General features: G+C 48.3%; 216 protein-coding genes, 3 pseudogenes and 4 riboswitches (1 of these 223 cut by a window edge). Of the genes and pseudogenes, 76 read left to right on the plus strand and 143 right to left on the minus strand.

From position 1 onward, the window contains the following. Positions 1-417: 417 nt before the first annotated feature. The 21 genes from ICC18_RS19200 to ICC18_RS19300 form a co-directional block, all read right to left on the minus strand. Positions 418-1191 carry a glycerophosphodiester phosphodiesterase family protein gene (locus ICC18_RS19200; RefSeq protein ID WP_188176070.1) on the minus strand — a complete coding sequence of 258 codons (774 nt, stop codon included), beginning with the start codon at positions 1189-1191 and terminating at the stop codon, positions 418-420. A 40-nt stretch (positions 1192-1231) separates the two neighbouring features. Beyond that, on the minus strand, positions 1232-2548 hold the full coding sequence (locus tag ICC18_RS19205) for an ABC transporter substrate-binding protein (protein WP_312029562.1): 1317 nt from the start codon (positions 2546-2548) through the stop codon (positions 1232-1234). A 67-nt stretch (positions 2549-2615) separates the two neighbouring features. After that, positions 2616-3449, minus strand: coding sequence for a carbohydrate ABC transporter permease (locus tag ICC18_RS19210; RefSeq protein WP_188176071.1), 834 nt, complete (start codon positions 3447-3449; stop codon positions 2616-2618). 33 nt (positions 3450-3482) lie between these two features. Next, the gene (locus ICC18_RS19215) at positions 3483-4358 is read right to left on the minus strand and encodes a carbohydrate ABC transporter permease (protein WP_223192701.1); all 876 of its coding nucleotides are present in this window, start codon (positions 4356-4358) and stop codon (positions 3483-3485) included. Beyond that, positions 4351-5403, minus strand: coding sequence for an ABC transporter ATP-binding protein (locus ICC18_RS19220; RefSeq protein ID WP_188176072.1), 1053 nt, complete (start codon positions 5401-5403; stop codon positions 4351-4353). Before ICC18_RS19220 ends, ICC18_RS19215 begins: the two co-directional genes overlap by 8 nt. Before the next feature lie 50 nt (positions 5404-5453). After that, entirely contained in the window at positions 5454-6215 is a 762-nt protein-coding gene (locus tag ICC18_RS19225; protein WP_188176364.1) for a DeoR/GlpR family DNA-binding transcription regulator, read from the minus strand. Positions 6216-6352: 137 nt separating this feature from the next. After that, positions 6353-7537: a sn-glycerol-1-phosphate dehydrogenase gene (locus ICC18_RS19230; protein WP_188176073.1), complete on the minus strand. Its 1185-nt coding sequence runs from the start codon at positions 7535-7537 to the stop codon at positions 6353-6355. Continuing rightward, positions 7491-8351, minus strand: a complete 861-nt coding sequence (locus tag ICC18_RS19235) for an HAD-IIA family hydrolase (protein ID WP_188176074.1) — start codon at positions 8349-8351, stop codon at positions 7491-7493. The genes ICC18_RS19230 and ICC18_RS19235 overlap by 47 nt, the downstream gene beginning before the upstream one ends. Before the next feature lie 520 nt (positions 8352-8871). After that, positions 8872-10269, minus strand: coding sequence for an NCS2 family permease (locus tag ICC18_RS19240; protein ID WP_188176075.1), 1398 nt, complete (start codon positions 10267-10269; stop codon positions 8872-8874). A 145-nt stretch (positions 10270-10414) separates the two neighbouring features. Then, positions 10415-10515, minus strand: a riboswitch (purine riboswitch). A gap of 96 nt (positions 10516-10611) precedes the next feature. Then, positions 10612-12153, minus strand: coding sequence for a glutamine-hydrolyzing GMP synthase (gene guaA, locus ICC18_RS19245; protein ID WP_188176076.1), 1542 nt, complete (start codon positions 12151-12153; stop codon positions 10612-10614). A gap of 125 nt (positions 12154-12278) precedes the next feature. Continuing rightward, positions 12279-14750, minus strand: coding sequence for a transglutaminase-like domain-containing protein (locus ICC18_RS19250; protein WP_188176077.1), 2472 nt, complete (start codon positions 14748-14750; stop codon positions 12279-12281). After that, a complete protein-coding gene (locus tag ICC18_RS19255; RefSeq protein ID WP_188176078.1) occupies positions 14737-15960 on the minus strand; it encodes a DUF58 domain-containing protein in 1224 nt (407 codons plus the stop codon). The genes ICC18_RS19250 and ICC18_RS19255 overlap by 14 nt, the downstream gene beginning before the upstream one ends. 11 nt (positions 15961-15971) lie before the next feature. Then, positions 15972-16949, minus strand: coding sequence for an AAA family ATPase (locus ICC18_RS19260; protein WP_188176079.1), 978 nt, complete (start codon positions 16947-16949; stop codon positions 15972-15974). Between the two features lie 64 nt (positions 16950-17013). Then, complete coding sequence (locus ICC18_RS19265) at positions 17014-18459, minus strand: polysaccharide deacetylase family protein (protein WP_188176080.1); 1446 nt, start codon at positions 18457-18459, stop codon at positions 17014-17016. Between the two features lie 380 nt (positions 18460-18839). Next, positions 18840-19298 (minus strand): GyrI-like domain-containing protein, encoded by a 459-nt coding sequence (locus ICC18_RS19270; RefSeq protein ID WP_188176081.1) that lies wholly within the window; start codon positions 19296-19298, stop codon positions 18840-18842. Continuing rightward, positions 19295-19678: a VOC family protein gene (locus tag ICC18_RS19275; RefSeq protein WP_188176082.1), complete on the minus strand. Its 384-nt coding sequence runs from the start codon at positions 19676-19678 to the stop codon at positions 19295-19297. Before ICC18_RS19275 ends, ICC18_RS19270 begins: the two co-directional genes overlap by 4 nt. A gap of 14 nt (positions 19679-19692) precedes the next feature. Beyond that, positions 19693-20196: a GyrI-like domain-containing protein gene (locus ICC18_RS19280; RefSeq protein WP_188176083.1), complete on the minus strand. Its 504-nt coding sequence runs from the start codon at positions 20194-20196 to the stop codon at positions 19693-19695. 15 nt (positions 20197-20211) lie between these two features. Beyond that, entirely contained in the window at positions 20212-20604 is a 393-nt protein-coding gene (locus tag ICC18_RS19285) for a VOC family protein (RefSeq protein ID WP_188176084.1), read from the minus strand. Continuing rightward, complete coding sequence (locus ICC18_RS19290; protein ID WP_188176085.1) at positions 20604-21410, minus strand: VOC family protein; 807 nt, start codon at positions 21408-21410, stop codon at positions 20604-20606. Before ICC18_RS19290 ends, ICC18_RS19285 begins: the two co-directional genes overlap by 1 nt. 93 nt (positions 21411-21503) lie before the next feature. Further along, on the minus strand, positions 21504-22232 hold the full coding sequence (locus ICC18_RS19295) for an RNA polymerase sigma factor (protein ID WP_188176086.1): 729 nt from the start codon (positions 22230-22232) through the stop codon (positions 21504-21506). A 110-nt stretch (positions 22233-22342) separates the two neighbouring features. Continuing rightward, positions 22343-23587, minus strand: a complete 1245-nt coding sequence (locus ICC18_RS19300; RefSeq protein WP_188176087.1) for an MFS transporter — start codon at positions 23585-23587, stop codon at positions 22343-22345. Positions 23588-23809: 222 nt separating this feature from the next. Between ICC18_RS19300 and ICC18_RS19305 the strand changes: the two genes are divergently transcribed. After that, a complete protein-coding gene (locus ICC18_RS19305) occupies positions 23810-24088 on the plus strand; it encodes a hypothetical protein (RefSeq protein ID WP_188176088.1) in 279 nt (92 codons plus the stop codon). A gap of 32 nt (positions 24089-24120) precedes the next feature. Here ICC18_RS19305 and ICC18_RS19310 read toward each other — a convergent pair whose 3' ends face one another. The 3 genes from ICC18_RS19310 to ICC18_RS19320 are packed head-to-tail and all read right to left on the minus strand — an operon-like array spanning position 24121 to position 26913. Next, a complete protein-coding gene (locus ICC18_RS19310; RefSeq protein ID WP_188176089.1) occupies positions 24121-25302 on the minus strand; it encodes a cation:proton antiporter in 1182 nt (393 codons plus the stop codon). A gap of 37 nt (positions 25303-25339) precedes the next feature. Beyond that, the gene (locus tag ICC18_RS19315; RefSeq protein ID WP_188176090.1) at positions 25340-25615 is read right to left on the minus strand and encodes a hypothetical protein; all 276 of its coding nucleotides are present in this window, start codon (positions 25613-25615) and stop codon (positions 25340-25342) included. A 17-nt stretch (positions 25616-25632) separates the two neighbouring features. Next, positions 25633-26913: an ArsB/NhaD family transporter gene (locus ICC18_RS19320; RefSeq protein WP_188176091.1), complete on the minus strand. Its 1281-nt coding sequence runs from the start codon at positions 26911-26913 to the stop codon at positions 25633-25635. Between the two features lie 232 nt (positions 26914-27145). Here ICC18_RS19320 and ICC18_RS19325 point away from each other — a divergent pair, with 232 nt between their 5' ends. After that, the gene (locus ICC18_RS19325) at positions 27146-27838 is read left to right on the plus strand and encodes a hypothetical protein (RefSeq protein WP_188176092.1); all 693 of its coding nucleotides are present in this window, start codon (positions 27146-27148) and stop codon (positions 27836-27838) included. Positions 27839-27889: 51 nt separating this feature from the next. Here the strand turns inward: ICC18_RS19325 and bcp are convergent, their stop codons facing one another. Next, positions 27890-28378, minus strand: a complete 489-nt coding sequence (bcp, locus tag ICC18_RS19330) for a thioredoxin-dependent thiol peroxidase (RefSeq protein WP_188176093.1) — start codon at positions 28376-28378, stop codon at positions 27890-27892. A gap of 158 nt (positions 28379-28536) precedes the next feature. Here bcp and ICC18_RS19335 point away from each other — a divergent pair, with 158 nt between their 5' ends. After that, complete coding sequence (locus ICC18_RS19335; RefSeq protein ID WP_188176094.1) at positions 28537-29799, plus strand: S-layer homology domain-containing protein; 1263 nt, start codon at positions 28537-28539, stop codon at positions 29797-29799. Positions 29800-29857: 58 nt separating this feature from the next. Here the strand turns inward: ICC18_RS19335 and ICC18_RS33830 are convergent. Beyond that, positions 29858-30074, minus strand: a pseudogene (locus tag ICC18_RS33830) (hypothetical protein); the annotation flags it as partial. Positions 30075-30388: 314 nt separating this feature from the next. Between ICC18_RS33830 and ICC18_RS19340 the strand changes: the two are divergent. From ICC18_RS19340 to ICC18_RS19360, 5 genes are read left to right on the plus strand one after another with little or no spacing between them, the layout of a single operon-like run. Further along, positions 30389-31909 carry a spore germination protein gene (locus ICC18_RS19340; RefSeq protein WP_223192702.1) on the plus strand — a complete coding sequence of 507 codons (1521 nt, stop codon included), beginning with the start codon at positions 30389-30391 and terminating at the stop codon, positions 31907-31909. Positions 31910-31927: 18 nt separating this feature from the next. Beyond that, the gene (locus ICC18_RS19345) at positions 31928-33127 is read left to right on the plus strand and encodes a Ger(x)C family spore germination protein (protein ID WP_188176096.1); all 1200 of its coding nucleotides are present in this window, start codon (positions 31928-31930) and stop codon (positions 33125-33127) included. A 6-nt stretch (positions 33128-33133) separates the two neighbouring features. Next, a complete protein-coding gene (locus ICC18_RS19350; protein WP_188176097.1) occupies positions 33134-33376 on the plus strand; it encodes a hypothetical protein in 243 nt (80 codons plus the stop codon). 26 nt (positions 33377-33402) lie between these two features. Continuing rightward, positions 33403-34506 (plus strand): GerAB/ArcD/ProY family transporter, encoded by a 1104-nt coding sequence (locus ICC18_RS19355; protein WP_188176098.1) that lies wholly within the window; start codon positions 33403-33405, stop codon positions 34504-34506. Positions 34507-34511: 5 nt separating this feature from the next. Continuing rightward, the gene (locus ICC18_RS19360; RefSeq protein ID WP_188176099.1) at positions 34512-35600 is read left to right on the plus strand and encodes a GerAB/ArcD/ProY family transporter; all 1089 of its coding nucleotides are present in this window, start codon (positions 34512-34514) and stop codon (positions 35598-35600) included. Positions 35601-35721: 121 nt separating this feature from the next. Here the strand turns inward: ICC18_RS19360 and ICC18_RS19365 are convergent, their stop codons facing one another. Next, positions 35722-36633 carry a hypothetical protein gene (locus ICC18_RS19365; RefSeq protein WP_188176100.1) on the minus strand — a complete coding sequence of 304 codons (912 nt, stop codon included), beginning with the start codon at positions 36631-36633 and terminating at the stop codon, positions 35722-35724. 439 nt (positions 36634-37072) lie between these two features. Between ICC18_RS19365 and ICC18_RS19370 the strand changes: the two genes are divergently transcribed. The 3 genes from ICC18_RS19370 (at position 37073) to ICC18_RS19380 (ending at position 40776) form a co-directional block, all read left to right on the plus strand. Beyond that, positions 37073-39214, plus strand: a complete 2142-nt coding sequence (locus ICC18_RS19370; protein WP_188176101.1) for an alpha-amylase family glycosyl hydrolase — start codon at positions 37073-37075, stop codon at positions 39212-39214. A 117-nt stretch (positions 39215-39331) separates the two neighbouring features. Further along, positions 39332-40165, plus strand: coding sequence for a helix-turn-helix domain-containing protein (locus ICC18_RS19375; protein ID WP_188176102.1), 834 nt, complete (start codon positions 39332-39334; stop codon positions 40163-40165). An 89-nt stretch (positions 40166-40254) separates the two neighbouring features. After that, positions 40255-40776: an ankyrin repeat domain-containing protein gene (locus ICC18_RS19380; RefSeq protein ID WP_188176103.1), complete on the plus strand. Its 522-nt coding sequence runs from the start codon at positions 40255-40257 to the stop codon at positions 40774-40776. Positions 40777-40841: 65 nt separating this feature from the next. Here the strand turns inward: ICC18_RS19380 and ICC18_RS19385 are convergent, their stop codons facing one another. The 3 genes from ICC18_RS19385 to ICC18_RS19395 are packed head-to-tail and all read right to left on the minus strand — an operon-like array spanning position 40842 to position 43475. Then, positions 40842-41627 (minus strand): ABC transporter permease, encoded by a 786-nt coding sequence (locus ICC18_RS19385; protein WP_188176104.1) that lies wholly within the window; start codon positions 41625-41627, stop codon positions 40842-40844. A 5-nt stretch (positions 41628-41632) separates the two neighbouring features. Then, positions 41633-42427 carry an ABC transporter permease gene (locus ICC18_RS19390; protein WP_188176105.1) on the minus strand — a complete coding sequence of 265 codons (795 nt, stop codon included), beginning with the start codon at positions 42425-42427 and terminating at the stop codon, positions 41633-41635. Further along, positions 42420-43475, minus strand: a complete 1056-nt coding sequence (locus ICC18_RS19395) for an ABC transporter ATP-binding protein (protein WP_188176106.1) — start codon at positions 43473-43475, stop codon at positions 42420-42422. The genes ICC18_RS19390 and ICC18_RS19395 overlap by 8 nt, the downstream gene beginning before the upstream one ends. A 235-nt stretch (positions 43476-43710) precedes the next feature. Here ICC18_RS19395 and ICC18_RS19400 point away from each other — a divergent pair, with 235 nt between their 5' ends. From ICC18_RS19400 to ICC18_RS33835, 6 genes are all read left to right on the plus strand, one after another. Then, positions 43711-44715: an LCP family protein gene (locus ICC18_RS19400; RefSeq protein ID WP_188176365.1), complete on the plus strand. Its 1005-nt coding sequence runs from the start codon at positions 43711-43713 to the stop codon at positions 44713-44715. Positions 44716-44940: 225 nt separating this feature from the next. Then, positions 44941-46287 carry a glutamate-1-semialdehyde 2,1-aminomutase gene (locus ICC18_RS19405; RefSeq protein ID WP_188176107.1) on the plus strand — a complete coding sequence of 449 codons (1347 nt, stop codon included), beginning with the start codon at positions 44941-44943 and terminating at the stop codon, positions 46285-46287. A 567-nt stretch (positions 46288-46854) separates the two neighbouring features. Continuing rightward, positions 46855-51405, plus strand: coding sequence for a glutamate synthase-related protein (locus ICC18_RS19410; protein ID WP_223192703.1), 4551 nt, complete (start codon positions 46855-46857; stop codon positions 51403-51405). A 200-nt stretch (positions 51406-51605) separates the two neighbouring features. Then, a complete protein-coding gene (locus ICC18_RS19415; RefSeq protein WP_376745648.1) occupies positions 51606-52151 on the plus strand; it encodes a PadR family transcriptional regulator in 546 nt (181 codons plus the stop codon). An 87-nt stretch (positions 52152-52238) separates the two neighbouring features. Beyond that, entirely contained in the window at positions 52239-53474 is a 1236-nt protein-coding gene (locus tag ICC18_RS19420) for an FAD-dependent oxidoreductase (RefSeq protein WP_223192704.1), read from the plus strand. A gap of 82 nt (positions 53475-53556) precedes the next feature. Then, positions 53557-53685 (plus strand): DUF6254 family protein, encoded by a 129-nt coding sequence (locus ICC18_RS33835; protein WP_223192705.1) that lies wholly within the window; start codon positions 53557-53559, stop codon positions 53683-53685. A 244-nt stretch (positions 53686-53929) separates the two neighbouring features. Here the strand turns inward: ICC18_RS33835 and ICC18_RS33840 are convergent. The 6 genes and pseudogenes from ICC18_RS33840 to ICC18_RS19450 form a co-directional block, all read right to left on the minus strand. Further along, a pseudogene (locus ICC18_RS33840) lies at positions 53930-54205 on the minus strand (fibronectin type III domain-containing protein); the annotation flags it as partial. Between the two features lie 12 nt (positions 54206-54217). Further along, positions 54218-54565: a hypothetical protein gene (locus tag ICC18_RS19430; RefSeq protein ID WP_188176110.1), complete on the minus strand. Its 348-nt coding sequence runs from the start codon at positions 54563-54565 to the stop codon at positions 54218-54220. A 151-nt stretch (positions 54566-54716) separates the two neighbouring features. Beyond that, positions 54717-60845 carry a fibronectin type III domain-containing protein gene (locus ICC18_RS19435; protein WP_188176111.1) on the minus strand — a complete coding sequence of 2043 codons (6129 nt, stop codon included), beginning with the start codon at positions 60843-60845 and terminating at the stop codon, positions 54717-54719. A gap of 376 nt (positions 60846-61221) precedes the next feature. Continuing rightward, positions 61222-62085 (minus strand): VOC family protein, encoded by an 864-nt coding sequence (locus ICC18_RS19440; protein WP_188176112.1) that lies wholly within the window; start codon positions 62083-62085, stop codon positions 61222-61224. Between the two features lie 67 nt (positions 62086-62152). Beyond that, on the minus strand, positions 62153-62815 hold the full coding sequence (locus ICC18_RS19445; protein WP_188176113.1) for a bifunctional 2-keto-4-hydroxyglutarate aldolase/2-keto-3-deoxy-6-phosphogluconate aldolase: 663 nt from the start codon (positions 62813-62815) through the stop codon (positions 62153-62155). Positions 62816-62853: 38 nt separating this feature from the next. After that, a complete protein-coding gene (locus ICC18_RS19450) occupies positions 62854-63828 on the minus strand; it encodes a sugar kinase (protein WP_188176114.1) in 975 nt (324 codons plus the stop codon). A gap of 484 nt (positions 63829-64312) precedes the next feature. Here ICC18_RS19450 and ICC18_RS19455 point away from each other — a divergent pair, with 484 nt between their 5' ends. Next, on the plus strand, positions 64313-64936 hold the full coding sequence (locus tag ICC18_RS19455) for a flavin reductase family protein (RefSeq protein WP_188176115.1): 624 nt from the start codon (positions 64313-64315) through the stop codon (positions 64934-64936). A 311-nt stretch (positions 64937-65247) separates the two neighbouring features. On the opposite strand, the gene glpK is transcribed toward ICC18_RS19455, so the two are convergent. The 13 genes from glpK to ICC18_RS19520 form a co-directional block, all read right to left on the minus strand. Beyond that, a complete protein-coding gene (glpK, locus tag ICC18_RS19460) occupies positions 65248-66747 on the minus strand; it encodes a glycerol kinase GlpK (RefSeq protein ID WP_188176116.1) in 1500 nt (499 codons plus the stop codon). A 166-nt stretch (positions 66748-66913) separates the two neighbouring features. Then, complete coding sequence (locus ICC18_RS19465) at positions 66914-69400, minus strand: glycoside hydrolase family 31 protein (protein ID WP_188176117.1); 2487 nt, start codon at positions 69398-69400, stop codon at positions 66914-66916. 26 nt (positions 69401-69426) lie between these two features. Continuing rightward, positions 69427-70248 carry a carbohydrate ABC transporter permease gene (locus ICC18_RS19470; RefSeq protein ID WP_188176118.1) on the minus strand — a complete coding sequence of 274 codons (822 nt, stop codon included), beginning with the start codon at positions 70246-70248 and terminating at the stop codon, positions 69427-69429. Continuing rightward, the gene (locus ICC18_RS19475; RefSeq protein ID WP_188176119.1) at positions 70248-71150 is read right to left on the minus strand and encodes a carbohydrate ABC transporter permease; all 903 of its coding nucleotides are present in this window, start codon (positions 71148-71150) and stop codon (positions 70248-70250) included. The genes ICC18_RS19470 and ICC18_RS19475 overlap by 1 nt, the downstream gene beginning before the upstream one ends. Before the next feature lie 64 nt (positions 71151-71214). Further along, positions 71215-72510 (minus strand): ABC transporter substrate-binding protein, encoded by a 1296-nt coding sequence (locus tag ICC18_RS19480; protein WP_188176120.1) that lies wholly within the window; start codon positions 72508-72510, stop codon positions 71215-71217. A 22-nt stretch (positions 72511-72532) separates the two neighbouring features. Continuing rightward, positions 72533-73396 (minus strand): AraC family transcriptional regulator, encoded by an 864-nt coding sequence (locus ICC18_RS19485; RefSeq protein WP_223192724.1) that lies wholly within the window; start codon positions 73394-73396, stop codon positions 72533-72535. A gap of 270 nt (positions 73397-73666) precedes the next feature. After that, positions 73667-74527, minus strand: a complete 861-nt coding sequence (locus ICC18_RS19490) for an inositol monophosphatase family protein (protein WP_188176122.1) — start codon at positions 74525-74527, stop codon at positions 73667-73669. Positions 74528-74713: 186 nt separating this feature from the next. Beyond that, a complete protein-coding gene (gene fabI / locus ICC18_RS19495) occupies positions 74714-75484 on the minus strand; it encodes an enoyl-ACP reductase FabI (RefSeq protein WP_188176123.1) in 771 nt (256 codons plus the stop codon). 113 nt (positions 75485-75597) lie between these two features. Next, positions 75598-76587 carry a UV DNA damage repair endonuclease UvsE gene (gene uvsE / locus ICC18_RS19500; protein ID WP_188176124.1) on the minus strand — a complete coding sequence of 330 codons (990 nt, stop codon included), beginning with the start codon at positions 76585-76587 and terminating at the stop codon, positions 75598-75600. Between the two features lie 92 nt (positions 76588-76679). Continuing rightward, positions 76680-77069 carry a hypothetical protein gene (locus tag ICC18_RS19505; RefSeq protein ID WP_188176125.1) on the minus strand — a complete coding sequence of 130 codons (390 nt, stop codon included), beginning with the start codon at positions 77067-77069 and terminating at the stop codon, positions 76680-76682. A gap of 497 nt (positions 77070-77566) precedes the next feature. Beyond that, positions 77567-77884 (minus strand): hypothetical protein, encoded by a 318-nt coding sequence (locus tag ICC18_RS19510; RefSeq protein WP_188176126.1) that lies wholly within the window; start codon positions 77882-77884, stop codon positions 77567-77569. A gap of 7 nt (positions 77885-77891) precedes the next feature. Next, positions 77892-79040: a D-alanine--D-alanine ligase gene (locus tag ICC18_RS19515; RefSeq protein ID WP_188176127.1), complete on the minus strand. Its 1149-nt coding sequence runs from the start codon at positions 79038-79040 to the stop codon at positions 77892-77894. 41 nt (positions 79041-79081) lie between these two features. Next, entirely contained in the window at positions 79082-80101 is a 1020-nt protein-coding gene (locus tag ICC18_RS19520; protein WP_188176128.1) for an amidase domain-containing protein, read from the minus strand. Positions 80102-80491: 390 nt separating this feature from the next. Here ICC18_RS19520 and acnA point away from each other — a divergent pair, with 390 nt between their 5' ends. Beyond that, on the plus strand, positions 80492-83206 hold the full coding sequence (gene acnA, locus ICC18_RS19525; RefSeq protein ID WP_188176129.1) for an aconitate hydratase AcnA: 2715 nt from the start codon (positions 80492-80494) through the stop codon (positions 83204-83206). A 797-nt stretch (positions 83207-84003) separates the two neighbouring features. Next, positions 84004-84663 carry a spore cortex-lytic enzyme gene (gene sleB, locus ICC18_RS19530; protein WP_188176130.1) on the plus strand — a complete coding sequence of 220 codons (660 nt, stop codon included), beginning with the start codon at positions 84004-84006 and terminating at the stop codon, positions 84661-84663. Between the two features lie 42 nt (positions 84664-84705). Here the strand turns inward: sleB and ICC18_RS19535 are convergent, their stop codons facing one another. Continuing rightward, a complete protein-coding gene (locus ICC18_RS19535; RefSeq protein ID WP_188176131.1) occupies positions 84706-85623 on the minus strand; it encodes a cation diffusion facilitator family transporter in 918 nt (305 codons plus the stop codon). A 139-nt stretch (positions 85624-85762) separates the two neighbouring features. Further along, on the minus strand, positions 85763-86506 hold the full coding sequence (locus tag ICC18_RS19540; protein ID WP_188176132.1) for an IclR family transcriptional regulator: 744 nt from the start codon (positions 86504-86506) through the stop codon (positions 85763-85765). 361 nt (positions 86507-86867) lie between these two features. Between ICC18_RS19540 and ICC18_RS19545 the strand changes: the two genes are divergently transcribed. After that, entirely contained in the window at positions 86868-87884 is a 1017-nt protein-coding gene (locus tag ICC18_RS19545; RefSeq protein ID WP_188176133.1) for an alpha/beta hydrolase, read from the plus strand. Between the two features lie 87 nt (positions 87885-87971). Here ICC18_RS19545 and ICC18_RS19550 read toward each other — a convergent pair whose 3' ends face one another. Next, a complete protein-coding gene (locus ICC18_RS19550; protein ID WP_188176134.1) occupies positions 87972-88940 on the minus strand; it encodes an MraY family glycosyltransferase in 969 nt (322 codons plus the stop codon). 204 nt (positions 88941-89144) lie between these two features. Then, positions 89145-90464, minus strand: coding sequence for a deoxyguanosinetriphosphate triphosphohydrolase family protein (locus ICC18_RS19555; protein ID WP_188176135.1), 1320 nt, complete (start codon positions 90462-90464; stop codon positions 89145-89147). A gap of 93 nt (positions 90465-90557) precedes the next feature. On the opposite strand from ICC18_RS19555, the gene ICC18_RS34360 reads away from it, so the two are divergent. Further along, entirely contained in the window at positions 90558-90680 is a 123-nt protein-coding gene (locus ICC18_RS34360) for a hypothetical protein (protein WP_262495883.1), read from the plus strand. On the opposite strand, the gene folE is transcribed toward ICC18_RS34360, so the two are convergent. The 9 genes from folE to ICC18_RS19600 all read right to left on the minus strand — a co-directional run bounded on the left by folE (position 90672) and on the right by ICC18_RS19600 (position 96864). Further along, positions 90672-91259, minus strand: a complete 588-nt coding sequence (folE, locus tag ICC18_RS19560) for a GTP cyclohydrolase I FolE (protein WP_188176136.1) — start codon at positions 91257-91259, stop codon at positions 90672-90674. The genes ICC18_RS34360 and folE overlap by 9 nt on opposite strands. Positions 91260-91279: 20 nt before the next feature. Continuing rightward, the gene (locus ICC18_RS19565; RefSeq protein WP_188176137.1) at positions 91280-91858 is read right to left on the minus strand and encodes a TetR/AcrR family transcriptional regulator; all 579 of its coding nucleotides are present in this window, start codon (positions 91856-91858) and stop codon (positions 91280-91282) included. A gap of 117 nt (positions 91859-91975) precedes the next feature. Further along, positions 91976-92185, minus strand: coding sequence for a YneF family protein (locus tag ICC18_RS19570; RefSeq protein ID WP_188176138.1), 210 nt, complete (start codon positions 92183-92185; stop codon positions 91976-91978). An 87-nt stretch (positions 92186-92272) separates the two neighbouring features. Further along, the gene (locus ICC18_RS19575) at positions 92273-93307 is read right to left on the minus strand and encodes an HD-GYP domain-containing protein (RefSeq protein WP_188176139.1); all 1035 of its coding nucleotides are present in this window, start codon (positions 93305-93307) and stop codon (positions 92273-92275) included. 26 nt (positions 93308-93333) lie between these two features. Next, positions 93334-93858 (minus strand): methylated-DNA--[protein]-cysteine S-methyltransferase, encoded by a 525-nt coding sequence (locus ICC18_RS19580; protein ID WP_188176140.1) that lies wholly within the window; start codon positions 93856-93858, stop codon positions 93334-93336. Between the two features lie 42 nt (positions 93859-93900). Beyond that, positions 93901-95100: a tRNA epoxyqueuosine(34) reductase QueG gene (queG, locus tag ICC18_RS19585; protein WP_188176141.1), complete on the minus strand. Its 1200-nt coding sequence runs from the start codon at positions 95098-95100 to the stop codon at positions 93901-93903. A 36-nt stretch (positions 95101-95136) separates the two neighbouring features. Continuing rightward, on the minus strand, positions 95137-95733 hold the full coding sequence (gene lepB / locus ICC18_RS19590) for a signal peptidase I (RefSeq protein WP_188176142.1): 597 nt from the start codon (positions 95731-95733) through the stop codon (positions 95137-95139). A 1-nt stretch (position 95734) separates the two neighbouring features. Beyond that, entirely contained in the window at positions 95735-96289 is a 555-nt protein-coding gene (locus ICC18_RS19595; protein WP_188176143.1) for a DUF402 domain-containing protein, read from the minus strand. Between the two features lie 143 nt (positions 96290-96432). Next, positions 96433-96864 carry a GNAT family N-acetyltransferase gene (locus tag ICC18_RS19600; protein WP_188176144.1) on the minus strand — a complete coding sequence of 144 codons (432 nt, stop codon included), beginning with the start codon at positions 96862-96864 and terminating at the stop codon, positions 96433-96435. 343 nt (positions 96865-97207) lie between these two features. Between ICC18_RS19600 and yfhS the strand changes: the two genes are divergently transcribed. From yfhS to ICC18_RS19620, 4 genes are all read left to right on the plus strand, one after another. Then, on the plus strand, positions 97208-97417 hold the full coding sequence (gene yfhS, locus ICC18_RS19605) for a mother cell protein YfhS (protein ID WP_376745649.1): 210 nt from the start codon (positions 97208-97210) through the stop codon (positions 97415-97417). An 80-nt stretch (positions 97418-97497) separates the two neighbouring features. Further along, positions 97498-98109, plus strand: coding sequence for a superoxide dismutase (locus tag ICC18_RS19610; RefSeq protein WP_188176145.1), 612 nt, complete (start codon positions 97498-97500; stop codon positions 98107-98109). Between the two features lie 564 nt (positions 98110-98673). Continuing rightward, entirely contained in the window at positions 98674-99795 is a 1122-nt protein-coding gene (locus ICC18_RS19615) for an HD-GYP domain-containing protein (RefSeq protein ID WP_188176146.1), read from the plus strand. 26 nt (positions 99796-99821) lie between these two features. Further along, positions 99822-100505 carry a Crp/Fnr family transcriptional regulator gene (locus ICC18_RS19620; protein WP_188176147.1) on the plus strand — a complete coding sequence of 228 codons (684 nt, stop codon included), beginning with the start codon at positions 99822-99824 and terminating at the stop codon, positions 100503-100505. 12 nt (positions 100506-100517) lie between these two features. Here the strand turns inward: ICC18_RS19620 and mutY are convergent, their stop codons facing one another. After that, the gene (gene mutY / locus ICC18_RS19625; protein ID WP_188176148.1) at positions 100518-101645 is read right to left on the minus strand and encodes an A/G-specific adenine glycosylase; all 1128 of its coding nucleotides are present in this window, start codon (positions 101643-101645) and stop codon (positions 100518-100520) included. 98 nt (positions 101646-101743) lie between these two features. On the opposite strand from mutY, the gene ICC18_RS19630 reads away from it, so the two are divergent. Beyond that, complete coding sequence (locus ICC18_RS19630) at positions 101744-102319, plus strand: hypothetical protein (RefSeq protein ID WP_188176149.1); 576 nt, start codon at positions 101744-101746, stop codon at positions 102317-102319. An 85-nt stretch (positions 102320-102404) separates the two neighbouring features. Further along, the gene (locus tag ICC18_RS19635) at positions 102405-102845 is read left to right on the plus strand and encodes a c-type cytochrome (RefSeq protein WP_223192706.1); all 441 of its coding nucleotides are present in this window, start codon (positions 102405-102407) and stop codon (positions 102843-102845) included. A gap of 155 nt (positions 102846-103000) precedes the next feature. Here the strand turns inward: ICC18_RS19635 and acpS are convergent, their stop codons facing one another. Continuing rightward, positions 103001-103390, minus strand: a complete 390-nt coding sequence (acpS, locus tag ICC18_RS19640) for a holo-ACP synthase (RefSeq protein ID WP_188176150.1) — start codon at positions 103388-103390, stop codon at positions 103001-103003. 208 nt (positions 103391-103598) lie between these two features. On the opposite strand from acpS, the gene ICC18_RS19645 reads away from it, so the two are divergent. Continuing rightward, positions 103599-104576, plus strand: coding sequence for an aldo/keto reductase (locus ICC18_RS19645; RefSeq protein ID WP_188176151.1), 978 nt, complete (start codon positions 103599-103601; stop codon positions 104574-104576). Between the two features lie 129 nt (positions 104577-104705). Here ICC18_RS19645 and nadE read toward each other — a convergent pair whose 3' ends face one another. The 4 genes from nadE to ICC18_RS19665 all read right to left on the minus strand — a co-directional run bounded on the left by nadE (position 104706) and on the right by ICC18_RS19665 (position 107587). Continuing rightward, on the minus strand, positions 104706-105515 hold the full coding sequence (gene nadE / locus ICC18_RS19650) for an NAD(+) synthase (RefSeq protein WP_188176152.1): 810 nt from the start codon (positions 105513-105515) through the stop codon (positions 104706-104708). 149 nt (positions 105516-105664) lie between these two features. Then, positions 105665-106102, minus strand: coding sequence for a BrxA/BrxB family bacilliredoxin (locus ICC18_RS19655; protein WP_188176153.1), 438 nt, complete (start codon positions 106100-106102; stop codon positions 105665-105667). A 122-nt stretch (positions 106103-106224) separates the two neighbouring features. Next, positions 106225-106641, minus strand: a complete 417-nt coding sequence (locus ICC18_RS19660) for a DUF3905 domain-containing protein (protein WP_188176154.1) — start codon at positions 106639-106641, stop codon at positions 106225-106227. A gap of 52 nt (positions 106642-106693) precedes the next feature. Then, entirely contained in the window at positions 106694-107587 is an 894-nt protein-coding gene (locus ICC18_RS19665) for a prolipoprotein diacylglyceryl transferase family protein (RefSeq protein ID WP_188176155.1), read from the minus strand. A gap of 368 nt (positions 107588-107955) precedes the next feature. Beyond that, a riboswitch (cyclic di-GMP riboswitch) is annotated at positions 107956-108045 on the plus strand. An 81-nt stretch (positions 108046-108126) separates the two neighbouring features. On the opposite strand from ICC18_RS19665, the gene ICC18_RS19670 reads away from it, so the two are divergent. From ICC18_RS19670 to ICC18_RS34795, 6 genes are all read left to right on the plus strand, one after another. Continuing rightward, complete coding sequence (locus ICC18_RS19670; RefSeq protein ID WP_188176156.1) at positions 108127-109110, plus strand: glycosyltransferase family 2 protein; 984 nt, start codon at positions 108127-108129, stop codon at positions 109108-109110. Next, entirely contained in the window at positions 109111-109851 is a 741-nt protein-coding gene (locus tag ICC18_RS19675) for a class I SAM-dependent methyltransferase (protein WP_312029563.1), read from the plus strand. It abuts the gene before it with no gap. A gap of 24 nt (positions 109852-109875) precedes the next feature. Further along, on the plus strand, positions 109876-111375 hold the full coding sequence (locus tag ICC18_RS19680; protein WP_188176157.1) for a hypothetical protein: 1500 nt from the start codon (positions 109876-109878) through the stop codon (positions 111373-111375). Then, on the plus strand, positions 111357-112544 hold the full coding sequence (locus ICC18_RS19685) for a hypothetical protein (RefSeq protein ID WP_188176158.1): 1188 nt from the start codon (positions 111357-111359) through the stop codon (positions 112542-112544). The genes ICC18_RS19680 and ICC18_RS19685 overlap by 19 nt, the downstream gene beginning before the upstream one ends. A 206-nt stretch (positions 112545-112750) precedes the next feature. Then, positions 112751-112845: riboswitch (cyclic di-GMP riboswitch) on the plus strand. Positions 112846-112890: 45 nt separating this feature from the next. Next, entirely contained in the window at positions 112891-114543 is a 1653-nt protein-coding gene (locus tag ICC18_RS19690; protein ID WP_188176159.1) for a GspE/PulE family protein, read from the plus strand. A 16-nt stretch (positions 114544-114559) separates the two neighbouring features. Continuing rightward, entirely contained in the window at positions 114560-115396 is an 837-nt protein-coding gene (locus tag ICC18_RS34795) for a response regulator (protein ID WP_188176160.1), read from the plus strand. A 101-nt stretch (positions 115397-115497) separates the two neighbouring features. On the opposite strand, the gene ICC18_RS19700 is transcribed toward ICC18_RS34795, so the two are convergent. From ICC18_RS19700 to ICC18_RS19775, 16 genes are all read right to left on the minus strand, one after another. Beyond that, a complete protein-coding gene (locus ICC18_RS19700) occupies positions 115498-116415 on the minus strand; it encodes a type II secretion system F family protein (protein WP_188176161.1) in 918 nt (305 codons plus the stop codon). 8 nt (positions 116416-116423) lie between these two features. Beyond that, positions 116424-117377 carry a type II secretion system F family protein gene (locus ICC18_RS19705; protein ID WP_188176371.1) on the minus strand — a complete coding sequence of 318 codons (954 nt, stop codon included), beginning with the start codon at positions 117375-117377 and terminating at the stop codon, positions 116424-116426. Between the two features lie 5 nt (positions 117378-117382). Next, a complete protein-coding gene (locus ICC18_RS19710; RefSeq protein WP_188176162.1) occupies positions 117383-118813 on the minus strand; it encodes a TadA family conjugal transfer-associated ATPase in 1431 nt (476 codons plus the stop codon). Positions 118814-118843: 30 nt separating this feature from the next. Further along, the gene (locus ICC18_RS19715) at positions 118844-119713 is read right to left on the minus strand and encodes a CpaE/TadZ family protein (RefSeq protein ID WP_188176163.1); all 870 of its coding nucleotides are present in this window, start codon (positions 119711-119713) and stop codon (positions 118844-118846) included. Positions 119714-119757: 44 nt separating this feature from the next. After that, the gene (gene cpaB / locus ICC18_RS19720; protein WP_188176164.1) at positions 119758-120441 is read right to left on the minus strand and encodes a Flp pilus assembly protein CpaB; all 684 of its coding nucleotides are present in this window, start codon (positions 120439-120441) and stop codon (positions 119758-119760) included. Positions 120442-120450: 9 nt separating this feature from the next. Then, positions 120451-121428, minus strand: coding sequence for a Tad domain-containing protein (locus ICC18_RS19725; protein ID WP_188176165.1), 978 nt, complete (start codon positions 121426-121428; stop codon positions 120451-120453). Positions 121429-121438: 10 nt separating this feature from the next. Then, complete coding sequence (locus ICC18_RS19730; protein ID WP_188176166.1) at positions 121439-121819, minus strand: TadE/TadG family type IV pilus assembly protein; 381 nt, start codon at positions 121817-121819, stop codon at positions 121439-121441. Then, the gene (locus ICC18_RS19735) at positions 121816-122337 is read right to left on the minus strand and encodes an A24 family peptidase (protein ID WP_223192707.1); all 522 of its coding nucleotides are present in this window, start codon (positions 122335-122337) and stop codon (positions 121816-121818) included. Before ICC18_RS19735 ends, ICC18_RS19730 begins: the two co-directional genes overlap by 4 nt. Positions 122338-122450: 113 nt before the next feature. Further along, the gene (locus tag ICC18_RS19740; RefSeq protein ID WP_188176167.1) at positions 122451-122645 is read right to left on the minus strand and encodes a Flp family type IVb pilin; all 195 of its coding nucleotides are present in this window, start codon (positions 122643-122645) and stop codon (positions 122451-122453) included. A gap of 29 nt (positions 122646-122674) precedes the next feature. Beyond that, positions 122675-122860 (minus strand): Flp family type IVb pilin, encoded by a 186-nt coding sequence (locus ICC18_RS19745; protein ID WP_376745650.1) that lies wholly within the window; start codon positions 122858-122860, stop codon positions 122675-122677. An 86-nt stretch (positions 122861-122946) separates the two neighbouring features. After that, the gene (locus ICC18_RS19750; protein WP_188176168.1) at positions 122947-123129 is read right to left on the minus strand and encodes a Flp family type IVb pilin; all 183 of its coding nucleotides are present in this window, start codon (positions 123127-123129) and stop codon (positions 122947-122949) included. Between the two features lie 20 nt (positions 123130-123149). Beyond that, on the minus strand, positions 123150-123482 hold the full coding sequence (locus ICC18_RS19755) for a DUF192 domain-containing protein (RefSeq protein WP_312029574.1): 333 nt from the start codon (positions 123480-123482) through the stop codon (positions 123150-123152). 87 nt (positions 123483-123569) lie between these two features. After that, positions 123570-123658: riboswitch (cyclic di-GMP riboswitch) on the minus strand. Positions 123659-124095: 437 nt separating this feature from the next. Then, positions 124096-124782, minus strand: coding sequence for a PspA/IM30 family protein (locus ICC18_RS19760; RefSeq protein WP_188176170.1), 687 nt, complete (start codon positions 124780-124782; stop codon positions 124096-124098). 3 nt (positions 124783-124785) lie between these two features. Then, the gene (locus ICC18_RS19765) at positions 124786-125241 is read right to left on the minus strand and encodes a PspC domain-containing protein (RefSeq protein WP_188176171.1); all 456 of its coding nucleotides are present in this window, start codon (positions 125239-125241) and stop codon (positions 124786-124788) included. A 177-nt stretch (positions 125242-125418) separates the two neighbouring features. After that, positions 125419-126072 carry a PspA/IM30 family protein gene (locus ICC18_RS19770; protein ID WP_188176172.1) on the minus strand — a complete coding sequence of 218 codons (654 nt, stop codon included), beginning with the start codon at positions 126070-126072 and terminating at the stop codon, positions 125419-125421. A gap of 44 nt (positions 126073-126116) precedes the next feature. Further along, positions 126117-126419, minus strand: a complete 303-nt coding sequence (locus tag ICC18_RS19775) for a LiaF transmembrane domain-containing protein (protein WP_188176173.1) — start codon at positions 126417-126419, stop codon at positions 126117-126119. Positions 126420-127100: 681 nt separating this feature from the next. Between ICC18_RS19775 and ICC18_RS19780 the strand changes: the two genes are divergently transcribed. From ICC18_RS19780 to ICC18_RS19795, 4 genes are all read left to right on the plus strand, one after another. Further along, a complete protein-coding gene (locus ICC18_RS19780; protein WP_188176174.1) occupies positions 127101-128534 on the plus strand; it encodes an ABC transporter substrate-binding protein in 1434 nt (477 codons plus the stop codon). A 76-nt stretch (positions 128535-128610) separates the two neighbouring features. Continuing rightward, positions 128611-128904, plus strand: coding sequence for a Rieske (2Fe-2S) protein (locus ICC18_RS19785; RefSeq protein WP_223192708.1), 294 nt, complete (start codon positions 128611-128613; stop codon positions 128902-128904). A 123-nt stretch (positions 128905-129027) separates the two neighbouring features. After that, positions 129028-130005: a metallophosphoesterase family protein gene (locus ICC18_RS19790; protein WP_188176175.1), complete on the plus strand. Its 978-nt coding sequence runs from the start codon at positions 129028-129030 to the stop codon at positions 130003-130005. Between the two features lie 57 nt (positions 130006-130062). Then, positions 130063-130302, plus strand: a complete 240-nt coding sequence (locus tag ICC18_RS19795) for a LysM peptidoglycan-binding domain-containing protein (protein WP_188176176.1) — start codon at positions 130063-130065, stop codon at positions 130300-130302. A 33-nt stretch (positions 130303-130335) separates the two neighbouring features. Here ICC18_RS19795 and ICC18_RS19800 read toward each other — a convergent pair whose 3' ends face one another. The 5 genes from ICC18_RS19800 to ICC18_RS19820 are packed head-to-tail and all read right to left on the minus strand — an operon-like array spanning position 130336 to position 136915. After that, on the minus strand, positions 130336-131007 hold the full coding sequence (locus tag ICC18_RS19800; RefSeq protein WP_188176177.1) for a response regulator transcription factor: 672 nt from the start codon (positions 131005-131007) through the stop codon (positions 130336-130338). A gap of 29 nt (positions 131008-131036) precedes the next feature. After that, positions 131037-133226, minus strand: a complete 2190-nt coding sequence (locus tag ICC18_RS19805) for a hypothetical protein (protein ID WP_188176178.1) — start codon at positions 133224-133226, stop codon at positions 131037-131039. A 38-nt stretch (positions 133227-133264) separates the two neighbouring features. Then, positions 133265-134443 (minus strand): ABC transporter permease, encoded by a 1179-nt coding sequence (locus ICC18_RS19810; RefSeq protein ID WP_188176179.1) that lies wholly within the window; start codon positions 134441-134443, stop codon positions 133265-133267. Beyond that, positions 134440-135180, minus strand: coding sequence for an ABC transporter ATP-binding protein (locus tag ICC18_RS19815; RefSeq protein ID WP_282559204.1), 741 nt, complete (start codon positions 135178-135180; stop codon positions 134440-134442). The genes ICC18_RS19810 and ICC18_RS19815 overlap by 4 nt, the downstream gene beginning before the upstream one ends. A gap of 31 nt (positions 135181-135211) precedes the next feature. Next, positions 135212-136915 (minus strand): permuted SH3 domain-containing protein, encoded by a 1704-nt coding sequence (locus tag ICC18_RS19820; RefSeq protein WP_188176180.1) that lies wholly within the window; start codon positions 136913-136915, stop codon positions 135212-135214. A 274-nt stretch (positions 136916-137189) separates the two neighbouring features. Between ICC18_RS19820 and ICC18_RS19825 the strand changes: the two genes are divergently transcribed. After that, the gene (locus ICC18_RS19825) at positions 137190-138287 is read left to right on the plus strand and encodes a GerAB/ArcD/ProY family transporter (protein ID WP_188176181.1); all 1098 of its coding nucleotides are present in this window, start codon (positions 137190-137192) and stop codon (positions 138285-138287) included. On the opposite strand, the gene ICC18_RS19830 is transcribed toward ICC18_RS19825, so the two are convergent. The 4 genes from ICC18_RS19830 to ICC18_RS19845 all read right to left on the minus strand — a co-directional run bounded on the left by ICC18_RS19830 (position 138276) and on the right by ICC18_RS19845 (position 142354). After that, positions 138276-138506 (minus strand): hypothetical protein, encoded by a 231-nt coding sequence (locus ICC18_RS19830; protein ID WP_188176182.1) that lies wholly within the window; start codon positions 138504-138506, stop codon positions 138276-138278. The two genes, ICC18_RS19825 and ICC18_RS19830, sit on opposite strands and share 12 nt — an antisense overlap. After that, positions 138506-139675: a Ger(x)C family spore germination protein gene (locus tag ICC18_RS19835; RefSeq protein ID WP_188176183.1), complete on the minus strand. Its 1170-nt coding sequence runs from the start codon at positions 139673-139675 to the stop codon at positions 138506-138508. Before ICC18_RS19835 ends, ICC18_RS19830 begins: the two co-directional genes overlap by 1 nt. 38 nt (positions 139676-139713) lie before the next feature. Then, a complete protein-coding gene (locus ICC18_RS19840) occupies positions 139714-141300 on the minus strand; it encodes a spore germination protein (RefSeq protein WP_376745652.1) in 1587 nt (528 codons plus the stop codon). A 319-nt stretch (positions 141301-141619) separates the two neighbouring features. After that, on the minus strand, positions 141620-142354 hold the full coding sequence (locus ICC18_RS19845; protein ID WP_188176184.1) for a superoxide dismutase family protein: 735 nt from the start codon (positions 142352-142354) through the stop codon (positions 141620-141622). A 223-nt stretch (positions 142355-142577) separates the two neighbouring features. On the opposite strand from ICC18_RS19845, the gene ICC18_RS19850 reads away from it, so the two are divergent. Further along, complete coding sequence (locus ICC18_RS19850; protein ID WP_223192709.1) at positions 142578-143336, plus strand: peptidoglycan recognition protein family protein; 759 nt, start codon at positions 142578-142580, stop codon at positions 143334-143336. A gap of 59 nt (positions 143337-143395) precedes the next feature. Here the strand turns inward: ICC18_RS19850 and ICC18_RS19855 are convergent, their stop codons facing one another. The 3 genes from ICC18_RS19855 to ICC18_RS19865 all read right to left on the minus strand — a co-directional run bounded on the left by ICC18_RS19855 (position 143396) and on the right by ICC18_RS19865 (position 147577). Beyond that, positions 143396-146020, minus strand: a complete 2625-nt coding sequence (locus tag ICC18_RS19855; RefSeq protein ID WP_188176185.1) for a winged helix-turn-helix domain-containing protein — start codon at positions 146018-146020, stop codon at positions 143396-143398. 148 nt (positions 146021-146168) lie between these two features. Continuing rightward, on the minus strand, positions 146169-146861 hold the full coding sequence (locus ICC18_RS19860) for a dioxygenase family protein (RefSeq protein WP_312029565.1): 693 nt from the start codon (positions 146859-146861) through the stop codon (positions 146169-146171). Between the two features lie 119 nt (positions 146862-146980). Next, positions 146981-147577 (minus strand): TetR/AcrR family transcriptional regulator, encoded by a 597-nt coding sequence (locus ICC18_RS19865; RefSeq protein ID WP_188176186.1) that lies wholly within the window; start codon positions 147575-147577, stop codon positions 146981-146983. 152 nt (positions 147578-147729) lie between these two features. On the opposite strand from ICC18_RS19865, the gene ICC18_RS19870 reads away from it, so the two are divergent. Beyond that, a complete protein-coding gene (locus tag ICC18_RS19870; protein WP_188176187.1) occupies positions 147730-148671 on the plus strand; it encodes an NAD-dependent epimerase/dehydratase family protein in 942 nt (313 codons plus the stop codon). Positions 148672-148686: 15 nt separating this feature from the next. On the opposite strand, the gene ICC18_RS19875 is transcribed toward ICC18_RS19870, so the two are convergent. From ICC18_RS19875 to ICC18_RS19890, 4 genes are all read right to left on the minus strand, one after another. Beyond that, on the minus strand, positions 148687-149754 hold the full coding sequence (locus tag ICC18_RS19875) for a hypothetical protein (RefSeq protein ID WP_188176188.1): 1068 nt from the start codon (positions 149752-149754) through the stop codon (positions 148687-148689). Between the two features lie 197 nt (positions 149755-149951). Beyond that, positions 149952-151472 (minus strand): sensor histidine kinase, encoded by a 1521-nt coding sequence (locus tag ICC18_RS19880; protein WP_188176189.1) that lies wholly within the window; start codon positions 151470-151472, stop codon positions 149952-149954. Continuing rightward, positions 151469-152152, minus strand: coding sequence for a response regulator transcription factor (locus ICC18_RS19885; RefSeq protein WP_188176190.1), 684 nt, complete (start codon positions 152150-152152; stop codon positions 151469-151471). Before ICC18_RS19885 ends, ICC18_RS19880 begins: the two co-directional genes overlap by 4 nt. Positions 152153-152316: 164 nt before the next feature. Further along, entirely contained in the window at positions 152317-152544 is a 228-nt protein-coding gene (locus ICC18_RS19890; RefSeq protein WP_188176191.1) for a helix-turn-helix domain-containing protein, read from the minus strand. 237 nt (positions 152545-152781) lie between these two features. On the opposite strand from ICC18_RS19890, the gene ICC18_RS19895 reads away from it, so the two are divergent. Further along, complete coding sequence (locus ICC18_RS19895) at positions 152782-153381, plus strand: FAD:protein FMN transferase (protein ID WP_188176192.1); 600 nt, start codon at positions 152782-152784, stop codon at positions 153379-153381. Between the two features lie 124 nt (positions 153382-153505). After that, positions 153506-154777 carry a BaiN/RdsA family NAD(P)/FAD-dependent oxidoreductase gene (locus ICC18_RS19900; RefSeq protein ID WP_188176193.1) on the plus strand — a complete coding sequence of 424 codons (1272 nt, stop codon included), beginning with the start codon at positions 153506-153508 and terminating at the stop codon, positions 154775-154777. A gap of 246 nt (positions 154778-155023) precedes the next feature. Here the strand turns inward: ICC18_RS19900 and ICC18_RS19905 are convergent, their stop codons facing one another. The 11 genes from ICC18_RS19905 to ICC18_RS19955 form a co-directional block, all read right to left on the minus strand. Continuing rightward, positions 155024-156379: a dicarboxylate/amino acid:cation symporter gene (locus ICC18_RS19905; protein ID WP_188176194.1), complete on the minus strand. Its 1356-nt coding sequence runs from the start codon at positions 156377-156379 to the stop codon at positions 155024-155026. A 133-nt stretch (positions 156380-156512) separates the two neighbouring features. Then, positions 156513-157343, minus strand: a complete 831-nt coding sequence (locus ICC18_RS19910; protein WP_188176195.1) for an undecaprenyl-diphosphate phosphatase — start codon at positions 157341-157343, stop codon at positions 156513-156515. Further along, positions 157344-157955, minus strand: coding sequence for a DedA family protein (locus ICC18_RS19915; RefSeq protein WP_188176196.1), 612 nt, complete (start codon positions 157953-157955; stop codon positions 157344-157346). A 12-nt stretch (positions 157956-157967) separates the two neighbouring features. Continuing rightward, positions 157968-159902 carry an FtsX-like permease family protein gene (locus ICC18_RS19920; protein WP_188176197.1) on the minus strand — a complete coding sequence of 645 codons (1935 nt, stop codon included), beginning with the start codon at positions 159900-159902 and terminating at the stop codon, positions 157968-157970. Continuing rightward, positions 159877-160647 carry an ABC transporter ATP-binding protein gene (locus tag ICC18_RS19925; RefSeq protein ID WP_188176198.1) on the minus strand — a complete coding sequence of 257 codons (771 nt, stop codon included), beginning with the start codon at positions 160645-160647 and terminating at the stop codon, positions 159877-159879. Before ICC18_RS19925 ends, ICC18_RS19920 begins: the two co-directional genes overlap by 26 nt. 103 nt (positions 160648-160750) lie before the next feature. After that, positions 160751-161722, minus strand: a complete 972-nt coding sequence (locus ICC18_RS19930; RefSeq protein WP_188176199.1) for a HAMP domain-containing histidine kinase — start codon at positions 161720-161722, stop codon at positions 160751-160753. After that, complete coding sequence (locus tag ICC18_RS19935) at positions 161719-162420, minus strand: response regulator transcription factor (RefSeq protein ID WP_188176200.1); 702 nt, start codon at positions 162418-162420, stop codon at positions 161719-161721. Before ICC18_RS19935 ends, ICC18_RS19930 begins: the two co-directional genes overlap by 4 nt. Before the next feature lie 149 nt (positions 162421-162569). Beyond that, positions 162570-163331 (minus strand): hypothetical protein, encoded by a 762-nt coding sequence (locus ICC18_RS19940; protein ID WP_188176201.1) that lies wholly within the window; start codon positions 163329-163331, stop codon positions 162570-162572. Between the two features lie 166 nt (positions 163332-163497). Further along, positions 163498-164790 (minus strand): arsenic transporter, encoded by a 1293-nt coding sequence (locus ICC18_RS19945; protein WP_223192711.1) that lies wholly within the window; start codon positions 164788-164790, stop codon positions 163498-163500. 550 nt (positions 164791-165340) lie between these two features. Then, positions 165341-165763, minus strand: a complete 423-nt coding sequence (locus tag ICC18_RS19950; RefSeq protein ID WP_188176202.1) for a hypothetical protein — start codon at positions 165761-165763, stop codon at positions 165341-165343. 65 nt (positions 165764-165828) lie between these two features. Further along, positions 165829-166644 (minus strand): inositol monophosphatase family protein, encoded by an 816-nt coding sequence (locus ICC18_RS19955; protein ID WP_188176203.1) that lies wholly within the window; start codon positions 166642-166644, stop codon positions 165829-165831. A 182-nt stretch (positions 166645-166826) separates the two neighbouring features. Between ICC18_RS19955 and ICC18_RS19960 the strand changes: the two genes are divergently transcribed. Continuing rightward, positions 166827-167792 carry an aldolase catalytic domain-containing protein gene (locus tag ICC18_RS19960; RefSeq protein ID WP_188176204.1) on the plus strand — a complete coding sequence of 322 codons (966 nt, stop codon included), beginning with the start codon at positions 166827-166829 and terminating at the stop codon, positions 167790-167792. A 91-nt stretch (positions 167793-167883) separates the two neighbouring features. On the opposite strand, the gene ICC18_RS19965 is transcribed toward ICC18_RS19960, so the two are convergent. Both ICC18_RS19965 and ICC18_RS19970 read right to left on the minus strand, forming a co-directional pair. Then, the gene (locus tag ICC18_RS19965; RefSeq protein WP_188176205.1) at positions 167884-168192 is read right to left on the minus strand and encodes a hypothetical protein; all 309 of its coding nucleotides are present in this window, start codon (positions 168190-168192) and stop codon (positions 167884-167886) included. A 92-nt stretch (positions 168193-168284) separates the two neighbouring features. Beyond that, positions 168285-168848: a CGNR zinc finger domain-containing protein gene (locus ICC18_RS19970; RefSeq protein ID WP_188176206.1), complete on the minus strand. Its 564-nt coding sequence runs from the start codon at positions 168846-168848 to the stop codon at positions 168285-168287. 122 nt (positions 168849-168970) lie between these two features. Here ICC18_RS19970 and ICC18_RS19975 point away from each other — a divergent pair, with 122 nt between their 5' ends. The 4 genes from ICC18_RS19975 (at position 168971) to ICC18_RS19990 (ending at position 172461) form a co-directional block, all read left to right on the plus strand. Beyond that, the gene (locus ICC18_RS19975) at positions 168971-169456 is read left to right on the plus strand and encodes a DinB family protein (protein ID WP_188176207.1); all 486 of its coding nucleotides are present in this window, start codon (positions 168971-168973) and stop codon (positions 169454-169456) included. A 234-nt stretch (positions 169457-169690) separates the two neighbouring features. Next, positions 169691-170446: a response regulator transcription factor gene (locus ICC18_RS19980; protein ID WP_188176208.1), complete on the plus strand. Its 756-nt coding sequence runs from the start codon at positions 169691-169693 to the stop codon at positions 170444-170446. After that, entirely contained in the window at positions 170443-171810 is a 1368-nt protein-coding gene (locus tag ICC18_RS19985; protein ID WP_188176209.1) for a sensor histidine kinase, read from the plus strand. Before ICC18_RS19980 ends, ICC18_RS19985 begins: the two co-directional genes overlap by 4 nt. Positions 171811-171963: 153 nt before the next feature. Continuing rightward, on the plus strand, positions 171964-172461 hold the full coding sequence (locus ICC18_RS19990) for a C40 family peptidase (RefSeq protein ID WP_188176210.1): 498 nt from the start codon (positions 171964-171966) through the stop codon (positions 172459-172461). A gap of 359 nt (positions 172462-172820) precedes the next feature. On the opposite strand, the gene ICC18_RS19995 is transcribed toward ICC18_RS19990, so the two are convergent. Next, positions 172821-173858 carry a putative phage abortive infection protein gene (locus ICC18_RS19995; protein WP_188176211.1) on the minus strand — a complete coding sequence of 346 codons (1038 nt, stop codon included), beginning with the start codon at positions 173856-173858 and terminating at the stop codon, positions 172821-172823. Between the two features lie 521 nt (positions 173859-174379). Between ICC18_RS19995 and ICC18_RS20000 the strand changes: the two genes are divergently transcribed. Further along, on the plus strand, positions 174380-174973 hold the full coding sequence (locus ICC18_RS20000) for a hypothetical protein (RefSeq protein ID WP_223192712.1): 594 nt from the start codon (positions 174380-174382) through the stop codon (positions 174971-174973). Positions 174974-175605: 632 nt separating this feature from the next. Here the strand turns inward: ICC18_RS20000 and ICC18_RS20010 are convergent. Next, positions 175606-176064 carry a hypothetical protein gene (locus ICC18_RS20010; RefSeq protein ID WP_188176213.1) on the minus strand — a complete coding sequence of 153 codons (459 nt, stop codon included), beginning with the start codon at positions 176062-176064 and terminating at the stop codon, positions 175606-175608. A 136-nt stretch (positions 176065-176200) separates the two neighbouring features. Here ICC18_RS20010 and ICC18_RS20015 point away from each other — a divergent pair, with 136 nt between their 5' ends. Further along, positions 176201-176425, plus strand: a complete 225-nt coding sequence (locus tag ICC18_RS20015; protein ID WP_188176214.1) for a spore germination protein — start codon at positions 176201-176203, stop codon at positions 176423-176425. Positions 176426-176443: 18 nt separating this feature from the next. Here ICC18_RS20015 and ICC18_RS20020 read toward each other — a convergent pair whose 3' ends face one another. Further along, positions 176444-176713 (minus strand): hypothetical protein, encoded by a 270-nt coding sequence (locus tag ICC18_RS20020; RefSeq protein ID WP_188176215.1) that lies wholly within the window; start codon positions 176711-176713, stop codon positions 176444-176446. On the opposite strand from ICC18_RS20020, the gene ICC18_RS20025 reads away from it, so the two are divergent. The 4 genes from ICC18_RS20025 to ICC18_RS20040 are packed head-to-tail and all read left to right on the plus strand — an operon-like array spanning position 176700 to position 178278. Beyond that, a complete protein-coding gene (locus ICC18_RS20025) occupies positions 176700-176909 on the plus strand; it encodes a spore germination protein GerPB (RefSeq protein WP_188176216.1) in 210 nt (69 codons plus the stop codon). The genes ICC18_RS20020 and ICC18_RS20025 overlap by 14 nt on opposite strands. A gap of 49 nt (positions 176910-176958) precedes the next feature. Next, complete coding sequence (gene gerPC, locus ICC18_RS20030) at positions 176959-177621, plus strand: spore germination protein GerPC (RefSeq protein WP_188176217.1); 663 nt, start codon at positions 176959-176961, stop codon at positions 177619-177621. After that, the gene (locus tag ICC18_RS20035) at positions 177618-177803 is read left to right on the plus strand and encodes a spore germination protein GerPD (RefSeq protein ID WP_188176218.1); all 186 of its coding nucleotides are present in this window, start codon (positions 177618-177620) and stop codon (positions 177801-177803) included. Before gerPC ends, ICC18_RS20035 begins: the two co-directional genes overlap by 4 nt. Positions 177804-177807: 4 nt before the next feature. Continuing rightward, the gene (locus ICC18_RS20040; protein WP_188176219.1) at positions 177808-178278 is read left to right on the plus strand and encodes a spore germination protein GerPE; all 471 of its coding nucleotides are present in this window, start codon (positions 177808-177810) and stop codon (positions 178276-178278) included. 74 nt (positions 178279-178352) lie between these two features. Here the strand turns inward: ICC18_RS20040 and ICC18_RS20045 are convergent, their stop codons facing one another. Both ICC18_RS20045 and ICC18_RS20050 read right to left on the minus strand, forming a co-directional pair. Beyond that, the gene (locus tag ICC18_RS20045; RefSeq protein ID WP_188176220.1) at positions 178353-179981 is read right to left on the minus strand and encodes an S-layer homology domain-containing protein; all 1629 of its coding nucleotides are present in this window, start codon (positions 179979-179981) and stop codon (positions 178353-178355) included. 172 nt (positions 179982-180153) lie between these two features. Next, entirely contained in the window at positions 180154-181092 is a 939-nt protein-coding gene (locus tag ICC18_RS20050; RefSeq protein WP_188176221.1) for a sensor domain-containing diguanylate cyclase, read from the minus strand. 357 nt (positions 181093-181449) lie between these two features. Here ICC18_RS20050 and ICC18_RS20055 point away from each other — a divergent pair, with 357 nt between their 5' ends. From ICC18_RS20055 to ICC18_RS20070, 4 genes are all read left to right on the plus strand, one after another. Continuing rightward, positions 181450-182151, plus strand: coding sequence for a response regulator (locus ICC18_RS20055; RefSeq protein WP_188176222.1), 702 nt, complete (start codon positions 181450-181452; stop codon positions 182149-182151). 80 nt (positions 182152-182231) lie between these two features. After that, positions 182232-182468: a hypothetical protein gene (locus tag ICC18_RS20060; RefSeq protein ID WP_188176223.1), complete on the plus strand. Its 237-nt coding sequence runs from the start codon at positions 182232-182234 to the stop codon at positions 182466-182468. A gap of 209 nt (positions 182469-182677) precedes the next feature. After that, complete coding sequence (locus ICC18_RS20065) at positions 182678-183319, plus strand: thiamine diphosphokinase (protein ID WP_188176224.1); 642 nt, start codon at positions 182678-182680, stop codon at positions 183317-183319. A gap of 107 nt (positions 183320-183426) precedes the next feature. Then, entirely contained in the window at positions 183427-183699 is a 273-nt protein-coding gene (locus ICC18_RS20070; protein ID WP_188176225.1) for a helix-turn-helix domain-containing protein, read from the plus strand. Between the two features lie 44 nt (positions 183700-183743). Here ICC18_RS20070 and ICC18_RS20075 read toward each other — a convergent pair whose 3' ends face one another. Then, a complete protein-coding gene (locus ICC18_RS20075; protein ID WP_188176226.1) occupies positions 183744-184283 on the minus strand; it encodes an NAD(P)H-dependent oxidoreductase in 540 nt (179 codons plus the stop codon). Positions 184284-184534: 251 nt separating this feature from the next. On the opposite strand from ICC18_RS20075, the gene ICC18_RS20080 reads away from it, so the two are divergent. Next, positions 184535-184918, plus strand: coding sequence for a winged helix-turn-helix transcriptional regulator (locus ICC18_RS20080; protein WP_188176227.1), 384 nt, complete (start codon positions 184535-184537; stop codon positions 184916-184918). A 35-nt stretch (positions 184919-184953) separates the two neighbouring features. After that, the gene (locus ICC18_RS20085) at positions 184954-185400 is read left to right on the plus strand and encodes a PilZ domain-containing protein (protein WP_188176228.1); all 447 of its coding nucleotides are present in this window, start codon (positions 184954-184956) and stop codon (positions 185398-185400) included. On the opposite strand, the gene msrC is transcribed toward ICC18_RS20085, so the two are convergent. The 4 genes and pseudogenes from msrC to ICC18_RS20105 form a co-directional block, all read right to left on the minus strand. Beyond that, positions 185393-185878, minus strand: coding sequence for a free L-methionine (R)-S-oxide reductase MsrC (gene msrC / locus ICC18_RS20090; RefSeq protein WP_188176229.1), 486 nt, complete (start codon positions 185876-185878; stop codon positions 185393-185395). The two genes, ICC18_RS20085 and msrC, sit on opposite strands and share 8 nt — an antisense overlap. Positions 185879-186184: 306 nt before the next feature. Then, a pseudogene (gene araD, locus ICC18_RS20095) lies at positions 186185-186766 on the minus strand (L-ribulose-5-phosphate 4-epimerase AraD). A gap of 41 nt (positions 186767-186807) precedes the next feature. Next, the gene (locus tag ICC18_RS20100) at positions 186808-188049 is read right to left on the minus strand and encodes an S-layer homology domain-containing protein (RefSeq protein WP_188176230.1); all 1242 of its coding nucleotides are present in this window, start codon (positions 188047-188049) and stop codon (positions 186808-186810) included. 229 nt (positions 188050-188278) lie between these two features. Next, a complete protein-coding gene (locus ICC18_RS20105; protein ID WP_223192713.1) occupies positions 188279-188728 on the minus strand; it encodes a hypothetical protein in 450 nt (149 codons plus the stop codon). Positions 188729-188911: 183 nt separating this feature from the next. Between ICC18_RS20105 and ICC18_RS20110 the strand changes: the two genes are divergently transcribed. Next, positions 188912-190174, plus strand: a complete 1263-nt coding sequence (locus ICC18_RS20110; RefSeq protein ID WP_188176231.1) for a DUF5683 domain-containing protein — start codon at positions 188912-188914, stop codon at positions 190172-190174. Here ICC18_RS20110 and ICC18_RS20115 read toward each other — a convergent pair. Together ICC18_RS20115 and ICC18_RS20120 are read right to left on the minus strand one after the other, a co-directional pair. Beyond that, a complete protein-coding gene (locus tag ICC18_RS20115) occupies positions 190164-191876 on the minus strand; it encodes a methyl-accepting chemotaxis protein (RefSeq protein WP_188176232.1) in 1713 nt (570 codons plus the stop codon). The genes ICC18_RS20110 and ICC18_RS20115 overlap by 11 nt on opposite strands. 166 nt (positions 191877-192042) lie before the next feature. Further along, the gene (locus ICC18_RS20120; protein ID WP_188176233.1) at positions 192043-192906 is read right to left on the minus strand and encodes an RNA polymerase sigma-70 factor; all 864 of its coding nucleotides are present in this window, start codon (positions 192904-192906) and stop codon (positions 192043-192045) included. Positions 192907-193141: 235 nt separating this feature from the next. Here ICC18_RS20120 and ICC18_RS20125 point away from each other — a divergent pair, with 235 nt between their 5' ends. From ICC18_RS20125 to ICC18_RS20170, 10 genes are all read left to right on the plus strand, one after another. Next, positions 193142-193708, plus strand: coding sequence for an RNA polymerase sigma factor (locus ICC18_RS20125; protein WP_188176234.1), 567 nt, complete (start codon positions 193142-193144; stop codon positions 193706-193708). Then, entirely contained in the window at positions 193695-194969 is a 1275-nt protein-coding gene (locus tag ICC18_RS20130; RefSeq protein WP_188176235.1) for a hypothetical protein, read from the plus strand. Before ICC18_RS20125 ends, ICC18_RS20130 begins: the two co-directional genes overlap by 14 nt. A 699-nt stretch (positions 194970-195668) precedes the next feature. Further along, complete coding sequence (locus tag ICC18_RS20135; RefSeq protein WP_188176236.1) at positions 195669-196406, plus strand: S-layer homology domain-containing protein; 738 nt, start codon at positions 195669-195671, stop codon at positions 196404-196406. A gap of 89 nt (positions 196407-196495) precedes the next feature. Then, a complete protein-coding gene (locus tag ICC18_RS20140) occupies positions 196496-197605 on the plus strand; it encodes a tetratricopeptide repeat-containing glycosyltransferase family 2 protein (RefSeq protein WP_188176237.1) in 1110 nt (369 codons plus the stop codon). Positions 197606-197626: 21 nt separating this feature from the next. Further along, positions 197627-199468, plus strand: a complete 1842-nt coding sequence (locus ICC18_RS20145; protein WP_188176238.1) for a glycosyltransferase family 2 protein — start codon at positions 197627-197629, stop codon at positions 199466-199468. A 39-nt stretch (positions 199469-199507) separates the two neighbouring features. Then, a complete protein-coding gene (locus ICC18_RS20150) occupies positions 199508-200359 on the plus strand; it encodes a hypothetical protein (RefSeq protein ID WP_188176239.1) in 852 nt (283 codons plus the stop codon). Beyond that, positions 200331-202544 (plus strand): glycosyltransferase family 4 protein, encoded by a 2214-nt coding sequence (locus tag ICC18_RS20155; RefSeq protein ID WP_188176240.1) that lies wholly within the window; start codon positions 200331-200333, stop codon positions 202542-202544. The genes ICC18_RS20150 and ICC18_RS20155 overlap by 29 nt, the downstream gene beginning before the upstream one ends. Before the next feature lie 18 nt (positions 202545-202562). Next, positions 202563-205211, plus strand: coding sequence for a sulfatase-like hydrolase/transferase (locus ICC18_RS20160; protein ID WP_188176241.1), 2649 nt, complete (start codon positions 202563-202565; stop codon positions 205209-205211). Between the two features lie 8 nt (positions 205212-205219). Continuing rightward, the gene (locus ICC18_RS20165) at positions 205220-206161 is read left to right on the plus strand and encodes an interleukin-like EMT inducer domain-containing protein (RefSeq protein ID WP_188176242.1); all 942 of its coding nucleotides are present in this window, start codon (positions 205220-205222) and stop codon (positions 206159-206161) included. Between the two features lie 3 nt (positions 206162-206164). Further along, positions 206165-207706 (plus strand): interleukin-like EMT inducer domain-containing protein, encoded by a 1542-nt coding sequence (locus tag ICC18_RS20170; RefSeq protein ID WP_188176243.1) that lies wholly within the window; start codon positions 206165-206167, stop codon positions 207704-207706. A 31-nt stretch (positions 207707-207737) separates the two neighbouring features. Here the strand turns inward: ICC18_RS20170 and ICC18_RS20175 are convergent, their stop codons facing one another. The 8 genes from ICC18_RS20175 to ICC18_RS20210 form a co-directional block, all read right to left on the minus strand. Continuing rightward, positions 207738-209195: a glycoside hydrolase family 32 protein gene (locus tag ICC18_RS20175; protein WP_188176381.1), complete on the minus strand. Its 1458-nt coding sequence runs from the start codon at positions 209193-209195 to the stop codon at positions 207738-207740. Positions 209196-209233: 38 nt separating this feature from the next. Further along, the gene (locus ICC18_RS20180; RefSeq protein WP_188176244.1) at positions 209234-210061 is read right to left on the minus strand and encodes a carbohydrate ABC transporter permease; all 828 of its coding nucleotides are present in this window, start codon (positions 210059-210061) and stop codon (positions 209234-209236) included. After that, positions 210061-210945, minus strand: a complete 885-nt coding sequence (locus ICC18_RS20185; RefSeq protein ID WP_188176245.1) for a carbohydrate ABC transporter permease — start codon at positions 210943-210945, stop codon at positions 210061-210063. Before ICC18_RS20185 ends, ICC18_RS20180 begins: the two co-directional genes overlap by 1 nt. Before the next feature lie 82 nt (positions 210946-211027). After that, positions 211028-212383, minus strand: coding sequence for an ABC transporter substrate-binding protein (locus ICC18_RS20190; RefSeq protein WP_376745651.1), 1356 nt, complete (start codon positions 212381-212383; stop codon positions 211028-211030). Positions 212384-212538: 155 nt separating this feature from the next. Then, positions 212539-213516: a LacI family DNA-binding transcriptional regulator gene (locus tag ICC18_RS20195; protein ID WP_188176246.1), complete on the minus strand. Its 978-nt coding sequence runs from the start codon at positions 213514-213516 to the stop codon at positions 212539-212541. A 78-nt stretch (positions 213517-213594) separates the two neighbouring features. Then, entirely contained in the window at positions 213595-214956 is a 1362-nt protein-coding gene (locus ICC18_RS20200) for a hypothetical protein (RefSeq protein ID WP_188176247.1), read from the minus strand. Beyond that, entirely contained in the window at positions 214956-216413 is a 1458-nt protein-coding gene (locus tag ICC18_RS20205) for a flotillin family protein (protein WP_188176248.1), read from the minus strand. The genes ICC18_RS20200 and ICC18_RS20205 overlap by 1 nt, the downstream gene beginning before the upstream one ends. A 25-nt stretch (positions 216414-216438) precedes the next feature. After that, entirely contained in the window at positions 216439-216978 is a 540-nt protein-coding gene (locus tag ICC18_RS20210) for an NfeD family membrane protein (RefSeq protein WP_188176249.1), read from the minus strand. 383 nt (positions 216979-217361) lie between these two features. On the opposite strand from ICC18_RS20210, the gene ICC18_RS20215 reads away from it, so the two are divergent. Beyond that, positions 217362-218888 carry a copper amine oxidase N-terminal domain-containing protein gene (locus ICC18_RS20215; protein WP_188176250.1) on the plus strand — a complete coding sequence of 509 codons (1527 nt, stop codon included), beginning with the start codon at positions 217362-217364 and terminating at the stop codon, positions 218886-218888. A gap of 163 nt (positions 218889-219051) precedes the next feature. Here the strand turns inward: ICC18_RS20215 and ICC18_RS20220 are convergent, their stop codons facing one another. The 3 genes from ICC18_RS20220 to ICC18_RS34370 form a co-directional block, all read right to left on the minus strand. Continuing rightward, entirely contained in the window at positions 219052-219522 is a 471-nt protein-coding gene (locus ICC18_RS20220) for a CBS domain-containing protein (RefSeq protein WP_188176251.1), read from the minus strand. Positions 219523-219792: 270 nt separating this feature from the next. Further along, a complete protein-coding gene (locus tag ICC18_RS34365) occupies positions 219793-220374 on the minus strand; it encodes an FAD-dependent oxidoreductase (protein ID WP_262495886.1) in 582 nt (193 codons plus the stop codon). Continuing rightward, the gene (locus ICC18_RS34370; RefSeq protein ID WP_262495884.1) at positions 220319-220930 is read right to left on the minus strand and encodes an FAD-dependent oxidoreductase; all 612 of its coding nucleotides are present in this window, start codon (positions 220928-220930) and stop codon (positions 220319-220321) included. Before ICC18_RS34370 ends, ICC18_RS34365 begins: the two co-directional genes overlap by 56 nt. 212 nt (positions 220931-221142) lie before the next feature. On the opposite strand from ICC18_RS34370, the gene ICC18_RS20230 reads away from it, so the two are divergent. Continuing rightward, the gene (locus ICC18_RS20230) at positions 221143-221343 is read left to right on the plus strand and encodes a cold-shock protein (RefSeq protein ID WP_188176253.1); all 201 of its coding nucleotides are present in this window, start codon (positions 221143-221145) and stop codon (positions 221341-221343) included. 68 nt (positions 221344-221411) lie between these two features. After that, complete coding sequence (locus ICC18_RS20235; RefSeq protein ID WP_188176254.1) at positions 221412-221612, plus strand: cold-shock protein; 201 nt, start codon at positions 221412-221414, stop codon at positions 221610-221612. A gap of 119 nt (positions 221613-221731) precedes the next feature. On the opposite strand, the gene dgoD is transcribed toward ICC18_RS20235, so the two are convergent. The 7 genes from dgoD to ICC18_RS20270 form a co-directional block, all read right to left on the minus strand. Further along, complete coding sequence (gene dgoD / locus ICC18_RS20240; RefSeq protein ID WP_188176255.1) at positions 221732-222880, minus strand: galactonate dehydratase; 1149 nt, start codon at positions 222878-222880, stop codon at positions 221732-221734. 73 nt (positions 222881-222953) lie between these two features. Further along, positions 222954-223583, minus strand: a complete 630-nt coding sequence (locus ICC18_RS20245; RefSeq protein WP_188176256.1) for a bifunctional 4-hydroxy-2-oxoglutarate aldolase/2-dehydro-3-deoxy-phosphogluconate aldolase — start codon at positions 223581-223583, stop codon at positions 222954-222956. 21 nt (positions 223584-223604) lie between these two features. Then, positions 223605-225227: a response regulator gene (locus ICC18_RS20250; protein ID WP_188176257.1), complete on the minus strand. Its 1623-nt coding sequence runs from the start codon at positions 225225-225227 to the stop codon at positions 223605-223607. Then, positions 225224-226978: a sensor histidine kinase gene (locus ICC18_RS20255; protein ID WP_312029566.1), complete on the minus strand. Its 1755-nt coding sequence runs from the start codon at positions 226976-226978 to the stop codon at positions 225224-225226. The genes ICC18_RS20250 and ICC18_RS20255 overlap by 4 nt, the downstream gene beginning before the upstream one ends. Before the next feature lie 258 nt (positions 226979-227236). Beyond that, on the minus strand, positions 227237-228052 hold the full coding sequence (locus ICC18_RS20260; RefSeq protein WP_188176259.1) for a carbohydrate ABC transporter permease: 816 nt from the start codon (positions 228050-228052) through the stop codon (positions 227237-227239). Continuing rightward, a complete protein-coding gene (locus tag ICC18_RS20265) occupies positions 228049-228930 on the minus strand; it encodes a carbohydrate ABC transporter permease (RefSeq protein WP_188176260.1) in 882 nt (293 codons plus the stop codon). Before ICC18_RS20265 ends, ICC18_RS20260 begins: the two co-directional genes overlap by 4 nt. An 83-nt stretch (positions 228931-229013) precedes the next feature. Beyond that, positions 229014-230357 carry an ABC transporter substrate-binding protein gene (locus ICC18_RS20270; RefSeq protein WP_188176261.1) on the minus strand — a complete coding sequence of 448 codons (1344 nt, stop codon included), beginning with the start codon at positions 230355-230357 and terminating at the stop codon, positions 229014-229016. A 210-nt stretch (positions 230358-230567) separates the two neighbouring features. On the opposite strand from ICC18_RS20270, the gene ICC18_RS20275 reads away from it, so the two are divergent. Continuing rightward, positions 230568-230686: the 5' portion of a hypothetical protein gene (locus ICC18_RS20275; protein WP_223192714.1), read on the plus strand. The gene runs 610 nt beyond the window's last position; only the first 119 of its 729 coding nucleotides appear in the window; the start codon lies at positions 230568-230570; the stop codon falls past the right edge of the window.

A 230686-nucleotide genomic window follows, 5' to 3' on the forward strand; every position in this document is an offset into this window, starting at 1 on the left:
CATGTATTAGGCACGCCGCCAGCGTTCGTCCTGAGCCAGGATCAAACTCTCCAAAAAGGTAAAACCTATTTGTTAAGCTGAATAGCTCAATTTCAAAGCTGACGAGATTTTGCAATCTCTTAATTGTGGTCACTTGCGTGACCGTACTTCTTCACTCGTTGTTCAGTTTTCAAAGAACAATTTCTTTCTTTCAACCTCGCCGCTCTCAAAGGCGACTTGATTAATATATCACATCTGCCTACTCGATTGCAAGAACTTTTTTTAAAAATTCTTTTGTTCTTTCGTTCGGCTTCCGAAGCGACAAGGAGTAATATATCAAAGACGAAAGGAGAATGCAAGCTTCTTTTTTCATGTAAAAAATGGAAATGACAAAGAAACTTCCCCAAACCAATGGCCGGGGAAGCCTTCCAACATCATTTATTCGGAAGCTTGCGCGGTCCTCAATTGAACTGCCGCCAATGCAGGCACCGGGTCATTGCAAGTCATTAATGTAACGCCGCACTTCAACGCGTAGGACACCTGCTCCTCCGTATCCGGGCAATAACACCAGGCGAGCAGTCCTCTGTCTTTGGCTTTCTGTACCTTTTCTGCGGTTAATTCATTCATAGGGAATGCAATCGCCCACATCTTCGCATACGTACCCTGCTCACCTTGCTCGAAATTGGACATCGCCTTCGCTTCGAAGCCTTGTGTTTTTAAGCCATGCTCGTCATGAAGATAAGCAAGGATAGCCGCGTCAAAGCTGGTAAACACACAACGATCAAGATACCCGTATGTCTTCAACATAGCGATCGAGCGGTCCGCCACTTCTATGGCATGAACACTCGGCTTAATTTCAACATTCAGCAGCAGATCGGGATAATGTTGTAGCATCTTGCATAGCTCATCCAGACTGGGTACACCCATACCCTCAAATTTCTCGGCAAACCAACCGCCGGCATCTAGCCGCTGAATTTCAGCCAGAGTAAGACTATCCACCGGCCCCGTACCATTTGTCGTCCGATCCACAGTTTCATCGTGGATAACAACCACAACGCCATCTTGGGTAAGCCGGAGGTCGAACTCCAACATGCCTACTCCCAAAGCCAGCGCCTCTCTGAAAGCGAGAAGCGTATTTTCAGGAAATGTGGATTTGTATCCCCGGTGACCGGCCACGACCAAGGATGAAGAATTCGCAAGCTTATCTATCATCGCACGATCCCCCCTTTCCTTTACGTATTCATAACAATAACTATTTGGTCAAAATGCGCTCAGCCTGCTTCTTAAAGGTATCGAGCGATGACTGAATGTCTTTGCCGTCATACATCGTTGCTTCAATAAAAGAATTAAATTCCTTCATAACTTCCGGCCAAACCACGGATTTATTCGTATCTACCGCGTATTGAAGCTGATCGAACGCAACTTTGCGGTTAGGTTCTTTGGCCCACAGATCTTTGAGTTCCTTAGATTCGGCCATCGATTTGGTAAACGGCAGGTAGCCTGATTGCAAGATGAACGGCAGCGCTCCCTGCGGATCGGTTTCCATCCAGCGGATAAATTCCCAAGCTGCGTCTTTATTTTTGGAAGAGGAAAGCATGGATACATTCGCACCGCCGGTAGGGTTGGCATATGCTTTGTCCATAGGCAAAAATGCCGTTACATAATCGAATTTCACAGCGCTGGTGAGTCCACCGATGCTGCCCGTCGATTGATACATCATCGCAACCTTGCCGCTGGTGAACATTTGATTGACAATATTGCCGGAATCTTTGGCAGGCGGGTAAAAGAGGGCTCCTGAACCTTGAAGGTCTTTCAGATAGCCGAATACTTTTTGGCCTACACCGTTGTCGTAAAATCCGATCGTTTTCATATCATTACTGAAAAAAGTACCGCCGGCCTGGGTGATCATCGCAATCGGATACCACGTATCGTAAGGCATGGTTAGTCCAAACTGCTTAACTTCATTACCCTCTTTGACCACAAGCGCGTTGGACACCTTCTTTAGTTCATCCCACGTTTTAGGAACCGCAAGCCCTTTAGCGTCCAGCATAGATTTGTTTACATGTAAAATCGGGGTAGAACGATTCAATGGCAGTGCGACAAGCTTATTGTTAAATGTGGAATGGCCCATAAGTCCTGCAACGAATTCATCTTTGCTCAGGTTGGACGATTTCATCATAGGCGTCAGATCTTCCAGTACATCTGCGTCCGCGAAAAGCTCGATATATGCGCGTTCCAGCATGGCTACGTCCGGAGCCGTATTGGAAGGAATGGATTGTTGCAGCTTGGTGACAGTCTCGTCATAACTGCCCTGGAATGTCCCTACAACTTCAATATTAGGATGGGAATCGTTAAAACGTTTAATTAAGGCGTCCATATACTCGCCGTTTTTGCCGCCGAGAGAGTGCCAAAACTGAACCGTCGCTTTTCCTGACTTTGCAGGTTCTAACGATGCTGCCTGCGGCGCCGCGGAAGCGGACGTGCCGGGTGAAGGCTCGGATTGCCCACAGCCCGAAAGTAAACCGACCATCATGGTTGCTGCCAGAAGAAGACTGAATTTCTTTTTCACGTTGAACTCCTCCACTTATTCATCTTATTGTGATGTTGATTTTTTCTATTTAAAAGGGACCAAATCGTCATTTAATCCCTGAATAGACAAACGCTTTGACAATATGATTGGAAAAGAATGAATAGACGATCAGAATAGGTACGACAAGCACGACGTTCCCCGCCATAATGGTATGCCAGTTGCTGATCCCTTCCGTTTCCCGGAGCTTGGCGATACCGAGCGTCAGCGGTCTGATCAGTTCCGAATCCGTCATCACGAGCGGCCAAAAATAATCGTTCCAATGGCTGACAAAACTGAATAGAGCAATCGTGGCAAGCGCGGGCATGGACATCGGTATCATGATCCGCCAAATGATCATGAATTCGCTGGCGTTATCCAGTCTGGCCGACTCGATGATCTCCTGCTGAACCTGCATAAAATATTGGCGCAGCAAAAAGATTCCGAACGCATTGGACATAAAGGGAATGATTTGCGGCAGCAGCGTTTTGATCAGTCCCCATTCGGCAAGCATCATATATACCGGGATAAACGTAATCTGCGTCGGCATCATGAAAGCAAGCAGTATCAGACCAAAGAAAATGGAGCTTCCTTTGAACTTATATTTGGCGAACGCATACGCAGCAGGAATCATAACGACAAACTGAAGTACAAGGATTGACAAAGTGACGACAACGGAATTTCGCGCATAGTTCAAGAACGGCCCTGCCGTCATCGCATGCTTGAAGTTGATCCATTGAGGCGAATTCGGTATCATGACCGGCGGGAACCTCATTGTCTCCGCAAAAGTTTGCAGTGAAGTTGAAATCATCCATAAGAACGGAAAGATAAAAACGAGCAGAACGAGCGCTTTGGCCACAATATTCAGAGCCCCTATCCAAGGCTTGAATTCGATGGTTTGCATGGTACAATCCCCTTTGTCTCGGTTTTGTAGCGTCTATTGATAGTGCACCTTTTTGGACAGCAGCCTAAAATAAACGATAGTTAGCAGGCCGGTCAGCGCCATCAGCACTACACCGCTCGCGGAAGCGAATCCGATATTCGTCGTCCGGTAGCTGTAAATATAATAGACCAGCGTGCTTGTCGCACCGTTCGGGCCGCCTCCGGTCATAATCTGCACCGTATCGAATACCTTAAAGGACCCAATGGTCATAATAATTAAAATAAAAAACAGTTGCGGCGAAATCATGGGCAGCGTGATTTTGAAAAAAACGCTGCTCCTGCGTGCATTATCGAGTGCTGCCGCTTCGTAAATACTGGGCGGTACGCTTTGGAGCGCCGCGGCAATAATCAACGCGTAATACCCGACGCTCTGCCAAACCGATACGATAATGACAGACCATAATGCCGTTCGGGAGCTTTGCAGCCATGGTGACGGGGGAAGGCCCATCATTTTGAGCACGTAATTCAGCAGTCCCAAATTCGGCTCCATCAGCCAAAGCCATACTAATGAGATCGAGACGATCGATATAATGTGCGGTGTGAACATCCCTGCTTGTACGAAAGCATTAAAGCGGCTTTTGCGGTGCAGCCACAATGCGGCCAGCAAGGACAGGATCATTGTCAGCACAACGACGCCGACGGAATATAAGAACGTATTGACAACCGACTTATAGAAATCTTCCCTTGTAAAAATTTGAATGTAATTATCGAAGCCGACGAATTTGCTTTTTGCCTTATTGATCAAGTTGTATTTATAAAAGCTGAGATAGATCAAATGGAGAATCGGGTAAATGACAAACACGCAAATGCCGGTCATAGCGGGAGCGATCATGAGATAAGGTCTTATTCGTTCCCAAAGTTCTCTATACATAGCAAAGCCCTCTCACAGCTCCCAAATAATCGCGATATCTCGCATGACTTTCCTCGATCCGCTCCCCGTTCTCCGAGAAGAAATATAATCGGTGCGCGTCCACATTCATGTATATCTCTTGGTCCACGGAATATTTGTTTTCCATGCTTTTCACCATATAAGACTGCTCGCCCTGTCTGATCTGGTACAATGTCTCCGAACCGAGCATTTCCCTTGTGGCGATATAACCCGATACAGTGAAGTGTCCATCTATCGGGTGTGCGGACAGCTCCGCTTTTTCGGGACGAAATCCGAATTTTACACCGTCCACTCCCAAATCGCTCACATTCATAGGCGGGTTGCCGATGAACTGTGCCGCAAAGAGATTGCTCGGTTTATGATACATCGCATCCGGCGCCGCCTCCTGCTGAATGATTCCTTGATTCATCAGAACGATCGTATCCGCCATCGACATGGCCTCCACCTGGTCATGCGTTACATATACAAAAGTCGTACCCAGCTTTTTGTGCAGTTCGATTAGTTCAAGCCGCATCTGCGCCCTAAGCTTGGCATCGAGATTGGATAAAGGCTCGTCCATCAGGAAAACCGACGGCTTCTTCACCATCGCTCTCGCAAGCGCAACGCGCTGCCGTTGTCCGCCAGACAGCATGGATGGCTTGCGGTCCAGGTAAGGCTGCAAGCCTACGGTTGCGCTGATCGACTCGACAAGGTCCGTTCGTTGAACCTTGCCCACTTTGTTATTTTTCAGGCCGAATTCGATGTTCTCCCTCACCGTCATCGTCGGGTACAGCGCATAGTTTTGAAAAACCATCGCCACGCCTCTTTGCCCTGGGGCTATGCGCGTAACATCTTTGCCGTTAATGAGGACGGAGCCCGACGTTTGCGGATCAAGGCCTGCAATCATTCGCAGCAGCGTCGTTTTCCCGCAGCCCGACGGTCCGACCAATACAGTAAAAGAGCCATCTTGAATAGTTAAATTCAGATTGCTGATGACAATGCTCTTCTCGAAAGCTTTCGAAACGTTCACAAACTCAATAGATGCCACGCGAATCCTCCTCCGTATCCTTGTTATGATTCGTTCGTTGTGCGGTTGGATTACACGGTATATACCGTTATACCGCTATCCCTGAAGGGTTTTATCTGATCCTCAGTCGCTTCCCTGCCGGTTATCAGTGTATGAATACTGCTGTTCGGAGCGACGGTATGCAGCGACAATTTGCCGATTTTCGTATCGTCCGTTACGACGATCACTTCCTGCGCGGCGCGAATCATTCCCTGCTTGGCGGGAACAAGCTGTGCCTCAGGGTGCATGAGCCCGTGCTGCGGGTGCAATGCCGGCGTCCCGATGAACACCTTCGACGTATGAAGCGACCTTAGCACATGGTCGGTGAACATGCCGTTCAGCATATAGCTGTGGGGGTACAACTCGCCGCCTGTCAGAATCACTTTGATTCTTGTCGCATCCCGCAGTTCGGCCGCAACATTCATATCGTTCGTCACAACGGTAATGTTGGAACGGTGCACTAAGTTTTTGGCAATATGAAGCGTCGTCGTCCCGGAATCAATAATGATATGATCGCCGTCCTCAACGAGACTAGCGGCCAATTTCCCTATGCGCATCTTCTGGTCGAGATTTTGTGACGATCTTTCGTTAAAAGAGGGCTCGTCATGCGTCCATTGCTCCACGATAACGCCGCCATGCGTCCGTTTCAGAAGCCCTTCCTGTTCAATTTCCATCAGGTCGCGGCGTATCGTCGCTTCATGCACACTGAATTGTTTGGCCAGTGTGTTGACTGAAGCCGTACTATACTGTCTTACATAATCTATGATCCGCTGTTTTCTCTCTGCCGCTAACAATGCCTGCGTCCCCCATTCGCGCAAAATCTTTCACCTTGCGCATATTTCATGTGCAATTATGCGCATGTGCGTTCATTTCGATTGTATCTACGGAAGATCAAGCGAATGTTATCTTCATATGAAGATCATGTAATTTCCTATCCTTTTATGCGCTCATTATATGCTCGGAGCAAAGTATACCTTTCAGGACGGACATGGTGCGCTTCGCGCAGGCTCCGCGCTAGTAATTCCGGAGCGATGCCCAGCTCCTGAATGGTTGCCGGCCCCCCGATCTGCCGCATCACTTCAATCAGCTGTTGCTCATTCGGAAGGGCTTCAAGCCACGGTGCGATCGCCTCCCAGTGCTCGGCAATGTGCGGCAATGCGCCCCAAGGGCTTACTCCTTGCTCGCCAATAGTGCGATACAATTTGCATATTTCAATGCAGGCAACGCCCACTTTCGCTCCGTGCAGCAGCTGCCTTCTGCCTTCTCTGATATAGGTCATCTCCCAGTAATGGGACAAATGATGCTCAGCTCCGGAAGCCGGATGCGATTGTCCGAAAAGCAGCATCGCGAGTCCGGACTCGATCAGCGAGGAGATGAGCGTATACACGCCTTCTTCGTCTCTTTTGGCAATCTGCTCGACATGGTCCAGACAGCGTGCTAACGCATTGCGGGTGATATTTGCCGCTGCTTCAAGGTAAGGCTCACCGGCCGTCAAGCAGCCGAACTGCCAATCAAATAAAGATGTCGCCTTGCCGAGCATATCGCCGAATCCGGCAGCTGCCAGAGGAGCCGGAGCGTTAACCAAAACGTCCAGATCGGCAAATATCGCATCAGGTCCGATCGCGGGAACGGTTATTTTCATGCCACGCGAGATAATCGGCGCTCCTTTGGAGTTAAATCCGTCTACAGTGGGAGCCGTAGGCACAGAGATAAACGGAACTCTGGCAGTAAACGCACAATATCTAACGATATCGTGAATCGTTCCCCCGCCAACTGCGATAATCACATCGGCGCCTGTCTTCTGCATATCCAGCAGCAGCTGGATTAAGGCGGATTCATCCGCCAATACGTCGCCGGAATGGGCCGGCCGGATGAGCGTGACATGGACATTAATACCCTCAACTGCCAAATGATTTCGCAGATGTTGGCCAGCTGCCTCATAAGTGGCTGCATCTGCAGCAACAATGACGCTCCGGAAAGCTTGATCAGCCGTATAGTTAGCTGCTTGATGCAAGGCCCCTGCTTCGATTCGTATTTCTTGGAGATGGATTCTACGTTGTATTTCCTCGTCAAGGCCCGTAATACTTTGTTGAATTCTGTTCAACAGTTGTGTCATGCTTGGTACCGTCCTCTTCATGTTGTTTGGCCATCAGCAGCTGCAATTCAGCGAGTGAATCCCAGATCCAGTCCGGTTCCACCGGACTAGCCTCGGCCTCTTCGCGCGTCCATGCTCCCGTTAATACTAGAGCGGTCTTCATTCCCGCCCTCTTCCCCAGACGGATATCGGATTCGACGCTATCCCCAATCATCAAGACTTGCTCCGGTGGAAGCGACAACTTGCTCAAGGCCGCCTCCGCCATGATTGCGGATGGCTTACCGATTACAAGCTCGACCTCTTGGCCCGTCGCAGAAGTGATAGCGCCGATCATGCCTGCCACATCAATGGATAAGCCGTTTTCCGACGGAAACATCCGATCCTCATTCGTGGCCATAATTCTGGCGCCATGGCGCACCGCCCGAAAGGCCTCGTTCAAATCGCGGTAGGTCAAAGTCTCGTGCAGCGTAATTAACAGCCAATCAGCGGATTCGGGGTTGGATGCCAGCCTAACGCCTGTGACTCGAAGCTCGTCGCGCAGCCCTTCGTCACCTAGCACCCACACCTCGGCCTCCTCATAGTGGCGCTTGATATAGGCAGCTGCGACAGTTGAGGAAAGAATGATTTCTTCCTCATGTACATCCAGCCCCATACGCTTCAAATTGTCATGGCACATCGCCCTGGAGATGTTGCCCCTGTTGCTTAGAAATACAATCCGTTTTCCAATACTCCTCACATATGCAATGGTTTGTACAACGCCATCAATGGCTTGATTGCCCTTGTACACCGTACCGTCCAGATCAATGACGAACCCTTCTACATCCCGAATGTTCATTCAGCTAGCTACCTCACATCTATTTGTTCTCGAGCATGAATGTTCATTTTGTGCGCGTTAATGTTTGTATTTGCTCGTTTCATATTCAATATAAACATCCAAGGTTATCGAAGTGTCATCTTGATATGAAGAAGTTGTAAAAAATCATAATCACTTGAAAAAGACGTAGGCGAGCAGCTATCGCGGGGGATCGCGGGGCATCGAGAGGCGTTAAGTCCAAAGTTCGTAAATAAGGCATATTGGAGACGCAAATGTGGGTCAGATCGCTTCGTTCCATACTCCGAACGAATAAAAGTCCATAATCCACGAACGATGTTCGTTGATTATGGACTTTATTCGCTAAACTCACCTCAGAGGAACTCTACCACTTATTAGCGTCATGAGGTTCTTTATTAGTGCACTGCGGGACGCAAATGCTTTGCTTTCGAAGAAAAGGAGGAACTCGGCCAAAATGGAAAAACTGCGATACCAGAATAGCTCTTGCATCGCAGTTTTCCTTATTGTTCAATTCATTCAATGATTATCCTTGGCTTCCAATAAAGAAGTAACGAGCCAGAACAAGAATGGCCAGAACCCACATTAGCCAGTGAATCGGGTATTTATTTTTGCCGCCAAGATTAGAAGCAGCTGCAAGCACTACATAGGTAACGATACCAAAGGAGATACCGTTAGCAATGTTATAGGTGAAAGGCATCAATACAATGGTAAGGAATGCCGGAATTGCCAGAACGAAGTCTTGGAAGTCGATTTCTTTAACGGATTGAACCATCAAGACACCGACTACGATCAATGCAGCTGCTGTTGCCGAACCTGGAATCAGCATGGCGATAGGAGCCAAGAACAGCGCAAGCAAGAAACATACGCCCGTAGTTACGGAAGTTAAACCTGTGCGGCCGCCTTCAGCTACCCCTGCAGCACTTTCAACGTAAGCGGTAACTGTACTTGTACCTACCAATGCGCCGCCGCTTACACCAATTGCATCTACGAACATGGCTTTACCAACGCGTTTGTTACCTTCCTCTTTGTTCTTCATAATACCGGCGCGGTTTGCCGTACCAACCATCGTACCGAATGTATCGAAAAGCTCTACGAACGTAAACGTAGCGATAACGGAGATAATCCCTGTGGTCATGATGCCTGCAAAGTCAAAATCGGCAAATCTAAGCTTGGTCATATCCGGAACCCAAGTTGTTTCAGGGCTTATCAAGGAACCAAGATTCACCAGACCCATGAAGTATCCAATAACTGTAGTTGCCAGAATACCGAACAGAATCGCTCCACGAATACGAAGCACCATCAAGATGGAGATTAACAAAATACCGATCAGCGTCAAAATGACACCTTTATCCTCTAAAGAACCCATGTGAAACACTGTTTCGAAAGAAAGTACGTCTGTAAATTTATGTGCCGGAATATCTTTGGTGCTCTCGACCGCGACAGTCAGAATACCGCTGTTTTTGAAACCGATCATAGCGATAAACAAGCCGATACCGACCGTAATCGCATGTTTCAAGCTGTCGGGAACCGCTACAAGCAGCATTTGACGAAGCTTGGTGACCGTTAGAATCAAGAAGATAATCCCTGAAATAAACACAGCTGTCAAAGCCATGGAGAACGTAAATTTACCTTGTGACGAAAGAATAATCGTTGCAAAATAAGCATTCAGGCCCATTCCCGGCGCAAGCGCAACAGGAAAGTTAACGAACAAGCCCATAGCAATCGTCATGACACCTGCCGCGATGGCAGTAGCCAAGAAAATGGATGTCCAGTCACCGCCGGTTGCCCCCGATTTAAACGCGCTAAGAATATCAGGGTTTACCGCGAGAATGTAAGCCATCGTCATGAACGTGGTAATACCCGCCATGATTTCCGTTCTTACTGTGGTGCCGTTTTCTTTCAATTTGAAAAACCGATCCATCTACCTATTCCTCCTAGAAATGTTGGTTGGAACAGCAAAAACCCGGAATCAAATGGCATGATTCCGGGCACGAAAAAGGAGTCTTCCCATATGAGAGTCGAGCTCCAGCGCATGTGTAAAGACAAGTGCAAGCTAACCTCATACGGATTACGTTCCTTTTTTTCGTAGCCAGATCATTTGCGGTGATCTCGTAGAAACTCTCGGGCCAATTCCCAAGATTATACGAAAAAACTGTTATCCATTTCACATTTTAGTGCTGATGTCGAAAGTTGTCAACAGAAAAACCGAACGATAACTGAGAATGATTTCCCAGATGTTCGGTTTTAAAGATTTATTGTTTTTCTATTCCCACTCGATTGTTGCAGGCGGTTTTGACGTAACGTCGTAAACGATACGATTCACATTTTCAACCTCGTTAACGATACGAACAGAAATCTTCTCCAGCACGTCCCAAGGGATACGCGCCCAATCCGCAGTCATGCCGTCGATGGAAGTAACGGCACGGATACCTACTGTGTAGGAATATGTTCTGGCGTCGCCCATGACACCAACGCTTTTCATGCCTGGGAGCGCGGTGAAGTACTGCCAGATCTCGCGGTCCAAGCCGGCTTTGGCGATCTCTTCACGAAGGATAGCGTCGGATTCGCGAACGATGTGCAGCTTGTCCTCCGTCACTTCGCCAAGAACACGGATCGCAAGTCCAGGACCCGGGAACGGTTGTCTCCATACGATAGCCGCAGGTAGACCGCACTCTTCGCCGACTTTACGCACTTCATCCTTGAACAATGCTTTGAGCGGCTCAACAAGCTTGAACTTCATATCTTTTGGCAGTCCGCCTACGTTATGATGCGATTTGATCGTGTGCGCTGTAGCCGTTCCACTCTCTACGATATCCGTATACAGTGTTCCTTGCGCCAAGAATGCGAAGTCGTCAAATTTACCGGACTCTTCTTCAAATACGCGGATGAATTCTGTACCGATGATTTTGCGTTTTTGCTCCGGGTCGTCAACGCCTGCTAATTTGCCCAGGAAACGATCGCGTGCATCGATTTTAACCACTTTCATATCAAATTTGCCGACAAAGGTTTCCATCACACTCTCACCTTCGCCTTTGCGCAGCAAGCCATGATCGATGAACATACAAGTCAATTGGTCACCGATAGCTTTGTGCAGCAAAATCGCAACCACGGAGGAATCTACGCCGCCGCTCAGTGCGCAGAGCACTTTTTGATCGCCGACTTGTTCGCGAATTTCTTTGATGGTGTCTTCGATAAAGGATTCCATCGTCCAATCGCCTGTGCAGCCGCAAACGTCATAAACAAAGTTATGGATCATCTCGTTCCCTTGTACGGAGTGGCGAACTTCCGGGTGGAATTGGACGGCGTGAATGTTTTTATCACGGTGGCTCATCGCTGCGATTGGCAGGGATTCTGTGCTTGCTTCGCATACAAAGCCTTCCGGCAGTACGGAAACATGGTCGCCATGGCTCATCCAAACGACTTGTTTGGCGTCAAGGCCTTTTACAAGCGGACTTTCGTTGGTGAATTCCAGCTCAGCCTTACCATACTCACGGGTATGAGCGCGTTCTACTTTTCCGCCGGTTAACTGATGAGCAATTAATTGCATGCCGTAGCAAATCCCCAAAATCGGGATACCTAAATCAAAAATCGATGAGTCAACAGCTGGTGCGCCTTCGCCGTAAACGCTCGCCGGACCACCGGAAAAAACAATACCTTTGGGGTTCAGCTCACGAATTTTATCCACGCTAGTGTTGTAAGGCATCAGTTCGCTATATACGCCTAAATCACGAATACGCCTTGCGATTAGCTGGTTATACTGCCCTCCAAAATCCAGAACAACGATGATTTCACTTGGTTTACTCATTACCCGACCTCCTAGTTTCATAGTGATTGAAGTGTTTGGGGTCCCCTAGTCCGCTTATCACTATTTCTAGCTACTAATTTTAAACATTACATACCTAGGATGTAAAGGGCTTTGACCGAAAGGATTTATGTAGCTCTTCGATCCCGTGTCGAAAGTATGGCATTCCATACCGCGGCAATTTCCCGTTTGGAGTAGACAGGTCGACCGGGAGTATCATACCGCACGTTTTCATAGATCAAAGCAAATTCAAGCAGTGCTTGTTGTTGCGCAGCATTCTCTAAACGTATGGACGTTACGTATTCGCGCACGGATTGATGGGCGGATTTGGCGCCAAACTTGCGAAAAAGCTGCAGCCACAGACGATCCATATACCTGACAAGCGGTTGAGCGTTACCGGAAGGAGTTCGGCTGCCGGGAAAATGCAGAGCGATGCTTTGAAGCATGCCTTTTCGCCACAGGATCAGGAAAATGCCGATTGCGAGCATGCAAATAGCGGCCGCGATTAGTAAATGTTTCCTATATGATTTCACAAAAAAGGCAAGCTCATTCGCTTTCGTCTGAAGCCATTCTTTGGAGTCAGTGGAGAAGCTCTGCACAGTCGGAATATTAAGCAGCGATGCGGTCATCATTGGCCGCTCCTCCGGGCTGATCGCAACTGCCGCTCTGGCATGATCTTCGCCGATCCCGGTGAAGCCGGGCGTGGGCTCGAAAGGGACCCAGCCAGCCGATGGGAAATAAACTTCTACCCACGAATGCGCATCGGAGTTGCGTACGGTTACTTCTCTGGTTCCGCCGTCCGTAACAGACTGCTGCTCCCCAGGAGCAAATCCTTTCACCCAACGGGCGGGCACGCCGACGGAGCGAAGTATCACGACCATGCTCGTTGAAAAATGGTCACAGTAGCCTGTCCGATCTACAAATAAGAAATGGCTGACAAAATCCTCATTGCGGGTTGGGCGGGTCGGTTTATCCAAGCTATAGGAGTAATTGCTGCGCAAATACTGCTCCACCGCCACTGCTTTGGCGTAAGCCGATCCCGCGCCTTCCGTCACCTGCTCGGCAAGGCCCCGAATCGTACGCGGCAATGCAGCCGGAAGCTGGAGGTAGGCATCGCGAATAGCTGCCGGATAACTGTCCGAATCGGAACTGAGTATGGCTGGATCTGCATGCGCCGGTTGAACGGTAATTTTGTAATAAGACAGCGGATCGCTGATCTCCGGCAGCGCCACTTTGCCGGTGACACTATTCATGATAACAATGTCCGGCGAAAGTGCAGCTCCCTTTTCCGTCAACAGTCCATCGATTTGCACCAGAGAACCGCCGTGAAATAATTGTTTGTTCGGCGCTTTGGAGTTCCAGAGCACTTCCTGAGTGACGGTCATCCCGGAGACGTTACGATGAATGGATACAAAAGGTTCGCCGGCTTGTTCGGTTTGCGTCCATCCTTTGCCGTCGTAGAAGCTTTTGGACTCGCCGCGCCAGTATGTGAGTTCCGATGTTTTGGCCGCGAAAACCGTACTGCTGTCCGAAAGCATCGGACCGCCGAGCACAGAATCATCATGACCGTACCCTGACCTGGCGATAGCCGTGCGCAAGCCGTCATTCTCATTGTAAAGATCATAAATTTGATCCGATATATGAGCCCAGCTTACCGGTTTCATCAAAGATGCCGGCCCCGATTGGGCAGTCGAGTACCATCCCGCTCCTGCCAAAATGCCGACAACGACTAGACTTATCGCCAACCATTGCAGTGCTCCCCCAGCCCGCACGTTAGTTATACCGTAAGATTGTTGGATACGAGAGTGATTAAGGAGCGACAGTAGCAATAAGCCATACCCTAGCGTACGAATGATACCCTGTATGGTATCTGTACCGAGCGCCAGCTGCAAACAAACGAGATAAGCGAGCGTAGCGCCAACAAACCATAGACTATGCTGTCTCTGCAGCATGAGCGCCTGCACCACGGAGAGCAGCAACGACCACCCGAACAGAAACAGTAAGGTTCGCGTTTCACCGCTAATCAGGTCAAAACGGGTCGTTGCCACGTGGCCGATATCTTGAACGATGAGCCTAACCAAATCGATGATCCATATTCCATTCACAAAACCATCGCGTTCAAACATGAATCCGATCGAAAGCAGGATGATGATGCTTTTGGCCGCCCAGCCCCACGTATACGGAACCCGGAAGCAGTCAATAGCGATGCAAAGTCCAAATATGACCAGAAACGGCTGTATACGATATATTTCCGAAATATCCGCTAATTCAGGCAGTGGGCTGAGCCACTCAGTCAGCAATAAAAACAGCAGCAGCGAGATGATGATATCACGGAATAGCGAATCGCCTGCGCGGATTGTTGTGTTAGTATCGTACGTGTTGAAGTATGTGGTCCGAGATGAGCTTGATGTTGACGGATGATGTGAGTTGGAACGTGATATCGCAGAAGCAGAGTGATGCTGTGAGCTGGATCGAGACACTTCGGAAGCAGAGTGATGCTGTGAGCCAGACTTTGTTGCAAAAGCAGAATGCTGCTGTGAGTTGGTTCGAGAAGTATCAGGGACTAAGGGCTGTGAGCGCCTAGGTTCAAGCGGTTGCATCCGCGACACCTCCCTGCTTCGGCCACTCGTTCCGCGGGTGTGGTATTTCCGTGAAGCTGCAGCCTAACGCCTGCAGCTGCGAAGCCCCCTCCCGGTCCGCGACCGAGAGGGATGGCCGTGCGTGCACGTAGATCACGTGCACGGCCCGCCTCCTGCTGCGCGCTTCAGCGATCGCGCGCAGCAGGACGGCATCGAGCGTCGATGTGATGCACAGCATCGACGCATCCGGCGGCAAGGCCGCGGCCTCTTTCCTGACGAGGTCAGGAAAGGTGAGGGCGGCCTTGCCGCCCACGCTCGCGAGGACTTCGTACGCGAGCGTCAGATCGGGGCGAATCGCCGGCGCGATTCGCCCTGCCCCGGCGGAGCTGCTGGCGAAGCCGCAGCTCTCGCGCCCGCGGGCGGCGGCTGCGAAGAAGCCCGCCGCGAGGGCGACGCCTTTCTCCAGCAGCGGCTGAGCCGCTTCGGCTGGAGTCGCCGCAGGCGCAGGCGTCGTGTCGAGCAGCAGCATCCGCTTCACGGCGGATGCCTGCTCGGGAGCCTTGGTCATCAGCCGGCTGAGCTTGGCTGTGGATTTCCAATGGATGCGGTGATACGGATCACCGCTCACGTAGTCGCGGACTCCGCCGACCCGCGGAGCCGTTGCCCAAGGGACGCCTGCTGCCGGCTTATCGCCATCTTCGGCATGCAGCGTCATCACAGCCCGGTCTAACGCGTCGGGCTTCGGGTACACGATGCAGCGCTGATGGTCCGTGCGCTGCGCCTTTTTCACGGCAAAACCAAACAAATCTCCGGTGACGACCTCAAGACCGGCGAAACGATACACACCGCGCATAAGCCCTGTGATACGGTAATGCAGGGTGAATGAAGTGCGAAACCATGGAAAAAGCAGCTTGCGATAGGTGAATTTAGCATGGCTCCCCTCATGCAGCCACGACTCCTTGATAATGAACCAAGGCAATGGGATGGGCGATCTGTGCGTAATATGCAGAACAATTACGAGATCCTCTCCGGATGTTGAAATCGGTGCAGAGAGCGATCGGCTCGCCTGAAGCCCTTTTAAAGCGACCGTATAGACAAGCACGGCTTGCAGCAGCACAATGAGCAAGCAGTCCAATAAGAACCAGGAAGCCAATCCGCCCTGCGTATAAGTCAAAACGCCCGACAGCAGACATCCTATAACGAGCAGCAACAATTTTCCCCAGCTTTTCATCGCGCAGCCCCTTACTTCGATGAAGCATAACGAAGAACAGGAGTTTGCACGGAAGCAAGCAATCCCGATAAAATCGCTTCCGGCGATTTCCCCGTTATCCGGGCTTCCGACGTTAACATCAGGCGGTGCGTCCATACCGGGAGCAGTAAGTCTTTAATATCATCGGGCACTACGTAGCTTCTGCCTCTCATGTAAGCGGCCGATTGAGAGGCACGCAGCAGTGCATAAGATGCCCTTGGACTTACGCCCAAGTACAAATCAGGGTGCTGTCTCGTTGCTAATGCAACACGAACGATAAATTCCTTTAACGTCTCGTCAACATGAACCATGGCTGCTTCTTTTTGTAATTGCACGAATTCATCTTGAACGATAACCGGCTTCAAATGTTCTAGCGGTTGCCGATCCTGCAAGCGGTCCAGCATTTGAATTTCTTGCTCGGGCGTTGGATAACCCAAGGTCAGTTTCATCAAAAACCGATCCATTTGCGCTTCCGGGAGCGCATAAGTACCTTCATAATCGGCGGGGTTTTGCGTCGCCAGGAGCAAAAACGGCTTCGGCAATTCATAACCGACTCCGTCGATCGTCACCCGCTTCTCCTCCATCGCTTCCAAGAAGGCGGCCTGCGTCTTCGGCGAGGTGCGGTTGCATTCATCCGCCAGCACAATCGGCGTCATGAGCGGACCCGGGCGAAATTCAAATTCGCCGGATTTGGCATTGTACACAGAAACGCCTGTCACATCGGATGGCAGTAGATCCGGCGTACATTGAATTCTTTTAAACTCGCAGCCGATCGTCCTTGCGAGAGCGCGTACCAACATCGTTTTACCTACACCGGGGACGTCCTCCAGCAAAAGATGACCGCCGCTCAGCATGGCCACAAAAGCTTTCTCTATCGTTTCTCTTTTCCCAACAATGACTTTCTCTACGTTCATGATCATCCGTTCAACGAGAGGCTGCGGCTGATCGAAGATTCTTGTTTTCGACTGCATAGGCAAGAAGCCTCCTTCATCAAGGTATGCTTCTAGTTTTTCCAGTCGTCTACTATTTTAGACATCAGTAGTTGATAGCAAATAGAGAGTTTTTCAAGAGACTATTATTTTCGTTCCACATATTAAATTGCCGAAAAGCAAGCGACACTTCTCTTGTCCCCGAATCCATCACGGATTGCGTGATGCGACCTCCGAGTAAACCTACCGTATTCTGTAAAGGAACGCGGATCGTCCCCTCTACCAGACTCATATCCGCCAAATTATGCGTGGCTACACGATTCCCCAGCTTATAGAGGCGAATGCTTCTTTTGGGCAAATCATATTCCACATCGTACATACCGTAATGAGCGTAAGCCGTCTTCACGGGCTCATTCCACTCCATGCGTCCCCCCATCTTCTCAACTAAAAAGCGAAGAGCCAGTTCGATCCGGTCGCCCTGTAACTCGTATTGCGATTGGTCCAGGGTATATCCGTTCCCTCCGACCACATTGATCTTCAGCGGTAAGCTAGGCTTAGATGCGAGCGCCTGTGCAGATTCCTCACGGGCTATTTTCGTCTGATTCACCAACTGTTCGGGCGTATCCAGCGGTTCATTCTTTGGTGGTACATGCGCCAGCGCATACTGCTGTGTTTCTTGCAGCAGCTCATTAAAGTGAGCAAAACTCATGTTTCGTGACCACTTGGGTTTGCCGACGGGAAACTGCTTGGGCTTGACTTCGGTCGTTAACGGCGCAAACGTATAGCCTAATTTTTTGTAATAATGGATCACTTGCGGCAGCGCTTCTACGGTAGATTCATGACCTGTTCCGTCGTGAAACAAAACATTCATTTCGTGCTCGAGCGGAGCGTTTTTGACCGATTGAATAATTTCGTTCACCGGCACGTTTTGCCTTTTGGAATCGCCGCTATCCACGTTCCAATCCAGAACGGTATAGCCTGCTTGTTCCATCAAGTAATAGTAATATGCATCAAAATTAGTATAAGTACCTCCCGGAGCCCGCACGAGCTGCGGCCTGACCCCCGCCACGTCAGCGAATATCTCTTCGCTTCTTTGAATTTGATTCCAGAAGTTTTGGAAATCGCTGTAGAGCTCTTTATATACATGATTATACGAATGATTGCCGAGTGTATGTCCGTCTTTTACGATCCTTTTGATCAGATCCGGATGCGCCTTCGCTTCTTCACCCAGTGCGAAAAACGTTGCTTTCACATCTTCTTTGTCCAAAATATCCAGCACCTGAGGCGTAAGCTTGCTGGGTCCGTCATCGAACGTTAAATAAACCGTAGGCTGCTCCGGCTTCTTGTAGGTTTTCTCTTTCGGCATGCTTGTGCGCTTTCCCGATTTCAGCATTTGATAGATTTCTTGCCCGTCTTGCGCGGAGATTCCTTTGCCCTCAGCCGCTTGTACAGGTACAATTGAAAACCAAAGATAGACCAGTAACAGTACTGCCATAGTAAGTTGAATTCGCTTGTTCATCTTTGAGTTGGAATGTTGTGGATGAGCACGCATGCCGATAATCCCTCCGCTTTGTTCTATCATTTGACCTGCTGATAGAGTATATGGGAGGAGGGCATGTAGTATGTCATGTCTCGGAAATTTGCTAGAGCAAGTCGCACCGAGAGTACTTTAGGTCACCGATTGCATTTATCGTAGTCCGATTTCGCCCAATTGCAAAAATGTGGTAAACTTGCACAAACCAAGCTGCAATTTTGTAAAATCGGACTTCAAACTGAGTTGGTGGTTATATTTTATTTGCAATTGTGTTTTTCCGGACTTTAGTAGCGATATGCTCGATTTCTGCGCCGAGTTAAATCATGCTGTTGTTCGTTAATTGCTCAGGCGTAGAAAAAGAAGCTTTCTTCCCCTGAGAGGGAGGAAAGCTCCTTTTTTCATTTGCGCTCATAAGGCACGTACACATCCACTTCTTCCGGCCATTTGGGGTTATCCACATGGTAAACTTCAAAAGCCAGTGCTTTGGCTTTGCTATGAAGTCCCTGCTGCTGCAAATAGGTATGAATAGCTTCGTAGGGATCGCCGCTGCATCTGGTTTTCGCATATGAATACGCAGGTAACGTATAGCCCATCATGCCCTCCGGTATATGTGACAAATCGCTAACTTCCAGGCTAATGATATAAGTAAACATGGTTTCTGCAGCAAAATGCGGGCAAACATAACGCTCCGGATGCAGCGCGTTACTGATTTCAGGCAACCTCGCCAACAACCTCTTCTTGGTCTCTTCGATGATACGTTTATTATCTCCCTCGAACGTACAAGTGACGGGAATGCCTATCATGTGGATTTGCGGCAGCGCAAGCAGTTCTACTTTCGCTTCATGCAGGATCGTCATTCCGGGCTCTGCTCCTTGCAAATCATTAACAAATTGCCATCCGGGTCTTTGAACACGAACCAATGGTTATGCTCGATCTCCGTCACCAATTCTACTCCAAGTTCTTTCATATAGTTGTAAGCAGCCTCCAAGTCGCTGGTCGGAAACATAAGCGCCGGCGTTTGATAAGTCGCTGCACCTTGAGGCTCTTTGCCTCCCCACATCGGCATCGTATCCAGAATAATGCCTGGACCCTCGACAGGCAGCGGACATAAATGGTCGAACAAAATTGGCGTATCCAGCGGTAAGCCGAATAGCCGGCAGTACCAGTCACGTGCTTTTTCAATGTCGCGAACCGGAATGAATGTACCTGCAAGTCTGGGTAAAAGCGGATTAACCATGATGAATTCGCCTCCTATTTTTTCACAATCGCTTTATGAATTTCGTAATTAAACTCGTTAATCGTGTCCCAAGGAATATCAAACGGATTGACTTGCAAATCGTTGACCTCAAACCCGAGCGAACCTTGATCATCTGCAAGCCTATATTCGGCGGAATTCGCTATCCACTCATCAAGCTGCCTGTATGTACTCCACATATGCTCCCGGTCCCCTTGAACGCGGATCGTTGCGTAAGTTCGAACTGGGATTTCGATGACTTCCAGGTAGTTCGGCACATCCTCCAATGTGTTTATTTCAACTCCAGCGTACAGGACGGGTTTCCCTTCTACGCGAGCTTCCCACTGAGGGATGAATACAATGCCGCTATGCGCATTTGCCCGATTCGGATGATGGGCAGGCATAGCTTTATCGACTTGATGCCAAGCTTTCCGAACCTCGCGCCCCATGACGTTAAACTCTGCAATTGCAGGTAATACAGCCGCTTTAAATGCAGGTAATTGTTTCACTATAACGATCATGATTCTTGCCCCCTCCTATTTACTTCCCGGCTCCGGAAATGTAACGACGCCAATCGCGTTGCCATCCGGATCCCACACATCGAAGAAACGCATCCCGCTTCCGCCGTGAATTTCGGACACTTCCGCTCGTTCCTTCTTAAAAAAGCTGTGCGAAGCATCTACATCCGACGTATAGAAATTGAACGGAATGTGTTTGCTGCTCGGTCGTTCGTCACTCTGATAAATCGTCAACCCCGCTTGCAGCGGTCCTTCCTCATCAAATCGAAAACCTACGTAATCTCCTTGTTCACTTCGAAATACAACGCGAAAAGGAAACATGCGCATGTACCATTCTTCCGAGCGTTTCACATCGCTTACCGGAACAAATACGGTATCGATACGTTTTATCTTTAATTTCTCAGCAGTCATCAGACGAAGCTCCTTTGCAGCGTAGAATGTTGGATTTTTGTATAAGTGCACGTTATGATTAACGGCAATCCTTCAGGGTCTTTAAGTGATAGGTTGCCATCCGAGAAATGAATATCTTCCGTATGCGTCCCGCTCTTTTGCAGCTTCTCGTGCATCCCCTTAACGTCATCGGATTGGAGCGTAAAATATGCCTTTTCGCGAACCGCTTGCAGCGCCTTGCGATGAACATCCGGCGACATGACAATCATGGTGATGATCGTCTCGCCGCTTCCCACTTTCAAATCCGCGCCTTGACCCCAGTGGTGATGGAGTGTCATGCCCAACACTTCGGTGTACCACCTGATCGCTGCCTCCAAATTAATGACCGGCAGGAAGACGGCCAATACACGATGAAACATCGGCGTCATCAGCTCCGTAGACGGGGTGTGATGCAGCGACGTCGGACGCTCATGGCAAATGCCAATGATATTTCCATCAGGGTCTGCGAATTCGCAAACCTTCATGTGGGGATCATCCATTACTTCAGTGGTCGCGATCCCGCGTTCGAGGAAATACTTTTCATTCATGTGTTCCCTGTGTGTGTAAAAGTTAAAGCAGGGTACGTGTCCTTCTTCATGCAAATGTCTTTGCGGTTGATGCGGTGCAGCAAGTTTCAAGGAGAGCAGCGTCTCTCCCTCCGCAACTTGAAGATGAGCTTCATCCCCGTTCTTCTCAAGAAGTTTGAAGCCAAATTCCTTCTCGTACCAAGCGATTGAACGATCTAAGTTCGAGACGGGAACAAACACGCGATCAATCTTATTCAACATCCTAGCTGAGCCTCCTCGATTTGGGTTTTTCCATGTTCTCGCTTATATAACGAATGAGGGCGACGAATCCATACACCCTCTGCAAATTTTTTTTCAAGAGTTGACCATAAGCAGATTCCCGTCCGGATCCTGAAAGGTAAAGAACAACTTCCCTCCTACCCGTTGTATAGCATGAATGCGGATTCCTTGCCCCTGCAAGCTTAGGTAAGCGGAATAAATCGCCTTGGCATCATGCGCGCGAAATCCGTTCACGATCGCTTCAAAAGCCGCTGAATCCAAAGGGGCTTCACCCGCCTGCAAGTAACGACGAGGCTCTGTTTCCCAGTTACCGGACCATGTTTTGAGCTTACTTCGCGCACGCGAGAGCGCAACTTGAACCGCCCCTTCGGATGACAGCAAAAAAGATGCGGTCTCTTTAGCTGTAAATTGAAACACTTCCATTAACAGCAAGATCACCAAATGCTTCGGAGAAAGCCGATGGGCCAGCATTTCAATTAATTCTCTGGTTTCATAGCGTGTATCGTGATGCTGGGTAAACTCCAGATGCTCTTGTTCCAACGGTTCTATTGGGCGGCGCTTCTGTTTCCTATACTGATCCCGCCATAAATTGGCTGCTATCCGGTAGAGATACGATTTGGACAGCTTCCGATCCGGCTCTTCCTGCAGCACTTTCATTAAACGCAGTACCGTCTCCTGCATCAAATCGTCCGCTTCCCAGCTGTTCCCCGCTATAGCCCGGCAATAAGCCGTCAAATCGAGTCTGATGGATTCAATGCGAAACGCAATAGCTTCCCGTTCGTTCTTATGCTCATGTATATCCATGATCGTTCGTTCCCTTGTTTATATGTATACGAATATATATTCTCTATTTTCCATTTATACCCTGCTTTTGGGCAAAAGAAAAGACCTTGAGAGACGAATCTCTCAAGATCTTAGGCTTCGCGGGTTGCGGTTTCATGTGCTTTGGGAGTTGTTGGAGCAGCAAATAGGCTTTTACTACCAATTAGGCCTATGAAACTTACGAGCAGCAACGCACCAAGCAGCAGCAGCGCCGCTCTGGCGCCTTGATACGTAACAATTTGGGTACACACCCCAATGAGGATGACTCGCATTCCCATTCCTACGGTATTAAAGAAACTGTTCACTCGACCGATCAGGTGATTCGGCACCATCTCCATTAAAATGGTATTCCTCGCAACGCGACTTCCCGCATTCCCCCATCCGTTCAACGCTTTGAAGGAGAGAAAAATACTGACGATAGGAAAAGAATAAAAGAACACAATCGAAAGACTAAATAGAATGAACGAGAGAATCGTCGTATAATAGGACCCCAAACGCTGCATGAGCAGCGGGACTGTTAATCCGGCAATTACGGCACCGATCGCAAAGATCATATCGGCTGCCCCCAGCACGTTAGCCCCACTGTGAAGAACGCTGGTAATGTATACGGGGAATAAATAATTCCCCACCATCACACATAGAAACGGCATGAGCGCGCATATGAAGAACATGACAAGTATGGGTTTCGTTTTCAAATAGCGATAGCCTTCTGCGATGTTAGACCACATGGAGACGGCTTGCGTTGCTGTCTGCGAGCGGCTCCGCACATAAGGAATGAAAAGAAACAGACCGAAACCTATGAAATAAGTCATTGCATCGGCCAGCAGAATCCAGGCAAAGTCAATATGATCGACGACTAGACTCGCCACGCCCCCTGCAATCATCGAGGTGGATTGATTTTGCACTTCCAATATCGAATTCAAGGTCTTGTATTGCTCTTTGGAGAAGATCTCTTGCGTAAAAGCGAACTGAGTCGGGAAGTGGACATTATAGTAAAAAGCTCCGCTGAAATACACGGCTACCAACTGCCAGGTTTCAAACTGCCCCGCATAGAACCCCCAAAAGGCAAACGCCAGCGTAACCGATCCGCCAACCACTTCACTGAGTAGAAGCAGCTTCTTACGGGAAAATCGATCAATGAATACGCCGATTTGCGGCGATATGAAGAATAACACAACCGTCGTCGCCAAAGTGGCGTAACCGTACAGCTCGTCCCCGCCGGCCCGATTAACCAAAAGCCACGGCACCCCGATCATCGTAACGCCCGATCCGATTGAGGATAAAACATTCGCTATCATGAGAAACAACATTCTTCGATCTCTAAGCATGGTCCACATGTTCAACATTCCTTTCGCTCGCGAAACGCCGATGGGTATTGTCAATTTATTTTACCATAGAACTTTCCTTTGCTCGTCAGTATTTTTGAAATATATGGATACGAAAATGGTCGTAGGGCTTTGGTCTGCGATTCTTTTCAAACCCTGACAAATTGTTGTCAGGGACAGTCATATACAATAAAACCATCAAGTGAAAGTATCCTTAAAGAAGAGGTGTTATTGATGGAACAAACAACGACTGAAATAACGCAAATTTTAATTTGCAAAGTAAAAAAATGTAGATTGCACGTCGGTGAAGAGGCCATTGAAGCTGTGGCCGCTTCCATCCGAAAGGAAGTTGAACTTCAAGGCATTCAGCGCCAGGTTGAAGTCGGGTTCGGCAAATGCAGCGGACTTTGTCAATATGGCTGTGTCGGACATCGGACGCGAGATCGTCAATCGTCACATTCTTCAGGGCGAAATTCTCGCGGCCTATACAGGCAAAAAAGCTATCCGCTCTAAATGAGCGAGTAGCTTTTTCATATCATTCTTCTTTATTTTACATTCAGTTTGGAAACCAGCTTGCTAATCGTCGTTCCTTGAACCAATAGCGAGAAAACTACATTGCTAAAAGTCATTGCCAACAACAGATCGCGCCCCTCAAATGCGGGTGAAATACTCAAGATCAGCGCTATGGATAACGATCCCTTTAATCCCCCCCATGCAATGATCGGCTTCCACGCATTAGGGATTTCCCGGTCAAAGATAAGACTAACATATACGGCAATAAATCTTGCCAGAAGAACGATGAGTATGCTCCCTCCGATCTCCATCCATTTATCAGTAAAATCGATGTTGGATATTTCCAAACCAACCATTAGAAAAATCAGCGCATTCGCAATAAAAGCAATTGTTTCCCAAAATGCATCCATCCTCTCATGCGTTAAATCCGACATCCCAATGTTCTTGCCGTATGTTCCCAGCAAAAGCCCGGCAAACACAACCGAGATCACCCCGGAAACATGGAACGACTCCGCAACTTCAAAAGCGCCATAAAATAAAACAATGGAAAGTCCGATCTCCACCAAATAGTTATCAATTTTCGAGGTGATTTTCGACGCAATGAACCCTCCTGCAATACCGATCACCATTCCGCCTAAAACCACTTTAACAAACTCCAGCGTACCATGCATGACGCCGGACATGCTTAACACGGTTGTCACTGCAGCGATTTTGAACAACACTACGGCGACGCCGTCGTTTGCCAAACTCTCACCTTCTACAATAATGGACAGCTTCTTGTTTAGTCCCATAGATTTGAAGATCGTTAATACAGATACAGGATCCGTTGCAGCCATAAGGGCTCCAAAAACAAGAGCTTTTTGTAAGCTTAGACCTAATAAAACATAGGATAGCCCGGCAATAAGAACAAAAGTCAATAATGTCCCTAACAATGCCAGTAATAAAATCGAACGTTTATTTTCTTTAATCTCTCCGAATGGGAGCTTGAGAGCTGCATCCCCAATTAGGGCAGATAAAAAAATCAGAATAACTGCTGTCTGAAATACCTGATCCGATGCCACATATGTTTTAATTTCATGTATCGCGTCAATCGGAAGGATACCAAGCAATAGTCCGGCAACTACCAGTAAAGTCGGGTAGGGTTGTTTGATTTTATGGGCTATATAAGCTATCGCAACAGCAATTGCGAGTAAAACGAGCCAATAATGGATCATTGAAGCCTCCTATGAGCAGTTCCTTTAAGTAGAAGAATTATTTCCATTCCACACTCTGTAATAATCGAAGCTTCATTAGAGCAAGGATAAAATCATTATAGAAATCTTGTCTCACAATGAATTGATATTTGTGATTGGGGAAAGCGTAAAATAAGACATCCGTTAGAACCCTATTTTGTTCAAAATGGTATTGAATTTCTTTTAATTTATCATCTAAGGTGTCTCCATATAATTGAATGTGAAATTCAATATCCTGCCCATTAGCCTTTTCTTGAATATCAATAACTTGTGAATTGAAAGTGTACGCTAACATGGGATTCCTCACCTTTCTTACATTAAGTAGCGTATGTAAATATAGATACTCGAAAGCACGATCGAGAGAATCATCAACGGAAAACCATATTTCAAGTACTTGACAAAGGTAATAGGATACCCTTCTTTTCCTGCTAATCCAGCAACGATCAGATTGGCGCTTGCACCAATAAGTGTACCGTTTCCTCCTAAACATGCTCCCAAAGCTAGACTCCACCACAATGGCTCCAAATTGCTGACACCCATATTCCCCATCTCTTGAATCATTGGAATCATTGTTGCAACAAAAGGGATATTATCAAGGAACGCGGAAGCAATGGCACTCAACCAAAGAATTAACATGGATGTGGTCAGCAAATCTCCCCCCGTAACATCTATGGCCATAGCGGCTAATTTGGCAATTACACCTGTTTCCACGAGACCTGAAACAAGAACAAATAATCCAATAAAGAAAAATATGGTAATCCATTCCACACTATGAAAGGCTTTTTCCAGCATGTGCTCTCCCGTTAAAAGAAGAAGCAAAAATGCTCCGCTCAGCGCAACAGTAGCCGATTCCAGGTGCAGCGACTGATGAAGGAAAAATCCTAATATCGTTACACTCAGGACGTTAAGACACTTCTTCAGCAGTTTATGATCGGTAATCATGGCTTTCTCGTCCATTTCCATGATGCTGCGCTGCAGCTCAGGCGTTGACTGGATCTGCTTTCCAAACATCATGATAAACAAGGGGACATATGCCAAAATAATGATTATGGCGATGGGCGTTAAATTATTAATGAACGCCATAAATGTCAACTCTTTGACCGCGCTGCCGATCATAATGTTAGGAGGATCACCGATCAGAGTGGCTGTACCGCCAACATTTGCTGCGATAATTTGCGTTATGAGAAAAGGGATTGGATTTACACGCAGTTGCCTAGTAATACTGAACGTAACTGGGACCATAAGGAGAACTGTCGTGACATTATCCAAAAAAGCCGATCCTCCGGCCGTAATGAGAACTAAGGCTACCATAATCCTTTTTGGTTTCCCTTTGGCCATTTTGGCGGCTTTCAAAGCCACATATTTAAATAGTCCGGTTTCAGCGGTAATACCTACAATGATCATCATTCCAATGAGAAGTCCCAGCGTATTGAAATCAATGTGATGAAGTGCGGTTTCTTGGTCCACAATGCCAAGTACAACCATGAATACGGCTCCAAACATCGCCAAGATCGTACGGTGGATCTTTTCGGAAATGATCATGCCATAAATGATTAAAAAAATGCCGATTGCCCAAATTGCTTGCTGCTCCATAAAGCCTCCGTTTTTTATCATTATTTACCAAGAATCCATTCCATATGTAAAAAGACAAAAAGAGCCCGTTGGTGACAGGCTCCTCCGATAAAACGATATGTATAAGAGATATCATACATTTTATCCATAACAAAGTAAAGAATGCTAGATACAAATGAAATCTGAAGATACCCGTGAATATCCGCCCTTAATATTCCAATACTAGGAATAACATTACAGGGAGGTTTCACTCATGTACATTAATAATTTAAGACTTATATTAGTTTTTTGTATGATTTTTATTACTACTACATCTTTATTTGTTTCTGCGAAAGAAATCCCGGAGGAAGCTCAAAAAGTTCTTCACAATTTCATACAAGAGGGTGGCCAAACCTTAGAAATTGAATGGAACGAAATAACGGATACTCCTTCAAATTTACATGGCAGATTGACACAACCTTCGAGTCATACATCAACATGGATTGCCTATGAGCTATTAAATCGCTTTAAAACCCTTTATGGAATCAGCAATCCTTATCGGGATTTAAAAGTAGCAGCAGTAACCACTTCTGACGATTTACATATCGTTCGCCTTCAACATCTACTTTTCAACACGCCTGTTTGGGGAGACCAGCTTGTTATCGAAATTGACAAAGCAGGCATTGTCCATCGAATATCCGGTACGATTTACCCGCGATTGGACAAACAACTTTTTTACCGTCCTATGGTCGCAGCAATATCAGAGAAGAAAGCAGTACAGATTGCTGTTGATGCATTACGTGACAAAGTAACACTCTTTACCACTGCCGAAACATCGCTGTACTACCTGCCAACCAGAAAAGGGAACCCTTTAGTTTATGCAGTGACATTTCGCTTTCGAAACCAACCTGCTAAAACCTTAACAACTATGGTCCATGCACTTACCGGGAAAATCATTCCCTATTAACATCACCATCGATTGCTACACCATTGGGTATCTACTTCATATCGCTTTCCACTACCCCTTCGCGCTTGTTGTAACCATTTCCTTTACGGCATCTAGTACCGACTGCACATGATTCTTCACTCTTATATTGCTCCACTCTTTCACGATCCTGCCTTTCTCGTCGATCAGGAACGTAGAACGCACAATGCCCATATATTCACGGCCGTATAGCTTTTTCAAAGCCCAAACACCATACTTTTCAGCTACTTTATGATCCGGATCCGATAGCAACAAGAAAGGCAATTCGTACTTTGCAATGAACTTATCGTGGGATTTGAGATCGTCCGGACTGATTCCCAGCACCTCCACGCCTAATTCGGCAAACTTGCCGTTATAATCGCGAAAATCGCACGATTCTTGCGTACAAGTCGGTGTATCGTCTTGCGGGTAAAAGTAAATAACAACCTTCTTGCCCCGGTAATCCTTAAGTGACACTCGCTCTCCACTGGATGCATGCAGTGCGAAATCCGGCGCTTTTCGTCTGGCTTGCTTTTGTGTCATGGATATTCTCTCCCTCGTGCTCTATATCTAATACCAACATTATGCGACATCTATAGGGCAACAGCAAATCGTCTCTACCAGAATTGGATATTAACAAGAAAAATATGGTAGATTATAGTAGGTTAATATTTCATAGTTTAGAAGGAGTGAATGTCGACATGATTCATATCAAGCGTACCGCTCTAGTTGCAACCCTGGGTTTAACCCTGCTTACGCCTGCTTTCTCTGAAGCAACGGCACTAGCAGATTCTGAAGCAATGACTCGGGGGCAATTTATTCAACTCATTACAAATGAATTGAAGCTAATACCCGCCAACAAACAGGCTGCTCTTCCGCCGGATGTTAGCGCCGACTCCGCTTATGCCGATGCGGTTCGCGTCATGCTAGAGCGCAAAGCGATGAACGGTTATTCAGATGGCATGTTCCGTCTCGAACAGCCGATTAGTAAAGAAGAGGCCGGTTATATCCTCGGTCGTTTCCTCGGCATCGCGGACAGCAAAGCAAGCTCGGTGCTTCAAGAGAATTTCGGTGCGGATTTCGGCACAGAGACAGGCTTAATCAAAGATGCCGCAACCGCTCTGATCAAAAAATCTTTGGCGACCGATCCAGCGGTTTCGCAATGGTTGGCTGACGCCGCCAAGACCCAAACAAATCTAACTTCCTTCCGTGCCGACGTGGATATGAAGATGAGCATCGCATTCAAACCAGGGCCGGGTATGGGCGGCAATACCAGTAACTTCACAACAGAAATCAACTCGGCTATTGAATTCAATAAAAATCAAGGGCTACATCAAACCATTACAACAACTGCTCCTGGTTCGGATTTAGCAGCAAGAACAATAAAAACGGAGCAATATACGGTCACCCATGGTACCTATATGAGCTTGCCGAATGAAGCTAACGACGGAACTGTATGGTACGATATGACGAAGCAGATGCCGTTTACGTTCGAGGAGCTAATGAAGCTGCAAGAGAAAAGCACGCAAGTTAACCAATCGCTCGTTGCCCCTTATTTCTTCTATAAAGATCTTGGCACGACAGAAAAAGACGGAAAGAAGCTTCGTCAGGTTGAGATTCACGGCAAAATCACCAACACTGCGGATATTTTGAAAACGCTCGGAGGATTGGGCAGCAGAGGCCAAAATATGATCAAAGACCTCGAGAATTCACCGGCTCTCGCTGATATGAGTGTTGGTTTATCCGCTGTGCTGACGTTGGATGAAGAATCCAAGCTCCCTGTCAGCATGAATGGCGACTATATCATCGCATACGGCGACGACCCGGAGAATCCAATCGATCATATGGATATGTCGATGACGATGGTTTTTAAAGATTATAACCAGCCTATTAACATTGTGCTGCCCGACGAAGCGAAAAAGGCTGTACCTTTCACGATGCCGGCAGTGCCGGCGGCTGAATAAGGAGCTATCCCAAAAAAGCGCGGCAGGTGTACCTACCACCGGAGTGCGGTTTTCTCGCCGCAGACGGAAAACATGTCGCAGGCACGCTGTTGAACAGACCGACGTGGTCGTGGCCTTCCTTTTGCTTGCGAAGGCCATGCGGGCCGTCCGTTACCATGATCGAAGGGATTCCGAGTCTCGACTCCCTTTAGTCTCCAAAAGTCGAGTCCGGAGCAAAGTCCCGCTTTTTCCTCTAACGTCATTTGTGCGATCAGCTGGTTAATATCTCTTTCCATGTTCGAACCTCTCCTTTTAGTGATCTATGACTAATCCTTGATACCAAGCATCCCGCTTAACCCCTCAGCGATGCTTCATTCCACCAGTCCTGTCCTCATAAATCTATATCTCTATCTTATTGGAATACCGGTAATGCTTCTATCATAATCCCGACTTGTTTTTCCGACTTCTTCGGTTATTGATCCTCGAAAAAAGCTTTTTATCCGCCCTTTAACGTTGATCATTCCGACCAACCGGAGTTGTAGTGGGATAAAATGGATAATACAGGAGAAGATAATCATGAATAATATCCAATTGAAGGATGAATCCACCGATGGCACATTCCTTGTCTGATTCAATTACAGAAAACTTGAGCAGTATCCTCGAGTACATAGGAAATAGCGACGATATTGTCTCCAGAATATTCCGGGCAGGCCCTGACGGACAAATACAGGTATGCATTCTGTATACGGATGGCTTGACGGATACGAATTCGGTTCAACAATTCGTCATCACGCCTCTTATGAATCATATTGGACCCCGGGAAGTGGACATGCTTTGCTATTCAGATGACACTTTATTCTCTGGACTTAAGGAACAGGTCCTCACAGTGGGAGCGATTAAGGATGTTACGGATCATGAAGCGTTAATTCATTTTCTGCTGTCCGGTCAGGTCATCTTGCTCATTGAAGGCGTTTCCCAGGCCTTATCGATCAACATGAGTCAATGGGAGGATCGAGGTGTCAGTGAGACAAGCGCACAATCCGTCGTACGCGGGCCGAAAGAAGCCTTCACGGAAAATCTGCGGACCAATACCTCCCTAATTCGCCGTAAGATCAAAGATCAGAACCTCTGGCTGGAAAGCATATCGCTCGGTCAATATACTAAAACAACCGTTGCCATCATGTATATTCATGGTTTAGCCAATGACAAAATTGTGGAGGAGGTCCGCTCCCGCCTCGGACGGATACAGTTAGACGGCATTCTGGAGAGCAGCTATATCGAGGAAATGATCGAAGATAGTAAGTGGACGCCGTTTCCGACCGTATTCAATTCGGAGCGTCCGGATGTGATCGCTGCAGGGCTTCTGGAAGGGCGCGTCGCGATTTTGGTGGACGGCACCCCTTTCGTCCTTCTGATACCCGCATTGTTTGTCCAGTTTTATCAAGCCGCGGAAGATCATTATCAACGGGCGGATATCAGCACTTTAATTCGTTTCATTCGAATCATCGCCTTATTTATTTCTCTCAGTGCTCCTTCGCTTTATATCGCCATCACGACATTTCATCAAGAGATGCTTCCAACAAGGCTGCTTATGAGCTTGGCGGCACAGCGGGAGGGGGTCCCATTCCCCGCTTTTATTGAAGCATTAATGATGGAAATTACATTTGAGATATTGCGCGAGGCTGGTATCCGCATGCCCAAAGCCGTCGGACAAGCCATCTCCATCGTAGGAACTCTGGTCATCGGGCAAGCGGCCGTGGAAGCAGGAATTGTGTCCGCAGCTATGGTCATCGTTGTTGCAATTACGGCGATTTCCAGCTTCGTCCTTCCTTCTTATAACTTTTCCATTGCGTTACGCATGCTGCGGTTTATCCTGATGGGTCTAGCCGCTTCTTTCGGCCTATACGGCGTGACGATCGGTACCCTAACCTTGCTTTTGCATATGTGCAGCTTGCGATCCTTTGGCGTTCCCTATATGAGTCCGTTCGCTCCGTTCATTCCCAGTGATCAGGATGACGCCCTCTTCAGGTTTCCTCGTTGGATGCAGCGCAAACGACCGCGTTTGATCAACCAACAAAATACGGTCCGGGAAGAGTCGGCCCCTCAGCCGAAATCCAGAGGTTCCGTCTGACGGTAAGGAGGAAATCGTATGCTCAAGCGTAAGCTGTTATTCATATCGCTTATTGCCTGCTTCGCGTTGATGCTCTCAGGTTGCTGGAATCGAAGAGAAATGAATGAGCTTGCCATCAATATGGGTTTGGGGATCGATAAAATCGGTGACGGTTACCGCATTACCGCTCAAGTTGTTGTGCCGCGAGAAGTTGCCACCAGATATGGAGGCGGCGGCGGCCAGTCTCCCGTGACCGTGTATCAGTCCTCAGGCAAAACCATTTATGAAGCTTTACGAAGAATTACCGGAGAAAGTCCCCGGAGGCTCTATTTATCCCATCTCCGTGTTCTCATTTTGGGAGAAAGCTTGGCGAAAGAAGGGTTTGCTCCAGTTCTGGACTTTCTGTCCAGGAATCATGAGATGAGGACGGATTTTTTCATCGTTGTTGCCAAGGCTTCGCCGGCCGAAGACATATTGAAGGTGCTGACGCCTATCGAAGAAGTCCCGGCCAATAAACTGTTTACTTCGTTATCTGAATCTGGAAAAGCATGGGCCCCTACATTGACTGTTACACTTGACAGGCTCCTTAACGATCTAGTCCGTGAGGGGAGAAATCCCGTGCTTACCGCAGTAAGAATGGTCGGAACCATGACGAACAACCTTAAAAATATCGCTACTACAGAACCGGATGCAAGAATCAAGTATGCCGGTTTGGCTGTATTCAAGAAGGACAAACTGATCGGATGGTTGGATGAATCGGACAGCAAGGGATACTCTTACATAACCGATAAGGTGGAAACGACCGTTGGTCCGATTACCTGTCCCGAAGGGGGTCTAATGAATCTGGAGACCGTTCGATCCAAAACCAAAATGACAGCCAGGGTAGTAGAAGGTCATCCGGAAATTACAATCGAGATCCGCAGCGAAGGAAATATCGGGGAGGTACAATGCGAAGTTGATCTTACGAAGCCGGAAACGATTGATCAATTAGAGCAAATAGCAAAAGAACGATTACAGCAAATCGTGAAACATACCCTTGCCGCGGCGCAGACAACCTACAAATCCGATATTTTTGGGTTCGGGGATACGATAAGACGCTCAAACCCGAAAGATTGGGATCGGATCAAGGAAGATTGGGACCGCCTGTTCCCCGGAACGACCGTCCATGTGAAAACGGATTTCCAAATTCGCAGAGTGGGAACCGTGTCTAACTCCATCTTTCAGCAAATGAAGGAGTGAGCCGATTTGTGGATCATAGCGACGTGTATTTTCACCGCATCGTTAGCCTGCCTGGCGATTGAAGTCCCGGCATTGCGAAGAATTCAGCAGAAGAAAGACCATATTGCCTTCTATCTAATGTTGCTTGTCGGCACCGGCTTAAACATTATCGAGTTTGCAACGAACTTCGAGCTGCCGAACCCTTCTCGATTGATGATCATCGTTTACAAACCGATTTATGAAATGGTAAAAACCTTACTTGAACAATAACAGAGGGAGAAAGGGGGACGGAACGTTTGGATAAGGCGAAAATAAACGGTGCGGAACTCGTTGCGTTGATGCTGCTATTCGAGATGGGCAGTGCCGTTGTCGTGGGATTGGGCATGCAAGCCAAACAAGACGCGTGGCTGGCTATTCTGATCGGTATGTCGGCAGGCCTTATCCTGTTTCTCATTTACGAGTACTTGTTCCGGGAACATGCTTACTGCTCTCTGGTCGGTTATTTACTGATTCTCTTCGGCAAAAGAATAGGAACAGCGGCCGCTTGCTTGTATTTGATTTATTTTTTCTACATTGCTTCACGAGTATTGAGAGATTTCGGTGCTTTGCTGCTAAGTTCCATTCTGCCTCTGACGCCAATGTCTATCGCCCTTTTGATGATGGTCTTCCCTGTCGTATACGCTTGCACGCTCGGGATCGAAACAATCGGGAGGGTAGGAGAACTGCTTCTCACATTTATTGTCATGCTGGGCTTGCTTGCGGCTTTCCTTCTTGTCGCATCGGGCGTCATTCATTGGGAAAATCTGAAGCCCTCTTTGGAGAACGGCTGGAAGCCAGTGCTTGCAACGGCGTTTCCGCTTACCATGACTTTTCCTTTCGGGGAAACCGTCGTCGTTTCGATGCTGCTTCCTCACTTAAACAATCCTTTATTGGCCAAAAGAATCGGACTTATTTCCATTGCATTAAGCGGTCTGATCCTGAGCTTTATCATTGCCGTCAATATCAGCGTATTAACGGCATTCGGTGCGGAGAACTCTACGTTTCCATTGTTGAAAACCTTAGGCAAGATTCAATTTGGCGGTTTTATCGAAAGACTGGAAGCGATAGCGATTATCACATTGATCATCGGGGGTTTTTTTAAAATTACAACCTTCCTGTATGCCTGTTTCGCAGGTTTGATTGAGCTATTTCAAATCGAAAGACGAAAAGAGCTCGCTTGGACGCTCGGGCTGCAAATGTTTATTTGTTCCATCACAATAGCGGACAACTTCGTCGAGCATATCGAAATAGGATTAAAAATCGTACCGTCCTATCTTCATCTCCCTTTCCAGGTCGGTCTCCCCTTATTGCTGCTCGCACTCACATGGATTCGCAATAAATATCGAACGACTGGCAGGTGATTATTATGCAGAGCCAAGAAAAAATCAATAATCGGCAGCTGGCCGTTCTCGTAACGCTCTATACGATTGGCGATTCCATCCTGGTTCTGCCATCAATCCCAGCCATGATTGCGAAAGAAGATGCATGGATTTCCGGTTTGGTCGGCTTACTGATCGGCCTGCTCTTCGCCATGATGTTTGCATGGTTAGGCAAGCTGAATCCAGGATTAAACGTATATGAATACAGCCGTAATCTGCTTGGAAAATGGGGCGGGCAGTACGTCGCTCTGCTACTCACCTTTTATTTTTTATTGATGGTATCTGCCCAGATAAGGGAGATGGGCGATTTTATGACGATACATATCATGCCGGAGACCCCTATCCACTCAATTATCCTTTTATTCCTTGGAGTCGTTATCCTAGGAGCCCGTATTGGCATCGAGACCATCGCTCGGTTGGGAGAACTTCTTTTTCCGCATTTCCTCCTGCTATATTGTATTTTGGTTCTCTGTTTATTGCCGGAGATCGACTTGAAAAATCTTGCCCCCGTCTTGCATACGGGATGGAAACCGATCATCTACAGCTCGTTTACGACCATTACGTTTCCGTTCGCTGAAATCGTCTGCTTCCTTGTTATCCTGCCTTCTGTCAATAATGCTAAGCGGATTCCGAAAAGTATGTTAGCAGGAACGCTTATCGGAGGAATTATTCTGGAGATTGTGATCGTACTGACCATTGCCGTGCTTGGGGCCCCCATTACGGCCAACCAAATATACCCTACATATTCGCTTACCAAAAAAATCAGCATCGGCAATTTTTTGGAACGGATAGAGGCCATGCTTGCAATAATGTGGATTATTACTACCTATTTCAAGACGGTACTGAATTACTATGCCTTAATGCACGGGATTGCCAATTTGACAAAACTGAGCGACCCGAAACTGGCAACGCTGCCGCTCGGTATGATCCTGATTGTCTCATCGCTCGTATCATTTCCGGATATTGCGTACTTCAACGACCTGGTGGCCAATTACTGGCCATACCTCGATTTTACTATTTGTTTGGCGCTTCCATTATTGTTGCTCGGCTTACATTTCACTGCTAAAAAGTCCTGATAAGACTCAAACGGGATAGATTGCCCCTCGGATCTCATGAACTTGCTTCTTCCTCGTCTAGTCATAAAATGCTGGTAATGCCTCCCACATGATCGGAGATGTCCATAGGTCCCACTACCTCTTAAAATCTAATACCCGGAAGAAGATTAGAAATATTCCCCCTGCCTAACCGGACGATCTCGTTATTTAACTCCTCTGTGAGCGGGTTGCGAAGATATTTGAGATCATCGAATCTCAAACCGCTCGAGTAGCGAATTTTACGATCACCTATGGTTAAATCCATAGAATACAAGAAGCCAAGAACGGTTCTTTGATCTCTCGCCTTCATGAGCTCTATCTTTTTCAACTTAGCGGCAATCTGCTCTATGACTTTTTTATCGATGAGCGTCAGACTTTTGCCGTCTCCGTACTTAATATCGATTTGATCGATATGCTCAAAGTCTGTCTGAAGTAGTGAAGATAGAGACACTACGGGTTCTACCTTTTCTTCTTTAACAAGAATTTCGAGCGCGAATATCTGTGGCGGGAGGCTCTGCAGGACAGCCCCCTTGGTCCATACCTCAATCCAATCGCCAATTTGAAGCTGGTCGAATCGAAGTTCGCCCTTTTGTTTCTCGGAATTGATCTTGATATCCTTGTCAGGCTTCACCCAGAAGGATTCATACTTTTCACAAGCTTTGTCTTTACACCATTCAAGATTTTTAATGAGTAATAGTTGATCCTCGGCATTGATTTCCGTAATTTCCCCTACAGCTTCTGCTTCCTTAGGGATAACGTATGACGTGATTTCCAGCGGGAATGACTTGCCGACAGCTTTGTAAATTGCTTGTTTGAGATCTCCTTTCTCCTGTTCACTTATTTCTTCATGAAGTTGTCCGGTCTTCATAACATCCAAATGAACGGTGTCCACTTGATGCTCATTGGGAGAAATGCCTACACTCCGAACGACGATTGAGAACTGATTATAGATATCATCTAATCCATACACCTGTTCCTGTAAACTCAAAGGGATTTCAGCACGATCAACGGGCATAGGCGATGAGCTTTCCTGTGGGAACATAGTCCACCCGCAGGTGAGCAAAATGAATAACAATAAGCTTTTCAGTCCAATCCCCTCCTCATGCAATAGGAAATAAATACCATATTTAATTATAGCACCAAGTCATATTGACATCCAAATTTCATGGATTATAATGGTAAATGTAAAGATTTTCAAGTTGATTGCATGAAAATGCTTGTCGACAACAAAAGGGCAATGCTTTTTTAAACCGAAACGGTTTTTAAAACAACCCCGGTTCTCTCTGAGCTGAGAGGCACCGGGGTTGTTTGTGTTTCGGATTAGGAACAACCCCGACATGATCCTGAACAGGATGGTCGAGGGTTGTTTTTGTTTTCGCTTTTATTTTGAAAGGGGGGATTCGGACTCAGCGTTAGGCTTGCTTTTCACAACCACATTTCAAAGGAGGAATACAATGAAACGCCTGAAAAAAACTACATTCGTCTGGTTGCTGTCCGTTCTGGCCGCAGTATCCTTTGCACTTCCCGCACAAGCAACTCCCGATACGAGTGTCGCGAACAAGCAAAATTTTTCCACCGATGTCATTTACCAAATTGTCACCGATCGCTTCGTGGACGGCAACAGCGCCAATAACCCGACAGGAGCAGCTTTCAGCAGTAGTTGTACACAGCTTAAACTGTATTGCGGGGGCGACTGGCAAGGCATTATCAACAAAATCAACGATGGCTACCTGACCGGTATGGGCATTACCGCGATTTGGATCTCCCAGCCGGTGGAGAATATCACGGCGGTCATTAATTACTCAGGAACCAATAATACGTCCTACCACGGTTATTGGGCGAGAGATTTCAAGAAACCGAATGCCGCTTACGGCAGTCTCACTGATTTCACGAACCTCATAACGGCTGCACATAGCAAAAATATTAAAGTTGTGATCGATTTTGCGCCAAATCATACGGCCCCGGCGTCCGAAACGGATCCATCCTTCGCCGAGAACGGCCGCTTATATGATAACGGCACTTTACTTGGCGGCTATACGAATGATACGAACGGTTATTTCCACCATACCGGGGGAACGGATTTCTCCACAATCGAAAATGGCATTTATAAGAACTTATACGATCTAGCCGACATTAATCATAACAAATCAACGATGGATGCTTACTTCAAAAGCGCTGTGAAAAGCTGGCTCGACCTGGGCATCGACGGCATCCGTTTTGACGCCGTGAAGCACATGCCGTTCGGATGGCAAAAGAATCTGATGTCCTACATCAACGGCTACAAGCCGGTCTTCTCCTTCGGCGAATGGTTCCTGGGCACGAACGAAGTCGATCCCGGCAACCACAGCTTTGCCAATGATAGCGGCATGAGCCTGCTCGATTTCCGCTATGGCCAGAAGGTGCGCCAGGTGCTGCGTGACGGTACGGATACGATGTACGGACTCGACAGCATGCTGTCCGGGACGGCATCGGCTTACAATTTCGTGAACGATCAGGTCACGTTCCTCGATAATCATGATATGGACCGCTTCCAAGTCGCCGGCGCCAGCAATCGCAAGCTGGAGCAAGCGTTGGCGCTAACGTTGACCTCCCGCGGCGTGCCAGCCATTTATTACGGTACGGAACAGTACATGACAGGAAACGGCGATCCGAACAACCGTGGGAAGATGACATCCTTCAGCACGACGACGACCGCTTACAACGTCATCAAAAAACTCGCGCCGCTGCGTAAATCCAATCCGGCTATCGCCTATGGAACTACTCAGCAGCGTTGGATCAATAATGATGTTTACATCTACGAGCGCAAACTCGGCAGCAATGTCGCATTAGTCGCCATTAATCGCAATCTCACAAGTTCAGCGTCCATTACGGGTCTGATCACTTCCCTGCCGACCGGCTCGTTCACAGATGCGCTAGGCGGTACGCTAAACGGTAATAGCATCACTGTTGGCAGCGGCGGCGCCGTATCCAACTTCACGCTTGCTGCAGGGGGCGTAGCCGTATGGCAATCGACAGCAGCCGCAGAAGCACCTATTCTTGCGCACGCCGGCCCTGTCATGGGCAAAGCGGGCAATACCGTCACGCTGGACGGACGCGGCTTCGGCGCGACCAAAGGCACGGTTTACTTCGGCACAACAGCCGTAACCGGCGCAAATATCCTTTCGTGGGAAGATACCGAAATTAAAGCGATCATCCCTGCCGTAGCAGCAGGCAAATATGCAGTGTCCGTTAAAACTGCGGGCTCTGTTACCAGCAACACAGTCTCTAACTTCAACGTGCTCAGCGGCAACCAGGTATCCGTTCGATTCGTCGTTAACAATGCAACTACGGCATTAGGCGAGAACGTCTACCTTTCCGGCAGTGCAAGCGAGTTAGGCGCCTGGGATCCGAATGCAGCGATTGGCCCTCTCTACAACAAAGTCCTTTATCAATATCCGAACTGGTACTTTGACGTTAGTGTACCAGCGGGAACCGCGCTCCAATACAAGTTCATCAAGAAAAACGGCTCCACTGTGACATGGGAAGGCGGCAGCAATCATACCTTCACGACGCCTTCTACCGGAACAGCGACTGTTACGGCAACTTGGCAGCCCTAATTTATGCAAGCTCTTTCAACCTCTCGTCTGCTTTGTGCAGGCGGGAGGTTTTTTAAGCAGGAAAATCGGCATTCGCCCCGAAAACATGATCATGATGATTCTCGAAAGGTTGAACATATGACGGCCATTCTGCATGCTAGAAGCAAAAGTTATTTTTGGAAGGGCAAAGGTGCATTATCCATAAAAACCTTTAGGAATGGTCGTGCCTTTTACCATACAGGACGCGGACATTTTGCTGTTGCTGAAGGGAGTTATCTTCTGCTGAATCATGGTCAAGAGTACACGATTACCATCGAATCGGAAGTTCCCATAGAATCTTTCTGTATCTTTTTCCCAGAAAACTTGGTTGAAGAAGTATATCGTAGTCTAGCGGCCTCAAATGAGCAGCTGCTGGATGATCCGTTCGCACCGAAGCAGACGACCATAGATTTTGTTGAGAAAACTTATTCGTATGATGAATGGATTGCCCCCGCTCTATCTCAATTAAGGGCTGAATATACCAATAAGCAAGAGGATAGCGCATGGCTGGAGGAGATGCTGTACGAAATAGCGCAAAACCTTTTGCAGGTTCACCGTCAGGTGAATAAGGATATGATGAAGTTACAGTCACTAAAAGCCTCGACACGGGAGGAACTATTTAAACGGCTGCATGTTTGTCATGACTTTATTTCTGCCTACTACGATCAACCGATCACTTTAGCGGAGATGGCGAGAGCTGCATGTTTATCTCCAAACCATCTCCTCAGAAGCTACAAGCAATTGTTCGGTATGTCCCCCGGACAGTTTTTAACTGAAATGAGATTGAAAGAAGCAAAGACACTCCTGCTTAGAACAGACAAATCTGTCACCGATATTTGTTTAGAGGTCGGGTTTCAAAGTGTAAGTTCGTTCAGCGGACTGTTTGCCAAGCGTTTTGCCAGTCCCCCCTCCCAGTTCCGTCAAAAAAAGTGATTTTGAAGAAGTCGGATACGCTTGCATTCATGTAATTTTAGTACATAAGACAATTTCAGCTTAATCAAATCGAAAAGGAGAACCCATTTATGGAGTTAGCACAAATCATTGTCGATGTATTTCAGTCGGCACAGTCTGGAGATGCAACGCGACTAAAAGAGATATTGAAATCTCACCCGAACCTCGCAAACACCGAAAACGGCGATGGGCTTACGCCTCTGGGATTCGCAGCGCACTTTGGCCATCCGCAGGCTGTTCAAGTATTGCTGGATCATGGCGCCGACGTTAATGCTGTATCGCATTCCAAGATTTCTTACATCCCTTCCAATACAGCGCTGCATGCTGCGATAGCGGGCGAAAGAAATGTGGATGTCATTAAGCTTCTTCTCGATAACAAGGCTCAGACAACGATAATGGATGGTAACGGTCATACCTGCTTGCATACCGCAGCTTTCCATGATGACAACATAGAGCTGATCCAACTATTGATCGAACACGGAGCCGATGTCCATGCAAGAGCCGAAGGCGGAGCTACTCCACTATCTCTCGCACTCGAGCAAGGCAACAATAAAGTAGCAGCATTTCTCCGTCAAAACGGAACACTGGAGTAACCGAACCAAAAAACCGTTACTTCCCATACACCATACCGGTGCGTGGGGGTAACGGTTTTCTTCATTTAAGAGCCGGCGCCACGATAACGCTTCACGCCAATGTTCCAGATGGAAATGCCCAATATGCTAAATACAATACCCATGAGAGGCGTAAGCATTGCGAACCATTTCCAGTTGGCCGGATCGATAAAGTAGGCCGCAGGGTAAAAGCCGACAAATGCAAAAGGCAATATCCACGTCAAAATGTTTCTGAGCAGCTTGTTATAAATCGTTACGGGATAGCGCCCGTAGTTCTGAATGTTCCAAATGAGCGGCAGAATACCCGTTGGCGCATCCGAGAAAAACGAGAGCGACGTCAGCGAGATGTATACCCCCGCATAGATGAGCACCGATCCGACGACCAGGACGATAAACATGAACGGGTCATACCAATGGAACGGAAGGTCCAACTTTACCCATGCGTAAATCATTACGATCGCCCCCGCCAACGCGCTGAACAGCGAAGAAGGATTCAGATTCTCAAGCATGAGCTGCCAAAGGTTATACGCAGGACGTGTCAGAATGCGGTCCATTTCGCCTTTAATAATATAGCGTTCACCAAAGCCCCATAGGTTAAAAAAGGTGATAAACAAGCCGTATGGAATCATAAAATATCCGTAAATGAACAAAATCTGTTCTTGATCCCACCCTCCGAGCGATTGCGTTTGCAGGAAAACAACGAGGATGAAGAAGAGATTCAATCCATTGAACAAAAGATCGGATACCACTTCAATCCAAAAGTCGGATCGGTAGGTGAGGCGTGTTTTCATGTAGTTTTTCAAATATTCCACAACGAGGGACAGATAGAACATAGGCTTCACCCTCCCTGCACAAACAAGCGCGTTCTCGATCTGTTCCACAAGATATAAATCGGAATAATGAGAACGAAGAACCACAACGCTTGAATGCCTAACTTTTCAAATATTTCAGATCCCGTAATTTTTCCGGTAAAAACGGCGCTTGGCAGGTAAGTAATCGCCTGAAAAGGCAGCCATTCCAAAACCGATTTGGCCCAGCCGGGAAAAAAGGTAATCGGAATAATGAGACCCGAGAAGAGGTCGACCGCAATACGTTTCATGCGCATGAGACCTTCATTGTTTTCCAGGAAAAATGCGAAAAGCCCCGTAATAATATTAAGCTGCGTATTAATAAGGAAGCTGAAGAAAAGCATGAGCAGATAAATAAGCCAAAGCGATGGATCTGTAGGCAACTCAACCGGCAAGAGCAGCCAGACGAAAATCATGCCGGGCGTCGTGAAGAGAAGAAGCCGGAACACGCCTTCCCCCAGACCTTGCATCATTTTCACATTGACGTAGTTATAAGGCCGGATGAATTGAATGGCTACGCTGCCGTCGCGAATTTCAGTGGCAATCTCACGATCCAGGTTATTGAAATAAAACGCTCTGCTCATCCAGGAAATGGCTACATAAGTAGTCATCTGTGCAAGCGTCATACCGCCGATGATCGTTTGCTCGCCATAGATGGCCTTATATACAAAATAGTAGGAACCAATATTAAGTGCATAGATAAGAATGCCGCTGTAATAATTGACGCGGTAGGCGAGCATCATTAGAAACCGCATCCGGATAATTTCCAAATAAGCGCTAAGCATGGGTGGCGACTCCTTCATGCTGCTGTGCTTCCTCATCGCGCTTCACTTCAGCCGATCCGGATTTATAAATTTCGCGTACAATGTCATCCGTATTCGTTTCATTAATCTTAATGTCCTGAATTTGCAGTACGCCGACAACACGGCTCAGCACCTCGGAGACATTCGCCCGATCCTGAGGGATGAACACTTTAGCGGATAGCTCATTCTCAAGCTGCCAGGCAACATCCAGGCCTTGCGTCAATTCCTGAAGCTTAGGCAGTGTAACCGGGTATTCGAATTGAAGCACGACTTCTTTGCCTTTGCCCCACTTCGCTTTCAGCTCTTCGAGCCCGCCATCGTAAATAATCCGACCGTCATCGAGCATAATAACCCGGGAGCAAAGCGCCTCAATATCCTGAAGATCGTGCGTCGTAAGCAGGATTGTCGTTTCGTACCTCTGGTTCAGCGATTTGAGAAATTCGCGAATTTCCGTTTTTACTACAATATCCAATCCAATCGTCGGTTCATCCAAGAACAGAATCGCCGGATTATGTAATAATGAAGCGGCGAGTTCACAACGCATCCGTTGACCCAGACTAAGCTTGCGCACAGGACGTGAAAGCAGGTCGGAAAGCTGTAGACGATCCACGAGCTCGTCGAGACGTTTTTTGTAATCGGCTTCGGAGACGCGGTACACTTTCTTCAATAATTGAAAGGATTCCACGACGCCGATGTCCCACCAAAGCTGGCTGCGTTGACCAAACACGACACCGATGCCGGATACGAATTTTTCCCGTTCTTTATATGGAACGAACCCGTTCACCTTAATGTGACCCGATGTCGGTACGAGAATACCGGTCAACATCTTGATTGTTGTCGATTTTCCGGCGCCATTTTCGCCGATATATCCGCAAATTTCGCCCTTTGGAATTTGAAAGCTGATGTCTTTCACAGCTGTGACATGCTTGTATTCTCTGCGAAACAAATCTTGAAAGGCACCCTTCAATCCGCCGCGGCTTTGCTGCACTTGAAACTCCTTGCGAAGCTGCTGAACGTCAATCGCTAACATAACGAACCCCCTGTCTTTGTAGACTCGGCTACAAGTTATTCCAAAATTCGCCCAAACTTGCTATCGAAGTTTCTTAGCATCTATAATATGGATCATATAGACGAATTGTACAACAGACGATGCTAAACTAATGATACATGAAATCTGTAAGAAAAAAAAGTACAGATAAGCTTTTTCCTTTGAAAGGAGCGCAGATGCCTTGAAAATACTAAAAAGAACCCTGCTCCTGATCGGTATGCTGCTTATGGTGGTTGCCGGGTATTATTCGTATTCGTTCTACAACTTTGCCAAGAATATATCGAATCATTCGGAAAATCCGCAAGGCGGCGGCGGTCCGCTGATCAGTCAAGCCCTCAAAGATAGAGGCGACAAATATACGCCTCCCAAATGGGAAGGCAAGCAGCGGGTTAATATCCTGCTTCTTGGCGGCGATTCACGCGGTTTGAAGAAGAATGAGTTGCCCAGATCGGACAGTATTATGCTTGCTTCCATCGATCCTGTGACCAAGAAAGCTCACTTATTCTCCATCCTCCGAGATACATACGTGAAGATTCCGGGCGAAGGCGAGGATCGGATTAATACGGCCATCACGACCGGCGGGCCGAATCTGGTTATGAAAACGGTAAGCGATCTTTTGGGCATTCCGATTCAATATTATGTTTATACCGATTTTAAAGGGTTTATTGCACTCATTGATGCAGTTGGCGGGATTGATATTGAAGTTGAAAAAGACATGAAATACTCCGACTCCGAGGACGATCATGTCTATGATATTAATTTGAAAAAAGGAATGCAGCATCTCGACGGCAAAACAGCGCTCCAATACGTGCGTTTCCGTCACGATGCGCTGTCTGACTTCTCTCGTACCGAGCGTCAACGCAAGTTTTTGACGGCTGTCGCTCAAAAGATGCAAACCACATCCTCGCTGATTAAGCTGCCGAAAATATTGAACTCGATAGATCCTTACATTGACACGAATCTTAGCGTGACCGATATGCTCAAGCTAGGTTCGTTAGGTTATGAAGCCAAAGCGGACGGCATCGTCAGCTCCCAGCTTCCGCCAACCGAACTGCTGATCGAGAAAAACGTCCGCGGCGCCGCTGTCATTACAGCCGACAAAAACAAGCTGCAGCATTACGTGAAGGATCTCTTCGCCGGCAAGGCGGAAGCGGATGCTGGTCCTTCGAAGCCATCGCCTTCGCCGACCCCGAAGTCGGCGGTGAAGACGACGAAGAATTAGGGCGCGGGCTGAGCGGCGGCACTGGCATCATGCCATTTGCCAAATTAACGGGAAAACCTCCCGCTATTAGGGTTGGAAACAGCATGATGGAGAAATTAGCTGGAAATACTGGCGTTAATTTGGCCATTTCCGCGGATTATGCCTCTACTTGAGAAGAGCATTATGCTCCCGCTGCAGGTAGAGGCTTTTTGCAGACTAAATTACATATAAAGGAATGATCCATTCATGGAACGCAAAAGATCCGAACAGTTGTATCAAGAAGCCCTTCAACATATTGTTGGCGGCGTCAACAGCCCCTCCCGCTCATTCAAAGCTGTGGGCGGCGGCGCGCCCGTCTTCATGAAGCGCGCGCAAGGCGCTTACTTCTGGGATGAAGACGGCAATCGCTTCATTGATTACCTCGCCGCCTACGGCCCGATCATTACCGGTCACGCACATCCGCACGTGACCGAAGCGATCATAAGCGCCGCGCAGAACGGCACGCTGTACGGTACCCCGACCGAACTCGAGATCGAGTTCGCGAAGATGCTGAAGTCGGCGATTCCCTCGCTCGACAAAGTACGCTTCGTCAACTCCGGCACCGAGGCCGTGATGACGACGATCCGCGTGGCGCGCGCCTACACGGGGCGCACGAAGATCATTAAGTTTGCCGGGTGCTACCACGGCCACTCGGATCTCGTGCTCGTGGCGGCCGGCTCCGGGCCGTCCACGCTTGGCACGCCGGACAGCGCCGGCGTGCCTGCGAGCATCGCGCAAGAGGTCATCACCGTGCCGTTCAACGACATCCCGGCACTCCATGAAGCCCTTGCGCGTTGGGGCAAAGATGTGGCCGCCGTCATGGTCGAGCCCATCGTCGGCAACTTCGGCATGGTCATGCCCCATGCCGGCTACCTCGAGCAGCTCTGCGCAGCTGCTCGCAGCCATGGCGCCCTCGTCATCTACGACGAGGTGATTACGGCGTTCCGCTTCCATTACGGAGCGGCACAGACGTATACCGGTCTCCCGCTCGCGGAGGCCTCCCGCACGACGACGGCGAACCCTTTCGCCGCCGTGGAGCCGGATCTGACGGCCCTCGGCAAGGTGATCGGCGGCGGGCTGCCGATCGGCGCCTACGGGGGCCGCAAGGAAGTGATGGAGCAGGTCGCGCCGCTCGGACCTGCGTATCAGGCCGGCACGATGGCGGGGAATCCCGCTTCCATCAGCGCCGGCATCGCCTGCCTGGAGGTGCTCCAGCAGGCAGACGTCTACACCAAGCTCGAACAGCTTGGTGCCCGCCTGGCCGACGGCGTTGCCGAGTCGGCTAAGCGCCGAGCCATTCCGTTGACGGTCAACCGGATCGGCGGCGCCTTCTCGACGCACTTCTGCGACCATCCGGTCACGAACTACGATCAGGCGCAGGACACAGACGGCGAACGCTTCGCCCAGTTCTTCCGGCTAATGCTGGAGCAGGGCATTAACCTCGCTCCGTCCAAATACGAGGCCTGGTTCCTGACCATCGCCCATACGGAAGAAGATGTCACTCGTACATTAGAAGCTGCCGATCTTGCATTCAAAAAAATGGCTTCCGGGTAGACTATCCCTCTTAAATATACCGATACCCTATCGCCCCTACCTGTCCCAAAAGCGAACTATGATCTGATCCGGATCATAGTTTGTTCGTTTTTTTTGACCGTCTCATTTGCAAGAAAATTGGCTTTATTCACCAGTATGCAAAAAAGGTAACGCTTACATTTTTGATTTCACAGCGCGACTATTGTCGGATCTTCTTTTTCGTGCTATTCTAAGAATACTTTTACCCTTTTCGCGAAACGTCTTGTTTTCACAGTATTTTCTTAGAAAGTTAGGGCACGATTTACAAATTTTCAGTTCTTTTTTGTACTTCATGCCTTACTTTTACACGGGTCGTTAAGAGCTTTATTTTGAGGGATCGTGCTCCTTGAAATTAGCATGCTATTCAGCAGAATTGCATTTTTATGCATCGGCTTGCATATTTCGGATTTGCCTGATTTTCCGGTAATGAGCGAGTATGCAGGGATTGCGGGCTTAGACGGTGCAATAAATGCAAGATGCAAGACAACGTAATGCAAGAGGAGTTTAAATATGTATTGGAGGTGACGGTCAGGAGACTGACCTAGAGCAATGAATGAATTGATGCGAAATGAAGGCCGTTTTCAAAATCTGCTAGGAACCGAACACGATAGCTGCGGAATTATTTGTATTATTGAAAAGAACGGTCATCCTTCCCGTGATAATATTCAAAAGACGATCGATGCCCTTGTAAAAATGGAACATCGTTCGGGCTTTATTAACGGCGAAGGCGACGGTTGCGGAATTCTAACGGACATTCCACGTGCTCTTTGGGAAAAGAAATTAACAGATGCGGGTCTTGACGGCAAGTTAGCCTATGACAACCGTTTTTCTGTTGCTCATATCTTTGTTCCGCGCAAGCTGGACCTGACCGCCGCTGAAATTCAAAACGGCATCCGCGAGCTTTTTGCCGGACATGATGTATCTATCATTCTGGAGCAAGAGAATCAAGTGGATAGCAATGTTCTTGGACCTAACGGCTTGAACGATGAGCCTACATTTTGGCAAATCGCCGCGCTTTCCGAGAAATCGGAAGTGAATGTCGCCGACCATCTGTTTGAACTTCATATTGCTATCGAAAACAAATACAACGTTCACGTAGCAACGCTGAGCAACGTAACAGCTGCCTATAAAGTGTTGGGCGCTGCAAGCATTTTGCCTAAATATTTTAACGATACTCGTGATCCTCTGTTTGCTTCCCAAGTAACCATCGGTCACAACCGTTATTCTACCAATACATTGTCCAGCTTCTTCCGCGTACAGCCTTTCTCGCTGCTTGGACACAACGGGGAAATTAACACCGTTAAGAAAATGCGCATCGAAGCTGACATGGTTGGCGTACCGCTCGTTAGCGGCGGATCCGACTCCCAAGACATGAACCGGACCATCGAAACGTTCATTCACCGTTTTGGTCTCAGTCTGTTCGAAGCCATGGAAATGGTATTCCCTCCTATTATTAATGAGATGAAACAGTTCCGTCCGGAGCTTCAAGATTTATACGTTTACTTCCGCCAAGTTTGGGGACATTATGCACAAGGCCCTGCAGGTATCGTTTCCCGTTATGGCAACGAATGTATTTTCAGCGTGGATGCGCTGGGTCTTCGTCCGGTTTGGATGGTTGAGAGCGATACTTCCCTCTACTTCTCCTCTGAACAAGGCGTAATTACGGTTGGTGACATGGTTGCCGACCCGAAACCGATCGCTCCAGGCGAAAAAGTAGGCGTTGTGCTTACGCCAGGCGAACACGTGCAAGTTATTCCTTATCATGAAGTACAAAGCTTGGTATACGAGCGTGCAAGCAAACGCCTGAACTTTGGCGGATTGCGCAAACACCTGACACCTGCTAAAACAGACGCACAAGCTGAGTTGAACGAAAATATCGTCGCAACCGACCAGTTGTACAGCGCTTTTGGTTGGGATCGCGATGGTATCCAACATATCGAAACCATGTCCGAAACCGGCGCGGAGCCGATCCGTTCCCTCGGTCATGATTCCCCTCATGCGGCTATCGCGTGGGAGCGTCAAAACGTACCTGACTTCATTAAAGAAAGCGTAGCGGTTGTAACGAACCCTGCGATTGACCGTGACCGTGAAATGGAGCACTTCTCCACGCGCGTCGTAGCAGGAACTCGCCCGGCTGTTTACTCTCAAGTAGATGCCAAGCTGCGCATTGAGCTTTTAGCACCGCTCGTTCTCGAAGGCACTAATGGTGTAGACAGCGAAGAGCATCTGTCCCAACCTTCCTACGAGCAATTGCTCGCTCTGTTCCGCGCTCAAGGCGAGAACAGCGTAGCCGTGCTTTCAGCAACATTTGCAAGAGGCACTTCCCTGCGTGACGGTTTGGACAAAATCGCTGCAGACGCGGTTGCCGCTGCTAAAGCCGGTGCAGCCCTGATCGTGCTTGACGATGCGGAAGCTCATCAAAACGATCGCCTATGGCTTGAACCGCACCTGGCGGTTTCCAAAATCGACATCGCTTTGCGCGCAGAGAAACTCGGCTTTGGCGACAATCTGCGCCGCCGCGTAACGATCGTTCTGCGTTCCGCAGCGATCCGTAACCTGCATGATATTGCGGTTGCCTGCGGTCTGGGCGCTGACGTCATCTCCCCCTACCTGCTGTTCTCTACAGCATCGGATAAAGAGGGTAACGCAGCTGCTGCACGCAAAGTTTACGCTGCACTTACCAAAGGTCTGGAGAAAGTTATCTCCACGATCGGTACGCATGAGCTTCGCGGTTACACACGTTTCTTTTCCTCCATCGGCTTCCATCCGGAAGTAGCTGAGGTGCTGGATATCGTGAATTACCTCGGCAGCGAAAAAGCGGGAACCGGCTTCGCTCAATTGGAAGCTGAAGCTGAAGCACGCTATGCTGACTATAGCAATCCAAAAGCAAAAGCGGCGAAAAACTTCCGCTTCTTCCAACGTATGTGGAAAGCATTAGGCGATGCCGCTTCCGGAGCAGCTCCTTACAGCGACTACCGCGACAAACTGCGTGAAGAAGAGCAGAAGAACCCGATCTCGATCCGTCACATTGCCGGATTTAATGTGGAGAAAGCTTTGAGCGAGGGTCGCAAACCGCTAGATGCGTCTCAAGTGGACATTTCGATTGGCGGTCACTCCTTGCCGATGTTGATCTCTTCGATGTCCTTCGGTTCACAGAACGAAACAGCTTTCCGCGCCTACGCCGAAGCCGGCGAACGCCTGAACATGGTGACCATGAACGGCGAGGGCGGAGAGATTAAAGATATGCTCGGCCGTTACAAAAAAACGCGCGGTGCGCAAGTCGCATCCGGACGTTTCGGCGTTAACGTAGAACTGGCTAACGCGGTTGCTTTCCTTGAGATCAAGATCGGTCAAGGGGCAAAACCGGGCGAAGGCGGTCACTTGCCAGGCTCCAAAGTTACAGCGAAAATCGCTGCGGCCCGTAACGCAACAATCGGCTCCGACCTGATCTCTCCTTCGAATAACCATGATATTTATTCGATTGAAGATTTGGCGCAAATCATTTCCGAGCTGAAAGAAGCTAGCGGCCGCAAAGCGAAAATCATCGTAAAAATTCCGGTTGTTCCTGGTATCGGAACGATTGCGGTAGGTGTTGCCAAAGCTGGCGCTGACGTTATCACGCTGTCCGGTTTTGACGGTGGTACAGGCGCGGCTCGTATTCACTCTTTGACTCACGTAGGTCTTCCTACTGAGATTGGTACTAAACTTGCTCACGTTGCCCTGATCGAAGCAGGCCTTCGTCACCGCGTTGAGCTGTGGTCTGACGGCGGATTGAAATCCGGCGCTGACGTTGTAAAAATGGTTATGCTCGGTGCAAACCGCGCAGGATTCGGTAGTATCGCTATGCAATCTATCGGTTGTACAACATGTCGCGGCTGTCACCTCGATACTTGTCACGTTGGTATCGCAACGCAAATCGACTCCATGGAAGAAGCCGAAGAAAAAGGTCTTCGCCGCTTCGTGCCTCGTCAGTACGACCTTGCTGTAGACAGCTTGGTTCGTTTGTTCGGCTCGATGGGTGAAGAAGTACGTGAAATCGTCGCTTCCCTTGGTTTCAAGAACTTGCAGGATCTCGTAGGCCGTTCCGACCTGCTGCAGCAAATCAGTCATCAAGAGAGAATCGACCTGTCCGATATTCTTCGTCCAGCTCCGCTGCAATTTATCTCGGATGCAGAAAGAGCCATGGAAGAAGCGGCAGTATCTTCCGATATTCGTATCGCAGCCGGCGCTGAAGGTCAAGAATTCTTCCCGGACTCCTTGGCTATGGACGCACCAATCGTACGCAACTGGTCCAAAGTGGATGCCGAGTCCCGTATCCTTGGAACTCGTTACTCCAGCCATCGCGTAAGAGATCGTTTCGACGGCAGCTACGACCAATTGCCTGACTTCGCTCTGAACCTCGTTGACGGTTCCGTGCCTGGTAACGGTCTGGCGGCTTTCAATGCCCGCGGCGTAAATATTACCGTTCACGGCGGAGCTGAAGACGGTCTTGGTAAAATGGCGTTCGGCGGTAAAGTGGCGATCCTCAAGTCACAAAGCAAAAACAATACGCTTATCAACGGTAGCGTAGGTAAATCCTTCGGCTACGGTGCACAAAAAGGCTTGTTCCTGATCCAAGGCGGCGCTGATACTCGCGCATGTATCCGTTTCTCGGGTGCTGACGTTGTATTCGGCGGAGAAATCACAACTCCGCTGCAGGATGAGCTTGGCGGACTCGCAGCTCGCGCGAACCTCAAAGGCTTCGCATTCGAGTACATGACTAACGGCCGTGCCGTAGTTATGGGCGACCCGGGTCCATGGATCTGTGCAGGTATGACAGGCGGCGTGATCTATCAACGCCTCGTTCCTGAAATGGGTCTTGACCAAGCGGCAATTGAACGCCGTATCGCCAAAGGCGCGAAAGTGAAACTCGAGTCCATCGGCGTACAAAGTAAAAAAGATCTAACAGAACTGCTCACTGCATACCGCGACGAGCTTGCTGGTTCCGGCCAATCCGAAGCAGCAGCGAAAATCGACGGACTGCTGGGCAACCTGGAAGAAAACTTCATCCGTATCTCCCCGGTCAACATGCAAGCTGACCAGTCGGTTGCTACGGAGTAATAAAATAATTGCACTGATAAAGCCTCTACAAGATCATCTCTTGTGGAGGCTTTTTTTTTTCATTCTAAGAACCTAATTTAACGAATAGCCATTGACATAGTTATAATATAACTAGTAATATTATAACTATGAAGAGAACAAAAAAAACTCAACGTTCCCCATTAGCATTAGCCATTCTTGCACTTCTCACAGAGAGACCCATGCATCCATACCGGATGCAGCAACTCATCAAAGAACGAAGAAAGGATGAAGTCATTAACGTACGTCAGCGTACGAGTATTTATCAGACCATTGACCGCTTGTTACGGGATGAACTTATTACGGTACAAGAAACTTTGCGGGAAGAAGGGCGACCCGATCGCACGATCTACGAAGCCACCGCCGAAGGAAAGCAATTATCTCTGGAATGGCTTCGCGAAATGCTCTCGACCCCCGTGCAAGAGTTTCCCGAATTTCCGGTGGCCGTCTCCTTCCTCTCTCTATTGGCACCCGAAGACGTTCAACTGCAATTCGAAAAGAGAGAACACGCGCTCGATACAGAATTAAAACACGTAGAAGCTGAACTACAAACATTCAAGGAGATTATTCCCCGATTATTCATGCTGGAGTCAGAACATAAGCGCGCAGTACTTGCGGCCGAACTTCAATGGGTGCGTGCCATCGCAGAGGATATCCGTACCGGCGTGCTCGTCTGGAATGAGGAATGGATACGTGAAATAGCGAGACGTCTGAATAGTCCGGAATAACAACATCTTCAAACGAGAAACCGGCACTTAACAAGCAGCAAAATGAAGAACGGCGGGTTATTAGTTAAATGTAAAGGAGATGCCTTTATGTTGGCCAAACGAAAGAAAAAAGCATTGATTATCGGGTGCGGGATTGCCGGTCCCGCCCTGGCACTTTTTCTGAAACGGGCAGGTATTGAAGCTGAAATCTACGAGGCCCGAACAGCTTCTGAGGGCTTCTCTCTTTCTCTGTCATGCAACGGCTTGGCTGTATTGCAGGAGCTCGGACTCGATCAGGCTGCTCTAGCGGAAGGCTCCGCCGTTAGCAAATGGCTCATGTGGAATGGCAAAGGCAAAAAGCTGGGCGAAGGCGTATTAGCCGGGAATGGACTTAAGAGCGTCTTCATCAAGCGCGTACCCTTAGGCGATATCATTTCAGACGAAGCCGAACGTCAAGGAATCAAAATCGTCCGCGGCAAGAAGGTGGAGGATATCAAAGTTTCGAGCGACGGCGGGGTTGTTGCAACTTTCCATGACGGCACAACGGCTAGCGGTGACCTCCTCATTGGGAGTGATGGCGTCCACTCGCGTACCCGCCGGTTCGTCGATCCTGCTTTCCAAGGTGCAGCTTACACCGGACTAATCAACAGCGGAGGCTATACCACCGGTCTCAATCTTTCTGAACCGCCAGAAACTACCCACTTTATTTTTTGCAAACGGGCCTTTTTTGGTTATCACGTAAGCTCAACCGGATATATTTACTGGTTTACGAATTGGCCGGAGGCGAAAGAACCTGTTAAAGGATCGTTGAATACGATCACGGAAGAACAGCGGAAGCAGCAAATGTTGGAAGTTTATCAAGATGATCAACCCTTCATCCGAGAGATTATTGAGGCGGCCGAGACGACCTTCCCCTACTTTGCTTCCTATGCTCTGCCCAAACAGCCGTCAAGTTGGCACAAGGGCCCTGTAGTGCTGCTCGGCGATGCGGCACATGCCATCTCACCCAGCTCCGGGCAAGGAGCATCAATGGCATTGGAAGATGCGATTGTTCTGGCCAAATGTATAAGAGATATCCCCGATCTTGAGCAAGCATTTGCGACTTACGAGCATTTGCGCCGGGATCGTACCGTTAAAATGTTTGATGTCGGAAAGCACGGCGATTCAGGCAAGCATGTCATACGCCCCATGCAGCAATGGTTCCGCGATGTGACAACGCCTTTATTTCTCAAACTTTTTGCAAATCAAAAAGCGTCTGAATGGATGTACGGCTATCGAGTCGATTGGGAGACTCAAGTTCAAGCCTGCTCACCTGCCGACACCCCAAAGAGAAGATTAAGTTGAATCACAATTCGCATAAAAAACTGGAAAATTCCGCAATTTATACTTGCACCACAAATCCGCATACCACAGGAGGTCATTTTTGATGAGCCATCAAAAACGCCGTGATGAAGCAGCTTGGAAGAGCCGTAAACAATCGCAAAACCCCCATGGTAAAATCAAATCGTTGGCGCAATACGCGAGCGAGTATGATGCGGAGCAGGGAACAAAGTAGTGCAAATAACCCCGTAACCTGCTTAGCAGGTTATGGGGTTACTTTTTTATACCATTACTATCAGATAGTTATCGTATCGTTAAGGTTGTGTGTAAGAGAAGCTTGCAGAATCTTTAGCGAGCTGACCTGTTAAATTATACGTATAGAAATACGTGACGGACGTTGCCGATGGATTCGGTGCAAATACCCATTTGACCGATGTAGCGCTTAGTTTCGTCACCGTGGTTGTAAAATCTCCAGTTGCCGCATTCGTTGTCACGTTTAACGCCGCGCTTGCCGCGGATAAATTGCCCGCTGCATCTTTGGCTTTTACGGTAAAACTATAAGCCGTGCTTGCCGTTAAACCGGTCACCGTGATGTTAGTCGCACCAGTTGTCGTGCCTGCCAACATACCGCCTTTATATACCTCGTATCCGGTTATACCCACGTTATCGGTCGACGCGTTCCAAGTCAAGCTCACTGTCGTACTCGTTTTGGATGAAGCCGCTAAGCCTGTTGGCACCGTTGGCGCTTGAGTATCCGGCGAACCGCCTTACAAATATTGACCCGTAAACGGATTAAAGCGAGTGATCGTATGGAAGCCTTGCACCGCTTCCATCAAGTACAAGAACGGCGTTGCATCCTCATACGGCAGCTTGGCCCCGGCCAGCGCCTCCCTAGTCTGCTCGCAAATCACAGACCAATGCGGCGGCAGCTCCGCATCGCCGCCCGTCCAGCTCAGGGCTAGCTCCCGCTTGCTAAACAGCTGCGTGTACAGCCCTGTCATATCTACAAAGCTTAGCTGCTTAATCGCTTGCCGCACGGGGAGCAGATGCTCCAGCAGCCAGGCTCGCATGAGATCCATTGGGATAAAAATGTATTTATTTCCTAATATAAACATTCACTCTTTATAGTAGCAGTTAATCTATTAAAAACAATATGTGAACCAACCAAGCGTCTTAGCGACTCTGGGTTTTTTTGTTTTCATTTGCGATTGTGGTCCTAGTCATGAAATAAAGCGCCCGCTTCTTTCGAAGCAGGCGCCTGCGTGTTTATTTATGCGATTGTACGTATTCTAACATGCGCTTGAGCACCACAGCCGCTTGCGCGCGCGTGACCAAATCGTTCGGCGCGAATTTGCCCCCATCCAGCCCCTGAATCAGGCCAGCCTCCAACATAAGTGATACCGCTGCTTCGGACCACTTTTCGATGGAAGAACGATCCGTAAATCTGGATAACAATTTCTCGTAATTGGTTTCCTTCAGATCGATGCCATTAGCCTTTAAGACTCTGGCTATCATAACAGCCATTTCTGAGCGAGTAATTGGCGCATCCGGCTTGAAAGTACCGTCTTCAAATCCGGTAATGAGCCCTGCTTTTACAGCTGCGTGCACACTGCTCGCGAACCATGCTATAGGAAGCACATCCGCAAATTCTCCATTGACTGCTTCCGTCGCAGGAAGACCTAGCGCGCGAACCAAAAGCGCAGTAAACTGACTGCGAGTGACTGATTGATCCGGAGCGAACGTTCCCGATGAAACGCCCTCGATCAGCAGCCGGGAAGCAAGGAACTCGACATCCGCTTGCGACCAATGTCCCTTCAAATCTGTGAATTCTTTAGTAACAACCAGAATCATCGGCTTACCTGCAGTACCGACAGGGATCGCCGCCAGAATTTTGCCATCTTTATTCGTAAAATGCGATGCAATGTATCGGAAGCTGCCTGTACTTGAATCAAAGATTACAACGATTGCTTTGCCGGCATCTAAAGACTTTTTCAATTTCCAGTCGATGAATACCTCTGGATTGCCTGTCAATTCAAGCGGTTTAAAGCTGCCATTAAGCTCTATGCCTACGATGATTGTATCCGGCACCTCAACAAAGGAAGCTCCTGTTTGCCAGGCTTTACTGTCCAATTGTTCGACAGTCTGGGCATCTGCAGGAACAAGCATGATCCGCATCAGCGCCTTATCGTCTGTACTTGAAATGCCTGATTTCTTAATTGCTTCTGCTAACGAAGATAAAGGAATTCGATAGGTAGAATCAGGTGTTTCGATGATCAATGTCGCATCCGAGACAGACTGAATCTCTTTGGTAAGCGCGCTAAACGGAATGAGCAAGCTTAATGCCCCTTTTTCTTCCGTTTGGAACAGAATCTCATGAGAACCACTCGGCTTTTTCGCGAGTTTTTCCAGGAGCTGCTTCCACTTGCCGGCGTCGAATTCGACTTTGTTTATCGTGCTGCCATTCTCAGTTACCGTCTTTAAGCTGAAAGAGCCTTTTAACGCCTTAATCCCTGTGGACGTATCTTCCATATCTGGCGCGATGTAGCCACCTCCGCCGCCACCGCCACCTGAATAAGCCAAAGTTGTTACGCGTATTGAAGGTCCATTTGTAGACCAGTTTCCAGAAGCATCTCCTGCTTCAACCTTAAATGTATACGAAGTATTTGCAGTTAAGTCCGAAAGCTGCTGCGTATATACACTGCCGGTAACTGTAGCTACAAGGGTATTGCCGTTGTAAAGCTTGTAACTGGTAACTGCGGTATTATCAATTGCAGGTGTCCATGTCAACGTCAAGCCGGTTTGTGTGACATTAGTTGCGGTTAGTGACTTGGTCACCGGCCATGTTGGTGCTTGTGTATCCGGTTGAGGATCTCCGCCACCACCACCTGAATTAGCTAACGTGGTTACGGATATTGCAGGTCCATTCGTGGACCAATTTCCGACTGCATCTCCTGCTTCCACCTTAAAGGCATATTGCGTATTAGCTGATAGGTTGGAAATCTGCTGTGTATACACACTTCCAGTCACTGTAGCTACTAGGTTATCGCCGTTGTAAATCTTGTAACTAGTAACGGCTGTGTTATCACTTGCCGATGTCCATGTCAGAGTCAAGCCGGTTTGTGTGACGTTAGATGCGGTTAGTGACTTGGTAACCGGCCATGTTGGTGCTTGTGTATCCGGCTGAGGCTGTCCGCCATCACCGCCTGGATTAGGACTAGTTATTACTGAAATTGCAGGCCCGTCCGTTGTCCAGTGATTCACCGCGTCTCCGGCTTCCACCTTGAACCTGTAGTTGGTCCCTGCCGTCAAGCCTCCAACGTTATACGTCAGGGTATTACCTGCTACAGCATGTAGTAAGCTGCCGTTTTTGTAGATCTTGTACTCCGCAACTCCCTTGTCGTCCGAAGCGGCCGTCCATGTTAGCGTGACCCCGGTTTGCGTGACGCCCGATGCCGTCAGGCTTGCGTTCGCTGGCCATGTTGGTGCAGTATCCGGTGCGTCCAACGTCTTCGCGGTCACAGACGGTCCGTCCGTCGTCCAGTGATTTGCCACGTCTCCGCCTTCCACCTTGAACGTGTATTCCGTTCCGGCTGTAAGACCCGTTACGTCATACGTCAGAATGTTGCCTGCTACTGTTTGCAGCAAGCTCCCATTCTTGTAAATCTTGTACTCATTTACGCCTTTATTATCAAGCGCTTCAGACCACTGCAATGTCAAACTAGTTTGTGTAACATTACTTGCGGTCATACTGCCTTTCTGAGGCAAGCGGTCCTTCAAAGCGTTCCAGAATTGATCTGCGATTGCCTGATATCCACCTAGGCTAAGATGAATATTTAACGGATTGGGGATGAACTCAAGCTCATTCGCTGCAATTACATTTTTCGTTGGTACAAAGGTAGCACCATTCGCGGTTGTTGCAGAACCTGCTATTGCATTATTTAAAGCGTCAACGAGAGCAATAGCTTTTAATTTTTCAGCTACCGGCAAACGCGGGAATGGATTATAATACCCCATCAGGTAAATTTGAGCATTTGCATTACGAGCTTTAATCTCGTCAATAATCGCTGAGAGATTAACGCTAACTTGCTGTATAGCTGCCGCAGTACCTATAGGATCATTACGCCAATCTCTTTGTAATAAATCGTTGGCCCCAGCGTCGATCGTAATAATATCCGCTTGAGATAGTTCGGTTTGTATAGGCTGGTTAGCGGGATTATCCAAATAACCGATCCCTCTTACATTGGATCTGATATCCCGAAGCACGTTTTCAGTCGTATACCCGAACATAGGGAAGTTTTTGTTGAAAACTCGAAGGACACCTGCTCCAGCCAATTTTTCAGCGATGTAGTTGGGATATCCTTTATTAATGCCGTTCTGTGGCGTAACACCGAGTGCTAGTGAGTCCCCAAGCGCTACATACCGAACTGGAGACCATGTGGGCTTCTCTTGATCAGTAACGTCAACGGTAAAAATAGGAAGAATATAACCGGATTGAGATCTATTTCCAGATGTGTCGGTTGCGCTAACCATAAACATGTATACCCTTCCAGGTTTTAAGTTCTGCACCTTATAAGACGTTGTTGTTGCCGGAACTGCCGTCGCCTCAATCGTACCTTCTCCATTATGAAAAGCGACGATTTGGTAACCCGCAACCGCCACATTGTCCGAAGCGGCATCCCAAGCAAGCGTAACCGAATTTGCGGTTGCTTCTGTCATTCGAAAGTTAACACTGGAAGGAGGTGTTGTATCAGTTGTTGTTATCACTATCATCGAGCTGGTTAAACTATCAAAACCTGATAGTGACTGTTTAGCGTAATAAGTTCCGGTTGGCGGAATCATAAAGAACGCATTACCCATCGAATCCGCAACTAACGTTTGGAGTAGTTGATCATTCGCAGCGTTATATAGGGAAATGTTTGCCCCAGGCAATCCGGAAATGGTTACGAATCCAGGTGTAGCCGTTATGTTAGACGTCGGTGCTGGCAAAACTCCGATCCCGACCGGACTCGTTGTCAAATTGCCATAAAGATCCCGGACCGTGCCCACATTCATTCGAATATACATCGGCCCTGGAATCGGTTGGGCAAACGTTATGATCAATTTCCCGTCACGAACTTCAGCCTTATCTGAGGAACCGAGTGCTCTTCCGTTGGTTAAGGCCGCATTGTCGAAAAGCATAATCGTTCTCACAATGTTTTTAATTCCACCTGATTCCGACCAATCATCCAGAATGTATTCGCTAAAATCAACCGTTACCGTCTTGTTGTCACGACTAATCGTTGATTTCTGGAAGACGGGTGCAATTGTTTCATTACCTTGTATAATAAAAATCTTCCAATCTCTTGATACACCATTCTCAGCAGTAACTTTGTAAGTTACTGGATTCGTAAAGTTCTGAGCGACCCCAGATGCCGGAGAGATGGTTGCTCCAGTTGAGATTCTAATTGTCGGTGACAAGCTGTTAATCGGCGTCCCCGTTGGGACACGGTAGATAACCGCGTTATTCAGCAAATCGATTTGCGTCAAATATTCAAGATCATTACTTAAAGAAGGAATGGAAAAAGATACGATGTCATTGCTGGTATTAGGCGCATCAGGGCCGTTATACGGAAGCCCAACATCCCCCCATGCACGAATTACAGCACCTTGCACAGCCGGAATGTTTGCAACCCGATTATTGGCAATCCCCCAGTTAGAAACAGCTGCAACAAACGCATCGCGGGCATCTTCAAATTCCGATACCGGAGTCAAATGATCTTTGAGCACATGGTAAGCCAAATATCCCATTAATTTCCTACCATTCCAACCGGATATTCCCAGACCCTCAATATTAGTAGCCATCAAATATGCGGCGTGGTTCGGAATACCACTGTTAATATGGACTCCGCCGTTGTCCCCACCCGGATTGTCAGCTAAAGTGAGGTATTCGGACATATGGGCAGGTTGACCATACGCATGAGGATTCGCTAAGTCCCTAGCGCTATCCCCTGCACCTGGACCAACATTCTCACCCATCTCCCAATCGTCGGAATCTATGACCGCCCCAATCATGTCAGAGAAGGATTCATTCAACGCGCCAGGCTGGTTCTCATATACCAAGCCCGCTGTTTTCGCGGTAACTCCGTGAGTGATTTCGTGGGCAACAACATCCAGCGCACAGGTATAGCAGCGTCCCGGATTGCCGTCTCCATAAAACATCGCTTGAAATCGATTCGACCAAAAGGCGTTTTCCATGGCAGAGCCATTACTGTTAGGGACATGAACGAAGGAAGTGATACTCATACCTGCATCATCAATACTGTTGCGCCCTAACTCATTTTTGTAATAATTATAAACAATTTCTGTGTTGTAATGAGCATCAACCGCATGCGACACGGAGGTTCCCGGCGTACTGTTAAATACAGGTGTACTACTTTTCACATCGCTATATAGAACCGTATTACCATTATCTCCGAAGCGAATATAATTGAAAGTCTGGATGATCCCAGCCATTGGTTTTGTGTGATCCTCTAGGTGGTACTCATTCGCTGATACCTGATAAATATTCAATCTTTTATTGTCACCACGGTAACCGATATTATCTGAGGTTGTTGAACCTGCATGATGAATCCCGCTGATGGTATGTACAACTTTTCCGGTATGGGCATCCACATATCCGACCCAATCCCCGAGTTCGGGTACCGCATATGCCATTTTGATTTCATAAGCCAGATGAGTCTCGCCCTTATAAGGATAGACGATCAATGCAGTAGTAGGCTGAGGAATTTCCCTGTCCCCCATTTTACCGCCAAATTGGATCGCTTCACCCAATTCCTGTTCCAGGTTTTCTTTTAATGATTGAATGGCCTGCTCACCGCTAATATCAGGGTTAGTATCCAGCGACAAGTTCTCCATTGAAGCGGAGAGCTGATTAGTAATCGAAGAGATTTGTTTCCCTTTGTCCAGATGCACCCGCATATACTTACCGTATATCGGAATACCTTGATATTGCTGTTGATACAAGTAGTGAGTACTCTGAGCCTCATCTGTATCTTTTTTCAACAACGTAAGCTGTTTCGAAGGATTTACAATGCCAAACACATTTTTGTTTAATGCAAAATAGTCCATTAAGGCATTATCCGTTTTCAACTCTGCTGATAATTCCCCCATCAAAAATCTCGGCGCACCCGTCTCCTTATTTTCGGTCACGGTAAAACCTCTTTGCTGGAGCAGCTTTACAGTCGACTCCGGTGCTGCCAGCAAACTTTTAGCCTCCATCTTTGGAGTGATTAACAAATTCGAAGGCTCGTCGGTCTGTGTCACACTCGTTTCAGCCCCCAATACAGGCAAACTTCCGCCCAACAGAAGCATAACTGCTAAAACCGTTATCCCTATTTGTTTGGTCAACTTCCTCAATTCACCAACAGCTCCTTAGCATTCGGATGAACGATACAATATGTATCAGGTTGCGCATAACTAGCACTTTCTTCATTGAGTTACGATTACTTTTTACGGGACACTACAAACGAGTAAAGTAGATATTACACAATAGTTCCTCATGTACCTTTGACCTTCAGCCTGCAGACTCTACATCAGCTCCTTCACGCATGAAGCTCGAGAATTGATACATATTGTATCACGCATGATATATTATCATAGTTCCCGATAACAGGGAATGAGCTTTGTAGAAATTTAATGGATATTAGCGTCACAAGTCATAAAACGACATTTTCAAACAAAACAAAATAAACCGCAGGTTCTACCTCCGGTCCTTTCGTCACAGGTTCCCTTGTTATTTTCGTATCCGCCCAATCGCCCTCATATGATGCACTGCATGCCCGTTCAGCATTTTCAGCAGCTTCGCGACAGTCTCTTCACGATTTGACGTGACGATCGTACTCTGCATTGCATCCGGCAGATGCTTGCACAAACCGACAATGTGCTCCCGAACAGCGCGAAACATGGCTATTTCAGGCTCTATTGGCCTCCTGGCGTAATCCAAACCTGTACACCAATCGTCTTGGGAAAATCCATTCCCTTGATAATTTCTTCCCGGTTCCGCCAGTGCAAATTTCACCTTATGAATCGTCACCAACTCCAGATCGATCAGATGAAGCACCTGCTGTCGAATCGACCATTTCCCAGGCGACTCGATAGCGTCCAATTCTACGTCCGACATCCCCTGAAGCAGTCTTTCCAGCTCATCCGCTCCTGCCGCATAGTTCGCCAAGATTTCCTCTTCCGACGGAAACAACTCTTCCCAGTAAACGATCGTAAACCCATCAGACGTGGATACAAACAGCTTACGAACGGAACCGGCATCTTCTTCTAGCTTCAGATTATCGAATCCGCGCTGCCGCAGCTCCCGCTCAACGGTTTGAACAGACGATACCCCCATATATACTTGATCGCCTCGCTTCGGGCGCTGAGCTTGCGGTAGCAGCCATGCATTAAGATCTATTTGTCCGCTGTTCTGCAGCTCAAGCGTCGCTCTCTGCTGAAGCACCACCAAATAGTCTGGTGCCGCCCTCAACAACGCAGCCTGCCCCGTCGGTTCCGAATCCACTTGCTCCCAACCCAGCTTTGTCGTATAAAAAGCCAATGAATCTCGAAGATCATCCACTTCAAGCACCAGCTTTGCTTTGCCCGTCTCCATATGCCATCATCGTTCCTTTCCCATGAAAAATGCGCTCCATCTCATTTCGACGGAGCGCATCCATATCCTACTTTTTGGCCGCTTGGTAGGCCTCGATATATTGGGCAGCCTTCTTGGCCACAAGGCTGTAATTGCCGGTTTTGACCGCATCGCTGGTCAAGTCGGAACCGATGCCGACGGCAACCGCGCCGGCCTGAATCCATTCGCCGAGGTTGCTCAGCGAGACGCCGCCGGTCGGCATAATATTGGCCTGCGGCAGCGGGCCTTTAATGGCCTTAATCATCGCGGGCGAGTAGAGATTGCCCGGGAACAGCTTCACGATATCGACGCCGAGCTCCAGCGCCGATTGAATGTCCGCTATCGTCATGCAACCCGGCATGACGGGCACACGGTAACGGTTGCAGAGAGCAACCGTATTGGGGTTGAGCGACGGGCCGACGACGAACTCGGCCCCGCTGAGAATCGCGGCTCGCGCCGTCTCGGGGTCAAGGGCGGTGCCCACCCCGATGATCGCGTACTTCGCCGCGTCCTGCGCTGTGCTCGAGTAGCGCTTCGCCAGCTCCTCGATGGCGCGCAGCGCGAAAGGCACGGTCATCGTCACCTCGATGACCTTAATGCCGCCGGCAATGGCCTGCTCCGCCATTTCCACGACTTCCTCGGGCGTTTCGCCGCGCAGCACGGCGACGACGCCTTCTTGCGAGATTTGCTGAATCAACTTGATCTTCTTCATCCGAATTTTGCCCCCTCTATGGTCGTAATCCTCGTTGTTTAACGTTCGATATGTTTAACGTTGTTAAGAACCGCCTCGACCTGTTCCCAAGTCGGCGCGCCTTCCCAATCACCTTCGGCTTGCACGATCAAGGAGCCTACAAGATTACCTATCCTTACCGCTTCCGTGTACTCGTACCCTTTGACCACACCTGTCAAAAAGCCCGCACAAAAGCCGTCTCCCGCACCCACGGTATCTACGACTTGCTCCGCTTTGAAATACGGCACAGCTGTTATGGAATCGCGATCGACCACATAAGTCTCATCATCGCCGCCCTTCACGATGGAGATCGCCGGTAGCTCTCGCAGCTTGCTGACGATTTCATCCCAATCCTCCGTCTGGTAAAGCAGCTTCAGCTCATCCAAGCCAGGCAGGAAAATATCCGCCAGCTTTGCCAGCTCCAGCAGAACTTCGCGCGCTTCTTCGATGCTCCACAGCTTCAAGCGGAGATTCGGGTCGAAGCTCACCTTAACGCCATGCTTACGGGCGATGCGAATGGCTTCGAAGGCGCTCTCTTTGCAAGACTCGCTCAGAGCAGGCGTAATCCCTGTCACATGCAGTATTTTCGCCTGCGCAATATACGCCTCATCCAAATGCTGCGGGCTCATGCGGCTTGCCGCCGAGTTTTTCCGATAATAGTAGACGGAGGTTTTGCCCATCAACACTTCACGCATCATGAGTCCTGTCGGCGCTTCCGCCGTTAGCTCCGCCCGTGAAACGTCAACGCCTTCGCCGCGAATTTTTTTGAAAATCATCCGGCCTAACGGATCTTTGCCTAACCGTCCGAACCAGCCGGCTCTAACCCCCAGCCTGGATATGCCAATGGCCACATTGCTTTCAGCGCCGCCGAACAAGCTGTGCAGCTCTGACGAATATTCCAAACCTTTGCCGTTCGTAGGCATCAATAGCGCCATCGTTTCGCCAAAGGTAACGATTTCAGGACCATAATCAGGTTGAGTTTGCACATTCGTCATAGGACCTCTCCATCCATTCCCATCCACGCCTCTTGCGTGTCCGATTAATTGAAACGTTTAAATAATTGATATATCTCATATTATAGTGCATGTTTCACGTTTTCACCAGATCATCTCGTGATTTCCTTCTCGTATAAGCTGCCTTGCCAGCTATTATTGCCACTTCTTAACGCATAGGTGCCCCGATATGTAAAATGATGGCTGAGATGGGTCCGACCATTGAATGGCGAAACTGCCGACGAATTCGTTCTTATATTTTGCCAGGAAAATATGCCGAAGTGGGCGAAGCCTCGAATATTTCAATTTCTTGCAACATCCTCTGCCTCCTCTCCGCGTTTGGCGTCGCTTGAGGGCTATGCCCTTTTGCAATCTTGCTGTCTAATTCCGGGGCGCAACAATTCCCTAATTTCTTATGCTACACTTGATAAAACTTTATCCCTGCAAGCGAAACTACATCTTTCAATAAAAAGGAGACGCGAATCCAATGCATACCGTCATCGAACCGAAAATTCTTTACTTTGGTACATCTGTCGTACTGATCAGTACGCTAAACGAGAACGGCACCCCCAATCTAGCGCCTATGTCCTCCGCTTGGTGGCTTAATCAATCCTGTATGCTCGGAATGGGCAGCCGATCCCAAACGGTTCAAAATTTGCTGCGTGAACAGCAATGTGTCCTAAATCTCCCTTCCATCGACCTTGTTCCCTCGGTGGAAAAGTTGACGCTTCTAACTGGCAGAAACCCTGTACCAGAGTCTAAAGCGAAACTTGGCTATCAGCATGAAGCTAATAAGTTCGGAATCGCCGGACTAACACCTATGTCCTCACACTTGGTTCGTGCGCCACGTGTCGCCGAATGTCCGATCCATTTGGAAGCAACCATAGAAAAGGTACATTCGTTTGAAGAGCCTGGCTCCTTGGTCGCGATCGAAGCGCGTATTATACGCGTCCATGTTGACGATGCATTACTCATGGATGGGTACGCCAACTATATTGATCCTGCCAAATGGAACCCGATGATCATGAATTTTTGCGAATACTTCGGGCTTGCCGGCCAGTTATCGACTTCAAGGCTGGCTCCGGTTTTCGGCCCTGCTTCGAGCGACTGACCTTTGCTTGCAGTGCCTGACGGGCAGGGCAGGTACATAACTACACGGTTCAAACATTTGCCGGAAAAACCGGAGCTAATTTCAAGCTCGAGCCCTCTTCAGGCCAATTTATACGGAAAACCTCCCTCTAATTCAGCCTGTATAGACTATTTTCATCGAAACCCCTCGATTTAGAGGTATAATTTCCAACTAATTTATCAATTCCTCTTGAAGTAAACAAATTAGAGGGAGGTTTTTCCTCTATTTTTGGACAAAGGCACAAAAAAAGGAGCCACCCTCGCAGCTCCTCCACCCATGTTTTACACCGTCTGCTATTTCTTCATTTTATAACCCATCGTCGCTTGAACGGCCGCTTGCCAGCCTCCATATAGCTCTTCGCGCTCAGCAGGCCCCATCGCAGATTCGAATGTGCGCTCGATAATTTTATTCTGGATGATATCCTCCTTGCCTGCCCAGTAACCAACCGCTAAACCGGCTAAGTAAGCCGCGCCCAGCGCCGTTGTTTCAAGCACGCGAGGACGGTCTACAGCAGCGCCCAGCAAATCCGCCTGGAACTGCATCAAGAAGTTGTTCGCGACAGCACCTCCGTCCACAGCCAGCTTCTGCAGCTGAATCCCTGAGTCGGCTTCCATCGCTTTCAACACATCCTTCGTTTGATAGGCTAGCGATTCTACGGCTGCCCGTATCAAATGGTCCTGCGTCGTTCCGCGCGTCAATCCGAAGATAGCGCCTCGCGCTTCCATATCCCAATAAGGCGCACCCAGACCGACGAAAGCTGGCACCAGATAGACGCCATCCGTACTGGGCACAATGGCTGCATGCTTTTCTGAATCGGAAGCTTTCTCAATCAGCTTAAGACCGTCGCGAAGCCATTGAATCGCAGCCCCTGCGACAAAAATGCTGCCTTCCAGCGCATACTCGACTTTACCGTCCACGCCCCACGCTATTGTTGTCAGCAAGCCGTTTTGGGAAGCCACTGCTTTGGAGCCTGTATTCATCAGCATGAAGCAGCCGGTACCATAGGTGTTCTTCGCCATACCCTCCTCAAAGCAAGCCTGGCCGAACAGCGCCGCTTGCTGGTCTCCGGCAATTCCGGCGATCGGAATTTGCGCCTCAAACAAACCTTCTGACGTCCAGCCGTATACTTCACTGGATGGACGTACTTCAGGAAGCATAGACGCCGGAACATTCAACATATCCAGCAACTCTTGATCCCAGCTCAAATCGTGAATGTTATACATCATCGTTCTGGAGGCATTGGAATAGTCGGTCACATGCTTTTGGCCGTTTGTCAGGTTCCAAATGAGCCACGAATCGATCGTGCCGAACAGCAAGTCACCTTGTTTCGCTTTGTCTCTCGCACCGCCCACATTGTCCAGAATCCACTTGACTTTGGTACCTGAAAAATATGCATCGATGAGGAGACCCGTTTTTTGGCGTACGACCGGCTCGAAACCCTGCTGCTTGAGGTCGTTGCAAATATCCATCGTTTGGCGGCTTTGCCAGACGATCGCATTATACACGGGCTTGCCCGTATGTTTATCCCACACGACAGCGGTTTCACGTTGGTTCGTAATCCCGATTGCGGCGATTTGGTGCGGTTGCACATGGTTTTGAATCAATACCTCTTTCAATACCTCAAGCTGCGTCTCCCAAATTTCTTCCGCATCATGCTCAACCCAGCCTGGCTTCGGGTAAATCTGTGTGAATTCTTTTTGCGCTACGCCCATAATGGCGCCGGATTTATCGAATAAAACAGCACGAGAGCTCGTCGTGCCCTGGTCTATTGAAATCACGTATTGCTTTTCCATAGACAATCAGCCCCCCCCATTCCCCCATTGAATGTTACTACAATTTTACCACATCCACATGCTGATGATTTTCTTTACATTATCCACAGCAAAAGAAAACAGCAAGCTACTCCAGATGCGATAAAGCAACGCGCAACGGGAGTAAACTTGCGATAATAAACAAATTTTAAATGGAGATGAGATCTTTCACCACGAACTGAACAATAACTTCGTAATCCGTTTGCGGAGCTGCATATTTCATTCTTGCCGTCTTGCTTTCCGTCTCATAGTACCAGCCGGTTTCGCTGTTCTCCCAGTCTTTTTGACTCAGGAACATCGGCAGCTTATTGCCCGCAAGCTGAATGTGGACAGGGGCGATTTCTTTACAAATAACATCAACGACCAGCCGTTTAACCGGGCTTTGGTAACTGCCCTCACGCTCAAACAGTAGCTTGGTTTCTTTGCCTGTTTGGAGATGAATCGTCGTTGTCAAGAAATTTCCGTTTTGATAATCATTGGATACCCCATCATCCTCATAAAGAGTGAAGCTAGCATCTTCGGATGCTTCGACCAGCAGATGGAGCTCCTCAATATGACCCTTGTGAATATTCTTCAATTGAGGTGTTAACGGAATGATGGCTCCGCTTCGGATAAACATCGGGATTGACGACAAGCTGACCTCCAGCCCCACCGTCTGTCCGCCGCTATAGCGTTTTCTGCTGTGCCAATCTACCCAGTCGCTGCCTTGAGGCAAATATACGCTTCTCGTTTTCGCCGCTTCTTCGAGTACGTTCGCTACGAGAATGGAGCGTCCAAGCATGAAATCGAAGCTCTCTTCCCATACCTTATCATCCGTCTGGAACTCATATACGAGCGGACGCATCACCGGCGAGCCTACGACGGAAGCTTCATGCAGCAAGGAGTAAAAGTAAGGCACCAGCGTATAGCGAAGCTGGATCGCATCGCGGATATAGCTTGTATATGACGGGTACATCCACGGCTCTGTTACTGTGTTATCCGTGTTGCAAGAGTGAATGGAAAACCTTGGCTGGAAAATCCCGTTTTGCACCCATCTGACAAACAGCTCGGGTTCCGGAGCGGGACCGAAAAACCCCCCGATGTCGCACCCTTGGTTGGCAACCCCGGATAACCCCAGACCCAGAATGATCGGGATGTTGTACTTCAAGCTTTTCCAGCTTGTATTGTTATCGCCAGCCCACGTTTGCGCAAAGCGCTGGATGCCCGCAAAGCCCGCACGGTTCACAATATATGGCCGCGTATTCGGGTCTACCTCGCTAATCGCTTCCTTGGCCATTTGCGCCATTAGGTTGGGCATAATCGGGCGCAGTGCGCTGATCTCTTTATGCCCCCCGTCGAAATCGCAAAGCGCATCGGTATTCTTGATTTCATATTCGTTATTATCGTTCCAAATGGAAGTTACGCCCAAGGAAATGAACGATGATTTCAGGTGCTTTTTCCACAGCTCGCGGCCTTCCGGATTGGTGAAATCGACAAAAGATGCCGCGCCGCCCCAATAGCGGTCCGTCTCCGGCTTTTGGCCGGATTCGTCCTTGATATAGGCGCCTTTCTCAGCGAACTCCTTGTAAAGCGGATGCGTCAGAAGCATACCGGGCTTAATGTTCGGAGCGAGCGCTGCGCCTTTTTCCATGAGATCGTCGATAAATTGCTTCGGATTCGGAAAACGGTCGTAGTTCCAATTAAACACATACCGTTTGCCGTCCTGCCCAGTCGTATACCCTGAAGACATGAAGAAACCGTCGCATGGAATGTCTTCTTCGCGGCATTTATCCATAAATCCAAGGATGGCTTGATCGGAATGATGTTCAAGTTCCGTGTAGAACATGGTTGATCCCATATACCCGATGGAGTATCGGGTCGGCAGAATGGTTTTGCCTGTTAAATCGGTATAACGGCTTACGACATTTTTAAGGTCCGGGCCATAGATAAAGAAGTAATCCAACTCCCCGCCATCCGCGCAGAAGTAGCTGTAAGGCGTCCAATAACCGCTGCGCTCGCAGCCCATGTCAAACACGGAATCGTAAGCGTTATGATAAAACATCCCGGTCGCGGCCTGACTCTTGCCGTTCATTTTGATATAAAACGGGATATGCTTGTAGAGCGGATCCGTAAGCTCCGCGTCATAGCCGATCGTGTCCACGTTGTGCATACGCATTCTTCGTTTCTTTTTATTCAAATTGCCGCTTTTTTCCCCGAAGCCGTAGAAATAATCGTCGTCCGACATACAGGAATAATGGTAAAGCCGGCCCTGATTATCTTTGACATAAGAACGCTCTTTGACGTCCGCATGCAGGACATTTCCCTGAAGATCCTGAATCTCGATCGCAAAAGGATGCTTGTGGATAACCACGTTTAATCTGTTCGTGGACATCAGCAGATCGCTGCCGCGATCGACATAGCTTGCAGATAATGGCGTAATGCGTTTGCGCTCAGGGACAACCGCATCCATACGATCCGGCCATGCCGTTGTCGCCAGCACATAGGAAGCTTCTTCGGCAAATTGCTCGTCAAAGGTGCAGCGGATTCGGATAACGTCATCATTCATAAGAATAAGTCGATATCGGGCAGCATCCGTAATCAAATCTATATAACTGTCGCCTTCCACGACTTGAACAAGCGTTTTACTTACTTTCATTGATGGGTACCCCTCTTTCTAGCGTCTTACTTCATCCCGGAAGTAACCATGCCGCTTACAAAATAACGTTGGAATATAAGGAAAACGATAAATACAGGAATCATGGTGATGACAGACATCGCGAGCAAGCTGCCCCAGTCTACATTGAATTCACCGATAAAATTGGACAGAGCCAATTGAATCGTATATTTGGACGGGTCACTGATGCCGATTAACGGCCACAAGAAGTCGTCCCAACGCCACATAAAGGAGAAGATCGCCAGCACGGCAAGAATCGGCTTGCACAGAGGCACAATAATTCTTGAATAAATACGCCATTCCGATGCGCCGTCGATTCTTGCGGCCTCCAGCAGCTCGTCAGGAACGGAAAGCAAGTATTGTCTGAGCAAAAATACGCCGGTTGGCGTCGCGGCGGGCGGAATGATGATGCTGAGCAAATTATTATAGAGCCCAAGGAAACTGATCACTTTGAAGATCGGAATCATAATAACCTCAAGCGGAATCATCAACGTTGAAATAAATCCGACAAGCAGGACTGTATCACCCTTAAACCGATACTTGGCAAGCGCAAATCCGGCCATGGAATTGATCAGCAGCAGCAGCAGCGTGGAACTCACGGTCACGATCGCGCTGTTCAAGAAATATTTGCCGAAATTCCCTTTTTCAAAAGCTTGAGCGAAATGCTCGAATGTGACAGGCTCCGGCCAAAATTTCGGCGGAAAAGCGTACAAATCGGGGTTCGTCTTGAATGCGGACAAGATGATCCAGATGACCGGAAAAATCCACAACAACGACAAAACCGTCAGCAGCAAGTAAACCGTAAACCGAACGGAAGGCTTTAATGCCATTAATTTTCGCCTCCTTTAGTAACCCGGAATTGCACCGCGGTAAACACCGTAATGATCGCAAATAAGATGACGGACATGGCGCTCGCCACACCCAGCTCTTGTTTCATAAAACCAGTTTCGTAGATGTACTGAACGATGAATGTCGTTTCTTTACCAGGTCCGCCTCCTGTAAGAGAAAACATAAGCGGGTAGGCTTTAAAGGCATCGATTAAAGCAACCATAATGACAAGCACGGTCGTTGGTTTTAGCAACGGTAGCGTAATTTTCCTGAAAACATGCCATTTGGAGGCCCCCTCCAAAAAGGCGGCTTCGTAATAATCCTTAGGAATGACTTGCAAGCCAGCTACGAAAATGACCATGAAAAACCCGACTCTTGACCATACCGTCGCAATAATGACAGACAAATTGGCTAATAGCGGATCGGATAGGAATTGGGCCGATTCCATCCCTAACAAATTCAAGACGTGATTCAATATACCGAATTCGGCAAATATCCATTTCCAAGTCAAACCGACAATGATAAAGGAAATCAACGTCGGCAAATAAAACACCGATCGGAAGAGACCCTTCATTTTGATGTTTTGCACCAATAAAACGGCAATACCTAGCGCCATGCAATATATCAACGGCACGACGATCAGCGCATAGAGCCCCGTTTTGCCTAAGGCCGTCCAGAATTCGCTATTGGTGAGTACCTCTTTGTAATTATCAATACCTGTGAATTCCATCGGATTCAAGCCGTCATATTCGTTGAAAGAATATACAAAACCGATGATCGTGGGTATGACGATAAAAACCGAGAAGATCAACAGATTCGGCAGCACGAATAAATACGGAGCAATTTGGAATTTCTTCAATTTAGAGGGCTTCTTACCAGCCGTGGGTGCAGCTTGAAAAGACATGATCGCATCCCCTTTCCTGTGAAAATCAAGGGCCGCCGTTCAAGCCAGCAGCCCTCGTTACATTTTATTTTTTAGCGTCGGCAATTGCTTTATCAATGATTTTGGCTACTTTATCCATAGCGTCTTTCGCACTCGTTTTGCCGCCGACAACCTCTATGATGGAATTTTTCAGATCTGTGCTGAATTTAGGCACGATCTCTTGTTTCGACCAGTCTTGAGCTGCCGCAGGAGCCGTATTCGCCAGCTCGTTGGCAAATACTTCAAACATTTCCTTGCCATACGCGTAGTCCAGCTTCGCGCTGTCTTTGCGCGGACTCATGAATAAGGAGTCCTTGTTGTACTTAGAGTTCACTTCTTTGCTGGACAGGTATTGAATGAAATCCGCGGACTCCTTCTCTACACCGCTTTTGTTGAAAGCCATTACGAACTTGCCTCCAGGAACGGAAGAACGCTGCTTCGCTTTCGGCATGTAGGTTACGCCCCACTCGAAGTTCGTAACATCTTTATAATTACTGATCATCCAGTTACCGGCCAAATGCGCGGCAACTTCGCCTGAACGGAAGAGGTTGTTCGGATTTTCGCCGCCAAACCATACAGAAGTCGGCATGACTCCGTCATCATGCAATTTTTTGAAATATTGAACAGCTGCAACACCGGCGTCGTTATTAATCGTAGCTTTCGTTCCATCCGCATCCATCATGCTGCCGCCGTATTGGTACAACAGCGTGGACCAACGATGCGGCGTGAAATCCCAGACAAGACCGTATTTAGCTCCGCCTTTTTCCTTAACTTGCTTGAGCGCTGCGGCGAATTCATCCCAAGTCCAAACGTTATCCGGGGATGTCGGCACTTTAACGCCGGCTTTGTTGAACAACGTTTTATTATAGATCAGACCATTCGCCGTAACATCCATCGGCGCGGCAACAACTTTATTTTTCACCACATAATAAGGTTTAAGGGAATCGATGAATTGGGAGGTAAACGTATCCACCCCGCCTAATTTCTCAGCCAAATCAACCGCCGAGTTGGAGAAAGCTCCGATTTCGGTTGTGCTGATCCTCGCTAATGCTGGCGGTTGGCCGCCGGAAATCATTGTTTTTAGCTTTGTAGATAAATCTTTGTAAGCAACTTCAATCAAATTAATTTTTATGTTCGGGTTTTTCGTTTCATATTCTTTGATGATACCCTTCATCACGTCGCCCTCAGCGCCGTCGGAAAACCATACAAAATCCAGCGAAACATTTTTCTTCGGTTCCTCTGCGGCTTTGTTACCGCTTTCTTTTGTCGAGCAAGCAGCAACCATCAATGCGAGCATAACCAGAACAAGTGTAAGAGAAACCCATTTAAACCCTTTTTTCATTGCATTCAACCCCTTTTTATAGTTATTGTCTATCAGCGGTTTCCTTTCTAAACATTTGAGGCGATGCGCCTGCATATTGTTTGAAGGTTCGGCTGAAATGAATCGAAGTGTTAAATCCAAGCTGCTCGGAAATGCTGCCGATCGGCTGATCGCTTGAGAGCAAAAGCTTCTTGGCCTCTTCGATACGTTTACTCATTAAATAGTTGTTAATCGTATATCCCGTAACCTCTTTGAAGCAGTGACACATGTAGTATTTGTTCAAATGAAGCGCTTTCGACAAATCGGCAAGACTAATGTTTTCGGTATAATTCTGATTCAGGTACTGCAAAATCCGTTTGACATTCGCCTGACTGTGCGATGGCTGCTGAATACGCGAAAGCTCCATTAAATGCTTCGATTTGCGATAAATCCGAACCAGCATTTGAGACAAAAGCGTAACCGACATCCACTCGTAACCGAACGTTTCTTTTTCGATCTCCGAACATAGAGTCTGGAAAAAACGTTCAATTTCTTCCCGCTCTTCCGGAGACCAACGAATCAGCAACCCATTCGGCGACTCAAATAATGACAGCAGCTTCTTGGACATCTCGGAAGGCATGCATTGCTCGATCAGCGCCGGCATAAAATTGACATAACTGCGGATGTAAGGCACATCCTGCGACGGATTTACGCGATGGATCTTATCTCCATTGAACAGGAGCATATCCCCCGGCAACAAATCGTAAATATTGTCGCCAATCACGTAATTAGCGCGGCCTTGAATAAAATAGTACACTTCTAACCCTTCATGAGTGTGCAATGGCCATTGAAATTGCCAATCGCAAGCGTTAGCACGCGCATAAATTCCGGATTGTCGAAGAGCAATATTCGTAGGAGTGTGTATCATCAACGAAATGGGAATCCCCCCTTTGAACTAAGAAAACTGCTCCTAATCCTATGCGACACGACAATTTTCGCACCTCATAGAAATGATAATACCATACAAATCGTGCTTCTGTTTAACGGATATTGTTGTCAATTTATATGAAATTGCTGAAAACCAACTTTGTTTTTCAAGCAAACAAAAAAGCAAACCCGTCAATTTCGCATGATTAGAGCCATACGAAGTAGACAGATTTGCTATTTTATCTTCGAAAGACCTCGATAGAGGTATATCTCATAGCCCCGTTGCTTCCGCTTCAACCAGTTTTTGCTGTAATTCATCGTGGATCTGACCGTTCGTCGCCAATACGTTACGTACTGCGAGGTGAAACGGCTTACCTGCCGTATCGGTCACCTTACCGCCCGATTCTTGAACCAGCAGTGCGCCTGCGGCAATATCCCACGCGCTCAAACCAATCTCCCAAAAGCCGCTCAAACGTCCTGCTGCGACATAAGCCAAATGCAGCGCAGCCGAGCCCCCGGAACGAAGATTCCTTACCTTCGGGGCCAATGCTAGCGTACCTTTTAAATTGATTGGCAGCGCACCGTTCCTGTCTGCCGGAAAGCCTGTTGCGACCAAGCTTTCGGAAAGTTTACTATCAAGCGAAACCGTCGTCTTTTTGCCGTGCATGTAAGCGCCCTTGCCCTTCTCAGCCACAAAAAGCTCGTCACGCGCCGGGTCATAGACCACGCCGACAATGATTTCCCCTTTGTAAGCTAAAGCGATCGAGACGGAGAAGAATGGAAACCCGTGCACGAAATTCGTTGTCCCGTCGATCGGATCAACAATCCATAGATATTCGGCGTCGCTTACTTCCTTAAGTGCTTTGCTGGAAGCCTCAGGACCTGGTTCAACCCCTTCTTCGCCCAAGAAGGAATGATCGGGAAAATGTGTCATAATGAGATTGCGGATGAGCTTCTCCGAGCCTTTATCCACCTCTGTGACAAGGTCGTGGGATGAATATTTCGTATCGACACGATTGATATCTCCCAGCTTGCTCTTAATCCACTCCCCCGCTTTTGCCGCCGTATTAATCGCCACCGCCGTAAAGCTCTTGCTCCCTACAACGAAAGGCTCTTGAGTTCCGTTTGCCATTTATATCAACTCTTTCTTTTCATAGAATGATTTCGTAGTTTCAGTATAGTAAATTATACGCTTTAAATACTAGTGCGTTTCATCCCAAAATATTCGTACATTTTTACATTTTTTGTCCGAAATGGAACGACAAGAGGGTGTCCCTCAGGCCTTTGCGACCGTCGAAACACCCTCTACCCTGAATGATTAAACCCCTACAATGTGGTATCCGCCATCGACATAGATGACTTCGCCTGTGATGCCCCGGGACAGATGGCTCATGAGGAACATGGCCGTATCGCCAACTTCCGCCGTCTCGGTTGTGCGGCGAAGCGGAGCTTTTTCCTCCACTTGGCGAAGGATCGAATTGAAGTCCTTGATGCCTTTAGCCGCCAAGGTACGGATCGGACCTGCAGAGATGCCGTTCACGCGGATGCCGAACTGGCCGAGATCGGCAGCCAGGTAGCGCACGCTAGCTTCAAGCGCCGCTTTGGCAACGCCCATGACGTTGTAGTTCTTCATCGCGCGCTCAGCGCCGAGGTAGGTCATCGTCATGATGCTGCCGCCTTCGGTCATTAGCGGATAGATGCGTTTCGCTACAGCAACCAGCGAGTAGGCGCTGACATCGTGAGCCAGGGCGAAGCCGTCGCGGGATGTGTCGACGAACAAGCCTTCCAGTTCTTCCGTTCTGGCAAAAGCGATACTATGTACGAGACCGTGAACCACGCCAAGCTGCTCTTTTAACGTGCCAGCGAGCGTATCGATTTCTGCGTCTACGGTTACATTGCAAGGCATGAGCGTTGATCCGGGAATCGTATCGGCCAGCTTGCGCACGCGTTCTTCCACACGTTCATTTTCATAAGTGAAAACCAGCTTTGCACCTTGTGCCGCTAGAGATTGAGCAATCGCCCATGCGATGCTGCGGTCGTTGGCAACACCCATTACGAGTATATTTTTTCCGGTTAACAGTTGATTCATCGTACAAGAAACCCCTCTCAACAATGGTTTGTACTTCGGTTCATTCCCACTCTCCAAAGTAACCCATTTTGTCCAACATTTCAAGGACGAATACTCGTGGATCGGAGTATAAATTAAAGCTCTATCGAAGCCTGGTTAAGTATCTTAACTCCGTTTTGCCGCTTCAGACCCTCCATTAAACGAAACAATGCATCATCTTTCATCTTCGCCTCGATCATGATGTCGAGCCTTGGCGTAATCGGTGCGATCTGCTGCAGAAACGTAAAAAGAGGCCTCACCTCTACATAATCGGCGTGGCTTCGAAGATCTTTTTCGCTTTTCGGGCTGGATACGTGAATTTTGGGAGGAAGTGATGCGGCCGCTTCGTTCAACAGTTCCCCCTCTGCACGCATCCATGTTCCAAGGATTCTCGGCCATAGCTCGGAAGCATCCTCCCCGCTGTTGTTCACCACATGATGGTGAATATCCAGTACCATAGGAGCTCCCACCTGCTCGGCCAACTCCAGCGTTTCCAATGCGGTGAACGTCTTATCGTCATTTTCCAGCGTAATGCGCTCCTGAATTTCGGGACGAAGCGTCATAAAATTGTCCGCGAAGCGTTTTCCGGCTTTCCCCTTATCGCCATAGGTGCCGCCAACGTGAATATTGCACATCGCCTCCATGCCAAGTCCCATCTCATTCAGCATCGCGGTATGCCGTTCCAAGTCTTCAATAGACTTCTGCAGTACTTCTTTCTTCGGGGTGCTCAGCACCGTAAAATGATCGGGATGAAAGCTGACCCGCATGCCATTTTTCTTGGCATAACTGCCTACTTCTCTGAATTCGGCCGCAAGTGCAGGTATGGGATCCCAACCTTCAAGAAGCTCATGTCCAATAAGCGGAATCAGCTTTGATGAAAAGCGGTAAACCATAATGTCATGGGCGCGATTATGGCGAAGCAGCCTGAGTGTATTATGTAAATTCTCTGCGCCTATGCGCTCCAATTTGCGAATAGCCGCCTCACGATCCGCAAGCTTGCTAAAATTGGTTGCTGTCATCGTTTTGGAAGGGGATGCGTTCTTGACCGCTGTAGACATCGCCACATACCCTAGGCGAATGATCATGGGGGTAAACCTCCGGCAAAGTTTGCAAAAATTACTTCTATAGCGTACCCTCTATAGCAGAAACGCATGCACCGGGGGCGATTAAACTTGTATTAAAATAGGGGCAACAGCAGTTTAAAACTGATAAAACCTGTGGCCGCGATCAGCAAAGGGCTCAAAGCAAGCATACCGATTCGCGTATTCCAGCTTTCTTGGCGTAAGCAGGCATAGTTACCGCCAAGCCAAACGAGCAGATAAATAGCAAGTACGGCTAGCGCCAGAATCTGTTCATGGGGCTGTGCAGGCGCTAATAATCCGTAATAGTTGATGATGATCAAGACAAATACAAATGGAGTCGGCACTCCCAAAATTAGATTAAACAGCCAATAAGCCGTTAGTTTGCGTTGCTTTGTTGCATGCTTTTCCACAAGACTCACTCCTTGCCGATACTTCGTAGAGTCATTGTAGCCCTTATCGCCGGCACAAGTAAGTACTAATTTCATGTAGTACCTTCCGCAATTAATAAATGGTTAAACACCCCGTATCCGGGATTCGAGCTCGTATTTCGATCGTTCCATTGGATTTTGTGCATTATTTCTTAGCGATTCAGGACTATACATACAAGACATTGGATTCTATCCACTGTCTTTCTGGAAGTAGGGGTGGTTTTGAATAGATCGAGCTATTTGATTGGAGTTTTTCCAATCAATGCTGTATTTTTTTCTTCATTTTTTTCAGTTCATTGGACGAAATCCAGTGCCGCATGAGAAAACTCTATCAAAGCTTAGTTGTGAGATAAACCTCTATCGAGGTCTTTCGAAGATGATCGACCTAATATAGGGATCTTTCAGCTCCGCACAAAGGTCCCTATATTAGGTTTATTCGCCAATCAGAATGCGGTTCTACGCGCTTTAGCGCTCTAAAGAACTTAAACATTCTGATGGGGTAAAAAAACACCGCCCCAATCGGGCGATGCCTTCCTTCCACTTTTATCTATATCCTATGAACGATCCCCAAAAAACATCTCATCGGCCAGCGCCGTCTGAATACGCGCTTCATCTTCAGTCAGCCTGCGCACCAGCTCCATCTCCACCTGCGTCACTTCTTCGCCTTGAAAGTTGATCTCTGCGATCGAAGCTACGATTTTGACGATAGCAATGGCCTGATTATGCGGGGTATAGGCGATAACCTTTTGGCCCGTAGGGAAGACGCGGAAGCCGCTTTTCACCATTTTGCCGCGGCCGTACTCCAGCAGCTCGTAGAGCTCCTGTTCCGATTTGAATTTGCAAACTGAATTAAACTCTGTTTGGAATCCCATGCCTCATCTACTCCACATCAAAAGTATATTGGATGCTCTGTTTCGCGTTATGTCGTTCGATGGCCAGACGGATCAAATCGTCCAGCAGCTCCGCATAAGGCTTGCCGGATTCTTTCCACAGCAGCGGATACATACTGAACGGCGTGAAACCCGGCATCGTATTGATTTCGTTAATATAGACCTTCTGGTCTGCTTTACCGAGGAAAAAGTCAACGCGGGATAAGCCGCTGCCGTCAATTGCTTGAAAAGCCTGAATCGCGAGCTGTCTGATCAGATCCGCCGTTTCCGCTGGAATTTCAGCAGGGATAATCATGGCTGATTTGCCATCCAAATATTTTGCCTTGTAATCGTAGAATTCATTCGAAGATACGATTTCGCCCGCGACAGACGCTTGCGGCTCATCGTTGCCCAGCACGGCGACTTCAATCTCTCTGGCGTCGATATTTTCTTCAATTATGACTTTGCGGTCATATTGGAAAGCAAAGTTAACCGCCGCTATTAATTCTTCCTGATTTCTCGCTTTGGAAATCCCTACGCTGGAGCCAAGATTCGCCGGTTTCACGAAACATGGATAGCCAATTGCCGTTTCGAGCTCCAACAAATGATATGCCCGATTTTTTCCCCATTCCGTACGGGTAAAATGACGAAACACGCATTGAGGGAGTCCCTCTTGCGCGAAAATCTTTTTCATCATCACTTTATCCATGCCAACAGCGGATGCTAGAACACCCGCGCCTACGTAAGGAATATTCGCCATTTCAAGTAAACCTTGTACGGTCCCGTCTTCACCGAATGTTCCGTGCAGCAACGGGAAAATAACATCCAATCCTGCTTCAGAAGCACCAGCAGTTCCATCTGTCTTTGCCGAGATGCTCACTTCGCCTTTGGGCCCAATGGACCCGAAGATCGGCGCAAGCGCATGCGATGCCTGCGTTCCTGCTTCAGCGGCTCCAAAGGTCAATGCTTCCTTCGACTCTGCGGGACCCAGCAGCGGGGCTCCGCTTTTCCATTCTCCTTTTTTCGTTATGTAAAACGGGAGAACCTCATATTTATTGAAATCAACAGCTTTCATTACTGCAAGTGCGGTTTGTAAGGACACATCATGCTCTCCGGATTTCCCTCCGTAGATCAGTCCTACTCGTATTTTGCTGCTCATTACGTACCTCCGTCTAGTATTTCTATTCCGTCCTGTTCCCATCACATATCATCGGCAACTCGAACGAAAATATATCTCGTTCGTTCGGTCCAAGCGGGCGAATCCTTGTATGCCCAATAGCGGTGGCGGGTATTGTACGTGTGCGCATTCACCAAGGGCATCCCATTCGCATCTTTGGCCGTTACAATGGCATTATGCTGGTACCGGCCGTCGCCGTCCCAATCGTAACTTATCATGTCTCCGGGCTGCAGCTCGCCGGGATCGTCCACGGCATGACCGCGAAGCCCTTTGCGGCTATGTGATACATAGGTCTGCAGACTGTGTGCAACTGCCCAACTGAAGCTCCATAGCTCCTGCGAGCCCTGTTTGCCGGCATACCACCAGCCCAAATCCCTTTTCCCAGTATAGTCCATCGGGGCCCCGCCTGCAAAGAGGCATTGCGACACAAAATTCGTACAATCCACTTCAAATTCTATGTACTTGGGATTGGCTCCGTTCCACCAGGTTTCCGCATATTCGACAGCTTTTGCTCGATTATAGGCAATTTTTCTTGCTAAGGATTCCGAGGCTCCGCTGTTGAGTATACTATAGTTGATGTAGGGGAGAGACGGAGCTCTTCGAAGCTCTCCGAAAGACTCAGCGAAATCAGGCAAAAAGACGCCCCGCTGCTTACTGGGGAGCGACTTTTCCGACATGCGGGCTTCCGCGCGTTTCACATACCATCCGTTCGCAGCCGCCTCAATGAGCACCAGTTCCGGTTCGATTCGTTCCTCGAGGTGCCGGGTCGACCCAATTCGGTATTGAATCCCGCGGCGCAGCTGGATATCCGCAATGATACCTTGTGCTGTTTCTTTGACGCCAGTGAGGCGTAGTCTCGTTTCGCTGCGCAACAGCTTCGCATCACGGTCACGGTAATTGTCCTTCTGTCTCTGAAGCCGGATATCCTGTTTCCGTAGAAAAACGCTGTCTGTGACGTAAGCTTCCATCGGTGCAGCAGAGCCTTCGAGCTCTGCCTGATTTTTGGCATGAACGTAATTATAAAGCGCCGTTTTCCAGGACATGGGGATGACCTCCTAAAAGTTTTCCTTCAGGAAAACTAACATCGAAAGCATGGGCTGAGTTAAAGTGCTGCAATTCTGAACAAAGAATACAAAGATTGAACTGAGCGTCTTCATTTACGTTTATCGATGGTTTCTCAGGGATACGGGAAGGTATATGTTTTAAATGAAGGCGATTCTTCCGATTTGGAAAAAAGTTTCTTCTGCTTTACCTGTAGGACAGGCCTTCTCAGGCCCTAATTTGTTTCAATATATGACTTTAAAGCAATAAAAATGATTGAAATAAATCTTTACGGAAGCATGGGGAGACGGTATACTTGGAGTAGAGGGATTATGAAATTGAGTTTCACTATATGAAACCAATGAATGAAGATATTGAAGGAGGAAAACACCATGTCCAACAAGGACTCTTTTTCCGTTCGTAAGCAACTAAGCGTCGGAAGCAAATCTTTCCAGTACTACTCTCTTCCGGACTTTGAAAGCCAAGGTAACGGAACCATTTCTAATTTGCCTTTCTCTATTAAAGTGCTGCTGGAAGCAGCTGTTCGTCAATTCGACGGCAGAGCTATTACTAGCGAGCATGTAAAACAAATTGCAGGCTGGGCGAACGGCCGCGATGAAAACAAAGAAATTCCTTTCATCCCTGCCCGTATCGTTCTTCAAGACTTCACAGGCGTACCTGTCGTCGTTGACCTTGCGGCAATGCGCGCGACAATGGCTCGTGAAGGCGGAGATCCTAAACGGATCAACCCTCTTGTTCCTGTAGACCTGGTTATTGACCATTCCGTCATGGTTGACGCTTTCGGATCACCAGACGCTCTTAATACAAATATCAACCTGGAGTTTGAAAGAAACGAAGAGCGCTACCGTTTCCTGCGTTGGGCGCAAACGGCTTTCGACAACTTCCGTGCCGTACCTCCATCAACAGGTATCGTTCACCAAGTTAACCTCGAGTACCTGGCTTCCGTAGCAGCAACAAGAACAATCGACGGCGAAACTGTCGTTTACCCGGATTCCCTCGTGGGTACCGACTCCCATACTACGATGATCAATGGTCTTGGCGTTGTTGGTTGGGGCGTCGGCGGTATCGAAGCTGAAGCCGGCATGCTTGGCCAACCGCTTTATTTCGTAGCTCCTGAAGTTATTGGTTTCAAATTGACCGGCAGCTTGGCTGAAGGTGCAACAGCAACTGACTTGGCTTTGACAGTTACGCAAATGCTTCGTAAAAAAGGCGTTGTTGGTAAATTCGTTGAGTTCTACGGCCCTGGTCTAAGCAACATCTCCTTGGCTGACCGCGCAACAGTTGCCAACATGGCTCCTGAGTACGGCGCAACAATCGGTTTCTTCCCGGTTGACTCCGAGACTTTGAACTACTTGAGAGGGACTGGCCGCGAAGAAGAGCAAATCGCTCTTGTAGAAGCTTACTACAAAGCGCAAGGCATGTTCCGTACAGACGCGACTCCGGATCCAGTGTTCACTGACGTGATCGAGCTTGATCTAAGCACAGTTGTACCAAGCTTGGCAGGTCCTAAACGTCCTCAAGACCGCGTTGAGCTGACGAGCATGAAGGAGTCCTTCAACTCCATCATCCGTACGCCAATCGATAAAGGCGGATACGGCCTGACTGAAGAGAAAATCGCAGAATTTGTGGATGTTAAGTATCCAAACGAAACTGTAAAAATGGGCACAGGCGCTGTCGTTATCGCAGCGATCACTTCTTGTACCAATACATCCAACCCAAGCGTAATGCTCGGCGCAGGACTTGTGGCAAAGAAAGCCGTTGCCCTCGGCCTGAAAAAACCGGCCTACGTGAAAAGCTCCCTGACACCAGGTTCCCTTGTTGTTACCGAGTACCTCATTAAAGCTGGTTTGATGGAGCCTCTTGAAGCACTCGGCTTCCACGTAACGGGTTACGGCTGCGGAACTTGTATCGGTAACTCCGGTCCGCTTCCGGACGAAGTAAGCAAAGCAGTCGCTGACAACGATATGACGGTAGCCGCTGTTCTTTCCGGTAACCGTAACTTCGAAGGCCGCGTTCACGCTCAAGTAAAAGCAAATTATCTGGCTTCACCTCCGCTTGTAGTGGCATATGCGCTTGCAGGAACAGTAAACATCGACTTGGCCAACGATCCTATCGGATACGACCAAAACGATAAACCTGTTTATTTGAAAGACATCTGGCCTACAAACCAAGAGATCCAAGAAGCTCTGGGTACGGCCCTGAATGCAGACATGTTCCGCGAGAAATACAAAAACGTATTCCGTGCGAACGAGCGCTTCAACCAAATCGCTGTTCCGGAAGGCGATCTGTATGAGTTTGATACAAACTCCACATACATCCAAGAGCCTCCTTTCTTCACGGATCTGGGTACAGTTCTTGATGATATCGCGGATATCCGCGGCGCGAAAACTTTGGCGCTCATGGGCGATTCCGTTACAACGGACCACATCTCCCCTGCAGGTAACATCAAAGTTGATAGCCCTGGAGGTAAATACCTCATCGAGCACGGCGTGAAAAAAGAAGATTTCAACTCCTACGGCTCCCGTCGCGGTAACCACGAAGTGATGATGCGCGGAACTTTCGCAAACATCCGCATTCGTAACCAAGTGGCTCCAGGCACAGAGGGCGGCGTAACGACTTACCTGCCAACCGGCGAAGTTGAGTCTATCTACGATGCTTCCATGAAGTATCAAGATGCCGGCACGAACCTTGTTGTTATCGCAGGCAAAGAGTACGGTACAGGAAGCTCCCGTGACTGGGCGGCAAAAGGTACATTCTTGCTCGGCGTGAAAGCCGTTATCGCTGAAAGCTTCGAGCGTATTCACCGCAGTAACTTAGTTGGCATGGGCGTGCTGCCTCTCCAATTCGTGAACGGCGAAAGCTGGAAGTCCCTCGGCATCACAGGCCGTGAAACATTCGATATCACAGGTCTGAGCAACGATGTACAACCAGGCTCTAATGTAAAAGTAACAGCTACCCGCGAAGATGGCTCCACATTCGAATTCAGCGCGCTTGTGCGTCTGGATAGCATGGTGGACGTGGATTACTACCGTAACGGCGGTATCCTGCAAACCGTACTTCGTCAAATCATGGCTGAGAAGAAATAAATGTAAAAAGATTAAGCCCTTGGCGTCTTTACGTCAGGGGCTTACTTTGTCATCATATCTAATTGATGCTTCAGGAATGCCCGCTGGGATCTTGATCCTTCCGGCATATTGAAGCTTCTTACTTCGTACCTAGACTTACACCTACCGATTTTTTTATTTAATGTACTAATATTTCGTATCAATTTCTAACGCCCGCCGATTTATTTTCAACATAGGCCAGTAATGCTTGCAATACTTTAAACCAAATAGATAAAAAAAGGGTCGAAATCGGTAATAACATTAAGGCATACTTGGGTGCTAGTTTAAAGTAATCGTACATGATATCATTCGCGGTAATACGATCCTGTGACGAGGTCATCACTTCCTCAAAGCCGTACTTTAAAATTAGCATCATTGAAGCACCAAAAGACCCTGCATATAATACAATTATAAACCCTAGAACACCACATAAGATCCAATATACCCATCTTCTAACGTTCTTGAATGCCTCGAAGTAACCTGAAATACCAGAAATAATAAATACAGGGATCATGGATATCGAAAAAAACCAGAACCATCCCCCAAACGCATACCACCAGCCGCGAAATTCCCGAGCAATGCAATTATTAAACTCAAGAATAGCATAGTCACAGAACCGCAAACAATACTTACTAATGTTGAGCGTAAATTAATATTAATATTTGATCCCTCCTTTTTTTATAGAGCCCGCTTCGGTTTTTATCACATTGCCAATAACTGTAGGTTGAGCTTCACTCCCCTCCCCCTTATAATGGACAACAGCGAAAGGGGAGATGATGATGAAATCATTAAACAAGTTCATCCTCGTCGTGCTGTTCGCGGCAATCGGTGTTACTTCTGCATTTGGCAGTCAAACTCAAACCACCTACGCGGCAACAGCGATTCTGAAACGAGGAAGCCAAACCGGAGATGTATGGGACCTGCAATTCCGTTTAAAAATGCTGGGCTATTATACGCCGAAATTAGACGGAATCTATGGCGCAACCACAACGGAGGCGGTCCGAAATTTTCAAAGGAATTACGGTTTAACCGCAGATGGCGTTACTGGAACGGATACGTGGAATGCTTTACACACATTTTCAGCTAACCGCTACGAATTGGATATCTTAGCGAAACTCATTTACAGCGAAGCGCGCGGCGAACCCTATGTAGGGCAAGTTGCCGTAGGCGCAGTCGTCATGAACCGACTCCAATCGGCGAAATTCCCGAATAGCATAGAAGATATTGCCTTTCAGCCCGGCGCTTTTACAGCCGTGGATGATGGCCAGTATTGGTTAACGCCCGGCCGAACCGCTTATTTGGCTGCTCTAGATGCTGTCAAAGGTTGGGATCCTACCAAGGGTGCGCTGTATTACTTTAACCCGGACACAGCGACTAGTGCGTGGATCTGGTCGCGTCCGCAAACAGTCAAGATCGGTAACCACATCTTTGCAAAATAATACATGAAAAAGAGGTTACCTCTGATCTTAAACAGATCAAGGCTAACCTCTTTTTTCGTTTGGCGCGAGCTGCTGTTCATTTTCATACCAAGGGTTGAGATGCACGAGAACCTCGTCTACATCGTTATGTGCATCCATGATTTTTTGCTTGATCAGGCGGCTGATATCATGGCCTTCTTGTATCGTTAATGTCCCTGAGACTCCGATCCGGGCGTCAACCAGTATGTAATGACCGTGCTCGCGTGCCCGTAAGCGATCGATTCTCTTGACTTCCGGTACGGAACGGATCAAATCGGCATACTGTTCGATATACGCAGCGCTTACACTGCGCTCCATTAGAATGTCGAAGGATTCCTTGCCCATCTCCCAGGCTAATTTCAGTACTAGGAACGAGACGATAATTCCGGCAACGGGATCTCCGTAAGATAGAATGCCCGCATCATAATGATCTCCGATCAACGCCAAGCCAATACCGACGGAAGCGGCTATAGACGCATATACGTCGGCAAGATGGTCATAAGCCGTGGCGATCAGGCCTTTACTATTCATCTCTCGCCCCATCCGCATCGTGTAAACGTAGAGTACCTGCTTCCAAATCAACGATATGACAGCTGCGAAAAAAGCAACAATATGAGCCGGTTCTGGCGGCTCGAAGAGTGCATGAATAGAGTGGTAGCCCATATAGATGGCGGCTCCGCCAAGAATAATGGCAACGATAAAAGCGCCCAGCACCTCGGCTTTCCCATGGCCATAAGGATGATCTACATCTGCCGGTTTTGAAGAAACCCGCATTGAACTATAGGCGGTGGCGGTCGCTATGACATCTCCCGCGTTATGAATGCCGTCGGCGATGAGCACTTGGCTTTTGAACAGAATACCGACCACGATTTTGATGGCGGTTAGTACGATGTTACTGACAAGGCTGATCCAGATAGCCAGCATAGAGTTCGGTTTGCTCATCTCACGCAGCCACTCCCTTCCCTCTTCTAGTATGGCCTGCCGGAAGCAAAACATCCCCCATCCTTATGCAGCTCCAGGGTGAGGGATGTTGATGCGGTTTCGGCGCAGAGCCGAAACCGTGAGTACGTATGACGATGCGCTAGCGCAGCATCGTGCCCATGCGCCGCGCCGCCTCCATAATGAGTGGTGCCTGTTCTTGCATTAGCTCCAGCGTGAGCCTGTTCGCTGGACCGGACACCGCGAGGGCTGCGACCAGCCGGCCCCCGCGGTCAAGCACCGGTGCGGACACAGCCGCCGCACCGGGCTCGCGCTCTTCGACGCTCGTGGCGAAGCCCGCGCGTCTTGTATCGCTGAGCTGCTGCAGGAACGCTAGCGGGTCTAGCCCGGCCGGCCATTCGGCCGAGGCTAGCAGCTGCTCCTGCACCGCAGGCTCAGCAAAGGCGACGAGAACCTTGCTCGAGGCGCCGACGTATAAGGGCATTCGCGCCCCGACAGGGGCTACGCGGCGAATGGCGTGATTGCTCTGCACGGCTTGGATGCGCACGCGCTCCAGGCCGTCCTGCACGTACAGCGAGATCGTCTCGCCGAGCTGGTCGCGCAGCCGCTCCATCTCCGGCAGCAGGATGATGCCGGGGTCGCCTTCTTTAGACAGGTTGGCGGAAAGCTCCCACAGCCTGTAGCCTAGTCTGTATTTATCTGTGGAGCTATCGCGCATCACGAAACCCTTGCCTTCCAGGGAGGCAAGCAGCCGGTGTACTGTGCTCTTATGTAACTCTACTCTGCCGGCAATTTCGGTTAGCGTCAACTCCGATGCCCCCGTAAAACAAAGCAAAATATCCAAAGCGCGCTCAACCGCGCGAACGGTTAATTTAGCATCTTCCATCGCCACACCACTCTCATTATTCGATCATCCACTCTCTATCTAGAGGTATCGACCCTATTTTTAACAGCTGCTCGAAGAAATATATATATAGTTTCACCTTGTGAAACCAGTTACCACTAGTATAACGAAACTGCTCAGCCCAGTAAAGGTAAACATCTGTTTTATTCATTGTTACAGAAAGATTACAACAGGCTTACAATTGCCGCACCCTCATTGACTTGTAAGCGCATACAAATTAAAATTAAGTTAAGAGAATACTTATCTGAATATTTCAACAACTTACCATCTTTTCCCTGACACCTCGAACTGACACCAGGGCAAGATTACACTGATTTATGAACCATTGAGGGAGGGAATCGCCATGTCAACCACTTCTATCACGCCTGGATCAGGCTCGCTGCAATCGCCTTTGGATCAGGTGGTTACCCGCCCGATCATACGCAAAAAAAAGCTGGTTTTCACCATCCTTATCTCTTTCCTGCTTTTATGCACCTCTTTGCTGCTTTCCTTTCATGCTTACATAGCTTGGACACTTGCGCGGCCGCACATCGACCCGCTGCATTCCAATCCGATGCAAGCCGTCGGACTCCGTTATAACAACATAACCTTTCCAAGCCGCAACGGCGCTTCCAATCTGGAGGGTTGGATGATTCCGGGCAACTCTAACAAAACAGTCATTTTCTCGCATGGGTACGGCGGAAACCGCGAAGAGCTGTGGGTGCCGATCTATAATTTAGCCCGCGAGCTTCATAAGCAGAAATACAATGTCCTGATGTTTGATTATGGTTATGTTCATCCCGACAATGAACGTCTGATGACCGGCGGGATTCAGGAATCCCAAGAGCTGCTGGGAGCGGTTGACTATATGAAGCAGCTTATCGATGGCCCTATTTATATATGGGGATTCTCAATGGGAGCAGGAACAGCTCTGCAAGCTGCACTTCAAAGCGGTACTGATATTGCCGGCATGATTCTGGATAGTACCTTTTTACTCAACCCTGATACGCTGTACCACAATATGAAACAGTATGTAAATGTGCCAAAATTCCCTTCATTGCCGCTCGTCCGTTTGTTTTTCCCGCTTCTGAACGGCGTAAGCCTGCATGAAGTGCCTTACAATAAAGTAACGAGCACTGCCTATCCGATGCCGATTTTCTTCATTCACGGCACGGCTGACAATAAAGCGCCACATGGCATGATTGAGGATATGTTCAAGAAGCAAAAGGATACATCCGACAAGCTCTGGATCATCCCGAACGCCCAGCATGAGCTTCTCTATCGCGCCGAACCGCAAGCTTACCTTAAGCGAACACTTAACTTCCTGCAAGAGATTCAATCTCCTGCGCACGCTGAACTTGGTATTCCCTCCTCCCTATAAAATCGACCCCTTACGGGGTCGGTATTTTTTTGTAAAGACCTTTCCCGCAGCACAAAAGACCCGCATAGCGCGGGTCTGGTCCGGTTTCTAGACTTTTAAAAGCAGCAGAATAATGGAGGATAGACTTAGGCATCCGCTGATTAAACAAAGGAATACGACTACTTGCTTCGGGCTTAAGCCTGTTCGCAGCAGACGGAAATGAGCTTGGCTTGCGTCCGCTTGATAAATCGGCTTGCCTTGCAATAAGCGCTTAATGACCACGAATATATTATCAAAAATCGGCACTCCCAGCGCCAGAATCGGTATGAAGAGCGATAGCACCGTCGCCTGCTTGAACGCTCCGTCCAGTGCGATGACGCTCAGAATAAATCCCAGGAATGTCGCGCCTGCATCTCCCATAAACACTTTAGCCGGAGGCTTGTTATACCGCAGGTAAGCTACCGTGACTCCAACTAAAATAATGGCCATCATGGCGGAATCGCTTTGCCCTTTCGCTAACGCGACTACAAAGAGTGTAACGGCGGATATCGCGGATAACCCGCCGGCTAAGCCATCCATTCCGTCCGAAAAATTAATGACTGTAGTGACGCCGAAAATCCATAGTATCGTTAAGATAAACTGAAGCCAGCCGGGAAGATCGACAAATCCTCCGCTGAAAGGATTGTAAAACCCATTGAAAGAAATGCCTGAAGCATATACAAGTACAGCAGCCGATACTTGCACGACCAGCTTGGGGAGAGTCGGAAAATCTTTGCCCTGCGTCTTAAACCAATCATCTACGGTGCCGATTGCGAGCAGAAGAAGCGATCCTGCCAGTATAGCCCCCGTTTGCATCGAATACCCTTTTATATGAATGAAATACGTGACTGTAAAACCTATAAAAATTGCGTAACTGGCTGTCAGAGGGATCGGTTCCCGATGTATTTTTCTTTCGACGTCTTTACGCGGCTTGTCCACAAAATCCAGGCGAAATGCCAACTTTCCAAGCGGCGGGATTAATAAATACACAATAAAAAAAGATAATATGAAGGCAATTGCGTATGTAATAATAACCATCTCCAATTATGATTTTTTGAGGCCTCCGTCATGTTAAGGATTCTCCATTGGAATCGCAGCTATACGAATGGGGATCGCCCAATTCTTCGCTATATTATAGACCGTTTCTCATACAAATAAGTTCAATATATGCGAATTTTCGCGTCCTTTAAAAACAACAAAAAAACGGCCCGCTCGCATGGATGCGATCTTAGGCCGCTTGTATTAATCCATCTCATAAATCGAGCCTGACTTGCTCGCGAACAGCTCTGCGTATACTTTCTCCGCATAAGCGTCCGTCATCCCCGATATGTAATCGGCGATGAAGCGCGGCCAGCTCCATTTGTCCTTATGGCGTTCGTAGCTGTCCATCCAATCGGGCGGGATGATCCACTGGCCCTTGTCAGGGTTGATGAAAGAGTTCCATAGGCTTTCCACGATGATTTCGCTGCGCTTTTGCAGGCGCTGAACGCGGAAGTCCTTGATGAGCGTGACCCAGGCCAGCTTTTTCAAAATTTCCATTGTCCGCAGCAGTGTCATGTCTTCGGCATCATCTTTGACGAGGGTAACCTTTTTCCATCCTTTATCGGGATCGTCGATGATGTCCAGACTGTTAGCGAATGAGCTGACCCAACGGGCTTTCATTTCGCGGCGCGTTCGCGACTCCTCCCGGTTGCACTCGGCGAAAATTTGCTGCCACTGTTCCAGATAGTCGGAAAGCACCTGGTGCACCATCGCCTCAATGTCTACCTGTTCCCAGCCGAATTTATTGTTATTCGGATCGTTCAAGATCTCCATGACGAGATGGCGATTAAGCCGCTGATCCTCGAAGAAGGTGGCATTCATCTGAATTTTACCGGCCCGGATGCCGTCTTCAATGTCGTGCGTGGAATAGGCGATGTCATCACATAGATCCATCAGCTGCGCTTCCAGCGTGGAACACCCTTCCGGCATTTGCCAAGCCGAACGAAGCTCGCGGATGATGGCCCACTCAGCTCCATATACGCCTTTCAGTCTGCCTTCTTCTTCGATCAGGAACGGGTATTTATTAATACCAAGCAGTACAGCGGAAGTTAGATCGAGGCCGCTATCGCTTCCTGCCCGCTTTTCCAAAAACATCAGGATCCGAAAATTTTGTGCATTCCCCTCATATTTCAGCCCATAGTCCTTCATCAGAAGGTGGTTCAGCACCTCTTCTCCTTTATGACCGAATGGCGGGTGACCGAAGTCATGTGCAAGCGAGGCGCATTCCACAACCGTAGGATCAATGATTAACCCGGGATGCTCCCGCTTTTTCAGAAAAGGGTTCGTGCGCTCAAGCCGTTTCGCCACTTCGCGGGCAATCTGGGCGACTTCGAGCGAGTGTGTTAGCCTTGTCCGGTAGTAATCCCCCGAGCCTGCTCCGAATACTTGAGACTTGCCCTGCAGCCTGCGAAATGCCGGCGATTGAATCAATCTGGCGTAATCTCTTTCAAATTCATCCCGTTCTTCGCTCAGTTTAGAGGAAGCGGCCTCACCCGGCCGAAATTTCCGTATGTTGTTCATAAGTTCGCCTCCCTCTTTACCAATACGTAATTCCTCTTGTCCTTCTTTCAGTTTATGCTTCAGCATGTACGATTGTCACATGAGTGAACTTTTATGATAAAGAATACTATATCCATCCGCTGTACAACAAGCCATACCTCTATCATGCTGCAAAAAAAAGGGATGCTGCACAAGACCATTGTCATTGCGCACATCCCTATGGTCAGCTTATTTTAAAAGCGATAAAAACTCCGAGCGCAGCGTCGAATCTGTACGGAAGGAACCGCGCACAGCGGATGTTACCGTCTGGCTGCCGTACTTTTTGACGCCTCTGGAACACATGCACATGTGTTCGCCTTCAACGACGACCATGACGCCATGCGGCCTCAGCACCTCATCCAGAATGTCGGCGATTTCGGAAGTAATCCGCTCCTGGACCTGCAGCTTGCGGGTTATGACGTCGACCAGACGAGCGAATTTACTCAAACCGGCTACTTTGCCGCTAGGCAGGTAGCCCACGTGCACTTTGCCGAAAAATGGTGCCATATGATGCTCACATTGACTGTAATATACGATATCTTTAATGATAACAAGTTCTTCGTGCTGTTCGTCAAAGGTTACACCCAGCACATCGCGCGGATTAGCTGAATAACCTGCGAAAATTTCTTCATACATCCGGGTTACGCGAGCCGGCGTATCCAGCAACCCTTCCCGGTCCACATCTTCACCGATCAAGCGCAAAATCTCTCTGACATGCTTCTCAATGAGCTCGCGATTTTCGGCGACTTTCACATTTTTATATTCGATAGATGCCATCTTCTTCCACTCCTTTTCCTCTACCCCATGCAAACCTTTAACAGCTTGATGCTGTCCCGTAAAGCTCTGCTCTCCTTATGCGTCTTCGTCAGCAGCAAACCGCCCTGCAGCAGCGATACGATAGGAAGAGCCAGTTCGGAAGGCGCCAAGCCCTTAAGCGTCAATTCCCCTTGATTGCGCCCCTCCTGAAGGCAGGCAAAGACCTTAGCTTCAAGCTCATTGAAAAAGCTGCTCAGCGGCTTGCGCAGTACCTCAGATCGGTCGCTAAGCTCCAGAGCCAAATTGCCAAAGAAACAACCTTTTCGACATTCATGCTCCTCGCAAAAGGTCAGCATCCGATTAAACAATTCTATGATGCGTTGTTTCGGCGACATCTGCAAGTTGCCCAGACTCGGTTCCAGCACGGACTCCCGCATCTCCTGCACTTTACGTTCAATGACTTTCACGCCAAGCTCTTCTTTGCTTTTGAAGTGATAGTAGAAATTGCTTTTGCATACACCGCTGCTCGACAGTATCTCTTCCAGACCCGTACCCTGAAAGCCCTGATCGTGAAACAAGTCCATCGCAGCTTCCATGATTCGGTCTTTATTGTTTGTCATGCGTGTGCCACCTCTGGATAGTACTGGTACGTCCTACTCATGCCGGACGGTAACAGGAAGGGCTCGTGCCGACAGCCGTTTGTACGGTTTGACGGCAAAGCCCTCTGAACGCTTATTTCATTTCCACTTTTGGTTTTTCATCATGTTTTGAACTTTCGCCATTTGCTGCTTATTCATATTATAGCCCATTTGCTTGGCCATTTTTTGCAGCATTTCCGGATTGTTTTGCATGGATTCCAGTTGTCTTCTGAGATAGAACACCCCAATGAAGAAGCCCCCGACCAAGCCAACAATCAACGTAAGAATTGGAATAACGATGCCCCACATAAACGTGCCTCCTGCTCGTACAAGTTTGAAAAATAGTTCATTTGCTCCATCATAGCATTTCTTTTCATCCGTTTACAAATCGATCCTTTACTGGAGCACCTGTTCTATAAAGACGGTCGTATGCTTCGCGAGGTCGACCTCTTTGATCTCAAGCCCCTTGTCTAGTGCATCCTGCTTCACGACTCTGACAATCGGACGGCTCGGCAGCCCCCGATGCTGCCCGACAACTACTCCTGATTCACGAGTCGACAATCGAACCGAGGTACCGGTCGGGTAAATGGAGACAATTTTTAGAAATTCAATCAGCACATCCCGATCCAGCTTGGTCCCTGCTAACGCCATCATGTGTTCACACGCTTCATGAGGCAGCATACGGCGCCCTTTCGAAATATCGAACAGCAGATTGTCGTAAATGTTCGCGATTGCTGTAATTTTAGCGTAGAGGTGAATCTCATCGCTTGTGAGTCCGCGCGGCACGCCTGAGCCGTCAAGCGCTTCATGATGCTGGAAGGCGACGTGGGCGATGAGCAAGCTGAATTCCCGCTTGTTCTTGATGAGCTCAAAACCGCGCCACGTATGGTGCTTTTTCAGGTCTGGCGACGTATCATCCGTGATCAGCTCGATCTTGCCGACATCATGGAGCAGCGCACCGACGGCAAGCTCTTTGAGCTGGCTCGCATTTAGCCCCATGTTGATACCGATGAGAACGGACATCATGCATACATTCGTCGCGTGGACATACCTCTCGTTATCTTGGGTGCGAATATCCGATAATTGTACCAGCACGTCCTTGTTCTTCATGATTTCATCAAGCAGCGTATTGATCGAGATGCTCATCGAACGCGAATTGAACTCTTTACCGGAACGGATCGTATCGAATGTTTCGCTCATTTGCTTCATCACAGTACGTTTCGTCTCTTCGGAGATCACTTCCGGGATTTCGATATCTTCCATATTCGGATCCTTGATATAGATCATCGTAACCCCGATCCGGTTGAGCGTATTGATCATATAGACGGTTAATTGCACGCCTTCAGACAGCAAAACGGCCCCGTTGCTGGAAAAAATCGTCCGCCCTAAATATTGCCCAGGCTCAACGGAGTCCATATGCACATATTTCATAGGATTCACTCCATGGTAATAGTATGTTAAGCATTGATGCCTTCTAATTCCAATAAAAGAACTTTGATATCAAGCCCGCCGCCATATCCGACAAGATCGCCGCCAGCGCCTATGATGCGATGACAAGGGATAATGACAGGCATCGGATTGCGGTTATTTGCGCCGCCCACAGCTCTGACCGCTTTGGGTGAGCCTATCGCCACAGCTATATCTTTATAGGAGGCTGTCCTGCCGAAAGGTACATCAAGCAGTGCAGTCCATACTTTTTTCTGGAAATCAGTCCCATGCAGGTCTAGTTTCCCCTCAAACCCCGATCGTTCCCCTTTAAAATATTGCTCCAACTGCTCCGCTATCGGCTGCAGACGTTGCTCGTCCTCCCGCAGCTCGTGCGGTCCAAACCAGCGACTGGCCCAAGCGTCCAGCTTTTCCCGGTTAGGGGTAAATGTACCGAATTCGATTGAACAGAGCCCTTGGCTGCTCGCTACGAGAACGAGCGGCCCTACAGGGGAGGAAATCTCCGCATAATGGAGTACATGCACTTTCTGTGTCATTTTTGTTCCTCCTTTCAAACAAAATGCCAAAGTGTTCGATCTCTATTGTTTTTCGCCAGAAAAGCTTACATTCTCGGCGGTGCTGCGTAATTGCTCAATAGCCTTTTCAATATCCTTTAACACCGCAGCTTCTTGCTCCCTGGCCGCTGCTTGTCCAAGCGCCTCAGCAGCTTCCTCGCCGCCGATTCGCCCGAGCGCCCAGGCTGCGGTTGCCCGAATCTCAGGGCGCTGATCCGAATGCAACAGTTCCGACAAGATCGGCACCGCAGTCCGATCCTTGAAATTCCCCAGCGCGATAATCGCATTGCGCTGGATCGGCTTCTTGCCTCTCCAGGAGGCAGCCAGGCTGCCGTATTGTTCTTTGAACTCCTTGTTCGTCATCGTCAGCAGCGGCACCAGCAGCGGCTTCACCTTCTCCGGATCCGGCTGCAGCTCAGGCTGATGGGTCCAGTTCATCCCCTTATTCTTCGGGCAGACGATCTGACACGTATCGCAACCGTAAAGACGATTGCCGATTTTCAGCTTGTACTCGTCCTCTACATAGCCTTTGGTTTGCGTGATGAACGAAATGCAGCTGCTGGAATTAAGCTGTCCGGGACCGACGAGGGCTCCAGTGGGACAGGCATCGATACATATCGTACAGTCCCCGCATTGATCCATAATAGATGTATCGGCTGGAAATGGAATATTCGTGATGATTTCGCCCAAATAGACCCAAGATCCCCATTCGGGCGTGATGACGGCGCAGTTTTTGCCGCCCCAGCCGATACCGGCCCGCTCGGCGACGGCGCGGTCGACGAGGACGCCCGTATCGACCATGCTTTGCATACGCGCATCAGGCACGCGCTCCGCGATGAAGGCTTCCAGCTTCGCGAGCCGGTCGCGAAGCACATCGTGATAATCGCGCCCCCATGAGGTGCGCGAGATGATCCCGCGATAAGCCCCCGGCTCGGACCGCGGGGGATTTTGCAGCTTCGACGGGTACGCGACGGCGATCGCGATGATCGACTTCGGCGATTCGAAGCTGAGCTCCGGACGTACCCGCTTCTCGATGTCCGGCTCCTCGAAGCCGGACTCGTACCCCTTCTCCCTATGCTGGAGAAGGATATCTTTCAGTTCCGTGAACGGCTCCGCTGTCGTGAAGCCGACTTTATCAATACCGAGCGAAGATGCGGCTTCCACGATCTCTTGTTTGATAGCGCGCCAATCCGCTTCTGTTCCTGTTGCTAGGGAAACCGCCATATTCTTCACCTCTCGTTCGGGAATGGTGAGCTCTTTTTAAAGCTTCGCGGCCATCGAAATTGGCCACAAAATATATTCTGCCCGACCTTGAATCATACTTGTCGGCACGGCCCCAAACCGTCGGCTGTCTGCGCTAGCCGCCGCTTGGCGATTATCGCCCATCACGAAGACGTGACCCGGCCCGACCTGTGTCGGTCCGAAGTCCCCGTCTGCGATAGGCGAATCGGTATACGGCTCCTGCACCGCGGCGCCGTTCACATACAAGACGCCGCCCCGGCCCTCTACCTCGTCGCCGGCAATGGCGACCACCCTTTTTACCAGATAAGGGTGGTTTAGTATTAGCTGCTCAGCCGGCTCCTTCAAGATGACCACCTCGCCGCGCTGAGGCGCTTTGAGGTATGTAACGGCTTTATTCACGAACAGCCACTCGCCTTCCTGAAGCGTAGGCTGCATGGAGTTGCCTCTAACCGTCGAGAGATTGAAACCGAATTGATGGACGAGTATGACGACAAGCAGAGCGACGAGGATCGATTTCGCCCAATCCCACAGCTCGTGCGTCAGACTCTTCGCCTCTATTTCTTTCGTACGCTTAGCCGCGGCTTTATTCCTTTCTCGCTGCACAAAGAAGCTCATATTAAGCCCCTCCGTTCTTTTGCTTTTCCCACTGCTCATAATAGTAGAGAACCAAATCATCCTGAAACGGGGGGTTGCCGGCATGGAGCAGCTGCAGAACCGCAGCAAGGCCTTCTTGGACCTTCTCTTCGACGAGCGGGGAATAATGATAATTGATCTTATGACGCTCATATTCTTCCTCATCGACGACATGAATCGAACCGTCCGGCATCCGAATCACATCCAGATCATAATCGATGTACGTCAGCACTTGTTCCGTCACATACAGCGGGGATGCCACATTGCAATAGTACCTGATGCCGTTCTCCTCTATAAGAGCTACGATGTTAAACCATTTCTGCGGAATAAAAAAAGACACGCCCGGAATGCGGCTCACCCATTCTTTGCCGTCCGCCTCCTGGATCTTGGTCTGACTGTTGATAAATACCATCATCGATTCCCGCTGATGGTCGGGATGAAGCATGGCAACAGGCACCCGCCAATTACTTAACCACATGCGATGAAGATGTCCATCGTGTTTGAAGCTTTTTATCACATACGGCGTAAATACATCCATGTCTCAAAGCCCCTCTACACTTTCCTGCCGATAATGTTCCGATATTATATAGAAAAGCATATCTCCTCCCCAATTGCAACGGCGGAAAAGATATGCTTCCATGGTCCGAACTATTTTAAACTTCCTATGACATTAGCCGTCTGTTAAACACTAACCTTCTTCACGATACTAAGGCGATGAGCCGTCCGCGAAAAGTCCGATGTGCTGTAGCCCGCTGATTCATAGACGGGCAGTACAATTTCATTATGCACATCTACAGTCACCATAATTTTGTTCACGTTCCGGTGGAGGAACCTCGTCTTCATAGCTTCGATCAATGCTTTGCCGATACCCTTGCGTTGGTACTCAGTTGCAACCGCGATTCGATAATAGTAGCCATTGTTGTTATCAATCGTTCCGATGATCGTACCAACAATCTCATTTTCTTCTTCCGCGATCAGGACAAGCTCGGTGTCCCAGGACAGTTGACGGGCGAATGCTTCCATGGTCTCTTCATAGCAGGTTTCCGATAAAACATCCTGCAGGAGCGCGCTTACCGAAGAAGTATCTGAAAGCTGAAATGAACGAACGTGCATATGGTTCTCCCCAATTCCATATAAAATTTTTCGGTTTCTTTTTTCTGGTGACTTAGTAAATACGACAAAAAAATCCGAAATCCTGCTGAAAAAGTGTTAAAATTCACAAAAAACTATGTTTTTTTATGTTTTTCTCTTGAAAACGCTTTATTTTAAGCGTTTTCAAGGATTTTGTTAGGAATTTTCCATTCCTATCCATCATTTCCCGCTTTTTAAACACCTTAGTTGAGACCATGTGTTATGCAGTTGGATCCATTTTGATTTTCATGTAAGGATGTATAAAAATCGGAAAAATTTCGGAGTTTATAGTAGGAATGTATATACGTAGGATGAAAGAGGTGAAATGATGGCAAACACCGAAGAACCACGCTCCTATGAATCGAGGGATATTCAGGTGCTAAGCTCCATAAAACCGAGTGAATGGACGGCAATCGAACTAAAGTATCACCACAAATCCATGAGCGAGCTAGCCCCTTGGCTTAATGAGCAAGGCACGTATATGCACGGTCAGATTATCCAGGAAATCGAGCGACGCGGCGGACTGACTTTGTAAACATAAATGTTGCTTTATTATCTAAAATCCTTCATAATGAAGGTGTTGAAACTACATAATTTTGGGAGGTATTTTGTACAATGGCACATCAATTACCAGCTTTACCGTATGCTCACAATGCTCTTGAGCCTCACATCGATGCGACAACAATGGAAATCCACCATGGTCGTCACCATAACGCATATGTTACCAACCTGAACGCAGCTCTGGACAAACACCCTGAGCTTCACGACAAATCCTTGAACGACCTGATCGCTGACCTGAACAGCGTACCGGAAGATATCCGCACTGCAGTTCGCAACAACGGCGGCGGTCACGCTAACCACTCCCTGTTCTGGGAAACAATCGGCCCTAACGCCGGCGGAGCACCTACAGGTGCGCTTGCAACAGCTATCGAGAGTGAGCTTGGCGGTTTCGAGAAATTCCAAGAAACTTTCGCAGCAGCAGCAACAACTCGTTTTGGCTCCGGCTGGGCGTTCCTCGTTGTCGGCAAAGACGGCAAACTGAAAGTTTACAGCTTGCCTAACCAAGACAGCCCGATCATGGAAGGCGAAACTCCGATCCTGGGTCTGGACGTATGGGAGCACGCTTACTACCTGAACTACCAAAACAAACGTCCTGATTACATTAAAGCTTTCTGGAACGTAATCAACTGGGCTGAAGTTGGCAAACGTTACGACGAAGCGAAGTAATACGCAAATAGATAGAAAACCGCACCGCTCCTTATTCATGAGCGGTGCGGTTTTCTATTTTGATGCCGGCGTCTATGATCACGGTACTATATCAATTTAGTACTGTTCCCTTCCTTACAAATTCCTTATACTGGGTTTTGCATAGAGGGAACGGTAGGTACGATTCATATCAAAACAATGATTTTCCGCGCATTTCATTTTGCCCCCAAGATAGATTGAGTAATCCCCTTTACACCTCCTCCACCATCTCCCCTCCTCCCTCTAGTTCTTTTTTTACCACATCAGAAAGTTTAAGTTCACTAAAGCGCTAAAGCGTGGTGAAGACTTTCTGATTGGCGAATAAACCTACATATAAACGCGGTCGATCATCTTCGAATGACCTCGATAGAGGTTTATCTCACGAAAGTTTCCGGGCGTTTTGTTACCTTTCTCACAGAATAAATAGGTCGATTATGAAATAATAGTCTACATGAAGTCAAATGAATGAGTCTATTGAATGGTTTTAATATGACTTTCGACTTATTTTCAGACTATGCTTGATGATAGGAAAGTAGGTAATTATAGATGAGAATCATTCCAACTATTATGTGTCAGCCTGGCATGAGGCTAGGCAAAGCGATCTTTACTGAGGAAGGCCAAATCCTGGTTGGCTATCGTGTAGAACTGACAAACCCCATGCTCAAAAAACTCAGCCAAATGGGCATCGATTACTTATATATCGAGGATTCGCGAACGGACGACATCGTCATCGAAGATCCTATCCATGAAGAAACAAGAGCGAAGCTTCGAACTTCCTTAGGCAAAATTTTTGAAAAATTCAGTCCTACCGCCGTATTTTCTTCCTCGAATTTCCGCAACTCTACTCCGATGAGCAAGCTTTTCCTTGAAGGCATGTCCAATGTCATTGATGAACTTCAATACCGCAGGCATGAACCGGTCATGCTGACGACTCTTAATATGGTTCCCGCAGCGAACATCGAACAGCATTTTTGTCAAAACGCGCTTAACGTTTGTGTATACGCAACTAAGCTCGCTATGGCCCAGGGAATTTATAATCGGGACGATCTCATGGCTATCGGTCTTGGCGCTCTGCTGCATGATGTGGGAAGTGTTCATGTCCCTGTTCAGTTTCTGCAAAAGAATGCAAGATTAACGTCAAGCGAATATCTCGAAATTCAGAAGCATGTTACCTACGGCTTCCAAATGCTCAAGGATGAAGCCGGCATTCCCGCACTTGCCGCACAATGCGCTCTCCAGCATCATGAACGGATGGACGGCAGCGGCTATCCATACAGCCTGCGAGGGGAACAGATTCACCCTTTTGCCAGATGGGTCGGCTTACTGGATTCCTACGACGCTATGATCCACGCAAGATCTTACCGCACTGCAATTCCTCCGCACCATGCACTGGAAGTTCTTTACGCCAACGCCGGAAAGCTGTACGATATAGATATGGTCAAGCTGTTCCGCAACAATGTCGCGATCTATCCACTCGGCCTGAGTGTTACTTTGAGCACCGGCGACAAAGGCATCGTCTCTCGCTTGAACCCCCACAGTATGCAGCGCCCCGTTATCCGTATACTTAGAACCGCGTCAGGACAAGAGCTGAAAGAGCCTTATGAAGTTGATTTATCGCACACATTGAACGTGATGATTGAAGAAATCGGAGAACAGCTGGTCGTTTAATATGACCGAAATGAGATGAATGCCCGTTGAAAACGATCGTTTCATTGCTACAAAACGTCCCCCTTTTTCAAGAGCTTTCGGAAGAGGATCTTCTAGGATTAGCCCCCTTATTCATCGAAAAAAAAGTAAAAAAAGGAAGCATTCTTTTTCTGGAAGGCGACGATGGCGAAGAATTATTTCTAATTAAATCTGGAGTCGTGAAAATTTATCGCTTGGATGAAGCCAAGGAGATTATTCTTGCTTTGTTTCGGGAAGGGGATTTTTTCGGGGAAATGTCTTTGATCAGCTCCGGACTCACCAGATCCGCTACGGCTGAGACGTTGGAGGCTTGTACGCTGTATGCATTGAAGCGTTCCGTGTTTGTTCAATACATGGAAAAGAGCCCTAAGCTGTGCTTAAAGCTCTTGGAAACCACGATGGATCGACTTCGCAGGGCCAATGAACAAATCTACGATCTCACGTTCCTGGGTGTTCGTTCCCGCATTATGAAGACGATCGTCCGCCTGTCCGAGCAGCATGGGATTCCGACGCCTGCCGGTCTTGTCATCAACGTTAAATTAACCCATCAGCAACTGGCCAATATGGTCGGTACCGTTCGGGAGTCCGTGACCAAAGTGCTGCAAGAGCTGCTTGATGAGGGTGCCATTCAGATCGATAAGAAGTTAATTACACTCAAGAACATTGATGCCATTAAACGTGAAATCCGCTAATTGCTCCACGATTTAATCTTGGTGTTTCTCCAGCCATGCCTTCATAATGCGTAAAAAAACGTTGGGAAACGCATACTGGTGCAGCTCGTCAGCATTAACCCAGCGATAATGAAACGGCACCCAATCTCCCCCGTCCCGCTGACGACCGATGTCTCCCAGCTTGGCACGGTATACCTTCATATTCCATACAATATGACTGAATACGTGCTCCGTATCCATGAACCATTCTACAGGACTAATAACGATTTGTTCTTGATCGGCCAGACTTTGACGGAGCTCATTCATATTGTCGACGACATCTTCGTACCACTCTGATAACTTCCATTCCACATGAGGCAGTTCCCACATCTTGGCCAGCAGCCCTTCTTGGGGCCTCTGCCGAATCAACCATTTTCCTTCATGTTCGCCCGTACCTTCAATTAAAGCGACAGCCCGCAGCTCAGGGCGTGGCGGTTTGGCTTTCTTCTTAATAGGAAGCGATTCTTCCATGCCCGCTTCGCGTGCGCTGCAATGCGCCATCACCGGACATGTGAGACAATGCGGAGATCGAGGTGTACATACCATCGCCCCTAACTCCATCAACGCTTGATTGAAGTCGCTAGCCGTTCCATCCAGGATCAGCTCTCGTGCCAATTTCTCCATCCGCACCCTGGTCGCAGGCTTCATAATATCTTCTTCGATGAGAAAATAGCGGGATAGCACCCGCATCACATTGCCGTCAACAGCAGGCTCCGGCTTGTTATAAGCGATGCTCAGAATCGCTCCGGACGTATACGGGCCGACGCCTTTTAACGAGGAAATTTCCTCTTTCTCCTGCGGAACAACGCCCCCATAGCGCTCGTGCACTTCCCTTACTGCACTTTGCAAATTTCGTGCTCTTGAGTAATAACCGAGGCCTTCCCATGCTTTCAGAACGTCTTCTTCCGGCGCAAGCGCCAATGCTTCAACGGTCGGAAACCGGTCCACGAAACGATGGAAGTACGGAATGACCGTATCTACTCGCGTTTGCTGCAACATAACCTCGGAAATCCATATATAGTAAGGGTTTTTGCTTCTTCGCCAAGGTAAATCCCGTTTATGCATTCGGTACCAGTCCAGTAGGTTTTTGGAAAAATATGACTCTTTTTCTTCGCTGTACATGCGCTCTCCTTCTCTATCAGACACGTTCAAGTTATAATGATAAATGGACATGCTTCCATTATACGAGAAGTGCGGAAGAGAAAACTAGAGGTGAATGTATGCAGAACACGAAGCAAACGGATTTGGCACATAGAAGGAAAGCTTGGATCGGGGAAGCACGCGTGCTGTTGCCGTTATTGAGCATTTGGGGTACTGAGTGGATATTCAGCGCACTGGTGGATGTCGCCATCATATGGGGGGACTTCGATTGGCTGAAACAAGCCGGTTTGATTACGGCCGTCGTGGCCAGTTTGATTCAAATCTGGGGCATGCGCAAGGAAATGCGCCGCGATGAGGATGCCAAGGTTATGGTGAGCGATCAGAGCGGATGGGGGCACCCTATCTTCCTGCTTCTGCCGGGTGCTCTGCTCATCGCAGCGATTGCGCTGCTGGAAGCGATTGGCGCCATCGGGCCCCTCTTCGCTCCCGTAATGCGAGCTTTTATCCTCGCGGTTGGTTTCGTGCAGTTCGGACTTCTGCTGGGGAGACCGCTTGTTTACCTGGGGCTGTGGCTATTCACTCTGTCCGCAATTATGGGCGTGTGGTATCTCGGCTACTCGGCCGTGGTGCTCGAAGGCATGGGCGGCATCAGCCTGCTGGTTAGCGGGTATATGCTGCGGGTATGGGGGAAGTGAGCGAGTACGGAATGAACTGGATGAAATCCAATGACTGCCACACAGACGGAAATTAGATGAAGATCATCTTGGAGGGTCTTGAATCATGGAAAATAAAATTAATCAGAGTACTGTAAAATGGAACATCCGCCGCGCAGCTAGGCGGGGTGTGAGACGCCTCGGCAGCGCGATGCTTGTCATTGCGCCGATGGCTCTGGTTTTGGCCGCTTGCGGCGGGGGCTCCAGTAACGGCGCAGCGATGCCGCCGGCATCGCCTGCCGCGACTGCCGCAGCGGGGGAAAGCAATCCTGCGTATGTGAAGGCGCAGGAGCTTTTTACAGCTAACAAGTGCATCAGCTGCCACGGTGTTGATTTGGCAGGCAAAGCCGGAGCTAAAACGAATTTACAAAAGGTTGGCGGCAAAATGAGCAAAGAACAGATTGCAGAGCAAATCAACAATGGCGGCGGCGGTATGCTCGCCTACAAGTCCAAGCTCTCCGCTGATGAAGTCGGGCTGCTGACCGATTGGCTCAGCTCGAAAAAATAGAGCAGCTCGTTCAGAGCTGCTCCGACCGGGAATTGTGTGGGGCTGCTCGATGGTCATGGAAATGGGTATCACAGCTCATAATCCTCATACTTATTAGAGTTACGATGTTCTTTATTTGCGTACTTTGAGACGCAAAGCTCTAGCGGAAAAGCTGCCTAGAGCTGCTCCACAATGGCATAGGCGGCAGCCATCGAATCCGTATGCGTGATACTGATATGGATGCGGTGGTTGCTGCCGTTTAGGCCTGCCCGCTCCAGCGCCGCCTCCGCTACACGGCATACCGGTTTGCCGAGCGGATCCGGCAGCACCTCGACGTCTTGAAAGCCGATTTGCTTGCCGATTCCGCAGCCTATCGCCTTTACAATCGCCTCTTTTGCCGCAAAGCGTCCCGCGGCGAATTCCGCAAGACGACCTCTCCTCTGCTCAGCCAACTCCCGTTCCTGAGGCGTCAAAATCCGCTCCAGGAACCGCGCCGCAGTCGAGCCTGCAAGCATTTTGCGCATTCGTGCGATTTCAACCAAGTCTGTTCCGATTCCGATAATCATCCGCGTGCCAGCCTCACTTTGCGTACATCGTTTTGCCAACAATGTACAGGATTCTCGATGGGTGGTCAAGGTCTACGCCCTAAATTTCAAAATAGGATTGCGCCTTCGTTACCCCGAGGTAAGTAAGTGAACCTTATTTCAGTTCTTATGTCAGGCTTCTTGAGCAGGTATAATAGGCTTAACTCATAAATGCTGGGAGGCAAACCTTATGAAAGCAATGCCGCTTGCAAAGCGTGGAATTTCGGACAGCCGATTGGTGTTCGGATGTATGGGGATTGGTGGTAATTGGAACCATGATCCATTAACAAAGGAAGATTATATCATTGCAGAGGCTGCTGTGGAGGCGGCTCTTTCAATTGGAATCACGATGTTTGACCATGCCGACATTTATAAAATGGGCAAATCCGAAAGTGTTTTCGGACAAATTCTGAAAAACAGACCCGATCTTCGCGATCAAATTGTGCTTCAGTCGAAGTGTGGGATCCGGCTGACGGACGGTGTCTTGGCGCAGCGGTATGATTTCTCCAAGAGCCACATCGTGGGCTCGGTGGACGGTATTCTCGAACGCCTTGGCGTCGAACATATCGATGTGCTTCTGCTGCATCGCCCTGATCCGCTGATGGAACCGGACGAGGTCGCGGAAGCGTTCAACGTGCTGAGATCAGCCGGTAAAGTGCGTCACTTCGGCGTGTCCAATATGACCGCATCGCAAATCCGCTTCCTGCAACGATCGATCGCCGAGCCTCTCGTCGTTAATCAACTGGAGATGAGCCTTGCTCGCACGGATTGGCTGGATCAAGGCATCCTCGTCAATCGCAAGGAAGGCGTTGGCGTTAATTTCGCCGATGGCATTATGGAGCACTGCCAAATGGAGGATATTCAAATTCAGGCATGGGGTCCGCTGGCGCAAGGGAAATATAGCGGTCAGAGCTTGGATGATGCCAGTGACGCCGTTAAGGAAACGGCTGCTCTTGTTCAGCGATTGGCAAACGAGAAAGAAACGACGCCGGAAGCGATCATTCTCGGCTGGTTGATGAAACATCCGGCTTACATTCAGCCGGTCATCGGCACTTCATCCGCAGCGCGCGTTCTCGCCTGCCAAGACGCAGTTCGCCAATCCGAGTTGATGAGCCGCGAAGAGTGGTATTTGCTTTATGAGAAGTCCAGAGGGCATCGGGTACCTTAAGCAGTTATTGGTTTTTTTCACTGAAATGAACTGTATGTTTTGCAGTTTGGTGCTAGTTAGACGCAACGAATAAAGGCTGAAAGCCTCTCTTGTCGAGAGAATCTTTCAGCCTCTTTATTATTTATGCGGTTAAATACCTGGAATCGGCGCACGTTTGTGCTCCGTTTTCAAATATTGCTTCTCCAGCTTCTCTTGAACGGCCGGATCGATTTGCTTTCCTTCCAGGTAGTCGCTGTTGTCGTTGTATGTAATGCCCAGCTCATTCTCGTCGGTTTGGCCTTCCCACAGTCCGGCTGTCGGCGCCTTATCGAGAACGCTTTGCGGAACGCCCAGCTTCGCCGCTAACATGCGCACTTGGCGCTTGTTCAGCGTGCTCAGCGGAGTGATATCGACCGCACCGTCGCCATACTTGGTAAAGAAGCCGGTGATGGCTTCAGACGCGTGGTCCGTGCCGACAACGATCAGCCCGAGTTCAAAAGCGAGCGCATACTGCATGACCATCCGCGTCCGCGCTTTAATGTTGCCTTTGCCGCCGCGGCTGACATGCTGGTGAACACCGATATGCTTAAGCCCGTATTCGACTTCAAGCGCAATTTCGTCGACGGCTTCCTGGATGTTGTTTTCGATTTGTTCCTTCAAATCGAAGGCTTTGGCTACCGCGTAGCTATCTTCAATATCGACTTGCTCGCCGTATGGCTGGAACACGCCGACGGTTTTGTATTCGGTTCCGGTTTCTGCGGTCAATTCATCCGTCGCCTTCTTGCACAGACCCGTTGTTACGGCGCTGTCGATGCCTCCGCTGATCGCGATCAGCAGGCCCTTGGCATTGGCTTTTCGTACATAATCCTTAAGAAAATCCACACGTTTGCGAATCTCCGCCTCGACATCAATTTCCGGCTTCACGCCGAGCTTTGCGATAATTTCCTGTTGCAGGCTCATGCATCTCTCCACCTTTTCTCTCGTAATCTAACAATCACGTTCTTTAAGGATAGTATAGACTTAAGCCGTTGAAAATTCAAAGGCGCTTTTTCATGAGCAAAAAGCCCGCTTTGCCAGTGCTGCAATGCGGGCCTTATTGAAGCTGAAGCTTATTTGCAATATTCGTTAAAAGCGCCGATCAAGTCGCCGGCGATCATATCGGCAGAGCGGTCTTCGATTTGGTGGCGTTGAATGAAGTGAACCAATTCACCGTTTTTGAAAAGTGCGATCGATGGTGAAGATGGCGGGTATGGCGCCAAATATTCGCGCGCTTTTGCCGTTGCATCCTTCTCTTGACCGGCGAACACCGTGTATGTGTACGTAGGCAATACGTCATTTTGCAGCGCTTTGGCCACGCCTGGACGGCATTGACCTGCCGCGCAACCGCAAACAGAGTTGATAACAAGCAGCATTGTGCCATCTTTGGAGCTTTCAATTGCTTGATCGACTTGCTCCGGCGTCAGCAGCTCCGTGATACCAATACGAGTCAAATCCTCTCTCATTGGTTTAACCATATCTTTCATGTAAGAATCAAAAGACATTGCCATATGTTCCACCCCTTAGGATTTTATAGTTAATAGTAAAACGTAATCTTTATCATTATTATACATCCGTCTGCCAGGAAAGCAAAGCGCAAAGTACCCGCCCCCAAAAAGGAATAAGACGAAAGCTATGCTTCCGCCTCATCCTTTGGCTTATCGATGGCCGCTCTGCCCGGATCCGATTGTCCCAGATCGTACTCGTAAGCGACATCTTTATCCGGATGCATGAATGTCCCGCCTTGCGGCGGTATGCCCTTCTCAAAAATGTTCCTATTCTCAGCGGTTTGAAATCCGATGTCCTTGTAGGGATGAACCCACTTATCGCCAGCCATGACAAAGGGGTCGGTGTTCTCGGTCCACTGAACGAGAGGTGAGTTCTCCGATTCATAGACATGATCGCCGATGACGACGCCATGCTCATTCACAAAGGGCTGATGCGGACCGCGTCCTTGCTCGAATTGCGGAAGGAAGTTGATCTCGTATGGATCCAGATCGCCTTGTTCCTGAGCAGACTTGGACTGTTCGCTCTGATTTTGGTCGCTCATGGTGTTCCTCCTAAGAGTTTTCCAGAGGAAAACTTTCTTCAATAAGCCTTGCTTATGTGGAAGGTCGGTTCGGACCGTCCAGTTTTTTATCGACAAAGCCTTCTTTGCCTGAGGTAGACGAGCTATTTTGACGCTCTTTGTTTTGCTGTGCTTGTTTGATTTGCTCTTTGGAATCATTTTGGCTCATTTGGCTCAGCTCCCTTCTGCTTGTATTATGTGCCAATCGTGGGAGAAGCATTCCAATGACAAGCATAAAAAGGAACAAAAGCTGCGGCCAGCTCAGATAGACCGCGGTTGGTATAGCGTCGTCAAAGAAGCTGGCTAACATTCCTGCTGCGCCCACGTAAAGCAGTGAAGTCTGAAGGAGTTTGCCCTGCTCCAGGGACGATCTTCTAGGCTGGATAAGCTGCTGCCAAATGAGCAGAGGGGCCAGCAATAAGGCGAAATACCCGTTATGCGGGTGAAAACGGCTGCTCGTACCCTCAATGCCAATGCCCCAAGGCAGCGAGGTCGGCTGACCATATTCCGGAATCAGCGCACAGTAGATAAAGGCAGCCGCAGTGATCCCGCATGATAGAACATCCAACAGCAGGATGAGAGGTATTTGATGCTTTCGTAATTGAAAGAAGGCGTAGATGATTGCCAGCATCAATCCAAGCAGCATCTCCATGCTTGAACCGGACACCATCAGAAGCTTGGCAGGCTGCGTCCATAACAAAGATGGCTGCGTTAGGATGACGCCTAGCTTCCAGGTGAGCATGACGATGATGCCGCCATTGAAAATGATATCATCAATGGGATACTTGGCTGGATCATTCACACCTTGTGACCTCAGTATACGGCGTCCCTGTCTGCGAATCAGCCAAAAGCCTATGATGCAAGCAAGCAGCAGTGCGAGCAATCGTCCCTGCAGCTGCAGCGGCCCTATTTGTAACACATCAGGCATAGCAACCCGTCCTCCCGTTGATCATTACCTTTATGGTAAACGATGGGAGGCAGGCTCACAACTATTACGTTATATCGACGTCATCGAACAACATATGTCAATATTTCCCGGGAAATTTGTAGAAGCAAAAGATTTGATGTCTAAAATGAAAAAGCCCGTTTTCATTCTTATTCCTTATGACTTTGGTATGAGTTCGGTTGCTTCCCGGATCTCTAGGCTACATCTCACGATCTATTCATTTCAGGTACAACTAGTTCTTAATACTATAGCAGGGTATCTTCCAAAATGATCTTTCTGTCGGATATTGCGATAATCTGACATGCATTATGATAGGACTATATTACAATTCGAACGATTATCTTCGCAAAAATTGAAAAAGGCAAACCCGGTCAAAGCCGGTGACGCAAAGCTACAGGGGCTAAGGTGCCAAGAAGACACTATGCCAGCCAGTTACCAAGGTGCGGGAGTGCTTGTGCCCCTTTTTGGTAAAAGGGGTATTTTTTATTGCCCATAACATGATGAAAAGCGGGGTTGGTTATATGAGAAAAACGGTGAAAGAACCTCTGGTTTCAATCATTGTTCCTGTTTTTAACGAGAGCTCCAACATCATGGAATTTTACTTTAGAATCACACGCGTTATGAATCAAACCAATTACAGTTATGAAGTGGTCTTCATCAATGACGGAAGCAAGGACGATACTTTGGACCAGCTCCACAGTATTTGCGAGAAGGATCATCATATTAAAATCATTGATCTTTCCCGTAATTTCGGGAAAGAGATCGCATTAACGGCCGGCCTCGACAAATGCCGCGGTGAAGCCGTTATTCCGATCGACGCGGATTTGCAGGATCCGCCGGAAGTGATCCCTGAACTATTGGCCAAATGGGAAGAAGGCTATGACGTGGTCTATGCAACCCGTACGAAGCGGGATGGGGAAAGTTCAATGAAGAAATTCACGGCGCATTTATTTTACAGATTTATTAAAAGGATGACACCTATCCCTATTCCCCAGGATACGGGCGATTTCCGATTAATGTCCAGAAAGGTAATAAACGCTTTAAAAGAACTTCGCGAGCAGCATCGATTCATGAAGGGGCTTTTCAGTTGGGTCGGATTCCGCCAGACAAGTATTTCCTACCGGAGGGAGCCCAGATTTGCCGGTAAAACCAAGTTCAACTACTGGAAGCTGTGGAATTTCGCCATAGAAGGAATCACTTCCTTCAGTTTCATGCCGCTGCAAGCAGCGACTTATTTGGGATTTGCCATCTCATTTTTCGCCATCATGTTTGCCTGCTATTTGTTTATCACGACTTTATTGAATGGCAATTCGGTACCCGGTTACCCTTCATTGATGGTTGCCGTTCTGTTTCTCGGCGGCGTCCAGCTTACGACTTTGGGCATTATCGGGGAATATATCGGGCGGATCTACAACGAATCGAAACGTCGTCCTTTATATTTCGTCCGGGACATGATCGGCCTCGAAGAAAGCAAAGATATGCCCCGGCTGGAAGGAGTCAAATAAGTGGAGCAAACCATCTATTGGAAAATGAACCGTCTGGAGCATGAGCACTGGTGGTTTGTCAGCCGGCGTAATATTATTGAGACCGTATTGCGAACAAAAGTGCAGTCACTCGGGCCCCATTCTCAAATTCTCGATGCCGGCTGCGGAACCGGTGGCAACCTTGATCTGCTGTCCAGTCTGGGTTGTGATGTAACCGGGCTCGAAATGGAGCCGGAGGCAGCTGAAATTGCAAGATCCAAGAGCGGAAAAGCCGTTTATATCGGCAGTTTGCCGGATGAGATTCCTTTTTCCGACGAATCATTCGATCTCATCGTCCTCCTGGATGTGCTTGAGCATATTGAAGATGATATGGGAGCACTCTCCTCACTCGCTGCAAAGTTAAAATCTGGAGGTCATCTGCTCATCACAGTCCCTGCGTTCTCTTTTTTATGGAGCAGCCACGATGAGTCCCATCATCATAAAAGAAGGTACCGATTGAACCAATTGGATCGGAAAATGCGTCATTGCAACCTTCATCCGAAGTATGCGAGCTATTTTAATACTTGGCTGTTTCCGATGATTGCACTCGTTCGGCTTTTACATAAGAAGCTCCGTTTTCTTCATAAAACGGATGACTTATCCATGCCTTCCCCATTCCTTAATCATCTGCTTATGAGCGTAATGTCCAGTGAAAGACATATCCTGAAGCACGGAAAACTGCCTTTCGGCGTTTCCATTATGGCAATCGGCCAAAAGTTGTAACTTGGATAGAAGGAGCCAGCAACGATGAATGCCAACCAGGTAAAGTTTCAAAGAATCATATTCTCTCTCTATGCTGCCATCTTTCTTGTCGTGTTTATTTTCATGGATGCCAATTCATCCCGAAAAGACCCCGATACGTTCTGGCATATTGAAGTTGGAAAGGAAATGATCGCGCAGGGCAAGATCATTGATACGGCGATCCATACGTTTGCAGGTGACAACCTGTCCTATGTGCCTCATGAAGTCGGTTTCCAGTGGATCGTCGGAGGCTTGTATGGTATGTGGGGATGGAAAGGCGTTCATCTATTCACGTTACTGTCGGTTTTCATTCTGGCTTGGGGGCTGTATCGATTGATGGAGATCTCAAGACAAGAGATGGATCTCCCCCGGATGCACCCTTTTTTGGTTTATGTCGCGCTTCCTCTGTTCATGTTCTACATTTATTTGGCATACTTTAAAATTCGCCCGCAAATGATTTCTGCGGGTTTTGTTGTTTGGTTCGTTGTTTGGCTCAGGCGGCTCTCTATGGATGCTACGGTGAAAAAAGCCGGAGTTCTCGGCTTGCTATCCTTGATTCTCGCTAACGTTCATACAGGCGTATGGGCGGTTATCGCCGTAATTTTTATGATGCAAGTATTGGAAAGAGTATGGGAGAAAAAGTTAAACCGGTATGATCTAATCGCTTTGAGCTGCATGATCGTTGGCGGGCTTGCCAATTTCGGCGGGTTAAAGAGCTTAACCTATTTTCTAACATTAAGTAATAGCCCCTTTACGCAAATCATCGAAGAATGGAAGCCCATTTCTTATTCAAGCAATTACATCGCTTTTATGATTTTGGTTGCATTTGTGGTGTCCGCCATGTTCAGCCTCAAACGACGGCCGTTCCGCTTCATGCTTTTTATCGGAATGATGTATCTCGGTCTTGCCAGTTACAAACAATTTTTATTCTTGGCCCTGTTTCTCCCGTACTATATGGCCGTTGTTGTTGATCGATTTAAATGGTCGAAAGTGTTTCGGAGTTTAGAACCTTACATCGGTTTAAAATTTATCCTTCCCCTGATTATGGCGGGCTTGCTGTTAAACTTTTTGGCGGACATGTTTACGGAATACAAACAACCCCTGACCAAATATCCGGTCGAAGAGATGAGCTACATTCTACAAAAAAATAAGTCCAGCGGCAGGCCAAAAGTACTATCCAATTACGGCACATCCGGATATGTGATGTTCAGAGGCGGGGATGTTCTCGCAGACGGCCGATTTGATCCGTTTATATTGGAATCGACCAAAGGTATTCACCAGTGGACCGCGTTCGAACGTTCCGTGAACGGCTTCCGATCCGGATATTTAATGGATGTCATTCAGTCGGACCGGCCTGACTTCCTGATTCTCCAGACTCCGGACTCGAAGAAAACCGTTAATTCCTTATCGGCAGTTGAACTTGATGAAGTGAAACAGCAATTGGGCAAATCTGATTTTACAGGAAGCTTCGGCCAGGTGTGGGATTTATGGAGATTTTATCAATGAAAGCGCTCAAAACCATTCTTTTGCTTTTTGCCGTAAGTCGATTGATCATGTTCGGGTTTTTGTCGATCGGCCAGCCCGATCGGATTCATTATGCGGATAACCAGCTGCAATTGGATAACCCTGTTTTAGACCGCTTTATTATTTACGATTCCTATAATTATGCGCAAATCGCTCTGGAAGGATATACGGAGGACCGGTTAACCGCTTTTTTTCCGCTCTTTCCGCTGCTCGTCAGGGTATTTGTCGGTCTGACCGGGATAGACGTTTATTGGAGCGGCTTTGTTTTATCTAACATCTTTTTTGTATGTTCACTGTGGCTGTTATATCAATTAATGGAAAAGAGAGGGCTTAGTGAGAGAGTTCGGGTTTTGACGCTTTCCGTGCTCATATTTTTCCCATCCTCTTATTTTTTCAGCGCCTTTTATACGGAAAGCTTCTTTTTGTTTCTGGCTTTGTTGGCTTTCCGGTTCTGGGGAAATGATAAAAGAGGCGCCGCCTATTTCATCGGAGGACTGGCCGCCCTCACCAGAATCGTTGGGGTATGGATCCCTCTGGCTTTTTTCGCGGAAAGATTGATCCGCCGGAAATTGGATGCGAAGGATTTCATCTGGGCGGCTTTGAGCAGCCTGATGTTTGCCTCCTATCCGGTTTATCTTTGGTTGACTAAAGGAGAGCCTTTGTTGTTTTTAAAGGTAATGGCTCCTCATTACGGACGTTACTCAACCCTTCCCTTTTCTCCTATCTATCAGGATATTGTTTCTTCAATACAAGCAGGTCAAATTGAACCAATTAGCATCTTTCACTTGATATTGTTTTTGATCTTTCTCAGTTATTTAATAACAACGATTCGGAAGCAGCAAAAAGGTACCGCCGTCCCTTGGTCTGAGTTTGTTTATACATTCGGATTAATTCTGATGCCGCTTTCTTCCATTTTGAAACAGGCTAATAATTTCCCTTCCCACGGATTTATGCGATATTTTTTAACTATCTTCCCCCTTTTTATTTTTCTAGGGAAACATATAGACCAGGCTTTGATACGCGTAAATAAGAATTCTGGCTCTACCCTATTCATAGCTCGGAAATTGGTTATCTATTTTATTCTTTTCATATGGGTGTCCGTCTCTCTTTATATTATTTTAGTCTTGCGCTTTAAAGGGTTTGTTGCTTGATTAATGAAGTTTATATCTCGAACACCGACTCATGACCTACTCCGTAGTAGTATTACGACTTATTTTCACCCGGACATAACCGTAAATACCTAGGAAACATGACCTTGTAAAATGGTTTATTTGCACTATCCCAAACTTGTGTCCGATTCTGTAGAATCGTAGTATAAGAGGTTAGCATTTGTCAGAAATCGTCAAAGAAGCCAATGGAACGAAAACGGCAAACCCGTGCGAAAGCCGGGGACGCAAAGCCACGGGTCTACACCATCCGAAGAAGCGATGGTACGATAGCCGGGTTGCCAAAGCCAGTTGGCTTTTTGCTGTTCTAGAATGGCGAAAGGGGGACCTTATGCGCGTCGGTGAACTTCTGGTCATGAATGGTCTGATAACGGAGGAGCAGCTCGGCCAAGCGCTCAAGGAACAGGCACATACAGCGAAAAAAATCGGGGAAATTTTAATCGAGCACGGGTTCATCAACGAACGGCAGCTGGTTGAAGTGTTGGAGTTTCAGTTGGGTATACCGGCCGTGAATTTGACGGATGCCCCCTATGATCTGGAAGCCGTTAGACTTATCGATGAGTCGGTTGCACGAAAGTACGGTCTGATCCCCATCGAGTGTAAAAATAAAAAACTTAAAGTCGCCATGGCGGACCCGCTAAATGAAGGGGCGATTCAAGAAATTCAGATCCAAACCGGAATGATCGTTCAGCCGTTTCTAGCTACCCGCACCGAGGTGGAGGAAGGGATTATCCGACAATACGGGTTGACTGAATCGGTTCAAGTGCTGACCGAAATCCTAGGTTCCGCAATGGAGCAGCAGGCCGTCAGAATTCACCTCGATCCGCAGGAACATGGGCTCGTTGTGAAGTACAGGATCGGGACCGAACTAAAGGAGCAGAGGACCATTCCTTCTATCATGCGGGTGGCGTTGATCAACCGGATTAAGCATCAAGCCGGGCTAGATCCTGCCGAGCGAAGGCTGCCGCAGGAAGGTCATATGGAAATCAAGATCCGCGGTGTTGCAGTGGAATACCGCGTTTCCACAATACCGACTGTAAACGGTGAAAGTGTCGTAATCCGTGTTATGGACCCCTCCGCGAAACGGTTGAAGATGACGGAGCTTGCCTTCAGGGAAGACCATGCACAACAGTTTGAACGTGAACTTCGCCGCCCTGGCGGTGGACTTGTCCTCATTTCGGGGCCATGCGGAAGCGGGAAAACGACTACGTTGTATGCGGCGTTACATCATTTGATTGGAGAAGATCAGCGGATATTGACCGTAGAAGATCCCATGGAGCGCAGAATCTTGGGCACGACGCAGGTGGAGGTCAACGAACGGATCGGATTGACTTTTGCCTCCGCGTTACGGTCGGTGCTGCAGCAGGATCCGAATATCATTATGATCGGTGACATTAGGGACGCGGAAACGGCCGAGATGGCGGTGCGGGCGGCACTGAGCGGACGGTTGGTTCTCGGGGCCGTACACGGCAGCCATGTGCTTCAAACGATCGATCGGCTGCGTGGCTGGGGCATTGACTCATACCGGTTGGCGTCTTCTTTATCCTGCATCGTTTCCCAGCGATTGGTACGGCGGATTTGTCATCAATGCCGTCAATCCATAGCGGCTACCGCTGAAGAAATACGGCTTTTTGAAACCCATGGCTTGCTAGAGGATAACGACCCAAAGCAGCCTAAAGGGAATTTCCGTACATTCCTGAAGGCGAAAATCGATGGGAAAATAACCGTGACCCGTGGCGCCGGATGCCGGTTATGCGACCAAACGGGGATGCAAGGTTTTACTGCTGTTCACGAGGTGTTGGAAGTGGACGAGCCCCTACATCAGTTGCTGCTCCAAAACCCGCCGATGTCCGAGCTGGAACGGCATTTAGAAAAAACCGGCTTCAAGCCGATGCTTTATGATGGGTTGTGGAAAGCACGGGAAGGGTTGACCATTGCTGAAGACATTGTTAAAGCAATAAACGGAATTGGCAAATCGACATAAAGGAGAGAAAAAGGTTATGGCGCTCAAGATTCTTATTGTGGACGACACGCAGTTCATGCGTAAAATGTTGGCCGATTGCTTGAAGCAGAACGGGTTTGAGGTGGCCGGAGAAGCGAGCAACGGCCGTGAGGCGATCCGGCAATACGAAGAACTGCAGCCGGACGTGGTCATGATGGATATCAACATGCCAGAGATGGGCGGTATTGAGGCCATAAAAGAGATCTTAAAGCTCGATGCCGATGCCGTGATTCTGGTATGTACCGCCGCCAATCAACAGGAATCCATACTAGAGGCGATAGAAGTTGGAGCCAAGGGGTACGTAATGAAGCCGTTTAAAACCAATCAGGTATTGGAGATCATCCGCAAGAACACGGAACCTTCTATGAGCCTGAAAGGCGAAGCGGCCGTATCGACAGGTACTGCTGAGCTTATAGCGGACACTTCGCCGGAAGTGGCGATGGAGCCGAACCGCGAAGAAGCAATGGACGCTCAGAACTCAGAGAAACCTTTGTTAGAAGCGGCATCCGTAAGCGAGAGCGTGATGCAGGAAGGTCAAAATTCCGTAGAACATGCCGCTCCGTCGAATGCCTGCGAAAACACAATAGCATTAAATTCGCCAAGGGGGAATGGAAACTTGAAAAGCTTTGTCAGCAGTATTATGTGCAATTGGCAGGAGGAAATCAACGGAGAGACGGCGACGTTCACCGTGGTCTGCACCGAAAGCGAGAACAAACTGCTGATCGAAATGAACGGCGACAACCAAGTGAAGCATACGATGCATTTCACGATCGACGGCCTTCGTCAACTGAGCGGTTGGCTGGAGGACCATATTGGGCGGAAGGCGGCCGTTTAGTTTCAATATAATATTCGCCGTATCACGGCTCTAGAATCATTAAAGGCAGCCCTCATGAGGGCTGCCTTTAATACTGCGCTAACTGCAATGATGCCAACTTACTACCCGCCAAACGCTGTCATAAACTGAATCAATGCAGGTCCGAGCAGGACGATGAACAAGCTTGGGAAAATAAATAAAACCAGCGGGAACAGCATCTTAATCGGCGCTTTCATTGCGGCTTCTTCCGCCCGCTGTTTGCGTTGTTCGCGCACTTCCTGCGACTGAACGCGCAGTACTTGGACCATGCCGATGCCTAGCTTCTCCGCCTGGAGAATGGAGCTGATCAGCACGCGCAATTCTTCGATGACCAGACGGTCGCGCACCCCGAGCAGCGCTTCACGACGCGTTTTGCCGAGGCGGATTTCTTCGAGACAGCGGTGGAACTCCTGAGCAAGAACGCCTTCCGACTTCGAAACAAGTTTATTCAGTGCGGCGTCAAATCCCAGCCCTGCTTCCAAGCTGACCGTAAGCAGATCGAGGGTATCAGGCAGCTCACGGAGCCCTTTCTTACTGCGCTGTTTCGTCTTTAAGCCCAAATAATACGATGGCAGCACAAGGCCGATCAGGAACCCGATCAATCCGCCAAACAGCATGCCGCCGATGTCCGGCTTAACCAACAAGCTGTAGAACACGCCGATGAAAGGCAGCGCAATCATCATCACAATCTGCAGCAGCCGATACTCGAACGGTCCCATGCCAAAAGGATTGCCGGCCTGCAGCAGCTTCAGTTCAATCCCCGTATCCCGCATCCCGCTTTTACGCTCAAACCGGCGCTTCATGCGCAGCCACATCCTGCGGAATACGCGCTGTAACGCAGACATCTCTTTCTTCTCTTCTTCCTCGATAATCCGGCCTGCAGCTTCCTTATCGGTGATCATGGATAAACGGCGCTTAACCTTATCGTTTTTTTCCTTTTTAAACGATAAGACAAATTGGATAAGCAGCAGAAACGTAATGAAAAAAGTAACATACATCATCGTACGGGCTACACCTCAATCGTCGTCATTTTGCGAATCAGGAACAGCCCAATGATCATAGATATGCTGGCGCCGCCTACCAGCATAAGCCCAATCTGATGGGTGAACAGCGCTCCGATGTAACTGGGCTCAATTAAATACAGAGCGACGGAAAGTCCGAATGGCAAGAGCCCGATAACCCATCCTGAAATCCTTCCCTGTGCGGTTAATGTCTTGATTTGACGTTGAATTTTGTTGCGGTCGCGAATCGTGTGTACAATTGTCTCAAGAACAAGGGCAAGATTCCCGCCCACCTGCCGCTGGATCAAGACCGCTTGAACCAACAAGTCCAAATCTTCACTTGGCATCCGTTCCTTCAAGTGCTCAAGCGCTTCTTCCATGCTTGTGCCGTACTGCATTTCCTTAAGCAGCAGTTCGATCTCATCTCTAATCGGCGCATCGGATTCATCGACGACCGTCTTTAGCGCCTGTGCAAAACTAAATCCCGCTCGAAGAGAACCAATGACTGTCATAATCATGTCTTCCAACCCGTCATTAAACTTCTTCATACGCTCCCGCGTTTTCTTCTTGATCCAGAATCTTGGCAACATGAATCCAATTACAAATCCGAAAATGACGATAGCCATGTTATTCTTAATCACAAACAGTAGAACTCCCAGCAGCAGCGCAGCGATCCATTGAAACATCACATACTCTTCCGGTGCCATAGCCACGCCGGAGCGCAAAATCATCTGCTCCAGCTTGTCGCTTTTTTTCTTGGTCAACACCCTCTCTTTCATCTGCTGGCGGTATACCTGCATCTGAACGATAAAGTTGAACCTCTTTTTTCCAAGCTTCTTCTTGTCATTCAGATCGAGAAATTTCTTCATTCTGCGGTTGATCTGGCGGTTCGTATTAAATAACCCCTGAAAGATTGCAGTAAAAAACAAAAGCGCCGTCAGCATGACCATTGCGGTCAACATCCAGATCAATTCGGCCACCCCTCTTCAATAAATACCGAAGATGGAATATGAATGCCCGAGGACTCCAGCCGGTCGTAGAACCTCGGCCTTACCCCTGTCGGGAGGAGCTTGCCGATGACTTTGCCGTTATCATCCACTCCATACTGCTCGAATGCGAAAATATCCTGAAGCACAATGACGTCGCCTTCCATCCCCAGGACTTCCGTAATGTTCGTTATTTTACGCGAACCGTCTTTCAAACGTGATTGCTGAATAATCAGATCAATTGCACCCGCAATCTGTTCTCTGATCGCTTTGACCGGCAATTCAATTCCCGCCATCAGCACCATGGTCTCCAGACGCGCGATCATATCGCGCGGACTGTTGGAGTGGCCTGTGGCGAGCGAGCCGTCGTGGCCCGTGTTCATGGCCTGCAGCATATCCAGCGCCTCGCCGCTCCGCACCTCACCGATTACAATCCGCTCAGGACGCATCCGCAGTGAGTTCTTCACCAGGTCACGGATTGTAATAGCGCCTTTGCCTTCGATGTTCGCAGGTCTCGATTCCAGCGAAATGACGTGATCCTGCCACAACTGCAATTCGGCCGCATCTTCAATGGTAATGATACGTTCATCGCTTGGAATGAAGGACGAGAGTACATTGAGTGTCGTTGTTTTACCTGAACCCGTACCTCCGCTGACAAAAATGTTCAGCTTCGCCTTCACGCACGCCTCCAGGAAAATGGCCATTTCACGCGAAACGGTGCCGAAATTGATCAAGTCATCGATTTTATAAGGATCTTTCGAGAACTTACGAATTGTAATTGTCGGTCCGTTCAGCGCAAGCGGAGGAATAATCGCGTTAACACGGGAGCCATCCGGCAACCGCGCATCAACCATCGGGGAACTTTCATCGATCCGCCGGCCAATGGGGGCGACAATTTTTTCAATAATGTTCATCACATGCTCGTCATCGCGAAACTGCACGTAGGTCAATTCAACTTTACCCTTGCGCTCCACATAAACCTGATTGGGTCCGTTCACCATGACTTCCGTTACTTCAGGATCAAGCAGAAGCGGATTGATCGGTCCGAAGCCGGTCAAATCATTGGCAAGCTCATCAATGACTTTCTTGCGATCCACTTTGCCGCGGAACGACTCATCCTCTTTCATAATTTCAACAGCCATGGCGTCAAGCTTCGGTATGATTTCTTCGACATTATCATCTTTCAGCTCATTGAAGATCTGTTTATATAACCGGTTTTTCAGCTCATGCTGCTTGTTAAGCTGCTCGCGCTGCTCTTTTTGCGGTTGCTCGGTTCCGCGAATACGGCGAAATGTAGAGATCAGGTCTTTCTTCTCCGGCTTGATCGCAGCGGCAGCTTCCTGAGGCTCCTCTTCCGTCGCTTCAGTATGCTGATATCCGTTTTTCGCCTGCAGTTTTTCAAGTAAACTCATACTTAGCACCTCCTGATGGTGTCATTATTGCTATAACGTAGAGGAATGGCCACCTAGCGCCCGCTGAATAATCGATTGAATGAACGATGTCTGCTTCGGTTGGAATACACTGATTTCACGTCGTTGTATGAGCTGCTCGGCAATTTTACATACCGCTTTGGCAATGTCGGTCTTCCCATTTTTCAGGACAAAAGGTACCCCGCTATTAAGCGACTGGCTCACCACTTCCCATTCGTTCGGCACGTAGTAAGGCATATCTTCGCCAAGAAAGTCCGGCACATCGGAAGCTTTGATGACGCTGTCCATCGTAGAGCGGTTGACGAGCAGCTTTATTTTATCGCGGAGCCCTAGCAAAATGAGCGTCTCCAGCATCAGCTTCGTGCTTTTTATCGCCGCCATTTCCAGCGTAGTCACCATGAAGACAGAATCGGCTTTCTCAATAATTTGTAAGGTTTTATCCGTAAAACCTGAAGGCGTATCTACAATAACGTAGTCATGCCCAGAAAGCAGCAAATCGCAAACCTTGTCCAGGCGGTCCGGGAAAACAAGGTCTGCGTATTCGGGGCGATCCGGCGCCGCCAGTATTTTCACCCCGCTGCTATGTTTAATGAGATAACTCGAGAGCGTATGCTTATCCATCGTATCTATGCTTTCCATCACATCCTTAATGGTGAACGTGGGATGCAAGTCCATAGACAGACCCACATCACCGAACTGGAAGTCTGCATCCATAATGCAGATCTGACTATTGCTGCTCTTGGTATTGTTCTTTGAGAGCGCAACCGCAAGATTGACGGCCATCGCCGTTTTACCGATACCACCTTTCGCGCTGCAGATTGCGATCATCTCGCCGCGCTTATTTCGTACCTGCTCTGTGAATGCTTTTTCTTCAACGGACATGTTACATGCCTCCTTCCATTCAATTGCGTTAGTACCTACTCGTCTCATTTCTTGGCTGCTTCAGGAACAACCCTGCTATGCAACGCCAGGCTAACATTGAAACGATCATCTGCGTTAATAATCTTCGGAACATCTTCCGGCTTAACTTCCAGCGTTACGGATGTGTACTCCGCATATGGATGTTGATCATCGACTTCGACCATTCGCCGGCCGACGGCCAGCACACGGATTTTTTCAAGCAGCATGGTGGATGCTTCGATCTGCTTATCATTTCCTTCCTTGGGAGGAATCGTGACAATCACATCCACGTAGTCATCAGGTTCAATGAGGTTCGATACAGACTGCACCAGATTGATCCCGACCGAAACCGCACGGAATCCATTCTGTACTTTCTTAGCTACAATTGCCGATTCATCTTTGCTTGTCTTCACGCGATGGCTGAGTAGAACCTCTCCAGTCTCAATCGTTGCGTCTGCAAATTTGCCATCCGCTCCCTGGATGGATTTGATGGCCTGCGGGTGAACGCCGAGCAATGGTACTTGCTTAATCTCCAGCATATCGGCTTGCAATTTCTGATTTCGCTTGATTTGCTGCTTGGCGACGACTACATCGACCATATTCTCATTGACTGTCGTTGCTTGATCGTACTGCTTCATGTAATTGAAAAATAAAAACGTCGTTATAAGTCCCATTATGAGTGCCGCAAATAAAATAATTTTTGATCTCATCGTTGTCACCTACTCTGTTAGTTTGATAGCATATGCGCCGCGGTTTACGGCCCCTGGTTTAACAAATCCGGTTCCCGTGCGCTCTATAAATTTACCTATGATTTCCTTGCTGTTGTAATCCATAGGGGCGGTGAGATAGAAGTAAGCGAATCCGGTAATTGCGATCTTTTTAAGCTGTCCATCCTCGTGGTAGTTTTTGCAGTCTTCAATACTATCTGCATTTTGGGGACAAGCTTTATAAACCGGCACAAGCAGAATCCGCGAATCATCACGGTGGCTTGTATCTCCATCGGCATAAGGACTTCGGTCCAATCGTGCTTGTACAGCTTTTCGAGTATCCCCTGCCACATTCCCTGTTTTCGTTTCGACTATATCTCCTACAGAAAGCATACCTTTAAAGCCGTATTCCAAATTGGTCTCGTATGTACTTGCGCCGCCGGCAGCATGCTCTCCAAGCGCAATAATCCCGAAGTTACCGTTTACCGCTTCATCATTGTCAACTTTGAGGCGATACTCCTGACCGTATACCAACACTTTCGATTCATCGATTCCGATTGGCGCAGCTCCCATCGCAGCTCCCATCGCCTCAATTTTCGCTGTTGCTTTCACACTAACCGGCATCTTGTCAATACCAATCACTTTGGCGAGATGCACACCTACGTCTTTCTTCAGCACAACGGTTGTACGGTCTTTCATAGCAGTGGACAATTTGACTAGACTTGCGCTTTCTCCATGATCATGCAGCACGTGATCAGCTACGCTGCGAACACTCTGTTCAGTGGCAGTTAGTTCTTGCGCGCCTGATAGGACTGTTGCATTTGCTGTCTTCTGCATGTGCATTTTGACTGCATATAACATGCCCCCATCTACTACAATAGCCGTCATACCCATTAACACTACTAAGACGAATGCAACCAAAACGGATACGTTTCCATCCTGCTGTACGATACTGCGTTTTAACTTTTCAAGAATAACGATGCGTTTCATGCTTAGCCTCCTATTCAACTCTTATCGTCGAAGCTGCTTTAACGGTCGGAGCAGGAAGCAGCTTAGAGATGACGGGGGTCATAAATGTAAGCGGATATTCCAATTTAACGGTGACATAGTCTCCGGGTTGACGCGCCGTATCATTCGGTGAGATTGTAACTTTTAATTTGTTCGGATCACCCAAATGGACATAGTTTGCAGCAAAAGCAGCCATATCCGCATCTTTTTTACCGAGCCCTCCAAGCCTCACTGTTTCTTGAGCTGCATTGTTCATATTCATATAGGCATACATTATCCGCCCAAAATCGAATATGCCGCATACAAGTAGTAGAAATATCGGAAGAATGACGGCAAACTCAGTCAGTGACTGTCCCCGTTCGTCTTTGATCATACAATTCCCCATCCTTTAAGCCATAAACTCAATACCGAACCGCCTGCAATGGCAACCCCATACGGATACGTAGAGGTTACGGTATCATTATCCGGAGCCGGAGATATTTTCACCCCATATCTTAAAAGCAGCATTGAGAACAAAATTCTTTTCAACATCTCGCGGACGCGCTTCCGTAATAGGAGGAGTACCAGTGCGATCACGCCGCCGATAAGCGCCATATAGACGGAGGTAAGCAGTACAAATGTCATGCCTTTGAAAGCACCGACAAGCGCAAGCAGCTTCACGTCACCAGCACCCATTCCTCCTAGCAGATATGGAATCAAAAGTATTCCCCCTCCTACAGCAAATCCAAGCGCCGCATCTCCAAAGCCGCCTATCCCGTCAATGAGGCCATGCAGGATAAACGCCAGGAGAATGCCCGGAAAGGTAACAAGATTATATATTTTGCGAGACTTAAGATCGGTAACAACACAAGCGGCAAGAATCAGAATTAGTATGCCATCCAGTACAATCATGACTGCCTCCGAACACCTGATTTTAAAAAAGGGTCTAACGTTCCGAAAAACGTAAGACCCTTTTGGTTGAATGCTTGCTATGCTTCGAACAGTATGCGCTTTAGGTGTTTACTCTAATTGAGAAGTCCATTATCTGTGATTACTTTATTGATTTTAGCTACACCATTTTGATAGATCGATTCAATTGTTTGATCGAAGCTTAGAATGATTGTAATTACACCAATCGCAATCAAAGATAGAACCAGACTATACTCTGCCGCGCCTTGCCCGTTCTCATCCGCATAGAAACTCGCAAATTTGTCTATCATATCAACACCCCTTCTTATAAGCGAAGGAATTATGAGTTACTAATTGCATTACCAAGATCAGTATTAACTTTTTCAAACAGAGTTAAAATCTTCCCTCTCAGAGCGATCAGAACACCAACCACTCCTACCGCGATAACGCCAAGCACCAAGCCATACTCTGTCATACCTTGACCTTGCTCTTCTACGATAAGACCTTTAATTTTGCCCATCATCATAATATCGCTCCTTTTAAAGAATGCTTACCATGCTTCATAAAGCATGTCTTGGATATAAAAAACCTTTCATATAAGAGAAGGAATTATTATGAGTTACCAACTGCATTGCCGAGATCATTATTAACTTTTTGAAACAGGGTTAGAATCTTACCTCTCAGAGCAATCAGAACACCAACCACTCCTACCGCGATAACGCCAAGCACCAAGCCATACTCTGTCATACCTTGACCTTGCTCTTCTACGATAAGACCTTTAATTTTGTTCATCATAATAAAATCGCTCCTTTTATTTACTGGAATTGGACGGCTTGTCCGATTTGCGTACGTGTCTGCGCTATGCTGCCCGCCGGCAGCTCGACAACTGATGCAGTATTCTTTATGTTCGCACCTATGCGGCCTGGCACTACGCGGCTTTCAATCCCTACAATTGTGTGGTTACGATCGAGATGCAGGACATCAATCGCATAGTTCATAAAGAACGTATGAATCGAACGACAGGGCTCAATGTGAAGACAGGCTGCCTGAGGCAAAGCTTTCGTAAACATAAGTCCCTTCAGTCTGCGTACAAACGTCCGGGCTTCTGTCACCTGCTCGGCCAGGATCTCTCCCGTATTCAGGTTCACCAGCTTCAAACCTCATCCACCTCCTTAATAAAAAATCCCCGCCTTTGCCGAAAGGAGGGGATGTACATAGACATACTCCCGTCATCTTTCGGTAGCTGGCTGGCATTGCGCGCTATCGCACTTTAGCCCCTATAGCTTTGCGTCACCGGCTTTCGCCGGCTTTGCCTTTATCGAGATTCCGCGAAGCATGTCGGGAAATCGATTTATGAGTTCATCTTAGCCTACGAACGGATCGGCTTGGAATCGTCCTATTTCCTCAATTTTCTGATAACACTTTTTTATGATTCATATATCTAAAGCAATACTCGGTAATAGACCCTTAGATATAGAGATAGGTACCAAGTGGTAGAAAAATTCGATAATTTGTCAAAAATTACACCTTAATCTCATTGATCTGTAAAATAGTGGTTGTCCTATTGTATGACATCCACATAGTCTTGAAGTAGGTAGTTGATGCGAAATCGGGAAATAAACTGCCTGCTTTTTTTATGTATGATCTAGGCGTATGTCTAAAGCACCAAAGAGGCAATATTCAAAAAATTCATACCCGAGGGTCTAATGAACGCGAAAAAGCCCCTCACTAGGAGGAGCTTCTCGTCTTGGTAACTTTAGACTACTCGGATGTGCTGCCGTTCAATTTCTCTTTGAGCGCGTTCAACTGCTCATCGACTTTAGCTTGTTTCGCCACATCTACCGGTGTGTAGCTGCTAATGGAACCTGCCGGTACATAAGGCTTGCGGGCGATTTCAGCTTCTACTTCCATCTGCATGATTTTCTCTTCCATGCGCTGGAAGCCGCGGGAAGCAGTTCCGCTTTCGATCACACCGTTGTAGGAAACCTGAGCCATTTGTTTCTTTGCTTTTGCCAGTTGGGCACGGCTTACGAGTTCGTTGCGCTTGTTGCGCATTTTGTAGAATTCATCTTTCATTTCGTGCAATTGCTGAGTCAATTCATCAGCTTGAGCTTTGGATGCAGCGTGCATGTCCGTGTACTCAACGATTTTGTCTTCATGGTACAGTTTTTCTTCCAAAGCTTGGCGGGCGATTGCTTCTTGACCGTTTTTGAGTGCTGCCGCCGCTTTTTCTTCACGATCTGCAACAAGACGTACGGATTCTTCCAGACGTTGTTTCAGCTTGCGCTCGTTTGCGATTTGTCTGGCTACAGTTACTTCAGCTTGTGCAATTTCTTGCTCCATGTCGCGCAAGTACTGGTTCAACATAACGATTGGATCTTCAATTTTGTCCAAAACCTCGTGAATCGATGCTTTTGTCATATCTTTCATTCTTGTAAATACTCCCATTGTTTACACGTCCTTTTTAATAGTATCGTTAGTAGTTTCAAAGCGAGCGACTTTGGCTCTTAATTCTTCAACTTCTCTTTGCAAAGCTTTCTTTTCGATGTCTTTCATCATTTCATCAATGCTGTTGGTTTTGGCAGCATCGTAAGTCGGAGCTGCGTTATAATTGCCGGCTGCCGGACCTGTGTGGTGAGGTTTGTGAGGCTGCCAACCGCCGCTATTGTAGGATTGGCGGCCATATCCGCCGGCATAAGGATCATATGGCGGCTGATCAAAGCCGGGTTCTTTCGGAATGACAACCGCGGCCAGGAAGTAGATGAAAATGACCGTACCCCCAGTGAAAAATGTCGTAATGACAACCAGCAAGCGTAGCAACGTTGCATCTACATTCATCGTTTCGGCGAGTCCGCCGCATAGACCGGTAACTTTCTTATCTCTTCGTGAGCGATAAAGTTTGCTCATGATTGTGTTATCCCTCCTAATTTCACCCCACAAAGTGTCGTTATGCTTCGAAGCTTAGTCCGTCCGCATCGAGCTTTGCTCGATCGGCGTCTAAACTCACCGCTTAATGTGGTCATGCTCCATCGAGTTACTTCGATAAGAGTTTATACAATACTTTGCGGGGACCCCAGAATCTCTTTAGCTATTCAATCTTTTGCGTAGTGCTTCCATTTCAGCGTCTACTGCCGGGTTACCGGCCGCATAATAGCTTTCACGGCTCATGCGTCTTACATCGCGGAGCGTTCTTGCATGCAGCTCCATATCGGATACGCGCTCCTCCAGGCGGCCGAACATACGCGGTGTCGCATCCTGCGTCACACTGCTCATCCGGGCATGCAGCCTTTGCTGCAAGCGGGCGGATTCCATTCGCGCCAGGTAGTAGCTGCGTTTGTCTGCCACTTCTTTGTAATCAGCTTTCATTTGCTGCAGCTCTTCATCCAAATCGAGGATGGACTGCTTCGCCTGTTCATACAGCTCGTGATATTGCTCGCTTTTTTCTTCGGCTTGCAGCTTCTCTTGAAGCACAATCCGCGCCATATGTTCTTCGCCGGCTTTTAAAGCAAGCATCGCTTGATGCTCGCGTTTTTCTTTGGTTTCCAGCGCCGTCAAGTATTGCTGCCGGAGCGCCGCCGCGTGGCTGACGCATTGCTGGTAAAGCTTCTCGGATTGCTGCAGCTGCTCACGCAGTGCGGATAAATATTGATCAATCAACCGAACCGGATCTTCCGACCGTTCCAAATGTTCATTCAGTGTTGCTACGGTAATGTCTCTCATACGCCTAAACAGGCTCATCTCTCATACCACCTTTTTCAATCTCTGTATTCCATTACATTCACTTATACTCGCGATCTTCTCGAAGACAACATCGAGAAACCGTAAGCGATTAACCCGAGTGCAAGAAGGATTACAATCCAACCGGCTAATTTACCAAGCAGGATGATGATACCAAGCCCTGCAATGATCCATCCAAATTTACTGCCGTTTTTAATGCCCACATAACCAAGACCTACCATCGCGAGCGGAATTACGTAAGCCATGATCGAGCCTATGAACGGTCCCAAGTGGATGCCGACTTTGTTCAGTAGGATCAGCGCTCCGAATGCAATCAGCAGAACCGCCAAGCCTGTGTTTTTTTTCATCGTTTTTCGTCACCGCCTTTCGTTTGTTGTGCTCTTGTTCATGTCTTTATTTTAGGTAAAATCGCGGCCGCCCAAAACGGACCCGCGACGGTTTTTGATCCTAGACCTAAGTCGGGGCGGGGTTGGGACCTGCGGATAATGATAAGGGTGCATGACGTTCGAGACTGTCCGTAGCGCCCTTTTATGCCGCTAAAGGGCGGCACCGCGGGCGAGCGTGCAGCTGTAAGAGCCCGCATGGCTCGTACAGTGCATTCAGCTGTTTGGCACTTCGCACCGAGTGCTTTAGGTTACCGATTGCGTTTATCGCAATCCGATTTCGCCCAATTGCATAAACGCGTTGAATGGAGTTAGCGGCTGGAGTTCGATTTTGCCAGCTTATCATGTGCTCATCCAACATCCTTTCGCACAAACCAAGCTGCAATTTTGTAAAATCGGACTCCAAACTGTTTGGGCGGATGTATCTTATATGCAATTTGTTTTTCCGGACTTTAGTAACGATATGCTCAATTCACTAAAGAATTAGCTTTTATACCGCCGCACTAGACAATGGACTCTCATTTCGAAAAAGTCTTCTTCAACTCTACTATATTTGGTAAAATTTGTAGTTTTATTGCTGTGTGTGTATGATAGATAAGGAAAAATATTACTATATTTGGAAAAAAGGTGTTGGAGGGATTGGAAATGAAGCGGTGGATGTGCACTCTTGCTGTGATCACGGTTACAGCAATACTTTCAGGTTGTAATTTTGCGGGGAAAACCAATGGTACGCCAGGAGAAGGAGGAGCCCTAAAGAAGCTGGGAAAAGACGAGAAGGCTACAATCAAAGTGTTGTATTACGATAAACACTCGTTCTACCAGCAGTATGGCAATCTGTTCATGGCCAAAAATCCGAATATTGACGTTGAAGTGGTCTCCAATCAAGGTATTTATGGAGCTGGCAAAGACCCGGAGCAAGCGCTGGAGAAGCTGATTGACGAAGAAAAGCCGGATGTTCTTCTCGTAAACGGCATCGAGCAGCTTGAAAAGTTTGTGCAAAAAGGCCGTCTCTATGCGCTGGACGATGCCATCAAGCAGGATAAATTCGATGTGGAGAACCTGCTTCCGGCAACACTGGAAACGATCAGAACCAAAGGCGACGGTAAGCTGTACGGGCTTTCTCCTAACTTCTACAGCCAAGCGCTATTCTATAACAAGGATCTGTTTGAGCAGTATGGCATTGAGTTCCCCAAAAACAAGATGAGCTGGGAGGATGTCATTAACTTGGCCAAACGCTTCCCGATAGACGGTCAGGGCGATCAGCGAATTTATGGTTTTTCCGCCTATTCCTACATGCGGGACGGGGTTGGTTATCAGTACATGAGCAGCATAGGCTCCACGATGGGCCTGTCATTTTTCGAACCGGAGCAGATGAAGCTGACCATTCAGACGGATGCTTGGAAAAATGTGCTGCAGCTCACGGTCGATACGCTTAAATCCGGAGCTTTCTATGTGCCCAAAAATCAAAATGATGAAAGCAACGTGCCGCGGATGTACGAGGATCATCTCAAGCAAAATATGTTCGTCATGGGCAAGGTCGCGATGACGATTGACGGCAATTATATGATGCAAAATTTGCAAGAGGCTAAAGATCGTCTCAAAGACGTGAAACCTGTCAATTGGGATATTGTGACGGTTCCCGTTGACCCGCAAAATCCGGACTATTCGAATAACGTTTCCATTTCCAATGTTTTTGGTATTCATGCTCAATCGCCCAATATCCGGGCAGCTTGGGAGTTCGTGAAATATATTAACAGCGATGAATTCGCCAGAGTGATGTCCAAATCGTCGGATAACCTGTTGACCCGCACCACCTATGCCAAAGAAAGGGACGGTCATAATCTAGAGCCGTTCTATCTGCTTAAACCTAACCCTAACAGCATTTATAAAGGCTATGAGAAGCTGCCCGGTAACTTCTACCAACCATTCAGCATGTTGGCCAATCAGGAAATTCAAGCGGTCATGGATGGCAAGAAATCTGCCGATGACGCATTGAAGACCATCCAAGAGAAGGGGCAGGAACAGTTGCTTAAAGCCAAGCAAGAAGATGATGCGAGAAAAGCAGCGGAACAGAAATAACACTTAGCAGGCAGACCCTCCCTAAATTAGATGGAGGGTCTTATAATTAAGCTAATATTGCCGAAAAGGAGCTCAAATGATGAAAGAAATCGCAATCGGCCCGATAGAACAATTTGCAAAACTTCCTGCAGAGGTTGAAGTAGAGCGTAAACCGTACTTTCTCATCGAAGAGGATGGCTATAAACTCATGTCCCGCAAGTGCCCGCATGCCGGCGACACCGTGGAGCTCGAGGACGGAGAACTCGTATGCCCGATGCATGGCTGGACTTTTGAAGTCCATACCGGGCGCTGTCATAACGTACCGAATGCCAGACTGACCGTGCATGACGTCATCCTGCGAGAGGGCACCCTATTTGTGCAACTGCCATAACCGGGTGCAATAGACGATGCCCACCAGACCTTTCCCATTCGGGAAGGGTCTGTTTTTTTTGCATACCTCCCACCGCTCAGATGCATACTAATTCATCATGAGAAAAGGTGGGAACTAACGATAATGCTGCCATTCTTGCTGCGTATCCTTTTGATCACCGTATTGCTAACCATGCTGCCATATAAAGCAGCAACCTCCTTGTCCAAGGAGGTTGCGGAAGCCCCTTTGTTTTCATTCTCTGTTCTGAGCGATGTGCATATCACGTCGTGGGACGGCGAAGCGCAGAGGCGTTTGCGCCAAGCGCTAGCCGATCACCATGCGCTTCGTCCGGACAGCAAGCTGCTTGTGCTCAACGGCGACCTCACGAACGGGGTCGAAGCCGATTACCGCAGCTTGCTGGGCCTGCTTGGGAAGCTGCCGCACGCGCCCATCCATGCAACGATGGGCAACCATGACTACTACGGCGTGTGGCACACGCCGGAAGGCGGTATGGATACGTCGAAGCTGAATCCCAACTGGTCGAGTGGACAAGCCATTGCGTTATTCAACCGCATGTTTCAGTACGATAAGCCCTATCACGAGCTGATCGTGCAGGGTTACCGCTTCCTCTTCCTTAGCGGGGAAGCGTATCGAGATGTGGACGCATCCGTGAACGAAGATGCGTTCCTCTCGCCGGAGCAGCTTGCATGGCTGAAGGAGCGGCTGGATGTCTCAGCCGCCTCGGACGCGGGCAAGCCTATCTTTGTGTTCCTCCATCAGCCGCTGCCGAATACATTGGACGGCACGGATCGGGAGCTGGGCGTCGTCCAGCACAAGGAGCTTCGGGAGCTGCTGGATGCGCATCCGAATGTCATCCTGTTCAGCGGGCACACGCATTGGAACCTGGAGACGACCAACCAGGTGAAGCAGCTAAAGTTTGTTGCCGCTTCTAGCGCCTCCATCCGGCAGGTGTGGAACGCTCGCAACGAGCCTGAGACGAGCTTGATCAGCCAAAGTCTGATCGTAGACGTCTATAAAGACCACGTGACGATCAACCGCCGCGAGCACTCCGAGCGGCGCTGGATCGAACCGTCGATCGTGAAAGACTACGACGTCAAATAGGCACCTGCCGTCTCCGCATCAGCCCTCCCTGCGTATGATGATAGCGGAGGTGTTTGTATGCGGGTTATGACGAACCGAGGGACATTGAAGGTGAAGGGCCGCTTTTACGCTGTCCAATTCGGAGATTCACTCTATACGATCTCTCAGCGATTTGACGTCAGTGTCGCCGATCTGTTAACGTTTAACGATCAATTGAACGGATTAAGTACGATTTACCCCGGGGAGATCCTGTATATTCCGGTTATGAACCTGCAAATCCAAGCGAAGAAAGTGAAAAATGCTGCCAGACAGGGCTAACATCGCCCTATTGCTGGCAGCATTTTTGTGACTTTAGCAGACATCCAGACGATAGCCAAGCCCGCGAACGGTAGTGAAACGGATCCCTTCCGTAAAGGCGCTAAGCTTATTTCTGAGCCTTTTGATATGTACATCGACGGTTCGCTCGTCCCCCTCATAATTGACTCCCCATACCTGTTCAATGAGCTGGCTTCTCGATAATATTTGATTCGGGTGACTGGCCAGCGTGAACAGCAGTTGGAACTCTTTGAGCGGCAAGATGAGGCTGTGACCTTGAACTCTGACCTCATGCATAGCGCGGTCGATCATAAAGTCGCCGTGTTTTATTTGCGTGAATGAAGCGACTCCATAGCGCTTAAGCAGCGCTCTCACCCTCATGACCAGCTCTTCGGGATGAAAGGGCTTGACCATGTAATCATCCGCGCCAAGCTGAAAGCCCCGGACAACGTCCGTATGATCCCCACTGGCCCCAATGAGAAGAATTGGTAAACTGGCATCTGTACGCAGCTCGCGGGTGAGCTGCCAGCCGTCCAGGCGGGACACTGTCACATCAAGGATAACCAGGTCCGTCGGCGTACGATCGAGGAGCGTCAGCGCCTCGCATCCTTCCGAGATACTGGTCGCCTCGAATCCTTCCCGCTGCAAAGTATACCGTAACAAATGTCGAATTGGACCGTCTTCGTCTATGATGAGTACGTGTGCCATGTTATCGGATCACCTCTGCTGATACAGCCTTAATGGAATTGTTTGATCAGGCGTTTGGCCGTTCCGTTCGGCGTCTCGATGACTTCGTACATGTTTACGATCACGCCGGAGTCTACCTGCTCGTCTTTCAATCCGGTTACGACGATCTTTTGCTTGCCGCTGATCAGCTTGCCCGTTCCCGTCAACGTAGCCGATTGAGTGCCTACAATGCGACCGAGCGAGTCGACCATATCGAATTCGATTGTGGAGAAGTTCGAATCGATGATGACTTGATCTTCATGCTTCACGTCGAGATCAAGGTTCAACTGATACGAATACGTGCCATTGTTGTACAGCCAGCTGATCGAGTCGCTGTTCACTTTAATCGAGAACGGATACAGCGCAAGCGTATCGCCTTCGTCCTCTTTCTGTAGAGCAACTTGATAAGTACCTATAGACACTTTGCCTTGAGAAAACGATTTGTCGTCAAAAACGTTAAGCGCAAACTGCTCGTCTTCAGCTTCTTTCTTATTCGGAAGCAGGTAGGAGTAACTCACCACATAGGAGCTTCCCGGCGTAATCTGTGTTGCAACGGAGGTTTGTCGCGTTCCGGTATAAGTGTAGCCCCTGCTGTCGATCAGCTCGTTCTGAAGCTCAGGAAGCGCGATGGTGCTCGTGCCGTTATTCGTAATTTTGTATTTGGCGATGGCGGTTTTGTAGCCCAAATCATCGTTCTCGTGCGCGTGCAGCTCGACCAGTGAGACGTCTGCATTTTTATTGATAATGGAGCTGTTGCTGAAGGTCAGCTTGCTGCCCAGCTTGTAGCTTGCAGCTGTCGTAAATCCGCTTTGCGCTTCACTAGCACCCTTGAGAAGGAAGACGGCGACAGGCATTTGACCGGTGGAACCGGCGCTTGTCGTCGAAGCAGATGCAGTCGTTGACGCTGTACCTGTTGTGGACGTGTTAGCCGTAGTCGTTGCTGTACTCGACGACGATGATGCACTGCTCGAGCTTGCCGAAGCTGCCGCAGTCTTCTCCCACAGGACAAGCTGCGTTGCGTTCGGATCTATACCGTTCGGCAATACCGCATTGAAGTAATAGGATGTCGTCTCCTTCGGCGCCAGGTAATCGGCTCGGGCCGAATTGTCGGTAGCCGTCAACGAGGTGCCCGAGTCTCCGAATTGGTAGGTGGCGAAGAAGGAAGGCACTGCCGCTGTAACCTCGCCGTCATTACTGAGCGTTACAATCGTTTGTACATGAACGCCGTCGGATTGCACGGAGTATTTGGAAGAACTTGTCTTCACCGTAATCTGCTCGCCGGCCTGCTGTCCGATATACGTCTGCTTGGTGTCCAGAGCCGTGGATTGCAGTGAAGAACTCAGGCTCATCGTTCCGAGCGTAACATCCTCCGTTTGATTCAAGTAAAATAATTCCAGCGACAATCCGTTCGTTGACATTTGTTTCGAAACCGGAGTTTTCAATGTAATCGTATCGGCTTCGCCCGGAAGGAATGTAGTACCTGACCCGTTCGCGATCGTCGACGTATATTTCAAACCGTTCGCATCCACAAGTCTAACCTGGAGGCCGGCTGGCAGCTTCACACTGCTGGAGCCGAGGTTTTTGGCTGAAACTTGGGTATACATGTACCACTTGCCGCTCTCGGACACCCGTACGCTTTGACCCAGTTGAAACGCTATAGCAGCGTCATTCGCCAACGTGCTGTCGAGCGTACGGAGATTGATAATTTCCTCCGGTACATTCACCTGCCCCCCTTGAAGGGCGGAAGCTACGGGAAGCTCACCGAGATGGTTCATGAAATCGGCTTTGCCCGCATCCCAACGGAACACATCAATCTTCAATTGTTCCGCGGTTTCGCCTGCCGCCAGACTGGAGTAGAAGCGGAAGCTCTGTTCCTGTCCGGGAAGCACGCTCGCGCTCTTCTTCTCGCTCAACTTAGCCGTGTAGCTGTGCCCCGCAGTGTCTGTGACGCGAACGCCGTATTGGTTGAAGTCGATCGTTTGGCTTCCTCCATTATGTAAGAGAACGGAAAATTGAAGCGAAGAAGACGAGAGAGCAGCTTGGTTCAATGTAAAATAGGTCGAGTCCGAAATATATACCGCCTCTGATGCCGCCTGAGCGGCAGGTGCCTGAGCTGCCCATGAAGCGGCCGCCAAACTGCCGGTTAAGAGCAGCGCAAAACTTGTATGTTTGATCGAAATGGATATCAATTTGCGAATCATGGTTGATACCTCCTGGCTTGTTATTATAATGCTACCTTTTAGTCGAATCGGAGTGCGTCGATGGGTTTTAGTTTGGACGCTTTATTCGCCGGATATAAGCCGAAAATGACACCGACTAAAGCCGAGAATAAGAAAGCGTACAGCCCAACACTAAGCGATAAACTCGTTTCCTGACTCGGATTGATGTACGGCCATGCGAGCGATAAGGCAACCCCCAGGATGAGCCCGATGAGTCCGCCCATGCCGCTGATCAGCGTCGCTTCAACGAGGAACTGGAGCAAAATGTTACGGCGCTTCGCCCCTATCGATTTGCGAATGCCAATCTCCCGAGTGCGTTCACTAACCGTCACGAGCATAATGTTCATGATCCCGATACCGCCCACAAGCAGGGAGATCGCGGCCACAGCGACCAACTGATTCGTCAGTGTGCTGGAAGCCGTCTGCCTGGCGCTAATCAACTCGGAAGAATTGAAGATGTTCCAGCCTGACGTACTTTTGAATTTATTGGTGAGGTACATCTGCAATATCGTCTGAACCCGGCTCACATCATTGCCGGATGCCGCTTCCACGTATGCTGAGCGAATGGAGCCCAGCTTGAAATCCCTGCTCATCGTAGGCAAAGGCACAATTACGGCGCTGTCCAGAGAAGTCCCGGCCGTATTGGATCCTTTGGTCTGCAGCACGCCGATGATCGTATACACGAACCCGTTCACATTGATTTCCTCATCAATCGGATCTTCCGTGCCAAAAAAGCTATTCGCGACATCACTCCCGATGACGACGACGTGATTGCGATAATCGAGATCCGCCTGGGCGAGGAAACGACCGCTGGCGATTTTGCCTTTTTGCAAATCCAGATAACGGTCGTTCGTGCCGATGACGCTGTAAGTTTCCGTAGTCCGGTCATATTTAATGCTTGTGCTTCCTCTAGTCATTGTCGGCGCGATGGCGCTAATGCCCGGCGTGCTTTCCAGCTGCATGACTTCATCGTAATTCAGCTGCGTGGCGCGACCGTTACCCATGAGGTTGACCGTCAAGAGGTTGGCGCCTAGCCCTTCATACTGCTTTTCGATCGACTTGGATGTTCCCTGCCCGATCGACACGAGTGTAATCACAGAGCTGACCCCGATAATGACACCCAGCATCGTTAAAATAGTCCGCAGCGGATTCGACCGCACGGTCGCCATCGCCATTTGAAATAGTTCCCAAATTCTCATAGCGTTACGGCCTCCTGCTTCTCAAGCGCCTGCTCCAGAGCCGGTTTGGTCAGGGGCTCATTACGCACATCCTTGATGATTTCACCGTCGCGCAGCGTCACGACCCGCTTGGCATTGTCGGCAATATGATTGTCGTGCGTAATCAATACGATCGTATTGCCCTGCTGATTGAGATCTTTGATCAATTCAAGCACCTCGATGCCGGTCTTCGAATCCAGCGCGCCGGTAGGCTCATCCGCCAGAATCAGCGAAGGCGATATCGCCAGCGCTCTCGCGATGGCAACCCTTTGCTGCTGACCGCCGGACAGCTCGCTGGGCTTATGATGGCCACGCTGCCCCATCCCGAGCTTTTCCAGCATCCGCTGCGCCTGTTCCCGGCGTTGTTTGACGGGAATTCCTGCGTAAATCATAGGCAGTTCAACATTCTCGATAGCGGTAAGCCGGGGGAGCAGGTTGAATTGCTGGAAAATAAATCCGATTTTCTTGTTTCGCAATTCGGCAAGCCCGTTGTCCGACATTTTCTCGGTGGAGACACCGTCCAGCGTGTAGGTGCCGGAAGTCGGGATGTCGAGCAGCCCGATCGTATTCATCAGCGTCGATTTGCCCGATCCGCTGGGACCGATGATGGCGACGAAGTCGCCCTCTTCAATATGAAGCGTGATGCCGCGCAAAATTTGCAGTTCTTCTTCGCCTCGGGCATAGCTCTTGGTAATCTGATTCAATTCAATCATATTCATTGAAATGGCTCCTTTCCGGGGGCTAGCCTTACTAGCCGCCTCCGCCTCGGGTTCCGCTGCCTCCGGTTCCTCCGGTTCCTCCGGTACCACCGGTGCCTCCGCCCTGGAAGCCTCCTCCGGCTGCGCCGCCAGGGAATCCGGCTCCGCCCGGGAATCCTCCCTGCATCATTTGCTGCTGGTTCGTCGTTGTCGTTCTCCGGGTCGGCATGACCACTTCATCGCCTTCCGCCAAACCGCTGACGACTTCCACCTGTGTTTTGCTGCGAAGGCCAATCTTAATTTCATGCCCCTCTATGGCGGTACCGTCGGCTTTCTTCAAGGAAACGGTCGTTTTGCCCTTAGAGGTCGTAACCGCTTGAATCGGCAGCACCAGGATGTCTTTTTTATCTTGAATATAGATTTCAGCCGTTGAGGTCATGGCATACTTCAAATCGTTCTGCGGCGTATTCGGAATGGCAACGACCGCATCATAAGTCGTAACCCCATTCGTTGTCGTTCCCACGTTGGAGACGGAGGTCACTTCGCCATCAAACGATTTGCCTGAGATTGCATCCACCTTCACCGTCACCTTTTGACCGACTTTCACGCTGGTCAAATCCAGCTCATCCACCGCAATCGCCAGCTGCATCGTGCTTAAGCTTGCCACGGCTCCCAAAGTCGTATTCGCCTCAATCTGTGCGCCGACCGGATAGTTGCGCAGCACATTGTTCTTGCTATTGGCGAAGTCCGCCGAGAACACGCCGTCGAACGGCGCCGTGATCGTCAATTGGTTGACCTTTTGCTGCGCGTCATCTACGCGAATCTTCTGGCTTTCAATCGCCGCCTGCTTACTGATGATGTTGTTCTGTAAGTCGTCGTTGAAAATCGTGGCGATCAGATCGCCTTGTTTTACCGTTTCACCGTCTTTGAACTTCATGCTTTTAATCGTACCGCTCGCTTCAGAGAAAATCGCGGCAGTGCGCACATACTCCAGTGCGGCTTGCTCCGAAGACTCTACTTTACTATCCCCGCTGCCAATGCTGCCCTTTACCTTCAAACCTGCTGAAAGCGTTCCGTCATTCGACACCAGCACCTCCACATCAACCAGTTTATTGCCGCCCGCATCAGCCTTGATTTCACGACCGATCGTATTCACCGAGCCGACCTTCGATAGCAGGTAACCATCCACCGAAAGCTCGACATTGTCGCCTTTTTGCAGCTGTACAGCCTCTTGCAGCGAGAACGGCAGTTTCACCTTGAACTCTGTTGTATCCGAAATCGTTCCGATTTTGGTCGTTTTATTCACTTGGCTGCCCACATCCAGATTTGAAGCTAGCGTAAGCTTGCCGCTTATAGAGGCTGACATGCTCATATGGTTCAGTTCGTTCTGCAGCTCTGCCAGTTCCTTCTCCAGCTGCTGCAGGGTGACCTGTGCCTCTTTGAGGTTCGTTTCGGTGGAAGGAACGGACAACTCCACAAGCACGTCGCCTTTCTTGACGGCCTGATTTTGCGTCAAATTCATCGTCTTAATGATCCCATCCACTGGGATTACAATATTTTGCTTGTCCTTCGCATCCAGCTGAGAGGTGCCTGATACTGTAGAGGTAATCGCCCCCTTCGATACTTTCATCGTCGTTTGCTGGGTGGCTGCTACGGCTGGCTGCGACTTCTTATGTATGTAAAAATACGTTCCCGCTCCACACAACATGGCAGCTAAAACTACAATGATCCATTTCTTTTTCCGGCCCAACTTCATTGATATGTCCCCTCTCCCACTTTCCCAAGACCTCGAACGTCTTAGGCTTCAACATCTTTACGAAAACAAGTGTATAGGGGCAGGCTGAAATACGTCTGAACATCGGCTGAAAGTAAGTTGAATGCAAGCTGAACGTTTGCTGAAAAAGGGAGTGGTTGAGAGTAGCCTTATACTTACTCGATGTGAAGTCAGGTGGCAATTCCCAAGCTGCCGGTATGAATTATTGGGCTGGAGGAAAAAATAGGAAAGCAAATCCGTTCGAGGGAGGTGTACGATGAAGGTTGCCGAAAAAGTCACTGGAACCCAGCTAGGCTTATTAATATTTTCGTTTGTAGTTTCCACGCTCATCTTATCCGTCCCTGGCGTGATGGTGGCGTTTGCCAAGCAAAATGCCTGGTTATCGGTATTTCCTGCTTCAATAACAGGATTTGTGAGCATATGGGTGATGACGACACTCGCGGATCGCTACCCGGGTTTGACGATTATGCAATACTGTACAAAGATCGTCGGTAAATGGCCTGGAAAATTGCTGGGGTTTTATTTTACTTACTATTTGTTTTTTTTCATTACGAGCACAGTGAATGAGCACGCTGGATTTATTAATATTGTTCTATTGCCAAAAACTCCATCGATAACCGGGATCATAACGATCTTGATCCTCTGCGGCTTTGCTGTTATTGCCGGAATTGAAGTCATCGGAAGGTGTAATGAGTTTATTGCACCGCTGATCATCCTGTTCTTAATTCCGCTTTTTATTCTGTCGCTGGGGGACTCCGATCCCGCCCATCTTAAGCCTATTTTAGGAGAAGGCATACAGCCCGTATTAAAAGGAGCCGTCGTTCCTTCCGCCTGGATGAGTCAATTCTTTTTTATGGGATGGCTTCTTCCTTTTTTGAACCAACCGAAAAAAGCCCGCAAACTCTCGCTGATCGCGCTTTTCAGCATGATGGCTCTAATCGTGATTATAGATTTGCTGACCATTATGGTCTTCGGTCCGATAACGGGTAAACTGAACTTTTCATTCTTAAGAGTCATTCAATATACAGGCATTGTCGGCTCCTTTGAACGTTTGGAAGCCATCGCCGTTGCGATGTGGGTGACGGGAATCTTTGTCAAGGTCTCGGTGCTGTTGTTTATGTTTTGCCTTAGCGTAAGCCAGCTTTTCGGCATACCAAGTTACCGGGAAGTCGTTTCCCCGGTAACGCTGCTGTCCATCGTCGGATCGGTTTGGATTTTCAAAAATGCGGCTGAATTTCAAAACTGGATTACACTTACTTACCCGATATTGGCCTTCTTTACGCAAAGTTTTCTGCCATTAGCTCTCCTACTGATAGATACCATTAAAAGGAGATTGAACAGATCATTGCCCTAGAATCATTTTGCCGATAGGCTGAAAAATAATTTCATAAGGGACAACCAAGCTGGGCAGGTCAACACCCGCCATCAACAAGGACCCGATAACGGCAGACACTCCCATTAATCCTCCGTATACGGCAGCCTCTTTCGTTTGTTGCTTAACCAACAGAGACCGTATTTTAATAAATGACCATACAACGATTAAGATTACAAATCCGCTAATTTGCGTAATCATTATTTCTTGATCTCCTTTTCTTTCATATGCAAGGGAGCGCCTGCCATCCCCGATCCGCGTATAGAGATTTTAACCGCAATGGAAATTTCCGCCTCGGGGAACTTTTTGTCCCATTGCTCCTTCAACACTTTCCACTGTTTAGGCTCATTACGGTAAATTTCTTGACCAAAACCCACAACATCTACTTTGTATTGCTTTTGGACCTTAGATAAAAAATCTCTGACCTGTGTCTCAACTGACTTCTCCATTGCTTTCTGCACAAGTTCAAGATTCTTTGGCTGACTGATATCGAGCGGACTATCATTGTCATTAACGCTTCCTTCACCCTCCAACTGAATATTAAATTTAACCTTACCGCCGTTAATTTCAGGGATGATCTTTCGATTGGTTTTTGTTAAAACCATACCTACTTTTCCACCAGGCAAGTGGGCAATGACCCTGCCATTCTTCATTTGGTTTGTTGTCCAAAGCAGTCCGCCCGTTTCTTTTTCGCCCAATAAACCGGCTAATTTGAAATCTTTAAAGATCGCCGCTCCGGCCAACTGAAATACTTTATTTTTTCTTTCGTCCAAACCTTCAGATGGTACCGCAGATTCAATGACTCCCATGACCGGATGGATGCCATCACTGGATGATATCACAAACAAATCCCGTAATGTCGCCCCCAAATCGGATCCTAAGATTTCCATTTCCTTGACCGCTTCAGCCGGCACCTCTTCAAACGGATAGCGGACTTTCAAAATGTCCCGTCCCTCTCCCCCTTTTACAACCATAATATAGGTTCTTAATCGACTATGCGGATCTCGGCTGAAAAAATCCAGTAAATCTTTAATCCCATGTTTAGCCAGCTTTTCCCCTACAAAAACGACGCTGCGATGGGCGTAATATAACCTGCGGGATAGTTTTTTTTGAAGCCTCTGTAGCACTTCATTGGAAGTCTTCCCCTCAGCCGTTATAACAAAAAACTTTTCTTGCGTGCCTCCCCCCCTTGGGGTACCTTGTCCGGCTAAAGGGACTGCGACCTGAACGGATCCAAGTATTTCTCCTTCATCCGATAGGTCAAGAGCTGTGCCCATTACGAATGCAAGATCGTTGATTTCCGTACGATCCCAGCAGCCGCTTGTGATCAGTAGCATTAGAAGCAAACCTGTGTGAATGAATGGTTTCATTCCGTGGCTCCTCTTCCTTTCTCCCCTTGGAACGTGCCCTAATTTTCCTCGGAAGGCAGTTTTCCCTGATTTGGACCTGGCTTTTGCCCTTCAGGCATTCGTACCCTATTGTTAGTTCCCGCAAACTGTGGGCGCTGGGTTTTGGCCCATATAGGCGCACGAATCAATACATCCTTCATGTCCTTAAATGTAAGCGGGGCTATCGGCGTAAAATAGGGGACACCAAACGAACGTAGAGATGTGAGATGCAACAAAATGGCGAGGAAACCCAGCACAATCCCATATAGCCCTAGCGTACCCGCCAAGAAAAGAATCGGAAAGCGAAGCAACCGGATTCCGTTTGCAAGACTAAATCGGGGAATCGTAAACGCTGCAATTCCAGTAATCGAGACGACAATGACGACCGGAGCGGATATGATTCCCGCTTGCACGGCCGCTTGCCCGATGACTAATGCCCCTACGATGCTAATCGCTTGTCCGATCTGTTTGGGCAATCGAATTCCTGCTTCCCGCAGCGCTTCAAAGACGATTTCCATTAACAACGCTTCGATCACGGCTGGAAACGGAACCGGTTCTCTCGTGGATGCAATACTCAGCACAAGGTTAGTCGGTATCATTTCCTGATGAAAGGTCGTAATGGCGACATACAGCGGAGGAGCAAATACGGCAATGAAAATAAAAATGAAACGAATCCACCGAACGAAAGTTGCAACGGGCCATCGAATGTAATAATCCTCACTCGCCTGCATCCCGGACCAGAATGTCATTGGAACGATAAGCGCAAAGGGTGTGGTATCGACAAGAATGGCTGCTTTTCCTTCCAGCAACCCTGCTGCAACGACATCCGGCCTCTCCGTACTGTGAATTTGCGGAAAAGGGGAGAAAGGAAAATCCTCAATAAATCCCTCGATATAACTTGATTCAAGCACTCCATCTACTCGAATCCGGGATACCCTCTTACGAACCTCATCAATCACAGAGTCAGCTGCAATTCCATCGATATACGTGATAACAACTTGAGTCTGAGAAAGTTCCCCTACTACGATTGGTTCCATTTTTAGACGCGAAGTTTTTAGCCTGCTTCGTATTAACCCTATATTGGTTGATAAATTCTCAATGAATCCCTCTCTGGGGCCGCGAATGGCAGGCTCGGAAGAAGGTTCTTCAAGGCTCCGTTCCGCTTTGCCGAAAACTGCGGCAATCATCGCCCTGCTGTCACCCGCAGACAACACGGCGGCATGACCATTTAACACTCTACGAACAATGTCACTTATGTTGGATGTCATATTGGTCTCCCCGACGGAGATCATTCGATCATCCAGCACTTCAACATGGCCAGGAACAAAGTCATTGTGAATATTACTTTCAGTGATCAATGGTTGGAGTACATGGTCGTTCAGATATTTTTCGTCAATCAAACTTTCAAGATAAATGATAAGCCATTGAATTTGCCCGGACACTCGAATCTTGCGGTATACGACATCGGAACAGTTTTGGAAGATTTCTTTAAAAATCTTTTCATTTTGCGCGATATCTGAGGTCAATTCGTCACCCTCCGAATCAGCAAACAGAAGATCCTCCAGCATATCTGGATATACGGATTTTTTGCTTATCCATTTTCTAATCCAGTTCACTGTATAAGCCCTCCAGACAAATAACATGGTACATGTAGGTTTCCATTTTTTTGAAAAATATATTCTTATTGGACTTGTACCGCGGCCTGGAAAAATGACAAAGATCCCTTCCACTTTTGCAAGTGAAAGGGATCTTCGCTCCTAGGGGGATTTCTTATGATGATTCCAAATCGAGGGGATTGTTTCGAGGAATAACTCGGCAAGGACAGCTATTAGGAAATAAAATGGCGATCACGCGTCATTCCGCGTTCTGATCGATCTCGTTGCCTTCAAACTTGTTGCCGCGCCCGCTGCGGTAGTCTGTTTGACCTTATTCCGGAATGTTTCCGCCGACAATACGGTCGCCAGAATTCCCGGCCGGATCGGTTTTGCCGTCATCCTCACCGGCGTGGATCATGAACGACTTGCCCAGAATCGAGTTTTTCTTGCCTTTTTCCAGTGTGACACCTTCGATAACGAAATCGGTGCTCACCGTGCCGTCCGCTTTAACTTCCAGATTCTGCATGTCACCCAGATGGTGTCCGTCCGGATTGTCATGGCCGTGTTTTTTCCCTTCCGGATTGAAGTGTCCGGCAGCCGTTTTGAAATCGAAGCCCGTAAACGGTTTATCATGGATGTGGAAACCATGTTTGCCCGGCGTCAGATTGGCCGCGTTCAGCTGGATGCGTACACCTGATTTGTCCTGCGTCAGCACGACGGAACCGATTTGCTCGCCCTTGCCGTTATATAGCTTCACATAAGGCGTGCCAACCGATACGGATTTCGACTGTCCTTCCCAATAAACCGATTCGCCGATCAGGTTGCCCGCCAATCTGAGTGGAACGTAGGTCGTGCCTTCGTAAATAAGGGATTCAGGCACCTTCGTTCCGTTGTTGTCAAACTTGCCGTCCGCTGACGTCATGTCCTTGCCTTTGATCAAGAAATTCAGCTTATCAAAGCTAACTTCAATATGATCGGTTGCAGCCGCTGCCACACCTGAGAAACATATGGCCCCGCACAAAAAGGCTGCCGCCAAATGTTTAATGCCGTAAGTTTTTTTTACCATGAATAACTTCCTCCGTCTCTTAATGAGCTACCGTTATTCATGATAACAAGAAAACCAAAACGCTAAATCTAACTAAGGTTATATAGTCCGGTTATATATTTTTGATAAATAAATAGATTACCTTTCGTGGATTCATCGACATATCCAGGGCAATCAACAGTTTCGGGCAAGTCCGATGATGAATATGGTGAACCAAAACCAATATACCGGGGGGTGTACAGACTTGAGCAATTTTAAAATGAAATACGAAATTATCCGGCGATATCTAACAGGCCCTAGTAAGAGAAGACCACTCTTGCCGCTGAACCAATGCCGTTTTATGGTCGCTCACGATACCGGAAATCCTGGATCGACTGCAGCTGGCAATGTCACATACTATGAGAATAGTCGCAATGAAATGGAAGCTTCGGCACATATTTTTGTCGATGATAAGCAGATTATCGAGTGCATTCCTTTCTTGACCGCTGCACCAGAGAAAGCATGGCATGTAGTCTACAACGTTACGACGGATAATCGAATGTACGGAGCAGATGCAAATGACTCCGCTGGCGGCGTAGAATTGTGCTACGGTGGAAATATTGTGCTATCAGAATCATACAAGCGGTATGTATGGGTGCTAGCTTATAGTTGCTGGAAATACGGTCTTGAGCCTTCAAGAGCGATTACGGGTCATCATATCCTCGATCCGGCACGGAAGACGGACCCGATGAATGCATTTAAGCTATTAGGCAAGACCTTCGACGATTTTGTGCAAAACGTCGTGGCTGAATATAAAGAATGCATGGAGGATGACGACACGATGATACTTGAACATGATTGGCAATGGAAAATGCTTGGAGACGCACTGGACGGGCTATACAAGAAAGGATTACTCTCAGACCATACTTGGGTAGAGAAGGCATATAACCACGAGTTGAAGCAATCTGAGCTTGTATGGCTGAATACTATTCTTTACGCACGGCAAAATGGTATTCATGTATAAGACAAAGAAGCCCCACTAGCTTAATTGGCTGGTGAGGGCTTCTTACCTTTTTAATCACATTAAGGGATCAGCTGAAGTTGTCTGGCTTTCTGTATAGCCTGCACACGGCTCTTCACTTCAAGTTTTCCGTATACCCGATTTAGGTGCAGTTTGACCGTTCCTACGGTTAACACCAGTTTGTCCGCAATTTCTTTGTTGGATAAGCCTGAAGAGACAAGGGACAATACTTCTCTTTCTCTTGGCGTAAGCGCGTACTCTGCAGCCTCTAGTCCGGGGATCACCCCGTCTTTTTCCCCATGCAAGCCGAAATTTGATAAGAGCTCCTTTACATATCGCATCGACACGCCGGACTGCAATTCCGGCATATAGTTATTTTTTCTCACCGTCGAATACTTGATCAAGAGGTCTCTGATACCCGTACCTTCATCAATGAATGTTCGCAGATATCCCTCCTCTTCGCCTAAAACGAGAGCGCTGTGCATATGCAGCATCGACTCATGAGTATGATCTTGCTTATCGAAAATAACAGTAAGCTGCAGATGACAGTCCAGCATGGTCATGATTAGCTCCTTTTGCTTAGCTGCTTCCAATAACTTCTGCGCCCAGCCGAGAGCTTCCTGGTGCTCCCCTTTTGCTGCTAAAACGCGAATTAAAGTCAATATTTCAAACTCTTGATTCAACACAACCCCTGCGTCATTGCTGATTTTACAATTTCGCAGCCACATTTCAACCTGCTCTATGTCGCCGTTCTCCATATAACATCGGATCAAATATGCGTGCAGCAAGCCATACCAATATAGAAGATGTCCACCTTCTCTTTTCAAATTGTTCATCGCTCCGGCAATCGTTTCGATGGCTTGCTCGGGACGGCCGTTTGCCCTGTGGATACGGGCTTTTACGATTGTCGCCGGTACATAAGCACCCACGCTTCCATGCACCCCGGTAACCGCAATTGCTGTGTCAGCGTATTTCATGGCGAGCTCCAAATCGTTTCTTTCATAGTTGAGCTCGCTCAAGGCTGTACGGGAGTAGGCGGTGAAGTGCCACCGTTCAAGATGGTGTTTACAAATAAAAGCTTCGTATAAATGGTGAAGAGATATCGCTTTCTTCAATTTGCCGTTAAAACCGTAAAATCCGCTGATGAGAGATGCTTTACCGTCATTGATCTCGATCACATCATAGAGCAGAAGACTGATAACCTCCTCTTCAGGCAGTTTATCTCTCTTATATAACTGTTCGATTCTATCGTAAACCATTTCATAATCGCATCGAACCCAAGCATGAAAAGTAATGAATATGTATGCTTCTTCCTGCATGCGTATGGCCATCAAAGAATGGGGGTCCGACTGCAAAGCTTCCGCCGCCCGTTCCAACTTTTCGATGTGCCGGCTCACGCGATCCTGGTTGCCTGTCAACACTTCCGTATAGGCCTGAATGATCAGCAGAGCCGGGCGCCGGACAATGGACTCCGGCATGCCGTGAAACCAACGGCTTAATGTCTCCAGCTCTCGCCTCCTAAGCAAGACGACCGCATACCGTTCGATCAAGTCCGATGCTCTTTCGTAATCATTCGCCAGCAGGGCGTGGTCTATTGCTTCTTCCGTAAAGCCGTGCCGTTCAAACCAAGCGCCTGCTTTTTGATGGAGCAAGGGAATATCGCAGCCCGACTCTTTCAACCTGCTGCGCAAAAAATCGGCAAAAAGATGATGGTAGCGGTACCAGTAACGTTCGCCGTCCAGCGGAATGAGGAATAAATTGGCTTGCTCAATGAACTTTAATAATGGCTGCTCTTTCGGGATTCCGGTGACCGAAGCGCATAAGTCGTCATTCATACGTTCAAGGATCGATGTCTGAAGCAAAAACTTCCGAATCGATTCGGGGAGTTGAAGAAAAACCTCCTCCAACAAGTAATCGACGATAAACCGGTGATTCCCGGAAAAATGGTTTAACGTGTGATCCAGGCCGTCCGGGCTAGACATCGATGCCAGTTGAATGCCTGCAATCCAGCCTTCCGTAAGGAAGCTAAGCCGGTTCAATTGTTCACCAGACAAAGGCTCCTTCATTTGTTTTAGCCAAAAAGAAGTAATTTCATCTTCATTAAATTTCAATTCCGCAATGCCAATTTCATTTAGCTGCCCATTTGCGCGTAAGGTACCATGCGGAAATGGCGGGAATTTTCTGCTGATGATGCACAGATGGATATGCCCCGGAATTCGTTCGAGAAAATAGGATAACGAGCGGTGCACTTCTTCCGATTCAACCATATGATAATCGTCCAATATCAAGACGAGTTCTTCAGGGATGGCGAACAGATCATTAACTAGCAACGCGATCATATGCTCGATTGACACCGTCATGGATGATTGCAGCAGTGAGAGCGACTTTGTGCCTACTCCGGGCCGGATCCCTTCAAGCGCGGCAATCACATAACCCCAAAACCGCAGCAAATCGTTCTCGCCTCTATCGAGCGAAATCCATCCCGCCTGCATCTGGACGTTTCGCAGCCAATCGCTGACCATCGTCGTTTTGCCGAAACCAGGAGGAGCGACGATAAGCGATAACTTGCAATGCAGCGATCTGGACATTTTCTCCATTAAGCGCTCCCTAGAGACAAGATAGAGCGGATCGCGCGGAACGGACAGCTTGGTGAATAATACGTGATGCGGAAGTTGCTCCTTGTTCATCAATAGTCCTCTATCCTTCTCTATAGTTCATTATCCTAATTTTACATCAGGACCTCGAGCAGGAAAATCACATTTTTTTTCTGAGCAAAAAATCAAGGGACTGTCCCTTAAGTAGCTAAATCTACTTGGGGGCAGCCCCTTCCAACCATTAAATTTTCAAAACAAATTGATACGAGCCCGACAGACTACCGTCGGTATTGTTCTTTATATCCATAAGCAGCGCCTTTTTGTAGATGCCGTCTTTCGCATTCCCCGTTTCATTGGGAAAAAAGAGCTGCGTCGTCAGAACATCGCGATCCGGAGCCTGAACCTTAACATGGATATGTCGGGTTCGGCCCGGATACAAACCCGGCACAACCGTTTCTAACGTAAACTTGCCTGTTGCATCCGTATATTGATGACCTCGAAGCGTAAACCCTTTGTTATCGTATTCGCCATCGGCATTAGCTTGCCAGAAGTCTAATAGAGCATTAGCTACCGGCTTGCATGCTGTCGATACAACGTAGCCGCTCACGATAAGCTTCGTTCCCTTCATCCCCTGTTCAAGCAGAACGCCTCGCTCCGGGGAATTGGGCGTAAAATATGGCCCTTCTGTCACAGCAGGGGTCAGCTCTTCAGGTGAACCGCACGCAGGAGTTGGCTCCAGGGCAGTCGATTGGGGCGAGTCGCCCGGTGATGTCTGGGTTGGATTTCCAGTAGGCTGTGCTGTTTTCCCGCCGCCTATATGGATCCCGCAGGCTGCTAAAGCCGCGCTGCTTAACGCTAGCACACTAGCTGCCAGAAATCTTCTGCGCGTTATTTTCTTATTCATTGGTTCAAATTCATTATGCTTATTTTCCACATTGGCCACCTCGCTCCGTATTCTTGTTCTATTAGAATAGCATGAGTCATGTGGTCTTTACCTGAAATTCTTCCAATGATCAGCTTAACAATTGCTGAAATTGATGGCATTCTCTGTCGCTACGGCTCCATGATTCCATGTTGCTTTGCCTTTACCAATTCAATGGATAATTTCGTGCCGATCTCTAGAGGCTTAGCTGAACCTTGCGCCCGACAAAGAATGAGTGCCCCTTCAACTGCGCTTAGCAAAAATACGGCAAGTTCACCCGCATCCTCTTTATGGATACCAAAGCGAATTAGGACGATGGTAATGTCTTCGATCCATAGATCGTAAGCCAATCGACAAGCCTTTTGCAAAGCGGGTGAGTCCGGTACTGATTCCAAAGTTACCGTCGAAATTGGACAGCCTTGCAAATAATTCGAACTTTCTAAGTCTTCAATAAAGTGCGCTGCCAGACTGCGGATCCATTCTTCAACCGAATGGCTGTTGCCGGCTGCTAGTTCAATTTGCTTGCGAACCATTAGCGTAGATTGTTCGATGGCCTCTATGGCGAGCTCTTCTTTACCGCCAGGAAACAAGAAATACACGGAGCCGCGCGGAGCCCCGCTCTCCTCAACAATTTGCGATAAGCCTGTCCCTTGATAACCTTGTCTTTGAAATAACCGGGCCGCCGTCTCAATTAACCGGTCGCGTGAGTCTGTCTTTGGTTTAGGCATAGAAGTCCCCCTTGACTAGTAACTATACTAATTGTTATAGTTATACCGAACGTTATATATACTGATCGTTATAGTTTCCTTTGTAGCTTATTATAACACGTATGTCAGCTGCGATGAAACCAAGAGTATTACCATAGAGGAGTGTAGGACCCATGAACATATTTGTAACTGGTGGATCAGGATTTTTGGGCAAGAACTTGATACGCCGATTAATCTCTGAGGGGCATGAGGTATGGGGACTTGCCCGGTCCCCAAAAAGTGTACAGTCGCTCGAAGATCAGCAAGTCCAGGTTATACATGGTTCATTGGAGAATATTCCAGAATGGAGCCAAGCACTGCAAGGGATCGATGTCGTCGTGCATTGCGCTTCCATAATTGAAGTATGGGGAGAGTGGAATACTTTTTACTCGTTAGTGACGAAAGCTACGGAGGATTTATTGCTGGCAGCTGACAGTCATCACGTCGGGCGCTTCATTTACATCAGTTCTGAATCGGTCATGCAGGATCGTAACCCGCTTCTAGGTATAGATGAGGAAATGACCTGCCCCAAGATACCTAATTCTTTTTACGGGCAGTCCAAACTTAAGGCCGAACAAGCCATTTTATCCTATTCCGGGAATATGAATTGCGTCATTCTCCGCCCAACTTTTATCTATGGGCCCGGGGACTCTTTTACAGAAATGCTTCAAACCCTGGTCGCAAGCAATAAATTCACCTGGGTTGACCAAGGACGGCATCTCATCGAACGAGTCCATGTAGACAATGTCGTGGAAGCTATCACATTAGCTTTGCAAAAAGGAAATCATAAGGGAATCTACCTCATTACCGATGGCAAGCCGGTTACGGTCCGCCACTTGTTTACGCAAAGAGCAGAGGAAATAGGCATTACTTTACCGCAGAAAAACATTCCCGGTCAGCTCGCACGCGCTTCAGCATCCTTCATCGAGTTGGTTTGGCGACTTTTTCAAATAAAATCAGCGCCTCCGCTTACCCGTTTTGAAGTTGCGTTTGTAGCTATGCCAAGGCAATACCGAATAGATAAAGCTGTGCGGGAATTGGGCTATCAACCGTTCAAAAAACGCTGCCCGCAATAGGGGCAGCGTTTCTCTTTAGTTCACAGCTGGAGCAGCAGCATCTGCTGGAGCACCACCTGCAGGACGTGTATGTTTGCTTTCCACGAATTTTTTAATGGAATCGGTCATTCCGTCTTTGATTTTGTTGATCAGTTCATCTTCACTGATACCTTTAGCCGCAGCGATCTCGGCGATGGATTTGCCTTCTTGCAGCTGAGTTCTCAGTTCATCCTGTGTGATGCCCAGAATGGTTGTCAGAACTTCAGGGTTGCCGAATCTCATGCCGCCTGGGCCTCCATGGCCGCCGCGACGGCCGCCATCAAACCCGCCTACCGGGCCAGTGCTCTGAACTTGCTTCGTGACTCGGTCGGAAAGACCGGACAACATTTTATCCGCTTGCTCTTGTGTCAGCTTGCCCGCTGTAACTTCAGCGTTAATCGCAGTCGTCTGAGCTGCAACCAATTTTTGTACGAGGTCGGCTTCACTTACACCCTTTTCTTGGGCAAATGCCGAGAGTGTTTTGCCCGCTTTCAACGCTTCTTCTACTGCGCTTTGCTCTACGCCCAGCGCCGCAGCCGCATGCTCCGCCAGTTTTCCTCCGCCGAAGCCTTTGCCGCCGCCATGGAATCCGCCTTTACCGCCAAAGCCAGCATGTTCAATTTGCTTCGTCAATTGATCGGATAGTCCGGCAATGGCTTTGTCAGCTTGCTCCTGCGTGATCTTTCCAGCCGTAACCTGAGCGTTAATGGCAGTCGTCTCAGCTGCGATTAATTTTTGCAAATAATCTGCTTTCGCTAAGCCCTTTTCTTCTGCAAAGGCTGCTAAGGATTTGCCTGCTTTTAGCGCTTCTTCAACCGCGCTTTGTTCTACGCCAAGAATCGTCGCTGTTTCTTTAATCACATTGCCGCCTAAGAAACGTCCACCGCGATCTCCGAATCCGCCACGGCCTTTGCCGTCTGCTTTTTGAACCGCTGTGCTGCTGGACACGGATGCCGAATCCGACGCCGCGAATGCATCATTATGTAATGCACCGACAAAGCCAACTCCAAGAACAAAAGACGCGATCATCGTGCTTGTAAGAATTTTTTTACCGATAGTTTTCATAGTTTGTTTCCACCTTTACCGTTTTATTTTGTTTGCTGCTTACAAAACCAAGTATAGGCCCCTTACCTGAATTGCATCTGAGGATGAACTGAAGATTCGCTAAACATTACCTGAGAATTGGCTGAAGATGCCAGGGAGTGGAGGAGAGCGCAAAAAAGAGCCTCTCCCCGATACATCCATCGGGATAAGGCTCTCTATCACAAATCAGTGGGAAGTATCACGCGAAATAGGCTTCCTTCGCCAACTTGGCTCTCTACCGCTATAGTGCCGCCATGAAGCTCTACAATCGACCGGGTGATGGCGAGTCCCAACCCGGATCCGCCGCTCCTTCTTGTACGGGAGGTATCGATCCGATAGAAGCGGTCGAACAAATGAGCCTGATGCTCGGGCGCAATTCCCGGCCCGTTGTCTTTCACAGCGATCTTCACGGCTTCTGCCGTATGTGCAAGCGAGATTTCAATCCGCCCCGTCTCCGCATTGGTATGCTGAACCGCGTTGTGGAACAAGTTCAGCACAACCTGCTTCATTTTATCGGCATCATACATGCACCGTGTCTGGGGTTCAAGCTCTAAGGACACTGTTCGTTCTCCCGCCAGCAATCGCAGCTGCGGCTCCATCTCGCGAAGCAGTTCATCCAGCGCGCCTTGCGATTTCTGGAAGGCGGGCGTCCGATCCAGCCGCGCGAGCAGCAGCAGGTCCTCGACCAGCTTGTTGATCCGCACGGATTCGCCGTGCATGCTCTTCAGCGCTTTTAGCAGCTGCTCGGGCTGATTATAGGCCCCGCGAAGCAGCACTTCCAGGAAGCCGTGAATCGAAGTCAGCGGCGTGCGAAGCTCATGAGACGCGTCGGCGGCGAAGCGGCGCATCTGCTCCTTGGCTTCTTTTTCAGCCTCGAAGGAGATCTCCAGCCTCTCCAGCATGCCGTTAAAAGAAGTAGCCAGTCGATCGATCTCCATTTGCCCCTGATGCGCGGGAAAGCGTTCATTCAAGCTGCCCGCATCGATACGCTTCACCGTGTCTACCATATTGGACAGCGGCACTAGCGTTCTCCGTAACACCGGCAAAAATCCCAATAGTCCAACCACCAGAGCAAGCATGGATAGAAGCAGGAAGGTCAGCAGCTGACTGGTCAGCACATCATTAAGCGGTCCTGTACTAACGCTAGCTTGGATGATGGCCCGACTCTCTTGAGAGCGTTCCGGACCGCCTACCAGATGGAATACGATCATCTGCTCCTTGCCGCTGCTGTCCTTCATAATTCTATAGCCCAGCTTCGTTCTCGGTTTTGTTTTCAGTATCTCCGTGTATTCCTCGCTGGAAAGCTGCGGCGTGGAGAGCTCATTTTGCGATGTCAGCAGTTTAAAGGTTCTCTCCTCATCTATTATCGCAATCGATAATTCCGGAACCAGAATCCGCGGAAAATCGCCGTCCATGTTGTCTGTTCGTTCATTGCGCACGTTGTCCCGCCTCGGATAGAAAAGGTTCAACCCTTTATCAGGAAACTCCCCGGCGCGCTGCCAGACTTGAGGCGGAAGCGTTGTGAGCTGATTCTGTATCGTCTCCGCTTTATTTTTATACAAAAACTGCTGCATTAGAATAAATTGAAAAATACCAATCAATAGCAGTAAAGCAGACATGACCAGCAGCGATCGCGACAATAATTGAATCTTGAGCGAACCGATCACAAAAATCTCGGAAAATCGGCTCCGCTTCTTCATGTCAAATCCATCCGATAGCCGGCTCCACGAATCGTGCGGATCAGTTTATGTTCCTTATCGTTCAGCTTATCGCGCAAAGAACGGATATACACCTCGACGATATTCTCTTCCCCGCCGAAGTCATACCCCCACACCTTATCCAGGATCATCGTCTTGCTGAGCACAAGCCCGTGGTTAATCGCCATGAATTTAAGCAGCTCATATTCGGTTGGAGAAAGCTCCAGAACTCGGTCGTAGAGGCTGATTTCTTTGCGTCGGTCGTCCATACGCAGCGGACCGATCACCACCTCGCCGAACAAGTTCGGAAAATGATTGCGGATTCTCGCATAGATGCGGGCGAGCAGCTCTTCGAAGCTGAACGGCTTGATCATGTAATCGTCTGCCCCCAGCGTAAGCCCCTTCACCCGGTCGTCGACTTCATCCTTGGCGGTCAGCATGATGACCGCGACATTCTCGGTTTTTTTAATCATCCGGCACACTTCGAATCCGTCCATGCCCGGCATCATCACGTCAAGAATCGCGATATGCGGCTGAAACTTATTGCAAATCGTAATGGCGCTAAGCCCATCCTGGGCCGTCATGACCTCGAAGCCTTCATTTTGCAAGCCGAGCTCCAGAAATTCCAGAATATGAGGCTCGTCATCCACAAGCAATATTTTAATTCCTTTTAATTGGCGCATATAGGTACTTCCTCCCGAATTTGATTCCTCACGCTTTCTACATTCATTATCCCATATCCTGCCTGAAAGCAATCTGAGCGTAACCTGAAGGATTCCTGAATGTTGAGTGATGAAACAACAAAAAAGACACCTCCACGGTGCCTCAGACAAGATCTATGCAAAAGTTAAGCTTTTGCAACGATTTCATCGATTTCGCTTTTCAATAAAAGGTACCTGTGGACGCTTCTAGCAATGGAAACTTTCGTTAGATTGTTTTTATCCACATAGACTTTCATTTGATCTTTAGAGAGTCCCAGCAATTCTCCGGCTTCAGTTACCGTTAATACAACTTCATTACTCGTTGCATTGAAAGTTCTCTTCACTTTTTGATTCCAATCTTCAAATACTTGCATGTTACCTACAACCTTTCTAATTCTTAATCAATGAACATTCATTGACTGAATCAATTAATTATACCACGAAGAAGTGTCCTTGCTTAAATTAGATTTCTGGTAATAAACAACAAAGGCCGGGCCCCATCGCGGATCCGACTTTTCAGTAATCTTTCAGCAAACAATCAAGTGAATCTCAGCTAACCTTTCTATAATAGAGCTCATAACTTAAGGTCGCGAAAGAAAAGAGGAACCCTTATGGAGCCTATTACAGAATCCTTTCATCCATTTCGCCTGCAAGCGATGCAAACGGATATTGAGCTGCTGCTGCGGTGCGAAGATAAGGATGCTTACTTCATTGAGCAAATGGCCATCGATTGGTTTCATAGCGTGGAAAAGCGATTTAGCCTCCGTCTGGCCGATAGTGAGATCAACCTGCTCAACACATTGGCGGGTGAGACCTGCATGGTGTCTACGATCATGTTGGAGGTGCTGTTTCTAGCTGAAACCTACCAGAAGGTGACCGATAGAAACTACAAGCCTCTCCTGCAAAACGGTGCGGTAAGAGCCCCTTCTAATTCCCATCCGTTATTAACTTGGAAAGTTGACCCTCTGATGAAATCGATCCAGCTTCCTGATCATACGCGCATTGATCTTCATGGAATCGAAAAGAGTTGGTCCGTCAATAGGCTGGCCGACTATATGCAAAATACGATCGAACTTAAACAAGGTCTTATCGTGGCCGGAGGCGATATTACCGTATGGGGGCGCGCCTCAAAGCAGCTTGATCCTTGGGTGATCGGCCTTCAAAATCCATGGAACATTGACCACTACCACTTTCAGGACAAAGTGTCCTGAATAATAGAAAAAAGCGATCGTGCCCAACCCGGGAGCTTCTTCTCTATCGGGGCCCCACTGTTTTGAACTAACCGCTGCTCATGCTATGATGGAGGAAAATACGCATGTAGGGGCAATTTGATAAATGGACTATGATGTGATTGTGATTGGCGGCGGATCAGCCGGTCTGATGGCCAGCATAGCGGCCAGCGCAGAAGGAGCAAAGGTGCTGCTAGTCGACAAAGGCGATAAGCTGGGGCGCAAACTCGGCATTTCCGGCGGGGGCCGCTGCAACGTAACAAACAATAAAGACCAGGACGAACTCATCAAAAATATTCCCGGCAATGGGCGCTTTCTGTACAGCGCATTCGCCAATTTTAACAATAAGGACATCATTGCTTTCTTTGAAAAACTTGGCATCCGCCTTAAAGAGGAAGATAACGGCCGCATGTTCCCGGTCAGCGACAAGGCCAAAACTGTCGTAGACGCGCTGATCGGACAAGTGCGCCGCCAAGGCGTCGAGATCCGGACCAACAGCCCGGTCAAAAGAGTGCGCTATCAAGACGGGAGCGCCATCGGCATTCGCCTGCATTCAGGCGAAACGGTGTCCAGCGCCGCCGTCATCGTCGCTTCCGGCGGCTGCTCCGTACCGCAAACAGGCTCCACAGGCGACGGCTACGCCTGGGCGGAGGATGCGGGGCATACGATCACGCCGCTGTTCCCGACCGAGGTTCCGTTAACCTCGAATGAGCCCTTCATCCGCAGCCGCGAGCTGCAGGGGCTTTCCTTGCGTGATGTGACGCTGTCCGTCTATAACGCCAAAGGGAAAGCCGTTATCGCCCACCGGGGCGATCTGCTTTTCACGCATTTCGGCTTGTCCGGCCCGATTGCGCTGCGCTGCAGCCAGTTCGTCGTGAAAGAGATCGCAAAATCCGAATGCAAGGAAGCGCTTCTCATCGTGGACCTCTTCCCGGATCAAAGCATGGACGAGGTCTACAACCAAAGCATGGCGCTCGCCAAGGCCGATAACAAAAAAGCGATCAAGAACGTGCTCAAGAGCCTGTTGTCAGAACGTTTAATCCCCATTTTGCTAGTAAAGGCCGGCTTGAACGAGCAGCTGACTTACGATAACATCCCGAAGCAAAACTGGCTCGAATTGTGCAAACTGATCAAAGCCTTCCCCGTTGTCGTCAAAGGAACGCTCTCCTTGGAGGAAGCGTTCGTCACGGGCGGCGGCGTCTATCTCAAAGAAATCGATCCGGGCACGATGCAGTCCAAGCTGATGGACGGACTCTTTTTCTGCGGCGAGATTCTGGATATCCACGGGTATACGGGCGGCTATAATATCACCGCAGCTTTCTCTACCGGCTATACGGCTGGCAAGTGTGCAGCTGAATTGGTTGGCGTAACGCGTTAAACGGCTAGGACACGCTGGAGAAGCGAGTACATGAGTGGTGAGCCGCGAGGCGATACTTAGCTCTTTGCATGGAGCTCATCCCCATGGTTGGTAACCAACTGCATTTAGTACAGTTAATTACGCCAATTTCGGCGAATTTCATTGGACAATTTCCAATAGAACCATACATATTCTCCTACACAGCAGCAAAAAACGGCCCCCCGCATCCACATGATGCAAGGGGCCGTTTATCTATACGCTCTGCAATTAAGCAGTTGCCAATTCGAGATCGTCTTCCTCGTCGCGGTCGAACGCTGCGCGGTCGAATTCGCCTTCGGATTCGGCAACAAGCAATGCCGTAACTGTCGTTCCTGTTGCATTGACTGCCGTACGACCCATGTCGATTAGCGCCTCAACGCCGAGCACAAGACCCATACCTTCGATCGGCAGACCCAGTGCTGTAAGCACAACGGTTGTCGAGATTGCAGCTGGTCCCGGAACGCCGGCAACGCCGATGGAGGAGATAACAGCTACTAGAATCAGCAGCACATACTCGGATGCGCTCAGCTGAAGGTTATAAACCTTCGCCACGAAAATCGCTACAACCGCAGGCCATACCCCGCCGCAACCGTTAAAGTTCATCGTAGCGCCCAGCGGAGCCACGAAGCTGGCAATACGCGGAGATACGCGCAGACGTTTCGTAATGACTTCCAAGTTCACAGGCAGCGTCGCATAACTGCTTCGAGTTGTGAAAGCAACGGCGATCGTCGGATACGCCTTTTTAAAGAATTTGATCGGATTCACTTTAGCCACCAGAAGCACCAACCCGCCAAAGATAAGCACAAAATGAATGATCAGTGCAACGTAAGATGTTACGATGATTTTTGCTAGTGGAGCCAATGTGTCAAGACCGTATCTTGCCGCCATAGCCGCAATCAATGCGTATACGCCGTAAGGAGTCAGACGAATTACATATTTGACAACCTGATGAACCACTTGCGTCGCGGAAGTAACGAATGCTTTAACCGGAGCGACGCTTTCAGGCTTTTTAGAGCCCACTTGTACAATCGCTACCCCAACGAAAAGCGCGAAGATCAGAACCGGTACGACTTTACCGTTCGCCATATCGCTAATCGGGTTAGAAGGCACCAAATCGAGAATAACTTGCGAGAATGTAGGAATTTCTCTAACTTTGAAATCTTTTGGAACCGCCTGCGCAATCCCGTTACCCGGATCAAAGGCCAGCGCAACCAGCAAACCGATTAATGCCGCGATACCCGTTGTTAGCAGAAACCAGCCGATCGTTTTAAGTCCCAACTTGCGCAGTTGGCCCATGCTGGACAAAGAAGCGATACTATTGATAACAAGAATAAGGACAAGAGGCATAACCAGCATTTTGATTAAATTGACATAAATACTTCCGATCGTGCTTACACTTTTAAAATCAAAGTGAAGTTGATTCAAGAAAATCCCTGCAACCAATCCAAGACCTAAAGCGATAAAAACGCGGGAGCCGAAGCTGACCTTTTTTCTCGCCAAGAAGTATAGAAAACCGATAATGACAATCGAGACGAGCAAGCTGACCCAGTTCGATTGAAAAGCAGTCACTAAGTTGTTTTTCACCAAAATCATCTCCTTAAATTCCAATGTTATTACTTGGTTTTATGGGATAAGAATATGACATCTGGTGTGAACTGTCAATGTTTTTTTCTTCTCATAATCTAAAGAGGCGAGCCTAACTGGCTGCGCCCCTTTTTTAAAAATAAAAAACATAGATGATCCCGGCTAACACAATCCGATAAATAGCGAACGGAACGAGTTTAATTCGGTTAATGAGCTTAAGGAAGAAGCGGATCGAGACTAACGCAAACACAAATGCACTCATAAATCCGACGATGAAGAACGGCAGTGCATCGAGTGTAAAGTACTCCCAGTTCTTTAGCAAAGATATGAAACTTGCACCGCCCATGATCGGAACGGCCATAATAAAGGTGAAATCGGCAGCTGCACGGTGACTCATCCCGAGCAAAACACCGCCGGAAATCGTCGAACCTGATCGGGAGAATCCCGGCCATAGTGAGAAACATTGAATGAAACCGACGGACAACGCTTGTTTATAGGTGATTTGGTCCACTGTATGGACTTTAGGACTTTTAGCACCGAATCGATCGGCTATGATCATTAGAACGGCACCGAGCACTAACCCGATTAACACGGTCTCCGCCCTGAATAAATGTTCATCGATATAATCTTCGAATAGAATCCCCAGTACGCCAGCAGGAATTAATCCTACGATCACATGGGCTAACTTCAAACTTCCCTGCCCACTGTCCATTCCATTGTGACTTCGCCCAATTCCCAATAAGTTCATAAATCGGTCTCTGAATACAAAGACAACGGCTAAAATAGAACCTAGCTGAATGACCACTTTAAACGTATTTGCTACATATTTCGTTAGAAATTGTTCGGACTTGAGCCACATATCATCCACGATCACCATGTGACCCGTAGACGAGACAGGAGCAAATTCGGTAAGCCCCTCGACTATTCCTAATACAATCGCTTTTATGAGCTGAATGACATCCAATTACTTGCTCCTCCTTGCTCTGCGGATATATAAAAAGAGGACAATTATCAGGCCAAGTCCTATTAAAGCGTAAGCCGTATGCGAATACATATCCATAAGCTGAACGATCTCCTCCCATGATTCGCCAACAGCGGCGCCAGCGGAGACAAGAATCATATTCCATATAAGAGTTCCGATCGTTGTAAAGAGAAGAAAAGGCCCGAATTTCATATGCGACATGCCTGCGGGTATGGAGATAAGACTTCGGATTAACGGAATCACCCTGCAGATTAGAACCGCCCAATAGCCATATTTTTCGAACCAGGCATTCGTTTTATGAATGTCTTCTTTCTTGATTCGGAGTATATGTCCCCACCGGTCAATGATGGCCTCCAATTTCTCTACCCCGAGAAGACGGCCAAGACCATACAGAATAACCGCCCCCGCGACAGACCCGGCGGTAGCCGTTGCGATGACGCCCGGAACCGTCAAACCCGTATAGGTCGTCATAAATCCTCCGAATGTCAGAATGACCTCCGAAGGAATAGGCGGGAATACATTCTCAAGCGCAATCATGAATAGAATACCGAAATAACCGAATTGTTCCATAGATTCTGTAATCCAGTTAACCATGCAGAACCTCCATTAAATTAGTGATTTTTTCAAGTTACGCAAATACCGGTAACGAATGATGAAGAAGTAGATCACCTGGGCAATGAAAAAGCTGATCAAGACAACGCCCATTTCCGCTGCAATGGATAAATAATACAGGCTTTGCAAAGCCATAAATGCGAATATGCTATGAACGATCGCGAAACCGACCGGTACAAAAAACAGCAAGGATACTTGTCTGGTGACAATCCGATTAAGCTCCTGCTCGGTCAGACCGACTTTGGCGATCGTCGCATATTGACGGCGGTCGTAATCCAAATCGGCGTAGAGGCGGAAGTATAGAAAGCTTCCTGCCGCGATAAAGAAAACAGTACCCACGAGCAGTGCGGCAAATAACATGGTGCCGAATAAGCTCTTTTGAACAGTATACAACGTTCCGCTAACCGTAATGGCATAAGGCTGGTCCGTGTCATATCTCGTTACGCCATCCCTGGTAAGACGACTAGCCATCCCTTCTGTCAGCCCGAAATTTTCAACATAAAAACCTGTAAAGTGATCAGTTCGGGCCGCGGCAACTTGGTTAAATACTTGATCACTTACGACAAATCCGCCAAAGCTCCCGTCCATATCGGCTAATAAATAATCCGGCATGCCGACATGTTGCGTAAATCCAATCTCTTGGATGACGAGTCCGTTCTCTTTTAGCGTATAGGTCGCTTTTTCACGAGCGCCCATTGCGCTTTTATCCCTGAGCGAGCCTAATAGGACCAGTGCCTCATTGCCGGATAAGGGTCGTTCTTCGAACTTGAAACCTGCCATCAAGCTTGATTTCTTATAGTCCGAGAATGAAATTAGCGGTAAATGCTCCGGTTTAAACCTTGATGTCGAGGACGCAATGTCGGCATATTTAATAGGCATGTCCCCTACTTGATACGCAACTCCTTTTAACTCCAGTTCCGCTTTTATCTCGCCCAGATGTCGTTGTTCGATTGGATTGCCTTCCTTGGCCACGTAACCGATCGCAGCCGGATAATCTGCGGCGAATTCCTTCGACAACGAATTCATTGAAGCGAAAGCGCCAACTGCACAGAACGCAACCGTAGATACGATAGTTACCATGAAAAACATCCGCGCATTGTCCTTAATCCGATATGCAAGACTCGAAATGGTGAGCATATTGGTCTTTCTCCAAAAGAGCAGCCGGTTTTTCTGCAATAATCGTATCATAAAGATGCTGAGCTGTGTGTAAAAGAAATAGGTGCCGATGATTGTCATACCTATAACCGGGAACATGCGAATCATAACCGAAGCCGAGGAGGCGGTAGCCGCTAAATCATAACTTGCGATTAACAATACCGCGGCAGCAAGCGACAAGAACATGGAAGCTTTCGGTTCGGATTTAGGTTTTTGGTCCGCCTGGAACAAATCGATTAACCGGTTTGTCCGAACGAGCACGGATGTACAAAGCGAAATTAACAAAAACAGCAGAACAAATGAACCGATCGTTAAGATTAACGCTTTCCAGGATAAATAAAACGGCAGAGGCGAAATGCCGAGAAAGCTTGAACCGATCATTAAAAAAAGCTTTCCGGTTAATAGCCCTGCGATAATCCCGGCCACAATAGCCCCGACGCCAATCAACATATTCTCCAGGAACACCATCCGGTTTAATTGCCCCGTGGTCATCCCGTGCATGAGGAGAATGCCAAATTCGCGCTTTCGTGTTTTTAAGAACGAACCGACCGAATAGAGGACAAAAAAGAATGAAAAGACGTACATGATGAATTCGGCTGCTAGCATCGCTTGAACGGCGATCGCGAAGATGATGCCCTCCTGAATATGCGGATTGAAAATAAAAAGCGCGCATACGAAGAAAATCATAACAGAAAATGCGCTGCTAAGAAAATAAGCGGCATACGTCCGCTTATTGCGGACGACATTCCTATAAGCGAATTGTCGAAAGGTCATGACGATCCCCTCCCAACAGCGACAGCATGTCGATGATTTTCTGAAAAAAAGCCTGGCGGCTGTTCCCCCGGTAAATTTCGTTATAAAACTTCCCGTCCTTGATGAAAATCACCCGATTGCAATAGCTCGCGGCAACTGCATCATGAGTAACCATGAATACCGTCGCACCTTCCTGTTCATTCATCTTCTCGAACATATCCATGACATCCTTGGAAGCTTTGGAGTCCAGATTTCCGGTCGGCTCATCCGCCAAAATGATAGATGGCTCATGAATCATCGCCCGGGCTATTGCGGTTCGCTGCATTTGTCCGCCGGATATTTCATACGTTCGTTTGTTTAGAAGGTGATCGATGCCGAGCTTCTTCGTGACATTCTGCAGTTTCCGCTCCATCTCTTTAACAGAGACCCCGTCCAGCGTAAGTGGTAAAACGATATTTTCGGCCACGGTTAATGTATCGAGCAAGTTATAATGCTGGAATACGAATCCCAGGTCATGGCGGCGAAACAACGCCTTTTCTTTTTTATTTAGCGTATGGGGATTGATCCCGTTAATCCGGATTTCTCCGGAAGTCGGTTCGTCTATCGTTGCAATGACATTGAGCAAGGTTGTTTTCCCGCTGCCGGACGGACCCATAACCCCGACAAATTCACCTTTTGCAATCGAAAACTGGACTTTATCCAGGGCTTTATAAGACAGTTTACCCTCGTATATTTTGGTTACATGTTCGACATTCAATATGGACATAGGTAAATGCTCCTTGTTCTTCTTGATGTCTAGATTATATAAATGACCGATGCGTCTTAGCTATCGATGCAGATTACATTAGCTTACACTTTTGTAAGGCAGCTTAGAATACGATCCGGACAACCGTTCCCTGACCGACCGTTGATTCCAGTTCAACCTGATGGCCAAGCTTATCGCATATTTGTTTAACGAGATACAGTCCCATTCCGGTCGATTCTTGAAAGTTCCTTCCATTCTCGCCGGTAAAGTAAGGATCGAAGACCCGCGGCAGGTCGCTTGCCGGAATACCGACCCCTTCGTCCTGTATTTCCAAAACAGGTTTAGACGTACGAACGTAACCGCGAAAATAAATCTTCCTGTTGGTGCCCGCCGTATACCGGACGGCATTCGTAATCAGCTGCGTAATGGCAAACGACAGCCACTTTTCATCGGATACCATGCAGATTTCCCCCTCCACTTGAACGAACGGGAAAACGCCGCTGCGAATGAACAGCCTCTTCTGACTGGATGTTACCGAGCGGACAATCGTTTCCATATCAAGCGCTTCTACATAAAAATCGTGTTCAAATGCATCCAGACGTGCAGCGTATAAAACCATTTCCAATCCTTTCCTCAACTTGTCCAGCTCGTCTCCGATCTCGGGGAATGGTTGCGCATCCTGGTCTTGGATCATTAAATGAATAACGGAAACAGGAATTTTCATTTGATGAACCCATTGGTTGATGAATTGAGTGTGGACATTTATTTTGTGTTGGTAATGATGCAGATCGTTTTGATAAAGGCGGTATTGGTTTTTCAGAAGATGCTGTAACGCTTCGGCCAACGGGGCTTGCTGCGATGGACTCGCATATTCCTCCAACGCGACAGGAGGTTGTTTCAAACGGTTATAGAAGGTTCGATTCGTTATGTAGCGAAAAGTGAGGTAGCCGGCAAGCAGGCAACTGCTCAGCAAGGCTGCATATAGGCTTATCATGATGTGACGATAACCATCGAGCCAGTAAATAAGCATAATGACGAACAATTGGCCGAAATAAACAAAAATGAGGGGAAGCTGCTCACGAAAAAAAAGTTTCATGATTCACTCCCCCAATTTGGATAGAGCCGATAGCCTTGCCCGCGAACTGTTTGGAGCGCATCATGAATATCCAGCAGCACTAACTTTTTGCGGACACGGTTCATGTATACGTTCAACGTATTATCATCAACGAATGTTTGATCATCCCAAATTTTCTCCAGCAAACGGTCCCGGCTGACGATTTGCTCCGATTTTCTCATTAATTCATCCAGGATTTTCGCTTCGGTATGACTGAGTTCGATCTTCTGTTCGCTCAGAGAGAGCACGAGACGTCCGACATCGAGCATTAATCCGGCGACTGCGATCGTCCGCTCTTGATGCGAGTTCGCATAGGTGCCATACGCCCGCCGAAGCTGACTATTGATTTTGGCTAACACAATTTCATAATCAAACGGTTTCGTGATGTAATCATCCGCCCCGTTCTCAAGAGCCATCACCTGGTCCATTTTACTGTCACGCGCAGAGATGAAAAGAATCGGACAAGTGGATAGGCTCCGAATTTGCCGGCACCAGTAATACCCGTCGAATTTCGGAAGGTTGACATCCAACAGAACGAGATGCGGAGAGAATTGTTCAAACTCGGATCGTACCGCCTCGAAATTGACGACCGACCGGGTGTCAAAGCCGAATTTATGCAAATGCTCTTCCAACAAGCTGACGAGCCGTTTGTCATCTTCAACAATGAATATTTTAAACACGCAAATTCCCCTTTAGAATCATTCTCGCTTTTTTTGCAGCCATCTCCCTTATGATACTCCTTTACATGCTAGAAGTGTAACTATGAAACAGTGGAGATACGGCGGGATGCTGGATGTTCGCGGGAAATATGAGTTTCGAAACTCCTAACTTATATCGTATGCTGGTCATGAATCACAGCAACCAGATACCACTGTTGATTGTGTTGACCGTAGACGAGACGCAGGCTGGACCAATCCATACCTTCATGCTTCGCATCGAAACCCGGAAAATGATACTCCACCGTCACGTACTTTTCCTTCGGATACACGTCAAACACATTGTTGACTGTGTTGCCTTTGCCGATTGTTTTGTTGTAGCCGATCTGAGGCGCTGCCGAGTAGTCCTGATTGTATACGAACTTGCCGAAGTAGGCCTGGAACGTCAATTCGATCGGCTCGCCCGAACCATCGTAGATGCCCCAAATTCGTTTATCCGCTTCCTTCCAGAGCGGTGCAAGTTCGCTGCCTTTGATGCGGACATCCTTCTTCTCATCAATATGCGAGTATGCCGAGAATTGCACGCCCTTCTCCGGATGCACGAGCTCTGCGAGCTTCTTCATATCCCGCTTTTTCAACGCTTGGACGGTTTCCTGCGTCCTGCTTTCAATCGCTTTCTTCGCGGCAGCCTCGCTGGCTACCGAAACAGGACCCGGCTTCGCGCTTGGGCTAGGCACGGCCGTTGCAGGTGCCGGCTTCGCAGTAGCCGTTGTTGAAGGCGCCGGTGATGCCGTCGATGACGGAGTCGGCGATGCCGTCGATAACGGAGTCGGCGATGCCGTAGGTGCAGTGCCCTGACCTTTTTCATTACCCGCACACCCTGTCAAAGCGGACAGCAGCGCTGCCGCCATCAAAACGTGAATCGTACGTGACATACGTTTTCCCCCTCATATAATCTTTGAGCGCAGCTCAAAGATTCTCCTTTTTATCATCAATTACTTACTTATTCCTTCAGACGTTCCCTGGAACTGAAAGTTACAGCTTTCTACGAAAATAAGCCTCAACCCAACTGAAGGGTCAAAGCCTGATACAATCCGTTATCTACGAAATCAGCCAAAGCCATAAATAAAGTCCCGTTAGCGTCACGAACAAAGTAGGCACGGTCAAAATAAATCCGATTCTAAAATAATACCCCCAAGTAATCCGTACATCCTTACGCGAAAGTACATGCAGCCAGAGTAGTGTCGCTAATGAGCCGATCGGTGTAAGCTTAGGCCCTAAATCTGTACCGACGACATTGGCATAAATCAGCGCCTCCCGGATAACGCCTTCCGTCTGCGTCCCGTGAATCGCGAGCGCGTCAATCATAACTGTAGGCAAATTATTCATCACGGAAGAAAGAATCGCAGCCAAAAAACCCATACCTAACGTCGCTGCGTAGAGTCCATGATCTGCGGCAGCCCCAATAAGCATGCCGAGCAAGTCGGTCAGACCTGCATTTTTGAGCCCATAAACGACCACATACATGCCTATCGAAAAAATAACGATGGTCCATGGCGCTTCTTTTACGATTTTACGCAAGTTCACAGCAGGACTGCGGCGAGCGGCAAGCAAGAAAAAAAGTGTGGCCGCCCCTGTAATCAGGCTGATTGGCACCGCAATAAATTCGCTTGCAAGAAAAGCGAGCAGCATGACCCCCAGGATGACCCATGACAGCCGGAATAAACGCTCATCCTTGATCGCCTCCCGTGGCTGCTTGAGCATCGACACATCGTAATGCAGCGGAATTTGACGGCGGTAACAAATATAGAGAACAAGCATGCTGGCCCCGATTGAAAATAGATTCGGAACGAACATTCGTGACGCATATTCTCCAAAACCGATGCCAAAATAATCGGCCGATACGATGTTCGTCAAGTTGCTGACCGTCAGCGGCAAAGATGCCGTATCTGCGATAAAGCCGCCCGCCATAACGAAAGGCAAGATCATCGTCCGCTCAAAATTCAGCGTGCGCACCATCGCAAGCACGATAGGCGTCAGGATAAGCGCCGCACCGTCGTTTGCGAACAACCCGGACACCCCTGCCCCAAGCAGGATGACATATAAAAACATGCGCACGCCGCTGCCTCGCGCCAACCGCGCCATATGAAGAGCCGCCCACTCGAAAAATCCGATTTCGTCGAGCAAAAGCGAGTTCAGAATAATCGCAACGAAGGTAAGCGTCGCATTCCACACGATATCCGTTACTTCAATGACATTGTGCCAGGTAACGACGCCAAACAGCAGCGCCAGCACCGCTCCGGCGGTAGCCGACCAGCCAATACCGAGCCCCTTCGGCTGCCAGATGACGAGCGTGATGGTTATAACAAACAAGAGACAAGCCAAAAAAATCATGAGAACAAATACCCCCGGCTCCCGAATCAGGATAATCATCTATAAAATGAAACAACCTTACTCATTGTAAAGCATGCGAATCTGTTTGTGGACTAAAATTTAGCGGGCTTGAAGGTCACTACTCAAAGCTAAGTGAATGTGTCTCCCAATGTGAATGGTTCTGATGGTTATACATAAACGAGCTCTATTCGTTTCATAAGAAAAACCTGGCGGAAGCACCACCGCTATTTTCTTTACCGTGCTATGCGTTACGTTCTGGCGCTCCATCCTGCGCACACGGTTTGAATAATGACGATAGTCGTTAATTAGAGTACAATCGGACGCTATTGAATGGCAAAAGGGCCCAAATCAGAGCTACAGCGAACAAAGTTCTCTATTTAAAGAACCTTGTTCGTTACTTAGCGTCATAGGGTCTTTGTCCCTCATTCTCACGTTACTTGCTCGATTTAGCGTCAAGAGCGTCGTTATTAACGATCAGTTGTCCTTGTTCCCCGAAAAAACCAAAAAAACCGATCCTCTCCCGGAGAGAATCGGTCTCTTGCGCGCTGTCCTACAACCGAATGCCAGCGCTGAAATGACTGTAATCGTCGGCCGACGGGTCGAAGGCAGCCTCTTCTTCGCTCGGGATACGATCCGCATCCCGCCATGAATCTGAAGCTGCCGACGCGTAGCTCTCCGGCCAGTCTTCATTCACGGTGTGAGCCGGGATGCGGATCGAATTCTCAAGATCGTAAGCCATGGCATACATGGCAGCCTCCGACTGCTCCTGCGTACGTTCCACCAACCTTCCGCCATGCGCTTGCGCAATTTCCAGCGCGGACGTCACCTCTTGGTCATCCACATGGATATGCAGGGTCGGCTTCGAGTCCTTGAGCAGATCCGGCTTATAACCGAGCTCCTCCAGTGTATCCAAGGCGAGAAGCGCATCCCGTTCCTGCTCAAATTCGAAGAAAATAGGGACAGTATTGTTCATGTTCGGCATCCTTTCCTACATGTATTTAAAAAGTCTGCCATTATCTTCTGCAATAAAGCTCTGCCCTATTCGATAACTTCCTGCACCATTTTCAGCAATTCCTCATGATAACCCGGCACCGCCGCCACCAAATAAGGGACAAACCCGGAACCCTCGCCAAGATACATCACCGGATTTCCTGCGAAATCGGTCACCTTCACGCCGGCCTCCTGCGCTAGCAGCAGTCCAGCATATAAATCTTCGCCTTCGGAGTTGTAAAGCACAATGCCATGGAGATCGCCTCTGGCAAGCATCGCCCAGGTGATGGAGGGTGCCCAAACCCGAAGCACTCTTTTGATCCGATGCTCCAGATGATGTCTCAGCTTCCGCGCTTTCTCATCGTCCTTGCCCACACCGTGGCCTTGGATCCAAGAAATCGTTGATTTGGCTAGCGTACCTTGCGGTTTCGCCTCCAGCTTCACATCCTCCTGCCAAGCGCCAACGCCCCGGACGGCAGCATAATTCAGCTGCATCGCCGAATCGTGAACGACGCCTAGGACGATTTGTCCTCGATGGCTAAGCGATATTGAAACTCCATATAGCGGAATGCCTAGAGCAAAATTATTCGTACCATCCAGCGGATCAACATGCCATACCCAATCGCTGGCTGCCCCGCCTTCACCCGCTTCCTCACTGTAGATGCGATGATTCGGAAAAGCGGTTTGAATGGCATCGACGATCAAGCGGTCGGCTTGCACATCCACTTCCGTGACCAAATCTCCGCGATCGCCTTTCTGCTGAATATCCAGCTTGCCGCTAAAGCTCGCTCGCGCCAATTCGCCCGCCTTCCATGCGGCTCTCACAGCAACCTCTTTGGCTAATAACCGTTCATTATGATCCATTCGTGCTCACTCCTATGTACGAATTGCGATGAAACTGTCCTTTCATCTTAACACAAACAGGCTGCAAAAGTTGTCGCCTGCTTGCTAAGCTTAGGCGTATTGCATTGACAAGCTGCCTCCGGATAAGTGATAATATAGCAAATCAGAAGCGATATGAGCTAGTGGAAAGGGGCATTATGAGCATGGTGAATCAGCATCAGCACAAGATTTTGGATTGCACGATTCGGGACGGCGGTTTGGTGAACGATTGGGATTTTAGCGTGGAGTTTGTCCAAGACATGTATCGCGGTTTAAGTGCAGCCGGCGTTGAATATATGGAAATTGGCTATAAAAACTCGGAAAAGCTGCTGAAAGGCGGAGCCTCAGGCCCTTGGAGATTCCTGAATGAATCGTTCCTTCGCGACGTGATCACGCGCAAAACCGACACGAAGCTTTCCGCGTTAGTGGACATCGGCCGTGTGGACGAGAAAGACATTCTTCCCCGCGAAGACAGCTTGCTCGATTTAATCCGTGTTGCTTGCTACATCAAAGATGTAGACAAAGGCCTTGAGCTTGTCCAAAAGTTCCACGACATGGGCTACGAAACGTCCCTGAACATTATGGCGCTTTCCCATGTGATGGAAAATGAACTGGTTGAAGCTTTCGAAGAAATCAACAAAAGTCCTGTTGACGTCGTCTATATCGTAGATTCTTACGGCAGCATGGATAACAAGGATATCGACTACCTCGTGACGAAGTTCCAACGTCTGCTTCCTGAGAAAGAGCTCGGCCTGCACATGCATAACAACATGCAGCTCGCATTCTCCAATACGATTGCAGGAGCATCCAAAGGCGTAACGTTCCTGGATTCGTCCGTATACGGTATGGGTCGCGCAGCTGGAAACTGCACCACCGAATTGCTGCTCAGCTATTTGAAAGGCACTCGTTACGACGTTCGTCCTGTACTCGAAATTATCGAAAAACACATGATCACCATGCGTCAAAAATGGGATTGGGGCTACCTGATTCCTTACATGATCGTCGGCGCGCTGGATGAGCACCCTCGTACAGCCATGGCCCACCTGAACAGTCCGGAAAGAGACAAGTTCGTAGATTTCTACGACAAGTTGACTTCTGTAGAAACAGCTTCTTCTGCTTCCAAAGCCTAATCCGTTTATATAATAATTCACCCCTTATGGATAGATGCACGGAAACAATCATTTCCGGATCTAGCAATAAGGGGTGTTTTTACATTCAACCTTATTTGATGATTTTGGCGGCAACAATGTAATCCTCGGCCAGTGTCCGGTCAATGAGGAATACGAAATCATCCTCTTTTCGGCTTGCACCCTTTTTACTGGATATTTCAATATATTCCCCGTCAATGAGCTCCGTGCATTCTTCATCTGCGTAGATCAAACCGTCCTGCAGCCTTTGAAGAGCCTCAACCATCAATTCTTTGGAGGACAGTTTCCCTTGCAGCTCGACATAAACTCTACCTAGGGCATCGTGATCCTTCAGCATAATAAGAACCTTATGACTGGCTTTCTTTTTGGAAGCAATACTCATTTGTCATACTCCTTCACCATTCATCTTTCACCCTATTTTATGTCGACGGTGATGATCGTGGAATAGGCGAATGCACGATGCAGGAAAGGAGTTTATGTTTCCTTCTTCATTTCTGCTTTCTTCCTTGCACGAAATCGGCGCACCTTCATCAGATTGCCGCACATTTTATCATCGCAGTACCGTTTGGTTCGATTGCGGGTATCGTCGTAGAACACCCATTTGCAATCCGCATTCTCGCAGATGCGGATGCGCAGCGACTCTCCCTCCAGCAGCGTTTTGGCGAAATCCGCCGCAACCTCCGCCATTACCTGCCGCCAGTCGTTTCCTACCGGGCTCAAGAAGAGCCGCATTGCCTGTTCATCGCCGTCAAGATGTCGTCGGACAAGCCCCGGCGCCATCATCGTATTCAGCCATTCCCGATCCGTTTGGGAGATGCTCCCGCCAGCAGCCAGTTCTGCAGCCAAGCGATGCAAGTGCCTGCGGAAGGTCTGCATCTCATCGATTTCCTGTCCCATAGCGGGAACAGGCGCTTCCAGCTTCCATTTATCCAAAAAGGCGTCCTGCCATGCAGTTAAGACCAGGCGGTTCTCCGACCGACCGCTTCCCCGCCAATCATGCCATTCACTATTAACAAAATCCGTCCATAGAGTATCCATCCCTTCGATCGTAACCACCTAACTAATAATTAACTTGTTACAGACAACTTTCATATGCTATAGTTACATTGTAACGTTCCAAGATCGTTTTTGCTAGTTACCAAACAAAAGGAGTGACTTTGATGAGCCGGATTCAAATCAATCAACTTCTTCTGCAATGGGATCACATCTGGGATAAGGAAGAGTGGACCGTTCCGGTTGCCACTGCGCTTGAAGGCCTTACAGCCAAAGAAGCGGCATGGGTTCCACCGGGTGGCGCTAACACCATTTGGCAAACATTAAACCATATGAACTATTACAACGAACGTTTGCTGTGCCGCTTGACAGGTACCTCCTTCGATAAGCCGGCAAGAAGCACGAACGAGGGTACATTCGGACATCCGGGTGACCCCGAAGATTCGGAAGGTTGGCAAGCCGCTGTCGGGCAAGCAAAATCCATCGCGCAAGATTTGCGCACGACCCTCGCAGCTTTGACCGATAAAGATCTGGAACGCCCTTATGTTTCGTCTACGCTCGGACACGAGCTGCCAATTTGGATTATGCATGATGCGTACCATGCAGGCCAGATCGTTCTGGTGCGCAAGCTGCTCGGCACGTGGCGGACTTAGGCTAGCATGTAGAATACCCAAAAGAACATAAAACACCCCTGCATCCAGACTAGGAGATGGCTCCTTAACGTCTGCGGTTAAGGGGTGTTTTTACTGGATCTTAGGCGGCAAATTTGATTTTCATCAAGAAGCTCGCAGATGTATGTAAATAAGCCGAACCTGAGAAAATAAAGGTAAAACAGGTCCATCAGCTCACCGCTGAAGTGGCACCGGCGCCCGGGAGTGGAAATCGCGATGAGCCGCATTTTATTAATCGAGGACGAGGAACGGATCGCCAGAGTGCTCCAGCTGGAGCTGGAGCATGAGGGGTATCAAGTCTATGTGGAGAGCGACGGTCGAAGTGGCCTGGAGGCAGCTCTCACCGGGACGGATTGGGAGCTTGTGCTGCTGGACATCATGCTGCCCGAAATGAGCGGGCTTGAGGTGCTCCGCCGCATTCGTCAAGTGAACGCAGCGCTGCCGATCATACTACTCACTGCACGAGATGCGGTGCCTGACCGTGTCAGCGGACTGGACCAAGGAGCCAATGATTATGTGACCAAGCCTTTTGCCATTGAAGAACTGCTCGCTCGTATTCGCAGCCTGCTACGTCAAAAGAACTTGCAAGAGCAACCTGCTGAACAGCATGTGATGAAAGCGGACGATCTGACGATGGATCTGAAAAGCCGGGCCGTCACGCGCGAAGGAAAGCCGATCGAATTGACGCCGACCGAGTTCGATTTGCTGCGCTTTCTCATTCAGCATCAAGATGAGGTGATGTCACGCGAGCAAATTATTACGGAAGTATGGGGTTATGACTTCGTAGGAGATACGAATGTGGTCGACGTGTACATCCGCTATTTGCGGCAAAAAGTGGACAAGCCATTCGGAACGAAGCTAATCCAAACGGTTCGCGGCATCGGCTATATGCTCAAATACGAACCTTCTGATCAAGAAGATGAGGAGACGAATCATCAACCCTCTACGAAAGATGAGCAGTCGATACTATGAGTCTGAGGTTGAAAATAACCCTCTGGGTAATCGCCGGCCTCATGCTGATCCTCTTTTTCAGCTTTACGTTTGTTTACTATATGTTTATTCGGGTGACTACGAACGGCGAAGTGGAGCTGCTGAAAGAAAAAGCACGCACACTGCTGCTCAGAGATTTGCCCAATCACCCGGAATATTGGAGAAACCATAGTCAATTGGATGAATTCTTGATTCCGCAGGAAATGCTTCGGTACATAACTCCGGATTCCGAAGTGCTCTATCAAATCTATTCGGATGAAAAGCTGCTCCGCTATTCTCCAGCCTATATAAACAAAGAAACGATTACGACGGAAACGGCAAGAGACGGCATTTTCATTTTCTTGAGAGTGCCTGTATTCGAACAGGGTCATCAGGTGGCTACTTTAGAGATCGGGCGAAGTCTGAAAAAGCTGGGCGAATACTCCAATATCCTCATCTCCATCTTACTTTTGACTTCCGCCGGCACCCTTATCGTTGCCCTCATATGCGGTTATCTCTATACAAACGTCATCTTCCGCCCTCTCCATCAGCTTATCGGCACGATGCAAAATATCGAGAAAAGCGGCTCCTTCCGCCGAATCGAATTGCCAGCCAAGCCGACTAATGATGAGCTGACCATGTTGGGCGCTACTTTCAATCGCATGATTGACCGGCTTGAGGAGACTTTCGAGAAGCAGGAAAAGTTCATTGCCGACGCATCACATGAGCTCCGAACCCCGCTTACCATCATCGAGAGCTATGCCAGCCTCCTTCGCAGATGGGCTTTTCGCGATGATAAACTGCGGGAAGAAGCATTGGAAGCCATCCAATCCGAGACTGCCCAGCTAAAGGTCCTGACGCAGAATTTGCTTGCACTAACCGATACGGAAAGAGAGAATTGCGAGCAAAGCGTAACGTTCGATCTGCTCCGTCTTGCTGAGCAAACCGCAGCTTCTCTGCGGGTTACATCCGGCAGGACGATCGAGGTTCGTGTGTCGCCTGAGATGAAGGAGCTTCACATGTCGGGCAATCCTCCTAAAATTAAGCAACTGCTCATCATCTTGCTGGACAATGCGCTCAAATACAGCAAACACGACGTCATCATCAACATTGAAGACGAAGATCCTAACTTAGTGAAACTGCAGATCATCGACAGGGGTATCGGGATTGCGGAAAAAGATCTCCCTCACCTCTTCGATCGGTTCTATCGTGCGGATAAAGCCAGGAACCGTAAGCTTGGCGGCGTAGGGCTCGGGCTTGCCATCGCCCATAATATCGTCATGAAGCATCAGGGGACAATCGAGCTTCAAAGCCGCGCGGGAGAAGGCACGACAGCCATCATTAAATTACCGAAGACATGTCAATAAAAATATTTTCAGCGCATTTTCAGGATTCTCTCAGAAACTGTTCAGAAACGTGTGCTGGCAAGATGTATAGGCTTTCATGGTACATCATAGGTTATTTTTCATCTGCTATACTTGGTCTCAGGTGAAGCGATCACTCTAAGGAGGAATAACTTTATGAATAACCAACAGAAGTGGTACAAGAAAATGGTCGTAGCAGCTTTGGCTGTATCTATAGGACTCTCTGCGGGAATGGTCGGCATCCCGCATTCCGCCGAGGCGGCGGTGTCCTCATCCTCACGTACAAATCAAGTCATTTCAATTGGGAAAAATTATTTGGGCGTCCCTTATCAATTCGGTGCGCAAAAAGGGCAAACACGAACGTTTGACTGCTCCTCATTCACACAACACGTATTCAAGCAGATCGGCGTCAGCCTGCCGCGGAGTTCGAAACAGCAATCCCATGTCGGCAGTTTTGTATCCAGAAGTGACCTGCATACGGGCGATCTCGTATTTTTCTCCGTTCCGGGCAAGCCAGGCGTTATTAACCATGTAGCGATCTATATGGGGGACGGCAACCTTCTGCACACCTACGGTGAAGGCGGAGTCAGAATTACGAGCATCCACAGCGGAACATGGTCATCACGTTATATAGCGGCTCGCCGTGTATTATAAAACCATAAGATAACCCTTTATCGAGGTCTTTTGAAGAAGAGCGACCGCGTTCCGGCGCTCCTTATCAGGTCAGCCTTTTATGCCGTCCGTTCGTACGATATAAAATAGATGTTGCTTTATCGTATTTTGGGTACATCGTACCCTCTTTAGTGTCGCTTTCAATCCACTTCTGAGTTGTTACTGGCATAATATATCATAGTCTGCATTTCTTTAACCCACATATATTAGCAACGAGGCATCGATTAAATCAAGATGCTCCCAATTCAGGTGATTCAACAGTTAACCACTAGCACCCGCTGGTGGTTTTTTCATGCCAAAATAAAAAGCCACTCTTTTACAAGAATAGCTTTGGATCAACATCATTTTTTATCTGAGCTGACTGATGAAGGCACCACTATAGGTAAATCCGGATAATCTGGCATGGGTATCTCAGGAGGCTCTACTGGATTAATTCTTGGAAAATCATACATAGTTCGATCAAAAGCAGAAAACATTTCTTTATGACGCATTTTAAATAAAAACTCATCCTCTATTGCGGTTACTCCATCATACTGATGTGGCAAAAAGTTAAATATCCTTAGTTCTTCAATAATTTGAGAAAGATGTTTATTCGGACAAGAAAGCCTGAAATAAAACAACCAAACAACCTCATATCCAGATAAATGAGACATGAAAATCTTTAAGTAGTTTAATTGATCTGCTTTATTTTCAAGTGAATGTATACTTCTCAGCACGCTATGCATACTCCCCATATATGGCTCCAATGCAGTGCGATGCATTTTAAAAAGCGGTTGTATAGATTCTTTTATGATATCGTATTCACGCTCTAATTCGGTCTTCTGCGTATCGATTACACTACTGAGTTGTTTTTCATTATTCAAAAAGTTCGCCCTAGACTTCATGAAAATGTGCATAAATAGATCATGAGCAATATTGCTGCTAAATGAATCTTTGGCATCTTTTGCCATTCCAAAGAAAATATTCAGTAAATTAAAAAATGTCGTCTCGAACTTTTGTTGTTTTACTAATTTCCCTTGTTCCTTAGCGAGATCTCTCGATTCCTTAAGATCCTCCAGAGTGGTTTTATGTTCTTCTCTGGATTGATAAACGTCGACTCTTTGATAATTCAAAGACACAAGCAAAATCACAAAAGTAGCAAGATTTAAAAGTGGTGCAGCAGATCCGCCAATCCAATCTCCTATGGTTCCGAGCTCGTAGACTTCTAAAAATATTTGTTGCAAATAAGGTGATATATACCCCGCTCTATATAGGTTATTAATAACTAAAATAAGAACTGGGATAAGTAAACCGATCGCCACGCTAGTAAAAGCCAATCCGGTTAATATTCTGTTCCTTTTTGCAATAACTCTAATGTATCTCTTCATTGTGGCATTCATAGTATTTTACATCTCTCCCAAATTCCAATATAAATTCAATAGTATTTTATTATTCGGTACGTTGTAAAACCCTTTTTTTAAAATTGTGAAAAAGGTTATGTTATCCCCCATCATCAAACGAACAGAATGCCACTTTCTAGCCATTTTCAGGTGTAGAACACACATTCGGTAGCAAAGGAATTTCAACATCACCTTCATCACTTTTTGATACTATAAAGTTTATAATGTTTTTATCATATAAGCCATTAACTACTTTCGTAACATCCGGATCATACTTGTCCTGTCATAATTGCGATTTGATATGTACTTTTCTCCCCATATCTCTCGATAAAACTGACAAACTTGAGGCTTTTCCTGCAGGTGGAGCCTGAAGTTTATCATCACTTACAAAGGGATCAATTTCGTTAATTCTCGCCCTAAAAAATGATTCTCCTTTATTTATCTTAAGGACATTTGTTGCCATGGATTTTAGATACCCATATATTGTTATAATCCATAGAAATGAGAGGGGCTGGATAGCATTGCAGGATAAGAAAAAGTTTGATGCAGACTGGGATCTTGTTAATAAATTGGATAAAATGGCGATCGACTACTTAAAAGATGGTTTTAGTCCAAAAGAAACACAAGGGTTAATTCTTAATTCTGAGTTATTTAAAGAATGGAAATCAACTGAAAGATGCTTTGATGTGCATTATCATGACATATTGCGTTTTGAAGATTTATCGTCAAGTTTAGAATTTGATAATTATGTAAACATGCTAAAGAGTATAGCTTTCCGAAAGATGGAGGATAAGGCGAACTCATTTGAAATTGAGTCGAATACAATTTATAACGGGCCGACCGTACATGATACTAATTCAGGTAGAGTATATGACAGGCTCTTTTATCAGATAGGCATTAGTATTTCACCATTTGAATTAGGAATCGAAATGGGTAAATTTTGTAAGTCAATGAACTTTAGCGAACCAATTGGTTTGTTGGAATTTTTGGCATTGTTTACAAACAACGCAAGTGGACTTTTAAACCTTGGATTAGAAAAATTACAAGAACTTTCGGATAAACAATTTATTATTGAGGAATTCAAAAATAAATATATATTAAAATATAAAAAGTAAATTTTGCTGTGGAAAATATCCGGCGAGCCTTATCAGGTCAGCCTTTTATACCGTCCGATCGTTCGATATAAAATAGACGTTGCTTTCTCGTGTTTGGGGTACATCGTACCCCTCTTTGATGTTGCTTTCAAGCTCATTCCCTCTACAAAATTGAAGCAAAGAACAGCGAACTCAAACACAGGCACGGGTATGATATAGCCACATCCTCGGGTCTATTAGGCATGGAGCTCCAAGGAGCTATGGGTATATTCACAGTTAATCTAAAACGAATATTGAAGCTTTTGAAGTAAAAAGTGAATCAAATAAACCTGTTTGGATTGCAAAAAGACGACTCTCACTCCTGAAAATGGGGGCAAGGGTCATCTTTTTATTCGTTTCTCTTAACTGCTCCGAAAAACTACAAGTTCTTCAGTGGCCTCGGATCACCAATGAATGATGTTTAGAAAAGCCAACCTTGGCGACTCCGGATGATCATTCACTGATCAGCCTGTATTCCGTACTATAAGGGTCTTCTTGACATCTACTGCCGATCATTGATCATTTCTAAGTTCAGTAGCACCCAAAATAGCCGTTACAGGTTATTCTCTCAGGCTGCGGCTATTTGTCAGTAAGCAAACGCGGCTCAATTCCCCCTAGAAGCGAATAAATGCCTCCACGTAGTTCTCTTTGAGACCTCGCTTGCGGACTTTGATCTCCAGGACTCGCTGCTTGCAGCTTACCCTGGCTGTTCGCGGCAGCACAAGGGACGGCAGCTTCACAATACGATTTTTACCGCTTAGGAAGCCTGTCAGCTTGATTTGATTCGATTTGACAAACACTTGCATCGCTCTAGGATCTTCTTCCTTAGCCAGCTTCAATTTGATGATGACATGTTCATGCGTCTCAAAAGTCTCTACCCCAGCTCCCGCTTGAGATGAAACACTGGCGTCCATGCCCGGCATCGCCTTTTTCAGCATGTCCTGTACATATCCTTCAACCCACGACATATTATCTAGAAAGGTCTGCCCTTTTTCACCAAAAGGCAGCTTTTGCCCCAAGAACTTCTCGATCTGTTCCCACTTTAGCCAAGGATGGCGATTAAACCCGCTCAAGCTCATCACCTCATTTTCCCTAACAGTATATGTGCGTACGTCCGGATCGTGACACCAGCCCGAAAAACAGGGCACCACTGGGCGAATATCCTCATATACTGGAAAAGTGAGAAGCCTGATGTAAGGGAGAGCGACTATGCCATCTATCGTAGGAAATGTCAAAATCATCAGCGTGGGGTCGAGCTCCGTCGTCCATTTCGGCGATTCCGTCATCATCTCTCCAAACAGTTCGTCCAAAACATTTGCGGGCGCAGGCTCATTCAACACCGGGGACTTCCCCCGTATTTATAATGCTTACAGTACAACGGTAACGAATGATTCGGACTTGATCGAAAATAATGCGAGCGGGGGCATCATCTAAGTTGAACAGTTGATAAGATCAAGCACGAGTAAGGAGGTGTTCATCCAGGATGATCACCTCATCGATATTAACAAGAGTGAGGTGTTCATCCAGGATGATCACCTCATCGATATCAACAAGAGTGAGGTGTTCATCCCGGATGATCACCTCATCGATATTAACAAGAGTGAGGTGTTCATCCCGGATGATCACCTCATCGATATCAACAAGAGTGAGGTGTTCATCCTGGATGATCACCTCATCGATATCAACAAGAGTGAGGTGTTCATCCTTAATGAATTGGACCATCCATCAGACCATCATGATCCAACATTTGAAGGTGGACTCTGTGTCGAACTCTTCCGTTCTGCAAATTGGAAGCGCAGGGTCGATCCGTTCTTTGTCTAATCTCTATAACACAGGCGGATTCGTGGAACCTGCGGCTGAGCTTGGGACCGCTCCGACGAGTCCGCTGTCGCTTGTTCCGCTTCCTTCACCGACCTGACGAGAATACGTTTATCTAGCCCAGTCTAGTGAGAGAGGTGCTTTCTAAGATGCATAATCATATCTCTTGGCAGCAATGGATTCAGCAACTCTGCACCTATATTGAAGCGCAGAAGCAGCGTATCGACAAACTGGAGCAGACTGTCACCAATTTGGAGCAAACGGTCACCAAACTGCAAACCGCTTTGAATAACGTGAAAGACCAAAAAGGGGTTCATATTGATAAAATTGAATATAATTTCGATCAACTTAAGGTTGAAAAACTCGAAGGCACCTTGACGATAGGCATCAGTCCAAGCTCTCTCGACGGCATTGAGGATTTTTCCGTAAACGGGGTTTCCGTAGGAAAAGAAGGGCTGGCTGGCACCGATCAAGGAAGTGGCAGTCCGATGGTACCGGGCCCTGACATTCATCAAGAAGTATCCAGCGGCATTGAACAATACCTGCAGCAAGATGTACAGGCCGATATGCGGAGCTTGGAGCAAAAATACCAATATCCGCTCGACGACGATTATAAAGCACTTATCCTTGATGATATTCGCAAGCAACTGGATACCCGTATCCGACATTATGTGGGTCAGTACCGCAGCGTAGGTTTCAAAGAGCCTATGGAAGCGGTCACGACGGGTATCATGGAGAAAACAAAGCATGACATCTTAAGTGCCCTAGAGACATACATATCCAGCTTACCAAGGAAGGATGGTTCGGTATGATCAACAATTTTTGCGTGGAAAATAGGCAGCTTTTCGTAGGGGATGTCCGTATCGTAGGGGTGGCGAGCTCCTCGATCTTCTTGATTGGCGATACGGAAACGGTCTCGTTATCTTCGATGTTCGATACGCCGCCTGAATCCATCATCGTCTCGCCCTTTGTGCCGCTGCCGGCGGAGACATAAACTTATGGCGCGTCTATCCATCGTCGGAAACGTCTATATCAATGACGTAAGCTCCAGCAGCACGGTGCATATCGGAGATCATGTGAGTACAACTCTGCGTTCCCGAGCGCTTGCCGTGCAGCGGGAAGTACCTTATTTTTACGGCAATGAGGGTAATTTCGACGTCTACCCTTTTTACAGAAGACCCTTCCCCGTTCCTCAGCCGCCTGAACCTTTTACAATGTCTGTGGATAACTGGGGATCCGTTATACGTGTCGGAGGCATTCGCATCATAGCCGTCTCCTCCTCTTCGTTACTACAGGTCGGCAGCAACTGCGATTCTCGTTCCGAGACCCGCATCAAACACTTCCGGCAGTTCGTCACCGACAAACCGGGGCCCAAAGAAAAAACCACCTTCGTCAAGCTGGGGGAGGACCCCGGTGTTGGCGATTTCGCGGCGGAAGCGGAGGCGAAGCCATCGGGGCCGCCTGGCTAAAAGAAAGAGCCTGCGCATCCTTATACGCAGGCTCTTGTTATGGCCGCTGCTTCGCGCCCAGCGGCCCGGCCGGCTCACTTCGTGAGCCGTGGCGCGACGCGGCTAAGCAGCGTCGCCATCTCCGCGCGCGTCAAGGACGCGCGCGGGCGGAACGTGCCGTCGGCGAAGCCGTCGACAAGGCCGTTGCTGCTCATCGCAGCAATGGCCTTCGCCGACCAGCTTCCAGCCGGCACGTCGGAGAACTTCGCAGCCGTTAGTCCGGACGGCTGCAGCTTCAATACGCGGGAGAGCAGCGCAGATATCTGCTCCCGCGTCATCACTTGATCCGGCGCGAAGCGATCATCGCTGATCCCCTGGATCAGCCCGTGCTGCTTCGCGATCATAATGTCCTGCCTCGCCCAATGGACGGCAGACACATCTTTGAACCCGGCGGCGTTTATGGAAGCAACCTCGCCGGACAAACCCAGCGCGCGGACCATGATGGTCGCGGCTTCTGCCCTTGTGAGCGCCGCGTCCGGCGCGAACCGGTCGGAGGCGGTCCCCAGCATCCAGCCCCGGTTCGCCGCGGCGAGCACATCGCCCTTCGCCCAATGCTTTTGCATATCGGCGAAATAAAACCCGTCCGCCCACAGGCTGTAATAGTCCCATGTGTCGGCCGTCTCTTGGTTCAAGCTCCAGCTCCCCGTGCCTTTCAAGTCGTACTTGCCGACCAGCTTGAGCTTTGCTTTCAAAGACTGCTCATTTTCGTACCAGACGGTATACGTGCCTAAAGCCAGCTTTTTACCGTTGATCTTCGTCTCTGTGTCGGCGGGATTGATGGTAAACGTAGCAACAGGCGATTCGCTGGCCATATCATATCTCGTCGTACCTTTATAAGTCTGAATCAGCTTATTCACCGTCTGGAGTGACAGCCCTGCTCCATTCGATACCGGATCCTGATTCCAATAGCGACCATAGAACGGCACCCCAAGCACCAGCTTATCCGGCGATACCTGCGTCAACGCATATCGAATGGATTTCTCAACGAAGGGCAAGCTAGCTACTGGCCCCGGGGTGGTATCACCCGGATAGCTTTCATCATAGGCCATCAACATCAAATAGTCGCTTACGGCTGCAAGCCCCTTATAATCATAAGCGGCAACCCAGCCTTTCGTAGTGCCCGTCGGATTCGAAGCAACAGCTACGGATACTTCCTTCGCGCTCGGCAGTTGATTACGCAGCATTTTGACCATATCCGTGTACTTATCGCGGTAGGTCGCATCCACATTTTCGATATCCATATTAATGCCGTCCAAATTGTTGGACTTGATCGCTTCTACAAGCTGTTTAACAACCGCTTCCCGGTTATCTATTGCTTTTTCTCCGACTTGTTCATCAAAATCGTTGCTTAGGAAAGGGACAACCTTCTTTCCTCTCTTATGCATTTCATTGATAAAGGAAGATGATATCTTGTCCATTTGCAAGCTTCCATCCGAATTGAGATGAAAATAACCCGGAGAGACTACGTCAAGCGTTTGACCGCTCTTATCTACTTGTGATACATAGGAACTTGGACTACCAAAAAACATATACGACATATTGAATTTGCCTTGAGCAGCGACAGCTTCCGCTTGGACGTTTTCATCCTCATTCAAGATCAATGTCATTAAAGTCGCGATCGAGACAATAGCGACAAGTTTCGCAAGGCTTCTCCTTATGTACAAGTACGCTCATCCCCTTTAGTTAAGTTGTATAAAATGATGCAGACCTTAATCCATCTTGCATGAAAGTATACATTTTGCGCTACGAGTAAATATTGGAGAATGAACCAACCAAGTTGCTTATCTGGCAACAAAAAACGCTGCTAAGCGCGCTTTGGCAACCTAACAGCGTTGATTATTCCTGACCGTTTTCCTCTTTAAACCGGAAAAACTGATAATTGTTTCTCCCCTTACCCTTCACATCATACAGCGCAATGTCCACTTGCTTCATCATGGTCGACCCATCGCTATCGGGGTAGTACATCGTGATCCCCATACTAACCGTCGCCCGAAATGTATGCCCCTTGACTTCCCAAGGCTGCTCCATACAGCAGATAATCCTTCGAGCGATACTTTCCACATGCTCCTTGTAATCAACAGCCGGCAGGAGAATGGTAAATTCGTCGCCGCCCATACGGGCAAATATATCAATGTCACGCAAGCAGCTTTGAATGCGAACGGCGAACTCCTGTAAAAACGCGTCCCCCACATCGTGGCCCATTGTATCATTAATGATTTTAAAATCGTCGATATCCAAGTATAATAGAGCAAGCGACCTTCCGGTACGCTTGGTTTGCATCAGCATTTGATTCATCTGCTCTTTGAATAACCTGCGGTTCGGAAGACCTGTTAACGGGTCATGGAAAGCCATGGATATCAGGCGATTCTCCTGATTTTTTCGAAGCGTAATATCGTTTAATGCAAAAGAAATCTGGACAAGCTCTCCGTTCTCATCTTTTATAGGAAGCGTGGTGCATTCCAGCCAGATCGTGTTTTCACACGCACGTTTCGCCCGAAATTCCAGCTTAATGCTATCTTCTGTTTGCAAGGTTTTGATAAATAACTTGTGGACATCCATCCGATACTCCGAATCGATGAACTCGACGACCTGTTCGAAGCTATCCGGAATGAAGCCGACAATTCGGTCAAAGCTTTGTGTTGCATATATCAAGTTTCCGTATATATCAAACACACAGAATAAATCCCACGCTTGCTCGATCAATTGAAACATCATTCGATCTGTTTGATGCCATGTTAGCTTTGCGTTCTCCGAATCTGCCTTTCCCGTCAACACTTCGCCGCCCCCTTTCGCAAATCTCATCTGAGACAAAGGTAGCGTAGCATGAGAACATAAAGATAATATTAAGAACACCTAAAGTTTAGGTCAATTAAAGTCGAAAAATAGCTTTTTTCAGCTATTTATCCCGAATGCAGGAAGGTTGAATCAGATCTAAATACCTAGTTTTTGTATGATAAAACTTCCGGTTATTTTGCAAGCATTATGCGTTTTTCCTAGCATTATTAATCCGGCTTCCAATAAAAGGATAGAATTACTAGGACAATCGTTCTATAATGAAATATAAACTTTAGTGAGAATGGTAATCACTAACTTTCAAATAGAGTCGTTCCGTTACTGAGGAGGATTCCAAGTATGTCTGGAGAAAAAATACTCATCGTTGATGATGAGCCCGAAATTGTCGAATTGATACAGCTTTATCTTGTCCGGGAAGGCTATCATGTGATCAGCGCCAACAATGGGCAGGATGTATTCGAGATCGTCCGCGAGCACAAGCCGGATCTTATTATTTTGGACATCCTCTTACCTGGACTTGATGGTATTGAAGTGTGCCGGCAGCTGCGTAAAACAAGCAATACCCCGATTTTGTTCATCTCCTGCAAGAGCGAGGATATCGATATTATTCTCGGTCTGAGCATGGGCGGCGATGACTATATGACGAAGCCATTCAGCCCCAGCCAACTTGTGGCCAGAGTGAAGGCTCACTTACGGCGGAATTCCATTAGGGAACAACACAAAGACGATCCTCAACTGGTGAAGTTCCCCGGCCTGGAAATCGATCTGGTCAGCCACATCGTGAAAGTGAATGGACAGACGATCTCTCTTTCGGCCAAAGAATTTGATCTGCTGTCTCTAATGGCCAAAACACCGAATCGGGTTTACAAGATCGAACACCTCTTTGAGCTTGTATGGAGCCTCGATAGCATGGGTGATCCGCGTACGCTCATCGTACATATCAGTAATCTGCGCAAAAAAATCGAACTCAACCCGGCTGAACCCCGCTATATCATAACCGTTAGAGGCGTCGGGTATAAATTCAACGGTTCTCCCGTTTAATCCGATTTATGACCGTACTCATAATTTCCTCCTTCTATGGAAAAGGTATGAATAGGCTTATGCGAAAGGAGGAATGCGGTATGTCAGGCGATAAAACGATGAATCCCCTGAGCGGCGATAAGGTCGAAACGGACGGCGTCTATGCAGATGAGGCTGGACGCGAGGTTACACTGAAGCGCGGCGATGAGTTTCCCGCTGACGTTATTTTAGGCCGAACCACCTGGGAAATGAAGGGCTTCTCGATGAATGAAGAAAAGATTGACCACGATCAGAAAGAGAATACCAAGGTTCGACGACGCATGACTTCGACTACCTAATTGCATGAGATAAACCTTTATCGAGGCCTTTCGAAGATGAGCGACCGCGTCTAGAGGAAGGTTTATTCGCCAATAAGAAAGCTGTTTTGGCGATGCCGAAAATGTACACTTTCTTATGTGGCAAACCACCGGGCTGCTTCGTCGCAGCTCGGTTATTTGTCTGTCTATGTTATAATAAGGGAACATGAGGCTGGAGGAGACGGACCGATATGACAGGCAAACGGATTGTAATCGTTACAGGAGGAACGCTCGGCGAATGGTTTGTCGAGGAAATCAAAGAAGGCGATGTGCTGGTCGGATCGGACCGGGGCGCACTCTCTCTTATTGAGTACGGATTTCAGCCATACATTTCAATGGGGGATTTCGACTCCGTTACCGAAGAAGAACGGGACCAAATACGCGCCTCAAGCCATACCTTTATTGATTGCGATCCCATTTACAAAGATTTGACGGATACCGAGATGGCTTTTGAATGGGCTTTAGCACAGGACCCTTCCCACATTATTCTATTAGGAGCACTCGGCTCGCGCTTTGATCATTCGTTAGCTAATATTCATCTGCTCCGTAAAGGACTTTCGCTAGGGATAGCGTGCACCATCATTGATGCGAGCAACGAGATTATCTTGATCAACATGCCGACTCATATCCGCCGTGGAAGCTACACACATGTGTCACTGCTGCCGCTCAGCATGGAAGTTACGGGTATTACGCTTCATGGATTTCAATATCCTCTCCGTCAAGCGACTCTACAAATCGGTCAGTCCTTGGGAATCAGCAACGTGCTTCTGGAGCAAGAAGGTCTTATAGAACTTGAAACCGGCTTATTACTCGTCATTCAAAGCAAAGATTAATCGAAAAAATTAATAAAATAGACAAAAGTCTCTGTAATGAACAACTGTGCGTTCTGGTAGAATGGTCATTACGTGATAAATTTGGGATATGTTGAGGTTATTCATCCATGCAAGATTTACAAAAAAACCCCGGACGTGTCATTTATTCAACCAACGCTCTTTCCGTCATCCATCGATTTGCCAACATCCATCTGCTTACTAATCGCGAGGCGGAAATTATTAGTCTGATCGCTTTAAAAGGTTACAGTAACAAAGAAATCGCACAGCACTGCACCATCAGCGAAAAAACCGTGAAAGTACATATAGATAAAATCATGGATAAAGTCGGCACGAGATCGATGCGTAAGCTGCTTGCTCTAATCATCAATACAACCGTGTAAGACCGGAGCCGCCGCTCCGGTCTTTTTGTTGATGTTGGGTGAGATTAATGAACAAGTTCAGCCATCGAAGTTTGGATATAGTCGGCATATCTTTTGGCCTCTTCCGAAAGATAGTCATCCGTACCGTCTGAAGCACTGAAGGTAACAAAAGCGGGAAGAAAAGTACCATTGCATCTGTTAAGCGTAGCTTGTATGGGTCTAAATAATTCGCTGATCGTGAACCAGTTGCTCCCGCCCGACCGGTACCCGTTCTCAGGACCACCTGTCGTCGTTGCAACCACATATTCTTTGCCTTGCAAATGATCGCCCCCGGGGCCGAAAGCCCAACCAAACGTTAACACATCGTCAAACCACTTTTTCAAAAGCGGCGGACAGCTGTACCAGTAAAAGGGGAATTGAAATACGATCCGGTCGTACTCCAGCAGCAATTGCTGCTCCCTCTCCACATCAATATGCCAATCCGGATACGCTTGGTAGAGATCATGAACATAGATGCCGGGGTGCTTCTTTAACTCCTGTACGAATGCTTGATTGGCTCGAGATGCATTTAAATTAGGATGCGCTACGATAACCATGATTTTCATGACGATCACCTTTTCTCGTTTTTTTCATATCATCGCGAATGACACCCCCATTATTACCCGAGAATTCAGCTTTGCAAAGTACGCAGTTTATTCATACTTAGTCCTTAAAAACATACTGACTGATCTAGAACGAATAGTACGATAAACCATACTATGTACGAAAAATTGTAGTACTTTTGCAATACGGGATACCATGATAAAGTAACGGATAAGAGGATGATTTAAAATCAGGCAATCAAGGAGCTGGGAACATGCCGGTTGAAACTGACAAACCCAATAATACCGAGGGGATTTTAGCAACGCTGCATGTGATCGGCGGGAAATGGAAGCCTCTCATTTTGTTCATTTTACTGCATGAGGGCACCAAACGATTCGGGGAATTGCGGCGCATCCTGCCGGGCATTACGCAAGGCATGCTGACCAATCAGCTCCGTGAGATGGAACGGGATGGACTGATAGAACGCCGCGTATATCAAGAAATTCCTCCTAAAGTCGAATACGATCTTTCTGAACACGGACAAACGTTAAGTTCGGTTTTGAGCGATATGTGCGGCTGGGGATTCAAGCATATCGAATTTATGAAGAATGCTAACGTTCAATCAACAAAAGGAGTTCATAACGACACACAAATATAGTATAATTGACCTACTCTTCCAAAAGGTCGATGATCATGTCATTCAATCAGCGTGAAAGCTTCCGAATTAACCTTCAGATACCATTGTCTGCGATGTTCAAAATCATCGGGATTCAAAATGAAGCCACCGATACTAAATATACCAAGATTTCCATCAAGGATATTAGCTCCGGTGGCATTCGCATTCATACGCCGCTTGATCTTCCTGTCAATATGAGCTTGCTGCTCGAGTTCACGTTTACGCTTTTTAGTCAGGACGTTAAGGTTTTGGGCACCATTACGAGAAAAAGCATGCTGCACGCTTCTCTCTATGAATACGGGATTAAGTTCAGTATCGCCGACATTCAGCTGGAGCAGCAGCTCAGGAGTCACCTCCACATGCTGAGCACCCGGTTACGGCATACGAATGTACTGTCCAGCTGCAGCTTCTGTTCCGAAGAAGAGATGGTCGAGATCTACTCGCATGATTCTGATGCTACATAGCTGCAGCCAATGTCTCTACGAACTGCTCCAGATATCGCTGATCCGTCTCATCGAACCGATTCTTATTCGGACTATCGATGTCCAGCACGCCAAGCAACTCGCTTCCTTTCAGGATCGGAATGACGATTTCCGATTGTGACGCGGCATCGCAGGCAATGTGGCCGGGAAACTCGTGCACATCAGGAACTCGTACGGTTTCCCTGCTTAATGCCGAGGTACCGCACACCCCTTTGCCAAGCGGAATCCGCACACAAGCCGGAAGCCCCTGGAACGGTCCTAACACAAGTCCCTGCTCCGACTCATCCAGCAAGTAAAAGCCTACCCAATTAATCTCTCCCATAAATTGCTGAAGCAGCGCAGCCGCATTCGACAAATTGGCAATTCGGTTCGGCTCATCGTGAATGAGCGCTTCTAGCTGCTTAATCAGTAATGTATAATTTTCTTCCCTTGTTCCCTCGTACATCGATTTCGTAAACATAGATGACCCTCTCGCTTCCCCAAATCATAGTTTATATCAACTATGATACCAAAACCTATGACATACTGCATTTCATGCCGTTAATTTTGTTCGAACGGCTTCACTTCGCCTTTTTTCCTGCATTTTGTGCCGTTAATTACGACCAAACATTAAAAATTCATTTTTTGGGCTGAATTAACGGCACTTTTTACATTTTTGTCTCTTGAATTAAGCATATTCGGCTAAAAATCAGGCACTTGTTGCAGGAAAAGTTACCGAGCATGAAAAAAAAGCACAACCGGGTTCATCCCCAGTTGCACTCTCCAATTATTTTTGCCCGTAGTAGGCGTTCGCCCCATGTTTTCTAAGAAAATGCCAATCGAGCAGCGTTTGATGAACGGCGCGTGGCTGTTGACCAGCACACCTGGGATCATCGCCGGATCTTTATCGTGGAATGTCTCAACGATCACGTTCCCGGTCTCCAGCTCGTAAGCGCCTTTGATCTCGTCTTCTGTCATCAGCCGTGTGCAGGGCACTTCGCCGTAGAAGTAATCCGCATGCGTCGTACCGAGCGCCGGAATGCCCCTACCCGCTTGCGCCCAAGCCGTCGCCCACGGCGAGTGCGCGTGCACGATGCCGCCGATCATCGGGAATGCGCGATACAATGCCAGATGCGTTGGCGTATCCGGCGAAGGCCACAGATTCCCTTCCACAATATTGCCCTCCAGATCAACGACAACGAGATCTTCAGCCTATAACTCTTCGTAAGGCACTCCGCTCGGCTTGATAACAACAAGCCCTTGGCTCGCGATCAATGCCGCTGACATTACCTCATGTAAACGTGACTAATCGATATTTGGGCAAATCCAGGTTCGCTTCCAAAACCGCCTGCTTTAAGTTCTCCAGCAACTAAGATCAACACCTTCCGGATAAAATGGAGGTATGATTTCTCAATATAAACTTGTACGTACATGTATGATTGAAAATATCAATGTCTTGCCATCCGGTTCCAAACGCGTCTCCACCGAGTAGTCGCCGATTTGCTTCGTTGAGGTTTCCCATACACCCGTCTTGGAAACTTGTGCATAAGTGTCCCTAAACTGACGATAGAACGTCTCCGCATCATAACCGAACAAGAAATCGGTGAATTTGCGGATGCTTTCCTCGTTTCGCGCCAGTGTACCGTCTTCCAGACGAACGGTCACGCCGTAGGTTGCGAATTGCGGGTCGAGCCATAAGGATGCTTCATTGCTGTAACGCACTGCTGCCGTATTGCCGCTCATCGCTCGATTCTTGGCATCCGCATCCCGGAACAGGCGCAGCGTCGTTTCTTCCAAATCGTAGTTCGTTCCGCGCAGCTTGCCCGCTTCCTCCATCACTTCGTATGCCTGAAGCATGCGCCCATCCGGGAAGACCAGCTTTTTATAGCTGCCATCCTTCGTCGGTACGACTTTAATGAACGAATCGGCGCTGCTGCCCACATCGATCCGTTTCGTTTTATCTTGCAAGCGGGCGATAATTTGCAAAGCTTCTGCGCGCGTAACGAAGCGCCCAACGCCGAAGTATCCGTTCGGATAGCCTTCCATAATCCCCTTCGTCATCGATTCGCCGATAAACTTCTGCTGTCTGGCCGTGGCGCTTTGGAAATCCCCGAAATGCGACGCCGTCTTCAGACTGTAAACCTCGTCTTCCAGGTACTCCGTTTCTTTCAGCAAATAATATAAAATTTCAGCAACGTCCTCACGTTTTAAATTCGCTTTATAATCGGTAAACTGACCTTTGCTAATAAAATGAAGATCGCTTGCCAGATCCAAATACGGCTTAGCCCAGTAGCCTACCGTACTCGGTTTAAACGTAAAATCCCGATAATCCTGCTGCAATATGCTGCGATTACTTCCGCTAAGCGCTTGCAGGAATGCAGGCTTCCATTTCCGTTCGCCATTCGGATACATATCCGTATAGGCTAATAGTACGATCTTGACGAACTGATCCGCCGTCACCGTATCATCTGGGCGAAACATCCCGTCCGGGAATCCGTCCAGCAGACCCTGCTGCGCCATCTGAGTTATGGTTTGCTCCGCCCAGTGACTTTTAATATCTTTGAAGCCTGCAGCTTCGATTTTCCCTTGTACGACACCAATAGACATTACGCAACATATCGCCGCTGCTGCGACCCATTTCTTCAGCCTCATCCTCTATAACTCTCCGCTTCTCCTTGGTTTTGTTGAAAATCCGCACAATTCCTAGGATAAGCCTTCCATCAAGCTTTGAAAACCTGCTAGATGCCTAGAAGCTAGAACGATCTGGTACTACCTGCATTGGGACTATAGCTTCATATCGACATTCCCCGAAAAAGAAATGGCCGGGCAGGAATATGTCCTGTCCAGCCATTTTTTCAGTTTTGAGCCAGTGATGGGCTTGCTATACGATCTTCCTAATGTCTCCCAATGTTTTAGTTGAGTTGTAATAGCGAAGCCAATCGGTGATATGCAGCATTTTCGTCAGATAATCAGGTACGCTTCCTTTAAGATATTCATATTTCTCCTGCTGGAGCAATTGATGCATCTCCCAGCTCTTCATGTAGATCGTTCTGATAAATGCTTCCTCTGTTTGCGGCTTATGGAGGTCGGTTCCGCGCGAAAGTTCGATTTCCTCAATAACCGCTCCTCTGTAATAAGGATGCACGTTCACTAGTTGTCCCATATCGATATAAGCAAGTCCCGTGAATTCAAAAGGCAACCAAATCAAGTTCGTCTTCTTATCGTTTAACTTCACTGTATACGCAAGTCCCATATTCAGTGCTACCGGCTGCGGATAATTGTTAATGCGTCCGGATCGGATATGATCCCAGATATGCTCCACGAAATTCATTTGTTTCCCTCTTCCTTCTGGCCCGATTTTATATCCATTCGTTGCTGTCCTTACTCTCATATTGAGTGCTGATAACTTCAATTGTCAAGACCATTCATGTAATGTTCGCCGCAAGAATACGCATGAAAATATCCATATGCTGCCATACTATGTTAAAAAAACCATTGAGAGGACGGTCAAGCTTTGAGTACCCGTTCGAATCCCAGATGGCCGCTCGCCTCGGTCAGAAGGTTTGATATCGTCTACCTTCAACGGCAAAATCCGGTTATGGTCGCCTGGTGGTCTGCAGCATTCCCCGGTTTCGGTCATCTGCTCTTGTTCAAAAGCACAATTGGCGTCCTGTTAACCCTCTCTGAAGTCATCATAAATTCTTTGGCGTCCATTAATATCGCTATGGTCTATTCCTTTTGCGGCAATTTCGATATGGCTAAGGAGGTTCTACAACCTCTATGGGCGTACGGGTATATGATTATTTATTTCTTTGCCATATGGGATAGCTACCGCTGTGCCATTCAGTCCAATAAGCATTATGAGTTGGCTCTCATCGAGAACGCCCGTTTCCCCATTCATTTAATGCGCAGCACGGGCGTTCAATTTGTGGAAAAGAAAAGACCGCTGGCGGCAGCGTTCTGCTCATTCGCCTTCCCCGGCCTCGGTCAGATCTATAACAAACATATCTGGCTCGGCTTTTACGCCATATTCTGGTGGTGGGTCTACCTAACCTTCTCTCACGCGTATGAAGCTGTCCTCGCCTTCATCATAGGCCACAACCATGAAGTTAGAGGTATCTTGCATCCTCAGTGGCTCATGTTCATGCCATCCGTGATTGGAGGCGCTGTTTACCATGCATACACGAGCGCAATTGAGCAGAATCGGTTGTTTCGCATTTTACAACGCCAATATTTGGCGGATTATTATAGAAAAACCGCGAGCGAGTCACTCGACTTTTCAGGAGGATACCAACCCTTGTGGATTGTAGGCACATTTGAACACTCAACCGAGTTGGAGCAGGCTTTAGCCGTTCTCGAGCACAGCGGCATCGACAAAAGCCGCATAACCCCCGTACTCATGGATACCGAGGCGGATCCGGCGATCAACTTCGTCGACCAGAAATACGATCACTCTTCCAATGCCATAGAAATCGGCTTCGCATGCGCAACAGCTGCCTCCGTTATCGGAATCAGTATCGGTTTTATCCTCCAATGGGGACCGATCATTTGGGGCATTATACTCGCACTCAGCGGATTCTTTGCGGGTTACGGCATTGGCCTTTTCATTCGCCCCAGACACAAGCGCACGGGCAAACCCAAGACACTGCCTGAAGTAACCGTCCTGGTTCAATACGAAAAAGAAGAAGAAGCGGCTTCGATCAAACAAATATTTTGGAAATATAAAGCTTTAACGGTCGGCAAACTGGACCATCCCAGTTTGCTTTCTATACTTTAAACCGTCCCACAGCCCCATGAAGCGCTTGCGCAGTCTCCGATAGATGAGCTACCGAGCCATCTATCGCTTCCATGGCATGCAGCTGGTCCTGCGTGTGAACCACGATCGCTTGGGACTGCAAGGCTGCTTGCTTAGCCAGATGCGCCATCTCCGCAATCGAAGCTGACACTTCCTCCGCTCCCGCAGACATTTCTTCCGAAGAAGCTGACAGCTCTTGTACCTGCTCGGAAATACTTTCGATGGCATGTAGAATGTCACCGAACAGCATACCCGATTGCTGGATCAATCGGGCGCCTTGCTGGACCTCATCTTTCACGCCATGCATCGATGCCACGGATGCTATGGCATCCTCTTGGACGCCTTGAATGATGTGGTTGATTTGAGTAGTGGATTGGACCGCTTGCTCAGCAAGTTTCCGCACTTCAGCTGCGACAACGGCGAAGCCTTTGCCATGCTCCCCCGCTCTGGCCGCTTCGATGGAAGCATTCAGGGCAAGCAGATTCGTCTGCCCTGCAATGCCCGTAATCACATCGACGATGTGATGGATTTCCCGCGATCTTTCTCCCACACGATCAATAATCTGCGTAGATGATTGCACCGATTGTTCGATGCGTCGCATCTGTTCAATTGATTGGGCGATAGAAGCATTGCCTCGTTTGGCGCCTGCCTCCGCGTCTAATGACGCTCCTGCGACAGAGGAGGAAGATTCGGCGATGCGCAGAATACCGGCCGCCATCTCCTCCATCGCCCTGGCACTTTCCGACGCGCCCACATCCTGGGAGGCATTCCCGGCAGCGACCACATCGATGGCTCTTGCGATTTCGCCGGATGCTTGCATCGTGTGCCGCGCATGGGATCCCAGTTGTTCGCTGGCCCCGCGGACAGCCTCCGCATTCGCCGTCGCCTCATGCAGCAAGGTACGCAGCTGCTGCACCATGTCGTTGCAGGCATCGATCAACTGGCCCGTTTCGTCCTTGCTTTTGCCGTCCAGACGAGAGGTCAGATCGCCTTCCGCTACGCGACGGAGGAAGCCGACCGCTCGGCTCAGCGGCTTCGTGATCATCCGTTCCAGTACGACAGCCAATACGAGTCCAATGACAACAACGATCACACTGGATATCAGCAGGGTTTGGACGAGCTTGGACATACTTCGCTCTAGAGAGCTCTTCGCTTCCGTGTAACCCTGGGCATAGGTAAGAATAAACTTATCGGTCAGATCGAAAATACGATTTTTCATCTCATCCGTTGCATCGTCAACTTGCTTGTATTCCTTTCTTAATTGCTGCGGCGTATAGTGATCCTGCTGGTTATAAATAGCAATCACACTGTCAAATATCGCCACATACGCCCCGCTTTGCTTCGCGAGTTCTTCGGCCCACTGCCGCTGCTCGTCCGTACGAGCGGAAGCGGTGATTTGGTCTATCATTTCCAGAAACGGCTTGGTATTCTCACGGTATTCTTCAATAACAGCAGGGTTATTATTAATAATCAGGTCAGCCTGATTGCTGTACAGGAGACCGACCATGCTTTTCAAGGAAAGCGCGGCCTTCTCGTTCACCATACTTGCGGTTTGCTCCTCAACGCTCAACTTCGTCGACTGAACCATCCGGTAAGAAAGAGCAGCCGATATCATGAACAGCAGCATTAATGCGATAAAACTGATCAGGAACTTAAAACGTATTGAATGAATAAAAGAAATCATTAGCCGCACCGCCTTAGGAGTATTAGAACTTCCTTTTCGTTTCTCTCTCTAAGCGCGGTTATCCTCTTCATTCCGATTCACATTATTTCCCAACCGAATCCTCTCTTGTAAGACCCATAATCCAACGTATCTCCGAATGATATAAAAGGAAGAATCAGGGTAATTTCTATGTGTCGTCAAAATTCAATTTATCCGGATTCCGCATAAAAAATAAACGGTGTACGCGACCTTCCGCGTCCAGTTCAATATTTATCGCGGTGACGGGTTTGCCCTCTTCGGTGACGATAATGCCGCTTTGACCGTTCATATTCACCAAATGATACTGATAATGCTCTTGATTCTTGGCGTATATGCCAAGCAGGAATCTCATAACGCGATCGCGTCCCAGTATAGGATGCAACGCCGCAACGGCTTTACCGCCGCCATCCGAATATAGGATAACGTCTTCGGTCAATGAACGGATCAACCCTTCAAGGTTACCCGTGCTGGATGCCTGGAGAACCTGCTGCGCCAAACTGTAGGCATGCTCATCCGCATGTATGGCAGGCGCCTGATCTTCTTGCAGTTTCCGCTTAAGGCGGCTGAAAATTTGCCGGCAGTTCGCTTCCGATTTTCCGACGATTTCACCAATATCCGTATATTCGTACTCGAACGCTTCACGCAAAATAAATACAGCCCGCTCAACCGGCGTCAGCTTCTCCATATACACCATGAACGCATATGAGAACGTTTCATCTCGTTCAATGGCATGAAGAGGATCATCGTCGTTCAGCAACAACGGCTCTGGCAGCCAATCGCCGACGTAGAGCTCTCTCCGTTTACGGGCCGATTGCGCGTAATCGATGCAGCGATTCGTGACCATTTTGCATAGATAAGCTTTGGTATGCTGGACTTGATCTTCTTGAAGCTGCTGCGCATGCATGAACGTATCCTGCACCATATCTTCGGCATCCGCGACGGAACCGAGCATCCGATAAGCAATCGAAAACAACAAAGGCTTATAGGTATCATATAAATTCGCGATATCCACGTTTATTCACTCCTTAGAGTTTTCGTTAGAAAACTAGCTTCGTAAGCATTCGCTTAGAGTTTTGCTTTAGCAAAATCAGCTTCCGTAAGCATTCGCTCATAGTTAAGTATACCTGCTGTCAAACCCTTCGCCAATGTAGACGATCTGAAACACGCATATGTGACTTTCAAATTTTTTTTGGGTAATCGGCGAACTTTTTTCAACCTAGTAACGTCTAATTCAGAGAGGTGAGAGTATGGAGACGACCGGTGTCCATGTATTTGAATATTTGAAGTATGTATCTGAAACAACCGACCAGAAGGCGATCCTGCGCAATCTTATGGAAGCCTACGGCAATGATGTATGGAATTATGCGTTTAGTATTTGCCGCAACATGGATTTAGCCGATGATATTACGCAGGATGCTTTCCTCAAAGTATATCGCAATTTGACGACCTTCCGCGGCGAAGCTTCCGTGAAGACTTGGTTGCTCACCATTACACGCAATACCGCTTATGATTACTTACGCAAAGCATTCTGGCGCAAAGTTACACTCGTCGGTTTCATTCAGTCTACCGGTACCTCGCAGTCCGCTGAGAATGAAGCGATGGAGAAACTTTATGCCAGTGATATATGGAAAAAAGTGATTTCTCTGCCTCCCAAATATCGAGAAATTCTGATTTTGCATGCCCATTATCAGCTCTCGACCAAGGAAATGGCTGCAGTTCTGGGCATTTCGGAGGGGACCGTGAAATCCAGGCTCCATCATGCCAGATTGAAGGTGATCGGGCTGAAGGAGCGTGAAGCGCGTGAAAACTCCTGATCCCGAGGATTTACATAAGGAATTGGAATCCGGGCCGCTCCGGGAATCGGGATTTAGATCCTCACTTCAGCGGGACATCGAGCAAGCTGTCGACCGCAAGGAGCAAGCTAAGCCAAGGGTAAAACTTTATCTCTGCTTCGCCGGGGTTGGCGTTATCGTGACCGCTGCGCTTTTCTTCCCTTGGGGGACGATTCATACGAAAAGCGACGCCGTCGCCGCTTTTGAAACACCTGCCCAAGTGGAAGTGCAGTCGTTCAACACTTCACCGGCGCCTATCAGTACGGCACTCTTAATCGGACTGCGAACCGAACATGAGTCCACAGACAGCAAGCGCACATTAAGCCCGCTCCGCTACAGCACTTATCGGACGATGCTCATCGCGCCCGTTCGCGGAAAGCTGCAAAAAACGTCCGAAGGCAGCGGAATTCTCATGCCGTACAAGCAAAACTTTTGGAAAATCGATTCCTTGGTGAATAAAACGAAAACCGACGAGTATCACTATTTGTCCGCTCATTTGGCCGATCAACCGGTCAAAGAGGCAACCTTTGCCGATGATCCGAAAGAAGAGCTCAACCATGTGGAGACACTGGTGTTTGCAGGGAATCAATATTTGTCCATTGCGGAAACCGAGGAAGCCTGGAGCGGCAACGCGCCCTATCAAGCCGATCGGATTTGGGTCCGCACCCTACCCCAGCTGAAGGAAGGTCATACGACACAGTTCTATAACAAACCCGTAGATCGAAATCACGTATCGATCCTTGATCTTTACGGGCCGAACATTAGCACGGTATTGGGTAATCTAACTCCTTCCTCCAGCCTGTCTAAGGACCCCTTAACCGAGATTTCCGGCCAAAGTTGGACTGTACAGCGCGAGCCGGGACGCTGGGTCGGCAAAGTCGCCGAAACGACGCGGTCCGACTCACGCAGTCCCGACCGTTATGTCCTTCACGACTTTCCGCGCGATCTGCCGGATAAAGTCGTCAACCATGACGAGCTCTGCTGCTCGTGGACCGACATTCAGTCCTCCTGGCCAAATGCTAGCGATGCGCTGACTTCGCCGATGAATGACATGATCGTCATCTTCGAAGATGATCAGCTCAAGTTCTATCCTTACGGCCAAGCGCCGAACAGCGATCCGCAGCTGACCATCGACCTCCTGCCCGGCGAGCAGCTCGTTATGGCGCAATGGGCTACCGACCACTATGTGCAGGAGTGGATCGATAAGGTAGGCCGATATTTATCCTATGACAAGAGTGAATGACTCGGTTTTTCGAGAATTCGCGGTACAGACGAAGAACGTCCTTATGCTTTTGTTGCATAGGGACGTTCTTTTCTTTTCTTCCAACTCGCTTGTGAAATGGTTTAAATCGAATTTCTTTTGAGTTGTCTAAGTCCGGAAAAACCCAATTGCATATAAGATACATCCAACAAAACAGTTTGGAGTCCGATTTTGCACAATTGCAGCTTGGTTTGTGCGAGAGGATGTTCGATTAGCGCACGATAAGCTGGCAAAATCGAACTCCAGCCGCTAACTCCATTCAACACGTTTATGCAATTGGGCGAAATCGAACTGCGATAGCCAATGCTCCTAGAGGCAAAAGTGAACAAATTTCGACATAAATCTACGAATTCACAAAACTGTGATAAATCTAACGGAATATAATCCCAAAATGTGTTATTGTGGATTTTGTCGAACGGTACCGATTCGCACGTTAACATTTCCAAATTACTTCTACAAACACCCGCTTCACCCCTTTCGTTTTTTTCCTTCGTCGCCGATTTTTGGCAACTGCATCATCTCTGCCACACATTCCTTTCCAATCCGAAACGCTATGCCCTGCATGGGAATACGGCATGTCCTATATTGCGCTCGATGGTTAGCATTGAGACGTTTATTTGATTTTTCTTCCGTTATCAAATTGGATGGAGAGGACATTCTTTTTAATAAGGAGTCTTTGCTATGGATAAACAGCAGAAATTGAAAAAAATATCGAAAATTGTTTTGCATTCCACCGTCTTAACTAATCTGATCGCAGGTTCGGCACCGGCCGCTTTTGCCGAGACGACACCTGCACTTCCTGTACAATCGGATTTGGATCAAGCTTCACAAGATGCTAAAGCAGCTTTATTGAAAGCCATTCAGAAAGGCTTGCTGGAAGGCGACAGCGAAGGCCGCATCCAACCAACCGGCCAAATGACCCGCCTTCAAGCTGTGGCGCTAATTGCCCGCACGCTTGGCCTTAAGACTGACGTGACCACAACTTCCAATTATCGCGATGTGAGTACCGACAGCTGGGGACTGCCGTACCTGGAGGCATTAACCCGAGTCGGCATTATCGAGGGAGACGACAACGGTACGTTTAGGCCGAACGATCCCCTATCCAAAGAGGAGCTGGCTGTCCTTCTGGTCAGAATCACCCAAACGAACGTTACGGGCAAAGGAAAATCCCTGGCCATTAAGGATGCTAATGCCGTAAGCGACTGGGCAAAGCCTTATGTGCAAGCGGCTCTCGAACTGGGTCTGTTGAGCACTGATGCCAGCGGGGCTTTTGCTCCAAAATCGAACGCAACGCGCGAACATGTCGCGGTGACGGTCACACAGATGACCGAGAAGCCGGAATTCAACGGCTACAAAGACAAAATCACCGTATTGTTCGATAAGGGAAACCGAATTTCCAATAGCGATCCGGCCGCATAAGCACCGTTTATCGCCTCATAAACTTGTAGCCGTTATGTTGCTTATCCGGACATGACGGCTCACACCTCTTCATTAACGGAGTCCTCGAGATGAACAACCCGCAAATAACCGCCTGCATAATCGTCAAAAATGCGGAAGCCACCCTTTCCCAGGCCATAACGAGCGTTCGAAAGCACGTCGATGAGATTATCGTCGTGGATACCGGTTCACAGGATGCTTCCCAACACATAGCAAGACAACTGGACGCAAACGTCCATCATTTCTTATGGAATGATCACTTTGCCGAAGCGAGAAATTATGCACTATCCCTAACTACTTCTGAATGGGTATTAATGATCGATGCGGATGAAGAATTCATCTGGCATGACCCTCTTCCCTTGAACAAATGGATCGTTGCCAACGGCGCACCCCATACGGTTTACCTCCTCCCCATACATCATCTGGATCTGAGCGGCAATCGTATTCAAGCCTCTACACATGTCGAGCGGCTGTTCCAACCGGCAAACTACGCTTACAAAGGAAGAATTCATGAAACGCTTTATCCCCTGCACGGTGCAAGAGTTAGCGCCTTGTCGGATCGCGGAGGATTTTTGCATACCGGCTACGCCCCTACCGTCCTTGTCCAGAAACAAGCCCGAAACCTGCGGCTTCTAGAGCTGGAACACCAAGAATTCCCTTATGAAGGCAGAGTGCATCGGTATCTGGCCGCTGAGCGGTTCAATCAATCCCGCTATGTCTTAGCTGTGCAACATGCCTCTCAAGCGCTCGAATTGCTGCCTGTACATGATACGTACCCGCGGGCACAAGCGCATTATTACCTCATGATGTCTTATCTGCTAATGGAGGACACCGCGAAAGCGAAAGCTGCGGCCCTTAGATGCTCGGAGGAACTGCCTGAATATTCAGACACGTATGCAGTTCTGGCCGAATGTGATTTTCTCATAAAGTCGTGGACATCGAGTCTATTTTGGTTTAGAAAGTGGCGGACCTGCCTGACCGGTTCTTACTTGTTTCCAAATCATTTTTCAGGAGCCGTTGATGATCTGTTGCTGCGTGCTGCAGATGCTTGGGTGCAAGTCGGCGATGATCAGGAAGCCATCGAGCTTCTAGTCACCGCATATCTGAGAGGGAGCAAAAAAGCGGAAGCGGCAGAACGGCTGCATCTCTTTTTTGACCATTTGGATTGGATTGATGATTGAAAAGAAAGGTAGTCGCTTACAATGAAATGTCATATCTGCATTGCTAATATTACGTTGGAAAATAACCCTGAACAATTGGTTGCACATATACAGGACATATTTCCTGACAGTCCGATTACACAGCTTGAATGCTCAGATGAGCACCGGACTATTTTCGAAAAATTAAAGTCAGTTTCTTTATCCAAAGATACGGAATGGATACTCGTTTGGGACGCCAACGAACGGTGGCAAGCCCCGAACGACTTCTGCACCGAGAAATTGCAAAAAGGTGTTTACTCCGCATCTATCGTATTCCAATCCGCCCGCCTGCGTGCCGCTATCGAGGAGTACCGTCTCATTCACAAGGATGTTTTGGCTGATGATGTCGAGAATGCTTGCCTGAATAACACCGAATCAGATATGCGGCTGTCTTTCACGAAACCCCTGCTTATCAATCAAGAATTAGCAGATGCTTACGATACTGCGTATGATACGGATCTGGCATTAGCGAAAGAAGCCTATCCGGTTAAAACGATACTGTACGACTTTGGGCGGCAGCGTTACCGGGAAGTCATCGGAAGCTGCCAAGCTTGTGCAACCAAGTCAATGGCTTACCCGAGCTTGAGCAGGTTCTTTCAGATTCTCAGCCACTATAACTACAATGAGGTTGAAGTCGCATTAGGGCTCATTTATGAGACTCTCGATAGCGAGGCGTATCAAGACGCACAGAAGGATTTTGCTTACTTATTCGGTAAACTGGCTCAACATGTCGATCATCGGGAGCTTAAAAAAGAGGCCTTGGAGCTTCTGCTCGATGCTTTAGACAAACTATCGGTTCGCGATACTCAGTTTGTAACATCTACCGATTCGGACTTGTATGTTCTGATTGCCGAGCTGCAAATTCAGTTGAACCGATTGGAGGAAGCAACACAGTCGCTAGTGAACGCTCTGCAGTTCTCGCAATATACGAATGAGTCTGCTGCGCATCGTTTAGCGGCCATGATGAATAACGCCCATTCCGGCAAGTCCAAAGATGAAATCGCCAGACTCATCATGGAGAATTTCGATTTGGAGGATCGCGCCTCCAAGCGACTGCTATTTCTCGTTTTCAACCATCTTCAGATGATTGACTGGGCGCAGATGTTCTATCCTTTTCACGAAAGCTCCTCCTTCCTCCCGGTTACTTCCCAGCACAAGCTGGTCTCCATCATCCTTCCGGTATACAACGACAACGAATATTTGTATGAAGCCATTCACAGCATTCTCACACAAACCTATTCGAATCTCGAGCTGATCGTCGTAGATGACGGGTCTCATATTCCGATTGATGAGGTACTGCAACGATTTTGGTATGACCTCAGAATTCAGGTAGTGAAGCTGGACAACAACCAAGGTCTTCCTGCCGCCATTAATTACGGTTTGAAGCATGTTAGAGGCGCTTATGCGACCTGGATTTCTGCGGATAACACCGTGCACACGAATTGGCTGGAAAATATGGTCTCAGCTTTGGAGCATCAAGCGGACTGCGCCGGTGTCGTCTCCGATTATTATCATATCGATGAGCATGGCATTGCTTTTGAACGGAAAGCACTCAGGGGGTATACGCTTAACGGATTCGAAAATATGGGACCGTCTTTTCTATGGAGGAGCTCCGTTTTGTCCGATACAGGCGGCTTTAACGAGGCTATGTTCGGCATCGAAGATCGCGATTTCTCCGTTCGTTTAGCCCTATCGGGAACTTTGTATTACTTACCTGAGCCTCTGTATTACTACCGGATTCATACCAAAAGCCTTTCCACTCAAATCACCAATGGCCGATTGGGAGGCTGGGAAGCACTCCATGATCAGTTAAAGCGAAAGTGGTTCTTTCTTCATTTTGTATAATGCGGTTATCATCACATCAATGAAATGGAAGTCGATACTATGAAAAAAGCCGGATTGCATCAAGACTGGCATGTTTCCTGCCAATTGGACGCTTATAAAATGGCTTATCGAAAAAAAATGAATGAGCTGCACCAAATGAAACGGCACATTCAAATCAAGCAGGAGCACATTGATGCACGAATGAAGGAAATCGGGCAAAAGCAGCAGCTGACTCTTCATCTTGAGCAAGAGCGGGAATCGATTCGGGCACAAGCCGCTGCCCTGAGTACCGGTACAACCTATGAACAAGAATATGACGCACGGCAGCAATACTATAAGTTGTCCAGAAGCCTTGCTAACGATTCCGAATTGTATTTGCAGCACTTGGCCTCCGCAACTTACAAAGGGATTGTTGTTTCGCCGGACACACTACCTTTCAAACACAATCGCATTCAGCAATTGCTTCTATCGCTTTCGCGCGAGGGGTACCTCATCTTTGAGTTTCGGACATCGGATTCTGAGTTTAAATTGCAGCAATTGCATTCCAATTACTATACGTTTTCAGATGAGGCATTCATGCTGGGTATCCTGGAAGTTTTGCAAGACGAACCGATTATTTTGTGCAGTTGGGTACTGCAATGCGCTTGGTACGATCTGCTTCCGAACCGAAAAATCTGGTATGACATTTGTGATTCGCCGGATAGGCTATGGGGTTCAAATAAAGCGGCCCAATTGAAGCATTGGGATCTTTTAAGCCACTCTGAGTGGATCTCATATGCGGATGAAAGCTACAAGCACCTGACTTATTACCGAAAGGATGCGCATTTCATTGCTTTTGGTAACGAAGAGCGGTCGGCAGAATGGATAAAGGGGAGTCGCAAGGTTGAACAAAATAAGTCCTTTACCGCATAAATCTCAAGATCTGGCAAGTATTCGCGATGCTTACGAGCGCCTGAAGGATATGCATGAAGAACAGTGCATCCTCCATGATCAGCTCCATATGCAGGCAATCGCGCTGGATGAGCAAATTCAAACGCTGGATGAAACGATTCGCAATTTGCAAAGAGATAACATCGCTGTGAAATCACAGCATAATTTGCTGTTTGAGAACGAGTACGATGCTAGACGAAACTATTATATTCAGTTCCTCAAAAGCGAACTTTCTGATTATTCCAGAGAAATTGCCTCTTTATTTAAAAATAGAACCTACAAAGGCATCGTTGTCGGACTAAACGCCATGCATGAGCTATCCGTGCAGCGGCATCAGCGCATTTTGAAGGAATTGGCTCAAGATGGCTATCTATGTTTCCTCTGCGAAAGCAGCGAGCAGTTCTCCATCCGGGAATTGAACCCGAATTTGTATGTCATTGCACAGCAGGAATATTTGCTCCCTGTTTTGCAGAACACGCATGTCCTAGTGCTAAATTCGTGGCTGATCCAGCACGCTTTGATCGATTGCTTGCCGCATCGCACGCTTTGGTACGATGTGCCGGATCAAGTTAACGGCTTCAGCTACTGCGATGACGGCATGCTGCTCAAGCATTATGAAGCTCTCCATCAGGCAGACATCATTACCTATTCAATGAAGAAGCTGCAAATTAATTTGGGCTGGCGAAGCGATGCCATCTATTTATCCGGCGCAGTTCAAACGGCGGATGTGAAAGCCATTGAAGCTAAGCTTCAATGCAATGTCAATTCGCTATCTATCTACGCCAATCGTTCCTACGATCGGCATGTCAGTGTGTTCACTGCAACATTCCTGGACTATGAAGGAGATAATTATTACTCGGGCGGCGCTGAACGATATTTGATGGATCTGCATCAACTGTGCGCAGAGTTAGGCTACGAATTGGATCTGTATCAGTACGGCAATTACAGCTGGTACCGAAAGTTCCGCCAAATCAACGTTTATTCGCTAGGCCACGCCGGATTAAATATTCATGAATTTACGATGGATGCATTAGTATCGTTTAACCATCGATTTATCCATACGGTAGACGGAAGATTCGACGTCAATATCTACTCCGCATTTTTTCAAGCCTACCCTGACGCAGCGCATCCCAGCATAGGCATTAGCCATGGCGTGGCCTGGGATCATCCGCAGTGCCGGTTCCATGACCCGCAAACCTTCTGGAATTCGAACATCCGGTATATCGAAAGCGCCAAGAAGCTGCAAAAGATTATTTCCGTGGATACGAATACGCCGAACTGGTTTCAAACAGTTTCCTTCGATACGAGTATGAAGATGGAGACAATCCCTAACTACGTGGATCCGGAAGAATTTCACCCTGACCCTGATTGCTCTCAAAATGACAAAATCCGGATCGTTTTTCCAAGACGGCTGTATGGGGCAAGAGGGCTTGATCTCACATTGGACATCGTAGATTTGATTCTGGAGCGTTATCCGCAAGTTGAATTTCATTTTGTCGGCAAAGGCTTTACCGAAGACCTGCAAAAGGTCGAAGCCAAGCAGAAGAAGTGGCCGGGTCGAGTATTCAGATACCATCGCGATCCCGATGACATGCATCAGGTATACAAGAATGCCGATATCGTATTGATCCCGACTCTCCACAGTGAAGGTACAAGCCTCTCCTGCCTGGAGGCATGCGCTACGGGAAATACGGTCATTGCCACCAGAGTCGGCGGACTGACCGATTTGATCATTGACCGTTATAATGGCAGGCTCATCTCTCCGAACAGCAAGGAATTACAAGAAGCCATCATCGAATGTCTGAATGATCCGGAGATGCGCCAAAGATTAAGCCGTAATGCGATCGAAGTCTCTAAAGCGTTCAACAAGGACGTTTGGAAGCAGCGCTGGAAACAAACGCTGCTGGAGTCAATCCAGCCTTCGCCCGGCGAGACGGATTCTTCCTCCGTGATCAACCGGGTGAAAACCGTGGAGATCATCGGGTACTCCAAAGAGAAAGCGGATGTGGCCTCCCCTCTTATCTGCGACTTTTTGTTGAAAGGCTATGCGGTATTTATCCGGGCGGAAAAAGACGATGTATCGAACCCTAGCTTTGGCCGATTGCAATGGATTTCCATGCAAACAGAGCTCTACTTTGAGCCGGACGAGCAGTTAACACTATCTTAGAAAGAGGAAAGCCGAACCATGACGCTTATGTTAATCAGTCTGCTGTTTATTTGGCATTTATCATGGGTCACGAGTGTGCACAGGCGCTTAAGCGCTGCTCCTAAGCTGCATGCGGAGCAAGTGCTTTTATCTGCAATTGTTGCCTTAGGGTTCCCTTTGTTCCATGCCTACGCAGCAGGCATCGCCGTTGTTGCAATAAGCTTGGCCTATTTTGCGAATCTATTGCATGCCCGATTTTTCGGCTCGATCATCACCGGCGCTCAAATTGTAAGATTCCTTACCTTTCCAGGCGAAATCAAACATAATCGGTCGATCTTCGCATCCAGCGCAGGGAAGCTCGTGAAGCCTGCTGACCTTTACCTGGGCGCTGTCTCACTCTGCACGGCAGCCTGCTTGTTGTACTTAAACTCGGCGTTCTCAGCCTCTTCAATCAGTTGGCTGACCATCGATCTGCTCTTGATTGGTCTCATTGCTGTAACGTGCATCCATAAGAAAACCATCACTCGACTTGAAGCGGAACCGGTAAGGTTCGGCCTTCTTGCTTTTTACATTTGGGAGTGGGTTCGCCGGAACCGGAATAAGAATCTTCCCTCCCAGCCCCTCTTCTCCCCGAAGGAGCCCGATAAGCAAAGCCAAGAAACCAATCATCCTTCCTTTGGCCAGTACCGGGGGCGCAATGTCATCATGATTCAACTGGAATCTTTCCAGCAATTCCTTATCGGCCAAAAAGTAAACGGCCAGGAAATTACACCGTTTCTCAATCAATTGGCTAAGGAACATGTATCGTTTAGCCATATTTACAGCCAATACGGCATGGGGCATACCGCCGACGCCGAACTGGCCGCGCTTCACTCTTTATACCCCCTTCGCAAAGAAATCGTGAACTACAAGCATTTTGATAAAACCTTTTACGGGCTTCCTCATATTTTGAAAAACCAGGGGTATTCGACAGCCGCTTACCATGGCTATAAAGGCAATTATTACAATCGCAGAACGATGTACCGCACTTACGGCTTTGACGAATTTCACGCGGAGGAAGATTTTATCACGGAGGACAAAATCGCTCTCGGTCTTTCCGATGTTTCCTTCTTCAAACAAACCGCCCGCAAAATGTCAGCGCTGCAGAAGCCTTTCTTTTCGTTCGTGGTCACGTTAACTTCGCATTTTCCGTTTGAGCTTCCGAAGAAGGAACGCAAGCTGCAATTGGATGCGTCCGTTCCCCCGGCATTAGCTTCCTACTTTCAATCTGTCCATTATACCGATCAAGCATTGAAGTTATTCTTTGATTGTTTGGACAAAGAGGGGCTGCTCAATGATACGCTGCTGGCGATTTACGGGGATCACGAAGGCGTCACGATCGATCATTTGAAAGACCTGTATCGGTTTCTGGAGCTGCCGGTCAGCCAGGAGAACGATCCATTTTATATAAGGCAAGCGGCGAAGGTGCCGCTATTGTTCGTTGACAACGGAAAGGGAGCGCAGCCGCTGCAGCCCGCAAGCGATACAATCGGCAGCGTCGTCGATATCGCGCCAACAGTTTTGAGCTTGCTGGGCCTCCGCCCCCCTAAGCATTTTATGGGGAAAATGCTCTTTGCTAAAGAAGCTGCCACTTCCATCGTTCCTTTCGCAGCCTACCCGCCGGGTTCTTATGCTGCCGCCGATGTCATCTATTTAGCGTCGGAGCTTGACTCCTTTGAGAGCGGATGGATGTATGACCGGCAATCGGGACTACTCCTGGATGTAAAGCGTGCTGAGGAGCGTCATCTCCAAGCATACGGGCATGCCCGTAATCAAATCATGCTTTCAAGGCATTTGATTCATACCAACAATATGTCTACGGAGGAACAGGATACTCAAGAACTTGTGGTCCTATCCAAAAACATGGAGACTTGCATGGCCCAAATGGATGAGGACGCGGTTGTTTTTCCATTCAGCCAGGAGATGGATGTAGCGATTTACAAGCAAAATCATAAGAATATAGCGGCTTTAATGGAAATGGAAGCGAAATTGTTCAAAGCGAGAGGGAGAAAGCTTTATTTCTATTCAACTTTCGATTTTGAAGCTAACGGACATCCGGTTTATTTTGATGATAGCCGTTATTTGATTCCTTTCAAGGAAAACGGGTACGACGTCAGTGTGCTGGCGGGCACCAGTTTGTATGACTATTTACACCGGCTTCCCGATCATGTACTCATCGTCCTATCCGGCAAGGATGAAGTATCGAGCTCTTTCCGCGAACCCATTACAGATTTATACCGAAGCTGCGGGATTCGGCTAGTGAGTCAATTGCATTCCCGCCATAGTTACGTCAATCTCATCTACAAAAACAAAGGGTTTTTATCGCTGTGGGAAAAAATGGATGGTACCCGCATCGAAACGCAGTGGAAACGAGGTGAATGGCTAAGTGGGATCCGGCTGCCTGTAGATATATCCGTGCACAGTGCCGGAGCGCTTTGCGGAAATGATTCCATGATTATGGTCAATGGCGCTTCTTTATCCAAAAATGCTAGAGGGCTCAATGCAGCTGTTGTCCATATGCATACCGGTGAAATCGTGGACAAGTTTCATGTTGATACCTTTTTGACGACTTATTTCGAGCAAGCTGTTTATGTGGCAAGTAAAAAGAAAGAAGCTCACAACCACGTTGTGGTACTGGCAGGTGCTTAGATTTGATTTTGATTGGACTTAAACTTACAGCGTTTGTTTTATTCGTGATTTGGGGATCTCTGTTCGCTCGGAAAGCGCCGGTGCACAGCCCTAACATCCGTAATTGCAAGGAACATGAGTTCAACGCAGCGCCAGCGGCTGCCATATTTAATGAGCAAAAGAAACCTGCCGACAATAAGTGGCAGTCTCATTTTCAACGTTGGATGGAGATTACGGCTGCGCATTCATCCGGGGGCGAACAGTTTATCATTGAAAACCCCGCGTGGAACCGTGCTGCTATCCGGCATGACGACGCACAAATGCATTATAAGGAATTCATCCATCGATGCATCCAAGAGGGACAGCCGACGCTAGTTTCCCAAATTCCGAAGGAAGTCGGCAATGGCGTCTTTTGGTTTGATGACGCACAAATGCTGACCCAGTTTGACGAGCGTTATGAGGTTACAGCGGTTCATGGAAAAGCCATACATGAATATTTGAGCGATATCCCGCCCTTCTCTCTCATAGTGATTGCGGTTAGGGATGACGGCTCTCAAGCGCTGAACCACCATTGGCAGGAGATTTTAGGGAGATTCGGCGTTCGGCAATTGACGCGCGAGCATTTGAGGCACAGCTACATCAACGTTATTTATAAACGCAGCCAGCATGAGTATGAATCGCTTTTTGAATGTGCCAGTGAAGATCTGCTGGAGCTACAACTAGGCGCTTTCGACAAGCTGAACAACTTTATCATTCCTGTTGATGTCCATATCGTAAGCGCTGGTCTCTCGTGCGGCAATACGGCCAAAATCATGATAGAGGGAACCGATTATTCTCCCAACACGAGAGGGATGAACATTGTTTCTTATAATTTGATTGACCAGCAAGTCGAATACCAATTATGCATTGATACATTCATTACGCTGTATGTACCGGAGACGATTTACCGTGCAGTACGCAAGGAGGCATGAAATTTGGATTTATTTGAATGTATGGAGAAAGAATCGGTGTATGTGTACAGGGATCAAGAAGGATCAGGAGATATTACCGATGACGAAAGGGAAATTTACAACAACTATAGACAAGAAATATATCGCTCTCATCGAATCAAGCTTTCCGGGTTTTCCGAAATTAATTTAGCTGCGAACCGGAGACGAATTTACTTTCATGAGAGCAGGTTCATACCGCATTTTCGCGGGCACAAGTACGAAATGCAAACCGTAAATGGTCATACGATATCAGACATTCTCATGCGTATCGGCGATGATTCATATATTTTTATTTCCGTTCGCGATGACGGGAGTCAGGCACTGAACGACGAGATCCTGGATGAACTGCGGAAAATCGGAATAACGGCATTGAACCGGACATGCTTGCGTCACAGTTACATTTGGATCGCACACAAAAATAAGAGCGGATCTTACCGGGTTATATACGAAGCATGCTCCTCGGAGCCCTTGGAGATCTCATCCGATTCTCTGGGGGATCAGCATGCCTATCAAGTGGTGAGCAAAGGGGCCTTGGCGGGCAATTATGCCTCCGTTCGCATAGACGGCGTGGAACATAGCCCTAACAAACGCGGAATGAATATTGTGGAATGGAATCAAATTTCAGGAGCCATCACATCGTATTGCGTCGATACGTTTGCGACGGTTCATGGTCCGGATTCCCTGTATACGGCAGTCCCGCCCCGCTACTCCGCGCCGTCGGCGTGGAAGCAAGATTTTACCGTCTTCCAGGCATTGGGGCAAAATGACCCTATGGAATCGTTGGAGTTGCCTATTAAGAATGGATTCCGCATCTTTGAACTTTCCTTGGAGCACCCCCCGGCGGATATGATCCGGTTGATGAACGACCATCCCGATGTTCGCATCATCTTGGATACACAGCATACACAGATCGATAGCATCGCCGGGCATATTCGCTGCATTCACAACGAGGCTCTTACTGCTGGCGTCGAAGATGCGATGCTTAGAATCATGCCCCAACTTCATAGCGAGTCCATGTACGAAATCGTGAATGATGCGTATCCTTTTGCCGCCTATATTTACATGATTTCGCAAGCAGATTCAGCAAATGAAGCTGTGCTGCAGTTCGCGATAAGCAAGGGGATTGGGGCTGTTGCCATGACCGTCAATAGGTACTCGAAATCGTTTGCCCAAGAGTTGAAAAGGAACGGAATTGCCGCAGCGGTCTATGCCGTGGATTCACCGGAGACTTGCAGACAATGGCTGACGGGCTCTGTGAAAGGCATCTTTACAAAGTACCCTCTGGCAGAACCGTTCCGTTTGCTTCGGTTGGAACAGCAAATTGCATTACGCGTGAAATGCGACAGCCTTATGGAGTTTTTGTGTATTCGTTTTGGCATAAGCCACGATGACCCTGTTATGGCTATCATTCGGAAAATTGAGGATAGCGAGCAATTAACGCATCTCGCTTCGACTCTCTACCTGGCGCAATCTACGGAGGAAGTCCGCAGAGGTCTTAATGCGGAGATGCCCCAAGAGCAGCTTTAGCTGCACGAGAGGCATCTCCTTGTGACATGTGCTACCTAATGTCCCATTTTTGCAAAGATTGAATGACACTCGCACCTTGCGAATATACTTGAATCCCCCGCGAGTCCTTGCTCGGATAAATGCGTGCCGTCATCACCTTTTCCCCGCCTTGAATGAAGACCTCAACGGAACAACGGTCGACGAAAACCCGCAGCGTCAGCTTGCCGTCTGCCAAATCAACCGACGTTCTGCGTTCCCCTTGGGGACCGATTCCCGATCGATCGCGGTTTAAGGTTAGCAGCCGGTCGTTAACGCTGTAACCAAGTACCGTCTCTTCCTCATTGCCTGTGCGAAGTTTAAGGCCGAATTCGGTGGACGAACCGGCGTAGAACCGCACCAGAAGCTCGTAGCTGTCCCCTTCCGTGTCGAGCAGCAGCTCCCCATCCAGAGCAACATCGGTCATTTCATAAAGATTCTTGCGATACCCTTCAACTTCCTTCACCGGGAGGAATAGAACTTTGTCTCCTTGCAGGACCAGTTCGCGAGGCAATGTCATCGCCCCGGCCCAGCCGTGACCTTGCTGCGTGGGCATATCCGTTTCCCACATGTCCATCCAGCCGATCATAATGCGGCGCCCTTGGTCATCCTGCATCGTCTGAGGCGCGTAGAAATCAAATCCATAATCAACAGGCACGCAGGCATCATAACGAAACTTGCCGTTTAAGGCATCAAACTCGCCCAACATATACGTAGTGGAGTGCAGATTCTTATAATTGTCACCTTGAGCGGGAACCCGCTGCGGCGACATCAACAGCACATCGCGGTTTCCCAGCACGAACAAATCCGGGCACTCCCAGTTGTCGCCAAGCGTGCCGTCGCTTTGGGCTAGCACACTAACGAACGTCCAATGCAATAAATCTGACGAGCGATAAAGCAAAATTTGCCCGTTGCCCTTCCCGTCATTGGAACCAAGCACCACATAGTAGCTGCCGTCTCTTTCGAACACTTTGGGGTCGCGAAAATCTTTCTGACTCGCCCCATCCGGGATCTGGCTGTTATCGATGACCGGGTTATCGGCAAGCTTTTCGAACATGACACCGTCTTTTGATACGGCGATATTTTGCTTTTGGATATAATCGTTGTCTTTATCGGGACCCGTTATGATATGCCCTGTGTACATCAGGTACAGGCTGCCGTCCTTTTCTATCGCACTTCCGGAAAAACACCCGTCCTTGTCGTAGGCTTGATCCGGAGCCAATGCCACCGGCATGTGCTCCCAAGCAATCAGGTCACGGCTAACCGCATGGCCCCAGTGCATGGGTCCCCAAACGGACTTATACGGGTAATGCTGATAGAACAGATGGTATTGACCCTTATATTGAACAAAACCGTTCGGATCGTTCATCCAGCCAAACTCGCTCATAAGATGGTAATTCAGCCGGTAGTCCGTCAGCAGGTTTTGTTTATTTGTCTGTATGAAAGTGTCTGCGGTTGCTCTTGTGTATCGAATGGCTCATCCTACCCTTACTCTTTATTTGTCTATATGGTCTATTTAATCGATCCTTGCATAACACCTTGGATAATGTAACGTTGAGAAAATAAATAAATGATCAATATGGGCAAAATCGTCAGCATCAGTCCCGCCATGAGCGGTCCGTAATCGACGGAATACGTGCCGTAAAAGTAAAAAGTGGATAACGGAAGTGTACGTTCTTCAGGCTTTATGAGTACAAGTGACGGGAGCAAGAAGTCATTCCAAATCCAGAGTACGTTCAATATCGCCACGGTCGTCGAAGTCGGAAGTAAAATGGGGAACACAATTTTGAAAAAGATTTGCGTACGCGAACAGCCATCCAGCCAAGCCGCCTCTTCGAGCTCGGCAGGAATACTTTTGACGAAACCGTGATAAATAAATACCGCCAGCGAGCTCCCGAAGCCCAGATACATATAGATCAGCGCCCATTTGCTGTTTAGCATGCCGATGGCGCCATAAATTTTAACAAGCGGAATCATAATAGCCTGAAACGGGATAATCATCGAAGCAACCATGAGGAGGAACGTATATTGGCTGAATTTGTTGTTGTTGCGTACGAAATAATGCGCGGTCATTGCCGTAATGAGAGCAATCAGCAGCACGCTGCACACCGTGACCACCAGCGAATTCGAAAAGCTGTGCAAGTATTTCATTTTATTAAACGCATTCACGTAATTGGTGAAATCCAGCTTGGCCGGAAGCGCGAGGGGACTTCCCACAATGGCTTTGTTGCCCTTAAACGAATTGAGAAGCAGAAGTCCGAACGGAAATACAAATAGCATAAAGCAGAGTGACAAGAGGACAATTTTGAGTCCGCTTAATGAAGCTTTGGTGCCTGCCATCACGCCTCCACCTCCATTTTCTTGCTGTAGTAAACCTGGATGAGCGTAATCACCGCTACCAGCAGGAACAAGATCAGCGCTTCCGCTTGACCCACTCCATAATCGCGGGACAGGAAGGCTTTTTGATATACGTGCATGGACACCATTTCCGTGCTTTTGAAAGGTCCGCCCTTGGTCAGCGAAATATTCAGGTCATAGACCATAAAACCGCGCTGCAACGATAAAAATATGCATACAATAAAAGAAGGAATCGTTAGCGGAAGCACAATTCTAACCAATCTTGCCAAGCTGGATGCGCCGTCGATACTGGATGCCTCCAAAATATCTTTAGGCACGTTCATAAGCCCGGCGACATAGATCACCATCATGTAACCGGAATACTGCCAAACCGTCACGATGATCATCGTCCATATCGCCTTATCGGGGGTTACGAGCCACGAAGCCTGCAGCCAAGGCAGATGATACTTTTGACCGAAATAAACGAGCACATTGGAGAAAATAAACTGCCATATAAAGCCGAGTACGATACCGCCGACGAGGTTCGGCACGAAGAAGCCAGCGCGGAAGAAGCTTTGCCCCTTGAGTCCGCTTGTCAGTACATAGGCCAGCAGAAACGCAACAATATTAATGAGCACAACCGTCGCAAACACGTATTTCAGCGTTAGGATAAAAGATTTCCAAAACTCCGTATCCTTAAACACTGAACCGTAATTTTGCAAAGCTACAAAAGTGTGTGTCGTTGAGATGCCATCCCAGTTCGTAAACGTTAAATAGATCCCGAACAGGAACGGGACGATCATCACCGTAACGAAGGCAAATAAGGTCGGGCCCGTGAAAAGAAGGCGCAGGCGCAGTCTTTCCCATCTTCCTTTTTCAGCAATCATGAGAATCCCTCACTAACATAACTTTAATAGAATGCAGGCATGGTTAAGACGTAAGACGTCTTATCCATGCCTATTTACCAGTTTATTTCACCGATTTCCAGTAATCTTCAATTTCCTTCACAAGTGCAGTGCGGTCCCCCGCTTTGGCCAAATATTTCTGCATAGAAGCGCCGTTTTTCGCCCAGTGGTCAGCCGGAAGCGTCGACACGGACTCCATCGTTTTGCCTCTTGCGACATAATCGATGATCGATTTGGCAAGCGGATCCTGCGGCTCCAGCTTGTTGCTCTTGAATGCAGGGATAATGCTTGCTTTATTCACGACGAAATCTTGGCCAATCTTCTCATAAACCATCCACTCGAGGAATTTCTTCCCAGCCGCCTGCTGCTCAGGCGTACTGCGTTCTTTATCCAGAACCAAACGTTTGGATACGGAAGCGGTGATTTGCGTGTTGCCGAAATCATCCGGATTATTGCTGACCGGTACCGGCAAGAAGCCGTATTGCGCCTTGGCTGTGTCAGAGCCTTTGATATTCGGCCAAGCCCAGTTACCCATGAACCAGATGCCTGCTTGTCCTTTACCCAACACTTCCGGTCCTCTTTCATAGACGCCGGTGAGCGGGGACGCTTTATCCAGATTGTACTTCGTCATCACATCGAATGTATTCATCAGACCGTTAAATACCGCATTGTTTCCAAGATCGCCCTTGCCCGCTTTCAATTGGTCAATGTAGGCTGCAACCTTCGCGGTATCGGAGGACTGAGCCGAGTAAGCCAGCGCCAAATAATGTGCGCCAAGCGACCAATCCATCGGTGAGATGACCAGTGGCGCTACGCCGGATGCTTCAATCTTTTTGAACAGGCTTTCAAGATCGTTCGTCGTCTTAATCGTTCCGGGATCGAAGGTGCCGCCCACCGCTTTATCCAAAACCGGTTTGCTGTAAATGAATCCATAGCCTTCCACCGAAAATGGGAATGCCATGACTTTGCCGTCCGTTGCTTTTGTATCCAGACTCTTGTCTACCGCATCAGCGACCCATTTCTCGCCGGAGAGATCGAGAATTCGATCCTTGAACTTGCCTACGTCAGCCGGATCCAGCATAGTGATCGTAGCCGGGTTGCCGGAAGCGTAGAGTGCGGAAGCACGTTCGAACGGCGATTGTCCAGCCGGAACAGGTAGCACTTCAAGCATAATGTTCGGGTTATCCTGCTTGAACGTTTTCGCTGCTTCTTCGAGCTGCGCCTGAATTTCGCCTTTAGAATTCAGCAAGGTGATTTTTACTTCTTTGCCCGACTGTGCCGCGGCTGTTGTGGAAGCGGTTGCTTTTGGCGCTTCTGTGGAAGCGCTCTCTTTTTGGTTCCCAGTGGATGAGCACGCCGTTACGACCATGCCAAGCGCTACGCCGGCTGCTAAAGTTTGAAAACTTTTACGTTTGTTCAATTGGATTTCCCCCGTTTCGAAATAAATCGCTTACAAAACGTATTATATATGTCAAAGGTTTGACATGTCAATCGTTTGACATATACATTTTTAGAAATTGAAAAAGACTGCTCCTAATGGGACAGCCCAGACTGTATTAAGGTAATTGCAAATCTTTAAGTGGTCCCTCTTTCAATAAGTGTCACAGGTAAAATATTGGCCATCCGGATCGTTTCCTCGGCTAGTTGACCGCGGATCAACTCGATGGCTTGCTTGCTCATCTCTTCGATAGGCTGCTGAATGGTCGTTATGGAGGGAACGACCCACGAAGCTGCGCTTACATCATCATAGCCGACAATGCGGATGTCATGAGGAACCCGCTTGCCCAGCTTGTAGCAATGTTGAACGACATACGCGGCGATAATATCGCTCGTCGCAAATACACCGTCAATATCAGGATGCTCGCGAAACAGCTCAGCAATGATCCGTTCATACTGCTGCTGATCAAATACGTTCATATCCGTCTGCACAATCAAATGCTCGACTTCATGGCGGCTGACAACGTCTTGAAACGCTTGAGTCCTTTGATTTGCCAGCAAATCCAGCTCCAAGTTCCCGCAGATATGCGCTATTTTCTTACAGTCCTTCTTCACAAGCAGCTCGGTAGCCAATTCCCCGCCACGGTAATTATCCGAGGACATGTAGGGGATCTCGCTATCAATCTGGCGGTCAAAGGTAACGATAGGATGATGCAAGTTCCGGTAGTCTTCGACTTCCAGCGTATGGCTTCCCATAATGATGCCGTCCACCCGGTTGCGCCTCATCATCTCGATATATTCCTTCTCCTTGACCGGATCAAGGTGAGAATTGCAGAGCAGCATTTTGAAGCCGTGCTCATACGCATAATATTCCACGAAGGACGCCAACTCTCCAAAAAACGGATGCGATACGTTCGGCACAATCAGGCCGATGATATTGGACTGCTTCTTCAGAAGCGAGCGGGCAATTTCATTGGGCTGATAGCCCAGCTCCTCCATGCATTGATAAACTTTGCTGCGTGTAGACTCGCTAATATATCCTCGATTGTTAAGCACGCGGGAAACCGTCGTAACGGAAACGCCCGCTCGCTCAGCCACATCATGTATGGTTGCCATATGTTCACCTTTTGGGCAGGAATAGTTTCCTTCAAAATATAGCCCATTTGCCTCATCCGAACAAGCCTTTTACGATTATCACTTGCGATCTATAGAATCAACAAGCAATTGGATACTCTTGAACTCCTTCACATTGGCGGAGGCTATGCTTTCAAATGTATGGATTGTATCCTTACCCGCAAAATTAGCGTCTGTCCGGATATGAACCGGTACGGTTCCCAGAACCACGCCCTTGTTGTTGGAGAATATGAGCTGGCCCTTCACTTCCGCCGCTCCCGCCCGGTCCAGCTGGAATTGTCCTTGAATGACGCTGAACGCGCCATCCCGACGCACATGAATAGCACCCAAGCGCAGCTCGGGGCGGGCATCGTCAATGATCGACATCTCTGCCGTCGGCTGCACATCGTTCACGATTTTTCCGAACAGCATGCCGACTTGTACGGTGGCATATGCAAACTGCCTCACATCGCCATCAACCGTAAACTTCACGGCTTTCCGCTCCATACCATCCGCCAGCTCGGTCACAACGCCAATTGATTCCCCAAGCCGCTCCCCCTGCGCATTGTAAAAATAAACCTGAAATCCCACAGGAGCGGCTTCCTTCCGATCATGCCATTTGGGACCTAACTGCACCTCTGCCTCCACATGGGTGAGACTGTTGTTCGTTGCATCTAAGTATCGGTTCGTGAACGCGATTTCAACATCATCGTTGCGATCCGCGGCCTGAAGCTCATGCAGCCTGAACCAGACTGGCCCGATCCAGGAATCGATGCGGTGCCAATCCATCCATACTTCCTTAACCTTGACTGTCTGCGGCGTAATGCTTGCACCGGTTCCAAAGGAAATCGGATTCCGCATAAGCTCCGTCACATGAGTTATCTCAACCTCTTCATCGACTTCTTGGACGCCTACCAGCGATGGATACACGGGCGATATCCACTTGTCACCCGCTTTCGTTTCGATTAGATAGCGGTTGCCCCATTTAGCCTTAGTTGTAACGATCTGTGGTGCCAGCTCGCCGCCCATAGGCTTCGTTAACCCCGGATCCTCGTAGAGAGGCTGCTGATTGCCAAGATCAATGTTTGTAACCAGCGGCACCTGCTGATCGAACTCGGCATTTCCCGGTGAAATCCACATCGGGCCCAGCCAGGTCGCGATTTGGTAGTAATATCTCCGATAGCCTTCACCATGGCCGGCGCGTACACTTCTCGTCCCCATGATCGTGACCGTTTGCGGGGATAACTCGCCAATCTCCTTGAGATGATCATCGTAAAAGCCGGTGGTCTCAAATAAAGTTATGGTCTTGGCAGAAGGGGAAGGATGAGTCGAAATCCCGGAATCATATGCCGCCATAGCTTTCTCCGATAACTGCCAACAACCAAGCACACTTAACGCCAGAGCTGAGAGCGCAGCCCTTTTTATTGCAAGTCTTAGATCCATTACTCCACTCCTTCTTGCTTATCACCCGCAGGAACAAGAGCATTCTCTTTCCCTAGAAAAGCCCGGGCAAGGTCTGTAACCGTTTTGCCTGTTAACGTCTGTGTAATCTCCGGCACCTGCGCAATCATCTTCGTAATATCGCCGGTGATACGATTGACCCCGGACGTCGTCCCGTCTTGCGAAATCACCGTAATTTTGTCCACATTGCTCAGCGGTGCGGCAATTTTCTCCGCCAATTCCGGCAGCATGCGCAGAATCTCAACCGTAACCGCCGCTTGCGTATACTGCTTGTAAGCCTCCGCCTTCTTCTCCAGCGCCTCGGCTTCCGCAATACCGGCAAGACGAACGACTTCCGCATTCGCCTTCCCTTTGGCGAGCTCCGCTTCAGCCGTCGCTTCGCCGCGTTTGCGCGTCGATTCGGCTTCGGCCTCGGCTTCGAGAATTTGCCGTTGCTTGCTCACCTCCGCGCGCATGATCGCCGCCAGCTTCTCCGCCTCAGCCGGCTTAATAACCGTGGCCTCAAGCTCCTTCTGCTTGAGCTCGACTTCGATCTGGCGAACGTTCTTGTTCGCCTCGGCTTCCATCTGCTTGATCCTCACCTGTTCGGTCACGAGAGATTGCTGAATCTGGTTCTGCTTCAGCTCGTATGCCAGATCGGCCTCCGCCTGCCGGCTCGTCGTTTCTTGTTTGAATTCCGCTTCCTTGATGTTCAGCTCCTTCCGGTATTGCGCTTCCTTCGCGGATGCCGCGCTCTCTGCCTCGATGCGAAGCTGGTGGGCTTCCGCCCGGCGGATGGCCGCCTCTTTTTCCGTCTCCGCCTGCCTGATTTGAATATCCCGCTCGACCTCGGCCTTGGCAATGCTGGCGCTTTTGCGTATACGCTCTACTTCCGGAACGCCCAGATTTTCGATGTAACCCTGATCATCAGCTACCCGCTTCAGCACAAAGGAGATGAGGCTGAGCCCCATTTTATCCAAATCTTCCGAGCACGTTTCTCTCATCTTGCTGTTCAGCTCATCGGGATTTTTGAGAATGGATTCTACCGTCAATTGACCCACCAACCCGCGAAGATGTCCTTCTACGGAATGTAAAATGATCGTCTCCCGCTCCGCTGGCGTGTGATCCAGAAATTGTTCGGACGCTGTCGCGATCGCGATCGGATCGCTCTGGATTTTGATCTGGGCAACCGCCTCAATCTTCAGCCGGATACCCTGCAGGGAAAACATAGGCTGATCCGGCTTCACATCGAAGCTCATCAGCATCATGGAAATCGTCTTGTAGCTCTGGAATCCGGGAATGACGAAGGTTCCTCCGCCCTGGACGACGCGTTTGCCCCCAAGACCGAACACAATCATCGCCTCATTGGGCGGCACCTTCTTATACGCTTTGACAATTGATGCTAGTAAGATCAAAACGACAACGACAATGGCAGCAACCGTATACAAAATCGTTAACATAATTAATAATCAACCTCCTAATCGTTCAAAGTCTCTCCTTGTCGGTGAACTCCATTACCGTTGCGATACCTTTGCTCATGTTTAAAATAATGACCTTAGCGCCTTTGGCAATCGATTCACCGTTCTCGGACTTCACGCTGATGGAGCGAGTCGTGCCTTGCAGCACAAATTTCATTTCGCCAATTCCTGTTTCATGGATTGGAACTGATAAGTGCCCCAGCTGCCCATGGAGGTCGAAATCGCTGTCTTTCATACTGTGGTCATGCTTGTAGATGACTTTGGCATAGAAGAGGAAGAAGAACCAACCAATTACAAGACCAGCGGCAAGGGCAATGAGTAATATCAGCACCACGCTCGTCATGCCGACACTGCCTAGCATATAGCCGACTCCGCCGAATACAGTCAAGCTGGCTAACACAGAGGATAAGTTGAAAAAACCGGGCCCGATATGACCATGCCCACCTCCGCTATCGACGTGGAACTCCGAGATGTCGCCGCCGAAAAACGTAATGAGCAGCGTCAGCGCAAGGCCCGCCCAGAAACAAATGGCAAACAAAGTCATCATGTTGCATCACCTCCCCTGCATGAAAATGGACGAAGAAGCAATTTCCATTTATATGCTAAAATGCTCTATTTTTCTATACGATGCTGATCTTATTCACGTTTCAAGTTATGGTGAAAACTTTACCTGTAGGACTCCAGTAAGTGCCTTCCACAATTTAACAAACCCTACTCCTTATTGACGCTTCCCAGACAGAAAGGTTGCAGTTTGGCTCACGCGATGAAGATGAAAGAAAATCCCGTTAGGCTGTTGTAGTGTCCGACGCATTTGTTGTGGTACAATTCGTATCAGGTGAAAATATCAGACACCCAGAGAATCGTTCTCTAACTTCGTGCGTATAATCTTTCAGTGCGTTTTCTATTAAAATTTAAGGAGTAGATTCGAACATGCAGAAAAGAAGATTGACTTGGTGGATTTCCACCGCATTAATTGTCCTCCTATTTGCGTTAACGGGCTGCCAAGCCGTTCAAGGCTTGGACATTGCACAAGCTTTTCAAAACCATGCCAACATTACTTCATCGGTTTCCAAAGGTACGCTTCAACTGGAACTCATACCTGACCATGCAGACGCTTTAACACCTGAAAATAAAACTTTTATGGATTCTTTGCAGAATACGAAGATCGAAATTACCAATGCGAACATGCAGGACGCCCAGCATCTATCCGCTGACGGCTCACTTACATACAGCAAAGGCTCGATCCCCTTCAAATTGAACATTGACGGCACCAAGGTCATCATTAAGATCGACGGTGCTCCGAAGCCTATCGTATTCGATCCGCTGACAGCGACAGAGGGCCGGCTTGCAGGGGCTCTCTCCTTACTGCCTCAAGGGATAAAGAACGAATTGGGCCATGCGATCAACTCCATAGAACCTGCATTGGTGAAATTTATTTTGAATAATGCCCCTAACCCTAAAAATATCACGGTAACGTCAGCGTCCGAGCCGGTAAACGGTGAAACGCTTGCTTTGCAAAAAGCCCATGTAGAACTGAACGGCACCGAATTGACCGACCTGCTCAAAACTGTGCTGGGAAACATCCTCGCCGATGAGGAAGGGCTGAAAGAACTGATCAGTCAGCTGTATGACGCACTCCTTCCTATCATTAATGAACAGTCCACAGGGGAGTCCTCCACTTTAACTTCTTTATTAAAAAATAAATCGTTAGCTGTCGGATTCGTCTATTCGTCGGTCCGTCAAGCACTGGAGGAAGCTGCTGCCGGTTTGGATAAGGCAGCACCGTTAAGCAATAAAGCTACGCTAAAGGCTGATTTCTTCATCGATGCAGATAAACAACTTCGCAAACAAAATTTAGAGCTTTATATGCCGGTCGCTAAATCGGATAACGGCGTATCTGCTTTTAAACTAACTCTTACTTCTGAGACATGGAACATCAATAAACCTGTCAAAGCGGACATGATTGATGTCTCCGGCGGTACACTGAACTTTGGAGCGGGGCCTTCCTCCCTCTACAGCTTGCTCAGTCAACTGGATAAACAATCGAAGCTCTACAAATTCTTGAAAGAAGATTTGCGGGTAACCAAGAAAAAAATCCAGCTTCAGCTTGGTGAAGCAGCCGGTAATGACGATCCAGATTCTTTAAATCCCTTCATCAACGCCGATGGAGTAACCATGGTTCCTGTCCGCTTCGTCTCCGAGCAGCTTGGCGCAGAGGTCAAATGGAATGGGGAACTGAAGCAGGTTACAATTAAAGATGCGTTAACCGGAACGGTAATCATTCTGACGCTCGATGACAAAACGGCCAGCGTGAACGGATCGGCTTCTCAATTGGAAAGCGCGGCTGCCCTTCACAACAGCTCGACTTTTGTGCCGGTTCGATTCATCGCCGAGAAGCTGGGCAGTAAGGTTGCGTTCGACAACGCTACGCGTGTCGTAACGATTAAGAGGGACTAGGAGAACTTCGAACCGCCATTGCCACGATGGTCACAACCGTCCTATTAACTGCATAAGTATGCATGAGAAAAGCTCGCCCTTAAGGTCATTCAGACCTTGCAGGAGCGAGCTTTTTTACGTATGAGCCATAAAGCGTTCGAAAGATTGCCGGCATTCCACGAACTTAGCTAAGTCTTTTATGCAGATACTGGTCATTCAAGAAACGCACCATGTCCCCGCGGCTAATAATACCGGCTAAATAACCGTCATTTTTCTCCACAATGACCTTTTTCAAATGCCTTCTGCCGAGAATCGTAGCGACCTCATCAGCGGGCAAATCTACATGAACGGTAACTACCCTCCTCGTCGCGATATCCATAACGTTCGCGGCAATGACGTCCCGATACTTATCTTCCATCGTTTGTGTGTCGTGCCATATGGAGGAAAAAAAGGGCGAGGCGATCACGACTTTCGTCTGACACCCGACAGCTCGCATAATATCGCCATCACTGATGTACCCTTTAATTTGGTTACAGTGATTGACCACAGGCATACCGCCGATTCGGTGAGTCACGAACTTTTCCAGAACGGTTCGAATTGTATCCCCTTCCAAAACTTTGACTACTTGGGAAACCATGATGTCCGACGCTTTCATCGCACCATCCCCCATTTCAAAAGGATGCCTTGTAGAGGTAGTTTAAAAAGTCCACTTTGATAACGAAGTTGCTCATGAGGATTATTCGACATCGAATCTTGAACGAACCCGGGAAGTCCGGTACTCACGTAGCAAATCTCTACGCTCCGTTCCTCCTTCTCCGGGTAACGTCCAACCTTCTCGGTTCTGAAAGCGGACTTTTTAAACACTCACTTATAATGAAATTGTAAGACAATTCTTAATATTACGTCAATAGACTTTTCAGCTGGCTTATGCCTGTTTTTGCCCAGCCTCCGGATGAAGCTGATCAGTTACTTTGCGGCTCATCAGGCTGGCAATATCCCAAGTTAATTTGCGGATTTGACGGCCGAGTTTGCCGGTCAGCACAATGTTCATGCCCCACTTTTGAATCCATATGAAGCCTCTGTCCGGGCCTAGACCAATGCAGAATAGATTTGTATACGAAGTATGCGCGGGTCCTTTTTCTCCGGCTAACTCTGCTTTAAGAATCTTGGTGAGCCGAGCCGCTTGAGGAATAGCTTCCTTGCAAGTCATGCCGTCCGGTTTGCCTGTAGCAGGATCGAACACATGCGCACAATCGCCGATGGCGTAAATATTCCCGCTGCCTTTGACATGGTAATGTGCATCGATCTGCAGCTTGCCATTGCTCTCCACGGGCAGACCGAGCTGCAGCACCAACGGATTCGGCCGCAGCCCCAGGGTCCAAACACACGCGCCGACCGGTACCATACCGGCGCCGCGAAGCAGCAGTGCACCCTCGGCTTCACGGTATGCCTCAGCCCTTGCGCCGTGCAGAATGCGGACGCCGACCTCGCTGAGCTCCTTTTCCAGCCGCTGACGCCTTGCGGCGCAGACCGCATACGAGCTCGCTGGCGGTTTCGATGCCGGTGATGCCGCCTCCGACAACCGCGACAGACAAGAGTCGCTTGCGCTCCGACTCTTGAGAGGAGAGGCGGGCGTCGCGAACATTTTGCTCCAACTGTAGCCGTATTCTCGTACTGCTGTCGGTGTCCGTTAAGGATATGCCGCCTAGTTCAGGTGCTGAAGATACGACTTTACTGCCCAGGCAAAGAATAAGCCTGTCATAGTGAAGTGCCTTTCTCTGTCCGTCCGGACGTTTGAGTTCAATGAGCTTCTGTTTCGGTTCTACACCTGACAGCTCAGCCTTGATGACTTCGACCGTATTATCAAAATAGGTAGAGAACGGCACCTTCAGCGGAGCATCCTCTACCGCTCCCTGAAAAAGCAGCACTTTCCTAAGATGATAAGCCTCCTTATCGATCAAGGTAATCCGAACACCCTTTTCGCCTGCAAATTGCTTTTGTAAAGAACTCACCAGATTGAGACCTGCGTAGCCTCCGCCTACTACAACCAATCGTTGTTCCATATCATTTACCCCTTTCAATCTTGTGATGCTTATGAGACGGAACAACTGCAGTTTCTGTGACACGACACAATTCGGCATTGTGAATTTTTCCTTAGAAGTGGAATAAGCTCTGGGGATTTTGGATATATTATCAAAGCTGCGTTAACAAGCTGTCTTGATCGATGAGACGCGGCAGCTTGCGCACAAAATATTGTTGGAGGTTTTTGTATACAATGGAAACAGGTACGGTTAAATGGTTTAATGCTGAAAAAGGGTTTGGTTTTATCGAGGTTGAAGGCGGTAATGACGTATTCGTCCATTTCAGTGCGATTCAAGGTGAAGGTTTTAAAAGTTTGGATGAAGGCGAGCGCGTTCAATTCAATATCGTTCAAGGCAACCGTGGGCCACAAGCTGAAAATGTAGTCAAGCTGTAGTGTCCTTCGCCACATAATCATCAAGCTGCTTGCGAGCCCAAGTCTATTTTCGACAAGGAGGCGTTCGTTTGTATTTTTCAAAGAAAACATTGGAACCAGTCCAAGAGGAAGAAACAAGCATCTGGACGTGCAGTACGGAACAGTGCTCATGCTGGATGAGGGATAACTTCTCTTTCGATGAAAGTCCCGTATGCCCGATTTGTAACTCGACTATGGTTAAGGAAATGAAGATGCTCCCCGCCTTGACGAACACAAGCAGCAGAAGATGAATAGCAAGCAGGCTGATAAAGCTGGAGTGCGCAAGAAAGACCCTGTCTCGTTGCTTGATGCAATGAACAGGGTCTTTCTTTTTTCAGCGTCTGAACTCCGCGCCTACTTTCATATCAGATTACCACTCCGCGACCGTGCCGTCTGCTTGGCGCCAAACGGGGTTTTTCCAGTTGTGCCCGATCGCGGCCATCTCACGGACTTTCGCTTCGTTCACTTCGATGCCGAGCCCAGGGCCGGTGAGGTTGCGGACAAAGCCGTCCTCGTATTTGAACACGGAAGGATCTACCAAATAATCAAGCAGATCGCTGCCTTGATTATAGTGAATGCCCAGACTTTGCTCCTGAATGAACGCATTCGGGGAGCATGTATCCAACTGCAGGCATGATGCCAACGCAATTGGACCTAGCGGACAGTGCGGCGCTACGGCGATATCGTAGGCTTCCGCCATCGCGGCGATTTTGCGCGTCTCCAGGATGCCTCCCGCATGGGACAGGTCCGGCTGGATAATGTCTACGATGCCTTGGGCCAGCAGCTCTTTGAAGCCCCAACGGGTGTACATCCGCTCGCCCGTCGCGATCGGGCAGGACGTGTAGCGCGCAATCTCTTTAAGCGCTTCATTGTTTTCGGGCAGCACCGGCTCCTCGATGAACATCGGCCGGTACGGCTCCAGCTCCTTGGCGAGAATCTTCGCCATGGATTTATGCACGCGGCCGTGGAAATCGATGCCGATGCCCACATCGACGCCGACGGCTTCGCGTACGGCGGCGATGCGTGCAATCGCGGCATCGACTTTGCCGATCGAATCGATGTAGTGCATTTCCTCGGTGGCGTTCATCTTCACCGCGGTGAACCCGGCCGCGACCTGCTGTTTCGCCGCCTGACCCACATCGCTCGGACGGTCGCCGCCGATCCAGGAATAGACGCGCGTCCGTTCGCGGCACGCGCCGCCTAACAAATCATATACGGGCGCGTTATAGAACTTGCCCTTGATGTCCCAGAGCGCCTGCTCGATGCCGGAGATCGCGCTGGACAGTATCGGCCCCCCGCGATAGAAGCCGCCGCGGTACAGCACTTGAAACAGATCCTCGATTCGCATCGGATCCGTGCCGATAATATGTTCGCTCATCTCCATGATAGCCGCGGCAACGGTGTCCGCTTTGCCCTCGACGACAGGCTCTCCCCAGCCTGTAACGCCTTCATCGGTCTCGACTTTCAGGAACAGCCATCTCGGCGGCACTTTAAACAATTCCATTTTGGTAATCTTCATCTCAAATTTCCCCTCTCGTCCACTAAGTATGGTTTGGTCTAACACCGTCGGCACTTGCCAACCGTTCTCACCGTCAAACTCCGACGGCAGCATTAAGCTCCTTGGCGTAAGCAGTAATTGCAGCATAATTGCCTTCCTGAATGTCCCGGAGAGATACGACGCTTCCTCCCACGCCGACGCCAACGGCGCCGGCTTCCATATAAGAAGCTGCGTTGTCCTTGGTGATGCCGCCGACAGCCAGCATATCGACATGGCCAAGCGGCCCGCGAAGCTCCTTCACATAGCCCGGGCCGAGGCTCGAGCAAGGAAACAGCTTCACCAAAGGAGCTCCCCACTCTACGGCTTGCACAATTTCCGTCGGAGTCATCGCTCCAGGCAGCGGGAGAACGCTGCGGGATAGCGCAACACGGATCATCCCCTCATTCACGTTCGGCGATATGAGAAACTGCGCTCCGGCCTGAACCGCTTCCTCCGCCATCCGCGCATTGAGCACGGTGCCTGCGCCCACAGACATACGCCCCTCGTACCTGCCCCTCATCTCATGTATGATCTGCAGTGCGCCTGGCGTATTCAGCGTCACTTCCGCGAACCGGATTCCGCCCGCTTCCAGCGCTTCGAAGAGCGGCACCGCCTGCGACTGCTCGATACCGCGAATAATGACAATAACTTTCGACTGTTTCACTTGTTGAATCAGCTCTTGCATTCGCCGTTCTCCTCCCCGTCTTTATGCATATTGGTCGCGATATTCCTGCGGCGTCATGCCATAATGCTTCTTGAACGCATGGTTGAATGAATGGGGACGCTGGTACCCAAGCTGCGTAGCGATCTCGTAGATTTTATCCTGGCTATGTTTTAATAAATACGCAGCTTTGTCCATCCTTAGACGATTGACATAATCGCTCAGATTATCACCCGTCTCCAGCTTATAAATTTTGGACACATACACCGGATGCAAGTACACATGATCCGCAATGGACTGCAGGGATACATCGCTGGCCAAGTTTTGCTCGATAAAAGACCGGATCTCATTGATCAGCGATACCCTGCTGTCCTTCCGTTCCTGATCCATATCCTCCTTCATCCGCTGCAAAGCCCGCACTGACCATTCCCGCAGCTGGTTCACCGTCCGGAACGGGATCCCTTCCGTCATCCTATCGTAATCGGCGCCGATCAGCTGATGCAGCTGCCGGCCGTTTTTATGAGCAATATAGGCAAAAGCGGAAGCGACCGAAAAGTACACTTCGAGCAAATGCTCCTGGGACTCCGAGTATTTGGCTTCCATTTCATCGAAAATGACGCTCAGCTTCTCCTCGGTATCTTCCCAGCGTGCCGCTTCGAGCAAATGATTGAGCGTAGGCGGCTCATACAGTCTCTGCAAAGCCGTCAGCTCGGTCGCCGCCTGCTCATCGCCAAGCCGCATGAATAGCTCATGCTCATTGCCGATCCTTTTGCGAAAAGCGCTTAACGAACGGTTATAAAGCCCATTCATGTCATTGGGAAATTGGCCCCAGTTGCTGACCAGAATGGAAATTTTACCTTTCAGGTAATTTTTCACAGCGGACTGCAGGACGGAAGCCGTCCTTTCCAGCCATGCCGTTTCTTCCTTATCCGGCGCATCTCGGAGCCCTTTTCCCTTCATTACGAAAACCAAATAATCATGAGCATCCTTCGCATGCCAACTGTCGAATTTTTCCCCGAACAGCTCTTCCACCATATTGCCAATGGCGTATTCCATTAAGGATAGCCGGCCGATGTCATACTCCAGAAATTCGGATTCGAGCCGGATCATCATAATCGCAAAAGCATGATCGTGGTAATCCATCAGCTCCAGCATTTGCATTTTTTCCCGAAGCGACTGGTCGGAAATTTTACGTCCCTGCAGCAGGTCGTTCAGCAAATTCCCCCGCAGCAGCGGAAGATTCTCTTTCAATGTGTAACTCAACCGCTGCCTGGAAACGACTTCTTCCCATTCGCGCTGCAGCTTATCCTTCACACGGCTCACCGTGGACAGCAAATCTTCCTCCGTGACAGGCTTCAGCAAATAGTCTTCCGTGCCCTGAAGGATAGCTTCTTTGGCATAGTTGAAATCCGAGTAACCTGATAAAAGAATACACTTGGTCTTCGGCCATCTGCGGTTGATTTCATCGATCAGCTGCAGACCGGAAATGCCTGGCATCTGGATGTCCGTAATGACAATATCAATGGAGATTTGTTCAAGCATCTCTAGCGCTTCCATACCCGAATATGCTTTATAGACCTGTTCAACGCCTACGGACCCCCATTGGATCGTAGAAAAAAGACGCTCCACCACGTGAACTTCATCATCGACGATCAAAAGTTGAATCATGTTTCTCTTACCTCCATAGCCGGTCCGCTTGTCTGTACATGGCGGTTCCAAGTCAGAACGGCTCTCATTCCCCCGCTTGCCCCTCTATGAAAAGTAAGCCCTGAACCCACACCGAATTGGTAATACAGACGATGGTGGACATTCCATGTGCCGCAGCCCACTTCATCCGACATGGACGCCCCAAGCTGTTTATGCAGCTTTTCCATATCCTCGTCCGACAGCCCTCCGCCGTTATCCTCCACGATCAACCGATTGAAGTCCGCATCCTGCTCGCCGGTGATCATAATCCGGTCGCCTTGAAGACTGCGCTCGATGCCGTGGATAATCGCATTCTCCACCAAAGGCTGCAGGATGAGACGCGGAATCCGTTCCTCCATCATCGCCTCAGGTACCTTGATTTCGTAGGTAAGCCTGTGGATACGCAGCGTCTGGATGTTCAAATAGTGGTGGGCCATGTCCACTTCCTCCCGCAGCCTGACCATCTGATTCTCCACCCGGGTCGTGTACCGGTAATACTCGGCCAAATTTTGCGCCATCGCCACAACGGATTCCTTATCTTCCATCTCCGCCGAATTAATAATGAAAAACAGCGAGTTATATAGAAAATGCGGATGAATTTGCGACTGCAACTGTTTTAGCGTCGCTTCGCGCGAGCGTATTTTCTCGGCGTAAACATCCTCGACCAGCACTTGAATTTGCTGTGCCATTTCATTGAAGCGTTGAATGAGGAAATCGAATTCGTTCTTCGCTTTGTACTCGATTCGCGCCGAAAGATCGCCCCGCTTCACTTTTTGCACACTTTGAATCATCTTCACAATCGGAATCTGCACGTTGCGGTACAGCAGGAAAGAAGCGAGCACACTCATGCCAAGCAGAAGACCGATGGAAACATAAAACAAATTGCGGGTCATCGTAATGGGCGACAATATTTTCTCAACTGGTACATAGTCCACCAAATACCACCCGAGCTGCTCCGATTTCACAAAGCTGATCAAATACTGCTGCCCGGCGATATCAAATTGAACTTGTCCCGACGCTGGTAAACTCATGCCTGCCAGCCGCTCACGAATGGCTCCGGGGATCGTTAAATCCGATGTACTATTTACTATTGACGCCGTTTGTCCATCAAATAAAAAAGGATCGCTTCGTTTATCCAGTTTGTACACATCGAGCAGCTGAATGAGATTTTGCGTGCTAAAACGGACTTGATAAAGCACCCTCGCCTGATCCAAAACCTCTGCACGAAACGGTTCACTGATCTCCCGATAAAAGGAACCGCCACTCTTATTAGCACCTTGAGTATCATAAGACCATGTCCGATGGACAGAGCTGGTCCAGGGCCATTGATCCGTCCCGTTTACGAAAATGCTGGAAGATAACACTTTCTTCTCCTTCGGAATGACGATCGTCAGCTCGTTGACCCAACCGCTCGCCACACTTTGCAAGCTAAGCTTTTCAATTATACGAGACTGTTCTTTGAGCATATCGTAATCCGGAGTGCCGCTTCGATCGATAAATTCCCTGATGTAGGGATCGCTGCCGAGAATCACGGGTGACATCGCCAACCGCTCGACATTAGAATCCAATTGGTGCAGGAAAAATGAAAGTCGGTTCAAATTCGAGGACTGAATCTGATCCTGCACGACATTGTTCGTTATTCGATTCGTGAAGCTGTAAAGCACAACAATCGGAATAAGCAGCAAAACCAGCAAAATCAGGATTTTGCTGAAAATGTTCAATTTATACGGCACGCGCCAATCACCTTCCATGCTTCCGCTGAAACCAGCTAACCTTGAACCTAACTATACGAGAGAAGCCTTTCAAATGAAAGGCGCTCGTCTTCATAGCGTATAGTTTCCAAAAGTCCGCTTTCAGAACCGAGAAGGTTGGACGAATTCGGAGAAGGAGGAACGGAGCGTAGTGGTTTGCTACGAGAGTACCGGACTTCCCGAAATCGTTCAAGATTCGATGCCGAGATGCTTCACGAACAACTTCGTTATGAACGTGGACTAGCCTTTTACAGCACCTGCAGCAAGTCCGCTGACTACATAACGCTGCGAGACCAGCGCGATGAGCAGTACCGGCAAGGTGATGATGCAAGCGGCTGCCATGAGCGCGCCCCAATTGATTTCGGAATAAGACATGAAATTAAAGACCGCAATCGGTAACGTCTTCGTCTTGTCCCCTGCCAAAATAATCGAGAACATGAAATTGTTCCACGAAAAAATGAAGGAAAGCAGCGAAGAAGTGATGACGCCTGGACCGGAAATCGGCAGAATAATTCGCAGAAATACTTGATGATGCGTACATCCGTCAATAAGTGCGGACTCCTCAATCTCGGTAGGAAGCGCCTCAAAGAACGAAATCATAATCCAGATGATGAACGGAAGCCCGACAAGCATATGACTCAAAATAAGTGCTGTATACGTGTCCACCAAATGAATTTGGGAGAACAGGATAAACCAAGGAATTAGGAACGTAATTCCCGGGATAATTCTCGCAACCAGGATAACCAGCCCTAACTTATGAAGGTGATGCCTTGCGATTGCATACGCGGCCGGAAGGCCTAGGATCAAAGAAAGAAGCGTCGAACCAAATGCGACAACAAAACTGTTCCAAATAAACTGCAGGAAGTCGTATTCCTTGAACACGGCAACATAATTATGAAAAGTCGGTTTGAAAATCAGCAGATCATTCGTAGATAAAATTTGCGCCTGCGTCTTGAAGGAAGCGAGCAGCATCCAGACAAACGGAAAAGCAAAAACGATAAGAACAAGATACGTGAGCAGTGTTTGCAGGAGGCTTTTTCCTCTGTTTTTCTTCATGATGCTCCCTCCAATCGTTTGCGCATCCAGATCATGAATAACGTTAAGCCCATTACCAGCATGAAGAAAACTACCAGCAGGGATGAGGCCGAACCCAGCTTAAAGTACTGGAAGCCTTGTACGTAACCGTAAAGATTCAGCGTCTCCGATGCAAAGTTCGGTCCGCCTTGCGTAGTTGCGTAGATGATATCGAATGTTTTCAGTACGTCGATCAAACGCAGCATCGCGGCCACAATAATCGTTGGTCGAAGCAGCGGAAGCGTAATCGAGACGAACTTCCTCCAGGCGCTTGCACCATCTACATCCGCAGCTTCATAAGGATCTGACGGCAACGTCGCCAAGCCTGCCATGATGATGAGCGCGATCATCGGCGTCCATTCCCAGACGTCTACGATAACGAGAGACGGAATAACTTGATTCGGCGAAGCCAGCCAGAGTAACGGCTCCAGCCCCATCGATTTGAGCATCATATTAGCTACCCCGATCGTCGGCTCGTAGATCAGCATCCATACCAAGCCCATTGCGACCGGCGTCGCTACCATAGGTAGCAGGAATACGGTCTTCACTAAATTTTTCCCTTTGAATTCTCTGGAAAGCAGCAGGGCGATTGCAATGCCCAGAATAACTTCTAATGCGAGAGCCAAGAAGGTGAAATAAAAGGTGGACCCAACCGCGTGCCAGAAGCGCTCATCTTTGAATAAAGCGATATAATTTCCTAAACCGACCCACGCCGGCGGCGTAGTCGCCGACATGCTCCACTCATAAAAGCTGATCCGGACCGTATAGATGATTGGAAAAAGCATCATGATGAGTACGAAGAACACGGCCGGAAGCGTATAAATCCATTTTAAGTTACGGTTAAACCAACTGTATTGCACACTGCATTCCCCCTTCCTGATGAATGAAACCCTTATATGTGACCAAAAGGGCCATATGCTGACCCTTTTGATCGGAGTGTACATTATTTTGTCTTATCTTTATCCATGATGGCTTGCAGCGCTTGGTTGGCTTTGTCGGCAACCGGCTGGATGTTCGTTTCGCCTGTCATCACTTTTTGCACGATTTCGCCTACCGCGTCGCGGGCTTCACCTACGCTGATGACCGTCGGACGGTCATGGTCAACGCCGGCTTTGGCGCTTTCTTTAATAATTGGAACGAGCTCGGCCGGGAAGCCTGTTGTACCTTCCGGTTTATCCCATACGGATGCGCGGGCGCCCGGATTGCCTTTTTGCTGGGTTTTCAGAACGACATCTTTGCTTGTTGCCCATTGAATGAATGCCCATGTAGCGTCTTTGTTGCCCGATTTGGCGTTCATCGCCAAACCCCAGGATGTGATGCTGTAAGGCTTGGATCCTGCTTTACCGCCAGGGAATACGGCGAATCCGACTTTATCGGCAACTTGGGATTTCGCCGGGTCCGTTGCATTTTTGTAAAGAGAGTTAGCATCCGTCAAGAAAGCAACTTTGCCTTGTGCAAAAATACCGAAAGCTTGCGGCCAGGACATATTCAGCACGCCAGGAGGCGCGAAGTCCTTGAGCAATGTGCCGTAAGTTGTGAAAGCTTTGACCGCTTCAGGCGTGTTGATGGTCGCTTTATCTCCATTCGTGAAGTCAGCGCCTTCCGAGTACAAGAAGGAAGATACTTGCGTTACTAGAGGCGAACGTTGTCCCCTTGCCACGAAACCGTACATTTCGTTTTTCGGATCGTGCAGCTTTTTCACTGCCGCTTGAAGCTCATCCAACGTTTTCGGTACCGCGATGCCGGCTTTCTCCAGCAAATCTTTGCGGTAGTACAAAATCTCTTGCTCCGTAATAATCGGAATACCCGCCAGCTTCGCGTCTACCGTCGTTGAACCGATCGCCGATTTGGAGAAGTCGTTGAAGTCGTAGTTCGCGTCTTTTTTCGCGTAGTCATCAAGCGGCTGAACCCAGCCGTTCTTGAAGAACAGCTTGCCCTCTTGCAGCGGGCGATACATGAACACGTCCGGCGTTGCGGAGCCTGAAGTGAATTGTACCGTTAATTTCTGTGTTAATTGATCCTCGAAAAAGCTCTCCACGTTAACCTTGATACCCGTTTCTTTTTCGAAGTCCGGCAGCAGCGGCTTAATTGCTTCCGCCCAAGGATGGTTCGCCGTCACGAGCGAGATTGTTTTTCCTGCAAATGGTTTCGCGTTAGCCGTCGCCGCTGCGTCCGGCTTGCTTGTTTCTTGAGCTGTATTGGCCGTACTGCCGCAGCCGGCAACAACCGTTGCCGCCATGATGACCGTTGTGCTAACGCCAACCCATTGTTTGAATGATTTCTTCATCTGATCTATGACCTCCCGAGTGCTCTAAAATGAATGTGCTTACATTACTTAGAGTACTTGATTCCTAGGTTCTCTTGATATAACTAAGATTAAACATGGATAACTACGCGTGAAGGAAAACTGTCATATACCTGTCGATATTGGTTATGAATGGGTAAAAGCTTCCAAAACGTCTGATTGATGTGAACAAATCCATGGCGAGGTGAGAAAATGAACGTAGAAGTTATAGAAAAAGGATATAGCGGGTTCCCTGGACGATGGATCGGAGGCATTGCGCTGATGATCGCCCCCCTGCTGCACTTTATCGGGGTCCTGCTTCGGCTGCCCTT

It is taken from the genome of Paenibacillus sedimenti (assembly GCF_014534655.1).
GTDB lineage: Bacteria > Bacillota > Bacilli > Paenibacillales > NBRC-103111 > Paenibacillus_E > Paenibacillus_E sedimenti.

Bases quoted from the DNA above. Each gene is read 5' to 3' on its own strand.
- ICC18_RS19200 (WP_188176070.1), bottom strand. From the start codon at position 1,191: ATGATAGATAAGCTTGCGAATTCTTCATCCTTGGTCGTGGCCGGTCAC.
- ICC18_RS19210 (WP_188176071.1), bottom strand. From the start codon at position 3,449: ATGCAAACCATCGAATTCAAGCCTTGGATAGGGGCTCTGAATATTGTG.
- ICC18_RS19215 (WP_223192701.1), bottom strand. From the start codon at position 4,358: ATGTATAGAGAACTTTGGGAACGAATAAGACCTTATCTCATGATCGCT.
- ICC18_RS19230 (WP_188176073.1), bottom strand. From the start codon at position 7,537: ATGACACAACTGTTGAACAGAATTCAACAAAGTATTACGGGCCTTGAC.
- ICC18_RS19235 (WP_188176074.1), bottom strand. From the start codon at position 8,351: ATGAACATTCGGGATGTAGAAGGGTTCGTCATTGATCTGGACGGTACG.
- ICC18_RS19240 (WP_188176075.1), bottom strand. From the start codon at position 10,269: ATGGATCGGTTTTTCAAATTGAAAGAAAACGGCACCACAGTAAGAACG.
- guaA (WP_188176076.1), bottom strand. From the start codon at position 12,153: ATGAGTAAACCAAGTGAAATCATCGTTGTTCTGGATTTTGGAGGGCAG.
- ICC18_RS19250 (WP_188176077.1), bottom strand. From the start codon at position 14,750: ATGCAACCGCTTGAACCTAGGCGCTCACAGCCCTTAGTCCCTGATACT.
- ICC18_RS19255 (WP_188176078.1), bottom strand. From the start codon at position 15,960: ATGAAAAGCTGGGGAAAATTGTTGCTGCTCGTTATAGGATGTCTGCTG.
- ICC18_RS19260 (WP_188176079.1), bottom strand. From the start codon at position 16,949: ATGCAGTCGAAAACAAGAATCTTCGATCAGCCGCAGCCTCTCGTTGAA.
- ICC18_RS19265 (WP_188176080.1), bottom strand. From the start codon at position 18,459: ATGCGTGCTCATCCACAACATTCCAACTCAAAGATGAACAAGCGAATT.
- ICC18_RS19270 (WP_188176081.1), bottom strand. From the start codon at position 19,298: ATGACGATCCTGCATGAAGCGAAAGTAGAACTGCTTGCGCTGCCGCAA.
- ICC18_RS19275 (WP_188176082.1), bottom strand. From the start codon at position 19,678: ATGGTTAATCCGCTTTTACCCAGACTTGCAGGTACATTCATTCCGGTT.
- ICC18_RS19280 (WP_188176083.1), bottom strand. From the start codon at position 20,196: ATGATCGTTATAGTGAAACAATTACCTGCATTTAAAGCGGCTGTATTA.
- ICC18_RS19285 (WP_188176084.1), bottom strand. From the start codon at position 20,604: ATGACTGCTGAGAAATTAAAGATAAAACGTATCGATACCGTATTTGTT.
- ICC18_RS19290 (WP_188176085.1), bottom strand. From the start codon at position 21,410: ATGTTGAATAAGATTGATCGCGTGTTTGTTCCCGTCTCGAACTTAGAT.
- ICC18_RS19295 (WP_188176086.1), bottom strand. From the start codon at position 22,232: ATGGATATACATGAGCATAAGAACGAACGGGAAGCTATTGCGTTTCGC.
- ICC18_RS19300 (WP_188176087.1), bottom strand. From the start codon at position 23,587: ATGTGGACCATGCTTAGAGATCGAAGAATGTTGTTTCTCATGATAGCG.
- ICC18_RS19305 (WP_188176088.1), top strand. From the start codon at position 23,810: ATGGAACAAACAACGACTGAAATAACGCAAATTTTAATTTGCAAAGTA.
- ICC18_RS19310 (WP_188176089.1), bottom strand. From the start codon at position 25,302: ATGATCCATTATTGGCTCGTTTTACTCGCAATTGCTGTTGCGATAGCT.
- ICC18_RS19315 (WP_188176090.1), bottom strand. From the start codon at position 25,615: ATGTTAGCGTACACTTTCAATTCACAAGTTATTGATATTCAAGAAAAG.
- ICC18_RS19320 (WP_188176091.1), bottom strand. From the start codon at position 26,913: ATGGAGCAGCAAGCAATTTGGGCAATCGGCATTTTTTTAATCATTTAT.
- ICC18_RS19325 (WP_188176092.1), top strand. From the start codon at position 27,146: ATGTACATTAATAATTTAAGACTTATATTAGTTTTTTGTATGATTTTT.
- bcp (WP_188176093.1), bottom strand. From the start codon at position 28,378: ATGACACAAAAGCAAGCCAGACGAAAAGCGCCGGATTTCGCACTGCAT.
- ICC18_RS19335 (WP_188176094.1), top strand. From the start codon at position 28,537: ATGATTCATATCAAGCGTACCGCTCTAGTTGCAACCCTGGGTTTAACC.
- ICC18_RS19340 (WP_223192702.1), top strand. From the start codon at position 30,389: ATGGCACATTCCTTGTCTGATTCAATTACAGAAAACTTGAGCAGTATC.
- ICC18_RS19345 (WP_188176096.1), top strand. From the start codon at position 31,928: ATGCTCAAGCGTAAGCTGTTATTCATATCGCTTATTGCCTGCTTCGCG.
- ICC18_RS19360 (WP_188176099.1), top strand. From the start codon at position 34,512: ATGCAGAGCCAAGAAAAAATCAATAATCGGCAGCTGGCCGTTCTCGTA.
- ICC18_RS19365 (WP_188176100.1), bottom strand. From the start codon at position 36,633: ATGCCCGTTGATCGTGCTGAAATCCCTTTGAGTTTACAGGAACAGGTG.
- ICC18_RS19370 (WP_188176101.1), top strand. From the start codon at position 37,073: ATGAAACGCCTGAAAAAAACTACATTCGTCTGGTTGCTGTCCGTTCTG.
- ICC18_RS19375 (WP_188176102.1), top strand. From the start codon at position 39,332: ATGACGGCCATTCTGCATGCTAGAAGCAAAAGTTATTTTTGGAAGGGC.
- ICC18_RS19380 (WP_188176103.1), top strand. From the start codon at position 40,255: ATGGAGTTAGCACAAATCATTGTCGATGTATTTCAGTCGGCACAGTCT.
- ICC18_RS19385 (WP_188176104.1), bottom strand. From the start codon at position 41,627: ATGTTCTATCTGTCCCTCGTTGTGGAATATTTGAAAAACTACATGAAA.
- ICC18_RS19390 (WP_188176105.1), bottom strand. From the start codon at position 42,427: ATGCTTAGCGCTTATTTGGAAATTATCCGGATGCGGTTTCTAATGATG.
- ICC18_RS19395 (WP_188176106.1), bottom strand. From the start codon at position 43,475: ATGTTAGCGATTGACGTTCAGCAGCTTCGCAAGGAGTTTCAAGTGCAG.
- ICC18_RS19400 (WP_188176365.1), top strand. From the start codon at position 43,711: ATGCTGCTTATGGTGGTTGCCGGGTATTATTCGTATTCGTTCTACAAC.
- ICC18_RS19405 (WP_188176107.1), top strand. From the start codon at position 44,941: ATGGAACGCAAAAGATCCGAACAGTTGTATCAAGAAGCCCTTCAACAT.
- ICC18_RS19410 (WP_223192703.1), top strand. From the start codon at position 46,855: ATGAATGAATTGATGCGAAATGAAGGCCGTTTTCAAAATCTGCTAGGA.
- ICC18_RS19415 (WP_376745648.1), top strand. From the start codon at position 51,606: ATGCATCCATACCGGATGCAGCAACTCATCAAAGAACGAAGAAAGGAT.
- ICC18_RS19420 (WP_223192704.1), top strand. From the start codon at position 52,239: ATGTTGGCCAAACGAAAGAAAAAAGCATTGATTATCGGGTGCGGGATT.
- ICC18_RS33835 (WP_223192705.1), top strand. From the start codon at position 53,557: ATGAGCCATCAAAAACGCCGTGATGAAGCAGCTTGGAAGAGCCGTAAA.
- ICC18_RS19430 (WP_188176110.1), bottom strand. From the start codon at position 54,565: ATGTTTATATTAGGAAATAAATACATTTTTATCCCAATGGATCTCATG.
- ICC18_RS19440 (WP_188176112.1), bottom strand. From the start codon at position 62,085: ATGGAGACGGGCAAAGCAAAGCTGGTGCTTGAAGTGGATGATCTTCGA.
- ICC18_RS19445 (WP_188176113.1), bottom strand. From the start codon at position 62,815: ATGAAGAAGATCAAGTTGATTCAGCAAATCTCGCAAGAAGGCGTCGTC.
- ICC18_RS19450 (WP_188176114.1), bottom strand. From the start codon at position 63,828: ATGACGAATGTGCAAACTCAACCTGATTATGGTCCTGAAATCGTTACC.
- ICC18_RS19455 (WP_188176115.1), top strand. From the start codon at position 64,313: ATGCATACCGTCATCGAACCGAAAATTCTTTACTTTGGTACATCTGTC.
- glpK (WP_188176116.1), bottom strand. From the start codon at position 66,747: ATGGAAAAGCAATACGTGATTTCAATAGACCAGGGCACGACGAGCTCT.
- ICC18_RS19465 (WP_188176117.1), bottom strand. From the start codon at position 69,400: ATGAAAGTAAGTAAAACGCTTGTTCAAGTCGTGGAAGGCGACAGTTAT.
- ICC18_RS19470 (WP_188176118.1), bottom strand. From the start codon at position 70,248: ATGGCATTAAAGCCTTCCGTTCGGTTTACGGTTTACTTGCTGCTGACG.
- ICC18_RS19475 (WP_188176119.1), bottom strand. From the start codon at position 71,150: ATGTCTTTTCAAGCTGCACCCACGGCTGGTAAGAAGCCCTCTAAATTG.
- ICC18_RS19480 (WP_188176120.1), bottom strand. From the start codon at position 72,510: ATGAAAAAAGGGTTTAAATGGGTTTCTCTTACACTTGTTCTGGTTATG.
- ICC18_RS19485 (WP_223192724.1), bottom strand. From the start codon at position 73,396: ATGATACACACTCCTACGAATATTGCTCTTCGACAATCCGGAATTTAT.
- ICC18_RS19490 (WP_188176122.1), bottom strand. From the start codon at position 74,527: ATGGCAAACGGAACTCAAGAGCCTTTCGTTGTAGGGAGCAAGAGCTTT.
- fabI (WP_188176123.1), bottom strand. From the start codon at position 75,484: ATGAATCAACTGTTAACCGGAAAAAATATACTCGTAATGGGTGTTGCC.
- uvsE (WP_188176124.1), bottom strand. From the start codon at position 76,587: ATGATCATTCGCCTAGGGTATGTGGCGATGTCTACAGCGGTCAAGAAC.
- ICC18_RS19505 (WP_188176125.1), bottom strand. From the start codon at position 77,069: ATGAAATTAGTACTTACTTGTGCCGGCGATAAGGGCTACAATGACTCT.
- ICC18_RS19510 (WP_188176126.1), bottom strand. From the start codon at position 77,884: ATGGGATTCCAAACAGAGTTTAATTCAGTTTGCAAATTCAAATCGGAA.
- ICC18_RS19515 (WP_188176127.1), bottom strand. From the start codon at position 79,040: ATGAGCAGCAAAATACGAGTAGGACTGATCTACGGAGGGAAATCCGGA.
- ICC18_RS19520 (WP_188176128.1), bottom strand. From the start codon at position 80,101: ATGTCCTGGAAAACGGCGCTTTATAATTACGTTCATGCCAAAAATCAG.
- acnA (WP_188176129.1), top strand. From the start codon at position 80,492: ATGTCCAACAAGGACTCTTTTTCCGTTCGTAAGCAACTAAGCGTCGGA.
- sleB (WP_188176130.1), top strand. From the start codon at position 84,004: ATGAAATCATTAAACAAGTTCATCCTCGTCGTGCTGTTCGCGGCAATC.
- ICC18_RS19535 (WP_188176131.1), bottom strand. From the start codon at position 85,623: ATGAGCAAACCGAACTCTATGCTGGCTATCTGGATCAGCCTTGTCAGT.
- ICC18_RS19540 (WP_188176132.1), bottom strand. From the start codon at position 86,506: ATGGAAGATGCTAAATTAACCGTTCGCGCGGTTGAGCGCGCTTTGGAT.
- ICC18_RS19545 (WP_188176133.1), top strand. From the start codon at position 86,868: ATGTCAACCACTTCTATCACGCCTGGATCAGGCTCGCTGCAATCGCCT.
- ICC18_RS19550 (WP_188176134.1), bottom strand. From the start codon at position 88,940: ATGGTTATTATTACATACGCAATTGCCTTCATATTATCTTTTTTTATT.
- ICC18_RS19555 (WP_188176135.1), bottom strand. From the start codon at position 90,464: ATGAACAACATACGGAAATTTCGGCCGGGTGAGGCCGCTTCCTCTAAA.
- ICC18_RS34360 (WP_262495883.1), top strand. From the start codon at position 90,558: ATGATAAAGAATACTATATCCATCCGCTGTACAACAAGCCATACCTCT.
- folE (WP_188176136.1), bottom strand. From the start codon at position 91,259: ATGGCATCTATCGAATATAAAAATGTGAAAGTCGCCGAAAATCGCGAG.
- ICC18_RS19565 (WP_188176137.1), bottom strand. From the start codon at position 91,858: ATGACAAACAATAAAGACCGAATCATGGAAGCTGCGATGGACTTGTTT.
- ICC18_RS19570 (WP_188176138.1), bottom strand. From the start codon at position 92,185: ATGTGGGGCATCGTTATTCCAATTCTTACGTTGATTGTTGGCTTGGTC.
- ICC18_RS19575 (WP_188176139.1), bottom strand. From the start codon at position 93,307: ATGAAATATGTGCATATGGACTCCGTTGAGCCTGGGCAATATTTAGGG.
- ICC18_RS19580 (WP_188176140.1), bottom strand. From the start codon at position 93,858: ATGACACAGAAAGTGCATGTACTCCATTATGCGGAGATTTCCTCCCCT.
- queG (WP_188176141.1), bottom strand. From the start codon at position 95,100: ATGGCGGTTTCCCTAGCAACAGGAACAGAAGCGGATTGGCGCGCTATC.
- lepB (WP_188176142.1), bottom strand. From the start codon at position 95,733: ATGAGCTTCTTTGTGCAGCGAGAAAGGAATAAAGCCGCGGCTAAGCGT.
- ICC18_RS19595 (WP_188176143.1), bottom strand. From the start codon at position 96,289: ATGGATGTATTTACGCCGTATGTGATAAAAAGCTTCAAACACGATGGA.
- ICC18_RS19600 (WP_188176144.1), bottom strand. From the start codon at position 96,864: ATGCACGTTCGTTCATTTCAGCTTTCAGATACTTCTTCGGTAAGCGCG.
- yfhS (WP_376745649.1), top strand. From the start codon at position 97,208: ATGATGGCAAACACCGAAGAACCACGCTCCTATGAATCGAGGGATATT.
- ICC18_RS19610 (WP_188176145.1), top strand. From the start codon at position 97,498: ATGGCACATCAATTACCAGCTTTACCGTATGCTCACAATGCTCTTGAG.
- ICC18_RS19615 (WP_188176146.1), top strand. From the start codon at position 98,674: ATGAGAATCATTCCAACTATTATGTGTCAGCCTGGCATGAGGCTAGGC.
- mutY (WP_188176148.1), bottom strand. From the start codon at position 101,645: ATGTACAGCGAAGAAAAAGAGTCATATTTTTCCAAAAACCTACTGGAC.
- ICC18_RS19630 (WP_188176149.1), top strand. From the start codon at position 101,744: ATGCAGAACACGAAGCAAACGGATTTGGCACATAGAAGGAAAGCTTGG.
- ICC18_RS19635 (WP_223192706.1), top strand. From the start codon at position 102,405: ATGGAAAATAAAATTAATCAGAGTACTGTAAAATGGAACATCCGCCGC.
- acpS (WP_188176150.1), bottom strand. From the start codon at position 103,390: ATGATTATCGGAATCGGAACAGACTTGGTTGAAATCGCACGAATGCGC.
- ICC18_RS19645 (WP_188176151.1), top strand. From the start codon at position 103,599: ATGAAAGCAATGCCGCTTGCAAAGCGTGGAATTTCGGACAGCCGATTG.
- nadE (WP_188176152.1), bottom strand. From the start codon at position 105,515: ATGAGCCTGCAACAGGAAATTATCGCAAAGCTCGGCGTGAAGCCGGAA.
- ICC18_RS19655 (WP_188176153.1), bottom strand. From the start codon at position 106,102: ATGGCAATGTCTTTTGATTCTTACATGAAAGATATGGTTAAACCAATG.
- ICC18_RS19660 (WP_188176154.1), bottom strand. From the start codon at position 106,641: ATGAGCGACCAAAATCAGAGCGAACAGTCCAAGTCTGCTCAGGAACAA.
- ICC18_RS19665 (WP_188176155.1), bottom strand. From the start codon at position 107,587: ATGCCTGATGTGTTACAAATAGGGCCGCTGCAGCTGCAGGGACGATTG.
- ICC18_RS19670 (WP_188176156.1), top strand. From the start codon at position 108,127: ATGAGAAAAACGGTGAAAGAACCTCTGGTTTCAATCATTGTTCCTGTT.
- ICC18_RS19680 (WP_188176157.1), top strand. From the start codon at position 109,876: ATGAATGCCAACCAGGTAAAGTTTCAAAGAATCATATTCTCTCTCTAT.
- ICC18_RS19685 (WP_188176158.1), top strand. From the start codon at position 111,357: ATGGAGATTTTATCAATGAAAGCGCTCAAAACCATTCTTTTGCTTTTT.
- ICC18_RS19690 (WP_188176159.1), top strand. From the start codon at position 112,891: ATGCGCGTCGGTGAACTTCTGGTCATGAATGGTCTGATAACGGAGGAG.
- ICC18_RS34795 (WP_188176160.1), top strand. From the start codon at position 114,560: ATGGCGCTCAAGATTCTTATTGTGGACGACACGCAGTTCATGCGTAAA.
- ICC18_RS19700 (WP_188176161.1), bottom strand. From the start codon at position 116,415: ATGATGTATGTTACTTTTTTCATTACGTTTCTGCTGCTTATCCAATTT.
- ICC18_RS19705 (WP_188176371.1), bottom strand. From the start codon at position 117,377: ATGTTGACCGCAATGGTCATGCTGACGGCGCTTTTGTTTTTTACTGCA.
- ICC18_RS19710 (WP_188176162.1), bottom strand. From the start codon at position 118,813: ATGAGTTTACTTGAAAAACTGCAGGCGAAAAACGGATATCAGCATACT.
- ICC18_RS19715 (WP_188176163.1), bottom strand. From the start codon at position 119,713: ATGTCCGTTGAAGAAAAAGCATTCACAGAGCAGGTACGAAATAAGCGC.
- cpaB (WP_188176164.1), bottom strand. From the start codon at position 120,441: ATGAGATCAAAAATTATTTTATTTGCGGCACTCATAATGGGACTTATA.
- ICC18_RS19725 (WP_188176165.1), bottom strand. From the start codon at position 121,428: ATGAAACGCATCGTTATTCTTGAAAAGTTAAAACGCAGTATCGTACAG.
- ICC18_RS19730 (WP_188176166.1), bottom strand. From the start codon at position 121,819: ATGATCAAAGACGAACGGGGACAGTCACTGACTGAGTTTGCCGTCATT.
- ICC18_RS19735 (WP_223192707.1), bottom strand. From the start codon at position 122,337: ATGATTGTACTGGATGGCATACTAATTCTGATTCTTGCCGCTTGTGTT.
- ICC18_RS19740 (WP_188176167.1), bottom strand. From the start codon at position 122,645: ATGATAGACAAATTTGCGAGTTTCTATGCGGATGAGAACGGGCAAGGC.
- ICC18_RS19745 (WP_376745650.1), bottom strand. From the start codon at position 122,860: ATGATGATGGGCAAAATTAAAGGTCTTATCGTAGAAGAGCAAGGTCAA.
- ICC18_RS19750 (WP_188176168.1), bottom strand. From the start codon at position 123,129: ATGATGAACAAAATTAAAGGTCTTATCGTAGAAGAGCAAGGTCAAGGT.
- ICC18_RS19760 (WP_188176170.1), bottom strand. From the start codon at position 124,782: ATGGGAGTATTTACAAGAATGAAAGATATGACAAAAGCATCGATTCAC.
- ICC18_RS19765 (WP_188176171.1), bottom strand. From the start codon at position 125,241: ATGAGCAAACTTTATCGCTCACGAAGAGATAAGAAAGTTACCGGTCTA.
- ICC18_RS19770 (WP_188176172.1), bottom strand. From the start codon at position 126,072: ATGAGCCTGTTTAGGCGTATGAGAGACATTACCGTAGCAACACTGAAT.
- ICC18_RS19775 (WP_188176173.1), bottom strand. From the start codon at position 126,419: ATGAAAAAAAACACAGGCTTGGCGGTTCTGCTGATTGCATTCGGAGCG.
- ICC18_RS19780 (WP_188176174.1), top strand. From the start codon at position 127,101: ATGAAGCGGTGGATGTGCACTCTTGCTGTGATCACGGTTACAGCAATA.
- ICC18_RS19785 (WP_223192708.1), top strand. From the start codon at position 128,611: ATGATGAAAGAAATCGCAATCGGCCCGATAGAACAATTTGCAAAACTT.
- ICC18_RS19790 (WP_188176175.1), top strand. From the start codon at position 129,028: ATGCTGCCATTCTTGCTGCGTATCCTTTTGATCACCGTATTGCTAACC.
- ICC18_RS19795 (WP_188176176.1), top strand. From the start codon at position 130,063: ATGCGGGTTATGACGAACCGAGGGACATTGAAGGTGAAGGGCCGCTTT.
- ICC18_RS19800 (WP_188176177.1), bottom strand. From the start codon at position 131,007: ATGGCACACGTACTCATCATAGACGAAGACGGTCCAATTCGACATTTG.
- ICC18_RS19805 (WP_188176178.1), bottom strand. From the start codon at position 133,226: ATGATTCGCAAATTGATATCCATTTCGATCAAACATACAAGTTTTGCG.
- ICC18_RS19810 (WP_188176179.1), bottom strand. From the start codon at position 134,443: ATGAGAATTTGGGAACTATTTCAAATGGCGATGGCGACCGTGCGGTCG.
- ICC18_RS19815 (WP_282559204.1), bottom strand. From the start codon at position 135,180: ATGAATATGATTGAATTGAATCAGATTACCAAGAGCTATGCCCGAGGC.
- ICC18_RS19820 (WP_188176180.1), bottom strand. From the start codon at position 136,915: ATGAAGTTGGGCCGGAAAAAGAAATGGATCATTGTAGTTTTAGCTGCC.
- ICC18_RS19825 (WP_188176181.1), top strand. From the start codon at position 137,190: ATGAAGGTTGCCGAAAAAGTCACTGGAACCCAGCTAGGCTTATTAATA.
- ICC18_RS19830 (WP_188176182.1), bottom strand. From the start codon at position 138,506: ATGATTACGCAAATTAGCGGATTTGTAATCTTAATCGTTGTATGGTCA.
- ICC18_RS19835 (WP_188176183.1), bottom strand. From the start codon at position 139,675: ATGAAACCATTCATTCACACAGGTTTGCTTCTAATGCTACTGATCACA.
- ICC18_RS19845 (WP_188176184.1), bottom strand. From the start codon at position 142,354: ATGGTAAAAAAAACTTACGGCATTAAACATTTGGCGGCAGCCTTTTTG.
- ICC18_RS19855 (WP_188176185.1), bottom strand. From the start codon at position 146,020: ATGAACAAGGAGCAACTTCCGCATCACGTATTATTCACCAAGCTGTCC.
- ICC18_RS19865 (WP_188176186.1), bottom strand. From the start codon at position 147,577: ATGCCTAAACCAAAGACAGACTCACGCGACCGGTTAATTGAGACGGCG.
- ICC18_RS19870 (WP_188176187.1), top strand. From the start codon at position 147,730: ATGAACATATTTGTAACTGGTGGATCAGGATTTTTGGGCAAGAACTTG.
- ICC18_RS19875 (WP_188176188.1), bottom strand. From the start codon at position 149,754: ATGAAAACTATCGGTAAAAAAATTCTTACAAGCACGATGATCGCGTCT.
- ICC18_RS19880 (WP_188176189.1), bottom strand. From the start codon at position 151,472: ATGAAGAAGCGGAGCCGATTTTCCGAGATTTTTGTGATCGGTTCGCTC.
- ICC18_RS19885 (WP_188176190.1), bottom strand. From the start codon at position 152,152: ATGCGCCAATTAAAAGGAATTAAAATATTGCTTGTGGATGACGAGCCT.
- ICC18_RS19890 (WP_188176191.1), bottom strand. From the start codon at position 152,544: ATGCAAGTATTTGAAGATTGGAATCAAAAAGTGAAGAGAACTTTCAAT.
- ICC18_RS19895 (WP_188176192.1), top strand. From the start codon at position 152,782: ATGGAGCCTATTACAGAATCCTTTCATCCATTTCGCCTGCAAGCGATG.
- ICC18_RS19900 (WP_188176193.1), top strand. From the start codon at position 153,506: ATGGACTATGATGTGATTGTGATTGGCGGCGGATCAGCCGGTCTGATG.
- ICC18_RS19915 (WP_188176196.1), bottom strand. From the start codon at position 157,955: ATGGTTAACTGGATTACAGAATCTATGGAACAATTCGGTTATTTCGGT.
- ICC18_RS19920 (WP_188176197.1), bottom strand. From the start codon at position 159,902: ATGACCTTTCGACAATTCGCTTATAGGAATGTCGTCCGCAATAAGCGG.
- ICC18_RS19925 (WP_188176198.1), bottom strand. From the start codon at position 160,647: ATGTCCATATTGAATGTCGAACATGTAACCAAAATATACGAGGGTAAA.
- ICC18_RS19930 (WP_188176199.1), bottom strand. From the start codon at position 161,722: ATGAAACTTTTTTTTCGTGAGCAGCTTCCCCTCATTTTTGTTTATTTC.
- ICC18_RS19940 (WP_188176201.1), bottom strand. From the start codon at position 163,331: ATGTCACGTACGATTCACGTTTTGATGGCGGCAGCGCTGCTGTCCGCT.
- ICC18_RS19945 (WP_223192711.1), bottom strand. From the start codon at position 164,790: ATGATTTTTTTGGCTTGTCTCTTGTTTGTTATAACCATCACGCTCGTC.
- ICC18_RS19950 (WP_188176202.1), bottom strand. From the start codon at position 165,763: ATGAACAATACTGTCCCTATTTTCTTCGAATTTGAGCAGGAACGGGAT.
- ICC18_RS19955 (WP_188176203.1), bottom strand. From the start codon at position 166,644: ATGGATCATAATGAACGGTTATTAGCCAAAGAGGTTGCTGTGAGAGCC.
- ICC18_RS19960 (WP_188176204.1), top strand. From the start codon at position 166,827: ATGGTGAATCAGCATCAGCACAAGATTTTGGATTGCACGATTCGGGAC.
- ICC18_RS19965 (WP_188176205.1), bottom strand. From the start codon at position 168,192: ATGAGTATTGCTTCCAAAAAGAAAGCCAGTCATAAGGTTCTTATTATG.
- ICC18_RS19970 (WP_188176206.1), bottom strand. From the start codon at position 168,848: ATGGATACTCTATGGACGGATTTTGTTAATAGTGAATGGCATGATTGG.
- ICC18_RS19975 (WP_188176207.1), top strand. From the start codon at position 168,971: ATGAGCCGGATTCAAATCAATCAACTTCTTCTGCAATGGGATCACATC.
- ICC18_RS19980 (WP_188176208.1), top strand. From the start codon at position 169,691: ATGAGCCGCATTTTATTAATCGAGGACGAGGAACGGATCGCCAGAGTG.
- ICC18_RS19985 (WP_188176209.1), top strand. From the start codon at position 170,443: ATGAGTCTGAGGTTGAAAATAACCCTCTGGGTAATCGCCGGCCTCATG.
- ICC18_RS19990 (WP_188176210.1), top strand. From the start codon at position 171,964: ATGAATAACCAACAGAAGTGGTACAAGAAAATGGTCGTAGCAGCTTTG.
- ICC18_RS19995 (WP_188176211.1), bottom strand. From the start codon at position 173,858: ATGAATGCCACAATGAAGAGATACATTAGAGTTATTGCAAAAAGGAAC.
- ICC18_RS20015 (WP_188176214.1), top strand. From the start codon at position 176,201: ATGCCATCTATCGTAGGAAATGTCAAAATCATCAGCGTGGGGTCGAGC.
- ICC18_RS20025 (WP_188176216.1), top strand. From the start codon at position 176,700: ATGAATTGGACCATCCATCAGACCATCATGATCCAACATTTGAAGGTG.
- ICC18_RS20020 (WP_188176215.1), bottom strand. From the start codon at position 176,713: ATGGTCCAATTCATTAAGGATGAACACCTCACTCTTGTTGATATCGAT.
- gerPC (WP_188176217.1), top strand. From the start codon at position 176,959: ATGCATAATCATATCTCTTGGCAGCAATGGATTCAGCAACTCTGCACC.
- ICC18_RS20035 (WP_188176218.1), top strand. From the start codon at position 177,618: ATGATCAACAATTTTTGCGTGGAAAATAGGCAGCTTTTCGTAGGGGAT.
- ICC18_RS20040 (WP_188176219.1), top strand. From the start codon at position 177,808: ATGGCGCGTCTATCCATCGTCGGAAACGTCTATATCAATGACGTAAGC.
- ICC18_RS20055 (WP_188176222.1), top strand. From the start codon at position 181,450: ATGTCTGGAGAAAAAATACTCATCGTTGATGATGAGCCCGAAATTGTC.
- ICC18_RS20060 (WP_188176223.1), top strand. From the start codon at position 182,232: ATGTCAGGCGATAAAACGATGAATCCCCTGAGCGGCGATAAGGTCGAA.
- ICC18_RS20065 (WP_188176224.1), top strand. From the start codon at position 182,678: ATGACAGGCAAACGGATTGTAATCGTTACAGGAGGAACGCTCGGCGAA.
- ICC18_RS20070 (WP_188176225.1), top strand. From the start codon at position 183,427: ATGCAAGATTTACAAAAAAACCCCGGACGTGTCATTTATTCAACCAAC.
- ICC18_RS20075 (WP_188176226.1), bottom strand. From the start codon at position 184,283: ATGAAAATCATGGTTATCGTAGCGCATCCTAATTTAAATGCATCTCGA.
- ICC18_RS20080 (WP_188176227.1), top strand. From the start codon at position 184,535: ATGCCGGTTGAAACTGACAAACCCAATAATACCGAGGGGATTTTAGCA.
- ICC18_RS20085 (WP_188176228.1), top strand. From the start codon at position 184,954: ATGTCATTCAATCAGCGTGAAAGCTTCCGAATTAACCTTCAGATACCA.
- msrC (WP_188176229.1), bottom strand. From the start codon at position 185,878: ATGTTTACGAAATCGATGTACGAGGGAACAAGGGAAGAAAATTATACA.
- ICC18_RS20100 (WP_188176230.1), bottom strand. From the start codon at position 188,049: ATGAGGCTGAAGAAATGGGTCGCAGCAGCGGCGATATGTTGCGTAATG.
- ICC18_RS20105 (WP_223192713.1), bottom strand. From the start codon at position 188,728: ATGAATTTCGTGGAGCATATCTGGGATCATATCCGATCCGGACGCATT.
- ICC18_RS20115 (WP_188176232.1), bottom strand. From the start codon at position 191,876: ATGATTTCTTTTATTCATTCAATACGTTTTAAGTTCCTGATCAGTTTT.
- ICC18_RS20125 (WP_188176234.1), top strand. From the start codon at position 193,142: ATGGAGACGACCGGTGTCCATGTATTTGAATATTTGAAGTATGTATCT.
- ICC18_RS20135 (WP_188176236.1), top strand. From the start codon at position 195,669: ATGGATAAACAGCAGAAATTGAAAAAAATATCGAAAATTGTTTTGCAT.
- ICC18_RS20140 (WP_188176237.1), top strand. From the start codon at position 196,496: ATGAACAACCCGCAAATAACCGCCTGCATAATCGTCAAAAATGCGGAA.
- ICC18_RS20145 (WP_188176238.1), top strand. From the start codon at position 197,627: ATGAAATGTCATATCTGCATTGCTAATATTACGTTGGAAAATAACCCT.
- ICC18_RS20150 (WP_188176239.1), top strand. From the start codon at position 199,508: ATGAAAAAAGCCGGATTGCATCAAGACTGGCATGTTTCCTGCCAATTG.
- ICC18_RS20160 (WP_188176241.1), top strand. From the start codon at position 202,563: ATGACGCTTATGTTAATCAGTCTGCTGTTTATTTGGCATTTATCATGG.
- ICC18_RS20180 (WP_188176244.1), bottom strand. From the start codon at position 210,061: ATGGCAGGCACCAAAGCTTCATTAAGCGGACTCAAAATTGTCCTCTTG.
- ICC18_RS20185 (WP_188176245.1), bottom strand. From the start codon at position 210,945: ATGATTGCTGAAAAAGGAAGATGGGAAAGACTGCGCCTGCGCCTTCTT.
- ICC18_RS20195 (WP_188176246.1), bottom strand. From the start codon at position 213,516: ATGGCAACCATACATGATGTGGCTGAGCGAGCGGGCGTTTCCGTTACG.
- ICC18_RS20200 (WP_188176247.1), bottom strand. From the start codon at position 214,956: ATGGATCTAAGACTTGCAATAAAAAGGGCTGCGCTCTCAGCTCTGGCG.
- ICC18_RS20205 (WP_188176248.1), bottom strand. From the start codon at position 216,413: ATGTTAACGATTTTGTATACGGTTGCTGCCATTGTCGTTGTCGTTTTG.
- ICC18_RS20210 (WP_188176249.1), bottom strand. From the start codon at position 216,978: ATGATGACTTTGTTTGCCATTTGTTTCTGGGCGGGCCTTGCGCTGACG.
- ICC18_RS20215 (WP_188176250.1), top strand. From the start codon at position 217,362: ATGCAGAAAAGAAGATTGACTTGGTGGATTTCCACCGCATTAATTGTC.
- ICC18_RS20220 (WP_188176251.1), bottom strand. From the start codon at position 219,522: ATGAAAGCGTCGGACATCATGGTTTCCCAAGTAGTCAAAGTTTTGGAA.
- ICC18_RS34370 (WP_262495884.1), bottom strand. From the start codon at position 220,930: ATGGAACAACGATTGGTTGTAGTAGGCGGAGGCTACGCAGGTCTCAAT.
- ICC18_RS20230 (WP_188176253.1), top strand. From the start codon at position 221,143: ATGGAAACAGGTACGGTTAAATGGTTTAATGCTGAAAAAGGGTTTGGT.
- dgoD (WP_188176255.1), bottom strand. From the start codon at position 222,880: ATGAAGATTACCAAAATGGAATTGTTTAAAGTGCCGCCGAGATGGCTG.
- ICC18_RS20245 (WP_188176256.1), bottom strand. From the start codon at position 223,583: ATGCAAGAGCTGATTCAACAAGTGAAACAGTCGAAAGTTATTGTCATT.
- ICC18_RS20250 (WP_188176257.1), bottom strand. From the start codon at position 225,227: ATGATTCAACTTTTGATCGTCGATGATGAAGTTCACGTGGTGGAGCGT.
- ICC18_RS20260 (WP_188176259.1), bottom strand. From the start codon at position 228,052: ATGAAGAAAAACAGAGGAAAAAGCCTCCTGCAAACACTGCTCACGTAT.
- ICC18_RS20270 (WP_188176261.1), bottom strand. From the start codon at position 230,357: ATGAAGAAATCATTCAAACAATGGGTTGGCGTTAGCACAACGGTCATC.